We start from the raw sequence: 230,686 nt of genomic DNA, 5'->3' as shown, positions 1-230,686 counted from the left end.
CAGCAGAAGTTGATATTTCAGAAATACAGCATGAACTATTACATGATATTTATGCCCCAGCCGCTATTGTTCCAATTTGGGATTGGCCTGCATGGCATCCGCACTGGCGTAATGCTCAGAAATTTGTTTTGGCGCAACCAGATTGCCTCAGCAACCATAGCGTGATAGAAGGCTTTAATTTTAAAGCAAATGTAGGAGAAATGCCACTGCCAGATCAAACACCACTCAATAAACATGTGAAAAAGGTTTCAGGTTGCCTTCGTGTTCATTCTGATCAGACATTCTCTCTAGATACCAAGTTTAAATCCTGGCGATTAATAACACTGGAGCCGGCATTAAAGCGGTGGCTAGAATCATGTGAAGACCAGCAGAATGTACACCTTCTAGCAGTTGCTAATCCATGGGGACCATGGCTGAGGTTGATTCGCGTTTTAGATTAATAACAGCTTTTGGTAGTTTGTTTGTTTCTATGATTTGAGAAGCTACTTGGCGACCAGCTCAATCTGATCAGTCAATGGATCAATAACATGAACTCTCATGATCAATGCAAGACCTGGACTAGGGTCGATCAAACCATGGATCTTGCAGGCAAGATCCATAGCCAGGCGTTCCACATGCACAAGTGCAATCTGATCTTGAGGCCTCAACCAGCGCAGAAATAGGGCAGGCCATTGTTCATGGTGATGTTTTAAAAACCACACCTTTTGCCAGTGTCGCTGGTCTTCGCGTTGAATTTGCTGTGCTTGGCGAAGAGGGTCTTCAAGTGCATCCAACTGCTCCATGAGAGCGTGCTCGCTTAATGGAACTGAGCCTCCTAAGTGAGCCACCACCTGTCGATGGGCAAGTAAATCTGCATAGCGACGGATCGGCGAACTGGCTTGTACGTAGGCAGAGAGGCCAAGACTGAAATGGGCCATCGGACGAGTACCAAGGACACCTCGGCTAAGGCAACGCTTGATTGCGGCATGTCGTACAGGTCCTTCAATTAATTGTGACAAGTCAGTTGCACTGGGTAGTTGAGCCGGAGGTTGGCTGCGATAGGGCAGAGCAATGTTTTGACGCTTTCCAAATTCAGCAATAACAGTACCCATCAGAATCATGGCTTCGCTAACTAACCGTCTGGCTGGACTTGACTCAACAACATGAAGTTCAGGCTGATCATCCTTGACTTTGAATCGCCCTTCAGATTGTTCAAGCAGCAGTGCACCTTGTCGCTCACGCCATAATTGGCGTTTTGTGAGCAGGCTTGCGAGTGTTGAAAGATCTTCATCACCAGGAGGCGCAAGCTCAATCAATTCATCCCCATCTTCATAAGTGAGCCGATAGCAGGGGCGAATCCAAGTACGACAAACACGAGTGTCGGCACTACACCCTGATTCGTCTAGAACCACAGCAACACTCAACGCTGCACAGCGACGGCCAGCTCTAAGACTGAGAACTTCTGCTGCAACACTCAATGGCAGCATTGGTCTTAGGCCATCAGCCAAGTAGAGACTAGTTGCTCTTGAACGAGCCTCAAGATCTAAGGGACTGTCCACAGGAATAAGTCTTGCCGGATCGGCGATATGGATCCAAATCCAGTTTTCTTGATCAACACACTGCAAAGAGATTGCATCATCAATTTCCTGAGTTTGATGATCGTCGAGGGTGTAGGTCCTTAAATCACTCAAATCAAGACGATTATCATCGCTTGCGAAAGATAGTTGCTCAAACTTATTGAGTAATTGGTCCGCATGATCTTGTACACTCCCTTCAAAAGATTTTGTCCAGATACTGCCTTTGAGAGTTGTTAGATCGTGTGGATCGCGCCAGCCTTTCTTGATCAACCAATAACGGAGGTTGCTCAGCGATCTACCCAATTTTAAATCTTTAATCAGCTCAAGAGCTTGTTCATCTGCAAAAAAAGAATCCTCTGGACCGTCAGCTAACTCGATTAAACGGTTGATAGTTAACTGAAGATCCGAGGGTAAATCCTGCCACTGATCTTTGCTCAGAGGTGAATCTGCTATCAGTAATGCAAGACAATCTAGGCGTTGCTGCGTACGAGATTGTTGCTTACGGCGCAGCTGGCGGATGCGGCGTAGGTCAATAAGTTGACGTGCTTCAACCATGTGGTCACGTCGAACTCGAAATAAAGGTTGGTCGCTATTAAGCCAAAACCACAATGCTGCGAGATGGATAGGATCATCATTAGTAAGTAGTAAATCAGCTAGTTCTGTAATTTTGAGTGCTGTTGGTGAAGTCTTACATTTACGCCTTTCGCCTTCCAGTAATCGCCAGCCAGCAATTAAATCGCGTGAATTAAGACTAAGGTTACGGGCCTCACTCATTGTGGGTAGAGATGTCTCCACCTCTACCATGTTGTGTTTTTGCTTTAGAACGGACAGCTCTCGACTGGCCAGCTGTTGTTCTCGCCGTGTTCCTGCAACGCTTACGATTGCTCGGCTGCCCTTCAGTGAAGTTAGCAGTCCAATTTGTGGTTGACCTTTTAAAACAAAGCCAACTAAATCACCTTGCTGTAGAGAAGGCGTCAAAGCTGTTGCAATCAGCCTTCTGGATTAACAAATGGTAAAAGTGCAATAATACGTGCACGTTTTACAGCATTAGTAAGGTCACGTTGTTGCTTAGAGGTTAGACCTGTAAGGCGTCTAGGCAGGATCTTGCCACGGTCAGTAATGAACTTCTTGAGAAGATCAACATCCTTGTAGTCGATGGGATCGCCTGGCTTAATTGGCGAAAGACGCTTTTTAAAAAAGGAACTGGACATGATTTAAGAACGCTGGGATGCTTTTCGAAACTGCAAAGTCATTTGATCTCCTTGTGAGTTGTTGACTTGTTGCAGTAACGGCAGAATTTCTTGATTTCCAGCCGTTCGGTGGTGTTTCGACGGTTCTTTTCAGTGGTGTAGCGAGACACCCCGTGAGACCGCTTGTCGATGGCGGGATTGGACCGGCATTCGTTGCACTCAAGAGTGATCACGATCCGGACGCCCTTGTTTTTGGCCATAAAGGACGTTGCGCCGCAGATGCGAAGCGTAGTGAACAACTAAGATCCTACAGGGCAGCCTCACATGACTTGACGCCGTCGTTCTCTTGCTTCGTAAGATCTTTGGCTGCATCTAGCTGATCCATGCGGGTTTCTCTCTCCTGGCTGCAGGATCTAGTACAGCTGAATGAGACCGTCGAGAACCTCGCCGAAGGCCTATCGATGGCTGGATTTGAGGTTGAGGCTATTGATGATTTAGCCAGCCGTGCCGATGGCGTGGTCGTTGGGTTGGTGAAAGACCATCAACCCCACCCCAATGCCGATAAACTCAGTGTCTGTCAGGTGGATGTCGGGTCGGGCGAAGGTCTTCAGATCGTCTGTGGGGCTCCAAATGTTCGGCTTGGTATACACGTACCTGTTGCCATGGTTGGAGCAACCCTGCCTGCTGTCGGAATCAAGATCAAGGCCAGTGAGCTTCGGGGGGTTCCAAGTCAAGGAATGATCTGCTCACTAGCGGAATTAGGGCTGGAATCAAATGGTGATGGAATAGCCATCCTTGAAGAGATCGCTGAAAACGTTCCAGACCTCGGCCAGCCTGTAGGCCCTCTGCTCGGACTCGATGACACAGTGCTTGAGTTGGCAATCACAGCCAATCGCCCCGATGGTATGTCGATGGTTGGTATCGCAAGGGAAGTTGCTGCTTTAACAGGCGCAAGCCTTCAGCTTCCGCAACTTGATATGACCCCAATCCATAAGTCTTTTGAGCCTGATTCCACCAGCTCTGCGTCCATGCTGAAGGGTGGTCTTTATGGCTTAACCGCCTTAGAGAATGTGGATGGTGAATTAACTTCGCCAGCCTGGTTAAAGCAACGCCTGGAGCGTTCAGGATGCAAATCAGTGAATGGTGTCGTTGATATTACAAATCTGGTGATGTTGGAGCAAGGCCAGCCATTGCATGCTTTTGATATTGATGCTCTTGAAATGATCACAGGTCAAACAGTTTCCGCAGAATCTTTTGGCCTTCGACAAGCAAGAAATAATGAACTTTTTAATGGCCTAGATGGACATCAACTTGAACTTAACGAAAATTGCCAGATCGTCACCTGCCATGACATTCCTATAGCGCTTGCGGGTGTTATGGGTAGTGCTGAAAGCGGTGTGTCTGCCAAGACAAGGCGAGTATGGCTGGAATCCGCAATGTTTACCCCAACGGCCGTGAGATCTACGTGCCGAGCTGTTGGCTTGAGGACCGATGCAAGCAGTCGCTTTGAGAAAGGGTTGCCTGTTGAAATGACTTTGGCATCAGCCCGTCGAGCTGTGACACTAATGGAGGAACATTTAGGTATTAAATCAAATGGATGTTGGGTCTATGGTGAGGCCCCAAAAACAGCTGAGCCGGTAAAACTTCGCCGCGAAGCTATCCATCGCTTACTCGGACCAATAGCTGATGAGAATGACAACAGGTACCTAGAAGACGACATTATCGAGACTTCACTGCTCGCTCTCGGATGCGAGATGTCTCCTTATAACGAAGGGTGGTTGGTCATAGTTCCACCATCACGACGTAGAGATCTCTCGCGAGAGGTTGATTTGATCGAAGAGGTATCTCGCCTTGTTGGCTTTGATCGTTTTGAGGCCAACCTGCCAGTTCCGCTTGAACCTGGTGGGCTAACGACTGCTCAAACAGCTGAACGCCTATTGAGGCAGATGTTGTGCGGAGCAGGATTGCAGGAAGTCACGACCTTGTCGTTAGTGGGTGCTGATAGTGATGAACCAGAACGAATTGCAATTAGCAACCCTTTATTGGCTGAGACCAGCCACCTGCGTACCAATCTTTGGGAGGAGCATCTACGTATTTGCCAACGCAACCTCCAGTCATCACAGCCTGGTTGTTGGTTATATGAAATAGGCAATGTCTATACAGTCACTGACGAGCTCATCAACCAACGCGCAGTTCTTGGTGGCGTGATCTGTGCAGAGCGAAGGTTTGAACGATGGAGTACAAGCGGCAAGATCAAGTCAATGACATATCACCAGGCACGCGGTCAGCTTTCCCAAGTCTTTCAAGGGTTGAAGTTGGACATTAACGACCGTCCACTCAAGGACAATCCTTCACTTCATCCTGGGCGGTCTGCAGAGTTATATGTCGAAGGCAAATTGCTCGGGGATTTTGGGCAGCTTCATCCAGCACTATCGGAACGTCTTGATCTACCTGAAGCAACCTATCTATTCGCTTTGGACTTGCAGTGCATCATCCAAGCTGCGACACGATCTAATCGATGGAACCCTACCTTCCGACCATTCCCGACAGTTCCAGCAATGGAACTTGATTTAGCTGTGATCGTTTCAAAGGAATGTAGTTGTTCAGATTTGATCCAGACCATCAGAAAAGCTGGTAAACCGCTTCTAGAGCATGTAGAGCTGATTGATCGTTTTGAGGGTGGACAGCTTGATCATGACTCTTGCAGTCAAGCATTCAGGTTGCGTTATCGGAGTAAAGACAGCACTCTTAGTGAAGACAGGGTCAACCCGATTCACGAGAAGGTACGTCAGGCACTTGTAAAGCAGTTTTCTGCAGAGCTTAGGAGCTAATACGAATTAACAGTGCCAGACATTCGATATGCATTGTTTGAGGGAAGAAATCAATTGGTTGTAATTGATCAATCTGATAGGGTCCATTTGGTACTATCAATTGCTTGAGGTCACGAGCCAATGTGGCTGGGTCACAACTAAGATATGCCAATCTTTCAGGTTGAATTGAAAGGATTGTTTTAATCACCATTTGATCTAAACCTTTACGCGGTGGATCTAGCACTAACACATCATTACGTTGAAGTTTTTTGGCCAATAATAAGGAAACATCACCGCATAAAAACGAAACATTATCAAGACTATTCCGTAAGGCATTTTTATTTGCTTGAGTAATAGCTTCTGCATGAAGTTCAAGACCTATTACACGATAGCCAGTTGATGCAATGGGGAGAGAAATTGTGCCAATTCCACAATATGCGTCAATTATATTGATGTCGAGCGAAGCAGTGGATAGCCATTCAATTAATTTTGAGACAATCCGTTCTGCCTGAAGAGTGTTTACTTGAAAAAATGTTGTGGTGGACAGCAATAAGGAGAGATTGTAAAAATGCTCCTCAATTTCAAGATCACCAGCAAGCAATATAGTTTCTTGACCAAGAACAAGATTGTTCTTCTGTCGTTGGATGTTTAAAGTTATTCCTCTTACTTCCGGCCAACGACTATACCATTCCTTGGCTTGTTGATGGAGGCCAGGGAGTTGAGTGGTACTACTTACCAGTGTGATCAGCACTTGTTTTGTTTTTTGGCCAATACGAATGCCTAGATGCCGGAGTCCTTCGCCAGATGATAGGTCTGAATCTGCAGGCCAATTCTGCTGTTGAAGATCATCCTTGATCGAGGCCAGATATTGATCGATTCCTCGATCCAAAACCGGACATCGATTGAGATCAATAATTTGGTGACTGCCGCGTCGGTAATAACCCATATGTAACTGTCCTTCACTATTGCGATATAGAGGAATTAATGCTCTATTTCGATACCCGAGAGCTCTATTATAATCAGTCATGATTGGTTCTATCTTATGATCTATTTGACCTAAACGTAGAAGTATTTCCCGCAGATGACCTTGCTTTAATAAGGTTTGTCCATGATCACTAAGATGTTGTATGGAGCAACCTCCACATTCCTTAGCGATTTTGCATGGGGGCGGTCTGCGACTTGCAACTGTCTCAATTGTTTGAACCTTGCGGGCTAAAAACTGGTTTCGATGGCGCCTTACAAATTCTATTTGTGCACGTTCACCAGGTAGAAGGTCATTGACTATCACAACCCAATTGTTCCATCGAGCCAGACCATTACCATGACGATCTAAATCTAAGCCTGTGATCTCAACCTTATCACCTGGGGAAGGTATTAATGTAAAATTTGAGTCTGTAGAGCTAGTCATAGCAAGTCTTCCTATTTATTAGGCATAACAATAAAGTCAATGCTGTCTATAAATAAATCATAAGTATCCAAATATGTGGTGCTGGGTTTGTTAAATATAATCTTAGACAGATCCAGGAGCCTTTCAAGTGCTCGGATGTAAATTCATTATAGATTGCTAAGAGTGATCTCCATGATTATGAGTCTGAACACAAATTAATAAATTCAAACGAAACGAAGGTGGAATATTCAGGAGAAGACTCTCAAGTCTTATTTTTGATAATCACCTGCAAAAAACTGACACTTCACAACGAAGAGTTTTGTTTAGCCAGGATTATGGCATTGAAATAGTGGATTTCATAAGCACTGTTCACGATTTCAATTGAGATGTTGCTTTTTGAGCTTATCACCACATGCTGGATAATTGGGGCAAATCATTGTGGATCGGGCCTGGCATCCCACTGAATAGGGCATGCATGCTTGATGAAGCGTTGAATCGACCTGATTATTCCCGCTAAGAGCCTTGCCTCAGTAGTCTTATACGAGACTTGGATTCAGTCTCAGTCTTGGTCTATAAAAAGATAGGTAAGTCGATCTAGTATCTCATTGATATAGTTTGCGACGCATCATTGGTCTTACATTTAGACTTATATGATTAGTGGTAGCTGGACGCCGTGCGATAGACCCTCCTATTGCCCGATCGTTGCATGTTTGGCATCCTTGTTCCCACATGCCCCTCATGAGCTGGAGCGGTATGAGCAAATGCTGCGTACCTGTGTAGAATGCAGTTACTCAAGGCTTCAAAGTCTCTAACAGCAAGCCTTTATAATGCGTAGAACTACGCTTGGACGCAGAATGGACCGATTATGAAGTTCACCTTGAGCTCAAGTAAACGGGGTTTTTCAATAAATTCGCCTTACCGTTCGAGTTATTAAGCGAATATTGAATCTGTGGATATTAATTCTTTCACTGATAACAACAACAATAACCCTTCCCTTCTCTATTAGATCTCGTCTGAGTCTTATTCATAGTCTCTTTGTAAGTCTTGAAATGTTCTCATGAGAGCAACTTGCTCATGGCTTAGCTGCAACTCCTTGGCAGTTTCTGCTTTTAGCCTATAGAGACAGTCCAGCCCATTCTGTACATTCGTTGTTTGAAATCAGCCGAACGCATCTAAAAGATACTCCAAGTGATTCTATATAGTATTTATCAATTCTCATTATCAGACTAATGCTGAGTCACTTATTAGACTAGTGAGACTAATCAGGTTTCTCGCGGTAGAGCTCTTTAAGCAATTGATATGCTTCATTAACCCTTCTCATTGCCTCTGTTGAACCTCCAGCATCCGGATGGATGGTTATGGCCTGTAATTTGTAGGCCTCTCGAATGGTAGACAGTGTCATTGGTGCACCAGCATGAGATGGCAGCTTGAGAAGTTTGAGTGCTCCATGAAGTGTCATTGTTGATTCAAGTGTTTGGAACGAGGTGACCTGACGACTTCGTTTAAAGCGATTGACAAATCTGCGGATCAGTGTGGGCATTCTCTCTGAAAGGCTCTTGCAGGCAAACGGATCTTCCAAAATTCCAGCAACCACCATCACAAGCTCAAAGGTTGCCGGTTTCACCTGCCAACTTGAACAGAGTTCCGTCATCAGTCGATTTGCGGAACTCCATGTGAACGGCCGTCCATCAGTACCATCGACATGAAGCCATATGTCCCTCGCTAACCAGATCATTGCAGCTTCAACGACTGTCTCCCCTGGTGGATTGCCATAAAGCGAAATCCAGTGTCGATTTGCGGCATTAAGACTCTCAATCACGTCACTCTCAGAAACTGTTGTAACTAAGGGCAAGTCTCTCGAATTTTGCCCCGGTTTGTTGTTGCCAAGACTTTCTCGAAGATTATCCGTTTGTTTACGCACAAAGCCTGGCAAATCAATCCCAACTGAATGTGTAGTCTTAACTTCATCACTACTTTCTACCTTGTTTTCCTCTGCCTTGAAGCCAGATTCACCTCTATCATTCGATCCCCGCCCTATTAATACCAGTGCTTTTGTCTCATTGTATTCGGGGGGTAAAGATCTAGACAATGATCCACTATCATCGTTTTCGAGTGGATCTGGTTCATTTATTTGAAATAGTCCTCCAGCCTGTTGATCATCTAGATCATTCTCTTGAGGGGTAAACAGTTCTTCAAGTAAACGTGCTAAAAGATCACCTCGTGCTCTTAACCCCCATTCCCTTTTAAGTTCATCAAGTCTTGCGATTAGATGATTGGGTAGTTCAACGGTAATCCGTCGCCTCGAATTGTCTTCGGACGCTTTCACTTGAACCCGAACAACTGTAGGTAGCCTATTAGTTTTGCAGTTGATGCAACCATTGCTGTTGTGCCTTTATGGCTTCGGTGTAGTGTTTGCTAAGGCTCGAATTAACTCTTTGCGAATTGATCATTGCTGATGGCATAGCATTATTTCTACTAGGACTGGAAATGAGTATTGGTGGCATGCTGACCGGAGAATTGTGATCATAGGATTCATTCGCTAATAGTTGCTTTTTGTTTGTGATCGATTTGTAAGTATCATGATGTCTTTGTTTCAACGAATTCTTAGTCATTTCAACAATTTTAGCTTTCACTATAGGCATAGGAGTTAATGGTTTGGCTTGGTAATTCTTACGTGCTGTCACTGGCAGCTTTGCTTGGTTTACTTTTTCTTGCTTTTGCATAACCTGAGTATACTCTGCAACTGGAACAACACTTAGTAAGTGCCCAGGTGTATTATCTGCAGGATAGACTAAACTAATAGTAACAGGATTATCCTTTTTCGTTGTCAGTTCTAGGTCTGATATAGGAAGACTTTGTCCTGAGCGTAGACCTACATGAACTTCTTTGTATTTATTCTCAGTTTTGATTCCGATTGAACCACGAAATGCCGTGAATGGTTTCTTTTTGCCTGTTGCTGCAGGGTGGCTTAAAATTAAATGATGAGCACCTGAGCCTTTTAGATTCAGCGTGATATCAAAACGTACCCCGTACGTGCCTACATTATTTACGGCCGAATCAATCATACGAGTTTCAAGAGGGTTGACCTGGATCTCTTTTGTACCAAAATGATGTTTGCGAGTACTGGTAAGTGGTACATGAAGAGCACCATCCTTAAGGTCATGATTTAGTTTCGCTGTATAGTGATCACCAATTGCTACTCCTGCTACACGCGAAAAAACCTTGCCCGTTTGTATCTCACTGATTCTATTAAGATAAGTACGTCCTGGCGCCAATCGTCCGGAATTAAGAATAGCGATCAGATTCTTTTCTGATGTTGGCCCCTCTGCAGCAACCACAGCTAATTGAAAAGGTCCGTTGCTAGTCCCACTAAGCAGTCCGTTGGCAATCCCTCTTGCAGGTATTTGTGTTGTGAATACAAGTTTTTGAGTGTGAGGTGGAATGACAATATTATCTACTAACTTTCTGTCCAATTTACCTCGCAGCATCTGTACAGCTGTTGCATCCCCCGGACCTGTATTCCAGGGACGAGGTCCCAGGGGCTTCACACCCATAAGTTTATTCGAATGATACGGAGCCTCAAAACTATTTTTAACTGAACCTCGATCAAATTTAAGTTCAATTGATGAATCTGTTGGATTGTTTGCTATTGCTGCAACAGTAAGCAATCCACGTTTTCGGCTGTTGCCAAGTTTACGTCTGTCGCGAGGATAATACTTATGATGAATGTGAATCCCGAACTTGCCGTCAAAGGTAAATTCTGCATTTCTTAATTGTTGCCCTGTACGGACGACTACTGCTGATCCCGGAGCTGTGTTAACAAGTATTCCTGAGCCAACAACTGTCTCCGGCTGGTTGGAGTGGAGAACGGGAACTTTATTAAAGCTTCCATTGAGAGGACGTGCTGACTGTCCAGCCATTAAAGGCACGTACGACCAGGAAGGTTTTGCGAAAGCAATCTCACAAGCAAGAGTTGAGAGACTTAATGAGACTAGTAATGAGATCTTAAGTGACACCTTTGATCCGGATGGATTTGTTACGTTGAGCAGCGAGCGCATAGAGAAACTCGGGCAATTCAAACCTAGTCACACCAGCCAACACTGCCAAGAAAGACAAAATACGCACTCTTGGCAGAATTTCGCGAAGATTCACCCACCTGTAGGAACGGCATGTTCTCTCCCTTTTGTCTCCCCTCAAATGTTGACTCGGCAGACCGTCGCCGTCATTATCAAAATAGGAAGCTTGAAATGCTTCTTTTCCTGCGAGATGGTCTAGAGCGTCGGCTGTCTGCAGTGAAAGCCGCTATAGAGACCTTGGAGCAACAGATCCAGAGGGATCAAAAGCCTGCTTCCTGAGAGGGGAAACCGCGTCAGGAGACAACTCAGCACAATCATCAGCCAGTCGCCGAAGGGCTCGCTTCACACGTCTTTGTACGGTCATGCAGCTGATCCCCAGATAACTGGCTGTACTGCGAAGGCTTTCTCCTCTGAGGACTACGTGATCAACCACCGCAAACTCTTGGCAATCGAGCCTCTCTAGAGCATTCATAAGCATTTGATTGCGTTCCCTGTTGACCAGTTCACTCCACTGATCTTTATCAGCTGTTATGAATTGATGATCGAGTGGGTACCAGCGCCCCTTCTGCTTGTAGCTCTCTATGGCTGACCTGTCGACAGCACTGAGCTTTTCAAAAAAACTGGCACTGTCCACCCAGGTTGAATCTCTGAGAAGTGCCTGAGCTCGTTCCTCTATTCGCCTAGGTATTTTGACTGGTCCCAAGCTATCCCTGAGGTAGTGAAGGATGGCTCCGCGTATATGCGGTTTTGCAAATGCAGTAAATGGTACTGACTTGCTGCTTTGAAAAAATTGTGCCGCTCGGATAAGGCCTAACATTCCGACCTGAGTGAGGTCCTCTTTGTCCTGTCCAGTACGAAAAGCGTAGTGGAGTGCTATTGGCCTAACGAGTTGCAGATGTTCTTCGATCTGCTTATTTCGACGTTTGAGTTTGGCATTCATCATTTGAACTGGAAGTAAAAAGCGGTCTCTTAGCGATCGCCTGTCCCTCTAGAGATCCATGTAATTGCCCTGCAGCACAACCGTAAAATCACTGAATCGTCTTGACCACGCCTTCTAGCAAGGCCTCAGGCCCATGATGATTAAGCCAGTCCAGATCAGATGTTTCTGTGGCTAGAAGGTAACCGGCAAATCCAAGTGCATTAATGCTGAAGCCTGCAATTCCCTCTCGGCTTCGAAGTATCAGTGCCATCCATTCCTTCGTGAGTAGCAAATTGTATGGTTGTCTTGGATGTTGATTCTCTGCAGGATTACCAAGTCCAATCTTTTCGCAAAGGCTTAGATAAGCTTGATAATGAATTTGAGCATCATGATTCTGTGCTCTAGCTGTTGCAGCACAGCATTGAGTAAGTTGACAGCATTCCCTGGGTGAGGAGTTTACCAATGATTGAAACCATTCCTGTCGAGGACAACTGCGATCGTCGTCGCATCGTCTTAGCAATTGCAAGTGTCTGTGAGGTTGACTAGCTCCAGCCGTTGGAGAACTATTAAAAAACCAAAGCCCCTTGGTGTCCTGATCAACACTTAGCAGTGCCTCCCAGTCATCATAACTAAGCCAACCATGCTGAGGGGCCCATTCACGTGTGATCAACAACATGTGTCCCTTTTGAACCGGATATTTGTTGAGAATTAGCACATGTCTCATGCCAATTTCACTAACCTCCAAGCTTGGGTCCCAAGGTAAAAACGGGTTAGGTTTTGGACCTCTGGCTAGGAGATGAGATGGCGGGTGGCCTTTTAGCTTGCGCAGTTCAAAGGGTTCTCCTTGTCGTGCTCGAATTCTTGTGAGCTCGGTGCTGAGAGGTACCAGTGCACCATTGAGTTGTGCTGCAGTGCTGCGTTCAAGCGCCTGATCCCAGTAATGCTCAACTGCCACGGCTCTGTAGTTTGGCTAAGGAAGCACCTGTGTAATACCTAGCAAGAATTTCATTGAACTTCAAACCACGACGTGCCAATTGCTGGGCCCCATGCTGGCTCATGCTCGCTCCTAGGTGGCCATGAGCTTGCAAACTGATATCTGCCGTTGATGCATAAAGGCTTTCAACAATTCCTCCCTTGTAACGAAGAACAATTCCTTTGGTGGCTTGAGTTGCTTGCGTAGAACGTGATGTTTGGCTTGAAATCCCTCGATATGCCTGCCAACGTGTGGTGTCACCCAGATGAAAATCCTTGTTCGCAGGTCTTGCGATATGGGCAAGCGCATAAGAACGTGCAGCAACCGCCTGGGCCTTAAGTGCCTCCATATTCCAAAGACTGGGCATTTCAGCACCTACAACAGAAGCGACATAATCCTCAAGCGATAGTTGGTTAACTGCAATCCAACCATTGCCACGGTTAACTAAATAAACTTTAGATCTATAAGTCTGATTGTTAACATCGATGCCGCTACTGTCTGTGGCAACACATTTGATATCAGCAGTCTGCTTGTTCTTTATCTTCAACATGTTATTTAGAGTATACTCATTAATCATCCTCCCAGAGTCGAATTTACAAAACCCTGAACCCTTTACTTTGATTTGTATTGGAGGACTTTGGCTAATCAGACCAACCCTTAATTTCAAAGACAATGAATTGGCAGTCTGAGAGGAGTGAGAAGCAGAATAGGATCTTGGTACCGACGAAACAGCCTTTGCATTCGTTGAAACTGATTTGTCATCCTCTATGACCTGTCCACCCTCTAGAAAGAGTTGCATAAGTTTATTTCTTGCTGCTGTTTGATGGAAGCCATTGAATGAGATTAGAAGGATATTAACGATTGCCACGATTAGCCCACAAGCTAGTATGGCTTGAGAAAAATAGAAAAGATTATGAGCTTGCAGTTTCACAGAAGATTTAAAATTAAAACCTTAGTGATTTGCCCTAATTTGCGCATTTTAAATAAATGAATAAGATTATATTTACAGTTTAAAGCGCAACTGTCAATCTTTTTGAAAGCTTGATTGCAAGAACCATAAATCAAGCATTGAATAAGGTCTGACGATTGTCTCAAGAATTCCATAAGCTTTAGAATCAGAGAAATGCACTCCTTTTTCAATAGTATTATAATTTAACAGTAAGTCAACTCTTTGCCTTTGCGACTGATTGCAAAATATAGTGATTTTAGAGATGGTTTCAGATTAAAATCAGAATGCATAGTTTCGAAAAGGCATCTGATAAAACTGATGCTTTATCAGATCCATTCAATATTTACAATAGAACGGAAGTTTGACAGCTTCGTCGAGCATCTAGCCTCGCCTCCCTCAAGGAAATAAAGCATAGCCGTAATATAATGACTTTTGATTACGGACCAATGCCTATATCTTAAATTTATAAATTACGCAATATTATAGTACTTATCATGAATGTAATTCTATGCATATCATCCATCTAATTGGATTTAGAGTAATTTATAAGGTTCCCTATTGTTAGTATCTTTAAATAATATCCTTGCAAAGAAATGATTTACTTATGTAGTGCTTGCCTTGTAAGCCCTTTTATTTGTGAAAGCCTGTTGGAGGCCTTAGTCACAGCTTTTAACTTGATCTAAAGACCAAGCTGCATAAATTAAGCCAGATCGAAATTGAATATTTACAGATATTTCTGGGGTTAGTGAGACGTGCTTAAACCAATCATTCAGCAAATGCTCAGAACCATGGTGATCAACGATGAGGCCAATGGTCATCGATGCGCCGCCAACGCCTTCACAAGCGTGTCAGTAGGCATCTATGGGGAATTTGCCGCAACACCCCTTGAATAGCCTCCCTAGAGGCTCCCAGGGCCAATCTTGCTTAATGGCTATGAGGTGTTGCAGGGAGGTCGCAAGCGCAGCTAAAGCAACAAAAGCCAATAATGCGTCTTGATCCGATGTGACCAAGCTTCACCAAAGATTCCTTGGCAAACAGTGTCAGAAAGATCGCATTGCCTTGCAGATCAATTGCTATCACTGGCTTTATCGAGCTACAGCACCTCTGTTTGAGCATAGGAGTCTGCCAAAGTAGTGGCACATTTTTCTTCGAGATGGTTGACGGATGACGGGGGGCAGGCGTTAAAGGTCAATCAGATATGCCTCCTCAATGGATTGGGAGTTCACAGAAGACGCCGCCTTCCTTGCTCTTTGCGATGCCTTTCGCGAAAGTGGTGAATCGTCGGCTATCGAGTTCCTCGCTAATGGGGAAGGTGCTTTTCACTTCCATGAACTGACTCAAAACGCTGCAGGCGAAGGACTTGACCTCAGCGACTCAGGTTCTCTAGACGATTTTCAACAGGAAGTGATCGATACAATGGAGGCGCTTTGCCAGGATTAGACCAGGCAAAAAGCTCGCTTCTCATGGGATATATGATTGTCCTGAAATCAAAAGCAGGATTCTTTTTTCAAATTGCTGAATAAAGGCTTTGCAGTTTAGGCACTGAAATATCTAGCCTTGCTGTGAAGAGTAACCAGAGCCGTTGTGCTCTGCTCAGGGTGTAGCTGATCATTTGGATCCATTGTCAAACCGATTAAGTCGGCTTTTAACCAATTCAATTGTTGGCGAGAATCGCCAACGTTTGGGCAGGCAGGGTAGCCGAATGAAAAGCGACTGCCTCTGTAGCGCTGTGCAAGTACATCTTGCAAAGTTTTAGGCTCGTCTGATTTAAATCCACACTCACAACGTATTCGTGAATGCGTCCATTCGGCGAGAGCCTCAGCCAGTTGAACTGCAAGTCCATGAAAAAAGAGATAGTCAGTATATGCATCTGATTCAAATAACTTCTGCGCAAAAATACTCGCATTCTCGCCCATTGTTACAGCTTGCATAGGTAAAATATCCTTAGGCAAGCCGCCTTCAAGGTCTCTATAGAAATCAGCAATACAATATCTATTACCACCTTTTTGGCGTGGAAGATTAAACTTGCCAAGCAGACTTTGGCCTTGACTATTGAAAACTAAAAGATCATTATCTTTCCGACCACAAGGGAAATACCCATATGCAACTCCAGGATGTAAAAGAGACTCGTTACGAATTCTATGGAGCCAATGTTGCAATATTGGTTCTATTTCATCATTAATATACTGATCATATTGCTCACGAGATTGATCCTTTCTCTTGCGTATTTGCCATTGCCCTGAAAATAAAGCGTTTCGGTCTAGATATTGAATGATCTCGTCAAGAGGAATTTTGTCTATTTTTAGATGTTTTGAACCAAGGAATGGAGGAGTGACTGCGTCTTCTTGGCTGACTTTTTCAGAACGATTAGTATTAACTGCTAAATTAATATCTTGGATGTTCTTTTGGTTTTCCTCTTGAGGATCTTCGTCATTGCTTGAGTGAGGTGAATCAGATTCAGTAGATTGCCCTCCTAGAGTCAACCCATCAGGAGTGCCGTCAAGAAAACCTCTACAATCATCCCAACGATCATTAGAAAGTGCCTTGACATAGGCGTCCATAAACCTTAGATCTGTAAATGCATCCTTGCCATAAATAAGCTTCCCTTTATAGACTTCGCTGCAATCGTGGTTTACAAATCTAGGGGTCAGAGCTGCACCACCTAATATCACTGGAACGGTAATACCAGAATCATTAAATTCCTGAAGATTGCTCTTCATGAATGCTGTTGATTTTACCAGTAGTCCACTCATGGCAATACAATCTGCCTGGTGTGTCATTTGAGCATTTATAATTGAAGCCGCGTCCTGTTTAATCCCTAAGTTAATCACCTCATAGCCATTATTTGTTAAAATAATATCAACTAGATTCTTGCCAATATCATGTACATCGCCTTTTACTGTAGCAATTAGGAATTTTGCTTTCGATGAGTTGTCACCTGCTGATTTTTCCATATACGGTTCAAGGTAAGCAACGGCTGCCTTCATCGTTTGAGCTGATTGAAGAACAAAAGGGAGTTGCATTTTTCCTGAACCGAAAAGCTCTCCAACAACCTTCATTCCATCCAGAAGAAATGTATTGACAAGTTGTAGAGGCTTGTACGATTCCAAACCTTCATCGAGGGCTTCATTCAGGCCAATTCTCTCTCCATCAATAATGTGTTGCTTGAGTCGATCTTCAACAGGTAAATCAGCCAATGAAGGCCCTGAAGCACGCGCTTCCTTAGTGCTAACCCCTTCAAATAGACTCGTTAGCTCTGTTAAAGGATCGTAGGTACAGATCTCATTTTCAAAACGTCTATGGTCATTTATTAAGTCACGACATATCTTTTGTTGTTCATCACTTACTTTGTTGAGAGGTAAAATTTTTGCTGGTGAAACTATAGCTGCATCCATTCCAGCATTAGTACAGTCATGAAGAAATACCGAGTTTAGAGTAATTCTGGCAGCTGCAGATAATCCGAAGCTGACATTAGAGACACCTAGAACAACATGTACTGCCTCTAGCTCTTCTCGAATGACTCGTATTGCTTCTATTGTCTCAAGGCCATTTCGCCTATCCTCTTCGATACCAGTTGAAATTGGCAGAGCAAGTGGATCATAGAATATTTCATGAGCAGGTATGCCATATTCAGTTGCATCACGATAAGCTCGTTTTGCAATCGCGACCTTTTGCATCGCTGTTCTTGCCATACCATTCTCATCGATGGTGCCAATGACTAATCCAGCACCATATTTTTTCGCTAGATCTAAAACCTTGAAGAAACGTTCCTCTCCATCCTCGTAGTTTGTGGAATTAAGTATACATTTACCACCTGCAACCTTTAGCCCTGCCTCCATTTTCTGCCATTCTGTTGAATCGAGCATCAATGGAAGATTAATGTTAGTTACGAGTCGGCTAACAAGTTGATTCATATCTTTCTCACCATCACGCCCAACGTAGTCGACATTAACATCAAGAACATGAGCATTCTCTTTAAGCTGCCCTCGTGCAAGACCAACAAGACCATCCCAGTCTTCACTATTCAATAGCTCTCTAACTTTCTTTGAACCACTTGCATTTAGACGTTCACCAATGATCAAAAATGAATTGTCTTGGTGATAGGGAGTAATTCCATAAATTGAAGCAGCTGATGGTTCATACCCGAAGAGTTGGCGTTGCTGTTCGTTTTCACCTTGTCGACATGGCCTTTGAGCAGCACGCATCTCTTTTGCAAGTTCTGCTAATGCAGAAGTGTGTTCTGGAGTTGTACCGCAGCATCCCCCTATGACTTGAACACCAAGATCCTCAACAAAATGCATGAGTTGCATTTTTAGTTCCAGTGGCTTTAATCTGTAATGAGCAACCCCGCCAATATTTTCTGGTAGACCTGCATTGGGGATGCAACTAATTGTAAAAGGTGAGTGTTCTGACAGATAGCGTATATGTTCCTTCATTTGTTCAGGACCAGTAGCACAATTAAGACCAAGAATATCTATAGGGAATGGTTCTAGAATTGTCACAACAGAAGCGATGTCTGACCCCAAAAGCATCGTTCCTGTGGTTTCCATTGTCACTGAAACCATGATAGGGCGACGTTCATTAGCTTTTAAGAATGCACATTCTATTCCTTGCAAAGCGGCCTTGATTTGTAGGACGTCCTGGCAAGTCTCAACAATAAAAAGGTCAACGTCTCCTGCTAATAGTCCCTCTGCTTGTTCTTGGAAGGAGTCACGCATCGTGTCAAATGCGATGTGTCCAAGTGTGGGCAACTTTGTTGTTGGTCCGATGGATCCTGCGACAAAACGAGGTTGATCTTTTGTGCTGTATTGAACTGCCATTGATTTTGCTAACTGTGCAGCTTGTCTATTCAGTTCAAATGCCTGGTCTTCTAACCCATATTCCGCAAGAACAATGGAAGCAGCACCAAAGGAATTTGTCTCAATGACATCGCAACCTGATTCAAGGAATTGGCGATGCACCTCCTTCACTGCGTCTGGTCGAGTAACGACAAGATTCTCATTACATCCTTCTAGTAATGCACCACCAAAATCATCAGCACTCAGATTCTGTTTTTGCAGGGATGTACCCGTGGCACCATCAAATACAAGAACAGGTCGTTCTGACGAGTGGAGGCGTGCCAAAAAAGCTGATTCTGGTCTGGTGATATCCAATGGTCCTGCTGTCATCCTGTCTCTCATGCTTTGATGCGATCCTAGATAGCCCCTTACTGATAGATCGGTTGCTCTTCTCAAGAATCAGTCATTAGTCATACAAATACGTGTTATCCAGTGCTCATAATCCTTATCACGTCCTTGAGTTATTTCGATTAGACGGTCTCGAAGAGCATTCATAATCGGTCGTTCTGTAGCCAATATGGTTGATTCAATCTGACGTATTGGCGTGATTTTTGCAGCTGTTCCGGTAAGGAACACCTCATCAGCAATAAATAGTTCCGTTTTGTCCACAGGGCGTTCAAGCACAGATAGGCCCATCACCCGTGCCAGTTCAAGGACACTGGCTCGCGTGATCCCTTCCAAAATGTCTTGATCAACACCGGGGGTAATCAACTGACCATCCCTGACCAGGAATAGGTTCATGCCACTTGCTTCACTGATCTTGCCTCTGCTATTGAGCAACAATGCTTCATCGAATCCACTTAAGACCGCTTCCGTTTTCGCGAGAGAGCTTGTGATGTAAGCACCACTGATCTTGCCTCGTAGCGGCAGTGAGCGATCCTCTTGGCGCGTAAAGCTACTGATCCGGCAGCTCACGCCTTCTGGAGATAGGTAGTCGCCAAGTTCTAGACCATAGATAAGGAAGTCAGTTTCAATATTGTGGAGTCGAGGCGCAATGCCTAGATCACTCGTGTAGACGAAAGGTCGTAGATAAATGGGAGTGGTTGGTCGATTCGCCTGCAACATTGCTTCAAGCGCTGAGAGAATTCTTGTCTCGCTGAGTTCCGTCAGCAACAATCGAGCACTTTGACTGAGTCTTTTGGCATGACGGTCTGCCCTAAAGAGCAACATGGTGTTGCTGTTTTGGGGATCAGGTATGGCACGCATGCCTCCGAAAGCGCCTGTGCCGTAGTGCAAAGCATGTGTGGCAACAGAAATCTTGGCCTCTTCGAATGGAACACAAGCTCCCTGGAACCAGGCATAAGGCAGGAACTGATGCATTACTTGGATAGGGCCCTAATGGCCAAATCTTCTCATTACCTCGTCTCATACGTGGCATTTTCCATCAAAGAATGAGCCAATGCATCGTTTAGCAAGCCTGCCAGGTGAAGGACCAGCCGAGGAGGTGCTCCTCGTTGAACAACCACAGGCACAAATCCTTCTACTGACAAGTGCGAGAACAGATATTTCTACTCTTGCCTCTGTTCTTGAAGTTCCATCACAGCAGGCATGGAAGGGTCGTATTCGCGCGCTACCCCTCGCCGCTCTTTCCCATCCAGCTCAGGTTGATCACTATCTCGCTACGACGGCAGCTAAAGCCCAGCTCATCGTTGTTCGCCTTCTTGGTGGTCGGGGTCACTGGAGCTATGGGCTTGAACAACTTGGGATTTGGCAACAACGAGCCTCGCCTCGTCAATTGCTGATTCTTTCTGGCACTACTGATTTGGATGTTGAGCTTCATTCCCTCGGAAGCCACCCCATCCCATTGGCTGATCGGCTCGCAGAGCTGATGCGTGAAGGTGGTGTGGACAACATGGTGATGTTTCTGCGAGTCATTGAGCAACTTCTCGTAGGCACTCCCATCGATCTTGATCAGATCGTGTTGAAGGCGATGGTTGACCCTTCACCTTGGGATTGGCGACATGAAGATGGGCCCAAGGTGGGAGTTGTGCTGTATCGCGCCCTTTCTCAGGCTGGAGATCTTGCCTTTCCAAAAGCCCTTAATACGCAACTTCGTGCACAAGGGTTAGTCCCGCGTGCTCTCTGGGTCAGCAGCCTTAGAGATCCTGCCGTTCAGCAAGGCGTAAAACACCTGCTTAAGCAACAGAACGTCGCTGCAGTGATGACGACCACCTCGTTTGCATCAGTGCAGTTTCAAGAAGCTGGGCTTGGTTCAGATCTATGGGAAACCTTGGATGTACCGGTTGTGCAAGTACTCAGCAGCGGTCGCACCCGCAATGAATGGATCAACAGCAGTAGAGGGTTAGACCCTCTAGATCTTTCATTGCAAGTCGTTCTGCCAGAACTAGATGGCCGGATCACGTCTCGGCCTGGTGCTTTTCGTTCAACTGTGCAGGCGAATGCCTCACTCGCAACAGCTGTACAGGTCATGGAGCCTGATGATGACGGACTGGCATGGGCGGTCAGTCATGTAAAGGCGTGGATCAAGCTTCAACAATCTCAGCCAAACCAACGACGCATCAGCCTTGTTCTGGCCAATTACCCCGTCCGTGATGGGCGACTGGCTAATGGAGTAGGGCTGGATACTCCTGCAAGCACAGCGTCCATTTTGGGATGGTTACAAGAGAGCGGACATGACCTCGGTTGCAATCCGATTCCTGCCGATGGCCAGGAATTGATGAAATATCTACTCAGATCGCGAACCAATGATCCAGAAAGTCAAAACCGACAACCACTGTCATATCTCTCACTTTCACAGTATTTGAAGTGGTGGAAAACCTTACCAGTAGAAGCATGCGAGCCGATTATTAAACGTTGGGGGGTACCTGAACAAGCTGAGGATCTCGAAGCCGATGGTTTTGCTATTCATGGCATGCTTTTTGGCCAGGTCGTGGTATTGATTCAGCCGAGTCGTGGCTACGACAGCAATGAAATTACTGACCTTCATTCACCTGATCTACCACCTCCTCATCGATATCTCGCTCAATATCTTTGGATGCGAGAGGTACATGCAACCAATCTGTTGATTCACGTTGGCAAACATGGAAGTGCCGAATGGTTGCCAGGTAAAGGTGTCGGTCTTAGTCAATCCTGCTATCCAAATCTTGCTCTTGGAGCAGTACCACATGCTTATCCCTTCATTGTTAATGACCCTGGAGAGGGATCTCAAGCCAAGCGTCGTGGAGCTGCTGTGATTATTGATCACCTCACCCCACCCCTTGGTCGAGCCGGGCTTCATGGAGACTTACTTAGGCTTGAGTCTTTGTTGGATGAATATGTCGAGGCTACACAGCTGGGTGCGAAACGAGTACCAAAACTAGAGGAAGAATTGTTGAATCTTTTGCGCTTAAATAATTTTCCTGGGCTTCCCGAAGTCTTCGATAAATCAGAAAGTTGCCGTGATTTACTGATCACAAGTTTTGAACAAGCTGAGGCCTATCTTTGTGAACTTAAGGAGTCTCAAATTCGCACAGGGTTGCATCGCTTTGGTCAAGCACCATCTGATAAGAGTGCTATTGAACTTCTTCTAGCAATAGCACGGTCACCTTCTTCGGATCAGCCAGGACTAACACAAGCCATCGCAAGGCGACTCGAATTGAACTTTGATCCCTGGTGTGATGAAGAAGGTGAGTTACTTTCTAACCATGACAGTAAAGTTTTAATCAGCTTTGGCCTTGATAAGGCTCGAAGAAAAGGCGATGCAGTTGCCTGGATAGAAGAACAAGCTTTGATATTTTTAAATGTTCTTCTAGGCAAAAAGCAGATTGAAAAGAGGAAGGGCAATGATGAAAACTTACTTGTAAAGCCACTACGAGATTGGCTCAAGTCTGCTAAAAGTGACCCCTTAATTTCACGAATCGAATATGATCTCTGGCCTCGCCTTAACACTAGCCCGAGGAAAGAATATGAAGCACTCCTAAAAGCTGTTTCTGGACGCCGTATAGCAAGTGGCCCTTCTGGAGCACCAACTCGTGGCCGCCCGGAAGTTCTTCCTACTGGCCGAAATTTTTATTCAGTGGATCTGCGTGGACTACCTACAGAAGCAGCTTGGGACCTGGGGCGGCGAAGTGCTGAACAGTTGTTGGACTTACATCTACTTGAGCATGGTGAGTCACTAACTCATCTTGCTCTTTCTGTATGGGGAACAGCAACCATGCGAAATGGCGGCGAGGACATTGCGCAACTGCTGGCATTGATCGGTGTTCGACCTGTTTGGGATGGTCCCAGTAGGCGAATGATTGATCTAGAGGTGATCCCCTTAAGCCTTCTTGGACGTCCAAGGGTTGATGTGGTCCTAAGGATCTCAGGTCTCTTTCGTGACGCATTTCCCCAACTTGTGAGTTGGGTGCATCAGGCTCAAAAACTCATCTCAAATCTACAAGAAGATGAAAAATTTAATCCCTTGGCCGCAACCACGCGCAAGCACGGACCCCAAGGCAGAATCTATGGCTCTGCTCCAGGGGCATATGGCGCGGGGCTTCAAGCATTAATTGACTCTGGCTCTTGGGAGGATCGTTCCGATCTTGGCGAGGCCTATTTGAGCTGGAGCCAATGGCGATATGACGGTGCATCTAATCCAAGCCTTGATCGAGAGGGTCTTGAGCGCAGCTTGCAGGATGTGCAGGTCGTGCTTCACAACCAAGACAATCGCGAGCATGATCTCCTCGATTCAGATGATTACTACCAATTTCACGGTGGATTAGCAACTGCTGTAGAAGTGATCTCAGGTCAACGTCCTGAACTTTGGTTCGGAGATCATTCTCGACGGGAGCGTCCAAGGCTAAGTCGACTTGAACGGGAAATCGACAAAGTTGTACGTAGCCGATTGTTGAATCCACGTTGGATCGATGGTATGAAACAACATGGATACAAGGGAGCTTTTGAAATGGGCGCAAGTTTGGATTATCTTTTCGCTTATGATGCAACGACTGATCGTATTCCAGATTGGTGTTATAGCGCTCTATGTGAGCAATGGCTAGAAGAAAAAGATATTCAACGTTTCCTCCATGACAATAATCCATGGGTTCTTAGAGATATGGCCGAACGCTTATTGGAAGCCGCAAACCGTGGCATGTGGGAGTCAGCATCGCTCGACAAGATAGCAATACTGAAACAACTTGTTTATACCAGTGAGGCTCAGATTGAATCAAAGCCAGATGACTTTTTGCCGGTTAAATGATCCCCTGAATAATAATAATACTGTTTTTTCTCTAAACATTGTATTCGCTGCAAATCCCACTTGACTTTTTAAACTTAAGGGTCAATATTGATAGCAGTGAGAACAATTTATCAAAGGAGAAATTGATGAGTAAATACCTTGAGGCTTATTGTTTCCTCGCTAGTCGGCTCACCGCTAAGGCTGTAATCATTTCAAGCTCTGGATAAGTAATGCATCCAGTTGAAAAGGTTTAAGAAACTCATCATGTAACTAAATGATTTATAAAGTAAGGCCTGATATCCATTGGAAAATGAAAGCCTATCTTTTGATTCCATCGACTAACTATTGAGATTTATTAATAACAAAGGCCATGATTTTTTTGATGTTGGCAGGGGTTAGTAATGCCAAGCTAAAGCCATCAAGTAAAACCTACTTGTACCCTTATTTGTAATCATGTTTCAGTGATTCTATTTATTACAAGTTCTTATCCGAAGCATGCAAAAAGACCATTGATCGATCAATATTTCCAAGCATAATCTGAAAACTATAGTCATGTTAATGAGCTAGATGGGATTTAGCGTCCGCTGAGGTCAAATCCATGAGTATCAGTGCCACATGTACGCATTAGCCCAAGACCCTTCAACTGATCATCAATTGCTTCACATATGAATGGTGTTGGATGCCAATTAGTCTTAAAGTCATAGTCATACCATGCCTCACCAGCATCGAAGCCAAGTTCAGCGGCTGCATCTATAAGAAGTTCATGCCGCAAGCGGTATCGAGCTGGATGGGCTAGCACTGCCAATCCTCCGGCCTCATGAATCGCCTCTTTTACAGCTTTAGCCTGTAATGATCCCCCGGTTGCAGAGTTGTTTTGGCAATAGGTATGAAGAGCACGATGCCCAACCTCAAAGCCAAGAGCCAGGACATGGACAAGACAACCTTTCAACAAGCAACTGATTTCTAAACCACTCCAAAGTCTTGGAACTGGTAATCCTTGATTACTTCGCCTAGCAAGCCATTCCGTCATGGGATGATAGGCCTGAGTGCTGTGGTGATCTGTGATTGCTATATGTTGCAAACCTCTTTGGCTTGCTTGGGCAATTAAAAGCTCAGGCTCAAGGCTGCCATCACTGCAAATAGTATGACAGTGAAAATTCATAATATTTGGACAACTCTCAGAACTAACACCCAAGAGTATTTCACTTAGAGGATGAGAAACATTAGCCATTATTTAGCGGGCTTTCCAATTGTCGACTAAGTCTTAATCGTCTCCATCGTGCATAAAACTGAATTGAAGCGGCCATAAACAGTACAAGGCCAACGATCAACCAAGTAGCTGCACCTGTTGGAAACTGGTTTTTGAAGACAACCAGCATCACTACTAACACTAAGAATAAAGTTGGAAGTTCATTTAGGGCACGAAGCTGACGGCCGCTCCAGCTGCATTCCCCGCGATTCAACTGACCCATCAGCCGATAACAGAAAATGTGGTAAGCGATTAGCCCAGCCACCAAAGCAAGCTTTGCTTGCATCCAAGCTTGATTAAGCCAACTCGGTTGGGTGATAAGCAATCCAACAGCCATGGAAACGGCAAGAATCATCCCTGGAGTGGTGATTATATTTGCCAATCGACGCTCCATTAGCGTGTATTGCGCTTCAAATGCTTTTTTGACAGTTGGTTCCAAGTCAGCGGCTTCCACGTGATAGATAAACAAGCGCACAAGATAAAAAAGGCCGGCGAACCAAACCACAACCCCAACAATGTGGAGGGTTTTAAACCACAGGTATGCCTCGGGCGGAAAAGTCATGGATAACAATTAGCAATCTGCTGAGATGAACAAGTAGTGAGAGTTAAAAAAAGTGATCCGTCTTGATCAGGCAACCTCCTCCAACGCCATATCGGCTTCAGGGTGGAAATAGGTCCAAACCTGTAAGGCAAGTGCTGGTCCAAGCCCTGGTGCCTGACTAATTTGCTGGACGCTAGCCAACTGAATAGCATCAATGGATTGAAAGTGGGCAAGAAGGTCACGGACACGCCTAGGCCCAAGTCCAGGGATGTCTGTAAGCCGCGATCGGTTCATTCTTACCCCTCTTTGTTGGCGGTGATAACTCACTGCAAAGCGATGTGCTTCATCGCGAAGCCGCCTTAAAAGGACTACACCCAACTGATCAGGATCAGAATCCAATGGTTTGCTTTGTCCAGGTACAAAGATCTGTTCATGCTTCTTAGCCAATGAACAAACGACGAGATCCTCATGAAGGTCAAGCTCTCGTAAAGCTTCCATGGCTGATGAAAGCTGCCCCTTACCGCCATCAATCATCACCACATCAGGCCAATCATTGAGACCATCTGTCTGCAAGGTACTGCCACTGCAACGCTGCAGGTTTTCAAAATTGGATCCTTCTTGCTTCACCCTTGCCCAACGACGAAAGCGACGGCGCATAATCTCAGCCATCGCCATGAAGTCATCGCTATGGCCAGATTTGATACTGCTACTTTTAATTTTATACTTTCGGTAATGCTGTTTAGCGGGAAGCCCATCGATAAATACAACCTGTGATGCAACAGCATCACTTCCTTGGATATGACTAATATCATATCCTTCGATTCTTCTTGGTTGTGTCGTGAGTTCAAGCAACTGGGCTAGATCCTCTGTTGCCAATTCCTGTTGCTGCTGCCCACTCTTCGCACGCGATAGTTCAAATACTGCATTGCGTTCAACAAGTTCTATCAACTCTGCTTTCGCTTGGCGTTGAGGACAACTGATTTGAACACGCCGACCTCGGTGCTCACTGAGCCAATCAACTAGCAATTCTTGCTGAGGTAATGAGTATTGAACAAGAACTTCTGGCGGCACCTCTACAGCATCTACTTGACTGTAATGTTCTTCGATAACTCGCTGGAGTACACTTCCAAGAGTTTGATCGACTGCATCAGCAGTAAAGCCAAGACGATTAACAAGTTTACCTGCACGCATCTGGAAAAGCTGAACTGCAGCAACCCTATGATCACTTGCAATGGCTAGTACATCTCGGCTTACGCTTGAATCTGGCAAGCTCATCTTCTGTCCTTCTGTAAGTTGTTCTAACCCTTTAATCTGATCCCTTATATTAGCGGCTGACTCATAGTCCATTCGATCTGAATAGCGTTCCATTTGCTTCTCAAGCAAAATCTTAAGCTCTTGATTCCTGCCCTGGAAGACCATCGCAACTTTGCGAAGAACTTGATGATAATCCTGTGGTGTTATCTTCTGCTGGCATACGCCAGGGCAACGTCCAATTGAATAGTTAAGGCAGGTTCGATCCTGGTGCAGTGGCCGTGGTCGTTGTCTCAGCGGGAACGAACGTTTGACTAGAAATAAGGTTCTACGTAATAGTCCTACATCTACATATGGACCATAGAAGCGATCATTCTTATTTCGGAAACGTCGCCTTCTTGTGATAAAGATACGTGGGTATTCCTCGCTCCATGTTATGCAAAGATATGGATATTTCTTGTCATCTTTTAACAACACATTGAAATGTGGTTGTTGATTTTTGATCAGGTTAGATTCCAGGACTAAGGATTCAGCCTCGCTATCAGTAACGATAAATTCAATCTCAGCAATTTGTCGCACCATCAATCGAATACGCGGCCCATGATCACTGCCACTTCGGAAATAACTTCTGACTCGATTTCGCAAACATTTTGATTTTCCCACATATAACAACCTGTCTTCTACATCACGCATGAGATAACAACCAGGTTCAGCTGGAATCTCCTTAAGCCTTTGCTCAAGTCTATTTTCATCCTTTAGAAGGATGGTGCGCTGAGAAGCGTTGCTCAAATTATTTTCAACCGCCGTATGACCAACCCGTTGAAGCGAGGTTAAGCGCATCCCCATCCTGATTTAGATGGGCTGATTTCACTTCTCCGACGAACACAGTGTGATCACCATGGACGACCTGGCCCACAAGTTCACACTCAACCCCTCCAATAGCATCCTCTAGTAGGGGTAGACCCAATTCGCCATAACGAAAGGGGGCTGACTCAAAGCGCCCTCCCATCGCCGACTGAGGCTTGAAGAAAACTGCCGCAAGTTCTTTCTGATCAGCCCGAAGCACATTGAGCGAGAAATGCTTCGTTCGCTCAATGATTCCATGACTGCTTCCCTCTGACCGAACTGCCATAACAACAAGGGGAGGTTCGAACGATCCTTGGGTCACCCAACTTGCTGTAAAGCCGTTGATTTCATCACCTTCGCGGACTCCACAAATAAAAAGACCATGGGGGATTTTGCGAAGCAAAACCTTTTTCGCTTCTAGATCCAGTGCCATTGAGCATCTCATCAGATTTACCAACTCTAAGCAGCACCTCTCTGCATAGGATCCAGAAGTGGTTTGATTGGATCATGAGGGCCCTTTACCCAGGCAGCTTTGACCCTTTAACGCTTGGTCATCTGGATTTGATTGAGCGCGGCTGCGCACTCTTCGGCGAGGTTGTGGTAGCGGTTTTGAGCAACCCTGCCAAAACGTCAACATTCACCTTGCAACAGAGGTTTAACCAGATTCATGTGGCTACAGCACATTGCAAGGGTGTAAGCGTGATCTGCTTTGAAGGCCTCACAGTGAGCTGTGCTCGTCACAATCAGGTTGATCTGATCCTGCGTGGTCTTCGGGCGATGAGTGATTTTGAGTATGAGCTCCAAATTGCTCATACAAACCGCTCCCTGGCTCCTGATTTTGAGACAATCTTCCTTGCGACTGCAGCTCATCACAGCTTTCTCAGTAGTTCTATGGTGAAGGAAGTCGCCCGTTTTGGTGGCAATATTGATCACATGGTGCCTGAGGTGGTGGCACAAGACCTCCACAGGTTATTTAATTGAGCTTTAAAACTAAAACTGTGATGAGCGAGCCTAGGTTCACCGTTCTCGAACAGCTCGACCAACTCGAAGAGATAGTTCTGGAAGGCAGCCGTATCCCCTTTAGTGGCGCTCGCCTAGTGAATGAACAGGAAGCGATCGAAGTGCTTGATGCCGTTCGAGAGACCCTCCCTGGGCAAGTGAACCAGGCCGATCAGTTGCTCCAAAAACGTGATGATTTCATCACAACTGCGCGAAAACAAGCCGAAGAGATCGTTCACCAGGCCAATCAACAGCGCGAGCAATTGGTCAATGCAGCTTCCATTCGTCAAGAAGCGGAAAAACAGGTAGCCGAGCTTCGTGATCAGAGCCGCCAACAATGCGAACAGCTGCTACAAGCAACCAGGCAGCAATCTGTTCAGCTGGAACATGAGATGCAGTCGAAACTTGTTCAGCTTGAGCAGCAGTTCTCTAGCCGTCGACAGCAACTTGAGCAGGAGGCCCTGGAGCGTCGACAACAACTGGATCGTGAAGCCATAGATATCAAGAGGCAGCTGACCGAACAGCACGAACGCAACCGTCAACAAGCAATTCAAGAACTAGATCAGATCAGATCAGAGGGATCACGACTCCAGAAGGAAGCTCAGAACGAAGCTGAACGGCTACATAACGATGCACTTCAGTTCAGGCAGCAAACTCACCAGCAATGTGAGTCACTTATTCAGCGCAGTCGTCAAGAAGCTGCTGGTGTCCAGGACGGTGCAAACCGTTATGCCGAACAGACCCTTGGAGAACTTGAGCAGCGCCTCAAAGAAATCGCTCAAGTCATCATTGCTGGTCGCCAAGAGCTGGTGAAAATTCAAACTATTAGCAGTCATGACAGTCGCGGTTCAACTGACCAACACTCAGACAAGGCCGTGCCGATCAACCGGGGGCGTAGAGCTACTTCGAAGCTGAGAGCGATGAAGAACACGGGCTGAAGCGTTGGGTAGCCTTCAACAACAAGCCGATTGTTCTATTTGGTGAGCTGGCGCCATTAGCTATTGCACTCACGTAGCGTGGACCATCTTCTGTCTCAAGAATTCCTGAGATAGAACGCACTCCATTAAGAGTGCCTGTTTTTCCCCAGAATTTCCCTTCTAGTGAAGTACCTCTAAACAGTTTGCGCAACGTTCCACGCTGTCCGGCAATGGCCATTGAGGCTTGATAGTAGGGAGCAAGAGGGTGATGACCCATTCGCATCAACAAAGTCGCCAGAGTTTGGCTGCTCATTCGGTTGTTCCTTGAGAGCCCGCTGCCGTCGGCTATGCGTAGTCCTGTCAGAGGAAGATTTTGTTGTTGCATCCAGCGCATAGCCTCCCTGGAGGCAAGCCTCACATCCCAGCTTTTTGCCGCGTGTCGAAGCAGCACCTCTGCTGTGAAGTTATGGCTCTCCGCATTAGCAAGACTTACCAAGGCATGCATTGGTGCGGAATCTTCCTCATGAAGAAGAACGGACTGGGCAGAACTTGTCTTCACCTGGTCGTGGTTGACAAGACTTAAGTGAGCGCTGCCCCCCTGCCGATGTATTTCGCGCTCCAGCAAGCGTTGTAAACGACCAATTGGATTGGTCACAGCCACATCAAGGGCATTGCTTGTTAGTGCAAGACGGGTGATCGGTGCTCCATAGGCATAAATGCGGTCAGCTGGGTGCCAATCACTAGGCCACCAGCGTTGTTGAGGCTCCTCACGGATCAGTAATTGGAGATCGTCATGGGAACGAAAAGTGCGCGAACCACCCTGACCAAGAGCTGCCATCGCAAAGCGTTGTATCTCTGTGATACCTAGATCAGGATCTCCTTCACCACTGATTTCAAGTACCCCATCAGGGCGTCGTAAAAGTTGGGTGCGCAACTTGAAGTCAGGGCCGAGCTTATCGAGCGCAAAGGCAGTTGTAATCAACTTCTGATTGGAGGCTGGAACTTTGGCAATAGTTCCGTTGATGTCTGCAAGGAGCTGACCATGACGATCTAAGACGCTCACGCTCCATGCCGATGAGCCTTGGCCGAGTAAGGATTTGAAACTCCTTTGCAAGGAAGGGCAGAGTCGCCCAGATTGAAGAGAAGGCCAGCCCTGGACGGCAACTGGAGGGGGTGGTGAAAGAACAGTTGGTGCTGCACTCACATGTGAACCGATCAGGATTCCCCCAGCTCCAAGAATTCGGATCAACAATTGAGAATGGTTTCTCTTAGCGATCTTGGAACATGCAGGGAGAATCCTCATTGAACACTGACACCACTCACGGTTCCGTTGATTCGATAGCTGGATCCCTCTAGCTCAACTGGTGTGCCAATTTTGAGTTTTGTTCCAGCTAACACAACTCCCGTCTTGGAGACTGTGCCGTCACCTTCAAGTATGAAGCGAGCATCAAGAACACTATTGGCAGCCAAATTGGGATCCGTTGCGATGACGACAGAGCCGTCTGGCTGGACCGCCACGAGCTTGCTTCTGAGGTCTTCGATGCCCTTAAGTTTCAGTGAACCGGCAGGCTGATTGCGAATAACGATACTGGTGCTGCCCTGGGCCAATGCAGCTTCGATCAGTGCATTTGGCTCAGCTGTAGGCACGTTGCGAACATCGACAGACACCTTCACAGGCCTCATGACGCCTGTGGCCCTGGCCAATGAATGACTTAACTTCGGACTCCACAACACACCCCCCAGAGCGATGAGTGCCACGATTGCGGCAATCCCATCAATAGGGGTGAATTGTTTCAAAAGGGTTTGGCGACTCATAAAAACTCTTCAGAGCTGCACCATACGGAGACCGATCCGATTGATCAAGTCAACCATTGGTCTCTCAAGCGATGCAAACAATGAACTGATTACTGTTGTTTGCCTCATGTCCGCTTGATCTACTAAGTGCCAATAAGAGCAGCGTCGATGGCTTCAGCATCTGGACGCTGGTCGAAGGTCGTCGTCTCTCGATACCCATCAACATCAGCACGAAACAAGATCCATTCGCCTGGGTGCGAACGCATCAACGCACCAGACTCCAATGGTTCAAGCCAATAGGCCTTACGCCATAAAGATAAAAATCCTCGTCTTCGTTGTCTAGCAACGCCTCCAATTCCAACAGCACTATCTTCCAAACGGCCGTTCAGCATGACAACAGCCCCTGAATGTTTGTTGCAGAGGAGTTCAAACTGCTCGTAATCGCTGGGTTGTGGTGCAACAACCAAAAAGATACGATCATCATCTTTTCCATTCAGGTCACCGAGCAAATCATTGATTGAAGAGATCTGATTAGCAAGTTCAGGAGCATTGTGTTTAGCCAGTGCTGCACCACCCATATCAGGCCAAACAAGAACAATCTCAAACCCATCTTCTTGCAGATTCTGCATCAGGCGTAGAGCCACGGGCATCAATTTCAAGCCCTCAAACTTCAAGTTCACCTCCCATCGCCCCAGGGGTTGATCCTTTAAAGAGGTTTGTAGAGCCTCCAAAACCATGTTCTCGGCAGCGAGGAGGTCAGCGGGAAGAGTTTTTATCACAGGCTGGGGTGGATGATTTAAGGATTAGAAGTAAGGCTCATTCTGGCGATGCTGCTGCAATCATGGCCTGCTGCAGAAGATCAGGGATCTGATCCAACTGTGTTTCGTCTAACCATGAACCCAGAGAGAAACGTAATCCTGACTGAAGCCACTCAGGTTTGATCTGCATGGCCTGCAGGACAGCACTGTTTTTAGGTTGCCCTGCCATACAGGCACTACCGCTACTTGTTGCCACGCCAAGTCGTGAAAGTTCTCGCACAACAGCTCTACCAGAGATGGGCTGGTCATCTCCTGATCCCACAAGCATGGAAATATGGTGAGGCAAACGATTGATTGGATCGCCGGTGAAGTGAAGTCCAGGCAAGGTCTGCAGGTTGATTCTTAACGCGTCACGCATTCGTTGAACTTTCACCTGATCGGCCAGCTCAACATCAGCACACCCTGGACTGGATAGCTTCAAGTGTTCGAGGGCCATCGCCATCCCTGCTGCTAAGGCAACAGATTCAGTACCAGCCCGAAGCCCCTGTTCTTGGCCACCACCACCCTGCAAAGGTTGTAAAACATCTATCAATTCAGGTCTTAATAGAAGCAAACCAATTCCCTTAGGACCCTGAAACTTGTGTGCTGATGCGCTAAGTAAGTCTATTGGCAGATCAGCCCAATGCAGTAGTCCCTGACTAAGAACTTGAGTGGCATCAGTGTGAAAAACGATGCCCCTTTCCCTACAAGCTAAGCCAATCGTCTCAATCGGTTGAATGGTACCGACCTCACTTTGTCCCCAGATGATTGAGACCAATCGTGTTGGCGGAGCAAGCAACAGATCTAGATCCTCAAGTTTGACGCGACCTAGTGGATCAACAGGCCAGTAACACACCTCCCAGCCCTCACGCTTGAGGACCTGAGCTGCAGCAAAAACAGCAGGATGTTCTACCGCTGAAATCACTAGACGGCCCGACTGCATGGAACGAGCCATGCCCAAAAGGCCTAAATGAATAGATTCTGTAGCTCCCGAGGTCAAGACCAGCTCGGTTGAGCTAGCCATTAGGCATGAGGCAATCTTCTGACGACTGCGTTCAAGTAATTCAGCAGCGATCAGGCCTGGGCCATGAAGACTCGAGGGGTTACCCCAGGCACTCTCCTGAACTTCAAAGATGCGTTGAATCACCTCTGGTCGAGGCGGAGTCGTTGCACAAGCATCCAGATATATTTCAGATGGGCACGAACTAGAACTGTCCATCCTTTCCTAGACCGATGCGAGTGTGATGCCCAAATGCATCAAAAGCAGGAGCGATCAAGCTCTCTAACAAGATACTAGTTAAACAATCATTCACCGTTTTAAGGGAATCAACCTCAGGACTATTATCTTATCCAAGATGGGAGTCTCTATAAATTCAAGAGCTATAAATGTTTGTAGACTATTCGATGTCTTCAAATAATCTGATTATCTTGAGGCAAGACCTCAGCATGACTTGGTGAGAGAAGAGGTGTTAAAACCCCGTCAAAGATAGGTTCAGCGGGCCCCGTCATAAAAACAGAACCCCTACGTCCTGGCCAACTGATCTGTAATACACCACCTGGTAAAAGAACCTCCGCATGGTCATCAGAAAGACCTAGCAAACAAGCTGCTACAAGAGATGCACAGGCTCCTGTACCACAAGCCAGGGTTGGTCCCGACCCACGCTCCCAAACGCGAATTTCAAGTTGATTCGGGCTGTGTATCTTCAAGAAATGAACATTTGTCTTGGCTGGGAAGGCGTGATGTTTTTCAAGTCTTTGTCCCCAATTTTCAAACGCAATACTTTCAAGATCTTCAACAGGCACGATCACGTGGGGATTACCCATTCCTACTGCTGCAACATGTAATGATGTACCACCCAAGTGGCACTCGCCCTGGGGCAATCCAGCAGAACCGATTGTCAGAGTGGTAGGTATCGATTCTGGATCTAAGAATGGAGATCCCATATCGACGCAAATTTGTCCATCTTCCCGCAAAATTGGACAAATTATTCCTGCTAGGGTTTCTATGTTCCACCGCTGAACACACAAATCTCCTTCGATATCAGCTAAGAAACGTGTTAAGCAACGGATGCCATTGCCACACATCTCGGCCAGGCTGCCATCAGCATTGAAAATTTGCATTCTCAGATCACCATCAGCCCTAGGTGGTAAAGCAAGAATCAGCCCATCAGCTCCAATCCCGAAGTGTCGATCACAGATTTTTCGTACCCAGGCTGGATCAGGATTGATCACTTGTTGAGTCAGCTGATCCTCACGCCCATCAATCAGGAGGAAGTCGTTGCCGAGTCCCTGATATTTGCTGAACTGCAACATAACCAGCATGTAACGATCCCAATCCTATGGAGACCCCCCCTCTCAATCCCAGCCTTCCAGGGATTCGTCTGATTCAGAGTTGGGTTCGGGACGAGATCCCTCTCAGTCTTGAATTAGCTGATGGGCTCCGATTGGAAGGCCGCTTGCTTTGGCAGGACCCGGAATTCCTTGCCCTGGAACGGCCTGGAACGAGTCAACCTGTACTGATTAACCGTCGGGCTGTACTGATAATTCGCCCACTGGGCTAACTCAACTCCCTAGCGTCAACTTGTTATGGCACGATCGAAAGTTGGTGAAACTTGTACGTGACGGAGTCTTTCCCTTCAACGTCTGCCTCCAGCCAATCCTCAGCTCGATATGACCCTATTGAGCTTGAAACGCGTTGGCAAAAGGAGTGGTTACGACAAGGATTAGATCGAACGCCAGTCGCAGAAACTAACCAGAAACGCTTTTACGCCCTATCGATGTTCCCTTATCCATCGGGGAAACTGCACATGGGCCACGTACGCAATTACGTGATTACCGATGTGATTGCCAGGGTGCAGCGCATGCGAGGTGATGCGGTACTTCACCCAATGGGATGGGATGCCTTTGGCTTACCAGCTGAGAATGCAGCCATCGCCAGAAACGTAGATCCAGGTGATTGGACAGACCAAAATATTGCCCAAATGAGGGCCCAGCTTGATCGACTGGGTTTGTCGATTGACTGGGACCGGCAACAGGCGACTTGCCATCAGGACTATTACCGCTGGACCCAGTGGTTGTTCCTTGAACTTTTTGCGGGTGGATTGGCTTATCAGAAGGAAGCGACAGTCAACTGGGATCCCGTCGACAAAACTGTTCTGGCTAATGAACAAGTCGATGGCGAGGGTCGTTCATGGCGGTCAGGCGCTCTTGTGGAACAGCGACAACTCAAGCAATGGTTCCTGCGAATCACCGACTATGCCGATGCGTTAATTGATGACCTTGATGAATTGACTGGTTGGCCCGAGCGTGTCCGCACGATGCAAGCCAATTGGATTGGTCGCTCTCATGGTGCTGAGATCAAGTTCAGAGTCGTTGGTGTAGCCAACTCAATCATCACGGTCTTCACAACAAGGCCAGACACACTTCACGGAGCAAGTTATGTGGTTTTGGCACCTGAGCACCCTTTGGTGGAATCCCTAACAAGTCCGGAACAACGTCTTGCCGTTACTGCATTCTGTGACCTTATAAGCCAACTCAGCGTCAAGGATCGCACCGCTGAGGACCAACCAAAACGAGGGGTCCCGATCGGTGCACAGGTGATCAATCCAGTCAATGGTGAATCACTACCCGTTTGGATTGCCGATTACGTATTGGCTGACTATGGCTCAGGAGCCGTTATGGGAGTACCCGCTCATGATGAGCGGGATTTCATCTTTGCTCGCAGCTACGAACTACCGATACGCATTGTGGTTCAGATGCCAGATACAGACGAGCATCACAATGATGGACAAGCCTGGACCGGAGCCGGAGTACTTGTAAATTCCGGTGTCTTTGATGGTCTCTCCACAGAGGAAGCGAAGGCTGCGATTACAACCCATGGAGCCTCTGAGGGTTGGGCTCAAAGCAAAGTGCAATACCGTTTGCGCGATTGGCTCATTTCTCGTCAGCGCTACTGGGGTTGCCCGATCCCTATCATTCACTGTCCAAACTGCGGGATCGTTCCTGTTCCGCAAGAGGACCTACCTGTAACCCTTCCTAGGGACATAGATCTTTCAGGAAAAGGAGGGTCCCCCTTAGCGCAAGAACAGGATTGGGTTGAGGTCAAATGTCCTATTTGTGGTGAAAACGCTCACAGGGAAACAGACACGATGGACACCTTTATGTGTTCTTCATGGTATTACCTACGTTTTGCTGATCCACTCAATAGTCAACGTCCATTTGATAAAGCTATTGTTGATAAATGGTTGCCTGTTGATCAATATGTAGGTGGTATTGAACATGCAATCCTCCATCTCCTATATGCACGCTTTTTTACCAAAGCACTCCACGATAGAAATCTGATTGGCTTCAAAGAACCATTTAATCGATTACTTACTCAAGGCATGGTTCAAGGGCTCACCTACCGCAATGCTAAAAATGGCAGTTATATTTCTCCTGAGCTTGTTAGTGATGATAGTGATCCGAGGGACCCAGAGTCTGGAGACAGACTAGAGGTCCTGTTTGAAAAGATGTCTAAATCAAAATATAATGGTGTTGATCCTGCCGTTGTAATTGATCGATACGGTGCCGACACCGCTAGAATGTTCATACTTTTTAAAGCGCCCCCAGAGAAAGACCTGGAATGGGATGATGCAGATGTTGAAGGTCAATTTCGTTTTCTGCAACGACTTATTCGTCTGATTGATAGTTTTGCATGGCCTAAGACTGATGGTGACAATGCCTCCATCTCTTCGGCAAACTTGATCATAGATTCAGCTGATCTCAGTGAAGAAGAGATCAACATGAGAAGAGCTACTCACAAGGCGATAGAAGCAATAACTGAGGATTTAAGTGGTGACATTCAATTAAATACAGCCATCTCCGAACTCATGAAGCTATCCAACTCCTTGAGTGGAAAACTAGATAAGGTTCGTACTGAAGTGGCTGCAGAGGCTCTTTCAGTTTTAGTTCGATTAATGGCACCCTTTGCTCCTCACCTTGCAGAAGAGTTCTGGCTGAAGCTTCATGGGCATGGAAGCATCCATCAACAATCCTGGCCTGTAATCGACCCAAGCGCACTAGTACTCGAAACGATTGAGCTCGTCATTCAAGTCAAAGGGAAGGTACGTGGAAAAATCCAGGTTCCTGCTAACGCAGACAAAAAGACATTAGAAGAATTGGCCTTAAACAGTGACATCGCCGTCAAATGGTTAGAAGGTCAATCGCCTAGACGGATCATCATTGTGCCAGGCAAGTTGGTGAACCTAGTGCCATAGAAATGATCAGCCTTTACTGAAACGTAGTGAAGTCGGAATTCCCCAATCACCTTCAGCAACATAACCACGCTTATTCGCAGTTAGATGCCTCATGATCCAAAAGATGGCTTCTTCTGACCCATCTCCAATCACTTGATGGATCTCTCCAGCTGAACGTTCGACACCATCAGCAAGCAAGTCTTCAACTCGAGACTGCAAGTTAAGGATGGCAGCGGCTGCTTTCTTACCTGATTCAACTCCAGGCTGGTGATACGCATTAATATTGACAAGTTCACCATATAAACCAACTGCCCTCTCAAACAAAGCAACTAATGCGCCGAGTCGACGAGGATCAAATCGACGCATCGAAATAGTGAGGCTCTGACGACCTCCCTGGCTGAGCGCTGCGCGAGTGCCTTGCAGGAAGCCATCGAGAAAATCACCTGGATGCTCATTGTTGATCGCCGGTATGTTGTCAACATCCTCAAGCACCTCAATAAATGTGGCGAAGAAATTGTCAACACCATCGCGTAATTGCTGCACATAAGCATGCTGATCAGTTGAACCCTTGTTGCCATATACAGCAAGGCCTTGATGAACAACATTGCCATCCCGATCTAGACGCTTGCCTAGCGATTCCATTACCAGCTGTTGCAGGTAACGACTAAAGACCTCAAGGCGATCTCTATATGGAAGAACAACCATGTCACGACGCCCAAGCCCATCTCCTGCAACAAACCAAGCAGCGGCCATCAAAGCTGCTGGGTTGCTGTGCAGATCAGACACACGTGTGGCCTCATCCATTTGCGCAGCACCAGCAAGAAAAGCGCGGGTATCACAACCAATCAAAGCTGCCGGCAAAAGGCCAACAGCACTCGTGATGCTTGTTCTACCGCCAACCCAATCGAACATGTCAAAACGCTTAAGCCAGGATTCCTTCTGTGCAAGCTGATCTAACTGGCTATTGAGCATCGTCACGGCAACGGCCTGTCCAGCCCAACGACCTCCCATCGCTTCGAGGCGTTGACGAGCCTGCTCCATACCGAGGTGTGGTTCAGGAGTTGCACCAGATTTGCTGACCGTGACCACCAAAGTCGTGCTCAGGGCATCTCCAAGATTGCCAAGAACGCGACTCATGCCATCTGGATCCACATTGTCGAAAAAATGGAATCGCAATCCCTGCTCTGCATTCTGAAGAGCACGAATCATTAATAAAGGTCCTAGGCCACTGCCTCCAATCCCGATCCAAAGCACATCGGTGAACTTTTTGCCATTGGGGGCTTTGATGAGGCCATTGACCACATTGCAGCCAAAGGTCTCAATCAGGTCAATTTCCTTGGCAATGTGATCACAGACCTCTTGATCAGGCGCCAGCTGCGGCTGACGCAGCCAGTAGTGGCCAACCATCCGTTGTTCATCAGAATTAGCGATAGCTCCCTGTTCCAAAGCCTGCATGGCCTTGAAAGCCTGATCAAAGCGTGGCCCTAGCCGTTCAAAATCTTCTGCATTGATATGCATTCGGCTGATGTCCAGCCAAATTCCAAGATCGTTGTGATGCCAAAGCAAATTGTTAAAGCGCTGCCACTGAACCTGGGCATCGCTGGCGCTGAAATCCGGGAAACTCATCAGCTGATGCACGTCGCTCACAGCTCGAAACGATCCACGATCAAAATGCCTGCCCATTTTCTCAGACACTCAGGCTAACCTCGCGCGATGATCAAGACTCTTTTCGGACTCCTACAAACACTCAAAAGAGGTCTTCGACTAACCGACTTTGTAGTCCTGGCTTCGCTTTTCTTGGTTCTCATGACAGAGAATTATGGCCGGCAGGCAAGCCAGACACGTCAATCACCACCGCTGAATATTGCAACCGTTAATCACCTTGATCCAACCGATTTCACAGCAGAAGAGCTCAGATATCTTCAAAAACGTTTCGGGGTACATGGCCCTCAGACGCCTTTAGCTCAGTTGTTCACACGAGGAATTGATCACCTTCAGCCACTGCGAGCTCAGACAGTCAATCGACTGGATGAATTAAAACCTGTGATCGTGCGCGAGTCCAAGCGATACCGCGTCAACCCAATGCTGGTCACAGCGATCCTCTTCGATGAAATTCAGCATTCAAAACCAGGCGAAAACATCCCTTTTGTAGCTCATTCCGGTCTATTGAAGACCCATGGGCCAGCCCAACTAGGCATCTCTGAACTCATCCATCAAAAACGTTTGCCTCAGCATCCAACGGCAGAACAAATTTCAAGTGCACGTAATTTACTTCTCAATCCAGAATCTAATGTTGAGTTACTTGCAGGAAAGATAGCGCGTCTAAAGGATGACTTAGGCTTACCTTCTAATGCCTTAATCCAAGCTAGTCGCTCCTATAAACATGCCAAGGCGATCGCCACACTGGCTTATCTTCATAATGGCAAGCTTGACTATCCCGCAAGAATTCTTCGTTATATGCAAGACCCTGAACTACATGGTCTGATTTATTCCCAACGTTCTTCAGCGCAGCTGCCCTTAATCTGAGGGATTGCTACTTACACAAAGATAACCAATCGCCGCTAGTCTTCGCTGTAGATTTGACCAATCAAAACTACGGGGGTCTGATCGCTCACCTGCTAAATCAACATGCTGATGAGTAGTGATATTTTCTGGGGGAATATTGAAGCGATCCATCCAATCTGCTAAGACTAGAGCAAGAGAATCATATTGTTTGTCGCTATAACCACTATGATTTAGATAGCCATTGCGACCATCCCATGGTGTCTCTAGGCTCAAATGCAAAGCGAAGTTATTGACGGATCCCTTAAAGCGTGGATTTGTCACAACCCACTCACCAAGAAAAGCAGAATTTCCTGCTCCATATGCTCTATTAAGTGGGTCTACAACATCAATGATTCGCCCATCCAATGTAATCAATGTGTGGTAGCTAACTTGATCTTTATCCTTGCGATGATAATCTTTAAATGTATAGAGTGCAGATTGATACGAATCGGTAGTCTCATGTAGAACTACGACACTAGGAGTCGGATCAACACGACGGCCATAAAGATCCCAGCGATATCTTTTGCCATAATTCGATGAATCAATAACTACATAATTGCGTTCAGATGCCAATTGCTGTTGACGGTGGTTAAGACGTTTCTTAAGTCCTTGATCGATATCAGAGCATTGCTTAGAAAGTGGAGATGACCATGATAGTGCTCGCGGCGGTTTTTGTTGACTTGTTGATGGCAGGTCTTTGGGCTTTTGATTGTATTCTTCAGAGAATTGCCCAAGTCGTTCTAGATGACTTTTTAGACTTTGACTTAATTTTGGCCGATCATCACGAATGCTATACTTTGAATGCCAGATGAATATTATCAACCCACTAAGAGTAAGTATGAATATAATTAGGAATCGTTTAGTATTGCTCCTCATAGACATAATCAGAGTGGTTAAATAATCTGAAACCATCGATCCCGTAGATTGCTTAATTCAGATGGTGCCTCATAATCAATAATAATCTCCCAGTGATCAACTTGGGCTAAACCACTCGAAAGTGTTGTTTCGCTTAGTCGTCCTCGTCTTGAATAGGTGAACGATACAGGCTCTTGATTGGAGATAAGTTTGTATAAATCATCGACCTTACGCAATCGAAATCCGCCGACAGCAAGCAATTCATCACCAACGACAAGACCTGCCTGATGGGCTGGACTAGACAGAGTAACTCGTGACACCAAAACAAGACCCTCTCGTTCAACTAAAGTAAGTCCTGTTTCTCTTTTGTTTGAATATCTCTCTTCAAATCTCAGTCCAAGATCTTTAACGATCGAAGTCAACGGGAGAGAGTCAGGTTGATCAAGCCATGCATCAACCTCATTCGCAGTATTGGGATCGAACTTGGCGATGGCAGCTTTGATGTCTAACCTGGAATAACCTCGATGAATACGACCAAACTTCTGCCAAAGGTCACGGAGTACTTGCGTTAATGACGAGTTTTGTTGACGCAGGCGAACATCCAGGCAAAAGGCCATCGCAGCACCAAGCTTGTAATAGCTGACCTGCGAATCGGCACTAGCCGGTGTTGCTTTATATAATTTCACCCAGGCTTCACGTGAACTGTCAGACAGGCTCTGTAATTGACGACTTGGGTTGATTAATAGTGGTGAAAACTCTAGAGATAAATCTTTTAGTAATGCAGAGCGATCGCTCAACCCAGCAAGGAATGGCAGGGTGAGGTCAAAGTAGCTAGTGATTCCTTCGGCGAACCAAAGTCCATCACTAATTACAGCTTGAGAATAATCATAAGGTCGATATTCCATGGGCCGTAGACGTCTCACATTCCATTGATGTAAATACTCATGACCTATCAATTGTAGGAGCTTCCGATAACCATCAGGTTCAGTTAATGCACGCCAGGAATAATGCAAAACTGCGCCATAATCATGCTCAAGACCGCCATAACCAGTTTCTAACATATGAATCACTAATTGGTAGAGATCTCCTGCTGGTGGGGGTTCATCCATTAGACAACAGGTCGCTTTACAAACAGCGCTCACATCATTCAAAAGGTTTGCTGGCCATCCCATTGGTGGCTCGCCTATACAGAGAAGTTGATGAGAATTTTTTTTGACAACAAAGGGCTGAGAAACAAAACAGCCGGCATGAACAGGCGCATCGACAAGATGATCAAAATCCTTAGCCCAGAGAGTTTCCTCTCCAGCTAGAGGAACGTAGGCATTCCAACCCGCTGGTAGGGCCAGGGTGAGGCAATGAGGAGTCCAACGCTGACCATCAATTTCCATCACAGCAGCCGCAAGACAAAGGGAGGCAAACTCCGGATCTAAGTAGCAGGTCCGCACAGTGAGCTGTCGAGCCTCTATGACATAGCCAAGGGTGACAAGATCAAGAGTGTCGAGATCAGCCTTCCAACCACTTGGACCGATCCGTTGCACTTGACAATCTTTTGAGGCTTGAGAAATGCTCAGACTGTGGAGATACTGAACATGGTCTCTAATGGTGTATGAGCCTGGGGTCCATATCGGCAGAGACCAGCTCTGACGATGTGTTCTTGGCTTCCATTTCAGACTGACCTTAAAGGTCTGACTTGCCTTGTCACACAGATCAAGATGGACTTCAACAACCTCGACCACCTCACACAACCTCAAAAACAAGCTCAGGCGTTATGCAACAACTGTAATGGTGCTGGTAATGGGTATCTTGACGGATGATGTTCTGGATCATGGCTTTGAGCCATCTGAAGGCTTGACTTTGTCTAAAAGAATCATGGATCGCAGAAGGGGTTCCAATTGGATGATGAATATAGGAATTAGGTTGTGAATTGGATGTTCTTAGAGCATGCAGCTGGTCTTCTCGATCGTCAACAAGATGAACAACTTAGATAAAAAGGAGATTTGTCTGACCAGCGCTGCTTCGAATCCTCGTCAGAATAGTTGCTATGAAAAGGATGCGAAGCGATCGCTGATCTGGCCACCCCCCCAGGCCAGCCCAAAATTCAACCCTCGCTTAAATCTTGGCGTGATGGCATCAGGGAATGGCACCAATTTTGAAGCCCTGGTTAAAGCCATTCAAAATACTCAACTTGATGCTTATATTTCCATGTTGGTGGTTAACAACCCTAATTGTGAAGCACGTCGTCGAGCTCAACGACTAGGTGTGCCTTGTGTCATCCACGATCATCGTGAATTTAGTAGTCGAGAAGAACTAGATAAGGCCTTGGTAAAGACATTCACCAACCATGCTGTAGAAGGCGTGGTGATGGCCGGCTGGATGCGAATCGTTACCCCAATCCTGATTGCTGCTTTCCCGAATCGTCTTATTAATATTCACCCATCTCTGCTACCTAGCTTTCGCGGTTTAGATGCGGTTGGGCAAGCACTAAAAGCGAGAGTTCCTATTAGTGGTTGTTCCGTTCACCTGGTTACACCTCAAGTAGATGACGGTCCGGTTCTTGCGCAAGCTGCAGTTCCAGTCTTGAGCTCAGACGACCATCAGAGCCTCAGCGAAAGGATCCAGCGCATGGAGCATCAACTGCTTCCACTATCTGTTGCTCTTGCAGGCCAGAATTGGAGAAACGAAGCTCAAAATTAAGGGTAGAAGGTTATTAAAGACATCCCTGTGGTTGGTGGTAATCCAGCCATCAGGTTTAGACATTGAACCCCTTGACCAGCTTGTCCTTTAATCAGGTTGTCGACAGCGCTCATCAAGACAAGTCGGCTGTTGCGGTTGTCGACCTGAACAGAAAGAACAGCTTTGTTGGAGTACTTCACCCACTTAGTCGCTGGATACGTTCCCACAGGAAGAACATCGATGCAGGGATGATGTCGATAGACCGCTTTAAGAACAGTTGTGCAGTCCTCAGCGGTCAATCCAGGATCTCTCAAGCGTCCATAAACCGTCGCTAGCAGTCCACGCACCATCGGTACGAGATGGGGTGTGAACTGAAGCTCAATCGGTTGTCCGGCAACCTCACTAGCAAGTTGTTCGATTTCTGATGTATGTCGATGCCCAACCACGCCATAAGGCATGATCGACTCCGAGGCCTCTGACAGAAGAAATTGTTCTTTGGCCACCCGCCCTCCACCAGAGGTGCCAGTCTTTGCATCGATAATCAAACCATCGTTTTCGATCAATCCCTGTTTTAGAAAAGGCAGCAAGGGCAACAGACTTGCCGTTGGGAAGCATCCTGGTGCAGCTACAAGATTTGCCACTGCAATTTCAGGTCCCTTCCATTCAGGTAACCCATAAACAGCCTCTTTACATAGCTGAACATCATCTCGATTGAGGTTTTGAGCTTCATGGACATAAACTTGTTTCCATTGATCCAGTGAGCGATAGCGAAAGTCTGCAGAGAGGTCTACAACCCGAACATTGCGCTTCAGCAGTTGCGGTGCTAAGTGGCAGGCAAGTCCATTGGGAAGGCTTAGGACTGCGTAATCGGCGTATTCAGCGATCTTGTCAGGATCGGGAGATTGAACTTCAGGATCATCAGGAATGGGTAAAAAAGGGCAAAGCTCACTCCATCGCCTGCCGGCACTTCGTTCGCCGCCCAGGTAGGTGACATGGAGCTGAGGATGGTCCTCAAGCAATCTGATGGTTTGAAGACCGCCGTAGCCCGTAGCGCCGATAACCGCTACTCGGCTGCCTCGAACCTGAGAAATGTCAGAGGCTGGAGAGCGATGGGTACTTTCCATTGCCTTCATCGGACGCCGGCTGATCGTACTGGTGTCGATAATGAACCCAGTACGTTCATCCCTAAGGCCCTGAGGACTTCTCCTATACCCGCTGAATCGGTCGAGATCCGCTTCGACGACATTTCTGACGCACTTGCCGCGATTCGAAACGGTGAATGCGTTGTGGTTGTTGATGATGAGCGCAGAGAAAACGAGGGCGACCTGATTTGTGCTGCTCAGTTCGCTACGCCTGAGCAAATCAATTTCATGGCCACAGAGGCTCGTGGTCTGATCTGCCTTGCTATGCAAGGCAGTCGCCTAGATCAACTTGACCTGCCGCTGATGGTTGATCGCAATACAGATGCCAACCAAACGGCATTTACCGTAAGCATCGATGCAGGCCCTGAGAAAGGTGTTTCTACTGGTATTTCAGCGGAGGATCGAGCGCGCACGATTCAAGTTGCACTGCATCCGGAGACTCGTCCAAGAGACCTACGCCGCCCAGGACATATTTTCCCCCTTAGAGCGAGTCAAGGAGGTGTTCTCAAAAGGGCTGGACATACAGAATCCGCCGTGGATTTGTCACAGCTCGCAGGACTTGCTCCAGCTGGCGTGATCTGCGAGATCCAAAACTCAGACGGATCAATGGCAAGACTGCCGCAATTGCAAAACTATGCGCGGCGTTGGGGACTCAAGCTCATCAACATTGCCGATCTCATTCGTTACCGTCTTGAGAACGAACGCTTTGTATACCGTCAAGCCACTGCCGAGTTACCAAGTCTCTTTGGCAGTTTTCAGGCAATCGGCTATTTAAATGGTTTGGATGGATCAGAACACATTGCTCTAGTCAAGGGCGATCCACGAGAGCTGAAAGAGCCTGTTTTAGTACGTATGCACTCCGAATGTCTTACGGGAGATGCTTTTGGATCACTGCGCTGCGATTGTCGCCCCCAACTTGAAGCAGCGTTGGCTCGGATCGAACAGGAAGGGGAAGGCGTGGTTGTTTATCTCCGCCAGGAAGGTCGCGGCATTGGTCTAATTAACAAATTAAAGGCCTATAGCCTTCAGGATGGCGGTCTAGACACTGTTGAAGCCAATGAAAGTTTGGGTTTCCCTGCAGATCTGCGCAACTACGGGGTTGGTGCTCAAATTCTCACTGACCTTGGCATTCACCGCTTACGGCTACTTACAAATAACCCACGCAAAATTGCTGGACTGGGTGGATATGGCTTACAAGTCGAAAGTCGTGTCCCCTTGGTGATCTGTCCTGGAGATCACAACGCCGCTTATTTAGCTGTAAAGCGGGAAAAACTTGGACACTTGATGGATGCTGGCAAATCAGAGAATCAAGCTCCAGAAGTTGGACCTTTTGTTGTAGTTGCCTGGGATGGTGAGGTGAACGGAGAGACGCTGGCTAAGCTGAGGACCCGTGCACATGATTGGGCCACAAGCAATGAACTTGAGCTCATAGCAGAAAGCTCACCCCGTTTACTTGCCCTATGGGATCGCCCCCTCTTTGTATGGCGTGTATGTCCACGCGTCAAAACCTCTTCTGAGGTTTCATCAAATCTACTTAAAAAAGCATCGCTGGAGTTACTGCTTCAAGAATTGATTCAATGGTCAGGGAGCCGTCGGATTGGTCTTCTGCGTACAGACCGTGCTGAGCAAGCAATGCATCCTCCTCAGGATCTAAAGAGAGAAGAGCGGTCGTTGGCAGCACTATTTAAAGATGATTCTTCCCCACTAAAAGATTGGGATGCCTCGAGCTTTCCCAATCTGATCCTTTGGTCATGAAAGACAACAACTATTTATTTTCAATCCTCTTGAATGGTTACTTTATTGATCCTAGAGCCGTTCTTTAAGGCTAAGACCACATCCATATTGGCAGCCTGACCGAAAACGGTATGCACACCATCGAGATGAGGCTGAGCATCATGGACAAGAAAGAATTGACTTCCACCAGTGTTCTTTCCTGCATGAGCCATAGAAAGAGAACCGGCGAGATGCTTTTTGCTATTTATTTCACAATTAATCGTATAGCCAGGTCCACCGGTTCCAGGGATCCCCTTTGCCCCATCACGTGTATTTGGGCAGCCACCCTGAGCCATGAAACCATCGATCACACGATGGAAAGATAGACCGTCATAAAAACCCTCCTTAACCAGCTTTGTGAAATTGGCCACCGTATTGGGAGCATCATCATCAAAGAGGTCCAACTCAATCAAACCAGCATCAGTGTCCATCAGGGCCTTGGTCACAGTTGGATGCTCAAAAAAATAGTCTAGTCAGTGAAGCCAACTTTCGCGACATCTCCTAGAAATATTAATTAAATCAAAGCAATAGAGTTAATTAAAATATTGACAGCATTCAACAAGGCATGGAACGATTCATGAGAAGGCATTCTGTGCCATTTAAGGATATTAAATGTGCTTCGAATCTGTTATTGCTATCGTGAACTTACCGAGTAAAATGAACTTATCACCTTCCTTTTAGCAAAGACACAATTAAAATCAAGAAATGCAATTACCACAACTCGCCAATGCTGTTCGCAATTGATTGTTTTGATCTATCAGGAGTTTCTGGGCAGCCTCAGCATCTAAACCGCAAGTATGCATCAGCAGAGCCACTTTTACAGAGCCATCGCTTGCTTGAAGCAACTCAGTTCCACGATCTCGATCTACATCAGCTAAATCATGCAGGATTCGCAAGGCACGATCCATCAGCTTGATGTTGGTAGCAGCAACATCAACCATGCGATTACCAAAGACTTTGCCAAGACGAACCATCGCACAGGTCGAAAGAATATTTAGAGCCATCTTTGTTGCGGTACCGGCCTTCAAGCGCGTGGAACCTGTGAGTAATTCAGGACCAGTCAAAAGACGAATATCGATGCTGCATGGCAACGCAGCTTGTTCTATAGGCACACATGAAATTGCAATCGCTAAAGCATTGATTTCCTTTGCGTAGGCAAGTCCTCCTTTGACATAAGGAGTTGTTCCCCCGGCCGCAATACCGACAAGACAATCAGCAGAGCTAAAGCCACGCTCCTGAAGATCCTTTTGCCCTGCCTGTTCAATGTCTTCGAGTCCCTCGGAACTTTTCAGCAAAGCTGCGCTACCACCTGCAAGAACACCCTGAACAAGATCAGGATCGCTGCAAAAGGTTGGTGGGCACTCTGCAGCGTCAAGAACTCCTAGTCGTCCTGAAGTGCCAGCACCCAAATAAAAAAGGCGGCCCCCGCTTCGAAGCCGGTCCGTAATCGCTTCAACTGCCTGAATAAGTTCAGGTATAGCCGCTGCGACGGCACGTTGTGGCTCACGGTCCTCTTCGCAGAAGAGTGTCACTAATGACTCTGTGGTTAGTTGATCCAAGCATTCACTTTTGGGATTGACCTGTTCAGTCAACAGATGCCCTCGATCATCTGAAGGATGCAAATTGAGGTCTTCAAATACATTGGTCATGTTTAAATCAACCCTTCAAGCCGCTTGCGAATCTCTTCAAGATCTGTTGATTCAACTTGCTGATCCAATCGATTGCCGTCTGCAACGGAACGATCCTCATCCTGCCAGTGACTCACATCTCGATTTGATTCTGGTGGAGCAAATAAAAGACGCTCCTCATCAGTTTTTGGCATAAAGCCAACCTCCACAAAACGAGCTTCATATCCGGCCTGGCGGCAGAAATCTTCCATCTCATCACGGCCAATCTCTTCAACAGTCGGTAAAGGAAAGTCTTGAGCCTCAAGAAGACCGGCATAACGCTCGGCATCATCAGCGTTTTCGAACATCAACACAGCTGTCTTACCAGCAAGTTCGAGGGAATGAATACCCTCGTTGTCTTTACCGGCGTCATAGAGAAGGACGAACACGCGCATGTGGATCAGGCCAGACCGATGGGATCTCTCACTTGATTATCTAATTCAGCTTTATAGATTATCCGGATCAAGAGCCAATTCTTGAAGTCGTCGGTAGAGGGCTCGTTCGGCTTCAGCAAGTTCAGCAGGAATAACCACCACAATTTCAACCAATTGATCGCCTCTGCGTCCATCAAGCTCAAGTCCCCGTCCGCGAAGGCGCAATAAACGACCACTTGATGATGCTGGAGGCACTTGGAGTGTGACAGGACCAGACAGAGTTGGGACATCCACAGCACAGCCAAGCGCTGCATCAGGTGGAAACAACTCAAGGCGATAAAGCACACGAAGTCCGTCAATCCTCAGTCTGTCTTCTGTTTGAACCCGTAACTGAAGGAAGTGGTCACGTCCTCCAGGGGCTACGCCCACAAGACGTAACCGCCAACCATCGCCAGCCAAAGGCGGTGTATCAACCTCTACAAGAGTGCCGTCATCGAGCTCAAGATCCACTGAAGTTCCATAGAGGGCTTGTTCAGGGGTCAACTCGACCAACGTCTCGAGATCATCACTGGCCTGTACGGGAGGAGGAGGTGGTGGTGGAGACGTCGCAGGCCAGTCGACTTGTTCTGAGGGGAAAGGATCAGCAACGTCAACAGGCTGTTCGTCTGTGCGCTCCAAACCGAGGACCACTTCGAGATACTCATCGAAAGTTGGAAAACCAACTGCGAAAGGATCAGTAATGGCTTGCTCTGTGGACATCGATCCCTGCCAAGCAGCGCGACGTCTTGGATCACTGAGAACCGCATAGGCCTCATTAACCAATTTGAAGCGTTCCTCGGCGTGGCTGTCATTGCCATTGAGGTCTGGATGCCATCGCCGTGCTTCGCGACGGAATGCCCTTTTGAGTTGGGAGGCGTCACTGTCTGGAGAGACACCTAGCAAAGACCAGTAATCCGGTTTAGCGGTAGAAGTCATCGTCCCAGGGATTTAGCTCACGTCCCCTGTAGCTGCCTCGGCCGTCGGACGACCGGGCAGGGCTATTCCAAGGATCTTCATCCCAGTCATCATCGGAGAAGAGCTCATCTTTCAACGAGCCAAGAGTGTTGCGTATGCCCTGGAGTGGATTGGCGTCAGTACGCCGTTCTGATGAAATGCGTCGGTTCAAGCCAAAAAGGGCTTCCTGAAGTGAAGCAACAGCAAGCTCAAGTTCCTGTAGATCGTTCTGCTCAAGCAGGTCTTGCACATCGCGCATCGCTGTCTCTACAGCCCGCTGCTGCCGCTCAGCCCCATAGGGGCCCAGCTCCAAAGCTGCATCGCGAAGTCTTCGTTCAGCTTGACCAACAAGTGTGAGTGCACCATTACGACGATCAATTGATGCACGACGACGACGATCTTCTCCTGCCTTCGCTTCAGCTTCGGCGAGCAAGGCTTGCAATTCCTCTTCGTTAAGGGTGGAACCTCCCTGAATATTCACAGATTGCTTGCGGCCTGTGGTGCGATCAGTTGCACTCACTTGCAAGAGACCATTGGCATCGATATCAAAGGCCACCTGCACCTGGGGAACACCTCTTGGTGCAGGTGGAATGCCAGACAAGCGAAAGCGACCCAAAGACTTGTTATCTGCTGCCAACTGACGTTCACCCTGCCAGACATGAATTTCAACAGAAGATTGGTTGGCCTCTGAGGTGCTGAACACGTCAGATTGGCGCACTGGTATTGGTGTATTTCGTGGGATCAGCACTTTCATCAACCCACCAACGGTTTCAAGCCCTAGTGAAAGGGGAGTGACATCGTTGAGCATCAGATCTCGAAGCTCACCGGTGAGGATTCCGGCCTGAACAGCTCCGCCAACAGCAACGACTTCGTCAGGGTTGACTGATTGGCAAGGTTCACTGGCAACGAGAGTTCGCAGCAATTGCTGAACCATCGGCATTCTGGTGCCACCCCCAACAAGCACAACATCATCAACATCATCAGCAGACCAGCCAGAATCACGCAGAGCTGTCTGCACCGGATTCAGAAGACGGTCGAGAAGGTCGGGGCAAAGGCCTTCAAAAGTGGGGCGATCAAGGCTGGTCTCGATATGAAGAGGACCATCAGGCCCCGTTGCGATAAAAGGCAAAGAAATCGGAGTACTAAGCACACCAGAGAGTTCCTGCTTCGCTTTTTCTGCTGCTTCTATCAAGCGTTGCAGTGCCTGGCGATCACGGCGTAAATCGAGGCCATGCTTCGTCTTAAAAGCTTCAGCGAGCCAATCAACAATGCGTTGATCGAAATCATTGCCCCCTAGTTGGGTATCACCACATGTGGCCTTGACATCAAAAACACCATTGGCGACACGCATTAGTGAGACATCAAACGTCCCGCCACCCAAATCGAAGACAAGAACACGGCGTGCGGCACTGCGATCAAAGCCGTAGGCCAATGCAGCAGCAGTGGGTTCGTTGAGGATCCGTTCCACTGTGATTCCAGCGAGCCTGCCAGCGTCACGAGTTGCCTGACGTTGGGCATCATTGAAATAGGCAGGTACTGTCACTACAGCTGCCTCAACAGGCTCTCCTAGATATGTCGCCGCATCATCCACAAGCTTGCGAATGATGCTGGCCACAAGTTCTTCGGGTGCATATTCACGCTCCGTCACTTGACAGGACACACGCACGTTCCCCTGTTCATTGGCCCGTACGGTGTATGGAACAGAGAGACTGCTGTCCTCCATTTCATCCCAGCCTCGTCCCACGAAGCGCTTGAGATTGGCAAAGGTATTTCTTGGATTGAGCACCAACTGGCGACGTGCCAACTGACCGACAAGTAGCTCTGCTTCTTTGCTGTAACCCACCACTGAGGGTGTGGTGCGACTGCCCTCCGCATTAGCGATAACTTGAGGGCGACCAGCCTCAAGCACCGCCACTACGGAGTTTGTTGTCCCTAGGTCTATGCCAACAATCCGCCCCATGGCCGCGTTTACTGAAGCTCCAAGGTAACGGCGAAAAGCACCCTAAACCAAGCCTTTTGAGCAATGTGGATGGCGGCCTGTTAATGGCCTGTTAATGCAAAAGCACCCCTCTCAGGATTAGGTTTCTTATGTCTGTATTGCAGTGGTATGCCAACTGGTGTGCAGAAGGAGCTGTACGTGCTCAGAAGACGTCCAGCTTATGAAAAATTCGTCGACAGCAGCTTTAGAACTATCGCCATATCAATGGCATCGATGGTTGCACTGATACTTGTAGCGATCCTGATCGTTGTCTTTTGGGGGTCACTTGAATCGATGGGGCGCTACGGGTGGAAATTTCTAGTGACATCAAATTGGAACCCTGTTGATGATGAGTACGGAGTGTTAACCGCCATCTATGGAACAGCGGTAACCTCATTGCTTTCACTATTAATTGCTATACCTCTAGGTGTTGGAACAGCCATTTTTATAACCGAAAGCTTCATACCTACAAGAGCTAAAAACATCATTGGAGTAATGATTGAACTACTAGCGGCCATTCCATCTGTGGTACTTGGCCTATGGGCAATCTTTGTAATGGAGCCATTCCTAAGACCCTTGCTATCTTTCCTGTATATATATTTTGGCTGGATTCCTTTTTTTAGTACTCAGCCAATGGGGCCTGGAATGACCCCAGCGATCCTGATCCTTGTTGTGATGATACTGCCTATTATTACAGCTATTTCGAGAGATTCACTCAATCAAGTACCAATTAGCCTGCGTCAAGCAGCTTATGGCGTTGGAGCAACCCGCTGGAGCACGATCATTAATGTCATTCTACCAGCGGCAATTTCGGGCATTGCTGGAGGCGTACTACTCGCTCTGGGAAGAGCGATGGGTGAAACAATGGCAGTAACAATGATTATTGGAAATTCCAATAATTTTAGCTGGTCATTGCTTGGACCAGGCAACACAATCGCCGCGATGCTAGCCAATCAGTTTGGAGAAGCAGATGGAACTCAGGTCTCATCACTTTATTATGCTGCATTTATTCTTATGGTGATAACGCTTGCGGTAAATATCGTTTCACAATGGATGGTCAAACGACTCAGTCTTAAGTACTAACATGAAATCAATCACTAGCGAAGCAACCTCAATAAGCGGGGATTCATCCTCCAATCTTTACTACAAGCCAGGCTTAAGACGAAATAGAATTAATACAATTTTTACACTATTATCGGGATTGTTTTCATTTGTAGCCATTCTACCACTAATTCTTGTCATAGCCTATGTAATTTTCAAAGGAGCAACCAGATTAAGTATCTCTCTTTTTACTATGCTTCCGCCTCCCCCAGGACTCGATGGTGGAGGCATTGGCAATGCCATCTTGGGAACTATTATTGTGACTTGCATAGCCGGAATGATCGCTATACCTGTTGGAGTTGGTGGAGGTATCTATCTAGCCGAATATTCACGTGAAGGAGCATTCTCTAGATTTATTCGATTTGGCACCAATGTTCTTTCAGGTGTTCCTTCTATTATCACTGGTGTCTTTGTCTACGATATAATTGTCTCTTCACGGGTCATTCTTGGCAGTTCATACAGTGCCATAGCTGGCGGAGTAGCACTCTCAATCCTGATGTTGCCAACAGTGATAAAAACCACTGATGAGGGTCTAAAACTGGTACCAGACAATCTACGCAAAGGTGCACTTGGAGTAGGCGCCTCTAAATTTGTAACCATTACCCACATCACATTGCCAATGGCATTTACTCCAATCGCTACAGGAGTCGTTCTTTCAGTTGCTCGAGCAGCTGGTGAAACAGCACCATTGATATTTACAGCACTCTTTTCATATTTTTGGCCTAGTGGTTCAGATGCTTTCTTCAATCCAATCGCGACACTTTCGGTTTTAATTTATAATTTTTCAACTCAACCCTATCAAGTCCAGAATGAATTGGCTTGGGCAGCTTCATTTATTCTTGTAGTATTTATTCTCGCGATGAATATCCTTTCACGCTGGATTGGCCACTTAACCTCAAAATGAGTCACCTACACAAGACTATTTCTATCTTGACGAGTGAATTGCCTTCATTGTTAATCGCGCGCTGATCCATGACAGCCACTTCCTCTCCACTGCCAAAGCAGATTTCAACTGATCCCTGCATATCACTTCAGAACGTCACTATAAGTTACAATGAATTTGAAGCTGTAAGACATGTTTACTGCGAGATACCCCGTGGCAAAATTACAGCTTTAATCGGACCCTCTGGATGTGGTAAATCAACAATTCTGCGATCTCTAAATCGCATGAATGACTTAATAGAAGGATGTTCTCTTACAGGTCGAGTGATGTTTGATGGAGACGACTTGTATTCCCCAAATATCGATCCAGTTGAGGTTCGCAGACGCATCGGAATGGTATTTCAGCAACCCAATCCATTCCCTAAAAGTATCTATGAAAATATTGCATTTGGAGCAAGAATTAATGGATATAAAGGTGATATGAATGATCTTGTTGAACGCTCACTTCGTCAAGCAGCTGTATGGGATGAATGCAAGGATAAGCTTAAGGAGAGTGGCTGCTCTCTATCGGGTGGCCAACAACAAAGGCTATGCATAGCACGAACAATCGCTATTGAACCAGAAGTCATTTTAATGGATGAACCCTGCTCAGCTCTTGATCCTATTTCTACACTTAAAATTGAAGAGACAATGCATGAGTTAAAAAATAGATTTACCATTGTAATCGTCACTCATAATATGCAACAGGCTGTTCGAGTTAGTGATTTTACAGCTTTCTTCAATGCTGAGGCACAAGAAGGTGGATCAGGAAAAGTTGGTTATCTTGTTGAGTTCAATGAAACAGATAAAATCTTCCATTCACCTGCTCAGGAAGCTACTCAGAATTATATTTCCGGCCGTTTTGGTTGAAGGGGTGATGGTATTTTTAAAGATACAAAGTTTATAGTTTGCTTTGAAGTGGCAAGTGATAGCTATCATCTAATCTCTAGAACCAAATAAAATTAAAAACTTTTTTAATAGAAGGCATAAATACCAAAGTCGCACGACGTCGATTACCTAATTTTGGCGGCCCGTGCATAAACGCCTTAGTCTTCGTGCCGACAAGCTTCGCATAAAAACCAAAAAACCATTCATACACAACGAGATGGCATCAGACGGATGACAGCTCGAAAATGCTCGAAAATGACTGCTATAAGAGCGTTCCAAAAGGAAGCCCATACCGAATCAGACGGTATAAGACTTCCTTTGAAACGGAGAGGGAGGGATTCGAACCCTCGATAGAGTTGCCCCTATACAGCATTTCCAGTGCTGCGCCTTCGACCACTCGGCCACCTCTCCAGCGGCTTTCTGGCCCTCGTGAATGTAGCAGGGCTCTCCAGTTGACCCATACATGACACCAAAACACAGAATCCCAGTCCACTAGCGACAAAGGAGATGGCTTAACTTTGTGAGCACAAAGCAATCACTCCACTGGAAACGGAAACGCAGGATCAAGACACGCTCTATGGACTGAGGTTCAAAGGGTCATTCAATCTACAAATTCCAGATGGCATACCAAATTGATGGGTAGTGAAGCTTGAAACCTCTGAACTGTTCCCTTGCTGCTGAGCAAGCTGGCTTGAACGATGAAGATCTGGCGCGCCTTGCAGCGGTAGCGCGTAAGGCCTCTGAATGTGGTGGTGCCATTTTGATGCACCACTATGGACATCTTGAAAGCATTGAAAGCAAGGGGCGAACTGGCGATCTTGTCACCAATGCAGATCTAGCCGCTGAGAAGTGTGTACTCGAATTTCTCCAGCAGGAAACTCCTAATATTGCCGTTCTCGCAGAAGAAAGCGGATCATTTTCTGGCCAAGGCTCGCTTTGTTGGTGTGTTGACCCACTAGATGGAACAACCAATTTCGCTCATGGCTATCCGTTCTTCGCTACCTCGATTGGCCTCACTTGGCGGCAAACACCAATCCTTGGTGCCATAGCTGTGCCTTTCCTTGAAGAGATCTACTGGGCAGCCCCAAGCCTGGGTGCTTTTTGCAATCAAAAACCGATTAAGGTTTCATCATGCAAAAGCCTGGTTGATTCCTTGCTTGTGACCGGTTTTGCTTATGACAGGCAAAACCGCTTAGACAACAACTACGCAGAATTCTGCTGGTTGACACACCGAACACGTGGCGTGCGACGTGGTGGTGCAGCAGCAGTGGACATGGCTTTTGTGGCTGCTGGACGACTCGATGGTTATTGGGAACGCGGTCTTGCTCCATGGGATCTCGCTGCTGGAGTAGCTCTGGTTGAGCTAGCTGGAGGGAAGGTGACTGATTACCGCGGTGACACATTTGATCTGAATAGTGGCAGGGTGCTGGCCTGTCCGCCTGGAATGCAGAAACTGCTTGTTGATCAACTCAGCAAAGTAAACCCCCTTGAAGCAGATTCATTTGGCGCTCCCGAACTCAGGGGCATGGGATCCTGAAGTCACTCCGAGAAAATCAGGGATGGCCCTGCAACCGGCAGCGGGTGCTCGCGATCTGAACCCCCAGCAGGTCGAGCTAAACCAAAAACTAAGCCAGCGACTTGCCGAGGTTTATCGGCTATGGGGTTACGACGAAGTCTCTCCTCCAAGGGTCGAGCGACTCGAAACCTTGAAAGCTGGTGGTGCTATTGCCAGTCAGGACATCGTGCGATTGGTGGCCGATGAACCCCTTGGTCTACGACCAGAGATGACAGCATCAATCGCCCGCGCCGCTTGTACAAGGCTTAGACAAAGACCTCGTCCCTTGAGGCTATGGGCTGCAGGAACAATTTTTGAAAGCCGTACTGCTGATGAAGGAAGCCTTTGCATCGAAGAAAACCTTCAAAGCGGTGTAGAGCTCTTCGGAGTCGAACCAATCAATGCGGAAATGGAGCTTCTTTCCCTGCTGTTTTCAGCAGTGGAGACTCTCGAACTGAGTAAACAACACCAGCCTCGTTTACTCGTTGGCCACACAGCATTAATGGATCTCATCACGCTGCCATTTCAAAACGATCTACGCGAAAAAATAAGAACAGCATTGATCCACTACGACCGCCTTGCTCTTGAAAACCTGCAACTGCCGAATGATCAATTCGAGCGCCTCCTCCATCACTTGGAGTGCCGTGGTGAACCCCTAGACGTGCTCGAACGCTTATCAGGCCTTTTTGGAACTCAGCAAGCACTCAATAACCTGCAAAGGCTATTTGAGCAGATGGGTCCACTGGCAGCTGATCAGGGGATTGACCTGCAACTGGATCCAACCTTTCAGCCCCATTTTGAGCTCTACACCGGGCTGGTGTTTCAGTTGGTATGTCAAAGCGATGCTGCACCTGTCGTGATTGCTCGTGGGGGGCGTTACGACAACCTTGTAGCTCGTTGCGGTGCCAAAGGGCTTCAAGCAGCAGGGGTGGGCTTTAGTTTCGCGATAGACGATATTCGTGAACTGCTTACCAAGGAGATCAAAGCGTCTGAAGCTGTGAAATCAACCCTTGTTGCCTACGGCGACCAAGCAACGCTTGAACATGCACTCAAGCGTCAGCGTCACTGGCACAAACAGGGTCAGCGTGCCGTTGTTGAACTTGAAGCCTGTCGCGATCGTGAAGAAGCCTTGAACCGTCTAGCAGATCGAGGCTGTAGCACACTGGACTGGTTAGATCATTAGGATCTCGAGAATCTCGTCGTCCGATCTGCAAGGCCATGCCACACAGCATCGTGACAGAAATTTGTGAAGGGGTTGCTGACTGTGCGCAGGCATGCCCTGTCGGCTGCATTCAGCCTGGTCAAGGCAAAAACGACAAAGGAAGAAATTTCTACTTGATTAATTTCGACATCTGCATTGATTGCGGTATCTGCCTCCAGGTCTGCCCCGTAGAAGGAGCTGTCCTTCCCGAGGAGCGACGTGACCTACAGCGAAGCAGCTGAATTAATCACTAGGTACGGTCACCCCACCTAAAAACAGCTTGAGAACTGAGACAAAGACTACCTAAGGTCAAATCCTAAACAGTGAAACCAATGACTGTGCTGGAAGAAGGTCAAATCCAGATTCACACCGAGAATATTTTCCCGATCATTAAGAAAGCCGTTTATTCCGGCCACGAGGTTTTCTTGAGGGAGCTAGTCAGCAATGGCGTCGATGCAATAAGCAAAAGACGTATGGCAGCCATAGCAGGTGACTGCAGTGAAGGTGAAGAAGGAGTGATTGATATCAAGATTGACCGAGAAGCAAAGACGCTCACTATTTCTGACAACGGAATCGGTATGACAACCGATGAAGTTAAGAAGTACATTAATCAGGTTGCCTTCTCAAGTGCAGAAGACTTCCTTGAAAAATACAAGCAGGAAAGTGACGGAATTATTGGTCATTTTGGACTAGGTTTTTATTCTTCTTTCATGGTATCTAAACATGTAGAGCTAGTCACAAAGTCTGCTTGTTCCGAGAGTAAAGCTATTCGTTGGAGTTGTGATGGCTCGCCAAGATTTAACATCCAAGAGGCCGAACGCAATGAAGCAGGAACCGATGTCATCCTTCATCTAATGGATGAAGAGTTGGAATACATCGAGCCAAGTCGAATCCGTACTCTGATCACAAAATACTGTGACTTTATGCCTATTGAGGTGAAACTCGAAGGCGAGTCAATTAATAAGCGAAATCCACTTTGGAGGCGCAACCCAAGAGAAATCACTGATCAAGAGTATATCGAACTCTATAATTATCTATATCCATTCCAAGGTGATCCTCTTCTATGGGTACACCTAAATACTGATTACCCCTATAACCTTCAAGGTATTCTCTATTTCCCTCGAATTGGTGGTCGCGCAGATTGGGAAAAAGGTGAGATAAAACTCTACTGCAATCAAGTATTTGTCAGTGATTCAATTAAAGAAGTAGTACCACACTACCTCCTTCCGCTAAGAGGTGTGATCGACTCACCTGACATTCCACTTAATGTCAGTCGTAGCGCATTACAAACAGACAGACGTGTTAGATCTATTGGCAATTTTGTTGCAAAGAAAGTTGCCGATCGCCTGCGAGGATTAAAGGCGGAACAACCTCTTTTTTATGCTGAAGCATGGGATGCATTAGCACCCTTCGTCAAAATAGGATCAATGGAAGATGAGAAGTTTGCTGATCAAGTTGCCGATCTAATCATGTTTGGTACGACTGCTCACGCTTCAACAGAAAAAGATGGGGCCACTCCAGATCCAATTCCTTGTGGGGAAAAAGCCTTTACTACACTGAGTGGATACCAAAGTCGTCTGAGTACAGAAGCAAACAATCGCATTCTTTACTGCACCGATGAAGTGGCCCAAGCGAGTGCCCTCAGCCTATGGACATCACAGGGTGCTGAAATTCTTAAAACCGAAACGTTTATAGACAGCCAATTCCTCCCATGGCTTGAAGCTCGTCATAACGACCTCCGATTCCAGCGCGTTGATGCCGAACTGGATGACACTCTTAAAGACGACAAACCTGAACTAACTGATCAGGAAGGAGAGACCAAGTCTGAAAGCTTGAGAACTCTAATGAAGCAAGCACTAAATAATGACAAGGTGACCATACAAGTACAAGCACTTAAGGGAGATAACGCACCTCCAGCAATGATTTTGCTGCCAGAACAGATGCGACGTATGAACGACCTTGGAGCTCTCATGGATCAAAGGCTGCCAGGTCTTCCCGAGCATCATGTCCTTCTTGTCAATCGTCGTCATCCACTTGTCGAAGGACTTTTGAAACTCAAATCTGGATCCGTGCTGGTCAGCACTTCAGGTGTGTCTCCAACCGAAACCTTGGCACAAGGCTTAGCCCGTCACCTATACGACATGGCTCGCCTGGGTGTAGGAGGTTTGGAGCCCAATGAACTTGCTGGATTCCAAAGCCGTAGCGCAGTGTTAATGGGACAGCTGATGGATCGAGCTTTTTAAAGGAGGGGAGGATTTGATAAAATCCTTTTTTGGGTTCAGCGCCCTAGCTCTGTAGAGGATCAAGAAATGTCCCGGGTGTGTCAGCTCACTGGAACTCGCGCCAACAACGGCATGGCTGTGAGCCATTCCCACATCCGCACAAAGAAGCTGCAACAGGCCAACCTGCAGCAGCGGCGCCTCTGGTGGGCTGAAGGGAACCGTTGGTTGAAACTACGTGTAAGCACCCGTGCACTCAAAACCATCCAAAAAAAGGGTCTCGGTGTCTATGCCAAATCATTAGGGATTGACCTGAACAAGATCTAATCACTAAATAATTCAGCAAACTAGTTACCATCAAGATGCTGGGGCATGGCATTAACTTGTCTGAAATTGCTAAGCATGCATAGAAGTACAGAAAATAAAATTGTAACGACGATTACTACTGTCGACTCATACACAGTCAAAGATTTTGTAGAAGAGCAAATGAAAAGTTTGGTTGATAAAATAGAAGCTAAGCAGCCATGAAGAGAAGGACATTTTGGAAAATATCTCTTCTGTTCTCTTTGACCAGTGTTGCACTATTTGCAAGCTGGGCCCTGTGCACTCGCCCTGTGCAGATCAACATCTTGATGCCAGCTCCATTTGCTGAGTCAACAACTGATCTGGTCCAACAATTCAACAAAGAGCATCACGGCAGAATCCAACTTCAGGTGACTCGAGGTCCACTTGAAACAGAAGCCGTATCGGATTTAGCCATCAGCAGTCTACTTTTAGGCAAAAGTCCATTCGATGCACTTTTAATTGATGTAACTTGGTTGCCGAAATACGCCGCAGCAGGATGGCTTATTCCCTTGGATCCATGGATCGATCAACAACAGATTGATTCCATTGCTCCGGGGGCAATGCTTGGAAATAATTTCGACGGGAAACTGTATCGATGGCCTCTTGTGGCTGACATGGGATTGCTTTATTGGCGGACTGATTTGATCAGCGAACCACCGCGTACCCCTGAGGAACTCATTAAAGTTAGTCTTAAACTCCAAAAAGAAGGCCGTGTTGCTAATGGCTATGTCTGGCAAGGCCGTCAATATGAAGGCCTAAGTTGTGTATTTCTAGAAGTTCTTGACGGATTTGGAGGGCAATGGCTTGAACCCGAAACCGATAATGTTGGCCTCGACAGCTCCGCAAGTCTTAAGGCTGCAAGTTGGTTGCGTGAACTGATTAGCAGTGGAGTGAGCCCCGAAGCAGTGATTAACTATGCCGAAAATGAAGCTCTTCAAGCCTTTAAGGCTGGAGATGTTGCGCTAATGCGTAACTGGCCTTATGCATGGGGAGAACTTCAGAAGCCTAACAGCGATGTTAGAGGCAATGTTGGCATAACCACGATGGTTGCTTCCGCTGGCAATCGATCCACATCAACCCTAGGCAGCTGGGGCTTATCGATCCTCAGGAGTTCATCGAACCCTCAAGCAGCAGCAGAGGCAATTGCCTTCCTCACTTCAACATCTGCACAAAAGACACTGTTCTTGAACGAAAGTTATACGCCAACCAAAGCTGAACTATTCAAAGACCCAGAGCTGCTCTCAAAGTCACAAATTCTTCCGGAGCTTGCTAAAGCTCTAGAAAGCACTGATGAACGTCCATCAACTCCTCTTTATGCACAGATTAGTGATGTATTACAACGAAATCTTAGCTCGATTTTAACAGGCCAATCAAGCGTTAGTGATGCAATGGCCAACGCCCAAGCAAACACCGAGATGATTCTTATGGCGGCAAGAGAAACTAAATGATCCAATTGCTTCTATTGCCAGCAGCTCTATTAATTGCCTTGGTCTTTGGTATTCCGCTACTGCGTTATTCCTGGTTGAGCTTCCATGCTGATTCAGTCCTCACAGGCTTAGTTGCGATTCCAAATCATGGTGCGAATTGGCTTCGTCTACTGCACGACCAACGCTTCTGGCAGGACACCTATCAGACAGCCCGCTTCGCAACCGTTTCAGTCAGCCTAGAACTATTACTTGCTATAGCGATAGCCCTCTTACTCGATCAGCGTTGGCGTGGTCGAGGTGTAGTAAGGGCCATCAGTTTGCTCCCATGGGCACTGCCAACGACTGTAATGGCTCTTGGCTGGCGTTGGATCTTTAATACACCTTACGGCCCTATTGAACAATTCGTAGAACTGATTGGACTACAACCTCTAAACATCCTTTCGAATCCATATATCACCTGGCTGGCCACGGTTGTTGGTGATGTATGGAAGACCACGCCATTTGCTGCTCTGATTCTTTTGGCTGGCTTGCAAACTATTCCCAATGATCTTTACGAAGCTTTCTATCTCGAAGGTGGCCATCCACGAGCCGCACTATTTCAGATCACCATGCCGCTCTTGCAACCTTATTTACTCCTTAGTCTTTTATTTCGCCTGGCGCAGGCCTTCGGCGTTTTCGACTTGATTCAGGTGATGACTGGTGGGGGTCCGGCAGGAAGCACGGAAAGCCTTGCTTTATATGCTTATTTAAACGCAATGCGATTCCTCGATTTTGGCTATAGCGCCACCGTAATGATCAGCGGTTTTCTTCTACTTGTTATTGCCTGTCTGCTTGTTTGGCTGATCATCAAACAGTCCAGCCATTGGCGAGAGGCAATGAAATGATTCGTCAGCGAAATCTTTGGATCATTGTTCTCCTGCTTTGGTCTTTAGCGCCTCTGCTTTGGCAGCTCTATACATCTTTTTGCACCCATGAAGCTCTTCTACAACCATTGGCTGAGCATAATCAGCGTTGGACACTTGACAACTATCGCCAGGTATTGACAGCCAACCCTCCCTTCTGGCGTTATCTATTGAACAGTATCATCGTTGGCATTGGCTCAACAGGATTAACCCTACTGATAGCCATTCCAGCCGCCTATTCTCTTTCAAAAGTCTCGCAGAATGTTGCCAGAACGGCCAAATTTATGCTGCTTGGTGCGGCTCTATTTCCATATGTTCTGCTTTTTTTGGCGTTATTAGAACTTGCAAGGAGTTTCAACCTCGGGAACAATTTGCTTGCGCTCAGTTTTCCCTACGCTGGCTTGTCGATGCCCTTGGCTGTGTTGCTGCTTTTATCAGCCTTCCGCGATCTACCTTCTGAACTAGAAGAAGCCGCGAGGCTTGAGGGTTTGGACTTATGGCAGAGATTGCGCTGGGTATTAATTCCCCTAATAGGTCCTGCAACCGCTAGCACTGCCATCTTGGTCTTTCTCTTCTCCTGGAACGAATATCCAATCGCATTGACCTGGATTAGTAGAGCTGATCTCCTCACACTTCCTGTTGCCATAGCAAGAATTGCAGGTTCATCGGTCTATTCAATTCCCTATGGCGCTTATGCAGCTGCCACCGTTCTAGGTGCTCTACCACTCTTTTTACTCGTGCTCATTTTTCAGCGACAGATCGTTTCCGGTCTGACACAGGGAGCGATTAAAGGATGAATCTTGTTCTACAAAACATCGGTCGTCGTTTCGGTAGAAACTGGATTGTTCGTCATCTAGACCTTGAAGTGGGCGAGGGTGAATGCCTTGCCCTACTTGGCCCAAGTGGATGTGGCAAGAGCACCACTCTCAGGCTGATAGCTGGACTCGACCAGCCCAACGAAGGTTCGATCACTATCGCTGGCGAGGATGTCACGACGGTGTCCCCTGTTGACCGACGCATCGGCATGGTGTTTCAGAGCTATGCATTATTTCCCCATCTCACAGTTTTCGCCAATCTTGCACTTGGTCTTCAGGTTCGTGGGATAGCCGCCAGTGATCGCAAGCAACGAGTGGAATCTGTTCTGGCATTAATGCAATTAGAGGATCTTGCAGAGCGACATCCGGCAGAACTCTCAGGTGGTCAACGTCAAAGAGTGGCCCTCGCCAGAGCTCTGCTCAGAGATCCTCTGGTGTATTTACTTGATGAGCCAATGAGCAATTTGGATGCTCAACTGCGCGAAGATCTGCGACCTCAGCTACGCAATTTGATTCTTCAAGGCAGTCAGCCAGTCATCTACGTCACACACGATCAACATGAAGCAATGGCCATGGCACATCGAATTGCCGTAATGCGAGATGGAAAGATAGAGCAAATAGGTACTCCCCAAGAGCTCTACCACAATCCATTATCACTCTTTGTGGCCAGCTTTATAGGACGCCCCCAGATCAACCTTCTGCCAGCTGAATCAGGCATTATCAAAGCAATTCGACCAGAACATCTTCAACTAAGTTCAGAAGGGATTGCTTGCCGTCTTGTCTACAGGGAGTGGCTGGGAACATCCCAATTGCTCATTCTTGAGAGCAACAGAGGTCCTCTAAGGATGCTTTGCGCTAGCGAGATCGCAATTCCTGAGACCATAAAGCTCAATTGGTCCCCAGAAAAAGAACAGCATTTCAATGCTATATCAGGAGAAAGATGCTGACAATAGTTTAAAATAAACATTTGTAAATTTAATTCGAAAAGAATATCACGAATTGCATTGATCAATAAAGTTCAAATGTCATTGCTATGTTTAACAATAATCAAAGAAGTGAAACTGAAACTTGAAGGTTAATCAAAGACCCTGTCTATTATCTTACTGTGTTGAGAAGCTTTTTTGCGGATTGCTTCGATCTTTCCAAGGTTAGGAGGAACATCTAAGACCTGCCTCCATAGTCCAGCAAGCAAACGAATGTCAGGCAACGATTGCAAATCAGTAAAGGGCACATTTGCCATCAAAGCTGCAGATGAGACCTTCGGGTCGTAGCTGAGTGCCACTGTGGGACTACCAGCCAATTGGGCCAGAATTAGTGCATGCAGTCGCATGGGGAGCACCAATCTGGCCATCGTGAACTGATTCATAACCTCTGTTGGTGAATCAAATGCAAAGGAATGACTTCTTGATCTCAAGCTGGAACTGATCAATCCTTGTCTATCTAGTGTTCGGAATAGCTCGTCATCCTGACGTTGATGAAAAGCAAGCCAATGAACTGGAGCATCAATATCTCTAAGGATCATCTCAAGGGCTTGGAGCAAATGCTGCCAGCCAAAGCGATCAAGCATTGAGGTGGAACGCCAACAGAGCACAACTGCTTGGCCACCCTCCCAGCTCCTAGAGGGAAGCTGCCAAACTGGATCTGGTGCCATCAGCATCGGAGAGGGTAGGCACCATTGCTGAGCAAGTTCAAAAGAGTCTGGATCTCTCCAGCTGATCGCCTGCACCCTGCGTAAGACTCTCCTAACCATCCATCGACTTAAGCGATAACGGAATGGCCCCAGGCCCTGCCCCCAAAGCACAACAGGAACGCCACGTTGTTGGGCTATCACAATCAAGATCAAGTAGTAGATCAGGCTCTTAAAACTCGTGCTGTCCTGCAGCAAGCTGCCACCACCAAGAATCAAACCCTGAACTTGAAAAAGTGCCCTAATGCTCCCCAGCAATGAGCGTCGGTTTATGACTTGAGCCTTCGGAGCTAAACCCTTAATCACATTTGAATCATTTGCCGTGATCCAAGGCTGCAAACGTGAGGGAAGCTCCTGAAGTAAAACCTGCAAAAGAGCATCATCGCCAAGGTTGTGCTCGCCGTAGTAGCCGCATAACAGCACTGCCTTGCTTTGCTTTGCCTGAACTGCCATAGCCAAGCAATAGCTGCATCAAACATTAACGGCGACCAAGCCTCCCTAGGCTGCTGCCATCGAGCGAATCACGTGCACGCCCTATCTCTAGGCACATGGTGGATCCACCTCGCATCCTTGTTCGAATGGATGCTTGCGATTGTGCTGGTGGTGCAATGGGGGAAAAGGAACCAAAACAGGGCAATGTCATGGTTGGCTCTAGCAATGCTCCCCAACTTGGTGAGTGCAATGACAGCCATCACCTGGCATATTTTTGACAACAGCAAAGCCCTTAGTGGAATTGTTGTGCTCCAAGCGTGGCTGACTCTGATTGGCAACTGCTGTTTGGCCGCAGCCACCTGGAATTTGGTGCGTTCAGAACGACAGAAATCATGATTTTTGCCACTTCTACTGAGATTCTGAACTCCCTCATTGAGATGGACCCAGGTCCTCTATATGGCCTTTCTTTAATTCCCTATCTCGGTTTCCTGCGGTGGGCTCAACAGAGCAAGAGCTTGCCACGACTATCCATCTGGGGATTCCGGCTTACTCTTCTTTTTGTGTTTATGACAATCATTTTTTCGATCCTGGCTGATCAAATTTATGGACTTGAGCTGGTTGAAGTTGATGCTTTCCATGGGGCGGCAGAAGCCTTTCTAGTGCTAAGCGATGCCCTCGTGGTTTTGGGATTTATTCGTGCTGGCCAGCAACAGGTGGTGAAAAACTCTTAAGAGGTATGGCTTGTATGCCAAGAACTCCTATCAATGTCGGACAATAAGGCGTCGCTTCCACGGTCTAAATGTTCACGCACCTCCTGGCTGCAGCTGCTCCTTCCACATTCACCTGGTCGCCTGCGGTGGGCATGGTGATGATCGCTTGCAACGTGCTCGCATTTGTCATTGCTAAGGCCAACATCGAACACCAAAATGAAGGCTTCGACATGCCTAATAACAAATTCTATGGAGGCATGAGCCACGCCTCCGTTGTCGGATCCCAATGCTTAGGCCACATCCTTGGCATGGGCACAATCCTCGGATTAGCTTCACGCGGCGTTCTCTGAACAGCACTAGGGCTGGCGAATTCATCGCCAGCCCATTAAATAAGGAAGAAGACGGAGTCCGTAGCGCTCAAAGCGGTATTCGAACAACAATCGGCTCAGATCTTCAGCGCTGACTCGCATTGACAGCCCATTAATCAAACCTGACAAGCGTCGATCGCCTTTTTGATCGCACAAACCCCACCATGTTCGCTTTGCCAAGCGACCTGAAAGATTCCAGCGCCAACCCAAACGAAGACGCAGGAGCCGTTCAAATTGCATCAAGACCATGTTGTCTTTGTCTTGATTTGAACTGGATGGATGACAGCAGGCTTCAACAAGCAAAGGAGTAAGCACCTCTGCACTAACGAGAGCATGACGGATGCCTTCTCCGCCAAGCAAATTGGCAGTACTAATAGCGTCGCCAACTCCAACAATCCTGCCAACAACGTGAGCTTCACTGCGCCTTAAGCTGCTGCGCAAGATTCCGCCATGTCTATCGATAACTGGTAGCTGATCAAGCTGGTTCTTGACAAGCAGGCGGTTCAAGATGCTGCTCATCGGTTCGAGGCACTCCTTCAGTGGAGGAGGCAGACGGCAAACTCCTACCTTCAACTGATTACCAGCCATGGGAAAAATCCAGCCATAACCATGTTGAATCCACTGGCATCCCAAAAAAAAACAAACCCGGTCACGCCAGTGAGCTGTTGTTTTTTGATCACCCTGCAGGATCCACTCAACGCCAGCACCTTCAAGCATGCAATCGGTATCAGAAAACTTGGATCCTGCAGTTGAACCCAATAAAAGGCGGCGATGACCTGTGGCATCTACCACCCAGCTCACTCTCCTTGTTTGACACAAGCCATTTGGACCAATCAATTCAACGTTTGCGCCGTCATTGACCGTAAGAACGGAATGAACTCTCCAACCCAATAAAAATTCAACACCTGCTTCTATAGCTTGCTGCCAGAGCTGGTGACGTAGCGAGCCGAAGTTGAGAACCACACCAAGGTCATCTTGAGACCACCATTGATGTTGAATTCCATCTGGATCCACCAATTGCCAGCCATTCCAATGGCTGGCAATTGCTTCAGCAGGAATGCAGAGATCAGACACCGCCTGGATAGGGATGGCAGCACTAGAAAAAGCATTTTGATTGGCTTCTCTTAAGCGTTCAACAAGAGTTACCGCAATCCCCTGGCTAGCAAGTCGTTGTGCAAGCCGAGCCCCTGCTGGCCCTGCACCTGCCACCAAAACAGTCAATTGATCAGGTTGACAGGGCCTGCCGTGCTTCCTGCCCTACAAGAGAAGGCTTCGAATTCAAGCAAAAGTGTTCTTGAATTCGTTCAGACATCTGTGTTGGTGTGAGCCCCAGCGCTTCACGACTCTGTTGGGGACTGGCATGGTCTACCAATTGATCAGGGATTCCAATTCGGAACGTTGGCACCAAGACATCTTGATCACTAAGGGACTCAACCACAGCTGCACCAAAACCACCCGCAAGTGCACCCTCCTCCATCGTGACGACACGACCGATACGACGGGCTAACGGATGAATCAAGGCTTGATCAAGTGGTCTTAGAAAGCGAGCATTGATCACAGTGGCCTTAACACCTGCTTCCTGCAACAGCTGAGCTGTGATCATTGCTGCAGGCACCATCACTCCATAAGCAACGATTAAAAGATCATCACCTTCACAAAGAACTTCTCCTCGACCAATTGCCAAAGGCTCCCAGCCTTCATCAAGCAGAGGTACTCCCTCTCCTGATCCTCTTGGAATACGGAGAGCTGTAGGGCCTTGATGTTGAAGACATGTCACCAACATGCGTTGAAGTTCAGCCTCATCCTTGGGCGCCATCACGGTGAAATTAGGAATAGCGCGGAAATAACTGATGTCGTATTGACCCTGATGGGTCGGTCCATCAGCGCCAACAATGCCTGCGCGATCCATCACAAAGGTCACTGGCAGGTTCTGAATCCCCACGTCGTGAATCAACTGGTCGAAGGCGCGCTGCAGGAATGTGCTGTAAATCGCCAGCACAGGCTTGAGCCCCTCACAAGCCATCCCAGCCGCAAGAGTTACGGCATGCTGTTCAGCGATACCTACATCGATGTATTGCTCAGGGACAGCCTTTTGTAGGAGGTCAAGGCCAGTACCTGTGGCCATCGCGGCTGTGATCCCAACGACAGTGCTGTCCTGCTGACAAAGCTTGATGAGCGTCTCGCCAAACACTTTGCTGTAACTCGGTGGTTTCTTTCCTTTTGAGGGAAGAGCTTTACCAGTACTTAGATCAAACGCTGATTGTGCGTGATAGCCAACTTGATCTGCTTCGGCATAGGGATAGCCCTTGCCTTTAGTCGTAACAACATGAACAAGTACAGGTCCACCAACTTTATGAGCCGTCTCAAAGGTTCGAACCATGCGTTCAATGTCATGGCCATCAATTGGGCCCATGTAGGTGAAGCCAAGCTCCTCAAAAACAGCCCCTACCTTCGGCACGGATAATCGGCGCATACTGCCCTTGAGCAGGTCGAGTTCGGCAGGCAGTTCTCCTCCCATGAAAGGCAGACTCTTGACCCTCTCCTCGACGCTATCCGAGATGAACTGCACAGGCGCACTGTGGCGCATGCGGTTTAGATGAGTCGACAACGCTCCGACTGGCGGAGAAATCGACATGTCGTTGTCGTTGAGAACAACCAGAAAAGGTGTATTGGGCATATGGCCGGCATGATTAATCGCTTCTAGTGCTATGCCGCCAGTAAGAGCCCCATCACCAATTACAGCTACGCATTTGAACGATTCACCACGACGCTCACGAGCAACGGCCATGCCGAGTGCCGCTGATATCGAGGTGCTGGCATGGCCGGCACCAAAATGATCGAAAGAACTTTCACAACGCTTCAGATAGCCAGCGACACCACCCTGCTGACGCAAGGTATTGAAGTCGCCATATCGGCCAGTAATCAGTTTGTGAGGATAAGCCTGATGGCCAACGTCCCATACAACTCGATCATGATCTAGATCAAGAGTTTGATAAAGAGCAAGGGTGAGTTCAACAACACCCAGCCCAGGCCCCAAATGACCTCCACTGGTGGACACCACCTCAAGATGGCGTTCCCGTATCTGACGTGCTACATCCTCAAGCTCGGCAATGCTCAAGCCATGAAGCTGATTCGGATGGGTTAACTCGCTCAGACGCATTCGCGTTCCTGTCCCACTCCAACCCATTCAATCTAGGTCTTCTCAGCTATAGAACGACGAAAGCAACCCTGGCAAGTGCAAACAGTTGACGGATCTGAATATTGCAAGACTGTCGTGATGGACGATTATCTACAGAGGATTCTGAGGGCACGTGTCTATGACGTAGCCCATGAAACCCCCCTGGAACTGGCCAAAAACCTCAGTCGCCGTCTTCACAACAAGATCTGGTTGAAACGTGAGGACCTACAGCCAGTCTTCTCATTCAAGCTGCGTGGTGCGTATAACCGCATGTCCCTTCTCAGCAAAGAAGAGTTGCAGCGTGGCGTGATTGCTTCAAGTGCTGGAAACCACGCTCAGGGAGTGGCACTGAGCGCCTCTTATCTCAATTGCAGAGCTGTGATTGTGATGCCTATCACCACACCCGAAATGAAGGTACGGGCTGTCCGTGCTCTTGGCGCTGAAGTCGCACTTCATGGAGAGACCTACGACGAGGCCTATCAAGAGGCCATGCGTCGCAGTGAAAAAGATGGACTCACGTTTATCCACCCGTTTGATGATCCAGAGGTGATTGCTGGGCAAGGGACGATTGCTCTAGAAATCCTGCGCCAGATCCAAGATCCACCAGATGCAATCTATGTCGCAGTTGGCGGTGGCGGACTGATCGGAGGGATTGCCACCTATGTCAAAAGCTTGTGGCCGCAAGTCGAAATTATCGGTGTCGAGCCCTACGACGCTGCAGCAATGAAGCTCTCTCTTGAGGCTGGTGAACGTATTCAGCTGCCCAATGTTGGCCTATTTGCCGACGGAGTCGCTGTACGTCAAGTAGGCAAACTCACCTTCTCATTAGCCCAGATGCACGTAGACGCGATGGTGACGGTAAGCACTGATGAAATCTGTGCAGCGATCAAAGATGTTTTTGAAGATACCCGCTCAATTCTTGAACCAGCTGGCGCGCTGGCAATTGCTGGCATGAAGGCAGATATCGCCAAACGTGATCTTCAAGACCGCACTCTTGTGGCCGTGGCCTGTGGCGCAAACATGAACTTTGAACGACTTCGTTTTGTCGCCGAAAGAGCAGAGCTAGGGGAAGAAAGGGAAGCAATACTCGCTGTGGAAATCCCAGAGCAGGCAGGCAGCCTGCGAAAGCTCTGCAATGTCCTAGCAGGGAAAAATCTCACCGAATTCAGTTACCGAATGGCAGAAGGGGATAGAGCTCAAATATTCATCGGGGTACAGGTTTTAGACCTGGATGATCGAACCAAGCTTTTAACGCGACTGCAGTCGTCAGGATTCGCATGCCTTGATCTCAGCAACGACGAGCTCACCAAAGGACACCTTCGTCACATGGTGGGTGGTCGGCTTCCTGCCTCAGCCAAAACCCTTTGCCGAGATGGATGTCGCGAACTGCTCTATCGCTTTGAGTTCCCTGAGCGACCAGGAGCTCTTATGACCTTTGTTAGTGCCCTTCACCCTGAATGGAGTATCAGCATCTTCCACTACCGCAATCACGGAGCAGATGTCGGCAGGATCGTTGTAGGTGTGTTGGTTCAGGACAACGAAATGGACGATTGGCAGCGCTTTCTTGAAGATCTGGGCTACCCAAACTGGGAAGAAACAAACAACCCCGCCTACTGCTTATTTCTGGGTGCACAGACCTTTTGATCGCGGTAACTTGGCATATTCCATACCAGGGCCTGCCATGGCCACCGATTCCCCAGCTCAAGAGAGGGATGAGGTCTCCAGCTTCTCCTTACCAGCACGTTTAGAGGCCATTCTTTATTTGAAGGGTCGCCCTGTAACGCTCAAAGAGATGGCAGAGCTAGCCAATGAGACTGAAGAACTGATTGAGCAAGCGCTACTTGCGCTGACGGCAGGCTATGCACAGCGAGATACAGCCTTAGAGATCCAAGAGAACAATGGTCGATATAGCCTTCAATTGTGTCCAGGCCTTGGCGAGCTGGTCCACAACCTTTTACCCGTTGATCTTTCCATAGCAACACTCAGAACCCTTGCCACCATTGCCCTGAAAAAAAGAATTCTTCAATCAGAGCTGATCGATATACGGGGGTCAGGCGCCTACGACCACATCAAAGAACTCGTTGCACAGAACTTCATCGAACGCAAACGACAGAGCGAGGGCAGGTCTTATTGGCTCACGCTCTCTGAAAAGTTCCATCGAACCTTCTCAGTACTTCCTGATTTAGGTTCAGCCGAACCTTCTCAGGTTGCATAGAGTTCTATAGAAGCTTGAGTGACTCCATGAACGCGCTGGAAATCCTGTCCGAGGTTATACAAGTGCTCGTCCAGGCAATTGGGATTTATTCGTTCGTACTGATCGTCCGCATACTGCTGACCTGGTTTCCCAATGTCGACTGGTCAAATCCAATACTAAGCAGCATCAGCTCAATCACTGACCCATACCTCAATATCTTCCGAGGTTTGATTCCTCCCATAGGTGGCATAGATCTCTCTGCGATCCTGGCAATATTTGCCCTGCAAATCATGCAGGGATTGCTTACAAACACGTCTCAACTCGCTTTTAATGCTGGAATGAGCTATTACAGCTGATCTAGCGGTTGTTCCGAAGGGATCACTGCCTTGGTTCCCCATAAAAGACCAGGGTCTACAGCCTGTTCAAGCGGAAGCAGCTCATCATCGTCTCCAGCACGAGTACGAACAGGAGCCTTGAATCCCTTTACCTTTGCCCCCTTCACTTGTAAAGGGTCTGGAGTTCCTGCCGGAATCGCCAACCGCACTGCAAAAATACTTGACCCGGGTTGCACGTCGCCAATAGAACCAACCCGAGCGCGGTTTGGCAAAACAGGTTCACCACTTGGATCCAAGATCTGAGCAAAAACATCGCTATCAATCACGGCAGAGTTGCCTGGATTGGTCACCTGACCTGAAAGCACATAGCAACTGGCGCCGATAGGCCTAGCCAGAATGGGCTGCGCACCTGGATCCTTTTGATCACAAGCATCGATACTCAACTGATCCACACTGAGGGTTGCCGCTAAGGCTTGATCACTGAAAACCAGATTAAAAACCAGTAAAACTGCAGTGAGCACTACCTTGAAGATGGAGCTTTGCAAAAAATTCTCCTTCATCGTTGATCACCACTTCCTGAGATCTGGCCACGTGATGCCCTGCTAGCCAGCTTATCGAGATTGGCTTGAGCCACATCTTCTAAATCAAAACCCAGCTCACTAGCCAACTGGGCTACATACCAAAGCACATCTCCCAACTCAAGCTTGATTGCTTGGCGCGTATCCAGGTCAAAAACACCTTGTTGATCGCGAAGGACCTTCTTGACCTTGTCCGCGACTTCACCTGCCTCACCTGTGAGCCCAAGGGTTGGATAAATCGGGTTCTGACCCACATTCGGATAGCGGGCCGTAGCTCGAGCTCCATGCTGGTAATGATTAATGTCCATAGAAAATCATTGGCAACGCTGTCAATAACTACGTTTTGAGGCCTGGATGGTAGTTTCCGCGATGTTTCAGGTCCCGTTGATGGCCCAGATTGATCTGACACGACGGACCAAAATTGTTGCCACCATAGGTCCGGCAACCGAGAGCGCCGAACGAATCCGAGAACTCGTTGAGGTAGGTGCTACCACCTTCCGGCTGAACTTCTCACACGGCGACCATGACGAGCACGCCAAGCGCATCTCCACCATCCGTCAGGTTTCTGATGAATTGGGAATGCACATCGGCATTCTTCAAGACTTGCAAGGCCCCAAAATTCGCCTAGGTCGTTTTGATAAGGGGCCTATCACTCTGGCCAATGGCGATTCCTTCGCACTGACCTCCAAACAAGTTCAATGCAATCAGTCAGTGGCAACCGTCACTTACGACAAGCTTGCAGACGAAGTCACGACCGGCAGCCGAATCTTGCTTGATGACGGTCGAGTGGAGATGAAAGTCTTAAAAATCGATCAAAGCGAACAAACCTTGCACTGCATCGTCACGGTGGGAGGGGTGCTCTCAAATAACAAGGGAGTGAATTTCCCTGATGTACAGCTTTCGGTTCGCGCCCTTACAGAGAAAGATCGCCAAGATCTCGCCTTTGGCCTCCAGCAAGGGGTGGACTGGGTCGCACTGAGCTTTGTGCGAAACCCTTCGGACATGAAAGAGATCCGTAAACTCATCCGCGATCATGGGCACAGCACCCCAGTGATCGCGAAGATCGAGAAATTTGAGGCAATTGATCAAATCGATTCAATCCTTCCTCTCTGTGATGGAGTCATGGTTGCAAGGGGGGACTTAGGCGTTGAGATGCCAGCCGAAGAAGTGCCATTACTGCAAAAGGATTTGATTCGCAAGGCCAACAGCCTTGGAATTCCAATCATCACAGCCACCCAGATGCTCGACTCGATGGCCTCAAGCCCGAGGCCCACCAGAGCAGAAGTCAGTGATGTAGCAAATGCGATCCTTGATGGTACTGATGCAGTGATGCTCTCGAACGAAACCGCTGTAGGAGACTATCCAGTGGAGGCGGTTCAAACGATGGCCACCATTGCCAGACGGATTGAACGGGACTATCCACAGCGTCCAATCGAAACTTATCTGGCCAGCACCATTTCCAACGCGATTAGTTCAGCCGTAAGCAGCATCGCCAGTCATCTCAACGCGGCAGCAATCGTGCCACTAACTGAAAGTGGTGCAACTGCTCACAACGTCAGTAAATTCCGCCCAGCAGCACCAATTTTGGCCGTAACCAACGAATTGGCTGTAGCAAGAAAACTTCAATTGGCATGGGGTGTTACCCCACTGCTTGTCCCAACCCAAAAAAGTACCACTGCAACCTTCAGTGCTGCAATTGCTGTTGCCCAGGAATTGGGTCTTCTCAAAGAAGGAGATCTAACAATTCAAACTGCAGGAACCCTTGCTGGCGTGAGCGGGTCCACAGATCTTGTCAAAGTAGGAATTGTCAGTGCAGTACTTGGCCAAGGGATCGGTATTGGCAATGGAACCGTTAGCGGCAAGGTCAGATTTGCTTTCTCCCCAAACGACTCAACAAAAATTGAACCAGGCGAGATTCTGGTCATTCATGAAACAAGCGATGACTATCTCGATGCAATCAGAAAGTCTGCAGGAGTGATTACAGAACAAGAAGGAGAGGAATACCACGCAGAAATGATCTCAAAACGCCTAGGGATTCCGTTCATCATTGGGATAGCACATGCCACGAGAAACCTGCTTGAAGGAGAGGTGGTAACAATGCAGCTCAGTAATGGCAAAGTTCATCGCGGCACAGGCGGCAAGCTGCCAATGAAGCTCGACTCAATGGACTGAGGGCTCATGAATAGCTCACTTCCGCTCATCGAAACGGTGAGCATGGCGTTCTCAACCCTAAAAGCCAATCGCCTACGTAGTCTCCTGACAATGCTCGGCATTGTGATCGGCAATGCTTCTGTCATCACCCTGGTAGGGGTTGGCAGGGGGGCTCAGAATCTGGCTGAGGCTCAACTAAGCAACCTGGGCGCCAATGTGTTGTTTGTGGTGCCTGGCAACAACGACACTCGTCGTCGCGGTGTGGCCTTCCCGCGAAATCTCGTCATCGAAGATTCAGATGCAATCGCTGAGCAAGTTCCAAGCGTGAAAGAAGTTGCACCACAGATCAGCTCAAGTGAGGTGATTCAAGCGGGTGCCCAAAGTGCTACGAGTTCAATCTCTGGGGTGACCCCATCGTTTCTACCAGTGCGCAACTTCGAAGTAGCCCGTGGAAGATTTTTTAGTGATCTAGATCTTCGTAGCGCACGCAATGTGGTTGTGATTGGTCCCGACCTTGTCAACAAACTCTTTCCAACGAGTGCTGCAGTCGGTAAGACTCTACGAATTAAGGATCAATCATTTGAAGTAATCGGTGTAATGGCTCCTAAAGGAGCGGTGTTTGGAAACAATCAAGATGAAAACGCGTACATTCCACTCACAACAATGGTTAGCCGGATCACAGGCAGAGATCCAACCTATGGCGTCAGCCTTAGTTTTATCAGTGTGGAAGCCAAGAATGAAGAAAGCACGGGGGCAGCAAAATTCCAGATCACCAACCTGCTCCGTCAACGACATCGAATCCTGAGAGATGACGACTTTGCAGTTCGATCACAGAAAGATGCCCTCAGCATCGTCAACACAATCACCGGAGGACTAACCCTCATGTTGGCAGCAATCGGAGGGATATCGCTGCTAGTAGGAGGAATCGGAATCATGAATATCATGCTGGTTGCGGTCAGTGAACGTACTGAGGAAATCGGACTAAGAAAGGCCCTAGGAGCTCGCAATAGCGATGTATTGAGCCAATTCCTAATCGAGTCACTCGTTCTTGCAAGCTTTGGTGGCGTCATTGGCACAGCTGTAGGTGTTGGTGCCGTCACAACAATCGGAGTTTTGACCCCTCTCCCGGCAGCAATCGGAATAAGCGTCGTTCTAATCACCGTTAGTCTCTCTGGATCAATTGGTTTGATCTTTGGTGTTTTGCCCGCCAGACGTGCAGCAAGACTTGACCCAATCGTTGCCCTGCGACGCCTGTAAAACCTTTTTGATTTTCAGAGAATAGGCAAATCAAAAAAGGGGTAGCAATCACAACTCCCCTGCTACGAAAACAATGAGGTCAAGCGCCCAACGCAAGCAAAGCGGGTTGCATGGGATTGATAACTCAATCAACCAACGCGTCCTTTCTGGAAAAAACAAAACGGTTTTTGGCTCAAAGATGTTGGTTGCTCAAAGCAGCATCTAAAAGCGCAAGTGGGAATCTGAGCTCAAAAGCTCAGAAAGATGGTGCCAGAAGAGGATCTAGCAGCCAACGATCTAACCATCGACACCGTTACAGTCAGTGAACCATCCTCTAGCAGATGAATCAACGCTGGCGTCTCATTGCTCTCTGGCTGCTGCCCATCGGTGTTGCCTTGCTGCTCGCCTGGCAAATTTTAGGAAATGGCAAGCTCACAGGAGAGCAGCCGAGTAACGCAACTCTCGCTCCGCGTAATGCTGCGGTTACTCGGATGAGCTACGGCCGCTTCCTCGACTATGTGGAAGCAGGAAGAGTCACCGCCGTGGATATTTACGACGGTGGACGGAATGCAGTAGTGGAAGCCGTAGATCCCGAACTCGACAATCGCGTACAACGGCTAAGAGTTGATCTCCCCGGTCTTGCTCCGGAGCTAATCAACACACTCAAGAGCGAGGGGATCAGTTTCGATATTCATCCTGCTCGTACCACTCCTCCGGCGCTTGGCTTATTAGGCAATCTCCTCTTCCCGCTACTCCTCATTGGCGGCCTAATTCTGCTGGCCCGTCGATCAAGCTCAATGCCTGGAGGCCCAGGGCAGGCAATGCAGTTTGGCAAGACAAAAGCCCGCTTCGCAATGGAAGCTGAAACTGGAGTCAAATTCGATGATGTTGCAGGAGTAACTGAAGCAAAACAGGATCTTGAGGAAGTGGTGACATTCCTGAAGAAACCCGAACGCTTCACCTCGGTAGGTGCTCAAATCCCAAGAGGTGTTCTGCTGGTAGGGCCTCCAGGCACTGGCAAAACACTGCTTGCCAAAGCAATTGCAGGAGAAGCAGGTGTTCCCTTCTTCTCACTTTCTGGTTCGGAATTTGTAGAGATGTTCGTTGGTGTCGGCGCGAGTCGAGTCCGAGATTTATTCAAACGGGCAAAAGAGAACACACCCTGCCTAATCTTTATTGATGAAATTGATGCCGTAGGCCGACAACGTGGTGCCGGAATAGGTGGCGGGAATGATGAACGAGAACAAACTCTAAACCAACTGTTAACAGAAATGGACGGATTTGAAGGTAATAGCGGGATCATCATTATTGCAGCAACAAACCGCCCAGATGTACTGGATTCTGCGCTGATGCGACCAGGGCGTTTTGACAGGCAAGTCAGTGTGGATGCACCAGACATCAAAGGACGACTTGCAATTCTTGAAGTGCATGCACGTGACAAGAAACTTGAAGAAGATCTTTCCTTAAAGAATGTAGCCCGAAGGACACCTGGATTTACCGGGGCAGATCTTGCCAACCTACTTAATGAGGCGGCAATCCTCACGGCTAGACGTCGTAAAAAGGCTATCAGCCTTGATGAAATTGACGATGCCGTTGACAGAATCATCGCAGGCATGGAAGGGCGCCCACTCACTGATGGACGTAGCAAGAGATTGATCGCTTACCACGAAGTTGGACATGCGCTAATCGGAACATTAGTTAAAGATCATGACCCTGTCCAAAAAGTGACTCTGATACCACGAGGTCAGGCTCAGGGGCTTACATGGTTTGCTCCAGATGAAGAGCAAATGCTGGTGACTCGAGCCCAACTCAAGGCTCGAATCATGGGAGCACTAGGAGGCAGAGCAGCAGAAGATGTTGTTTTTGGCGATGCAGAGATCACAACAGGTGCAGGGGGAGACATCCAGCAGGTAGCATCCATGGCACGCCAAATGGTGACACGTTTTGGCATGAGCGATTTAGGGCCAGTCTCTCTGGAGAGCGGAAATCAAGAAGTATTTATTGGACGAGACCTGATGACTCGAAGCGAGATTTCAGATGCAATATCCCGCCAAATAGATGAGGCAGTTCGGGAAATGGTTAAGCATTGCTATAGCGAAACTGTAAAAATCGTCAAGCAACATCGGGAAGCTATGGATAGACTCGTTGAAATCCTCATCGAAAAGGAAACCATAGACGGAGAAGAATTTGTTTCAGTAGTAGCAGAGTTTACATCTGTTCCAGAGAAGGAAAGAAGCATACCTATCCTCCAGAGCTAATAGAACTAGCAGTTAAATAATAATCATCCAGGAAATCAAGCATCAGCGAATGGATCCTGACAATCCATGCCCATTCGCTTTAAGATTTAATCTTTAATTTTAGAATAAAAACAATTTTGACACCAAGATGAAGCTTGATAAATGTTTTCGTAATTACAAACAAGTCAATCAGTTCCTTCAGGATTAATGGATTGATAACTATCTATTAGAAACTCTTTTGGCTTGCAATACTTTCCTATCACAAGGCAGCCTTGTCAATTGACTGAATGAACCGGACGCTTATCGATCACACTATCGACAAGTCCATAGCCAACAGCTTCTGCGGGAGACATGAAAAAATCTCGATCGGTATCTTCTTGAATTCTCTCTAGAGGTTGACCTGTACGATCTGCTAATACTCGGTTCAATCGATCCTTTAGGAAGAGAATCTCATCAGCCTGAATACGAATATCACTCGCTTGCCCTCTGGCACCACCAAGCGGCTGATGAATCATAATTCTAGAATGTTGCAAACTGCTGCGTTTACCCATTGCCCCAGCGCAGAGGAGGAACGCTCCCATACTTGCTGCAAGCCCTACACATACTGTTTGAACATCTGGCTTGACATGCTGCATTGTGTCAAATATTCCGAGGCCATCATATACTGAACCTCCTGGTGAATTGATATACAAATAGATATCTTTTTCAGGATCTTCCGCCTCCAAGAACAACATCTGAGCAACAATTCGATTTGCCGAATCACTTGTCACAGGCTCGCCAAGAAAGATGATCCGTTCACGCAAAAGGCGCGAATAAATATCGAAGGCCCTTTCCCCGCGGCCCGACTCTTCAATCACAATCGGGATCATGCTGCTCTGCTCGGTTTTCACGATCTTAACGGCGCCGTAGCAGCGCTATGGTCAGGTGCGAAAAGGTCGGGCCAAGCACTTGAGTGACCGAAAGACCATTGCTGACAGCAAACGTGCGTTTAATCATGATTTCCCTCATGTCATCCCCTCGCTGTACAGACGTACAACTGATGAACTACTTGTCGAGCTGCATCTCCTGAGCCACCAGAAGCATTTCCACCCAGACGCACTCTTTGCTATTGGCCTTAGCCAAGTTTTTGATGTCTTCACGCGTGGTTACCGACCAGAAGCTCACGTCAAGACGTTGTTCGATGCCCTATGTCGAAGCTGCGGCTTCGACCCAAATGCTTTGCGCAAGCAGGCCCAACAAACTCTTGAGTCGGTCCGGGGTCACGATCTTGAGGAGGTCCAAGGCTGGATCCAACAACAAGGCAAAGGGGCTCCTGAAGCTCTCGCCAAGGCATTGCGTAATACTGGCAGCACCACTTTTCATTACTCACGCCTAATGGCCGTGGGGTTGCTCAGCCTTCTCGCATCTGCCCAAGGTGATGAATCATCTGATCCCGAAAAACTAAGCCAAATCGCCCATGAACTAAGTGAATCAGTTGGATTCTCCAAAGCCAGAGTTGAAAAAGATCTGAACCTCTACAAGTCCAACCTCGAGAAGATGGCCCAGGCTGTAGAACTAACTGAACAAATTCTAGAATCTGAACGTCGCAAACGGGAACAAAATGAATCTGCAAAACTCAACACTGGATCATCAGAGCAAATGTCTCAGGGGGTTGAAGCTTGTTCCAATATCAGCTGACCTGACATCCACCACCAGTCTGTTTTTTTGAGTTTGGCACCCCGCAAATAACTTAGGTTCATCGTTAAAAACTTAGCCTGTTTAACTGGGGCTGGCCAGGATCCATTAAGTAAACCTAAACGATACAATCCAGCTGTATCAGCGGACATTTTCATAACATCAGGATTGACTAGGTTGATAGTTTTATTAGAGATCTCAGTGAGCATTGGTGAGTCGCCAATAGCAATACCAACACGAGTAGGTTTTCCATTTTGTTTTTGCCAAACCCATCCACCAACAACTCTCTCACCATCCGAGTAAGGTTGTCTCCAGAGCGTAAGTCCATAGAAGTCAGCGTCAGTATTTTGATCATTTTTGACAACAGAGTTATCTTCTTTAATGAAGTTTCGTGCTTCCAGACGTTGACTAACAGTATCGATAACTGGTTGCCATCGTGAGGAGCCCTCTGGTAGATCAAGTTGGATTTGAATGCTGGCTTGAAAAGGCCCTTTACGTTGCTTGGCTAAGCTAAGATCAAGTGGTAACGATGCAAGTCTCAACCCTAATTGCTGATTAATGCCATAGTTCTTATCAAGGGAATCCTGAATAATCTGCTTCGAAAGCAAACTGCCAAAAAGCAAGTCCATACTCTTCACTTGCATATTCAGGAGAGCCTGATCTGAATCAGGTCTACCTGGCGATTTGATCGCCATAGGGCGATACTGAAAAGGGCTGGCATCAATGCCAACTGGAGCTAAACCAAAAGGGCGATAACCAACAACTCCTTGCCATTTGAGTTGATTACGATCCAATCGCAGTGACAAACATCCATAACGTGAAATCTGCAAAAGAGGTGCCATTGCTCCACTCACTGAAGCCAAGCCATCGGGACTCCAGCTCACCGCTGGCCCATGTTGTAGAACAGAATTGCAAAAACGCTGTAAAGACGATTGAGCAGCAGAAGAATGGACAAACCCTTCGCCAAGGCTTTGAAGTAGCTGTTGACGATGCAAGCCATCTGAAGCGATGACAACCACATCATCAAGACGCTTAAAAGCAATGCTTGAATTAACACTGATCGGCCAAAGGATCTCTGGCAAAAGCAAATAAGCCTCGCCATCATTTGCCCACGCCTGCCACCAGAGACCCCGACCCTGACGTCGCCAAAGGTCCTTGGCCAGGTTCATGCCAAGACGGTCCTGCCATAGACGCGGGGCTTGGCCTTGCGGATCTCCTCGAAAACTCTGGATCAAAGTCATCTCTGTCATCAAGCGAGCAAGTGTCCCTAACCGTTCTGTGCGGCTAGATGACAAATGCCCCTTTAAAAGCAGGAGAACGATCGTTGGGATTAAAAGCAGCGAGCAAATTCCAGCCGAACTGACAGGAAAGCGACAAGGGATGTAGACAATCTTCTTCAGCCTTAAGAGGCCTAGGGAATGCTGAGACATCCAATCGCCCTTTACCTATGGCAGCTGGGGATCAAACTTTCTCATTTGTCTTTTTGCGACGACGACGATCTAGCCGATCAACGACTGAAAGATAAATAACCGAAATGGTCACAAAGGCCAAAAGGATGACAGCTGCTCCGGCGAGAAGCTGATTGCTCCCTAGGCTTTGGAAAGCCTCAGGCACCTCAGAAGTTCAGTGTACCGTCGCCATTACGTCCCCACACGACCATGGCGATAGAGAAACTGAACACAGCCGCCAGTGAGGCCCAGGCGAGAGTGAACAACATAGAAGACGCAAATCAGATTGACTTAGCCTGGTAAGGCTTCAACCATTTTACACGTCAAAGCCTTCATCAGTCATGACGTTCGCGACTCCTGGTACTACGCCACTTCTTGAACGTGCCAAGCAAACTCAGAGGTATCCACAAGCTCGAGTGATCGTGCTGAACGATGATGTAAACACCTTTCAGCACGTCGTTGATTGTCTGCGAAGGATCATTCCAGGCATGAGCGAGGAGAGAGCCTGGAATCTTGCGCATCAAATCGACGGTCAAGGTTCAGCAGAAGTCTGGTGTGGTCCACTTGAGCAGGCCGAGCTCTACCACCAGCAACTGTCTGGGGAGGGGCTAACAATGGCACCACTTGAACGGTGCTGAAACAAGGCAAAGCTGATCAACCTTCAATACAGCACAATGAACTTGTTGCTTTTTGCAAGACTGACAAAAGGCTTTTCGAGCAGCAAGAGCAAAAACATTCAGCGCTCAATGCCTAGGTGAATGTGCATTGAACAAAACCTTTGAAGCGTTAATATAAAAATCACGATTAATCAACTTAAAAGGAACAGGTCCTGATACAAAATGAAAAGGGTCGACAGCCTAAAGAACATAGACAGTTCAACTTCCATCAATAAATACAAAGAAAATCAGCAAAGACTCATTTGTAAAAATCTCAATATTACAATGTTCTAATGGCCCCACGACTCATGCTCGATAGTTTTCAAAATAGTCAAACAAACAAAACTCTCTGAGCTCAAAATACTGACTTTGGTAAGCAAAAGCTGAATCCAGCCTACAAACTAATTCGTAATATAGTTATCGAGGGATTTCTCAAAGAAGAACAATCCTTGACTTTTGGATTAACAATGTACCCAGAATATATCTGAACTTTGAATGAAGATCCTAGCAAGAGTGGGAAAAATAAAATTCACCTATAGTCTCGATTAAAAGGGTTAGACCCCTCTGGGGAACATTGAATACAACCTCGCCAGGGTGGATAGACAACGCTTGATCTATTCATCATGAACCTTGCAGGGAGGGCCTTGACCTGGGAGTAAAAGTAGAATGCCTGGGATCGAAACCACCGCAAGCAAAAATATAGGATTTAAGTATCGCGTCTTAGACAGAGCTGCTTTCACCTTGAGACTTTGGCTAGTTTCGATCAATTACACGAAAAAGTTGCGATGGGTCGAGTTGTAATCACGCACAGCACCTACGTAGAGGGTCTAATTCCATGGTTGAAGGCCCTTGCAGAGGAGAAGAACATTCAAACGATTACACCAGCCGTCATTCGACGCGTCAAAGGTCATTGTCCAGAACTTCGCCTGAGAATTACAACGCCGATCAAGGGTGGTTTCAAACTGGTTGCCAGACTTGGCAGCTCAGCTCAGGAGGTTTTTGTTGTCACAAAATTGGACGAAGGGTCATTATTGAAACGACTTAATCACAGTCGTCCAGGCGTTCAAAAGAGGTGAACCGCCATGCCGTGCGAGCCCCAGTGTTCGACCTGGAAGAACCAGAAGGGGAAGCAAAGTGGGGCTTCGTTTCCGGAAGCAAGTCCGGTCTACGTCACCTTCACGACAGCCTCCCCAAATCGAAAGAGAGTCAGATCAGAGCACTAGAAAAAGGCCGTCACCAACACAGCAGTTCAAGCAGAATTTAAGCGCAAACGGTGTCCTGCGTCGGCCAAATTGAGCGAATGTGCTTTAAGGCTGTTTCCGCCTCGAGCTGACGGCTGGGCGCATCAACACCATTAAGCAGCACGGTCACATGACCGAGCTTGCGGCCTGGAGTTTCACAATCTTTTCCATACCAGTGCAAATGGAAGCGATCACAACTGCGCAGCTTCGCTAGGCGCTCATCTAGAGAGGACTCAGCCCCTTTTTGCAAACCTAGAAGATTCACCATTAAGGCGCCAGGTGCATGGAGATGGGTTTCAGGCACTGGCAAGCCCGCCGCGATACAAAGTTGTTGATCAAACTGGCTGCTGCTGCAGGCTTCGATCGAAAAATGTGCGGAATTATGAGTGCGAGGTGCAACTTCATTGACCTGTAGTCCGTCTGGTCCGTAGAAAAATTCAACAGCAAGCACGCCCACGTAATTGAGCTCTGTTAGAAGAGACGCTGCCATGTTGTAGGCCATCATTTCCACAGCATGATCAACACTCGCAGGTGCAATCACCCAATCACACACCTGTTGGAACTGATGAGTCTCAGCAAGAGGCAGGCTACGAACACGGCCCTGAGCATCCCGACTAACAACAATGGCTAATTCCTTTTCGAACGACACCCAGCTCTCAAGCAGCCATTGAGCTGGATCCACTGAGCGCAGAAGTTGCGATAAATCCTCGACACTCTTGAGAACCTTGGTTCCTTTGCCGTCATATCCCCACCGACTTGACTTGGCCATCACCGGAAAGTTCCACTCCCTAGGAAGCTCTGGCTGAGCAAAAGAAATCGAACTCAGCAAAGTCCAATCAGGGCTAGGAAGATCTAGCTCACCAAGCAACTGACGCTGCGAGATTTTGTCGACCAATGGAGCAAGCGCAGTAAGAGACGGAGAAAAACACACCCCTTGTTGTTCAAGGGGAATCAGAGCTTCAATATCGACCCATTCGTTCTCAAACGTGACGCCACAACAGCCCTGCACGAGCTTGCCAGTAGCTTCTACATCCACTGGGTCGGCCAAGACAAGTCGAGTTGCTTCAACAGCAGCGGGATCAATTGCAGATCCAGACTGCACGACAACATCCACAGCGCGTCTTTTTGCTGCTTGCGCCAACATCTGAGCCAACTGACCACCACCGACGACCCCAATCATTGGGCTTTTAACGCTGCTCATGCAGAGAGAATCAACCACGCAATCCTGCAAGCATTGCATCCCAACAAAATTGAGATTTCAGAGCAAGCCCTGATCACCAGCAAAGGCCAAACGCACAGCAGTGAGCAATAGGACCAAAAGGAAAAGCGCCAAGCCCACCGTGCAGGCATAACTGATCTCAAGCTCAGCAAAAGCCTGGTCGTAAACGTAGTAGACAAGGGTTCGAGTGGTGTCGGCGGGTCCCCCCTGAGTCATCAAGAACACTTCTTCGAACACTTTTGTGGCCGCAATCGATGAAACCACCGCAACCAAGGTTACGTAAGGCCGCAACAACGGCAGTGTGATGTCGATGTGTTTGCGCAAGCCATCACTACCATCAAGTTCGGCTGCCTCATAAAGCTCTTTAGGAATTCCTTGGAGGCCAGCAAGAAATATCACCATGTAATAACCAAGCCCCTTCCACAGGGTTACAAGCATCACTGCCGGGAGTGCCAAGAATGGATTCGTGAGAAAGCCAATCGGCACGAAATCTGTGCCAACAAAGGCGGAAAGCCAGCCATTGATAAGACCGTTCTCTGCATAAAGCCAACGGAATGCGATGGCCGCAACCACAATCGACACGAGCACGGGTGTATAGAACGCACCGCGTAAAAAATGAATACCTGGTAAGGAACGGTTCAACAACACCGCCAATGCAAGAGAACCCAAAACAATCGGTGGAACCACCCCAACCAGGTAGATCAAAGTATTGATCAGCACCTTAAAAAACATCGGATCACCAGCAAGACGTCGCAGGTTGGCCAAACCCACAAAGACAAGGGGGTCTGTAACGTCGAGACCTGTTTTGGTGAAGCTCATCAAAAGAGCCATCAGCGCTGGTATCAGCACCGACAAGCTGAGTAGGACAAGCGCAGGCAAGAGGAATACCCATGCCACAAGAGTGGTCCGCCAAGACTGTCTTAATCCCCGAAACAGAGGACCAGCCATCACCACAATGCCTGTACTGACAGGAGATTACGTGGGAGCGTTTGATGCCACCCGGCAAACTGAGATCAGCAGACTTGCTCTTTCATGTCCGCTTTCGTGAATATCGACGCCCATCGCATCCCAGTAGCACTGAGCCACCAGCCCTACGAGGTGGTCATTGGGGGGGAAGGCTTGCGGGGTGTTGGTAAGGAGCTTCGCCGTGCTGGGCTGAAAGAGGGAATCAAGGTATTGGTTGTAAGCAATGCTGATGTTGCTGAGCCATATGGTGATCTTTGCCTCCAAAGCCTTAAGGAGAGCGGTTTCAGGCCCACTCTGCTGGTGATCGAGGCCGGAGAAGATCAAAAGACGCCAGTGAGCGTGGCGTTAATTCACGATGCAGCCTATGAAGCAAAGCTAGAAAGAGGATCCTTGATGGTTGCTCTTGGCGGTGGGGTCGTGGGCGACATGACTGGATTTGCAGCAGCTACTTGGCTAAGAGGTATCTCGGTGGTGCAACTTCCTACAACCCTTCTGGCAATGGTGGATGCCGCGATTGGTGGCAAGACAGGCGTCAATCACCCGGGCGGAAAAAATCTGATCGGAGCATTTCACCAACCAAGGCTTGTATTAATCGATCCCTCAACTCTGAAAACATTGCCAGAACGTGAATTCCGGGCAGGGATGGCCGAAGTGATCAAATACGGGGTGATCGGTGATTCAGCACTTTTTCAACTCCTAGAAGGCATTCAAGAACTAGACACACCATCACAACTCCATCAAGACCTTCTGGAGAAAATTCTCGAACGTTCAGCACTCGCGAAGTCGAGAGTGGTGAGCTCAGATGAACGAGAGGGCGGGCTGCGCGCCATCCTTAACTACGGGCACACCTTCGGGCATGTGGTGGAAACCCTCTGTGGCTATGGAACCTGGCTGCATGGTGAAGCTGTCGCCATCGGCATGGTGGCGGTTGGGGAGCTGGCGGTGTTGCGACAGAGCTGGAGCAGGGATGATGCCAACAGGCAAAAGTTGCTGATCGCAAAGGCAGGGCTGCCGATTGCTTGGCCCAAGCTAGATCCAGAGGAGGTGCTGTATACCCTGCAAGGGGATAAGAAGGTCAAAGATGGAAAGCTTCGCTTTGTGATTCCCACCGGCATTGGCAACGTCGAAATCAAAAATGACGTAAGCAGAGAAGAAATCCGAAAATGCCTATCAGAGCTCAGCTAAGTGGGTCCTCTAGGAACCGGCAGCGAAGTTCACCGACCTCAGCATCAAGAGATGGTTTGGGCCTCAACTCAAAAGCCAACCAACGAAACTCTCCCAAGCCGACTGGATCAACAAGACGCAACAGTGCTTCCCTTCTATTGAGGGCAGCAGAGAGCTGACTGGTAGGAAGACTTTGGAGAGCATGAAGCCTCTCTGCCAAGCCAAGTGCCAAGAGTGCTTGCCCCTGTCGAGACTCACCGAGAAAGGTCCAACCCTGCTGTTCGGCCTGGAGTTGAAGAGTTTCGAGACACAGATGTGCAGTGAGATCCCACCGACCGGGATCTTGAAGCAATGCACCACTAGCTCTCTGCTGGCGATAAGCCATCAGAGTTCCGCAGGGTCTCATCACGCTGTAATAACGACGGGCCTCGAGGGCATAGTCGATGACAAGTAAGGGGCCGCAAAGCAGAGCAGAGGCTGCCTGACTCAACCACGATTTCAGTTCACCATGCCATTCACTGCACCAACCATCAGCAGCATCAGGAGGGGGGATCTGAATGCCCAAACACATTCGGGCCTCAGTTAAAGCTGAATGCAAAGCGTCTGTAAGAGAAAGCTCAGTGAAGCGAAGATGAGCAACCGAATCGACGTTCTCAAGACAAACACCCTGCCGCCATAGACGTTGATCGCGCCACACCAACCGCTCCACCGGCAGAGCATCCAACATTTCATGAGCAAGCATCACGCCGATAGCGGGAGCTTGAGCCAACTCATTAAGACTTCGCCAGTGAATCGGCACACTGGTGACAGATTTCAGTCGCTCTCGTTGTCGTAAGGCCATGGCCTTATTGCTCTCCACCAAAACCAGCTCCAGTCTTGGTATCAGCGCTGGGCACAGATCCTCCAGGGCTGAGATCAGATCAGCACTTAAATCGCCTTCACCAGGCCCCACCTCTATCAACGATAAAGACTTTCCCTTGTCAACACGCTGCTGAAGTTGCTGGAACCAATCAACCAGTTGTATGGCCAAAAGTTGGGCAAAGTCAGCTCCTAAGGAAGGAGAAGTCGCGAAATCACCCTGACGACCAATACGAAGCTGACCGGAGGCATAGGCCCCATAGACTTGGTCATGCAAGGCCCAGTCCATGTATTGATGGAAGCTGATGCTCCCTCCAGCCTGAACTATTCGGTTGACCAACCAAGCTGGACAAGGCACAGAGCAGAGATCCATTCGAGAGAATGCCTGTCACTGAAACAGGCCCATGGGAGCACATCAGAGGAGAAAAATCTTGAAAAACCTGTTGGCATGGTTATTTTGCTTGCTTTGTTGCGCAGGATCGGTTTACGCCTACGACAATCCTGAACTCCTTCCCCAGCAGCAAACACCAGTGGTTGATCTGGCGAAGGTCTTCAGCGAAAAGCAACTCACCAACCTGGAAAAATCACTAGACGACTATGAGACGAGAACAGGCTGGAAATTACGTGTACTGACCCAGTACGAACGAACTCCTGGGCTTGCAGTTCGAGAGTACTGGGGGCTTGATGAACGTAGTTTGCTGATTGTCGCCGACCCACGCGGTGGAAATCTGCTCAACTTCAACGTGGGTGATGCGTTATATGCACTAATGCCTCGTACCTACTGGGTAGAGCTGCAAACCCGCTATGGGAACCAGTTTTACGTGAAGGATCATGGCGAGGACATCGCAATCCTCGATTCACTCAATGCCGTAGAAACCTGTTTGGATCGAGGTGGTTGTCAATTTGTACCTGGGCTGCCATTGGAGCAATGGTTGTTGACATTCACCACATCGCTACTTGGTGGTTTGGTTGCTGGCTTTGCTTCCTACCCCAGGAAAGAAGGTGAACTGATCGCTTGGCCTTGGTTATTGCTCGCTTCCCCGCTATGGATCATGTTGTTTGGAATCTTCGGGATTGCCCCTGTCGTGTCGCGAACTAGCGATCTTCTACCACTCATTCGCAACGGGCTGGGCTTTTTGGGAGGAGCTGTAGCGGCATACGTTATTGCTCAAGCAACATTGGGGGGTAGGCAAAAGCGAGAGTCAGAGCCTTAGCTTCAATTGATATCAGCGACTTTGAATGCTGCAAAGAATTGTGGGGGGTTTGCAGACAGGTCTCCTAGCTGCGTCATTACCAGGTGCAGCAAGATCTTGACGGCGCTGATCCCTGATCGACCTGAGCTGCGCCAAGTTGAACTTGTAGAAACCAAGCAAGCTGGAAAAGCGTTTGACAGGCTGGCCGTAGTAACTCCTGCCGCTCAGAGTGGGGAATGAAGCCCATTCAGGCGCAAGTTTTGCTGCTAATAGAGGGGTCATAAACCCTGAATCGGTAAGACCTAAAGCCTTGCGACGTTGAACAAGAAAGAGAGCTCCCTGATCCTGAACTTCTGGACCAAAACCACGCAAACCAAGACTGCGGGTCACCATGTCCCAGGTAAAAGGCATGAATTGATAAGCCCCTGCTGCAGCACTTGCATATCGAGAGGAGTAAATGACTCGATTGGGATGACGATCTAATGAGGCCATGAGACCTCCACCAAACATCACTCGATAACCAAGGTCATGCCCATTCTTCCAAGTACCTTCGGCAAAGCGAATGGTGTTGAGAAGGGCCCGCCGCTCCGGGGTGATCACATATGGCAATGCCGCTGAGGGAACCTGTTCTGGATTACTTAGCGACTGGGAACGTGCTGTCAGCTCAAGAGATGGAAGTGAAGGAGGGAGAGGGATATGGGTATTGGTTGCTTGCGCTGCTCCAGCTGCTATTGAGAAAGGGAGAAAACCAGCTGCGACTGCTGATAGAAGACGATAGACAGTCGATGCGGGAGCGATCATTCGTTGCATTCAGAGAATAAAAACCCTTGGAATGGGGGAAGGTTTGGGCAATTCCCAGAAGCGAATGGGAGTTGCCGATGAACCAAGGGTGACTATTAAACCAAATTATTTAATAATCGGGTTGACTTTGACGAAGCTGACCCAAAGGGACAGCCCTCGTGTGCCGGTGCGAGGATCGTCCACATGCGGCAATGGTTGAGTTGGGCCCAAAGATCGCTGAAATCCAAGTTGAAGAATCAGCGTTGTGCATATTGAACGATCTAAGATTTTTGATTAGTAATTCTGATTAAGAGACCAGTTCAACTACAGCACTTGCTGCCTCCACGGATCCATCGACAGCCAGCGGTTGCTGAGAAGCTGGTATCAAGGGTTGATCTAACTCCCATTCTCCAAGCTCGAGGGCCTCGCGCTCAAGCAGCCGATGTGCTGCATGGCTTTGTAAGCCGTTGATCAGTGCTACCGATTCTGCAAAGCCTTCTCGAAGAACCACATGAAGGCCGACACCCAAGCTGATGGCTTCACAGAAACTGCTGTAACCAGGCTTCCCAAGGTGCCTAGAGCAGTAAGGAAGAGCATCGACAACTCGAATTGACCTGGGTAGATACAAAACATTGTCAGGTGATTGCCTTCTCAGAAAAGTGTCAACAGATCGTGGTCTGGGCATCAAAAAGAGGTGATCAGGCCAGCGTTGGAATAACTCTGAGTCGAGTGCCAAACCCAGCCCGCCAAATCCCACCATCACGATTGGACCTTGAAAAGATTCAAGTTTCTGCTGGAGTCCTAGCGGTAGTGAACGAGGTAAGGACGCAGTTATGCCCAGGCTCTGTTCAGGTAGCCCCCAGTCCATTGCAAGTGAGAATGGGCAACGTAACAACTTCTGCCCACGTGAGTATTCAGCTGACGCAGCTTCAGCATGGGTAAGAAAAGAATCTCCTAGAGGGGCGTAGATCTCATCCCAACCAAAGTTGCCCATCCATACCAAAGGAACACCAAGCTGATCAGCTAACTCAGCAGCAGCAGGTGGAATGTCAGCAAGTACAAGTACCGACATCTGTTGAGATTGGATCCAAGAGACCTCAGCCTCAATTTGGGAAGGAATATGTTGTTCAAGTTCCTGCAAAGCCTTGAGAGTGGCCATTTGGTCAATGGCTAAGGCATTCGCCTGAACCATGCCCACATCCCAGCGCAGTTTGCGGTGTTCGAAAGGGACACCTTGCAGCGCAAGGTTGAGGAATTGGAAGTCCACATCCGTACTCACTACGAATCGCCATTGCGGCTGAAGACGATGCAGTTCTATAAGAACAGCTGCCTGGCGTGCTGCATGGCCATAGCCATGGCTGCTCAAGCAGAGGTAAATCAGCACTGTGTCACCAATGGTGTGGCTCCTTCAAAAAGAATCTGTTCATAGGCCAAGGATGAATCTGGAAGAAACCAACGGTGGCTCACCTGACTGAGCTTTCCATGAAGGAACTCGACCCAGGAAAAGTGACACAACTGACGACCAGAGGAATCACTTCCACGCCGCGGTACACAAGCAGCATTGAGAAAGACAGTGCCAAAGCGATCCTGAACACATGTTTGCCGCAAGCCTGTTCCGCGTTTGAGTTCATGATGCATGTGGCCAAAGACAACCAGATCTGGCAAACGATCCATACGGATCCGATCAAGGGCCATCGCAAGATCCTGATCGCCCCAATCGAGAGCGGGAACTTTCCAATCGCGACCACAAGGGCTCTGAGCATCTGAGCCGAGACCCGTCGGACCGGAATGAGCCAATATCACTAAGGGCCATTGGGATGGTGCCTGCTTTGCAGCGGCCTCAATCCGGTCAGCAGATTCACTGGCCGACATCGGGCCAAAAACAGCCTGAACGGCTTTGGCGAGGTGAAAGCCACCACCAGCACTACAAGGGCGGGCCCCAACGACAGCAATCGGTGGAAACTGCCATTGGCGCAAGCTCCAACCGCAATGACGGTCGCCCAATAAGGTCAATTGACGTCTGAGGACTGCGCCGCTGTGATCACGTCCGTGGTCATGATTACCAAGAATGACAGCTGTCGGCAGAGGAAGCTGTTGTATTGCTTTGACCAACTTGAGATCACCTTCACTGAGATCACCTACAAACAACACAGCATCTGGCTGAAGTTCAGTCAGTAAGTTCTGATCATCAGGTGTCCAAACACCATGGAGGTCTCCAACGATGGCGAGGTTCTGGTGTGACGTGGCAAATGTCTAGGCTATGGCCATACTGCCCTAGATGGTCCGAATGACCGCTGTTTGCACCGCCAAGACGGTCTCTCCAGTGCCATCAACTAGGAAAGAATTAAAGGGTGCCATTGCTGAGCTACGCAAAAAACTCAATGCCGTGATCCTGGCTCACTACTACCAGGATCCAGAGATCCAAGACATCGCCGATTTCATTGGTGACTCCCTGGAACTATCACGTAGAGCTGCTAGCACAAATGCTGATGTGATCGTGTTCTGCGGGGTTCACTTCATGGCAGAAACAGCAAAGATTCTCAGCCCGGAAAAAATTGTATTGCTACCAGATCTCGAAGCGGGGTGCTCCCTTGCTGATGACTGCCCAGCAGATGAGTTTACTGCTTTCAGAGACAAGCACCCAGACCACATTGTGGTGAGCTATATCAACTGCACAGCTGCTGTTAAAGCTCAAAGCGATCTGATCTGTACAAGTAGCAACGCTGTGGCACTTGTAAATCAATTACCGAAGGATCAACCAATCCTTTTTGCTCCAGATCAAAACTTGGGCAGATGGGTTCAAAAGCAGAGCGGCAGAAAACTGACGATCTGGCCTGGACGCTGCATGGTGCATGAAACATTCAGCGAAGAAGCTCTACTAAAATTAAAAATCATGCACCCCGAAGCAAAGGTAATAGCCCATCCGGAGTGCCTAGAAAATTTACTAGAATTAGCGGATTATATTGGCTCAACGAGCAAATTACTTGAATTTACCGAGATAAGTTCATGCACAAAATTTATCGTACTAACCGAACCAGGAATCCTGCACCAGATGAAATTAAGGAACCCAAAGAAAGAATTTATGGATGTTCCAGGTATTGACGGATGCAGCTGCAATGAATGCCCATATATGCGATTGAATACATTAGAAAAGCTATGGAGCTGCTTAAGCACAATGAAGCCGTCAATAGAAATCGAAGAGGAGGTACGTCAAAAGGCTTATATTCCTATTCAACGCATGCTAAGCATGAAAGAAACACAGGAGTCTAGCGAACATTAATGGTTCACGGTGAAGCTGAGGATCAACACAACAAGAGGGAATTTCAGAAATAATTATTGTTAATTTTAAGATAGTATGAAAAAAACTAGCCAATACTGCGAAATAAAAAGAGACAAGAATATTTAACTTTTTAAGTATTTAGGAAAATAGTACGGAAACTAAAACCTTCATGCCTTAGGCATATCCCATAGCGTAAGGCCACCATTGTTCTATTCGCTCTATTGAGCCATACCAAGTAGAGCCAAAGAGGCCTCCGTGGGCTGTGTCATTGAGAACAAGATTTCGAGATTGAGGAAGAAGTGCGGAGCTGACAGGGACTAAGCCATCTCCCTCTAATAGAGGGTCATCTGAGATGCTGCGATAGGAGTTAGCTGCGGTATACCTGGCAAACTGGCTGGCATTTGGACTATCGAGTGATAATCGACCAGCAGTAGACAAATAATCTACATGATCAGCATAAAAACAAGCTGGATAGAGAGTATTAACCTGGGACCGCAGAGGGGTGGCACGAACAGCTTGATGCGGACTACCTAGTGTTATGAGTCGATTGCAAGATTTATATCCACTATAAACTCGACCAGAAAAGGGGTGTTCACCGAGATAAAGGCGAAGCATGACACCACCCGAACTATGACCTATAAGTGTCACCTTTCCTGTATTGGAACGAGACTGAAGGTCTTGAACAATTGAATCCACTCGATCAAGGAGTCTGCGCCAACCAATGGCCCATGAAGTGAGCAGCCAGTCAAATTTAGAAGAAGGTACGACCTTTACAATCGAACCTTGATTGTTCTGAATCCAGCTAGCCAAAGAGGCATAGGCCTCATCTGTGATCAAGAAACCGCCTAGGATTAAAACAGGTTGATTAGGATCAACAGATTGCATGGAGTAAACTTAATTCGCAGAGGGAGTGATGCTTGAGATAAGATCACTATAGCAAATTGGATAGAATATTTAAACAGATGTAGCCATTATAGAACAAATTAAATTAGAAATAAGAGTAAAAAAATCAAAGCCAATCAGATTTGATCGTGGTAAACACCAAGTGTTGCACCTCCAAATAGTAATACAGCGATAACTAGGGGGAAGATCATAAAGCTTTTATCCTGGAATGGGAGTTGGAAGATTAGAATCATAAATCCAACCAAAGCTGAAGTAAAATATCCAATAGCAGAAGCCGTGAGTAGGAAATCTGAGATTGGGAGACGCAAGCCAGGAACGGCTAGAATCCTGCGAACAGACTTTAAACCATAAACAAAAGTGAGTATTGTAATAAGCAACATTAACCCTAGCAAGATCCACCATAAAGACTGTTGATTATAAAGAAGCCACCATGAATAACAAGAAAGGAAGAATGTGATCAAAGTAATGATGCGATAAAAAACAGTTTGCTTCATTAGTTGACTTTATTCTCGAATATTCTATGTGGGAAGAATAGCTTATTGTAATACAGATCAAATTGATTAGAAAGATATCCTTACGATATTATCGCATGGATAAGTAGGTAAAGCTTTGTACATAGAAGTCATATGGCGTTCGGATAAGAACTTCATACCATCGGGAATGGATTGAAAAGGTTATAATATGGAAAATGATGTGCAAGAGAGAGTGAAATGCAAATAAAAGGTCTTATCATATAAATGGAAAGGATATTAAGAGAATGGCTTATATAACTATGTGGTGATAGCGAAAGGTAAAAGTGTAAGATTATTGTTGCATAGAAAGACATGAGACAGCAGTTGCTTGACTGAAAAGTAAGAAAGAAGATAATGAAGGGGCAAAAAAATTATAGAAATTCTGGTCTTAAGCCAATGAAAGACGAAAACCCATGGCTGGACATTAATGACGTAGAGGCATGGCTTGGCCCTACCCAAGTTTTTAGAAACCTCTCCTTAAAATTGGAGCAAGGAGAAAACACGGCAATTCTAGGGCCAAATGGATCTGGCAAAACAGCATTGGTAAAATTAATTACTCGAAATATATACCCCATTGTAAAAAGGGGTTCTACGCTAAAAATATTCGGCAATAAAAAAATTAAATTAAATCAGCTTCGTTCGCGTATAGGGGTTGTTTCCACTGACCTGGAGGTACGCACACCAGATTATATTAGTGCTAAGGATGTTGTGTTATCTGGACTTTATGGCTCTATAGGAATTAACCGTAACCGTAGCCCGAAAGAAAAAGAGATCAAAAAAGTACAGGACCTTATTTCAGAGCTTGGACTTGAAGACATTGAGGCAAGATCATTCGGTCAATTATCAGATGGAGAAAGGAGGCGACTATTAATCGCTAGGGCAATGATAAATGAACCTGAAGTTTTAATATTAGATGAACCCACAAATGGACTGGATCTGAAAGCAAGACACCAGTTACTAAAATACATTCGTATTTTATGTACTAGCAAAACTACGATCATTTTAATAACACATCGAGTAGAAGATATAGTAAAAGAAATGCAACGAATCATATTCCTAAAGAAAGGAGCAATCATTCGGGATGGAGCGACTAAAGATCTACTACTATCAGAGCCACTAGGAAAACTCTATGAGACACCACTAGAAATTATTTATGCTAATGGATATTATCAAGTTATCCCAGGGTAGTTACAAACAATAAGTCAAAGCAAAAAACGTGTATTGACAGCATTAATCTATTATTAGCACAATAGGAAAGGTCTATTGTAAGATTTTGAATAATAAATAAGGTTCTATTCTGAAAAATCAGTATTGTATTTAAAGAAATCAAGCCATGATTAATATGATCAATAAACTTATGATAAAGATTATTAGGAGTGTCTGCCAGCGTAATCTAAATACTGAACTTAATGGGGTGCTTCTTGATAGATTAATTTGACTGCTTCTAGTATTTGACCCTAATGGAGTTCCACAGGTCATGCAAACCAACCGACCGGCAAGCGAACGGTCGGCCTTAAACATGGAGCCACCACAAGAACTACAGTATTTAGAGCTCATGAAGTCGGTGGAGTGAGAACAAGAGCAAATCTAGAGTTGATAGGGAATTCACGTGATATCAAACTATAATTTTAGTCTAGCGAGATACGCAAAAGTCATCGCTACAACATACAAATGAACGTTGCCTAAAAAGAATTATGAATAAACTGCCGAAATCCACAAATACGGTTGATAGGAATATATTTAATTTATAAAAAACCTAGGCTTATATGGATAAATAAAATTGCAGAGAGAATCAAGAAATAGATAGAGGTTCTAATAAAACACTGATTATTATTAGTGAAAGGGGGAAATGAAGAATAGACTAATCTTGATATTCTAATAAAACAGCAACTGTTGAGTTTTTAGTTAGTAAAGTTCATGAGTAACCGAATGATCAACAAGGCCTAATATTGTGACTAATGTTAAACAAATAATTATGTTGATTATAATAATAAATATCTAAATACAAATTATGAGTGCAAACCTTCGGATAAAGCATATTTAGTTAATACCGAATAAGCTGAAGAGTAGAATTAGATCAAATATTTTCCCTCATACCCGTCGAACTAAGAGTTGTAAATTTAAAAATTTCTGGATAACTAGTCACTCAAGTGAAATAATAGTCGATTAAATGTAAATAGATAATTTATATGAAAAGAAGAAAAGGGCTAACAGTTAGTAAGTATAAAAAGTATTAGTGAATTTCTATTGAATCCAATCTTTTACGAAAATCTCCTTTTGGCATCCCTCCTTTAAGTTCACCATGAATAGTAAATTCACCCTCTGGATCACTAACTATTAAATAAGTAGGCCAGCCCATGCCAACTTTGTTTGGGTATTGGGCAAGCAACAATCGCCGGTATCGGCGATAAGTATCTGTGTCCTGAAGCATAACATTGACAAAGCCATATCCAAGTTCCTTACTGACGGCTTCATCGTAATGACTCATGCGGTGACAGGTACCACAATCCTCTGAGCTGAACTTAAAAACTGTGATTGATCCCATGGAGATCGTACGTTCATGACAATCAAGATTATAGGTTACCATAAAATATCGTATAAGCAAAAGGATTAAATTCACAGCAGGTTATTTGCTTATATTACTGCATAATCAGTAAAAGTTAAATTTACTAATTTAACTTACTTGATATCCACAACGTCTGGAAATAAAAAGTAATTGGCCGGGAGGATATAGGTGGATATGAAATATCAAAAACTGTAAATACCTGGACGCAATGTCTAATTGGCTGACTCAATAGCAAAGAAAGTTGATTCGATATAACATTCGAGAATTTAATAGATAAGACTTGTTTTATGCGAGAATGACTATGAATCAAATAATAGCTCAATATTAACAATGGCTTTGCTTAGGCAGCAGCTTCCATTTGATCACTTGCCTGCTCCCGTTCCCATAGTCGGCGGTATGGTCCCTGGACAGCAAGTAAGTCAGTGTGATGGCCTTGTTGGACAAGCCGTCCTTGTTCGATAACAAGAATCCGATCACAGGCAGCTGCCGCAGAAAGCTGATGGCTAATCATCAGGATTGTCTGATTCTGTTGGGCACGAATCGAGCTCAGAATTGAAGCAGCTGTTTTGTTGTCCACACTTGCTAGAGCGTCATCAAGAACCACAACAGGAGCCTCCACTAAAAGTGCTCTGCCAAGAGCAGTTCGTTGACGCTGCCCGCCACTAAGAGTGATGCCTCTTTCGCCTACAAGCGTTTCCAATCCATCCGGGAAGCCCCTGATGTCATCCATCAGTCGGGCCTGCCTCGCAGATGTTTCAACTCGCTCCATGGAGGCCTGAGGATCGCCGTATCGAAGGTTATCGGCGAGGCTGCTGGTGAATAGATAGCCCTCTTGCGGAACAAGTGCCACATTGCTGCGTAGATCCTCGAGCAGCAAATCATTGACATCATGGTTGTCAATGAAAAGTTGCCCCCTTGGAACGTCCACCATCCTTCCGAGAGCTCTTGCCAGGGTCGTTTTCCCACATCCCACTGGCCCCACCACGGCGACGAGTTCACCTGGATTGATAACAAAGCTCAGTCCCGACAGCGAGTCGGTCTTGCTTTTGTCGTAGCGAATCCGCAGTTCACGTGCTTCGATTCGTCCTTTGAGCGGCGTTTCCAGGATTAATGGTGTGGTTGGGTTGCGAATCATCGGTATACGCTGCAGAAGCTCTTCCACACGCTCCAAGCTCACCTGACCGGTCTGAAAAGTGTTGAGGGTGAAACCAAGAAGTGCAGTAGGAAAAACTAAGCGCTCTACAAAAAGAATCAAGGCCACCAATCCGCCGATGCTGAGGGTGCCTTGTTCCAGTTGGCCGCTGCCAAGTGCCAAAAGTAGGAGCAGTGAAACCGAAGAGATTCCACCCAGCAAGGGGAAGAGGGTGCTGCGAGTTCGTGCCAGGCGAATAGCACTGTCTTTGTAGGTGTTGTTTCGCTCAGCAAAGGCATCCTGTTCAGGTTGCTCCTGGCCATAGATCTTGATGGCACTTATGCCTGAGAGATCCTCCTGGATCAGTTCACTGAGACTTGATAGCGCTTCCTGCTGGCGTTTTTGTTGACGCATCATTCGCCCCCCAAACAGTCGCACAGTGCCCAGCATGACTGGATAGAGAGAGATCGCGGCCAGGGTTAATCCTGGGTCGATGGCCAGCATCGCTGGAAGAGTGAAGCAGTAAGCCAACAAGGTGTTGGTAAGGCTAAGAATCGCGAATCCAAGTAGACGACGAATGTTTTCAACATCGCTGGTTGCGCGGCTGATGACTTCACCACTACCGGTCTCCTGCACCCAGCCGGGTTCCTGCCTAAGCATGTGGTCAAAGATGCGCTGGCGCAGGTCCACCTCCACTTGGCGACCAACACCGAACACCAGTTGCCTAGACACCAAACGCACGATGCCCATGATGCTGGCGAGAATCACAATCCAGCTGGCCTGGCGCATCACGTCAGTGATGGCAAAGCCTTCTTGGAGATCATCAATGATGCGCCTCACCTCTAGGGGGATGATGACGCTGACAATATTCACCACCACGAGGGCGATTGCACCCATCAGCACAGTGCGGCGATGGGGCTTTAGGTAACGACCAATGAGATCGAGGCGAAATGCTGCCATGCAGGTATCGCTACATGGTTCTACCTATGCAGCCAGTTTGATGAGCGAGCCTAGAGGGATTCTTGAAACGTTGCGATCACAGATCCTTAGCTAATGCGCATTAGAACCATCCAATCCAGGTGAATGTGGGCGATTAAGTAGCGTTGCTGCTCACTAACGAACGACCTCCGCATGTCGATCTGGTATCTATGCCCTGATTGTTGATTGGAGTCATCGTCCTTCAGGGGTGCAAGATTTTTAGTGTGAATTTCTTAAGATCCTCGAGTTTTTGGGATTGAATGACGCAGGGATAAATGCCTAACAGCTTTGGCCTTGGCGCTAGTTCCAGCGCTCAGAAAGTCGTTCCTATCCAGCTTCAATAGCGCCGTTTGGATGGATCAGAGTTCTTTCTTGCTGTTCTCTTGTAGAGATTCTCGCCATTAGCAAGGTTTTAAGGGATAGTGGTGTTGTCCCCATCACCCGGCCCGGAGTGCTTTGCACCCGGGTTTTTTTCTGCTCCCATGCCTACTTCAGCTACTGCATCTCCCTCTTGGTCGCAAATCCTCGAGATGCTGCTCGAGGGACAAAACCTTCCCGAGGTGGAAGCAACTGCCTTAATGGAGGCCTGGTTGGCGGAACAACTAACCCCTGTGCAGACCGGTGCGTTTCTAGCGGCTTTGCGAGCCAAGGGGGTAACCGGAAGTGAGTTATCAGGCATGGCACAGGTGTTGCGAGGAGCTTGCCCCTTGCCTTGCCCATTGCCAGACATCCCTATGGTCGACACTTGTGGAACAGGTGGCGACGGTGCAGAGACCTTCAACATCTCAACCGCAGTGGCGTTTACTGCTGCCGCCTGCGGGGCGAATGTGGCTAAGCATGGCAATCGCAGTGCAAGTGGCAAAGTCGGTTCAGCAGATGTTCTTGAGGGCCTGGGTCTGCAGCTCAAGGCCCCTCTTGTCTCTGTGGTGGAGGCCCTGGCTGAGGTAGGCGTCACATTTTTGTTTGCCCCAGCCTGGCACCCCGCTTTGGTCAACTTGGCCCCATTGCGGCGCAGCCTTGGAGTGCGCACCGTGTTCAATCTTCTCGGTCCACTGGTGAATCCTTTGCAACCGAATGCCCAGGTTCTCGGGGTCGCTAAGGCTGAGCTACTCAATCCAATGGCGGAAGCATTGCAACGGCTTGGCTTGCAGCGGGCCGTCGTTGTCCATGGCGCTGGTGGCCTTGATGAAGCGTCCTTGGAGGGAGTCAATGCAATGCGTTTGCTTGAGAATGGTCACTTGCGACAGGCATCGATCGATTCGGCAGAACTCGGTCTTACTAGAGCTCCTTTGCAGGCTATCCAGGGGGGTGATTTGGCAACAAATCAAGCGATTCTTTCCGCTGTACTTCAGGGAGGTGGCACCGCCCCTCAAAGGGATGTGGTGGCATTGAACACAGCCCTAGTGCTCTGGGCTGCTGGCCTACAAGATGATTTACGAGCAGGTGTTTCTACTGCAAAGGCTTGCCTGCAGGAGGGCCTCCCTTGGCAGCGGCTAGAAGGGCTCCGCATGGCACTTGATCATCAAATTGGAGAATGAGACTGCGATGACTTCGGGATCCTTCTGCTGATGATTGCTTCATCGCGAAATTCGGCGATCTTGATGCTTGCTGATGGCACGGTGCTTGAGGGGGAGGCCTTTGGTCATCGCGGTGACGCGATGGGCGAGGTGGTTTTCAACACGGGCATGACGGGTTACCAGGAAGTACTTACAGATCCCAGTTACTCCGGTCAGTTGGTCACATTCACCTATCCAGAGTTGGGCAACACAGGCGTAAATCTTGATGATCAAGAATCATCCCGGCCTCATGCAAGGGGTGTCATCGCCCGTCAACTCTCCCCAACGCCGAGCAGTTGGCGTTGCCAACAGTCGCTGCAGAGTTGGCTTGAGGAGCAAAGAGTTGTTGGTATCTCAGGTGTTGATACCAGGGCGCTTGTGAGACATCTGCGCGAGGTCGGAGCCATGAATGGCGTCATAAGCAGCGATGGTTCCACCCCTAAGCAGCTGATAGAACTGTTGCAGCAGGCTCCATCGATGGAGGGATTAAACCTTGCAGATCAGGTCTCAACGAAAGATCCATACAGCTGGAGATCGACTTGTGCTGTGGGCTTTGATCAAAGGTTGAAGCGACACATTGATTCGCCCTATCGCGTTGTCGCGATTGATTTCGGTATCAAGCGGGCCATACTCGACCGTTTGGTCGCTCACGGTTGTGAGGTCACCATCCTGCCGGCCAGTTCCGATTTAGCCACCGTGTTGAGTTCACAACCCGAGGGCGTATTTCTATCTAATGGACCTGGTGACCCTGCTGCCGTGACTGGTGGTATTGCCCTAGTTAAAGATCTTCTCAATAAGGTTGATATCCCCCTGTTTGGCATTTGCCTGGGTCATCAGATTATTGGGCTTGCCATGGGTGGCCGTACTTTCAAATTGGCCTATGGCCATCGCGGGCTCAACCATCCCTGCGGCACAACGGGGCAGGTGGAGATCACCAGTCAAAACCATGGATTCGCTCTTGACGCCTCGTCTCTGTCAAAGGTCAACGTGGCTGTGACCCATCTCAATCTCAATGACCGCACTGTTGCCGCGATAGCGCATCGGGATCGACCTGTTTTTGGTGTGCAATACCACCCGGAGGCGAGTCCTGGTCCTCATGATGCAGACCACCACTTCGCTCACTTTGTTGAGCTGATGGCAGATCGTCGCTGAAGCGTGGTGCGGATCACTCAGTATCACTACACTTCGTGCCATTGCGTCCCGGGGGACTGGTCCCATCACCGAATTGCAGCGACTGACCGTTTCTCTAAGAGGGGGTTTTGAAAGGCGGCAGGGTTGTCTGGTGTTCCAGTTCACTGGCCAGCTAGACGCTTATTCCGAGAAGCAGTTCATCACCTACGTAGAGGATGTGCTCCTGGCCAATGCTGCTCCTTTGGTTATTGACCTGAACAAGATTGACTTTCTTGACTCTTCTGGCCTAGGGGCTTTGGTTCAAACTGCCAAGAAGTGCACCGATGCCAAGCGGTCATTTGCCCTTGTGGGCAATGCAAGGGTCGTCCAAACTGTGAAACTTGTGCGGCTTGAGGATTTTCTCCACCTGGCAGTTGATCTGCGTACAGCTTTAAATCAGTTGAAAGCTTGAACAATTGGATTCGTAGTCAGTCAGCGATTGGCGGTGCTAATGAACTGGGACCGTTGCAGTTGGCTTGGCTTGGTGATGCTGTTTGGGAATTGCATCAGCGACTGCGTCATTGTTACCAACCTGGCAGATCTGAAGATCTACATCGAGCTGTTGTTGACGAGGTTAAGGCCGCTGCTCAGGCAGAAGCTCTGCTTCGCCTAGATCCGCATCTTTCAGAACTTGAGAAGGATTTGGTACGGCGAGGTCGTAACAAATCCGGACGAGGGCCACGCCGTGGAGATGCAGCGACCTACGGCAAGGCCACAGGATTTGAGACAATGGTTGGCTGGCTCTTTTTGCAAAATCCGGCGCGGCTTGCGCAGCTCTTGGATCAACTGGAGGAGACCGAACACGACTTGCTATAGCTTCTTCACTTCTTATGAGCTCCCGCTTTGATCGCCGTTCAGGAAACCCCCCTCGTGGTGGTCGTCCTAGAGGAGGTCGTCCTGGTGGCATCCAACGGGATGGCGATGGGGATTCTGGTCGATCTGCTTACGGGAGCCGCTCTTCCGGCAGCCGCCCATCGGGTGGTCGTTCCTCTGGAGCGCGAAGGGTGTATCGCTCCAGGTCTGATGGAGAAGCTGGTGATAGCCCTTCAAAAGTATTCAATAGTGAGAGCTCTGGGCAGGGCCGTTTGCGCCGGGACCGTCCTCGCTCTGAGCAGGGTCGTTTTAGCCGGGATCGTCCTCGCTCTGAGCAGGGGCGTGCAAATGAAACTGACAGAAAAGAGGCTCGTCGATTTCGTGATGAGAGACCATCACGACGTCGTAGCGATGAACGGCTAGGGCGACGTCCCTCCTTGGGAGAACGTTCACGTCCTGCAGACAGGCTGTTGTCGTCTAAAAGATTAGATCCATCAACTTCGGATCGTGTTCCAGAGGCAGAAGCATTTGGACCGGCTGCTGCCGATGATCTGCTTTGGGGACGTCATGCTAGCCAAGCTGCTCTGGAAGCTGGACGTCCGATTCATCGCATCTGGTGCACATCTGATTTACGAAGTGCACCAAGGTTTTTGCAATTGCTTCGTGAGGCCAAATCCTCAGGAGTACTTGTTGAAGAGGTCACCTGGGCTCGTCTCGGTCAACTCACAGGTGGTGCTGTGCATCAAGGAATTGTTCTGCAGACTGCTGCAGCGGAGACCCTTGATTTGCAAAGTCTGATCGAGGGATGTGCGGGTCTTGGGGAATCGCCCCTTTTACTTGCCCTCGATGGCCTAACGGATCCCCACAATCTCGGCGCCATTATTCGTTCTGCAGAGGCTCTTGGCGCCCATGGGGTTGTTCTCCCACAACGACGAAGTGCTGGTCTGACTGGTTCGGTGGCCAAGGTTGCAGCAGGCGCTTTGGAGCATCTACCAGTAGCGCGTGTCGTGAATCTCAATCGCTCTCTAGAAGCACTGAAGCAGGCAGGATATCGAGTTATTGGCCTGGCGGAGGAAGGGGACATCACCCTTCCAGATGTCGATCTAGACGGACCTTTAGTGATCGTGACGGGATCAGAGAAGCAGGGGATCTCTCTCCTAACTCGTCGCCATTGTGATCAGCTTGTACGCGTTCCATTACGAGGGGTTACTCCCAGTCTGAATGCCTCTGTTGCTACTGCGATGTGTTTATACGAGGTTGCTCGTCGTGGCTGGATGAAGGGGGTTCATGGCCAAACTCCATCACCCAGGATCGTGCGGCCTCAATGCCCTTTGCCGGTCATCTCTTGCGACTCCATTTCCGTGGAGTCAGAACCCATTGCCAAGACCAATCATTCGCCAATCCATCAGCCGGATGAGATTGAGCGGTTAGGTGAGGCTTTGCCGTCCAGCTTGGCTAACCAGCAACTTTGTTCCAAAGATTATGAGCCACCGATGGATTGCCAAATAGGGGATTTGCAGGCAGAAAGAACTTCGATTGAGGATGAGGATTTGCTGACCAGTCAGCATTGCAATTTTGACGTTCGTGAGGATCAATCACCTGATGAAGAGAGTGTTCAGGGTTGATCCAAAAGTTCCTTGGTAGCCGACAGCGGAACGCCAATTGGAACATGACGAGGCAAAATAATGCTCATCCGCCAACCTCAATCATGGGCTCATTGATTAGGCCGCTGCGTAGCCTCGTCAATGGCTTTGGTTTGGCTTGGTGGGGCAGGGTTGAAACCCGTGAACCAAATGTCACCTATTGGTTCGGCCCTTTTTTGACCCGAAAGAGTCTTGAGATCAAGCTATCGACCTTCCTTGCGGATCTCTCTTTTGAGGGACCGGCGTCTGTGAATCACACCCTCATGCGGTGTCGTCGCGTTGAGCCGCTGACGATCGCAGTCGAAGGCTGGTCAGACGACTGATAGCGTCGCTGCTGCACAGCACAGCACCACAAGCCGATGGCGATCGCTGAATGGCGTCAGCAACTAAAGCTCGGCGAGGTTTCCGCCAGGGAACTCACAGATCACCAACTTGCTCGTATCGCAGCGGTGGATCCCACTCTGCACGCTTTTCTAGATGTCACAGCAGAGCGAGCTCGTGCCGATGCCGATCGCATCGATGAGGCCTTGGCTGCGGGTGAGTCTCTGCCACCTCTGGCTGGTGTGCCTTTGGCAATTAAGGACAACCTCTGCACGAAAGGAATACACACCACCTGTTCCAGTCGAATGCTGGAAACCTTTATGCCGCCCTATGAATCCACCGTCACTGAGCGCCTCTGGCAGGCCGGTGCTGTGCTTCTCGGGAAAACAAATCTCGATGAGTTTGCCATGGGTAGCTCGACCGAGACATCTGCGTTTGGGGCTACATCCAATCCCTGGGATATCAGCCGTGTGCCGGGTGGCAGTTCTGGTGGCAGTGCAGCAGCTGTTGCGGCAGGTCAATGCATGGCTGCCTTGGGTTCGGATACTGGGGGCTCAATCCGTCAGCCCGCCTCATTCTGTGGGGTCGTAGGCCTTAAACCCACCTATGGCCGTGTCAGTCGTTGGGGTTTGGTGGCTTTTGCCAGTTCTCTTGATCAAGTTGGACCGTTCACGACCAACGTGGCCGATGCTGCTGAGCTTTTGCAAGTGATCGCAGGATCTGATCCTCGTGACTCAACTTGTCTCAATGTTGCTGTTCCCGATTATTGCTCTGCCCTTTCGCAACCAATGTCTGGTGTACGCATCGGCTTGATTCGAGAGTGCTTTGATCAGAACGGCTTGGATGCGCAAGTGAAGAGAACAGTTTTGGCAGCTGCAGAGAAGCTGCAATCCTTGGGAGCGGAACTGGTTGAAGTGAGTTGCCCACGCTTTAGCGATGGCATCGCCACCTATTACGTGATTGCCCCGTCGGAGGCTTCAGCCAACTTGGCGCGTTACGACGGTGTGAAGTACGGCTACCGAGCTGAAGGAGCTGATGCTCTAGCCGCGATGACAGCCCGAAGTCGCGCAGAAGGTTTTGGTAGCGAGGTGCAGCGACGCATCCTGATCGGCACCTATGCCCTGTCGGCTGGTTACATGGATGCTTACTACAAGAAAGCCCAGCAGGTCCGCACATTGATCCGTCAAGATTTTGATGCGGCCTTCCAAACGGTCGATGTGCTGCTGACACCCACATCACCTACCACTGCATTCCAAGTCGGTGCTCACGCTGATGATCCACTTGCCATGTACCTGGCTGACCTACTGACGATCCCAGCCAACCTGGCTGGCTTGCCTGCCATCAGTCTTCCCTGTGGATTCGATGACGATGGCCTTCCCATCGGGGTGCAGTTGATTGCCAATGTGCTGGAGGAGTCTCGTCTCCTACAAGTGGCTTTTCACTATGAGCAAGCAGCAAACGTGATGGCAAATCACCCGCAGGGAAACTTCATTCCCTAAACGATCTCTTGCGCTAGATGCAGCGTTTGGCTACATGAACAACCCTGCATCTTGCGCCTCCTCCTAGGCTGGGGGCATGGCATTCGTTCCTCTTCACAACCACAGCGACTACAGCCTTCTGGATGGAGCTACACAGCTCCCCCAGATGGTGAAGCGAGCCAAGGAGCTAGGCATGCCCGCTCTGGCACTCACCGACCACGGTGTGATGTATGGCGCCATTGAACTGCTGAAGCTTTGCAAGAACGCTGAGATCAAGCCGATCATCGGCAATGAGATGTATGTGATCAACGGGTCCATTGAGGATCCACAACCGAAGAAGGAGCGTCGTTATCACCTGGTGGTGCTTGCTAAGAACGCTGTTGGCTATCGCAATCTTGTGAAACTCACCAGCATTAGCCATCTGCGCGGTATGCGCGGCCGAGGCATCTTTGCAAGGCCATGCATTGATAAAGAACTGCTCAAGGCCTATAGCGAGGGGTTAATTGTTGCCACCGCTTGTCTTGGTGGGGAGATTCCTCAAGCCATCTTGCGCGGTCGCATTGATGTAGCAAGGGATGTGGCCCGTTGGTACCAGGAGGTCTTTGGCAAAGACTTCTATCTCGAAGTTCAGGATCACGGCTCGCCGGAAGACCGAATCGTCAATGTGGAAATTGTGAACATCGCCAAAGAGCTAGGGATTGAACTGATTGCGACCAATGACGCCCATTACCTCAGCAAGAACGATGTGGAGGCCCATGACGCCCTGCTTTGTGTGCTGACAGGCAAGTTGATCAGTGATGAGAAGCGTCTGCGCTACACAGGTACTGAATACATCAAGTCTGAACAGGAGATGGGACGGCTGTTCGCCGATCATCTCGAGCCTGATGTGCTGCAAGAGGCTATTGCCAACACAGCAGCCGTTGCCGAAAAGGTTGAGGAATACTCAATCCTCGGTAGTTATCAGATGCCTCGTTTCCCGATTCCTGAAGGACATAGCGCCGTGAGTTATCTACACGAAGTCTCAGAGCAGGGGCTACGGCAAAGGTTGAAACTGGCAACGACAGATCCCATTGATAACCATTACGGCGAAAGGCTCACCTATGAGCTAGGTGTGATGGAACAGATGGGCTTCCCTACCTATTTCCTGGTGGTATGGGATTACATCCGCTTTGCACGTGAACAGGGCATTCCAGTAGGACCAGGGAGGGGGTCAGCCGCTGGCTCACTCGTGGCATATGCCCTTGGTATTACCAACATTGATCCTGTTCAAAACGGATTGTTATTTGAGCGATTCCTTAATCCTGAGCGTAAGTCGATGCCTGATATTGACACTGATTTCTGTATTGAACGTCGTGGTGAGGTGATCGACTATGTCACGCGTCGTTACGGCGAAGACAAGGTTGCTCAAATTATCACTTTTAACCGAATGACCTCTAAGGCCGTCTTGAAGGATGTAGCCCGGGTGCTTGATATTCCCTATGGAGATGCCGATCGACTTGCCAAGCTTATTCCCGTAGTAAGGGGAAAGCCTGCAAAGCTAGCTGCGATGATCGGCAGCGATTCGCCGAATGCTGAATTCCGTGAAAAGTATCAGAACGATCCAGTAGTTACAAAATGGGTCGATATGGCAATGCGCATTGAAGGTACCAATAAAACCTTTGGCGTTCATGCCGCTGGAGTCGTCATTGCTGCTGAGCCCCTAGATGATCTTGTACCGCTTCAGCGTAATAACGATGGACAGGTAATTACTCAATACTTCATGGAGGATGTGGAGTCGATGGGGTTATTGAAGATGGATTTTCTTGGGCTCAAGAATCTCACCATGATTGACAAAACACTTGAGCTTGTTGAAGTCAGCAATGGAGAGAGAATTGATCCTGATCAATTGCCACCAGAGGATCCTGAAACTTTTGCCTTACTTGCAAGAGGAGATCTTGAGGGCATCTTTCAACTTGAATCGAGTGGGATGAGACAGATTGTGCGTGACCTTCGCCCCTCGTCTCTTGAAGATATCTCCTCAATTTTAGCCTTGTACAGACCAGGTCCTTTGGATGCCGGATTGATTCCAAAATTCATCAATCGGAAACATGGTCGAGAGGCAATTGATTTTGCTCATGCTGCCCTTGAACCAATCCTTAAGGAGACTTACGGGATCATGGTTTATCAGGAGCAGATCATGAAGATTGCCCAGGATCTTGCTGGCTATTCTCTGGGCGAAGCTGACTTGCTGCGGCGTGCAATGGGCAAGAAAAAGGTTTCAGAGATGCAGAAACATCGCAGTATTTTTGTTGAAGGCGCAAGTCGAAGTGGTGTTGATCAGAAGATCGCCGATGAGCTTTTCGACCAAATGGTTTTGTTCGCCGAATATTGCTTCAACAAGAGTCACTCAACGGCTTATGGCGCTGTTACTTATCAGACTGCCTATTTAAAGGCACATTATCCAGTTGCCTATATGGCGTCATTACTGACAGTCAATGCTGGCGCTAGTGACAAGGTGCAGCGCTATATCTCGAATTGCAATGCGATGGGGATTGAAGTGATGCCGCCAGATGTGAATGCTTCAGGGATTGATTTCACCCCTGCTGGTGATCGCATCTTGTTTGGTCTTTCTGCTGTGAGAAATCTTGGCGATGGTGCAATCAGGCAGCTAATTGCCAATCGCGATGGTGATGGCCCCTTTGTCTCCCTTGCCGATCTCTGTGATCGTCTGCCCTCCAATGTTCTGAATCGTCGCGGGTTGGAATCTCTTATTCATTGCGGAGCCCTAGATGCCATAGACCCTGAATCGAACCGGGCCCAGTTAATTGCCGACTTGGAGCTTCTGATCAACTGGGCTGCTTCTCGTGCCCGTGATCGACTAAGTGGTCAGGGCAACCTATTTGATCTTGTGGCTGGAGCAGCAGACGAGCAAACCTCTGATGAGCTGAGCACTGCACCCAAGGCAGCACCGGTTCCCGACTACCCACCGACTGAAAAGCTGAGACTTGAAAAAGAGTTGGTTGGTTTCTACCTTTCTGATCACCCTCTGAAGCAGCTCACTGCTCCTGCTCAATTGCTGGCGCCCATTGGTCTTGCCAGCCTTGAGGATCAGCCTGACAAGGCGAAGGTCAGTGTGATCACGATGCTGACGGAAATGCGCCAAGTCACAACCCGCAAGGGCGATCGCATGGCAGTTCTCAAGATTGAGGATCTCACCGGTGGTTGCGAAGCTGTGGTGTTCCCCAAGAGCTATGCCCGTCTATCAGATCACCTCATGTTGGAAGCGCGACTGCTCATCTGGGCCTCTGTTGATTGTCGCGACGACCGTATCCAATTGATCATTGATGATTGCCGCGCCATCGATGACCTACGACTGCTGTTGGTGGAGTTGATGCCTGATGAAGCCTGTGACATCACTGTGCAGCACAAGCTTCGGGAATGTCTCCATCAGCATCGCCCAGCCAAGGATGAATTTGGCGTGCGGGTACCCGTGGTGGCAGCGGTTCGCCAGGGTCCCCAGGTGCGTTACGTATGCCTAGGTCATCAGTTCTGCGTTCGTGACGCTTCTGCTGCACTCAGTTCCCTTCAACAGCAAGCATTCAAAGCTCGATGCAGCGACCGACTATTTGTCTGATGTTTGTCCTGATTCTTTTGGCTTGATCTCTGATTTTGAGCCTGGTTGATTAGCTTTGCTTGAATCGCGCATTCTTCCTATGTTGCGACCAATGTGTTCCAGTCCAAGCAGGCTGCCTGGAGCATCTTCCCAGCTAGCAGATAGAACCCCATAACTCAGTCCTATCAAGCCAACGAGAAAGCAGGCTCCTGAACTGATCAGCGTGATGAATGGTGAGATATCAGCAATGCCGCGGGTCACAATCAGATAACTAGCGACAAAAACACCCATCCCTGCAGCAGTAGGCAGACCCGAGGCAAAGATCACGCGCCGCAGCATGCGGTTGGCCACCGGCTTTGGAATGGCCTGCTGACTGCTGGAGGTCGCTTTTGCTTTCTTGATCTTTGGCGATTTGGATCCCTTTTGGGGCAGGCTTTTGTTGGCCGTTCCGCTCTTGTCAGGCCCGAAAGGCATAGCTTTGCTTCGTTCGGCCATCTGCTTAAAAATTAGAGGGAAATCGCCAAAAGGGATTTAACCGCGGATGCCTAGTTTGGTGATCAGGCCGTTGTAGCGCTGTTCACTTTTTCCGCGTACATAACTGAGTAGGCGCTTGCGACGACCAATCATCTTGAGCAGTCCCTGACGGGATGAGAAGTCGTGCTTGTTCTCCTGCAGGTGCGAGCTGAGCTTGGTAATCCGCTCGCTAAGCATTGCCACTTGCACCTCCACAGACCCCGTATCGGTGCCATGGGTTTGGTTGGCGTTGATCAGCTGTTGCTTTTCTGTTGTATCGAGCGACATGCTTGGCGTTTTGCCCTAAGAGACCAAAAAAACAATCTAACTCTTTAAGGACCATTGTTTAGGCAGCTTCCTGACTAAGCCAGCGCAGGCTTGCTCTCAGCCAGGCGTCAGTGTCGTCGATGGCGGGAACAGACTCAGGCATGTCCCTGGCTCCTATTGCAGCACCGCTGGCCACAGCCCTTATGGCACGGCGTATTTCAAGATCTTCGTAACCAAGGCCCCCGAGGGTGATCTGTAGCTCATGCAGACTTGAATCCTTGAGCTGATGCGAATCGATCACACCGTTGTCAACCAGGGACATTCCAGGATCACGACAACTAAATTCAGCCAACTTTGTGCGCAATTCCACCGCAAGACGTTCGGCTGTGCGCTTGCCTACACCTTGAGCCTGACAAAGCTTGCGTAGGTCTCCCTGCACAATCGCCTCTACAAGTTCTCCGGTCTGACATTCCTCTAGAAGAGCGAGGGCCATCTGGGGCCCCACTCCGCTAACACCAATCAAGGTACGAAACATGTCGCGTTCTCGTCGTTCCGGGAAGCCAAACAAGCTGGATCCATCATCACGCTGCACCTGATGGATCCAGAGGATGAATGTGTTTTGCCCGTGCTCCATTTCGCTGAGATGGCGCGGTGCAATCTGAACCTCGTAACCAACACCAGCACATGCCAAAACAACTCCTTGTCGAGTCCCTTGCTGCCAGGCTTCTACTTTTTGCCCTTGCAGCCAGCCGATCATGAGGTTGCTCTTGATGTCATCCATGCTGCCTGATCTGTCCAGCCTCTGCTTGATCGTTCGAGGTCCTGCTCAGAGCTTCTGGAGCTTGTTTTGCTTTGCGTAACCGATCTAAAACTCAATTCCTGCAATGGTTATCAGTAGCCTCGCCAGTGGATGTCCGCCAGAAGCCTTGGTACTACAGATTGAGTTGTTGCAAACCGCTATTACCAGTCTCCTAGATCTTAAGAGGAGGAGTTCAGCAGATAGGAGTGGAGTGCATGTTGACAAGTGAGATAACAGTCATCTACGTGAGAATTGGGTCTTGGGGGGTAATGGGTGACTTTGCTTAACAGCTACCTAGTGATTCACTACCTACAGAAAGTTCGTTAAATAATTTCTAGAGCATTTTTTTTTAAAAGGGTAAGTTTTATTTGCCTGTCTATTTATGACCATCTTCAGAAGAGAAGCCCAAACTGTCTACTCAAAGAAGAACTAGAACCTGAATACCGCTTTGCCTATAGGCTTGACGAGGTTAGACAAGCTTATCTACTGAGTAAAGCTAGACTCAATAGACCCCATTGATTTTGGACAAGTATAATCTACAAGTTCTGGTTCTCTCTTTCAGACTTTCACCCTTCTCCTTATTCCAACCTTTACCCTTAATGATTGAGTCTTTTGCGGGATGATAGCTATACAAGACCTCTGGCTTACTTCTACACTCATTTATCTTGTGGTCATTTATTGATATTGGGATTTGAGTTGCAATCCATATAACCAATAAACCCATAAAGATTCCGTCTCTTTTAGATGCAGGTGACTAGATTATCTCCTCACATCGCCTATCATTAGAATACCTAGCAGAAACATCTAATGACAGACGAAGAAACGAGTAACTCTGAGTACTGGGAAGAAAGATCCGAGGAACTCTCAAATGATGAGTTGAAAGGTGTTAGTGGTGGAATAGATAGTGTTCCATTTGATCTAAAATCTAATAACCCGAAAGATTCAGGGTCTTCAGTAAAGAAAGGATTAGAGGACTTGGATGGTCAAGTTAAGGAAGATTCTGGGTTCAAGACCCACGGTGGGAATAGTTTCTAGGTTGTTCTGACCCCATTTTAGGACCAGAAAGAGGGTTACAAGACTCCCCTACCAACCTTGACTACCTACGACAGGTTTCGACGTCTTAAAAGTGACGAGACCTAATTCTCATCAGGTGGTCCTACGCGTGCCCATTTAAGGTTTTTTTACAGAAATTGCCATCCGATTGCTTACAACTCGATCAACAATATTGAGGTCGCTATGTTGTTTTCATGTTGGTTACTTTAGGATATTTTCTTGTCTACTTCTGAAGCTGATGACTGTTGCTCCTAATACCATCAGAGCTCCAATCACGAACCAGCCATCAACGGGTTCAGCAAACAGCAGTACGCCCCAGAGCGTTGCGAACAAAACTTGGAAATAGCCAATTGAACCTGCTGTGGCTGCTGGCAGAAGAGTTAATCCCTCGGTAATCCAGATTTGACCAAGTTGGGTAAATAGGCCAATACCCAGTATCCAGAGCCAATCGATTCCAAGTGGCAAGACTCCCTGATTCCCGAGGAAGAGCAGGGCTATTGGTACTGATGTCAATGGAAAGTAGAAAACGATCACGAGTTGATGTTCCTGCTTGGAAAGCTCACGTACGCAGACGTAGGCCAGAGCTGTAAATAGAGCACCTGAAAGTGCAATAGAGACAGATAAAGGGGAGTAACCGCTGAAGCTTGTGCCAAGCCATTCTGGTTTTAAGACAAGAGTGATCCCCAACCAACCGAGAAGTACTGCTATGCCAATACGACGATGGATTCTTTCTCTTAAAAACATCCATGCCGCTAACGCAATAAATGTTGGATAGGTGTATTGCAGAACGGTTGCGGTAGCAAGGGGTAAGGACGCCAGGGCGTCAAATACACAGAACAATGCCGCTGTGCCCAACAGCCCGCGCAATAACAGCAACCTTTTACGTTGTCCCCAGGGGGAAACCCCAACCCGACTGAGCATGAACCGAGTAATTGCCAGGCTGATCAGAGATCTTGCGAACAAAATTTCTGCGACCGGTAAACGACCACCAAGGTGTTTGACGCAAACGGTCATCAAGCTGAAGGCCAGAGCGGCGAGCAGGAGTGATTTGAACCCACGCCTTTGGCTGTTTGTCTGCAGTTGGTTGTTGCCCTGCATTGACATCATTCATCTCATCCGCAGAACTGAGGCAATGGCATAGTCAACAACACAAGAGAAGAGGCCATCCCTGAAAGCCTTTGCCGCAAGGAAAGACCAGCAATAGGATTGAGATCGCCATGACGTTCCAAATTGGTGATGGCAAGTCGCGTTGCTTTACGAGAAGCAACCCACTCACCTAATTCTTTTTAAATTGCCCGACTGTAGAAATCTCTAATGGATTCAAAAGCCGTGAAACTCTTCTCCTTTGGTGTTTCAGCAGCAGTGGCTTCCTTTGTGTTTGTTCCAGTAGCCGCCTGGGCTGGCCCAACGGTTTCTGTCCCTGACTTTAAAAACCAGGTGGGAAGGTTGTCTTGGTGGAGCCCGCGTGTGAGCCGTCAGCTCGCGGATGCTCTTTCCAATGAACTAGCCCTTGCTGGTGGACTAACTGTCGTGGAACGGCAGAATCTCAAGGCGGTCCTCACTGAGCAAGAGCTTGCCGAGTTGGGGATTGTGCGAAACGACAGAGACGCCGCACGTAGCCGTCAAATGCGTGGCGCCCGCTATTTGATTATGGGGCGTGTGAGTGGCTACGAGGATGGGGTTGAAACAAAGCAATCTGGAAGTGGGATGCGCTTTATGGGTTTTGGTGGCTCGAAGACTGTTTCGGAATCCAAGGCTTATGTTTCCATCGACCTACGGGTGGTGGATTCCTCCACTGGAGAGGTTGTCGGTGCGCGAACAGTAGAGGGGCGTGCGACCAGCACAGCTAAGCAGAAAGGCTCCGGCGGATCTTTGGCTCCCTTGGCTGGGATTGTAGGAGGTGCAACCGGTGCAAGAGGGGCAGGGGCCTATGGCCTTGCGGCTGCAGGCACTTTTAGTTATGAAGAGTCATCCAGCGAAAGTAATCGCACTCCCGCAGCAAAAGCCATTCGCGCAGCTCTCATTGATGGTGCTGATTATGTGAATTGCCTATTGGTGATTCGTGATGCCTGTTTGGCGTCTTATCAGCAGCAGGAAGCAATTCGACGCTCTAATACACGTGATGTGCTGCAACTCGATTGATGTCGATCAAAGTTTTGTCGTTTTGCGGCAAGGCTGATTATGCCGTTTGCGCTACTAATAGAGAGAGGACGATTTTGAAGAGGTTTTGAGTTCTTATTGATCTCGACCTTGCTTGTCGTATGGATTGATTTTGCTGATCATGTTCTCTTCTCGACCTCTCGCGGCGCAACCAGCAAAATAAGGTCATGCCCGTCCCCCGTCTTCACCCGCGCACGATCGAGGCCGTCAAGGAGCGTGCCGACATTGTTGATGTCGTTGGCGAACATGTGGTTCTAAAGAAAAAGGGCCGTGAATTCGTAGGGATCTGTCCGTTCCATGACGACAGCAAACCATCGATGACGGTCTCGCCAGCGAAGCAGTTTTATTACTGCTTCTCTTGTGGAGCTGGTGGAAACTCGATCAAGTTCCTGATGGAGTTTCAGCGCCAGAGTTTTGGTGATGTGGTGCTGGAGCTTGCTCGCAAATATCAACTACCTGTTGAAACGGTCGAGGGGCCCCAGCAGGAACGACTACGTCAGCAGCTCTCTCGTCGAGACAAGCTTCATCGTGCGCTTGCATTGGCGGCCGGTTGGTTTCGTGGCCAGCTGCGTACGCCAGTTGGCGCAAGTGCGCTGAATTACCTCACTGAGAAGCGGGGCCTTAGTGAAGTCACCCTGGAATCCTTCGAGCTTGGCTATGCCCCTGAGCAATGGGATGGTTTGCTCAATCACCTCCAGCAGGTGGAAGGTTTGTCTGCTGAATTGCTGGAAGCTGCCGGGCTTGTTGTGGCGCGCAAGGGTGGAGGAGGTTTTTACGATCGCTTTCGTCATCGTGTGATGGTGCCGATCCACGATCGCCAGGGACGGGTGATTGGTTTCGGCGGACGCAGTCTTGATGGCTCAGAGCCGAAGTACCTCAACTCTCCTGAGACAGACGTGTTCGAGAAAGGCAAGCATTTATTTGGACTGGATCGGGCCGCGAATGCCATCCGTAAGCATGACCGGGCTGTGGTAGTCGAGGGATATTTCGATGTCATTGCCTTGCATGCTGCAGGTGTCACCAATTCAGTGGCCTCCTTAGGCACTGCTTTGAGTAGTCAGCAGATCACCCAGATCTGCCGTTGCAGCGAAGGGAAGCGGATCGTGCTTAATTTTGATGCTGATGGAGCCGGTGTTCGTGCTGCGAACCGGGCCATTGGCGAAGTTGAGCAACTGGCTTTGCAGGGCCAGTTGGAATTACGAGTGCTTCATTTGCCTTCTGGCAAAGACCCCGATGAATTTCTCAAAGATCATGGTGCTGGCGATTACAGGGCTCTATTAGATCAGTCACCTCTTTGGCTTGATTGGCAGATTCAACAGGTTTTGGAGGGCCGTGATTTAAGTCAAGCGGATCAGTTCCAGCAGGCAGTGACTGGCCTGGTTGCATTGCTCGGCAAGTTGCCCCAGTCGGCCGTACGGACCCACTACCTGCAACAGGTTGCCGAACGCTTGAGCGGTGGGCAAGGCCGGTTGGCCTTGCAGTTGGAGGAAGATCTGCGCCAGCAAGTGAAAGGGCAGCGCTGGCATGGCCGCTCGAGTCGCCATGAGCAACCTGGCGAGGCCAGTCAACGGGAGCGCAGCGAGGCAGAAATCCTGAGGTTATATCTCCATTGCTCAAATCATCGGGCTGCCATTCGCAGGGAGTTACGACAGCGAGAGCTGGAGGATTTTGCCTTGCAACATCACCGTTTGCTTTGGGCGGCGATCACTGATTTGGAGGAAACCAATCTTGGTGCAGGACGTTTAGAGGCGATCAGTCGAGGAACTGACTCTGGTCATGATTTGGAGGATATTGAGTTACCACGGCTGCTTACCGATCAGTTGCTCCTGGAGAACAGTGCTCTAGTCGCTCGTCTTACCCCTTTATTAGAACCTGGCGAGGTTCATTTGGCTGCTATGGCGAAGCCGCTGCTTCAGCTCCGGGGCACAGCAGCGACTCTAGAACGCCAGAAATCCCTCAAGCGTTGTCGTCATCTTCTTGAGGCCTGGGGTGGTCAGCGTCTTGAAACTCTTGAGCGTTGTATTGCTGCTTTGATTGAAGAAGAGCGACAGCAACCTACTGAATCGGTCGATATGGAAATGCGTATCGAAGCAATGTTTGAGGAGCTCAACAGCGATGCGTTGCGTTTCCAGGAGCTTTATTACAGCGAACGCAAGCACATTGGTCACTTAGATCAGCAGCGTTGTGGTGGCTTCTCAGGCCAGGATGTCATTCCGGCTTAGGTCATCAGTCTGTTGATGCGCTTCACAAGCCAAGCGGCGATATCAAGGAACTTGTTGTCGTGATTGACTATCACGATTCCTGCTTGCATCTTCTCGCCCATCTTTTTTAGCTTTTGAATGCAGCGCTCAGCGAGGCTTTACCATCTACGTTTCAGTGCATTAGCAACAGCTCCGCAGCTCAGCGAATCCTTTGTAGGGCTGTCAGATAAGGCATCAAGTTGTGGAGCTTAAAGATGAAACTCACTTGTGATTCTAAGCAGATGGTTGTCTCTACGGAGGTGTGCTTAGGCCCTTTAACTGCACCATGGCTCTTTAAAGTGATGATCTCTTCTTAAATTTAATGGCATGAGCTTCTACGAAGCGATTTGGCACGGTGAGGGAATTGGTGACGGAGGTGATTTAGAGGAGTCTCTCCAGGCTTATGTCGTGGTAAAACCTGAAGATGGCGACTGGACAGAAGCCTGTGAGAAGGACGGGGCCAACCCTCATGTGGATCACTACTCTTCCTTCGACGCTTATCTTGATAACGCCGATGCAATCGAGACGATTCCGGTAACCCCGGCGATGATTGCAGGAGCTGTTCAACAACTTTCCTCATGAGCGTTGTTTTAATCCGAAGGTTGCTGCGATTAGCCTCCGATGAGTGACGTCCCTATTGCCTTTGCTGGTTGCACGCCGGTGAATCATCTCTGGCCTCAGCTTGTTGAGCGGCTGGGAATGGATAAATCAAAACGCGCAGTGCGTCAGGCGCTTGATTTGCAGAGCATGCAAGGTCATGCTGCAACTTTGCCGGTGCTTTTGGTTGAAACTTGTGGGGTCGCCTTGGCTAGTACCGAACTACTGCGTCATCAGACCGGCCTCGCTTGCCATGGTGAGCGCATGGTATTGCTGTTGAATCGTCGCGAAGAGGAGGTGCAGCTTCTGCAGCAATTTTAAAATGCATGCACCCCCTAATGATCAAATAACAAACCCTCTCTTCTTCATTGTATATCTGTAGACCAGCGATTCTGTCTTGAGATTATTTTAATGGCGTTCAGTCACCTTTGCAGACTTTGCGGAAAATCTGTGCAGATTACTGAAGCATTTGCCAAGAGTATTCAGCGAACGGGAGGGTCATCAATAATTTGCTCTACTTGCCTGGCTCATGAATCCACTCACTTGTTGCCTTCTAGGCCATCAGCCAGGCTCTCAGTTGTTCGTCTAATGACCAAGACTTTTTTCATAGTAACTTTTCTATTTATTCTCACTTCTTTCTTCTCTGCATGGCGCATTCTTGATGGATTGGAGATGTGGATGGAACCGAGCAAATCAAATCCAGCCCAGTCCCCTAACGAATGAGATCTGTTGGCATTCAATTCTAAGTTTCAGGCCAGCACCAACGGCACGTCATCAAGGCGAGTTGTGGCCGCGCGGCTGAGTTGATGACGACGCATGCTCCATCCTGGCTGCATGCCACAAACTGCCCAACCCACGGTTCCGCTGCCGTAACGGTGATTGAGTCGGTCGATGGTGTTCATTAGTCGATCGCGGCGATGCTGCTCATCGGCATGAACTGCTACCAGCAAGTGTTGTTGCAGATGGTCTGCACTCTGTAGGTTTTGCATCAGCACCCCGGCTTTGTTTAAGCGGCAATGGGGCCGGTAGATTCGCTCTACTAGTGGCAGGGCTGCTGCTAGCAAAATTGCAGTGTCGTTGCTGGGCAGATCCAGTTGGATGGTAGCGGCTTGGCTGTAAAACGCTGGCGCAAATGGGCTGGTACGTGTGAATACGGTGAGGATCCCAGCCCGTTGCTGTTGTCGTCGCAGTTTTTCACTGGCGCGCACCACATAGGTTGCGATTGCCTGGCGTAATTCCTCTGGATTGGCGATTGGTCGGCTAAAACTGCGGCTAACGCAGGTTTCCTGTTTTGATGTTGGGGCTAGGGCTAGAGGAAGGCAGGCATAACCTTGTAATTCTCGTTGTAGGCGTATGCCTACAACGCCACAGCGGGCATGAAGTTGGCTACGTGGCATATCGCGCAATTGCCGGGCATTGGTTACGCCTCTAAGTCGGCACCAATGGGCCAACTTGCGACCGATCCCCCATACATTTTCGATAGCAACGCTCTCGAGCCATGTATCTGGATCACTAGCGGTGAGTAGGTTGAACACTCCAGCGTGAGCCGGTATGGCCTTGGCCAGGTGGTTGGCAAGTTTGGCCTGACCTTTACTGGCGCCAAGTCCGATTGCTATCGGTAGGCCCAGGTTGCGATGCACCTGGGCCCGTAGTTGACGGGCCCAGGGCTTTAGGTTGTCATCAGAGGGACCATTGATGTAAGCAAAGGCTTCATCAATCGAGTAAATCTCCAGCTCCTCACAATGGGCTTCCAGCAAGCTCATCAGTCGTTGGCTCATATCGCCGTAGAGGGCGTAGTTGGAGCTGCGCACGACAACGCCAAGTCGGTCCAATTTGTGACGGACCTTGAAATAGGGCGTGCCCATGCTGATTCCGAGAGCACGCGCTTCGGAGCTGCGAGCAACAATGCAGCCATCGTTGTTGGAGAGCACGACCAGAGGACGACCGATCAGCGAGGCGTCAAGGCTTTGCTCACAGGAGGCATAGAAATTGTTGCCGTCGATCAGAGCCGTGACCCGAGACATGGCGCTGAAGGGAAGCGAGCGAAACTATGCCCTACTCTAATACAAATGCACTAGCGCCTGTTTGATGGCGAGAACGTGCTTTGCTGTGACAGCCAGTCGCAATGGTTGTCGTCAATGTGGCGAGGAGAATGTCAATGCAGACTGGCGGCCAATCATTACTTTGATTGGTTGTTTGGCTGCATTGGTCTTGCTTGGCTGCATCAAGGTTTCCAACCTCAAGCCTGTCGTTGTGACCTAGAAACCTTTTGCAATAGAGGATGCTGGCTCAATGGCCGGCTAGGCGTAGCCGAATCCCTAATAATGTCTACAAAAAGTCGTCTATGACGTCTTAGCTGAACCTGGCCACATAGGTTGATTCCATGTTATGAGCAACCGCGTCGGTCGGGTCTTTTGTAAAACCAACAAGACAAAAGGATTTGCAATGGCACCAACTCTAAGCAAGCATCAGAAAGATATTATTCAGAGAATCAATAAGGAAACCTTCTCTGAATGGCTATCTAGAGGAGACAAGCAAGAGATCAGAGAGTTGATGGAAGAAGTCTGGATCGAATGGCTTTGCAAGGAAGATGATCAGTTCCGCGAACTTTACTATGATCTTCAATCAAAGGGTGATTGCGAATGGCTCAATATCAGAGAAGAAATCTTAGCTGTGCATGGCCATGTTGAGTCTCCAGAAGGAGCATCAGAGCTTCAGCAAAAAGCTATTAAAGCCAATGGTATTAAACACTTGCATGATTGGTTTGCATTTGTAGATGAATGTGTTCACGAGTATCTGGCAGATCTTGGCTGGGCAAGGGGGCCGGAGGAGAAATCTCTGGAGTATTTCCACACCTCTGTTTCTGCTTGGGTTTCCGATCAAGAGGCAAATGAACAACAAGAAAGGCGTCAATGGCTTGGTCAGTTGACCGATACGTTATGGGATTTCAAAGGCTCCTCTCATTGTTATTGGTCTGATCGCATCCTTGCCTTGCGCGATCTGGGTGAACAAAAGTCAGCCATTTGATCCTCCAAACTTGCCTATCTCTATATACGATTTAAAGGTAATATCTTTAAAGATGAGCAACAACACTATTGCTATGCCGGGCAGCCTTATTCATCATCTTGCCTATTTTGAGCCTATTCATGTAGGCGTTGTGTTGCGTGGGATATTTGCTGCGAAGGGTTGAGGCTATGAATGGAATGCACTGCCACACCCCAGATTTGCACATCACCGAAGCGAGCCAGATCCAGCGGTGGGTAATTGGAATGGGCGGCCTCTAGACGCAGTACACCACGGTGGCGGACAAGTTGTTTGAGTGTGAAGGCACCATCAAGAATCGCCACCACGATGTGACCGGGGCGTGCATCTAGGCTGCGGTCGACAACCAAGAGGTCGCCATTGTGGATGCCAACACCTGTCATTGAGTGGCCGCTAACACGCAGGAAGAAGGTGCTAGCCGGATGACGAATCAACTGTTCGTTGAGGTCGATGCCGATCTCGATATAGTCCTCAGCAGGGGAGGGGAAACCTGCCGCCACGTGCTCACTCGCTAATGGCAGGATCTGCTGCTTTCGCTCGGAGCGCAAATGAAGAAGAGGCTCGCTGAACTCCATCGCAACACCGGCGTCACCCTGATAGTACACCTGTTCCATTAGGTGCGGTTTTCTGATTTGGCTTGATAGGGGCGTGCCCCCCCCCAGGCGGTAGCAATCTCTTTACAAGATCGTTTGTGCTTGATCGAGCTGCTCTGTTGCACCTGCCAGCGTTTACGTTTTAAGCGCTGCCTAAGGAAGTTTTCTCAAAGGGCTTTCGTTTTCACCTGAACAGTCCTCGGAAGATGCTTGCTGCCTGCATAAAAGACGAGAACAACAGTGTCTTTTGGACCAAGACTTTTTCCGGTATGGACTGTATTCACTGTCTCAATCAGCGCAGCTCCCTGATTGAAAAGGCGTGTCGTTCCATCTTGAAGAGTTAGCTGAAGCGTGCCTTGAAGGATTACTCCTGCACTGATGACTGGGTGGGTATGCAATGGCAGGGTAACTCCGGCTGGAATCGTGATACGCAGAACTGTGATCTCAGCATTGCTGGTTGGGTATTGCGGGAGAAAATTTCCATCCCATTGCTTAGTGCTTTGCACAAGTGTTTCAATCTTAATTCCAAGATCCTTGCTATATTTAGCATTGTCATGTGCATTTAAGGACGTTGATGAAATGGTCGAAATCGCAATAATTGCTAGTGGTGCAAGCAATAGTCTTTGCATGATCATTTAACAAGGTGTAGACGCTATGAAGTTGGGGACTTAATTTCACAAACTTCATCAATGGAATACGTTTAATAGTCATTGATTGGCAAGCGTAAGATTCAGATGGCAGGGATATTTTAGATCTTAATATTCCTCAAACTATACCTCACTCATTACTATGGGTATTCACTTAACTGAAGCAAGTTTAAAATGGTAGAAGTGTGTACGATCATTGATTCCAATCAACTACGACGCATCTCTGCCTCGATCTCTTCTGTACTAAAGTCTCTCTCTGGATGAGCAAACTTCCAAGACTGAACAGCAAGAGAAATGCCCCATCCAAAAATAGGCCAAATGGGCCAGAAGTAGCCCATGCCAGTTACCAACCAAATCACAATCAGAGCAAGGTTCACAGTGAAATAGGTTTGAACCTGTCTCTTCAGTGCCCTTTTCTTCCTGAGTTGTGATAATGCTTTTTTGCGCAAAATTTCGTCATCAGGCATATCAAAAGACCTCTATTGATCATTAGGTGGACAATAACCAGCTTAAAGTCAACTCCAAGCTTGGTCAGCTCAAAGTAAATATTAGTGACATAAACTTGAACAGCATCCTATTTTGAGGTTCTAGTATTAGTGCGTTAACTAAGAATTAACAGACGCCCAGGCTGGCAACTGATAAAGAATGGGAGGATGGTTGGATTTCATTCTGGAGAGAGTGTTGTGGCATATATTGCTGAAGCAATCTGACATTTGAGCATCATCATTGTCTTAAACTGATTTCCTTTTCATTGTGCTCAAGAGTTATCGCATTAATCGAAAGCAGCTGTTTTATCAGTGATCGCAATTCAGATCTGCAGAATCGTTAGCTCCTGTGGTATTTACCTCCTTGCAGGATGGTCTGTGCTCGGTAGAGCTGCTCCACAAGCAACAAGCGAGCAAGTTCATGGGGAAGCGTCATCGCAGACAAACTGAGCTGCCATTGGGTTGAGTTTTTCAGCTCTGCTGATAGGCCATCAGCGCCACCAATCACAAAGGCAAGACGCTGAGAGCCATATTTTTCAAGGCGTTTAGCAAAGGACACTGAAGTCAGCGCTTCCCCTTCTTCGCTAAGAGGAACCAGCACTTCGTTGCTATTGAGTGCGGCCATGATCGCTTCCGCTTCTCGCGGCATAGATGCATCACGAACCTCTGTGATAATCAAGCCTGGTAGGCGTTTTTGATACATCGCTAGGCCGTCTTGGATCCAGCCTTTGCGTACCTTGCCAACGGCGATGATTCTAAACGCACAGTTTCTCAAGAACCGTTGCAGCAACATCACTCTCCATGATGCTTGGTTATAAGCACTGTTCAACAGATCCCCAGAAGAAAATGTTACTTGAAGTGCTTCAGGCGCAATCCCGCAGAGCGAAGCAGCGCATAGAAGGCCGTCAATGGCGCGATCGATTAGGACCAGTCAGAACAGCATCTAATGGTTTGCTAAAAGGTCAATATCGTCTACGGGGAGAAGGGTGAGAAAGCTCTGGGTGCAGTGGCAGGAGCTGTATGCGAAGGAGTGGTCACAATGGTTGGCTTGGCCTTTATTTGCACTTGGGGTCTGGGTGATGCTCGCCGGAGGCAGCAGTGGCTGGTTTTTGCCTGGTTTTTTAATCTGGTGGGTCGCTTGTGATCACACAGTCCCTCCCTGGAGGAAATGGCGAAAGAAACAACTGGCAAAGAAGGAAAGGAAGTAGACAGCCACATGAAGCGCTCTCCATTCGCAAGCGGAGTATTCCCTGGAGTTAGAGATCGATGAGCTAGGTCACACTTTCATTTGAACGAGATCACCTCCAGAGCGAGTGATCAGCGAGAAGCTAAATGCATCGAAGGCAAACAACCTTCTCAACCAGAGTAAAACAATGTCCATGGAACGCCACGATCAAGAACTAAGCCTTGGTAAACTGAAAGCCATCTCTGCAGGCATTATTCTTAATAATTATATTGGCTTAGATATGGATCTAAATGTAAACAGATGCAATATGGGAATGCCTTCGTGGCATAAGTTGACCAGCACATGGAAGCATCCTCGGTACAATATTCAAGGCAAAGTACATGGGCGACATGAAGAGTGGACGGCAATTAATTTGAATTAGCGATAGGTTATTGAGATGATTACAAAGGATTCATCTTAAGCAAATAAAAAACTAAAGGGAGTAGAGTTCAAAGCAAGTAGCGAGTAAATCCAATTAGATTTAAAAATAAAAGGAGCCAATCCTTAGCAATACTTATGGAATAGATTCATGAAGAATTGATGCTCCAATACAGTTGTAAAAAATAGACATTTGGGCATAAACGCCTGACATCAATAAAGCTCAACAGACAATTGGATAAAGATTAACATGAATGATTCAACTGTCTCTAAACTAATTATTCTTATTTTAGCTTGACAAGAGTAATATTGATATCGATAGGCGATGAACTGGTTAGAATCAGCATAGACCAAATTAATTGCCTGCATAAAGATAAAAAAGCTAATGGTAATAGAAGTATTTACAAGCAAGGCCATTCACATAGTTCTCAAACATTTTCTCAACTTCAGTGGTAGAAGCTGTAATCTATTGTCAAGCCAAAAGGCACCTATGACAGCAAGCATCATGAAGCAAGAAGACTTCCTGTTTGACCACTTCAGACTTAGTCAACAACAATTAATCTCTTATAAGATTTTCTGGGTTGATCGTTGGTTAAATTATTGTTGGGATGATGTGCTGGGAAGGATCGGTGGACTTGACCTTCCTTCGATTGGCAGAGCCTATAAATCTCCCCCTCCAGCACAACTACTTCTGTTGTCGAATGGCCAGAAAATAGAACTTTTTGACCGAAATAAAGACTACCTCTTGAGATCTATTCTTGAGGATAGCAGAGGAGATGTTGGCGCTATTGATTTCAATAGGCAGTGGCTTTCTGAAAACTCTAATAATAAGGAATTAGAAGCGATTGCAAAGCAATGGCATGCTTTTCTAAAAGAAGAGTGTAATGACGTAATTGAAGAACAAGAGAATGAGGGCATCAGACTAATCACATCCTCATTACCTTTAACAGTAAGAAATTTAGAATTTGCCAAGCAAGAAAAAGAACAACACTGGGATTGGGAAATAAGCAACGGAATGATCATGCTTACTTGTAGCGAAGATCATTTTAATAACACAATCAAGCCTTATTTAGATAGTGGTCAGGCAGACTACCTGGATTCTAATTCAGGTCCTGTACTAGGTTGATTCGACTGATCTGGCAAGCTAAACCAACACCATTAGTATTTATCATGATATCAAGTCAATAAAAAAGCAGGGATCAAAACCAGGAAGCGTTACTGAAAGTCTAAAAGAGTGGTTAAAAGTGAAGATCATCATGCCAAAATAAGGAATGGGTCAACAAAGAAAGGTTTGGCATATGGTTTCAATATGTATTCGTACCATTAAAAAAGCCTTTTAAATAATTAAAACTGATCTCGTTTACTAAATTAGACGAGAATAAGAATAAGATTAATATTAAGAGATTCATGTTTATAGTGCCTAAACTTGTTGTGATCGAGTTGATCATCAGGCAGAATAAGACACCTTTAAATAAAAAATTAAATGCTTAAGACTTTTAAGGATAGAGCTGCTAATAAGGCAGACTGATGTTGTCGTTAAAACTATTGGATAGTTACTATTCAGCAAAGCTATATATGCTTTTATTTAACCTGACCAAACAAAAGATAGTTATTTTTATGAATAACAGATGAACAACAGAAAAAAGCTATATTTTAATGATTATCGGCAAACTTCTCTTTCGATGAATTTTGGTCTAGTCAAGGCTAGAGTAAGGCCACCAATCAACCCAAGATTCATAAATAGTGCTTTAGGCTGAAAGGGGAATGCATGGAAGATGACTGTCGTAGGCACAAGAAAGATAAGTAATAGTGATGCTCCAAGTTTTTGACTCTTGCCAAATAGAAGAAGTACTGAGCCAACAATAAGGCAGGCAATTGCTGCCAACAACAAGAAGGGTGCTAATGATTCAGGGATCCCTTGCCCTGAGATTGCTTCAACTACTGATGAGAACTTGGTAATCTTTGACGGAACTGCGACAACAAAAACAGCGGATAAACAAAGCCTGCCGATGAAATCAACTAACTTCCATACATGTGGTTGAGGCATTGGTCTGATTGGTTCTTTGCTAATTATCTACGAATGATGTTGTACTGGCCCGATTGGTTTGGATTCCTTACAAAAAAGCATTCATGAAAGCAATCCTGATGGATTGAGAGCTATCTGCAATGAACATGAGCGAGTTCAAGACTAGACGCGTCTACTGATTTAGATCACTCAACGCGTTTGGTCATCAGAGACAGCTAAAGGCTTGGATGAAGCACACACTAGATCCAATCTCTGCAATTACAATGGTCTGATAGCAGCAAGAGCAGTGGAAGGAGTACTCTTCAGCAAAAGATGAACAACCTACAGGCTGCTAAGAGGCACAGTAATGTCATGAATATGATCTTCTTAGACTTGACTGTGAGACACTGATGTGATTCCCTTTAAGGGTTGGCCATGGTCTCAGTGGTAAACCTTGGTAAGGCAGATTAATAGTGATTGCATTACATCAAACTGCAATACAGGATCATCCGTACCAATGGCGGTCAAAGTGGAACGAGATGAACGAAACTCACATCGAAGCCAATCATTTAACAATGAATCAGCCCACTCCAACCCCTATTTCTGCAAAGGATCTGCATCGCTGGTTGAGCGACTCCTCCTCTCTACCAATCTGTGTGGATGTGAGAGAAGACCAGGAGCTTGAGTTAGCCCCATTCCCAGCCGATGTACTGCATTTTCCGCTGAGTCGATCTTCTGATTGGATCGAAACTCTGCCTCAACTATTACCAAACGACCGCCCTGTCGTCGTGATTTGCCATGCTGGCATACGCAGTTGGAACTTCGGGACCTGGCTTTTAGAGCAGGATATTAGTTATCAGGTCTGGAATCTAGAAGGCGGAATCGACGCATGGAGCATCAATGTCGACTCAAGCGTGCCCCGCTATTAAGCAAGGGTTCAAAACAAATGCAAAGCTCGTGATTGATATAGAACTACGCTGACATTTATTCTAACGTAGGAATTAACTAAAGAATTGTCAGCTTACTCGATCTGTACAGATGTTGAACAGTTAAAAACAGGTCTGATCACTATCTATGCTAGGAATAGCCATGCAAAAAGACGAAAAATCATAATAGCTCATCTAGAAAGATGGGCAGTCATCAATTGCAGATGTTGGCAGGTGAAGACCATCTCAAATTGACAATCAGGATGGAAAACCATTTTGTGCTCAAAGAGAAGTCTAATTTGCGCGTGAAGCGGTTGATTGAATAAGATTGCGGATAAAAAAAGGATCCGACCTATTCTTAAAGACTTAACCAGAAGAGACTGAAAGGACTATATCTAAATGGAGAGCCTTAGATAAACCTTAGGCTGAATCATTCTTGGCATGTCTGCACAAGAAATTATTGATTTATCACACAAACAATTTGTCATTAGTGATAAAAGAAAATCTTCCTGCCCTCTATAATCTTTATAGGCTAAGATTATAGTTTTAGGAACTTAGTCATCAACATCATGCAGCGACATTATTATTAGTGAATGGGCTTTCAAATCGATCTATTGCATTGTCTGCTTGCCTAGCATTAACAGCAACGGCAAAAGGTGACCGCCTTTCAGATTGGCATCTCCACAGGCAAGTGTTATTGCTTTGACGATGGAAGCAGCTGAAAGACTTAAAGAAACTAGAATGAGTCTTGATTCCAATTCTTAATCAAACTGCCGAAAAACTCCCTTTGGCCTGTAGTGAGTTCAAATTGTTTCTTTACGGGGGTTGCTAGGGACATCCGCATTGATGGAATTGCTGTTACCGCTAAAACTGCAGCAAGAACGACACGAAACAATCCAGTGGAAACGAAAACAATCAAACCAGTCTTTGACTTCATCGGTTAGGGTTCAAATGAAAAGAGGTAAAAGAAAATCTCAAAGCAAAGGTTCTGGAGTTAACAATTTAGATCTAACCCCTTTTCTGCTCTAGATCAACCCTTCAGATGAAGGGTTCTATCGTTGAATGTTGCCTTCTCTCGTTAATGAGACTTTTACCTAAGCCCTCTTTGAAGATGCCCTTTGCATCGATCATTGTCTTAAGAAAAGCTATGCAGGCTAAGCACTTTCTTCACGGGACTTGATCAAGCCGGATTCAGTTCTAAGACGATCAAATCTCGTCTTCGTCTTCGTCTTCGTCTTCGAGAAGAAGCTGCCCGAAAGCAACATAAAGACTCTCCTCTGTGCTGCCAGGCGTCAGCGGGGGTGTCTTGGCAACGGTCGTTTTACCTTTTCTGGCGGAGGAGGATCTGTCGAGGGGGTTCATTTCGCCTTGTTGTTGGCGGACTCCTTCAGCCGACTCCTGAGTCTGTCGCTTGGCTTCGGCGGCCTTAAGGCGGGCCATCAAGTGAGGAGGAACTGTGCCATCAGGGCTCACCTGCATCAATTCCTGGAAGAGGGCCTGGGGATCGTCTTCGGTTTCGATGCGATGACGACGTTTGCTTGCTCGAGGCTCTGCTGTACTTGAAGCAACTGGTGTTGGCAAGGGCCGGGGTAACTGGCGACCCAGTTCACGTAGACGTTCAAGACTGCGGGGATCAAAACTCATCGGAGTGGTTGGCGTGGAGTATTTAGCTGCAGCCCAGGCTGTCTGCCGTATTGCGACCTGTGATCGGGTTGGTTCCCTCCGCCACCTCACAAAGCGTTGTGAGAGCATCGCCTCGCAGGGGCACATTGGTGAAGTCGGCACCTGTAATGGTTACGTTTTTGAAGCGGGTGTTGAAGGCGAAGGCGTCCTCAAGCACTGCATTGGTGAGATCAGTTCCATCAAATATGGCGGAATCAAGGGTGGAGTCTCGCAAGTTGGTGTTGCTGAGGTTGGCATCGTGAAGCTTGGCTCCAAAAAGGGTGGATCCTTCTAGATCACTCCCAGATAGATTGGCCTCTCGCAGGTTGGCAAGATTAAATGTGTCACCTCGCAGATCCTGGTTCGAGAAATCTGCATTGACCAACACCTGTTGGGAATGATTCATGATTGCCCAACTGGGTTGCAATGGCAATAGAAGTAGAAGGGCAGCAGCAGAAAAGCCAAGTAGTCGGGCGAACATTGGGGTAGGGGTTAAATAGTTAAACCATAGGTCCATAGGTAGAGGAATGATGGCTCTTGAGAAAGAAGTTTGCTGAGCTACGCATCCGCATCCCCATAAAAGCTTCTACGAGTGCTATCAACATTTACCCATGAATCATCCAAGTAGATAATTTATCAGGTTAATCGAATAAAATAAATCCTATAGCCAATACAAGAAAATAAAAGACTGTTCAAAGATTTACTATTGAGATTATTGCCTACCTACTAATTTACGGGTTGGCTTCCACTCACTCGCAAAGACTGCAAGCGCTAGAATCAACAGAGAAGCATAGGCACTTGCTGAAAGCTTATTCTGCAGGAAAACAACCCCTAGAAAAACTCCTACTAAAGGAACTAGATAGTTAACGAAGCCGGCAAATGTGGCTCCAGCAAGACCTACAAGACGAACATACAACACATAAACCAGACCTCCAGCAAAAGCACCCTGAGCAACCATTGCTATTACCGCATTACTCTCGATAGGGTGATGTGTTAAAGGTTGGCCAAGCAAAAGCAGTAAAGCTCCTAACTCGATGGCACCACAAAGAAGTATATCTCTTGCTATTTTTATCGGAGTACCCATCTCTGGCAGGGTTCTAATCAATACAAGACTAATGGAAAAGCTCAGTGCAGCGGTTAAAATTGCTGCACTTCCAAGTAGGCTGTTGCCTTGTTGAGATTGGCTAACCTGAGGCCATAACAACACAACAACACCTGCAAAACCAAGGGCAATACCAATAAACTTACCTCTCGTAACTGGCTCACTGCGAACAAAAAGAACAACTAAAATAAGAGTAAAGATTGCTACGAGTGACATCAGAATCGCGGCAATAGCACTGTTGACATGTTGCTGACCCCAGGCAACAAGGAAGAAAGGAAGAGTTGCTTCAAAGAAGCCAATCATAATGATTTGACGCCAATAACTTATCTTTGAAACCGGATTATCATGAGCTTCAGGCAAGATCGACAAGAATCCACTCAGTGTTAAGAAGCCAATCGTCGCTCTAAGCCATGAAACTGCTTGAGGAGTAAAGACTTCTAGAGCAAGATCATTAAGTAAGAACTGAGATCCCCAGATTAGAGCAATTAAGATGAGAAGTACATATCGAAATCGAGATCCCTGGATTTGATTTGTCTGTCCCATCGAATTTCTCTCTATATATTTTATCATTCTACTGCCATAAGAAGCATCCCAGTTCATGCGCTTAAGGCTTCTTAGCTCAATCACTTGAGCATGATCAATAGGGTCATCTGCAAACCATTTCCTTATTAGCCAAAGCTGTAATAACAACAAGCATAAGAATACCGTTATTCAACTTATCTTGTTTACAAATTTAGCATTGAGGTTCATTAATGTTGCTTTGCATTAGGACTTAACTCTGCACTGCTGCCAGCAAAATTCCTCAATCGCTTCAATTTAGAAATCCCCAAATGGAGATAACTCTTCAAAAACAAATCGTTCAATCAATTCACTAAAAAATGTTCTTCTTGAAATCGTCTCAAAGCTGCCTTTCTATCAAACAAGGCAATCGCCCGGCGAATCAAAAAGTGGATTGAATAGATTTTAAATAAAGCACAATCTAAACCTTGTCAGCAATAAAAAATCACTAGTCTTGCCTGTCATATTGAGTTTAGCTGTAAAGTAATGATTCTACCTATCACTTTAATAAGCAATAATTGGGGCATCATTCTCTTGAACTTTTTGCGTTAAATTCATACGTGCTGCTTTGTGTATTGGTACAGCATCGATGCATGGGTGGAATTCTCATGTGAATGCAGCAGCAAATGATGGATTCAACCCGGAAGGGGTGTTGGGGCGAAGAGCGGGTGTTACGCCTCCTACAAAGACGCGGATGGCAGTTGGTGAGCCAACGTTGGTCATGTCGCTATGGCGAGTTAGATCTTGTGCTTGAGAAGCAGCAACGGCTGCTGGTTGTGGAAGTGAAGTCTCGTCGTTCTCGTGGATTAGATCATTGGGGATTGTGTGCCTTTAACAAAGGAAAGCAGCTGCGATTGATGCGTGCGATTGGATGTTGGCTGGCAACTCATCCTTACTTCGCTGAACACAGCTTGGAGTTGGTGTTGGCATTGGTGCCCTTACCGCCGAGTCAAAACACACTCGATTGGATTCGAATTGACGACCTTGACATTGATGCTGCTGATTAAAGCAACTGTATTCTTCATCTCTTGATGACAGATTGCTGACAGTTCCTTAACTTCCTCAACTGTTTGCTATGCGGATAAAATGCATCGTAAAACTGGATCAGGCTGTTGTCTGTTTATTGCCAAGTTTTTCATGATTCCTGAGAATGCCTTGGTCATACTTTTAAGCTGATCTGGATAATATTCTGTATTAAAGTCACTTTAGGCGCTTGCCATGAAATCATACTAAATGACTTCTTGATAAAGGACAGCTGATGTCTGATGCTACTAGCCATGAGATAGATCATTTCATGAAAGGTCTGATGAAGAGAAATCCTGGAGAGCCTGAGTTTCATCAAGCCGTCCATGAAGTTGTTGAAACTCTAATCCCTTTTATTCTTTCCAACCGTGTTTACAAAGATGCACAGATTCTGGAGCGGATGACGGAACCTGACCGCGTCGTTATCTTCAGAGTCTGCTGGGAAGATGATTCAGGCAATATCCGCACAAATCGAGCATGGCGTGTACAGTTTAATAATTCCATTGGCCCTTATAAAGGTGGAATACGTTTCCATCCCAATGTCACCTTGAGTGTCCTGAAATTTTTAGGTTTTGAACAGACCTTTAAAAACAGTCTTACTGGTCTGCCGATGGGTGGAGGGAAGGGTGGATCTAACTTTAATCCTAAAGGTAAAAGTGACCGGGAGATAATGCGATTTTGTCAATCTCTGATGATTGAACTTCATAGACATATTGGTGAAGACACAGATGTACCTGCTGGTGATATCGGAGTCGGTTCTCGTGAAATTAGTTATATGTTCGGTCAGTACAAGCGCCTTGAAAATCGGTTTAGTGGAATCTTGACTGGCAAGGGGCTGTCATTCGGTGGAAGTCTTGTTCGTACTGAAGCGACGGGTTACGGATGTGCTTATTTCTGTGAAAATATGCTCAATCATATAGAGGACTCCCTAGTTGACAAAATATGTTCCATCTCCGGTTCAGGAAACGTAGCCCTCTACGCAGTTGAAAAGGCCATTGAACTAGGAGCCAAAGTTGTTACTCTTTCTGACTCAGATGGTTTTGTACACGTCCCAAACGGCATTAATCTCGAGATGCTTGCTTTTGTCAAGGAGCTAAAGACTGTTCGCCGTGGGCGAATCCATGAATTTGCTAACCACTACAAAGGCGTTGATTTTTACGCAGGAAAGCGTCCATGGAATGTTCCCTGTGATATTGCCTTCCCTTGTGCTACTCAAAATGAGATTAACCGTGCAGATTCACAGGAACTGATCAACAATGGTGTTAAAGCAGTTGTTGAAGGTGCGAACATGCCAACCAATCTTGACGGCATTCATGAATTTCGTCATGCAAAAGTAATACTTGCTCCTGCCAAGGCTGCAAATGCTGGGGGTGTCGCAGTCTCTGGCCTTGAGCAGAGTCAGAATGCATTGCGTCTATCTTGGAGTCGTGAAGAGGTCGATCAACGCTTAAAGTCAATTATGTTGGAAATTCACTCCAAATGTGTTCAGCATAGTCATAAATTCGAAAACTACACTGATTACATTACAGGAGCCAATATTGCAGGATTTACGAAAGTTGCTGATGCAATGCTGGCTTATGGAATTGTTTGATTTTATATCAGTGAATACATATGATTATGTTCGGCTGAGGTCGAATCAAAAGGGACAAGCAAAGTTTCATGATTTTTACACTCTGTGTATCGGGTTGATGATGATAGAACTTTAATAATCTCTCTTTTTCATTGTGCCTGCATAGATTGCAAAAAACCAATAAAAATACAGATTTCCTTGAAGTCGTTATTAGATGTGACCGTCAATATCGAAACACACTCGATTGAATTCGAATTGACGCCCTTACATTGATGCTGCTAATTAAAGCAACTCAATCGATCAACAGGGTTGTGTTGATTTTTTTAGCTTGAATCAGAATTGGACGGTAAAACCAGCAGAAGCTCTCCAATCGATGTTTCGGTTGGATGAATCCCAGATTTCAACGCCACCACGTGCATAGACCTTGAATCATGTGAAGCCAATGTTGTTAGTGGTTTAATCGAGCCCGGATTCCAAAAGCACTCCATTTTGATCGTCTTGGTGGGATGAGCAGGAAAGGGTGTTGTCGGTCTATAGATGAAGCCAATTGTTTGAGCTGAGTTGTTTTGATGCCAATCAAGAATCCATGCAGTGCGCAGACTTGGAACAATCAGGGATCTATCGCCGCTTTTGATTGGAACAGCGAGTTTGACTCCGAGTTTTGTCTGCAGCTTTTTTTGATCTTCAATCAATTGCGCCGCCCTCTATACCGATTGGTGCAAAGTTGAGGGATGGCCTTTTCCGGACATCACGCTCGCAAGCGCTTTGCTCAACACTGGCTAATCGATGCCGCTGTGTTGACTCAGATTCTCGATGCAGCTGATGTTCAACCAGATGATCGTCTGCTGGAGGTAGGTCCTGGTCGTGGAGCACTCACTGAAAGGTTGCTGGCCTCTTCTGCCTCTGCTGTTCATGCTGTTGAACTTGATCGCGATCTGGTCTCTGGGTTGAGGCAGCGTTTTGCAGATCAAGCCCGCTTCAGCTTGCAAGAAGGTGATGTGTTGTCTGTTCCATTGACTCTTGCTGATGGCCGTGCTGCGACCAAAGTGGTGGCCAATATTCCCTATAACATCACCGGTCCTCTGCTTGAGCGTCTTCTCGGTCGCTTGGATCGACCTGTTGATCATCCCTATCAACGCCTTGTGCTTCTTTTGCAAAAGGAAGTCGCTCAACGGATTCGTGCCTTGCCCGGGCAGAGCTGTTTTAGTGCTCTAAGCGTGCGCCTGCAGTTGCTCGCTCGTTGCACAACTGTTTGCCCAGTGCCGCCGCGCTCTTTTAAACCGCCGCCGAAAGTTCATTCTGAGGTCATCTTGATTGAACCTCTTGCTCCTGAACAGCGCCTTGAGCCACTGCTCGCCAAACGTGTTGAGTCTTTGCTGCGTCAGGCTTTTTTGGCCAGGCGCAAGATGCTGCGCAACACTCTTGCCAAGGTTCTTCCTGCTGCTGAACTGAATGCTCTGGCTGATGATCTTGGCATCAGCCTTCAGCAACGCCCCCAAGAACTGTCCCCTGCCACTTGGGTGGAATTGGCGAGGGGTTTGAATCGGGCGGATCTAGTAGACCCTGAGCCATGAGCATATCTAACCCTTCAGCTGCTTCAGGGCATCTGGTTAGCGTCTCGGCGCCAGCCAAGATCAATCTCCATCTTGAGGTGCTTGGCCTGAGGTCTGATGGTTTTCATGAGCTAGCGATGGTGATGCAGAGCATCGAACTCGCTGATCAACTTCATTTCCGCAATACGGCTGATGGCAGCATCAGCCTTCGCTGCGATGATTCCAGCCTCAGCACTGCTGGCGACAATTTGATCGTGCGAGCTGCGCATTTATTACGCGAGCGCTCAGGGTTCTCTGACCTTGGTGCCGCGATTGAATTGCAAAAACGCATCCCAATTGGAGCTGGTCTTGCGGGCGGCTCAAGTGATGGTGCAGCAACACTGGTGGGGTTAAACGGTCTCTGGAATCTCAATTTTTCTCAGGGTCAACTTGAAGGTTTTGCGGCTGAGCTTGGCTCCGACATGCCCTTTTGCCTGGCAGGTGGAAGCCAATTGTGTTTCGGCCGTGGGGAAAGGTTGGAATCGCTACAAGTGATGAAAGCATCAATGGCCGTGGTGTTGGTGAAGGATCCATCAGTGAGCGTTTCAACCCCCTGGGCTTATGGACGCTGTAAGGAACTTTTCAGTAGTCGTTATCTTTCAAAGGAATCTGATTTTGAGCAACGTCGTCAGCAGCTCAGAGAATCTTCTTGGCTGAATCCTTTACGGGCTGATGATCCGCCACCTCTGCGCAACGACCTTCAGAAGGTTGTTGCACCCGAAGTTTCGGCTGTGCAAACCACTTTGAAGTTGCTCACTGATTTGCCTGGTTCTCTTGCAGTATCGATGAGTGGATCTGGTCCAAGCTGTTTTGCCCTTTTTGCTGACGTTGCTTCAGCTCAGGCTGCACTTCAGCTCCAACAGCCTGCCTTCGCCGCAGCTGGCTTAAGCAGTTGGTGCTGCGCGTTCCGCTGTGAAGGCATCAAACTGGAAGCATGAGCGATTCCAAAAACAGCTCTTTCGAGAAGGCAGATGCAGAGTCATCCAACACATTGGCAGAGACGCCTGCGACACCACGTAAGGGCCCGCTCAGTTTTCTTTCTGGGGCGATCACCAGTGGACTTTTTGCCTGGCTTTGCCTGATTTTGAGCCAGAAGACAGTGACTTATTTCGCTCTTCATTCGCCTAAATACAGCTCTGCGATTGCCCAAAGCATTGCTTCGGGGTTTAAAACCCTGATCATCGGCATGTGTTTTCTAGCCACATTCAGCTTTGCCTTCATTGGTTTTGGACTAACCCTTGTGTTTATTCGCAGTTTGTTTGCTGGCAAGGAGCCAGATGCTGCCTAGCTTTTGTGGGTTGACAGCCTGATTGCCGATTCAGGACTTCTACAGATGACCCCTCACGATCTTGGTCAGTTGGTGCTGTTGCTCTCTCCTGGTCTGTTGCTGTCCGTTTTGCTGCTTTCAGCATTTGCCGCAGGAGGCTAATGCTGCTCAGGCTGAGATAGCTTGGCCTCTTCCACCGGCATGGCCGGGATTGCAACGAAAACGTGTCAGGGACGCTTCTCTTTAATGCTCTTCGAGATGCCATCGATGAAGAGATGGCCAGAGATTCGCATGTTTGTGTGATGGGAGAGGATGTCGGCCAATACGGCGGCTCCTACAAGGTCACCAAGGATCTCTACGAGAAATATGGCGAGTTGCGGGTGTTGGATACACCGATTGCCGAGAACAGTTTTACGGGTATGGCCGTTGGCGCCGCCATGACTGGCCTACGCCCGATTGTGGAGGGCATGAACATGGGTTTTCTGCTGCTTGCTTTCAACCAGATCTCCAACAACATGGGAATGCTTCGTTACACCAGTGGCGGAAATTTCACAATTCCCACCGTGGTGCGTGGGCCTGGTGGTGTGGGACGCCAACTCGGTGCTGAACATAGTCAGCGACTTGAGGCCTATTTTCACGCTGTGCCTGGGATCAAGATCGTTGCTTGCAGCACGCCAACCAATGCCAAGGGCTTGATGAAAGCCGCGATCCGAGACAACAATCCAGTTCTCTTTTTCGAGCATGTGCTGCTCTACAACCTGATTGAGGAGCTCCCAGACGGTGATTATGTCTGTGCCCTAGATCAAGCAGATCTGGTTCGTGAGGGTAAAGACGTCACGATCCTCACCTATTCCCGTATGCGTCATCACTGTCTCAAGGCTGTTGAACAGTTGGAGGCAGACGGCATCGATGTGGAATTGATCGATTTGATAAGTCTCAAGCCCTTCGATATGGAGACCATTGTTCGCTCCATCCGTAAAACCCATCGGGTGATTGTGGTTGAGGAGTGTATGAAAACTGGTGGGATTGGTGCTGAGTTGATTGCGCTGATTACTGAGCAGTGTTTTGACGAACTCGATGCTCGCCCAATTCGCCTCTCCAGTCAGGACATTCCAACTCCATATAACGGCAAATTGGAGAATTTCACGATCATTCAGCCTCATCAGATTGTTGAAGCGGCTAAGCAGATTGTTCTTAAGGGGCTTTGATTGATGGCACGTCAACAAGGCTGGTTTGCGCTCATTCTTGCTCTTGCCATTGCGGCAGGTTCTGTCACTGCAAGCTTTCCGCTTGAGTTGGGCCTTGATCTTCGTGGTGGCAGTCAGCTCACTCTTGAAGTGCAGCCCGCTGGTGAGATCACTCGCGTGAAATCGGAGCAGCTAGAGGCGGTCAAAGCTGTTTTGGATCGTCGCGTCAATGGCTTGGGTGTTGCCGAATCCACCCTGCAGACCATTGGTGACGATCAACTGGTGTTGCAGCTTCCAGGAGAACAGGATCCCACCAGGGCTGCCAAGGTGCTTGGCGAGACGGCCTTACTTGAGTTTCGAGCTCAAAAACCTGGCACAGAACAGGAGGTTCGCGGCCTTCAGCGCCTAAAACGACAGGTAGAGAGCATTCTCAAGTCCAAGCAGGAGCGTGCGATATCCGGAGAGTCTCCCTCTGATGATGAACTCGACAAACAGCAACTTGTTGAAGCGCAGCAGGCCTTTGGTTTGCAAGGCAGTGTTGGCAGTGAGGTCGAGCAGCTGGAACAGTTGAATGAGAAAGTCAGCATCAAGATCGCTGAACTCTTCGAGCCCACGTCCTTAACCGGGAAGGATCTGGTCACAGCTGGGCGTCAGCAACAGCAGAACGTTCCTGACAGCTGGGAGGTGACACTTAGCTTCAACCGAGAAGGCGGAGATCAATTCGCCGAGCTAACACAATCAATTGCTGGCACAGGTCGTCTACTTGGCATCGTTCTTGATGGAAGGTCGATCAGTGAAGCCAGCGTCGGGGAACAGTTCAGAGCCGCTGGCATTACTGGTGGTGCGGCCACGATCAGCGGTAATTTCAATGCTGAAGATGCCCGCGACCTGGAAGTTCAGTTACGAGGTGGTTCGTTGCCATTACCAGTAGAAATTCTCGAGGTTCGAACCATTGGTCCCACCCTTGGTGCTGAAAACATTCGCCGCAGCTTGATCGCAGCGCTCTCTGGTCTCGCCTTGGTGGCTGTTTTCATGGTGGTGGCTTATCGCCTTGCGGGCTTGGTGGCGGTGTTGGCATTGAGTCTTTATGCCCTGTTCAATCTCGCTATGTATGCTCTGATTCCTGTCATCCTTACCCTGCCTGGGATTGCGGGTTTCATCCTCAGTATTGGCATGGCAGTGGATGCCAATGTGCTGATCTTTGAGCGTGTCAAAGATGAATTGCGGCGTGGAAACACCTTGATTCGCTCGATCGAGACTGGATTTTCCCAGGCTTTGTCGTCGATCGTTGACGGCCATCTCACCACTCTGATTAGTTGCGCAGCGCTCTTTTTTCTGGGTACGGGTTTGGTTAAAGGTTTTGCCGCCACCCTCGGCATCGGTGTTGTGCTCAGTTTGTTTACGGCATTGAGCTGCACTCGCACTCTGCTGCGTTTTTTGATGGGCTATCAGGCTTTGAGGCGACCTACCAACTTTTTGCCTGCCAAACAGTTGCCTTCTTCTCTCGCCTGATCCATGGCTGTTTCATCATCTTCAGGAACTCGTCAACGCCCACTGAGATTTGAACTTTGTCGTCAACGACGACGAGTTTGGGGAATCTCAGGCCTGTTTGTGGTTTTGAGTTTGGTGGGCTTGATCCTCTGCTGGCTGAACCCTTCGATTGGTGCTCCCCTTCGTCCAGGACTTGACTTCACTGGTGGAACTCAAATCCAGCTGGAGCGCAGCTGTAGCAAGAGCTGTCAGTCGCTGAAAACCACAAGTGTTGAAGAGGTTTTGGGGGCTCTTGAGTTACCCGCTGACAAAGACAAGGTTGCGCCAAACCTCTCACGAGCCAGGGTTCAGCTTCTTGATGGGGGTCAGTCTCTGGTCTTGAGGTTGCCCTTCCTCTCTGCTGCTCAGGGGCAAGCTGTCATCAAGGCAATGGATCCTGTAGCGGGTCCGTTTCAGAGTGGTGGTCAATCGGTCGACACCATTGGCCCAAGCCTGGGAGGCCAATTGCTACGCAGCAGCTTGATTTCTCTTTTGGTGGCGTTCACGGGAATCGCTATCTACATCAGCCTCCGTTACGACCGTCGATATGCCCTTCTGGCCCTTGTGGCCCTTGCCCATGACGTGATCATTGTTTGTGGGATATTCGCTTGGCTGGGCCTGTTGATAACGCTTGAGGTGGATAGCCTCTTCGCGGTAGCGCTGCTCACCATTGCCGGCTACTCGGTCAATGACACTGTGGTGGTCTTTGACCGGATTCGTGAGCGCAGTCGCGAAGACAACTCACTGCCACTGACGGAACAGGTTGATCGTGCCGTATCCGCGACCCTCACAAGGACCCTCTACACCAGCGGTACGACCCTGCTGCCTTTGCTCGCTCTGATCCTCTTTGGCGGTGCAACGCTCTACTGGTTTGCGGTTGCACTTGCTCTTGGAGTGGTGGTTGGTAGCTGGTCGAGTATTGCTCTAGCCCCTTCATTGTTGAGCCTCTGGCAAGGCAGTGGTCCTCCGGCAGGGCCTTTATCAGCCCCTGCTGCTGCTCCACAACCGCCGTTGTCTTCCTCCCAGCCTCCACTTGAGGGAGGAGATACGATTTCAGATGGCTGAAACGGCACGCTCCCGTGGCCTATCTGGCGATCGTTGGTTGCCACTTCTTCTTTTGGGTCTGTCTCTCTGGGATTTACGAACAGAGTTTCTCTTGCTCTGGGAGCATTTCACCTTTACACAGTTGATTTTTGCTGTTCGCCATCACTGCCTTGCTGTGATTGTGCTGTTTTGCAGTCCTTCGCTTTGGCGCCGATATGGGGTCTCGCGGCGGCGTTCAGATGCTGGCCGCAACATTAAAGAGCCAATTGAATGATGCAAAGATTAAGGCTTGGATGATCTCTTCGCGAGGTTATTGATACTACTTAGAATTCGTGTTGGCGAGCTAAGAAAAGGAATAATTTCCTCAATCAAAAGACTAATTTTGCAACCTTTAATCTCACTATGAAGGCTCCACTGTTGTCAACTATTTTCCCATCAGTATGCTCGTTTTCCCATTGAGTTGGGCCGGCAGTATTACCGCTGAATCAGTTGGAGTCAGAACAACGCCATCGAGCGAGCCTGGCTGGAAATACATGCAGATACAACGATCAGCGGGGAGAAGTGCACCACAATCGAAGCCGGGCTTGGCAAAACTCGTTATCGCTGCAGAGTACACTTTAGCGATCCTCAATGAAGAGAAACTAATGTTATCTGCAATCGCGGTGATTAGTTCGGGTTGAGATCATTAAGTTGAGCAGGAAGAAGGCATAGATAGCAATGGCATTTTCAGCCTATGCCGCTGCATTCATCGTTGTGCAAGGCAGCTAAAAGGTTCCCTTAGATGATTTCTATTTCGGCTTAGCAGCTCAAGTAGGTTTTAATCCTCAAAGGTATTAGCCAGTCAACTGCCGATCTGACTTGCCAGCTTGATCCATGGGGCCCGTGGGAACCCCCTCTGCAAGAGATGGCCTCTCTCACGAAATCAGCAAGGGCGGGTTCTGCACCGATGGGCTGGCGTAGCCATTCAGATCTGGCTTGAGAGCGCAGTGACAGCTGGAGTTGACAAGGCGATACCGGCATGCTAGTACATATGTATCGCTTTCAATTCATGGCGCCTGTTTCGTCTCCATATGCCACCTTCAAAGCTGAAGATTGGTCGGATGCATCACCTCAGCCAATTTCTCAATGCGCGAGAATGGTTAGCCACAAGATCCACAAGCGCCTAACCGCAAACGTTTCTCATGCAACCACAAGAATAGGAAATCAGCCCCAATGGTGTTCTTTCATTCAAGGAGACCTATTTCAGGACAGCCTTCAGCATTGAAAAAGGGATGAACTCCACAAAAGCTCAATGACAGAGCTTCGCAGGAACCTAAGCAAAGCAGGTTTGCACTATTTCTAAGCACATCGGCCAGCCAAGCAAGATATCAATAGCAAAATTCTCTGTAAACATGAACAACTTATATGATTCTCTTCGAGAGTATTTGCCATTTATAGTAAAATCATTGTCTTCTTCATTCTTTGATCAGCATGCCAGAGGAGGATCTTAAAGCGTTGCTTTCCAAAGTCGCATCAGATCCGGTGCTTCAGCAGAAGCTTGAAGCACAACGTGTTGACACTCATTGGTTTGTGGTGCTTGCCAAAGAAGCTGGATTCTCTATCACAGTGGACAACCTCAAAAAACAAGCTCAGGCTTTAGAAAGTAAAGACCTTCAGCAGGCTGATGGAGTGCTCAATAATCAAACTGCAGACGAGCGTCCCTGGCTATAAAATTGTGGACGAGTAGCAATTTAAACTGATCTAACCAAAGAAACTTTCGCGATTTGGCTCATCTCTTCATTCCTTCTAATATCGACCGAATGCTCTATATAAGCTTACAAAGATATTCACTGCAATGCTTCACAGACATCATTGATATAGCCTTTGACTTACATTATTCTTTAATATTAAGGCCTGTGCCTTTAAGATGCATTTAGATCGCCAATATTCTTTCTAATAGCATCAATCGCAAAGGTCAATTGATTAGCAACAAATCAATAGATGCTTCCATTGATTAATACGAAACATCCTTACGATTAGGCCTTTAGCCATTGGTCATTCTTCGTAACTGGATCCTGATCTGTTGGATTAATCAACAAGAAATTAAGCTTAAAGCAATCACAAGCGAAAGCTTCGCGAAGCATTTCATATGCATTGTGATAGATCCTTAATTGAATAGGCAAGGCTTATAATCTGAGATCTCAGCAATTGCAAGGCTGATCCGCTGACATAGAGCACACCCAAATCAGGTTCATGGCGCAGCCAAGCCTCACCAAGTTCGCTTATCAAACCCTGCAGCAGAGCAAGACTCTTGCGGGCCTGGCCCACAAGGAATTGAGCACCAAGCTGATGGAATTGCTGGCACCTGATGCGATGCCAAGCATTGAACCGATCCCGCGAGAATTGCTGATGGAGCTGCGCAGCTCAATGTCAGCTCTCGAGCAACTTGACTGGCATGAAGCTGAACAAGGCATTTATCCAAAAACGCAGCTCTTTGAAGCTCCGTGGTTGGAATGGGCGAGCCGTTACCCCTTGGTCTGGTTAGATCTTCCCTCGACATGGCAGCGGCGCAAGGCACGCAATATTCATGATCTGCCAAACGATGTCGATTCAGAGATCTATCCCGATTACTACCTGCAAAACTTTCATCATCAAACCGATGGCTATCTAAGCGACCACTCTGCAGAACTTTATGACCTGCAGGTAGAGATTCTCTTTAACGGCACTGCAGACTCCATGCGGCGCAGGGTTTTAGCGCCTCTCAAGCGCGGGCTGAAACGCTTCCAAAGCCGCAGCTCCGCCAGTCTTCGGGTGTTGGATGTCGCAACCGGAACCGGTCGAACCCTGCAACAGATTCGCAGCGCCCTACCCAAAGTTGAACTGCTGGGGTTGGATCTATCAGCAGCTTATTTACGTCAGGCAAGCCGCTCGCTCAACAGCCGCAATGGAGAACTCGCGCAACTGGTGCGCGGTAATGCTGAACAGCTGCCGTTTGCTGATCAAAGTGTGCAAGGCATCACGTGCGTTTTCCTGTTTCACGAATTACCGAGTTCGGCGCGGCAAAACGTTCTTGACGAATGCTGGCGCGTGCTCGAACCAGGCGGGGTTCTGGTCCTAGCAGATTCTGTACAAATGGAAGACTCGCCCAAGTTCATCCCTGCCATGGAGAACTTCCGGCGGATATTTCATGAGCCGTACTACCGCGATTACATCTCCGACAACATTGAGGCACGTTTCCAAGCAAGCGGTTTTGAGGGCATTGCTGCCGAGTCTCACTTCATGACACGAGTTTGGACTGCTTTCAAACCGCTCCAAAACAACGCTTAAGCGGGTTTCCTGACACTCGGTAGTTCAATCGAGTCTCACAAATAGGGTGCTCTTGTTAGATGCAAAATCCGGTGTATTTTTTCCTGAAGGGACAACATGAGTAATCCCTTTCAACTGCGATGGTTACAGGGCTGGACCTTCCAAATTGTCTTAATGGAAGGCAAAGTGCAAGTCGAGGCACAAGGGTTTGGAATTTGCCTGCGAACGGCATTACTTCACGGTGAAAGCCCATCAGCCGCTGCAGACCGACTGGTCCTTGCAGAAGATCAACGACGGCAATCTCTTCGTAATGCTTGGATGCGCGGTCAACAGACGTCAAACCCTAGCGAGATGCCACTGCCTCCTCTGGAGCATGCCATTCCAGATATCTCTAAGTCACTTGTAGTAGTCGAGCAGGATCTACTAACAGCCGTTTGATCTGAATTCAAACGCAATTACCCGCTCTGGCTGAGCCACCAGCCAAGGGCAACTCCAGGTCCACCCCAACGCAAGGCCCGCCAAATCCACTCGCCAGACCACTTAGGCCGCAACCATTGCTCTGAAGGTATTTCCAGTATCTGACGCGCGAGCTGACTCCTCTGTTTGCTCCGTCTTGCTGCCAGCATCTTGGAAGATCGTTTCAGTCTGTCCTGGCGCTGCCCCAAAAGCACCAACCTTGACAGTCCATGCAGCCAACGGAGTTGAACCTGACGTGGCCGTGTCACCATTCAGACGGCTTTTACTATCACAAGCAAAATAGACCAAGTGAACCGCTGATAAAGATGGGAATCAAACAAGCTGAGTGGCCAATTGAGGTGCAACGCCAGGCCATGGATCTTCATGCTCAATTAAGCCTCAATGATCACAACTGGCATCAACAAAAAGGAGATGCCGACCGCAGAGCTGCAGAGCTTCTTGCTGGAGCCTTAGTCCAGCTGCTTCAAGGTGGAGAACGCTCTGATGTTGAGGCCCTTACCGATCAAAGCCTGCGTTGGCTAAGGCGCGAACTGAAAGCTCCTGGTTGCGGCAGGGATTAAGACAGTTGTTGCAACAGGAATGGCCTTTGCAGCAATGGTCCGGCTTCACCCTCAAACTTTCATCAGCAATTCCCATTCAGGCCGATGGCTGGGCCTGCGGCAATCGAAGCAACCCGCAATCACTCAACCAGACAAAGCGCGATACCCATGCTAGAACAGATGTACTGGCATGGGGCAGGTTGGCGTCGCTAGCGAGGGCAACAGAAGTAGGTCCAGGCTTTTTGCCAGAGGAATCAATCTTCCTTGCTGTTGCTTGTGGAGATGTGGTGATTGTTCAAGACAATCAACGGCATGCGCCTGAGAGTTGGTGGATGGGAGAAGTGATTCATATTGTCTCTGGAGCTAGAGGCCCTGACCCGTCTCTATTTCAGGTCGCTTGTATTGATACTGGTGTAATCAAAACAGTCAATGCTGATCAAGTCACAAAGGTAGTCCGATCAATCAGTTCACAAGACAAAGAGCGCATGAGCTATGATTGATCATCGGAGAAATGATTGATTGCCTTTCTAATTTTCTAATAGTCGAGCCAAGGCATACCGCTCAGGCTTTGACAAATGTATTGAAAATCTATGATTATTTTACGTATTTTAAATCCTACGAGCGATGGGCAGTCATTAAGACTATAATCGTTGAAAGAATTTCACAAGCCCAATCATGTCTAGCTATTATGAGTCGCTATATGCAGAATTTGTAAATAGCGATAATGACTACTACGTAAGCATTGGTGACGAGGGAAAGAAAGTTTTAGTTGATACAATGTCCCTGCTTGGGACGCACGAAAGGGTAAATACAGAAGATTTAATAGATAATATTTATGATAACAATGATTTAGTAGGCTCAGTTTCCGGGTGGGATGATTTAAAATTTAAATTAGGAGATTCTGATTCATACATCTCTTTTGAGGGGCTTGATTTCAAGCCGTATGTTGGCGATTACAACTATAGTTTCCCCAGTTTTTCGCTTAACCCCAAAAAATGGAAGGATCAACTTAATGATGTCAAAGTATACATCGATGTTGGAATGAATTGGGGTGGAAAAATGATTTTAGAGATAGGCGAAGAAACCGGAACATTTAATTTGGGCGAGACAACCATAATTCCAAGTATGGGCATTGATTTTCCAACTGGTTTTCCAGGTGTTAGCACCAATGGAACATTTGCCTTAAATTTTAAATCAGATATAACAATCGGCGATGAAATGAAGAGTAAAAAGGTTGAGTTTAATTTCAATCAGGACTTCGTCGCAAGACTGAGCATGAGCTTATTAGGTGGCATGAGTGCTGGTCAGCAAAAAAATGCTCTCGAGGGATCTGTATCAGTTATAGGCGAATCTGATCCAGTGACTGGCCTTGAATTTAGTGCGGGATTGATCCCAAAGATTGGCGCTGGTATCGGCTTAAAAGCACCATTTCCACCGACTGGATCCGAGTTTAAGATCGCACAAATCAATACGAATTATAGATTCCCAACGACTTTTGTTTATGAACCTAATGACCAATATATTCAAGTCCAAAATATCATAAGTGCAGATGCTGTTATCTTGGATATACCAGTTGTTAATCCTGGTGGCAAGCGGATTGAACTTGGAGAAATAATGTTATCAGAAACAAACTACCCTCTTGCTTAAGCACTACTGAATTAACTTGTATTTATCAAAATAGATTAGAAGGCTACTATATTGTCAATTTAAGGGCTGAGTGGGAGTAATTATTTTTAATTCAGGTACTTAAATACAAGCAAAAACAATTTAATATGATATGAATTATTTCTTAAATGCTATCATTTTGCGATTTCGGTCGACGACAAGCGAGCTGCAAGCGATTGCCACGCTGGCTCCAGCGCACATCATCAAAACACTGATAAATCAAAAACATTCCACGTCCACTATTGGCTTCAAGTTGAGCTGGAAGGCAACCAACTCGAGCATTGAGCGGTACACCGATCCCTTCATCCTGGATCTGCCAAATCATCCAGTTAGGCGTAAAGATTCGACGAACTCGCAAAGTTTTACCTGGATCACCGCAATTGCCATGTTGCACTGCATTCACCAAGGCCTCCTGCAATCCCAGCTGTAGGCGATAGCTGGTGTCCTGACAGGCAACAGGTTCAAGCAGGATCTCCAGCAAAGGAGTGAGCTGCAGGGTTGAAGGAAGAATGAAATCAGCCCAACGAAACAGCGGGGCCACCCCCTGGGGGCTAACGCTGAATAAAAGCCTAGAAGCTGCCCGTGACCAGGAAGGCATCAGGACCATTCAGACCTTTTTTGACCATAACCGTTCGCGTGCTCTAGGCCGGTGCCTCAAGCTGAAATCTGCTCTAACGGCGGGCTGCAAGTGATGGATGATGCAGCACCGCATCCATTAAGCGCACACCACGTAGCTGATTAATTAAAGGCATATGCCCCTCAGGGGCAGAGAGAGACCAGGTAAAGGAGCCTGGATAACGTGTCCATGTTCCATCCTGTTTCCATCCAATACGAGCCCAAAGGCTGTGATACCTGCCATCGAGAGCATTCAGCAAGCGCGCTTGGGTCGTAAACCCAAACCTTCCTTGTGAATAGGCAGTCCAGAGACGATCGATTGTGACCAGGTCGAGGCCATTGATCGCATGCACCTCACTGAAGTACACATAACCGCGCTGCTCGGCTCCAGGTCCTGCGAGCTTGCGCAGCGTTGCACTGGTGAAGCGATCAGCCTCCTCAAAGTTTTCGGCTAGTAGCTCGCGTTGCAAAGGCTCATAGTCGATCCCAACTGCTGATGGGGTCGAGAACCAGCCACTCGACTCACTGCTCAACAGGCTGGGCAAAACCTGCGACTGATGACGCTGAAAAACCTGCAGAATCCATCCTGCAGCCCAGTCGTCTCCCTCTGGGTCAAAAGAGGCAAGAGCTGCTTGAGCTAATGCAGCCAGCTCTTCTGCCCGTTCTTCAATCGTTGTCACCAAGCTGAGCCGTTGACGCTTTGAACCACTGGTGAATCGTTCCAGTAGTTCTTCAACGCTCTGGTTGGTGGAGGGGGTGGGACCGGAGATCATGGATCGAAACCGGCTCTTCTGGCTCGCCGCTGGCCCACTATGTCAGGAATGGGTACCCATACTCCTTACTCGATCGAAAGATTCCGTCAGGCCAATGGTCCTGTTGTGGACGTTCGCAGCCCAGCTGAATTCAATAAGGGACATTGGCCAGGTGCGATCAACCTTGCTCTCTTCAGCGATGAGCAACGGGCAGCGGTCGGCATCACTTACAAAAAAAAAGGTCGTCAGCAAGCGATCAAGCTGGGTCTTGAGTTCACAGGCCCAAAACTGTCAGGGCTTGCTGAAGCCCTGGTGAAAATCAGCAGAGATCCAACCACTGAATCAAAAGACACCTCTGCATCTGATCTACGCATTTACTGCTGGCGAGGAGGCATGCGCTCTGCGAGTGTTGCTTGGCTAGCGGGTCTTGTGGATCTCAAGCCTGTGCTTCTGGAGGGTGGATACAAGAGCTATCGGCGATGGGTGCTGCAACAATTTGAGCAAACCTGGCCTTTGCGATTACTCGGTGGCAGAACAGGCACGGGCAAGACTGATCTGCTCATTGCCATGGCACAACGAGGGGTCGCTGTCGTCAACCTTGAAGGTTTGGCAAACCATCGGGGCAGCAGCTTTGGTGGGTTGGGCTTACCACCACAACCAAGCACTGAACATTACGAAAATCTCCTTGCCGAATGTTTACAGCGCTGTCAAAACAGTTCTGCAGATGAAATCTGGCTGGAAGCGGAAAGTTCACAGGTGGGTCGCTGCAGAATCCCCCGAGCACTTTTCCATCAGATGCAAATGGCACCAGTGCTGGAGATCAACCGTTCACTTGATGAACGGGTTGCTCAACTGGTTGATGTGTATGGCCAGCATGGCCGTGAGTCTTTGCAGGAAGCGACCCAACGCATCAGCCGCCGTTTAGGCCCACAGCGAACACGACAGGCCTTGGATGCAATCGCTCTTGAGAACTGGGACCAAGCCTGTCGCGCCATGTTGGATTACTACGACCGTTGCTATGACTACGAACTAAGCAGGACCCCTCAAAGACAAAGCGTGGATCTTTGCGGACTGAACACAACCAAAGCCGCTGAGATGTTGATTGAACGAGAGCTTGTCAGATCAAGCCCCAAGCCACAGCTGGTTATGAACTCAACGTAAGATCCATATCTTGTCGTAGAGATCAATGGCTAACGCGAACAAAACTGCGGCAATTCAGTTCACACGTGGTGTTGATGAACCTGTCGTTCCCGACATCAAACTCACACGCAGTAGTGACGGCCGTACCGGCAGAGCTCTTTTTGTCTTTGATCAGCCAGAGATCATGGCCCCGGAAACATGGGCAGGCATCACCGGCATGTTCATGATCGACGAAGAAGGCGAACTCGTGACACGTGAGGTGAATGCACGTTTTGTGAATGGCAAACCAAGCGCACTTGAAGTCACCTACATCTGGAAATCAGAAGCGGATTTTGAACGCTTCATGCGATTTGCTAAACGCTATGCAGCTTGCAACGGTCTGGGCTACTCCCAAAACTAAGGGGAGAATGCAAAGGCTGGCTGCCTGAACACGGGTGAAATTCTCCCAATGGCTCGCTCTGGCTGCACTGATGGCAACGGGTGTGCTGTTTTGGAGCCTTAGAGAGGTGCTGATCCATCTCTTTGCAGGCATTGTTCTTGCCATGGCTCTCTGCACTCTGGTGGGTGAGCTGCGCACAAGGAAACCCATGCCTCGCAGCATGGCTTTACTGATCTGCTTGGTCGCTCTTGCCCTTGTTGTTGGCACTGCCACAGCAATTGTGGTTCCTCCTTTTACAGAGCAATTCCACCAATTGCTTTTACAACTTCCTTCAGCAGCGAAGGAACTCTGGAAGCTGGCCATCGGCGCCATCAACCAAACCTCTGCAATGGTCTACGGAGTTGACAACACCAAGGGTGGCTGGGAAGAACAGCTGTTTGCAAATGGGTTAAACGCATTACCAGATGGTGCAAGCTTGGCCTCAGGAGTGAGGGAAGGCCTGCAAGGCCTTCTGGGCCTTGCAGGCAACCTCGGCAGCGGCTTGGTGCAACTCCTGTTTGTGTTGGCAATGAGCTTGATGGTGGCGGTGCAACCGACGGCATACAGAGATGTAGCTATCTCGTTATTGCCTTCGTTTTATAGGCGACGAGCCCGCTCGATCCTGAGCCAATGCGGAGATGCGCTGAGCAGCTGGATGGTGGGTGTACTGATCAGTTCCTTTTGTGTGGCCCTGCTAGCCGCAATCGGCCTTTCACTACTTGGGATCAAGCTGGTGATGGCGAATGCCTTGCTTGCTGGGATGCTCAACGTGATCCCAAATGTAGGGCCTACCTTGAGCACGATCTTTCCGATGTCGGTAGCGCTACTTGATGCACCCTGGAAAGCAGTCGCTGTGCTTGGGCTCTATGTGGTGATTCAGAACCTGGAAAGTTATGTGATCACTCCATCAGTGATGCATCACCAGGTGAAATTGTTGCCCGGGCTGACTCTCACAGCCCAGTTTGTCTTCACAGTGGTGTTTGGTCCTCTTGGCCTGCTGTTGGCGCTACCACTCGCCGTCGTGCTGCAAGTGTTGATTCGCGAGGTGGTCATCCACGATTTGCTTGATCCCTGGAAGAAAAAGCGATTCGCGCCATGAATGCCCGCACCCTTCTTGTCGCACTCACTCTGGTGGTGCTGGCTTTGCTCACCTGGCAGCTGCGTTGGGTGTTGTTAGTGCTCTTTGGAGCAGTGGTATTAGCAGTAGCACTTGATGTCCTAATTGAGAAACTTCAGGACCGCCTCTCCTGGCCTCGTCCCCTTTCGCTAGCAGTGGTGCTGGTGGTGCTGCTGCTTGGCGGTGCCTTGGTTTTCCAGCTGCTGGTGCCTGAGTTGATCACCCAGGTTCAAGAGTTGGGCAACCTCATACCCACCCTGGTGACCAAGCTGAAATCGATGCTGGTCAGCAACCCGCGACTGATGAATCTGGAAGAGTCTTTTGCCGAACAGTTCAGCTGGGATCGGATCCAACCCTTGGGCTCGCAATTGCTTGGCGTGGCAGGCGGGGCCGCCAACAGCCTGATTCAGTTGTTGTTGATGAGCCTGCTGGCTGTCTTGCTAGCGCTAGATCCTGTATCCCATCGCCAAATGGTGATTGCTGCAACGCCTCGGCCTGCGCGACAGGAGATGGCTGAATTGCTTGATCAATGCCGTTTGGCTCTTGGTGGCTGGCTTGCTGGGATGACGATCTCAGCCAGCAGCGTGTTTGTTCTCACTTGGGCAGGGCTTGCACTGCTCAAGGTTCCTCTGGCCCTATTGAGTGCATTGGTCTGTGGCTTGCTGACCTTCGTCCCCACCATTGGGCCAACGGCCGCCTCCCTGCTGCCATTGGCCATGGCCCTGCTTGTTTCACCCCTACTAATGCTGCAAGTTCTGGTATTGCGGCTGATTTTGCAGAATCTTGAGGCGTTTTTGCTCACCCCGCTGTTATTGCGGCGTACGGTCAACCTGCTTCCCACCGTGGCGTTGATGGCTCAACTGAGCTTGGGCGCCTTATTGGGTCTACCAGGGGTGTTGTTGGCTCTGCCACTTGTGGTGGTTTTGCAGGTAGGAATGGAGCAGGTGGTTGTTAAACAGATCATGGATCGTTGGGCGTAATCATCCAACAATATTCGCTTGATATGAGGCTGTCATTTATTGATGATTGGCAACAAGTCAATCACGACGGTAACTTCATGCTGGACGATTTTATGTCCATGAGCTTTTTGGATTTATAGATGTATTTGGTATTGGATCTAGAATTAACCACTTGCACATCGCACTTGCACATCCCACTTGCACATCCCTGAGTCAAAAAGGTGAATAACAATAACGGACCCTTTCTCTCTTGAATTGAAAAAGTCTTTTTTTTGGATTGGATCAAGGAAATAGGCGTAAGCAGACACAGAGTAGATATACAACTAGCTTTCTAAGCTAGGCAGCTTGATACATTTGAAGTTTGAATGTAGCAATTCAAAAGCTCGGCAAAGCCAAAATCTACTTGAAGCCGTAAAGCTGTTCATGCAAACAACCGTATACGCAGTATTGGATGATTTATTAGCAGTTTCTACCATTGACTACGAAGACGTTTCTTTTGAAGCTTGGCCATTACTTAATGGCTGCAACTCATAAGAGCTCATGGGATTCTACTTAGTCATTTAGCTTGAACTACAAGAATGAATACTCCGTCTCATCTTCTGCTGCAAGATGCGGCTGACATTAATTTTGAATGGCTTACTATTTACACACTAATGCTAACAATTTAGCGCCCCAATATCTTATCAATGCATGTCTAACTCATAAATTTTCTACCATTAAATTCCAATCTCTTTGCATAGTCAAAGTTCTTCGGAGAACATCTTCTATAAAACAAGCCAAACTTTCCTGAATGCTAGGCCATGAAAAAGTCCCCGCTTGGATGCGGGGACTTGAAAATTAGTTTAAACGAATAACTTTTCCTATTTTTTCAAACAGATGGTGATCTTTTCACCTTCCCTCAAGCGTCGTAATACATGGTGAACTCATGGGGATGAGGCCTTTGACGCAATTGCTGCACCTCTTCGTATTTGATGTCAATCCAGTTGTTAATGAAGTCTTCAGTGAAGACTCCCCCTTCCATGAGGTAGTTCTTGTCTGAATTTAATGCTTCGAGCGCACCATTAAGTGAAGCTGGCACTGTGGGGATGCTGGCAAGGCGTTCTGCTGGTAGTTCAAATAGATCCTCATCGAAACCATCGCCAGGGTCAATTTGGTTTTTAATGCCGTCAACCCCCGCCATCATCATCGCGCTGAAAGCTAGATAAGGATTGGCCAAGGCATCGCCTGGGCGGAATTCAAGACGCTTGGCTTTCGGGTTTGGGCCAGTGAGCGGAATGCGAACAGCTGCAGACCTGTTGCCCTGGGAATAAACAAGGTTTACAGGAGCTTCAAAACCTGGCACCAAACGCTTGTAGCTATTGGTTGTGGGGTTGGTGAAAGCTAGGAAGGAGGGAGCATGCTTAAGGATGCCACCGATATACCAGCGAGCCGTCTGTGACAAGTTGGCATAGGTGCCTTCTCCAAAGAAGAGGGGCTGGCCTCCTTTAAAGAGGCTCTGGTGAACATGCATCCCGGTGCCGTTGTCGTTGAACACCGGCTTGGGCATAAACGTTGCCGTTTTACCGTACTTACGAGCAACATTCCTAACGATGTACTTGTAAATCATCACGTTGTCCGCAGCTTCAATCAGCTCAGCGAACTTCATCCCCAATTCATGTTGGCCAGCACCAGCAACTTCATGGTGGTGCTTCTCCATCGGGATTCCTAATTGCCCCATCAGCAGCAGCATTTCGGAACGGATGTCCTGGGCGGTGTCGTTGGGTGGAACCGGAAAGTAGCCCTCCTTGAGTTGGATCTTGTAGGCAAGGTTGCCGCCTTCTTCGATGCGACCGCTATTCCAAGGGGCCTCAATCGTGTCAACGCTGTAAAAGCAACCACCTTCACCGGAGTTGTAGCGGACGTCGTCAAAGATGAAAAACTCGGGCTCAGGACCAAAAAAGGCTGTATCGGCTAGGCCAGTGCCGGCTAAGTAACCGAGGGCTTTTTGGGCAAGCGCCCTGGGGCATCTGGCATAGGGCTCGCCGCTACGAGGTTCCCGAATGGAACAGATCAAGCTAAGAGTCTTGTGGCGATAAAAGGGGTCGATCCAGGCCGTACTGGCGTCAGGAACCATATCCATATCTGATTCGTTGATGGCCTTCCATCCACGAATGGAAGATCCATCGAAAGCCAAGCCATTAGTGAAGGCTTCCTCATCAATCAAGTCCGAACAAACGGTGAGATGCTGCCACTTGCCGTGCAGATCAGTGAACTTGAGGTCAATCAGTTCAATGCCCTCGTCCTTGATCTGGCGGAGGACGTCTTGGGGTGATTTGCCCATGGCGAAGATGAGGCCGAGCCGGCGATAATAAAGCGACCGTAATCAGCCGCATGGCCTTCTTTTTGTAGCAGCAGGTACCTTCTGCTGAAGCCTTGTTTTCTTTCTGGGTGGATTCCGTAACCGTTTCTGTCAGCTTGAGCTGATCTAAGGCTGGGAGAGCTTTATGGCTGGATCACTGATTTTGATTGTTTAGCTTCGATATCCCTCAACTCGTCCAAGTCTTCCAGTCGTCCTCAATGGCTGATCTCATCACAGGGTTGATTGGTTGCTACAACCATCTTCTTTCAGCCTTCGCTCGATCTGCATCAACGATTTTGAAGCCTGCTTTCAGTCAATGGGCATCAGTATTGAGCCAATGACGACGGATCAGGCTTCAAAGGGACTTTGCTAGACGAGCTAGCGTTTTTTGACTTACTTCCCTTCTGCTGCCAATAGATTCGAAAACAAATCACTATTTTTTCATTGCTGTCGTTATTGATTGACCTGCTTGGTTGCCGTTGCAATCCCTCAAAAAAAGTCCCGGGGATGAAGGTTGACTGCTTAGGCTCTAAACAATTGAACTAACCAAGGGCCTTGGCGACGACGCAAACCCTTCCCCAGGTTGACCAATCTCATAAGACGGTTCTCGAACCGATTGCCACGCCTACCCGCTTGCTGTTTGGGCCTGGACCCTCAAATGCCGATCCCAAGGTGCTTCAGGCACTTGCGCGCTCTCCGATCGGCCACCTTGATCCCCTTTATCTGGAATTAATGGGTGAGGTTCAGGAGTTGCTCCGCTACACCTGGCAGACCGACAACCGATTCACACTGCCGATGAGCGGTACTGGTAGTGCCGCCATGGAGGCGACCTTGACCAATACCGTTGAACCTGGTGACACGGTATTGGTTGCGGTAAACGGTTATTTCGGCAATCGCCTTGCCGATATGGCTGCTCGATATCGAGCCAATGTTCAGTTGATTGAAAAACCTTGGGGAGAAGCCTTTTCCCTTGCAGAGCTAGAAGCAGCTTTGATCGAGCATCGCCCTGCAATTCTGGCTCTCGTGCATGCAGAAACATCCACTGGCGTTTGTCAGCCAATGGATGGTGTCGGCGATCTTTGCCATAAGCACGATTGCCTTTTACTGCTAGATACGGTCACCTCCTTAGGCGCTGTGCCGGTTTTTCTGGATCAATGGAAGGTCGATCTGTCTTACAGCTGCAGCCAGAAGGGGCTCAGCTGCCCTCCTGGTCTTGGTCCTTTCACCATGGGGCCCCGTGCCGAAGAGAAGCTTGCGGCCCGTAGTAGCAAGGTGCCCAATTGGTATCTAGACGTTTCGCTGCTTAATCAGTATTGGGGAAGCGACAGGGTCTATCACCACACTGCACCGGTGAATATGAACTTTGGCATGCGTGAAGCCCTGCGATTACTTGCGGATGAGGGCCTTGAAAACGCTTGGGATCGTCATCGCTGCAATGCCGAAGCGCTCTGGGCAGGCCTCGAGAGTCTTGGTTTGGAGTTGCATGTACCTGAAGCCTTGCGTTTGCCCACACTCACAACTGTTTGCATTCCAAATGGAGTGGATGGCAATGCCTTCCGCTTGCATTTGCTGAATGAGCACGGCATTGAAATCGGCGGTGGCTTAGGAAGCCTGGCTGGCAAAATCTGGAGGATTGGCTTGATGGGATACAACTCCACCCCTAAAAACGTTGAGCTGTTGCTCAATCTGTTCGAGTCAGAGTTACCTCGTTTTCGTGAAAACGTTGCCGTTGCTGCTTGAACCAGGCTTCTAGCTGCTGCCTGGCTTCAACTTCCATCACACCGCCTAGAACACGCATTTTATGATGCGCACTGGGGTGGTCCCCCAGATTGATTGTGCTACCAAGCCCGCCTCGCTTGGGGTCGTGTGCAGCAAAGATCACCTGGCCCATGCGCGCTTGTGTTAGGGCTCCCGCGCACATCGGGCAGGGTTCCAGAGTGACAATCAGGGTGCAGTCATTAAATCGCCAATCACGTCTGAGCCAGGCAGCCTGTCGGAGTGCGATCAGTTCTGCATGGCCTAATGGATCACGTCCTCGATGCCTTTGGTTGCTGCCATGTCCGATACAACGGCCATCGGCATCCAGCACAACGGCACTCACAGGAACTTCTCCAAGACCGCCGAGTTGTTTTGCTCGAGTCAGTAGCCGCAACATCCAACAGCGGCATTGCATGTTGGTGAGTTCAAGAGGTTTCGCTAAAGGCACCGCTAAGTGGCAGCTCCTGATCAAACAATGCCATCAGGAGGGAGAATGGAACTTGTATGACGAGCGTTTTTGGCTGGCACTCCCCAGATAAAGCCGACTGCGACCTTGGCGCCCTTTGCCAAGCCTGACCGTTTCGATCCAGAACTGCAGACTTTTCTGGAGCAGGCCAGTGCTCGACTTTGTCAGTGGTTCGCAACAACAAGCAATCGAGGCCCCTTACCAGCGCTGAGTGCTTTGCCTGATGTGGCGCCGCCGCCTCAAGGTCTTTCAGTTGATGCCTTGCTGGACGATTTGCAGATGGTTATGGAAGGGGCTTATCAGCCTTCCCATCCAGGTGCTTTGGCTCATCTCGATCCGCCTCCTCTAACGGCATCCATCGCTGCCGATTTGATCTGCGCAGGACTAAACAACAATCTTTTGGCCGAGGAGTTGTCACCAAGTCTTTCGCGTTTAGAGCGAGAGATGTGCCGCTGGTTTGCTGAGCGCTTGGGACTGCCGTTGACGGCTGGTGGTGTGGCAGCCAGTGGTGGCAGCCTCAGCAACCTTATGGCGATGGTGATCGCTCGCCAACAGGCAGATCTTCAAGATGATCCCAGGGCAGTGGTGCTTGCAAGTGTCGACTCTCATGTGTCGCTCGCTAAGGCCATTCGGGTCATGGGATTGGCTAGCGATGCCTTGCAGACGGTGCCTGTCGATCAAGAGGGCTGCATGAATCTCGATGCCCTAGAGCATCAACTGAAGGCTCTCCGCGCAGAAGGAAGACCATGCTTAGCCGTTGTGGCGACAGCAGGCACGACTGTCCAGGGAGCTGTAGATCCCTTGGTAGCGGTAGCAGAGCTATGCAGACGCGAGCGGGTCTGGTTGCATGTCGATGCAGCCATTGGAGGGGTCTTTGCTCTAACAGCAGCCACTGCTTCTGTGGTTGAAGGAATCTCTCTAGCCGATTCGATCACAGTGAATCCTCAAAAGTTGCTTGGGATCACTAAGACATCATCCCTATTGCTAGTTGCGAACCAATCCCATCTTGCTTCAGCCTTCTCGACTGGCTTGCCCTATATGGAACCAGCCTGGGGAGACGGTCATGGAAGTGAAATTGGCCTTCAAGGAACTCGGCCAGCAGAGGTGCTCAAGCTTTGGTTGGGTCTGCGTCAGCTCGGGGAGCAGGGAATTCAGAGCTTGCTGGAGGGGGCGATTCAGCGTCGTCAGTCGCTCGCGCGTCAACTCGATGCATCCAGGTTCATTCTTCTCAGCGGACCATTGCATCTCATTGCCTGTACCCCTAAGAACGCCGATGGAGATCAAGCCTCAGTCTGGTCATTAGCAACTCGGCAAAGCTTGCTGGAACAGCAGTTGATGGTGTCAAGACCCTTGCATCATGGTCGTCATTTCCTCAAGGTGGTCTTGGGCAATCCCCATACGCAATCGATTCATCTCAGTCGGTTGGCAACTCTGATGAATCAATCTTTGCTGGGTTTGCGCTAATGACTTCATCACCCCCGCGAGGTCGCTGGGTGGCGATTATCACGACTGTTTTATCAGTAGCGATTGGATTGTTCTACCTGGCTTTGATCACAGTTCTGGATGCCCGAGGTCCGATGCGTCCGCCACCCCCCGAGGCCCTGGGCGTGGCGGGAGCTGTCGCCGTTTCTCCCGCTGAAGAGGCTCAACCACCCGCCGCAGGGCTGTCGTGAGAAAACGTTCCAGCGAAGATTCCCGTCGGTTGAGATCGTAGTGACGTTGCACCACTTCCTGCATACCGCCATCCCCCCAGTCTTGATCCTGCTGGAAGTAGGTAATGAAACTGGCTCCAGCAACGCGTGTGAGCCAAGCAGCAGCGACCCCTTGTACCGCTCGGCCCAGCAACAGGGTGGGCAAGTTGACACTGAGAGCTGTGCCGATGATCGCCACTCCACCTTTAACAATGCCAAGTCCTGCCAAAGTGCGTCCTACTGATACCGCCAGTTCTTGTGCTCGGTTGCGAGTGAGTTGAACTCCATAGACACGGGCGACCTCCATCACCATTTGGGCATTCACCGCTGCCGTCCCCAATAGATCCACTCCTGGGAGGGGGGTTGCAGCGACAACACCACCACTAATCCAGCTGTAACGATCAACACACTGACGCGCTTCATGCTGGCGTTGTCGATCCAGCAGCTGGCGACCGGCATCTCCCAGATGGCGACATTGCAGCAGAATGTTGTCTGCAAGCAGTTCTTCACCATCGGCATGTAGCACTGACGCAAGGCGACGCAGCAGGTTGTCGACCTCAGCAGGAGGCTGCAAAGGTCGTTTGCCGGGCCGCGGCAGTGACTGCGGTGCAGCGCTACAGGAGATCACATCCTCAGCTTCAAGCAAGCCCTTGCATCGCCCTCTCAACTGAGCCAAAAGCCGTCGTTCCTCTTCTTCACCGCGAAGATCGCATTTATTCAGAACTAGGAGCAATCGTTTGCCGAGATTGGCGAGGTTACTGATGACCTCCAGCTCTGAAGCGCGTAGATCACAATCCACAACCACCACCATCAGGTCAGCTCTACTGGCTCGTTGCCTTGCTTCCTTCTCTCGGCTTAAACCGGCTCTGCCTGCTTCAAGAATTCCTGGGGTGTCAGCCAATTGAAGGCCTCGATCAAGTCCCTTTAAACGCAGTCGATAAATCTGGCTACTGGTTGTGGATCCCATGGGTGCACCAACCTCACCCACCATTTCGTTCAGGAGTGCTCGGATCAGAGATGTCTTGCCGCTGGAACCAGTACCGAACACCACCACCATCAGATCACCACGGGCCAGTTCATCAGCCACCCTTTCTCTCTCTTGCTTAAGCCCTTCTCGAGTGACCTCGTCTTTGAGGCGTTCAAGCAGGCGATCAATGTTTTCAAGACTTTGCTTGGCTGCTTGATGACGGCTACTTGGAGGGGAAAGGGGCCGTTGATTGTTTTGAGCAGTTTCTAAGTTCTGACGCTTAAAAGCCTTCCACCAAGGCCATCCAACCTGATAGATCATCAAGATGATGAGGCCTGCTGTTAGTAACAACACCGGGCCTAGCAACCAGGGAGGTAGTAGGTAACTCAAATCCCAGAGCAGGTTCCTCACCACTTGCACTAGAGCTCCGATGACTAGCAAGACCACCAGCGCGCAGGCGGTCCATAGGAGCAGCCGCTGACGGGAGATCATTTGTTTGTCATGCTTCCGCTGGCCTGCAGGTTCAATGATCTTTGACCAGAAAGACAGCGTCTGGGATCTGGAACTGTTGGCATCATTGCTAAGCCAGAGACCAAGAATTTGTATCCGCAAGGCTCATGGCCGATCAATAGCAGATCTGTGGAATTAATGGTTGTGCCGGTCTTGCCATCTTCCATATCGCCAAGAGACCTATTGCACTGGTCCAGTTCATCACCACCATTTAAGGCATGCTCTGAATCTGCCCAGACCAGCAATTTTGATGCTTTCGCTGGCTTTATGCAGGAATGAGGCGAATAGGTCATTCGATCCTTGAGGATCGTGAAATCTTGATTTGATCGGCGTCGCATCATTCCAGCTCTCGACCCCTCCTCAACGCCAACAACGTGCATTGGTGGGTTTGAGATCATCTAGAGACCAAATGTTTGTCTTGATGATCAAGTAAGGGCAAGCTCCATCCTTACGTTTCCACTAAAGCGGCAGCTATCGCTTTAAAGAACAACTTTTCGATCGGGTTGACTGATCTAATTGATGATCACTCCAGCCATGGCACAACGCTTAGGTGTGTTGTTGTCCATGGCGTCTTGTCAGGGCATCGATTCCGAAGCAGATCACGGCCAAATTGATCGCCACATCGGCTCCATTGAAAATCGGAAAGTCCACCGGTACAAGTTGCAGAAAGTCGGTGACGTGCCCTAGACGCCATCGGTCCAAGCCATTGCCGATCGTTCCGCCGAGCAGAAAGGACATTGCAAGGCCTTGCCATATCGGCATCTGTCCTGCTCTCCAAATCCAGACCATCAAACCAATGGTCACAGCCAGGCTGAGCAGCCCTAAGAGGAATGTTGCTCCATTGAAAAGATTAAAAGCTGCGCCTGTATTGCTGATCAGACGCAACTGCAATAGCCCAGGAACAAAAGGGAGTACGAAGCCTGAGCTGAGTTGTTGACGGGCCCAGCTTTTGCTGATCTGATCAATCAGCATCAGCAGGATGCTGATTAGCAGCATTGCCCTGCGTGATAGTTGACGTTGCTTCAGTATTTGAGGTTGATTCATTCAACAAACAGCAGATTTCGCAATGGCAAGGCAAGTACGCCAACGCCTGCACAGAGGACTAGTTGAGCGGGTAGGGGCCCAAAGGTATAGCTAAATAGCAGTTCTGGAATGCGATCAGGCCATTGGTATAGGGCAGATCCGATAAGCAGATTGAGTACGCCGCAAAGTTGGAGCATGATCAGCCCCGCGATTGCTGCAATCGTCAGGCTCAGTACATCATTCATGCCTGGTTGCTGGGCCAGACGACCACTAAGCCAAGCAGCTGGAACGAATCCAGCCAGGTAGCCAAAACCTGGTGTCAGCACATAATTGAGGCCTCCACCACCATGAAATACGGGTAGGTCAACGAGGCCAATGGTGAGATAAGCAACTGCAGCGATGACTCCAGCACGCGGACCGCATACGAGTGCACACAGCAATAGAGCTGGCACCTGCCAAGTACTTGGAAGCGTTAACACGTGCGGTTGTAAGTCAAGGCCAGGCAAGAGCAGCGCAGCAGGGATCAACCCTCCTACAAGGATCATCATCAGGCCGGCGAGGGCGCCGCTCCAGGTGGCCAGGGCTCGCAAAAAGGGTTTTCAGCTAGCTCCATCCTGCAGTAGGAGAGAGGCATTGCTCATTTCTGATGGAACCGATTATTGGTCAACAGGTCCGTTTAAAGGTGCCCTTGCCTTATCTAAAGACCGCGGATCCCATGCCAATGCTACGGCCACCGGATTTGGTCTCCCCAGAAGAGCTTGGCGAGATCGTTGGCCTGCGAGCCAAGGACATGGCTGTTGTGCGATTTCGTCATGGCAGCTTTCTGATCCCACTGGATCGCCTGATCTTTGACCTTTCAGATGTTGATGGCGCAAAGGGGGATTAAGAGCTTTGAACCACTTGCTGTTGCCAATCCTTGGCAAGGATTTGAAGGCTGTTTTCTGGGCCACAGAGACTTAGCAAGGGCATTCTTAGATGTCGTTGAGCTGCCTTTTGCAGAGCGCTTCCATCAAGATTTTTGATTGCCTCCAAGCTGTGCGGGTCATAGTTGGCTGGCAGCCCTAGTCCCCGCAATTGGGCTCGGCGTTCTGCCCGTTGTCCAGTGGTTTGAGCTCCATGGGCGAGTTGACCATGGAATTTTGCGCGTGCCAGTTCAATGTCTTCTTCTGATATCTCTTGCTGGCTGAGTTCCCACCAGCTATCTAGAAGCAATTGAAGGGTGAGTTTTGCCTTGTCTTCGCTTGTTGAGGCATGGAATACAAATGGAGCGGCACACTTACGTACCGGGTGATGAGTGCCTACGTCGTAGGCCACCCCGTGTTGCTCTCGTAGACGCCTGAACAGCAAGCTAGACATGCCTAATCCCAGGTGGCAGTTCAGTAGACGCAGTGCTAGATCGTCTTCATGGCCATGCGCAAGGGTTGGCTGTCCAAGCATCATGACCACCTGACTTGTAGGTTCAGGCTGAAGACAAATGTTGGATTCGAGCTGAATGTTCTCTGTTGAGATCTTGCTCGATTCAGGCGTTCTCGCTTGCTGAGGTGGCTGATTGGGCCAGCGCTGAAAAGATTCCATTGCCTGCAGCCGCTGTTCAAGATCCTCTGGAAGGGTCCCAGAGAGGGCAAGCACAGGTGATTGTGCTGTTAGCCCGTCGATTAGCGAAATTAATTGCTGTCGACCAAGTTGGTTGAGGTCCTCGCTAAGGCCAAGGGGATCGTGGCCGTAGGGGCCACTGCCGTAAGCCATCTGCCGCCAGCCGTCAAAAGCCACGTGAAATGGGTCTTCTCTTTGTCTTTGCAAGGCCTGAAGACTGAGATCCCTTTCCAGCGTTACTTGACTTGAATCCAGATGCGGATCGATCAGCATCCAGCCAAGTAAATCAAGGAGTCGTTCGGCATCACGATCAGCACATTTGAGGCTAATTAGCAATCCGTCTTCGTGGGTATCGCAGCGCAAACCTGCCCCACAGCCTTCAACGAGATCGGCCAGAGCAAGGTGGTCATAGGGTCCACAGCCCCTGGTCAAGAGGGCTCCGAGCAGTTGATGAACTCCCCGTTGCCCTTTTGGGTCAGCACCACTGCCGCCTCTAACCCAGAGCTTGGCGGCGATAACTCCCGGTGCGGCGATTGGATCTAAAACCACATCGAGAGGATTCATTCTTCTGCTTCCATCGGTCTGGCAACAAGGGTGAAGCTCCGCTCTGGTTGCAGTAATGGAAGCATTTGCTCGAGAAGTCGAGTCGGCGTCCATGCAGACAGGTGATCAAGTGGTGCCAACAAGGATTGAGGACGATTCCAAAGAGCTTGATTCCCTGCCAGGCCGGCTACTTGACTGGGAGCTTCAAGGCTGAAACACAGTCCATTTGAAACCAGTTGGCTAGCTCGTTCGATCTCCTGATTCTTGGGTGTTGATTCGAGGCTCGTCTGCAGTAAATGGTGGATTTCCTTTTCCACCCTGTCCAGCTGCGTCTCGTTGCAGCATGCTTCTAGCAATACAAGGCTGCCTTGTTCCAACACGGTTACATCCATATCGATCGATTCCACGATTTGCAATTCCTCTCTGAGGTGATGCACCAGTCGACTGCGACGTCCTTCCGCAAGCAGGGTAGTCGCCAGGTCAGCTCCCATCACCATCTCTTGGTTTGAGGCAGGGGGCATCGGCCAGGTCATCAATAGCCGGGTGGATTCCAGCCTGGGGACTTGAATTTCTCGTCGCCCTTTTTGAAAGCTGAGCGTTGGAGAAATGGCAGGATCAATGTCCTCCATCGTTTGGTGATTCAACTCAGCCAGACGGCTGTTGTTCAAGATTTCTTCCAGGCCTATCGGAATGGCACCCGCAATTGCTAGGCAACAGTTCGGGCCTCGATATCGGCGGCTGTGGAACTCCCTCATTTGCTCGGGAGTACTTGTTTTTAGGCTTGCTTCACAGCCAAGGATGGCTCGGCCGTAGGGATGATCTTCGCAGCATGCTTCGAGAAGCTGTTGGAGGACTTGATCATCCGGTTGATCTCGATATTGGGCAATTTCCTCCAATACGACGTCTCGCTCCATGGCATAGGCCTCTGAACGCAGAGCTGGAGTCAGAACGAGGTTGAGCAGTAGATCAAGTGCTGCCCTAGCTGCCGTTGGTGGTACAAGAACGTGAAAGTGGACGTCATCGAAACCTGTAGCGGCATTGCTGCTGCCTCCAAGCGCTTCGATTTTGCGATCGAATTCTCCCGCCTCCATCTGTGAGCTTCCCTTGAACACCATGTGTTCAAGAAAGTGGGCTAGTCCTTCCTCTCCTTTTTGTTCACTTGAACTACCTGCTTTGCACCAGAGGTCTAAACAAGTCAGTGGTGCATCTGGCATGGATGCCAGCACGCAGCGGGTCTTGTTCTTTAGAGCCCAGTGTTGAAGACTGGGTTTAGGGGTGGAGCGTGTCAGAAGTGCATGTCAAAGTCCCATTCTGATCCTTCTTGCCATCGTGCTGCCTTTTCCCTCCACAAGCGGCCCGGCAATTCATCCGTTAATCGAGTCGTTGGCAGCGCGGATCAGGCAGCGCAGAGCGCAGTTACCTGAGCTCAGTCCATTTGCACTGGATTCAGTGATGGAGTCAATCAGCGGCCAGCTTGATGGAGAGGAGCTGCTGATTAGCAATGAATTGCATCGTTGTCGGGGGATGCGCAAGTTGCATTTGGAGATAGCAAGGCTGGGAGGGGGACTGCAAGTACTCCATTGCGTCTTCTTTCCTGATCCTCGCTTTGATCTACCAATTTTTGGAGCCGATATTGTTGCTGGTCCTGCCGGCATTTCGGCGGCCATCGTGGATCTTTCGCCTGTAGGCCTAACAATGCCAGAGGCCCTACTCCATGGCCTTGAGTCACTGCCCATTCCTGCGTTTCAACAGGTGAGGGAATTGCCTGAATGGGGATCCATCTTCTCGCCGTTTGTCCAGTTCATCCGTCCAGCTAGTAGCCAAGAGGAAAGCTGGTTCGTGGATTTGGCAGATGGCTATCTCAAAGCTCTTATCGCTAGCGTCATTGACGCGACTCCCGATGCTTCTGATGCGGCATCTACGATCCAAAGACATAAGAGCCAACTCTCCTATTGCATCCAACAGAAACGCAACGACAAGACACGTGGAGTGCTGGAGAAGGCCTTCAATCCTCAATGGGCGGATCGATACATCGAGGAGATCTTGTTCGAGGATCCACCTCCCCTTTAAGCAGCAAAACCTGGAGATGGTTGATAACCGGAGGAATCTGCCTTGTTGTAGCTATTGGTGTCTGGAGCCTTACGCGTCGGCCTGAGACACCTCAAGAAAGTGCTGTGCTAGTTCCAGCTGCCAGACCAATTGAAGCTGTTGCAGCCTTGGGGCAACTTGAGCCCGCTGGTGATGTCCGTCGCTTGGCCGCCCCTGCTAGCGGGTTTGGTGGCACTCCACGGGTTGCCAAGCTCAGTGTTCGTGAAGGTGATGCGGTTAAGCGTGGCCAGGTTCTAGCAGAGTTCGACAACCGACCTAAAACTTTTGCTGATCTGGCAGCTGTCCAAGCTCGACTGGAGACCCTCGAGGTTCAGTTGCGAATGCAGCGCCGGGAGGTCACTCGTTATCAAAAAGCTGCCCTGGTTGGAGCTTCATCTCTGGTGGATTTGGAGGAAAAACAGGAAGAACTCGTCAAAATCGATGGCCAACGTCGGGAGGCTTTGGCTGAAATCAGCGGACTTGAGGCTGATCTCGCTGATAGTCAATTGAAGTCTCCCCTCGATGGTGTGGTGTTAAGGGTTCACACTCGCGTCGGGGAGCGTCCAGGTAGTGATGGCGTGATGGAAGTTGGCGCCAATCAGACCATGGAAGCCTTGATCGAAGTTTATGAGTCGGATGTGAATCGAGTGAATGTTGGACAAGTTGTTCGCTTAACCAGTGAAAACGGTGGATTCGATGGGACTTTGATGGGTCGTGTGGAACGCATTAGCCCCCAGGTTCGTCAGCGCAATGTGCTCTCAACTGATCCAACTGGTGATGCAGATGCCCGCGTAGTTGAAGTTCGGGTCAGCCTTGACCAAAACTCAGCTGCTCGGGTGAGAAGTCTCGCGGGGATGAAGGTGATCGCTCGCTTTCAGCCCTCGTGATGTCTGGCTTTTGGCAACAGCGGAGGATCCCTCTGGCTTGGTTGCTACTGAGTCGTCAACCTTTACGGCTTTTGGTTGCTCTGGCAGGAATCTGCTTCGCCGGAATCCTGATGTTCATGCAATTGGGTTTCCGAGATGGTTTGTTCGATGCCAGTGTCACCGTGCATCGTCTCTTTGATGCTGACCTGGTGTTGATGAGCCCTCGCTCGATGAGCTCGATCAGCATGAGTGGATTTCCAAGGCGTCGCTTGGTGCAGTCCATGGCACATCCAGATGTCCAGGGCATCACGCCTGTGAACTGGAATTTTTTGCTGTGGAGAAATCCGCAAACCCTCACGACCCGCCAGATTCTTGCCTTAGGTTTTGAACCGGGGGATTCGCTGTTCACAGATCCTGAGCTTGCGGCCAAGGCAAAAGCGCTCACAAGTCGTGGTCGAGTTTTATTTGATCAGCGTTCTCGAAATGAATTCGGACCTATTGCCAAGTGGTTTGATGAGGGCCGAACTGTTGAGACTGAGCTCGCCGGGAAAAGGGTTCGTGTAGCGGGATTAGTCAGCCTGGGGCCATCTTTTGGAGCTGACGGCAATCTGCTCACCAGCAGGGAAACATTCCTTGAGCTGTTACCCAGCAATCCGCCTGGAAGCATTGAAATCGGTTTGCTAAGGCTGCGACCAGGGGCAGATCCAGATGCTGTGGTTCGATCTCTCACGGCGAGTTTGCCCAACGATGTGAAGGTCTTTACCAAGCAGGCTTTCATTGAGTTTGAGAAGAATTACTGGCGAAGCAGTACTTCTATTGGCTTCATTTTCAGCCTCGGTGCAGCAATGGGTTTTGTTGTGGGGTGCGTGATTGTCTATCAAATCCTCTACACCGATGTCAGCGATCATCTGCCTGAGTACGCCACTCTGATGGCGATGGGTTATCGCTTGAAGACTCTGCTAGGCGTGGTAGCTCGCGAAGGGATCTTCCTGGCAGTGATGGGATATGTGCCTGCCTATGCCGCCGGCCAGGCCCTATACGCCTTGGTACGCAGTTCGACAAAACTGCCTGTGGCAATGGATCTTCCACGTGCCGTGCTTGTTTTCAGCCTGATCCTGGCGATGTGCATGGGCTCAGCGGTGCTGGCGATGCGCCGATTGGTCGATGCCGACCCTGCAGAGATTTTCTGATGGGTCTGCTCTCTTTCAATCATTCGATCAGAAGACATCGCCATGAATGAAAAGCTCATGGTTGAAGTTCAGGGTCTCAGCCACTGGTTTGGCATTGGTGCAATGCGACGTCAGGTGTTGCAGTCCATTTCTCTGCAAATAGCCCCTGGCGAGGTGGTGTTGCTCAGCGGGCCTTCAGGCTGTGGCAAAACCACCCTGCTCACTTTGATCGGAGCGCTCCGCACAGTTCAAGAAGGAGATGTATGCGTGTTCGGCCATCAGTTACGGGGATCAGATCGTCGCCTTCGCCAACAGCTTCGCTGTCATATCGGCATGATTATTCAGGGCCACAATCTTTTGCGGTGTCTCACAGCTGAACAGAACGTGCAGATGGGAGCTGATTTGTTGCCAGGTCTCTCTTATCGGGCTCGCCGTGATCAGGCTCGCTATTGGTTGCGGGCTGTGGGGCTAGAGGATCACCTCAGCAAACTGCCCCATGATCTTTCTGGCGGCCAAAAACAACGAGTCGCAATTGCACGTGCGCTGGCGGCTCAACCTCAGCTATTGCTAGCCGATGAACCCACAGCAGCCCTCGATAGCGTCACAGGAAGGGAAGTGGTAGAGCTGCTTCAACGATTGGCCCGAGAACAGTCTTGTGCGGTGTTAATGGTGACCCATGATCCCCGCATTGTTGATATCGCGGATCGATTGGTGCAGATGGAAGATGGTCGCCTGATCTCCTCTCTTGGTTAGGTTGGTTACAGATCTCTAGTTTGGAAGTTTTAACAGCATGGCCAAGCGCAGAAACCTCAAGAAAGAAAAGCAAGAGCGGAATCGCTCCTATGCCCGCAAATTCAAGAAGCGCAAGCTACGCAATGACGGCCGAGGTGAGGGAGCTGGTAATGGTGTAACCGGAACTGCCAACAACGGAGGTGCTGCTGACTAATCCCATCGACAGACTTTTTAAATCAAGAGATGGGGGCATTGATGGGCCCCCTTTTTTCATGTCTCTAGGCTGTTGCTTGTCAGCAGCAGATGTGGTTGCGAATGTTCGCAAGCGTCGTGATACCCACCTACAACCGTCGATCGATCCTTGAGAAGTGTCTGTTGGCTCTCGAGCAACAGATCCTTTTCTCTGAGCTAGATGGTTATGAGGTGGTCGTTGTGGATGACGGCTCCACGGATGGCACACCGAGCTGGCTGAGGGATGAGGCGTCTCGCTTTCCACATGTGCGCGTGGTGGAGCAAGAGCATGGGGGCCCGGCAGAGGGGCGTAATCGCGGGGTAGATAATTCCCGAGGTGATCTCATTGTTTTTATCGATAGTGATCTCGTTGTCACCGAGTCGTTTCTCGCCTGTCATGCGAGAGCTTTGCAAAAAAGTTGGCAGCAACGCGGTGATCGACTTTCTTTCACCTATGGCGCGGTGATCAACACGGCAAATTTCGAGCAGCCCACTACAGAACCTCACAAATTCCAGGACAACTCATGGGCTTACTTCGCGACAGGCAATGTGGCCATTGATCGAGAGGTACTTGAACGTTCTGGACTATTCGATACCAATTTCCGTCTGTATGGCTGGGAGGATCTAGAGCTGGGGGAACGACTTCGACAGATGGGTGTTGAGTTGGTGAAATGTCCCGAAGCAGTTGGTTATCACTGGCATCCGGCCCTGCGTCTTGAGCAAGTTCCTGACCTGATCAGAGTTGAGCGGGAGCGGGCCAAAATGGGCCTGATCTTTTATCGCAAGCACCCGACTCGACGGGTGCGTTTCATTATCCAATTCACCTGGCTTCATCGGTTGTTATGGGAGTTGCTTACGCTCGGTGGATTACTTAATGAGCGCAGCCTCAGGCCTTTACTTGGCTGGTTGATTCGCAACGGTCATCAAGGTTTGGCAATGGAGCTCTTGCGTTTACCCCTAAACCGAATCGGGGTACGCGCTCTCTTCAAAGAAGCAGCACTAACAGGGCTGCGCTGAGCTGTCGCTTTGATAAATTCCAATGGTTCTTTCATTCCGCACACCTGTCCGTTTCGGGTGATGAATGAGTCGACCCATGCCTTTTGGCTGAATCGTCTCGCATACCTGGCAGGTGGAGGCGAACCCGAAACCTAAAACCTATGGCTGTTGTCACGCTTTCAGAAATGATGGAGGCGGGCGCCCACTTTGGGCATCAAACCCGTCGCTGGAATCCCAAGATGTCGCGCTACATCTATTGTGCGCGTAATGGAGTCCATATCATTGACCTAGTGCAGACCGCGATCTGCATGAACAATGCCTACAAATGGACTCGTTCTTCCGCCCGAAGTGGAAAGCGATTCCTTTTTGTTGGTACCAAAAAGCAGGCCTCTGAAGTGGTGGCGTTGGAAGCCACTCGCTGCGGAGCTTCCTATGTGAATCAACGTTGGCTTGGTGGCATGCTCACCAACTGGACCACGATGAAGGCTCGAATTGATCGATTAAAGGATCTGGAGCGGATGGAATCCAGTGGTGCTATTGCCATGCGACCCAAGAAAGAAGCTTCCGTTTTGCGTCGCGAACTTGAGCGACTGCAGAAGTACCTCGGTGGTCTCAAAGGGATGAGACGGTTGCCTGATGTCGTGGTACTAGTTGATCAACGCCGTGAAACCAACGCTGTGCTTGAAGCCCGCAAGTTGGACATTCCCTTGGTGTCCATGCTTGACACCAATTGCGATCCTGACCTTTGCGAGGTCCCGATCCCTTGTAATGACGATGCCGTTCGTTCTGTGCAGCTTGTGCTGGGCCGACTGGCTGATGCCATCAACGAAGGCCGTCATGGCACTAATGACCAAAGAGGTGCTGACGACAGCGACGATTAAGTCCATTTACAGCGCTAAGTTCTCGCCGCCGTCCTCCTCATCTGGTCGGCTGCATCCCTAATACTCCTCACCCCGATTACCAATGGCGGACGTATCAGCCAAAATTGTCAAGGACCTGCGCGACAAGACCGGCGCGGGAATGATGGACTGCAAGAAAGCCCTTGCAGAGAGTGACGGAGATATGGTCAAGGCGAGCGAATGGCTGCGTCAGAAGGGTATTGCCAGTGCAGAGAAGAAATCTTCTCGCATTGCTGCTGAAGGTGCCATTGGTACTTACATCCACACCGGAGCCAGGGTCGGGGTACTTCTTGAGTTGAACTGCGAAACTGATTTTGTTGCTCGTGGTGATTTGTTCCAAGGGCTTTTAAAGGATGTCGCTATGCAAGTGGCGGCATGCCCGAATGTTGAATACGTGAGCACAGAAGAGATTCCTGTTGATGTCGTTGAAAAGGAAAAATCTATTGAGATGGGTCGCGATGATCTTTCTGGCAAGCCTGAACAGATCAAGGCAAAGATCGTTGAAGGACGAATTGGCAAGCGCCTTAAGGAACTGGTCTTGCTTGAGCAACCCTTTATCCGTGACAGCTCCATGACGGTTGCGGAACTCGTCAAGCAAGTTGCTGGCAAGATTGGAGAGAATATCAAGGTTCGCCGCTTCACCCGCTACACCCTTGGGGAGGGGATTGAAGTCGACCAGACTGATTTCGCTACGGAAGTAGCGTCCATGAAGACTGCTTAATTTTGGCTGCGGAGAAGTAGAGATTGCAACGCTTCGAGCCCGATCAGCAGATTGCCTCACTAAAAAAGCAGAGTCAGCGCTTGTCGCTGACTCTGTACCACGATTTAGCTCTCTACCTGCAATTATTACGGAGGGAACTGCTTAATGTTGTCCGTCAGGCCCTGTTCCTGTTGATAACTGATCGGGATCAGAATCGTCTGAGTGGGCTTTCGGACAAAACAAGGACAGCTTTTCAAGATCAGGTTGAGCAATTGGTCTGTCATTGCTGTTCCTTATTGACTGTCGAGCAGTTGATGGATCTGGTTCGCCAGATGGAACGTGAACGCCAGAGAAAGAGCGATCAAAACAGGCGTGAGCTGTTGTTGGCTTTTCGTTCTGAACAGGACTCCATGCAAGAAGCTGAGGGGTCCATTCACCTAAGCCTTGATCCTCCACTCGAGCATCCTGATCGTCTCGGCAGCATGTTGACTTTTGATCATGATCCCCAAAACGCAGGCTTAAGCACAGGGTTGGCTAGTAATGAGGATGTCGATGAGCCTGATTTAGGCAAGGATGATCAGGCTCAACTTGACTCTCAGGAGTTGGAGTTGGCCTCAGAGGACTCAGAACCGATTGGCGGGCAGAAGGGTGATCTTGATGTGCTTCGCTCTCTCTTTGTCATGGCTGGAGAGACCATGGCTACAGAGAATATCTTGACCAGTGAATTCAGCGATTTGCAGCCTGGTGACAACACCCTGCTTCACAGTGGTCTTGATGAGGAGCAGGTTTTTTTGCCCGTTAGCCCTCTTGAACTAGCACGTTGGCTGGAATCTCTTGATCGTGCCCTCGCTCGTAGATTGCGCAATCTTTCCCATGCTCTCAACGTGGAAATGTTGCGAGCCGGAATTGTCAACAGCCTCTTACCAATCAGCTTGCTTGATGCTGTGTTGAATGGTCAGTTGGAATCTGAACCTGTGGCATCCAATTTACTGAGATTACGCGTACCGGTATCAACTAATCCAATGGTCTTAGAGGGCATGGAGATCATTTGCGTTCTTCTGCGCCCATCCGAAATGGAGTTTGACGACCCGCGTTTGCGACGTTGTCGGGCTCAACTCAAGCGACATCGCCATACCTTGCTCAAAATGGTTCGACAACAGCGGCACTGGCAACGTCGCGCCATGGCTCAGGAGGTAAAGCAACAGTGGTGGCAGAGCCCTTCCGCCAATCCTCCAACCAGTCCACCCAAGGTCTGAGTAGGGATCAGTTGCAGCATCTACTCAGCTGGATGCGCATTCTGCAGCAAGCATTAACCCTGGAGGCTGAGAACGGTTTTAAGAATCTTGAGGGGCGTCAGGAGAATTTTCATGCATTCTTGGTGCGTCAGTTAGCAGAACCACCCTCTGGATGGTTGCCTACTAAAAGTCAGGCTCGTCTCGGCCAACTAGCTAAAGCCTTTGCGAGTTATCCAGACAGCTCTGAATCGGCGCGACGTCGATTGGTGACGGACACAAGACAGCTTCTACATGGCATACGCCAGGGATTGGAACCACCAACGCCAATAGGCCCTCCCAGACTCAAGAAGGGGGGAGCTGAAAGGCAACGACAGATGCCTTTACCTAGTGGGAACCGCTCTCTGACGTTGGAAAGCCCACTGTCAGAGGTGAAAGGAATCGGCCCAAAACTTGCTGAACGCTTGGCCGGGCTTGGATTACTGCTCGTCAAAGATTTGCTGCAGTACTACCCCAGGGACTATGTGGATTATTCCTCGCTGCGGCGTATCCAGTCCCTAGAGGCAGGGGAGGCGGCCACGATTGTGGCCACAGTGAGGCGTTGTCATGGCTTCACCAGTCCACGCAACCCAAATTTGTCCATTCTTGAGCTGCAGCTTCAAGACCCAACTGGTCGGCTCAAAGTGAGGAGATTTTTCGCTGGTCGGCGTTTCAGCAGCCCTGCTTACCTCAAAAGCCAGTCACGCCTTTACCCGCCTGGAGTCACTGTGGCCGTAAGTGGATTGGTCAAAGGGGGGCCTTACGGCATGAGTTTTCAAGACCCTTTGATTGAGGTCATGGAGAGTCCACATTCGCCGTTGCGATCGCAAAGCATTGGCCGGTTGTTGCCTGTGTATGCCCTCACTGAAGGCCTTACGGCTGACCGTTTTCGTGATCTTGTACGGCAGATTTTACCTTTGGCAGCAAGTTGGCCTGAATCCCTGCCTGAACAACGTCGTCAGGCATTGCGTTTACCCAGAAGAAGCGATGCCTTGGTCGCAATTCATCATCCAGACGATCAGCAGACATTGCAGTCTGCTCGACGTCGATTGGTCTTTGACGAGCTTCTTCTATTGCAGTTGGGGTTGTTGAAACGGCGAGCAGAGCTGCGCAGATGTTCTGCTCCTGTATTGCAGACGGCAGGGCGGCGAGATGGCCTTGTGGCTCGCTTCCTGGAGCTTTTGCCATTCCCTCTCACAGCAGCTCAACAGCGTGTGTTGACGGAGATCGAAGCTGACCTGGTGCTCTCGGAACCAATGGCACGCCTCATTCAGGGAGATGTTGGTAGTGGCAAGACGGTTGTCGCCATAGCAGCCCTTCTCACAGCGGTAGAGGCTGGCTGGCAAGGGGCTTTCATGGCACCCACTGAGGTCCTTGCCGAGCAGCACTACCGCACATTGTGTTGTTGGTTGCCTCAGTTGCATGTCAGCGTCGAGTTGCTTACGGGGGCAACCACTCGTATACGTCGCCGTCAGATCCTTGATGATCTCGTCAATGGATCCTTGAAAATACTGGTAGGCACCCATGCCTTAATCGAAGATCCTGTTGCCTTTTCAAGACTGGGGCTGGTGGTGGTTGACGAACAGCATCGCTTTGGAGTGAAGCAGCGCAACAGATTGTTGAACAAGGGGCTCCAACCTCATCTTTTGACGATGACAGCAACACCCATTCCTCGCACACTGGCACTTTCGTTGCATGGGGATTTGGATGTGAGTCAGATCGATGAATTACCTCCCGGTCGTACCCCCATTCAAACTCAGATGATTAAGGGCTGCGATCGGGATCAGGCCTATCAACTCATCCGAGATCAAGTGTCTTGTGGCCAGCGCGCTTATGTGGTGTTACCGCTGATCGAGGACTCCGAGAAACTTGATCTGCGTTCAGCAGTTAAGGTTCACACCCATTTATCAGAGCAAGTATTTGAGGAGTTCACGGTTGGATTACTGCATGGACGTTTGAGTAGCTCAGAGAAGCAGGGCGTGATTCAAGCCTTCGCAGCGGGTGATTGCCAGGTGCTGGTCTCTACCACTGTGGTGGAGGTAGGCGTGGATGTACCTCAAGCAAGTGTGATGGTGATCGACCACGCGGATCGCTTTGGGCTAGCCCAATTGCACCAACTTCGAGGTCGTGTGGGACGTGGCGCAGCGGCGTCCCATTGCGTACTGATCAATGACAGCACAAACCCATTAGCAAGGCAGCGACTTGAAGTCCTTGTGCGCTCCAGTGATGGCTTTGAGATTGCTGAGATTGACTTACGCTTGCGAGGGCCAGGGCAGGTGCTTGGCACCAAACAGTCTGGATTGCCTGATTTGGCCCTGGCCAGCCTGGCGGATGATGGGGCCGTGCTTGAAGAGGCTCGTTATGAGGCTCAAAGACTGCTCAGCGAAGATCCAAACATGAATGACCACTCTCGGCTCAAGGAGTTGCTGGAGGCACAGTGGCAGCACCTGAGTGGAACAGCCCACCTGAATTGAGTCCATTGATTTTTCCACACACTTGAGACTCGTTTGAGTCTTAATACTCAGAAATCACGAGTCGATGTGCTTTCTGCTACCTCAGTTGCCGAAGTCGCTTCCGGTGCAGTCATTGTCGTTAATGCCTATTTTTTTTGGCTAGTACCGCAAAGGCACTGTGCTGCAAGAGATCTCACTGAATAGCTGGCAGTAATTTTTTGATTGTTTGATTTTCAACTGTTTGTCAAGGTTTTACTTGCTTGATGTTGGTTCGCTGTACCAATTTCCAATCTCGCAGCATCAACGAGATTTGCTTTGTGGAAAACTAGGTTATCGCTGTGGAAATGTTGTCGGCGCGAACTTTTTTCCTGCTGCGCCCTTGGAGTGATAGGCCCATTCGTGATTGCGGGGAGTGCCTCAATCAAATCCCTCTTTCGTTGCCCCGATTGGAGCCACATCCCTATGCATCCTTAGGTGCCCCCTATGGTGTAGATGCTGATCCCTTTCGGCTGCGTCAGAGTGTGATTGATCGGCTGCTGAGGGCTCAAGATGAACTGCAGCAAGAGCATCCAGAACTTTGCCTTGCCATTTTTGATGCCTGGCGACCGATTCCTGTTCAAGCTTTTATGGTCGAGCATGCCATCGCTAAGGAATGCCTCAAACGCAAACTGAAGCGCGACGACCCTAGTCAGGCCGAGGAGCTGCAAAGGGTCATTGATGATGTTGGCAGGTTTTGGGCTCCGCCCAGCCTCGATCCTTGTACTCCACCTCCTCATAGCACTGGAGCTGCCGTGGATCTCACCCTTGCTGATAGCCAGGGAACAGCTCTGAATATGGGTGGCGAGATCGATGCTATTGGCAGCATTTCAGAACCGGATCACTACCGCGAAGCTGCGCTCGATCAACCTCAATCAGAGGCTTACCTCTGGCACAACAGGCGCCAAGTTTTAACAGAGGCCATGGGTAAAGCTGGGTTTTCTCAGCACCCGAATGAGTGGTGGCATTTCAGCTATGGAGATCAACTCTGGGCGTGGAGAACGGGTGTCGCTGAAGCAATCTATGGAGCCTGTCCTGTACCAGACAGCAAACCAAGGACGGCTTGATCGCCAAGTTTGTTGACATGATCTCCGAGGCTGCGTCGACCACCAGCTTGCTTCCAGCTCAGCAATAGGGGCTCAAGCGTGCTCTCGAGTTGATCGAGGGGCATCCGCTGTAGATAGGGTTTGGCAAGACGTTGCAGATTTGGGGTGCCTCCCAGCCAGAGTTGATATTGATCGACACCACTTCCCACTAGAGCAAGCTCGGCCATATAGGGCCGAGCGCATCCATTGGGACAACCTGTCATGCGGATCAGGATCGATTTAGTAATTTCAAGACGTCGCAGCTGAGCATCAATTCGCTCAAGCAAGGCAGGCAGGGTTCTCTCTGCTTCGGTTACCGCCAGACCACACAAGGGCAACGCAGGGCAAGCCATTGCATGCCGTGCAAGCATCGCAGGAGCCTCTGGGGCGCGAATGCCTAGAGCGGCTAGACCTTTGCGCACACTAGATCGTTGTGACTTCCCAATATTGCAGAGCAATAGATCCTGATTCGGTGTTAGGCGAATTTCAAGTTGAAAGGACTCCACCAGTTGGCGGAGTCCTTTCTTTAGATTTCCTTCCAAGCGACCAGAGAGCAGTGGCAAACCAACAAACCATTGGCCAACGCTTTGCTGATGCCAGCCCAGATAGTCCTCAAGTTTGCTCTTTGGTTCAGGCCTTAACGCTTTGATTGGATGAAGGAAATATTTGCTCTTGAGTTCCTGTTTAAACCAGCTGATCCCATGATCATTGAGAAGATATTTCATGCGGGCATGACGCCTTGTCTTTCGGTCTCCGTAGTCGCGTTGCAAGGCCAAAATCGACTGCACCAAATCCAATACATGCTCTGCAGCCACATAGCCAAGAGGATCAGCCGTGCGGGCGAATGTCTGTTCATTGTTGTGGGTTCGACCCATGCCGCCACCCACATAGACATTGCAACCCTTGATTTCACCGTTTGCAGCAGTAAAGACAACTAGACCGATGTCATTGGTAAGTAGATCAACTGAGTTATCGCCTGGCACGGTGACGGCGCACTTAAATTTGCGCGGCAAGTAAGTCTTGCCATAGAGAGGTTCCTTGGCATCTCCACTGAAGACATTGCCCTGATGCTGGCGGGTACGAACTTTTTTCACTCGCCTGGAGGGGCGGATGCGGTAGGTCGCACTTCCATTCACCCATAGGTCCAGATAGGACCCCTCCGCTGCCGTTGGGCTGAGAACATCGGCGATTTCATTGGCAAGTTGTCGGGCAGCTGGATAACCACCTTTCTCATATGGAGCTGCTGGTGCCATAACGTTGCGAGTGATATCACCACAAGCCGCCAGGGTTGATCCCATTGATCGGATGATTGTGCTGATAACTTCCCGCAGGTCCTCCTTGCGGACCCCATGAATCTGGAACGCCTGGCGGGTAGTGGCCCGCAGGCTCCCATTGCCAAGGCGATTGGACAGATCATCTAAGGCTAAAAACAGTGCTGGTGGAATACGTCCGCCAGGGCTGCGCAGACGCAGCATCATTTGCCAATCCTTACCCGCACCTTTCTGGCGGTTATCTCGGTTGTCCTGTTGATAGCTTCCGTGGAATTTGAGCAGCTGAACGGCGTCGTTGCTGAAGTGATCACTGCTGTTCTCAAGTTCAGCAGCCAGGGGGTCTAGTAAGTAGCAGCTGTCAGCCTTGAATTGTTCAAATTTGCTCAGCTCTGCTCCACTGGCGAGACAAGCTGCGAAGTTGAGATCTGCCGCTTGGCCAGATGTTGTCTGCCCTTCGGTCACGGCGTCAAAATTTTCCTAATACACCGTAGCGAAATGCACACGACCTGTTGAGCTGCTCCCTTCAATACAGTTGAGCGGTCTTGATTGCTCGCCTCCGTGTCGACCCTTCTAGTGGAGATTGGGACTGAGGAGCTGCCAGCTGATTTTGCCCGGCTTGCCTTACCCCAACTGGAGCAGATGGTAAGTCGTGACTTGCAAGGTCTACGTCTTAGCTACGGCATGCTCCAATGCACGAGTACGCCAAGGCGACTTGTCGTGCTGGTTGAAAACTTGGCCAGCGCTACTGCTGATCTAGAGGAAGTACGCAAGGGTCCACCGGCTGGCCAAGCTTTCAAAAATGGTGTACCAACCCAGGCAGCCGCTGGCTTTGCCAAACGCTGTGGGCTGAAACCAGAGGATCTCGAGATTCGGGAGACCCCGAAGGGACCTTTTGTGTTTGCAACCGTGCTTGAGCATGGGCGTTCTGCAATGGAACTACTAACAGACCAGATCCCTGAGTGGATAGGTAGCCTTCAAGGTCGACGTTTTATGCGCTGGGGCGAAGGTGAAAGGCGTTTTTCTCGTCCGATTCGTTGGCTTGTGGCCCTGCTCGATGAGCAGATCATCCCTGTTTGCCTTGACGGCAGCGACCCAGAGATTTGTGCAGCGAACCTGAGTCGGGGCCATCGACTTCACGATCAAGCTGTCATCATTCCTTCTGCAGACAGTTACGTACAAACCCTCGCCAAGGTTGGTGTAGAGGTCGATCGACAAAAACGTGGCACCTTGATCCGTCATGCAATTGATACGGCTGCTGCTGGTCTTGAAGCATGCCCTGATTGTCCTGATGATCTTTTCGAAGAGCTCACCGACCTAGTGGAAGCACCTCTGCTTTTAGAGGGAGCCTTCGCTGAGTCATATCTAGATCTACCCGCTGAAGTGCTCAGCACAGTAATGAGAGTGCATCAGCGCTATGTACCCCTTTACCGTCTTGATGCTGTCAAAGACCCTCTTGCTCTCGATGCCAAGAGCAGTCTTCTGCCCAGATTCCTTTGCATCAGCAATGGGCTCGCGAAGGCAAGCGATCCTGTAAGACACGGCAATGAGCGAGTGCTCAAAGCCAGACTGGCTGATGCAGAATTCTTTGTCGAAGCCGATCGCTCTTTGGCCAGCATCGAGCGGCGCAAAAAGCTAGCGCATGTGACCTTTGCCGAGGGCCTTGGTTCTCTGCTCGATCGAGTTGAGCGCATGGAATGGCTCACTGATGTGCTTGTTGAGCTGTTGGATCTTTCTGCTGAAATTTCTGTACAAGTGCGTCGAGCCGTCCATCTCTGTAAACACGATCTGGTTAGTCAGATGGTGGGCGAATTTCCAGAGCTACAGGGCGTGATGGGAGCGAAATATTTGTTAGCGGAAGGAGAGCCTCGAGAAGTAGCCCTTGCCGTTTTGGAGCATTACCTGCCACGTGGGGCAGGGGATGCTTTGCCCGAGTCAGAGTCGGGAGCAGTGCTTGCCCTGGCCGATCGCCTGGAATTGCTGCTCAGCATCTATGCCAAGGGTGACCGTCCTAGTGGCTCCTCAGACCCCTATGCCTTGCGCAGGGCCGGCAACGGTCTTTTGCAAATCCTTTGGTCGAAGGGTTGGCGGCTGAATCTGCTCGCCTTATTGCAACGAGCGACGAACCATTGGAGCAAGCTCCTACCGCATCTCAAGGTCACACCATCCGCCTTGGCGGCTGAGCTTGGTGAGTTTCTTCGTCAGCGGATGCTCAGCCTGCTGGAGGAGGCAGGAACCGATATTGATCTGGCCCAAGCGGTTGCTGGTGAAACAGTTTTGATCGATCGTCTTCTTTCTGACCCTGCTGATGCGCGACTGCGAGTGGATCTGCTCGTGATGATGCGCCGCACGGGTAAGTTGCTGGCGGTTCAGTCTGTTGTTACCAGAGCGGCACGCTTAGCAGAGAAAGGGGACCTACCAGCAACCGTACTGAGTGCGGCTGAGGTCGTTGATCCTGGTTTGTTTGAAAAGCCTAGTGAGTTGGAGATGTTGAAGGTGCTCGAGGCTCTTGAACCAATCACCAAGGATTCCTCAAGTGAACGCTACCGCCATTTAGCAGATGGCCTAATTGCTGGCTCGGAAGCCCTCGCAGCTTTTTTTGATGGTGATCAGAGTGTGATGGTCATGAGTGAAGATCTCGCTGTACGCGCAAACCGTCTCAATCTGCTTAGCCTTTTGCGCAACCAAGCTGGTGTGCTGGCCGATTTCAGCCAAATCAGCGGCTAAAAGTGGTTGTTTCTGGCTTAGGATTTGTTTGAAACAGCAGGGTCACGTTCTTCTTGTTCTGATGCCAAATTTTGCTTGGAGGCATCTTTGTTGTTGTCTACCTTGATACCGCCGGTGATGGTTTTGATCTCCAGCATGGCATTCACTTCTTCGTCGCTACGCACAGCACTGGGAACAGGTTTATAGCTTGTTTGATTACGGAAAATTCCCCGTGCGAGTGCATCCACAGTTAGCAGTGTGAGTTTGATCTGTTGCCATGGATTCATCGCAACAACTTTTTTGTAGAGGTAACTATCAAAGGTGAGGCGTTGCACATCCATGTCATCGCACATGGCGACAAAGGCTTCTCTGGCAGTGTCATTCGAGTAAAAGATTGCTTGGAGTATTGACAGAACGATGTAAGTAGAACCGTATTTACGATCCCATTTTTTCAGATATTTCTTGAGATCAGCTTCGGAGGGGATTAATTCACCAGACCGACTCGATTCCACGATCTGTTCAGCACACATGCGGCCACTTTTGGCAGCAAAGTAGATGCCTTCGCCAGAGCTTTTGGTGACGTAGCCCGCTGCATCTCCAACAAGGGCCATGCGGCCAACAACCCTGCGTGGACGAGGATGCTCAGGAATCGGGTGGGCTTCAACTTTGATTACTTCTCCATGAACAAGTCGTTTCTTAGCCCGTTCGCGTACTCCTTTTTGCAAGCTTTTTATTAAGGTCTGATTTTTCTGCATGGTGCCTGTGCCAACGGCAACGTGGTCGTACTTGGGGAACACCCAACCGTAGAAATCTGGTGACACATCAGTGCCTACATACATTTCAGCAAGATCTTCGTAGTAAGCCATTTCTTCATTTGGCAGCTTGATGCGCTCTTGGAATGCAATGGCCACGTTGTAGTCACCGGCATCCATGGCTGTTGCTACACGGCTGTTGGCTCCATCAGCGCCAATAATGAGGTCAACCTCGAGGCTTTTGGCTTCACCAGTGGATTTACCAGTTGAATAGTCGGAGTAGGTGATTGTGTATGGACCTTGACGATTAGAGCCAGTGTCGATTTTGGTAACGAGTCCATTAATCAAGTTAGTTCCGAGGCTGGCGGCGCGATCTCGCATAAAGGCATCCATGACCTCTCTGCGGCACATGCCGATGTATTCACTCTTGTCGTCTGGGCTGTAAACCTTGTCCAGAGTGATATCCACCTCACGGTTTGATGGAGAGATCATTCTCATGTTGCGAACCTTGCGGTCGATGATCGACTCGGGCAGGTCGAATTCATCCACCATGCAAAGAGGAATCGCTCCACCACAAGGCTTGGCGTTATCGAGTTTGCGTTCGAATAGCCAGGTCTGGATACCTGCTTTGGCAAGAACTTCTGCGGCGCAGGATCCACTGGGACCACCACCGACAACGGCAACACGCAGCATGTTCAGATCCGCTCCGCGGAATCACTTAAGTAAAACTTACTTCCCTGAAAGAGATTTTGGGGCCCCCTGGCGCCCCCCCTTACGATCTATATAACTCTGCATCAACTTCGTGGCTCGAGCAATCAACGCTCGACGCATCAGCCGAGATGACATTCCCGTTGCTCGTCGGTCGCGTCCTCAGAGACGGGCAAGGGGTGGTTCATTGGGATTATTGGTGGCTTGTTTGATGGTGTTTGGAGGTTCCATCACAGCTGTGTTGTTCGGCCCGTGGCTATTTGCTGGGCTTATGGGTCCAGCTCCTGTTGAGGGCATCCAGGATCGTCCTACTGCTGACGGACGTCTGCTCGGACATTTCCCTTATCCAGAAGCCTCAGTACAGGATCGAATTCTCATGCAGCCTGGGATTGAGCTTCATCACGAAGCCGCTGATGCATTGAGTTCCATGCGTGCTGCGGCTTCAGCAGATGGTGTTGATTTGAGGCTGTTGAGTGGCTACCGCTCTCACGACCTACAAGAGCGAATCTTTTTTGATATCAAATCAGACCGGAACCAGACAGCAGCCGAACGGGCCAAGGTCTCTGCACCTCCAGGGTATTCCGAACACAGCACTGGCTATGCCATTGATCTTGGTGACGGGACGATTCCTGAAGCGAATCTGTCTGAAAGCTTCGAAGCCACGAGGGCGTTCCGCTGGCTACAGGATCATGCTGCTAGTTATCACTTTGTCCTTTCCTTTCCCCTTGATAACCCACAGGGAGTGACTTATGAGCCTTGGCATTGGCGATTTGAGGGTTCAGCTTCTGCTCTGAGACTCTTTGAATCGGCTCATCAACTGGAATGAATGAACTGAAGAAGTTTTTTTCGGTCTTAGAAGTTTTGATTAGCTAGCGGAAGGGGCCTAGAAGTTAAGTCGAATCTCAAATTGAGATATCCTTCCGCCACTACGCCTGTGTGCGTTTCCTTTTCCGTTTGAAAGTCTCTGACCCATGAGTGCCCAGGCCAAGGCGATCCGCAACATTGCAATTATCGCTCACGTGGATCACGGCAAAACAACCTTGGTGGATGCCCTGCTCTCTCAGTCCGGGATCTTCCGAGACAACGAGGCTGTACCCACATGTGTCATGGACTCCAATGATTTGGAAAGGGAACGGGGCATTACGATCCTTTCAAAGAACACGGCCGTTACCTACGACGATACGCGGATCAACATTGTTGATACCCCTGGGCATGCCGATTTTGGCGGTGAAGTTGAGCGGGTGCTTGGCATGGTTGATGGCTGTTTGCTGATCGTTGACGCCAACGAGGGGCCTATGCCACAGACGCGTTTCGTGCTCAAGAAGGCGCTTGAGCAGGGATTGCGGCCGATTGTGTTCGTAAACAAGATTGATCGTGCGCGGGTGGATCCTGAAACCGCTGTCAACAAGGTGCTCGATCTGTTTGTTGAACTCGGTGCAGATGATGACCAATGTGATTTCCCGTACTTGTTCGGCAGTGGAATGGGTGGTTTTGCCAAGCCGGATATGGCAACTGAAAGTCAAACAATGAAGCCACTATTTGATGCCATCCTGCGTCATGTTCCACCACCTGTTGGAGATGAGAACAAGCCTCTTCAGCTACAGATAACTACTCTCGATTATTCAGACTTCCTGGGCAGGATTGTGATTGGTCGGGTCCATAACGGGGTTATCCGTAATGGTCAGAGTGCTTCGTTGATTAAGGATGATGGCAGCATTAAACGTGGCCGAATTAGCAAACTACTCGGTTTCGAAGGATTGCAACGGATTGAGATACAAGAAGCCGGAGCTGGAGATCTCGTTGCTTTAGCCGGTTTCGATCAAGTCAATATTGGCGAGACCATTGCCTGTCCAGATGAACCAAAGGCTTTACCTCTAATCAAGGTGGATGAACCCACTTTGCAGATGACATTTGTCGTCAATGATTCACCTTTTGCTGGCAAAGAAGGCAAATTCGTCACTAGCCGGCAGCTGCGAGATCGTTTACGCAAGGAATTACTCACCAATGTTGCCCTACGGGTTGAGGACACTGATTCCCCTGATCGTTTTGCGGTTAGCGGACGTGGCGAGCTACACCTGGGCATCCTGATTGAGACCATGCGCCGCGAGGGTTTTGAGTTTCAGGTAACCCAGCCTCAGGTGATCTTCCGAACGATTGACGGCACTCCTTGTGAACCCGTTGAGACCTTGGTCATGGATGTACCAGAGGCAGCAGTTGGCTCCTGCATTGAGAAGTTGGGTGTGCGTCGGGGTGAAATGCAGAATATGGAAACCGGTAACGACGGTCGCACCCAGCTTGAATTTGTTGTTCCTTCTCGAGGGTTGATCGGTTTTCGTGGTGAGTTTGTACGTGCTACCAGGGGGGAAGGAATTATGAGCCACTCTTTTTTTGAATATCGCCCAATGTTGGGTGAGTTTGATGCTCGTCGGAATGGTGTTCTGATTGCTTTTGAGCAGGGCACTGCGACCTTCTACGCACTCAAGAATGCTGAGGGTCGAGGTCAGTTCTTCATCTCTCCAGGTGTCAAGGTTTATAAGGGGATGATCGTTGGCGAAAACAATCGACCTCAGGATCTGGAGTTAAACGTTTGCAAGGCCAAACAACTCACAAATATGCGCTCTGCCGGTGCAGAAGAACTCGACACCTTGCAGACACCTGTTCAGATGACCCTTGAACGTGCTCTTGAGTACATCGGTCCAGACGAGATGCTTGAGGTCACTCCAGAGTCCATTCGTTTGCGCAAGTTGCCTGCCAAGAAGATGGCCAAACGCTAAAGCTCTTGATGGAGAGATTCCAGCCTACTGATCTGATCAATGATCCACGCTTTCAACTAGCCGTGGAGCTTTTTAATCAGGCCGATTGGTACCCCGCTCATGACGCCTTTGAGGAGCTTTGGCATGAGACAACCGGTCAAGCACGCCAGACCATCCAAGGGGTACTTCAGGTTGCTGTTGCCCAACTTCACTTGCAGCGCGGAAATCGTCGCGGGGCAACCCTTCTTTATGGTGAAGGCCTCGGGCGGCTAAAAGCTCTAGGAACTCCAAACCTGGGTCTTGACCTTGATCAACTCTGCATCTGTGTGGAGAATCGCTTGCAACGGCTTCAGCAGGGACAGAATCCCGACGATTGCACTGTCCCAGGCCTGATCTATGACAGCTCAGTTCCTGAGTAAATTAAACATCTAAACATCAACATTTGGATTGTTCCGCTTTGGCTGCTCTTGTTCAAGTCATGATAAGGAGTTTGCAAGTTCATCTCGCCATAGCGACAGCGGTGGTTGGAATGTCTACCCCTGCGGCTTTAAGCCAGGAGGGCAGCCCTTCTGCTCCGGTAGAAGATGGCGGATTGATCACGATCGAATCAGATATCCAAAACGCAGACAGCGTCACAGGAGTTTTCACCGCCATCGGCAACGTTCGCATCGTTTATCCAGCCCGAGGCATCGTTGCTACCTCTAGACAGGCTCAGTACTTCAGCAAAGAAGATCGTGTGGTCCTTAGCGGAGATGTTGATGTGATTCGGGACGGCGAAAATTCCATGCAGGCTGAGCGAGTTGTTTATCTACTCGAAGAGGAGCAAGCGGTAGCAGACCCAAGCACTGGTGCTCAAGTGTTCACTTCTGTGCAACTTAATTCCAACAAACAGGCAGAGGCACCTTTGGCCCAATGAGTCTTTGTTTAGAGCAGGTGGCGCTCACCGTGGCAGGGCGTCACCTGGTAAAAGATGTCTCCTTGCGCCTTGATCCAGGCGAGGTTGTTGGCTTACTCGGTCCCAATGGTGCTGGCAAGACAACAACGTTCAATCTTGTAATCGGTTTGTTGCGTCCTGATTACGGGCAGGTGCAACTTGATGGGCAGCCAGTGGCGGATTTACCGATGCCCAATCGAGTTCGTCTAGGTATCGGTTATCTCCCTCAGGAACCAAGTGTGTTCCGACAGCTCAGCGTGCGACAAAACCTTGAGCTTGCGCTCTCTCAAAGTCATTTAACACCTCATCAGCGTCGGGAGCGTCTCGAGCAGTTGGTTGAAGACTTTCATCTCAACTTGTTCTTGGACCGTCGTGGCTATCAGCTTTCCGGTGGCGAACGACGTCGCTGCGAGGTAGCACGTGCCTTGGCGGTAGGTCTAGAAGGTCCTACCTACCTCTTGCTTGATGAACCCTTCGCAGGTGTTGACCCCATGGCAGTGGCGGACCTCCAGGTTTTGATTCATACCCTCCGTGAACGTGGCATGGGCATCCTGATCACTGATCACAATGTCCGTGAAACCCTTGCCATCACTGACCGCTCTTACATTCTTACGGAAGGCAGCATTCTTGCTTCAGGCCGTTCTGAAGAAGTGGCAAACAACCCCTTGGTGCGGCGTCACTATCTCGGGGAGGGTTTTCAGCTTTGAGCAAATGGCGCCTTGGAAAGTTGAAAGACGTTGATTCTTGGCCTTGGAAGTGGTGGCGCTGGGCTTCATCCAAGTGGAGGCTAATCCCGCTTCTGGATCGATGGCTTTTAGGTGAGTTGATACCCGTATTGCTGTTTGCCATAGCCGCCTTCACAGTGGTTTCCGTCTCAGTGGGGGTGATGTTTGATTTGGTGCGCAAGATTGTTGAGTTTGGATTGCCTCTGCATTTTGCATTGCAGGTTTTTAGCTTGAAGTTACCTTTCTTTCTGGTGATTTCTTTTCCGATGGCCACATTGTTGGCCACATTGTTGGCTTATAGCCGTCTTTCTTCTAACAGCGAATTCACGGCTTTGCGCAGCCTCGGTGTAAGCACCAGACGAATCGTTGCTCCAGCATTGGCATTGGCATTATTGATGACAGGGCTAACTTTTATCTTCAATGATGTCATTGTTCCAAGAACAAATAGTAGTGCTGAGGTGACAATAAAGCGTGCTCTTGGCAAAGCTATTGCTACAGAGAAAGGCAAACATGTTGTTTATTCCCGATTTGGAACGATTACTGGTGCAGAAGCTGAAGATTGGAATCAAGGGCTTTCTCAGTTGTTTTATGCAAGGGAATTCCTTAAGGGAGAAATGGAGGATGTCACAGTGCTTGATTTGTCTCGTCTTGGTTTTACTCAGATGTTGAAGGCCGAGCGGGCTATTTGGAATGAGCAGGAGGCGATGTGGGAATTCTTTAACGGAAATATTCTTACTCTCACACCAAGGGGTAGTACAACTTCGGTTGAATTTGATCGCTATCTCTACCCCCTAACATCAGGCCCAATTCGTGTGGCCAAACTCCCTAAAGATGCCAACAACATGACTGTTGCACAGGCCATGGAGGCTGCAAGTATTTATACCGATGCTGGTAACCGTAAAGAGGCAAGGCGTTTGAAGGTGCGTATCCAAGAAAAATTCACTTTCCCGATGTCCTGCCTGGTGTTTGGCCTGATTGGCAGCAGCCTTGGTGCAAAACCTAATTCTCGGACCAGCCGGACCCAGGGATTTGGCATCAGTCTCTTATTAATTCTTGCTTATTACACGCTTAGCTTCAGCTTCAGTTCTCTTGGTGTTACGGGCACTTTGACACCTATGTTGGCCGCGTGGATCCCTGTTTTTATCTCTTTGTCAGGTGGCGGTCTGTTGCTGCGTCAGGCCAGTCGTTGAACTGCAGCGGCAGAATAAGAGAGTTGTCGCAGGGACCTGGTGTTTGGAGTGACGTTGGCTGAGCTTTCCGCCTCGCTAGGGGATCCTGTTTTGGCTCTTGGTTTGGCTGCATTTGCCCTACTTCTGTTGGCCATACCAATCTCTTTTTGGATGGTTTCAGGAGGTAGCAATTCTGCAGTTGTGACACTTCTGGTGGCTCTTGCCAATTTGGTTCTTACCGCTCAATTGGTTTTGCGGTGGTGGCAGTCGGGTCACTTCCCGATCAGCAACCTTTATGAATCCCTCTGTTTTCTGGCCTGGGCTTGCACACTTGCGCAGCTATTGGTGGAGCGTTCCTTGTCTTCTCCGATTGTTTCAGCTGCTGCTACACCAATGGCTTTGCTTTGTGTGGCTTTTGCCAGCTTTGCATTACCAGAAACTCTTCAGGAGGCCTCTCCTCTAGTACCAGCTCTTCGCTCCAGTTGGCTTGTGATGCACGTGAGCGTGATTATGTGCAGTTACGCTGCCCTGCTTGTTGGTTCTTTCTTATCAATGGCGGTTCTATTTACTGATCGCCAGCAAACTTTGGAGCTACGCAGTAGTTCAATTGGAACAGGAGGCTTTCGTCAGGCAAAGCTAGCCACATCTTCTATGGATCAGAATGATGGCCTGCGCCTGAGTTCAATCAACTTGAGCCGCACTGAACAGTTGGACAGCCTTAGTTATCGCACGATTACGGTTGGCTTTTTGTTGCTCACGCTTGGCTTGATCAGTGGTGCCGTTTGGGCCAATGAGGCCTGGGGGAGCTGGTGGAGTTGGGATCCAAAGGAAACCTGGGCTCTAATTTGTTGGATGGTTTATGCGGCCTATCTGCATACACGTTTCAGTCGTGGCTGGAGCGGGAGACGTCCGGCTTTAGTTGCCGTGGCAGGCATCGTTGTGATCGTTGTTTGTTATATCGGTGTGAATCTGTTAGGGATTGGTTTGCACAGCTACGGCTGGTTCTTTGAAGCCTAATCTTGTGATATTGATCTGTTCTTATTAGCAACAATCCCCACAAGACTAATAGGCAATAGATGCAGTTATTGCTGCATCTATTACTTCAGACCACAACACCTTCAGGACGTTTGCTATTACGGATGCCTCGGATAGCTTCGGCGTAGTCGGGCTGATTGAACACGCCAGACCCGCTCACAATCGCATTGGCGCCAGCTTCGATCACTTTCCAGGCATTGTCGGCCTTGATCCCTCCATCGACTTCGATCCAGGGATCGAGACCCTGTTCGTCGCAAATACGACGCAGCTCGCGGATCTTTTGCACTTGATTGTCGATGAAGCTTTGCCCACCGAAGCCTGGGTTGACGCTCATGATCAGTACTAGATCACATAGCTCCAGGCAGTACTCAAGGGTGTCCAGAGGTGTGCTTGGGTTGAGTACTGCTCCTGCTTTCTTACCGAGATCCTTGATTTGCGCAAGGTTGCGGTGAAGGTGTGGGCAAGCTTCAACCTGCACATAGATGTGATCTGCACCTGCTTTTGCGAAATCTCCTACATACCTTTCTGGTTCCACGATCATCAAGTGGACATCTAGGGGCTTACTGGTCACAGGCCTTAGTGCTTCAACGATCAGAGGACCAATCGTGATATTTGGCACGAATCGGCCGTCCATGACATCCACATGAATCCAGTCTGCGCCGGCTTGATCTACAGCCTGAACGTCTTCTCCTAGGCGGGAGAAATCGGCAGAGAGGATCGAAGGGGCGATTACCAGGGGCTTCGTGCTCATCGATCGGGGTTAGGGAGTGGGCGATTCTAGGAATCGGCTGTATGGGCATTCTCGTTGTTGCCGGCACTGATACAGTGAGCAGCGCTTTAGAGCCGAGAACCCCTGCGGCATCGGGTCCTTTCACATGATCAGCGTATAACGCTGACCCGTGAATTCAGTCCAGCCCTGCTCGTTTCTTTGGTCGTCACACCCATCCCCACCGCCGCATACCAGTGGATCGCACTCTTATTCAGGAAATTCTCGAGGTCGTTGAGCAAGCTGCCATTGCGTCGGCACATCTGACTGGTCTCGGCAAGAAAGACGAAGCCGATGCAGCAGCTGTTGAAGCCATGCGCAAGCGGATGGGACAAATCCAAATGCAGGGTCGCATCGTCATCGGTGAGGGGGAGCGCGACGAAGCCCCGATGCTTTATATCGGCGAAGAGGTTGGCAGCGGCAGCGGCCCAGGCGTTGACTTTGCCGTCGATCCCTGCGAAGGCACCAATCTTTGCGCCAACAACCAGCGAGGTTCGATGGCTGTACTGGCCGCCTCTGATCGCGGTGGCCTTTTCAATGCTCCTGACTTTTACATGAAAAAGTTAGCGGCCCCTCCGTCAGCAAAAGGCAAGGTGGACATTCGCAAATCTGCCACCGAGAACATCAACATCCTTAGCCAGTGTCTTGGGCTTGCCGTGAGTGAACTCACCATTGTCGTGATGGATCGAGCTCGTCACAAAGGCCTGATTTCTGAGATACGTGCCACTGGTGCACGTGTTCAACCCATCTCAGATGGAGATGTTCAAGCTGCCATTGCCTGTGGGTTTGCCGGCACCGGCACCCACTGTCTAATGGGCATCGGTGCTGCTCCTGAGGGTGTGATTTCAGCTGCCGCAATGCGTGCTCTCGGTGGTCACTTTCAGGGCCAGCTGGTGTATGACCCCGCCATTGCTCAAACCAGTGAGTGGGCCGATTACACCAAGGAAGGCAACATTGCCCGCCTCAATGAGATGGGCATTACTGATGTTGACAAGATCTATGAAGCCGAAGAACTGGCTTCCGGCAAAAATGTTGTTTTTGCGGGTAGTGGGATCACTGATGGACTGTTGTTCCATGGAGTTAAGTTCGAGCCTGACTGCACACGCACTAGCAGCTTGGTGATCAGCACTCTTGACAACACAGCTCGGTTTACCAATACCGTGCATATCAAGGATGGAGCTAAGAGCATCGCTCTGAGCTAACCATCCAAGACAAGATCTAAGGGACGTCTCCATGCACATTGCCGTCGTCGGCTTAAGTCATCGCACGGCGCCGGTGGAAATCCGTGAAAAGCTCAGCATCCCTGAGCAAACAATGGAGACCTCCCTGCAAACTCTTCGCGGCAACGATCAAGTCCTTGAGGTTTCGATCCTTAGCACCTGCAATCGGCTTGAGATTTACACCTTGGTTCGTCACCCTGAACGAGGTATCTCCGCCATCAGTGATTTTCTAGGCCAACATTCAGGTTTGGCAACAGAAGATCTTTCCCCCCATCTGTTCAACTTTCATCACGATGAAGCAGTAGCCCACTTGATGAGGGTGGCTGCGGGTCTGGACAGTCTGGTTTTAGGAGAAGGGCAGATCCTTTCCCAGGTGAAGAAGATGGTGCGATTGGGGCAGGAGCACAAATCCATGGGCCCGATTCTTAACCGTTTGCTCACTCAGGCAGTGAGTACTGGCAAACGAGTTCGCAGTGAAACCAATCTGGGTACGGGGGCTGTCTCAATTAGTTCTGCGGCTGTGGAGTTAGCCCAACTGAAACTTGGCCAGGCGCAAGGAGAAGATCAGTTGATGACTCTGGAATCTGAGTTGGTCGCAGTGGTGGGTGCGGGGCGGATGAGCCGACTACTGCTTCAACATCTTCAGGCGAAAGGTTGCTCTGGGGTGATGTTGCTGAACCGCACGCGGCAACGAGCTGAGGATCTATCGGCTGATTTCCCTGAGCTCCCCGTTGAGTGTCGCCCCCTTGATGATTTGAACCATTGTCTAAGTACCTGTTCATTGGTATTTACCAGTACGGCTGCTGATGATCCGATTGTTGATGCATCTCTGCTCAAGCAGCTCAAGCGCCGCAGTTTTCTTCGTCTGATTGACATCGGCGTGCCGCGCAACATCGCCTCAGATGTGGTCGATGTACCCGGTGTTGAGTCCCATGATGTGGATGATTTGCATGAGGTGGTGTCTCGTAATCAGGAGGCCCGCCAACAGATGGCCAAAGAAGCAGAGGTTGTGCTCCAAGAAGAGACGCGTCTGTTTTTAGAGTGGTGGGACAGTCTTGAAGCTGTGCCAACCATTAATCGCTTGAGGGCGACCCTTGAGGCTATTCGTGCAGAGGAATTACAAAAAGCGCTCAGTCGTATGGGGCCTGATTTCTCAGCTCGAGAGCGCAAAGTCGTTGAGGCTTTAAGCAAAGGAATCATTAACAAAATTCTCCATACCCCAGTCACTCAACTACGGGCTCCTCAGGCTCGTCCAGAGCGGCAACAGGCTCTGCGTGTGGTGGCGAGTTTGTTTGAGTTAGATCCACCACTAGAGGATGGGTAGTTCTATGCCAAATTCTGGTTGCGTCTTGATTTGCAGAAGTCTTGTTGGATCTTCGCAGCAGACAGCTTTAAATGGCCAACCGTCCGGTAAGTTTGCTGCGCAACGCCGATTTGCGGGGGCGGCATGAAGCGTGTTTTGGCCATCATTCTCGGGGGAGGAGCTGGAACGCGCCTCTACCCCCTCACCAAGATGCGGGCCAAGCCGGCCGTACCTCTTGCAGGCAAATATCGTCTGATTGACATCCCAATCAGCAACTGCATTAACTCCAGCATCAACAAGATGTATGTGTTGACGCAGTTCAACAGCGCTTCTCTGAATCGGCACCTTGGACAGAGCTACAACCTCAGTGCTGCCTTTGGTCAAGGTTTTGTAGAAGTCCTTGCCGCACAGCAGACCCCAGAAAGTCCTTCATGGTTTGAGGGGACTGCGGATGCAGTTCGTAAATATCAGTGGTTGTTTCAGGAATGGGATGTTGATGAATATCTGATCCTCTCTGGTGATCAGCTCTACCGTATGGATTACAGCCTTTTTGTGGAGCACCATCGTCGCTCAGGTGCTGATCTCACAGTGGCGGCTCTTCCCGTTGATGCAGAACAGGCTGAGGGATTTGGTCTCATGCGAACGGATAGCGATGGCAACATCCAAGAGTTCCGTGAAAAGCCCAAGGGTGAATCCCTCAAGGCCATGGCCGTCGATACCTCTCGATTTGGCTTGTCAGCTGAGTCAGCAAGGAACAAGCCCTATCTCGCCTCAATGGGGATCTATGTGTTCAGTCGCGCCACTCTCTTCGATTTGCTGCATAAGAACCCTTCTCACAAGGATTTCGGCAAGGAGGTGATTCCTGAGGCCCTAGCTCGAGGTGACCGGCTGCAAAGCTATGTGTTCGATGAGTACTGGGAAGACATCGGCACGATAGGAGCTTTTTATGAGGCAAATTTGGCTCTCACCCAGCAGCCCAATCCACCTTTCAGTTTCTATGACGAGAAGTTTCCGATCTATACAAGACCCCGTTATCTACCGCCAACAAAACTGGTCGATGCGCAAATCACGGAATCAATTATTGGAGAAGGATCCATCCTCAAATCCTGCAGTATTCATCATTGCGTCCTTGGTGTGCGAAGCCGAGTTGAGAGCGATGTGGTCCTGCAAGATTCCCTGGTGATGGGCTCTGATTTCTATGAATCATCCGAGGAACGCACTCTTCTAAGGCAAGGAGGAGGCATCCCGCTCGGCGTTGGCCAAGGCACCACCGTGAAGGGTGCGATCCTCGACAAGAACACACGCATCGGCAACAACGTCACGATCGTCAACAAGGATCACGTTGAGGAAGCCGATCGTGCTGATGAGGGCTTCTACATCCGCAATGGGATCGTGGTAGTGGTCAAAAATGCCACCATTTCTGATGGCACCGTGATTTGATGCTGACCGAGGCTGAATCAACACAAGATCCAAGTAGTTTTTTTTGGAAATTTTGGTGCTGATCTCTACGGTTTCTTATCTACGGCGAGGATGGTTCAACCCTGACATAGCCGTACAGATCACAGCAGATTGGAGTTGCTGTGGTCACACTGACGCCAGTTGATCGTTTCACTGGCGATGTCCAAGGCACATTTCGGTTTGATAGGTCTTGGCGTGATGGGCGAAAACCTTGTGCTCAATGCAGAGCGCAATGGTTTTTCTAGTGTCGTATACAACCGCACCTACGCCAAAACAGAGGAGTTCCTTAAAGGGCTTGGGTCTGATAAAGCCATTCAGGGTGCCAAGGACCTTCAAGATTTCGTCGACAAGCTCGAACGACCCCGTCGAATTCTGATGATGATCAAGGCAGGTTCGGCTATTGATGCCGTTATTGAGCAGATCTCCCCTTATCTGCAGGAAGGTGATCTACTCATCGATGGTGGAAATTCCGAATTTCGTGATACCGAGCGACGTGTCGCCGAGTTAGAGAGCAAAAGCTTTGGATATATCGGGATGGGTGTCTCCGGTGGGGCTAAGGGTGCACTTGAAGGGCCGAGCATGATGCCAGGCGGAACTAAAACCTCCTATGAGGCGATTGAGAGCCTTGTTTGCAAGATGGCTGCCCAAGTGGAGGATGGTCCCTGTGTGACCTACATCGGTCCAGGAGGTTCTGGGCATTTCGTTAAAACCGTTCACAACGGGATCGAGTACGGCATTGAGCAGATTCTTGCCGAGGCCTATGACCTGATGAAGCGTGTTGGTGGCATGACCGGTACCCAGATGGCTGATGTCTTGGCGCAATGGAATGCCACAGAAGAGCTCTCTTCTTATCTGGTTGAGATCACCGAAGTGTGTTTGCGCACCAAGGATCCTGACGATGGAAGTGACCTTGTTGAGAAAATTATGGATCAGGCAGGCCAGAAGGGAACTGGTCTATGGACCGTTGTCAGTGCCTTGGAGTTAGGAGCTTCAGTGCCAACCATTTACGCCTCTCTGAATGGCCGTGTGATGAGCTCAATGAAGCCTCAAAGAATTACCGCTGAGCAGATTTTGCATGGGTCAGCGATCAAACCATTTGATCTTGGTAGTTCCGCAGATGGCATGGCACCGCTCATGGACGCCGTCGTGTTGTCTTGCATGGCTAGTTACGCGCAGGGCATGGAGCTACTGCGTATAGCTTCTGCTGAATACAACTACAACTTGCATTTGCCCTCCATCGCGCAGATTTGGAAGGGTGGCTGCATCATCAGGTCCCGTCTGCTGCAGCGCATCCAGGATGCCTTTAATGCTGACCCTCAGCTTTCCAACTTGTTGATCGATCCTTGGTTCGCTGAGCAAGTGAACCGTCGCCTGCCGGGCCTAGCAAAGGTGGTAGCCGGCGCAGCTGAAGCCGGTATCCCAGTGCCTTGCTTCAGCAGCACGCTCGATTACATCAATAGCTATCGCACGGCACGATTACCACAGAATTTGGTGCAGGCCATGCGCGATTGCTTCGGCTCACATACCTACCAGCGGGTTGACAAAGAAGGAACCTTCCATACTGAGTGGCTGGACTGAGGAGATCGTGATGACGACCTACAAAGTTGAGCGAGCGAGCGACCCTGAGGATCTGGCACGTCGCGCCGCCCAGAGGCTCGCATCTCATATTGATCTGGTACTTGATCAGCGTGATCGCGTTCAGATCGCTCTCTCGGGAGGGAGCACACCCGCTATTGCTTATAGGCTGCTTGGTCAGGAGAGACTGCCCTGGGATCGAGTTGATGTTTTTCTGGGGGATGAGCGCTGGGTTGATGCCAGGGATGACGCCAGTAACGCCCGCATGCTTCGTACGACACTTCTTGCTGAAGGCCCAGGATCGCAGGCTGCGTTTCATCCCGTGCCAACGGTGGAGCTGCCAAACCCTGAGGCCAGTGCCGAGGCCTACGCGAAGCTCGTGCAGGAAACCTGTGCAGGTGATCCACCGGTGTTTGATCTAATGGTTTTAGGACTTGGTGAAGATGGCCATACAGCCTCTCTTTTTCCAGGAACGGATGCCCCCGCCGTTGTTGATCGCTGGGCTACTGTCGGTAAAGGGAAAGGTCTAGAAAGAATCACTCTCACCGCACCGGTGCTCAGCTCTGCACGCGAAGTGATCTTTCTTGTGAGTGGTGTAGGGAAGCAGGTTGCCCTGAAGCGCTTATTAGATTCTGCTGAATCAGCTGAACGCACGCCAGCCCGCTTGGTTCAACCTCGTTCACCGATTTTGGTCTTGGCAGATGAGGCCGCCTTACTCGGATAATGATGCACTCTTGAGAAGTGTTCTTGTTCATTATTGCTTGCTTTATCTTCCAATATCTACAAATATAAATTCAGCATAAATTGCAGATCAATGACTTTACTTACATCTAAAAATGTTAAAGACATCAAGGTCAGCATTCTTAAGGCTTTATTACAACTTGGTTGCAACAATGATTTCTTACAGTTGTAGCTACTTTAACCAGCCTTTGGCTGGCGCAATTGATCCGTGAGCAGGTGAAATGTCTCATCTACACAATCTGTCCAGCCTAGGGCGTTGCGCAAGGAGTTCAACTGAATATTCAACTAAAATAACCTCTTAAAGTATTAATTTCATTCTTTAGAGTTATCCTAGATATCGTGATTAACCTCAAAAGAGACAGTAAATTTGGACATCACATGGACCAACTTTTTAGAGATGTTGTGTTTGTTGAAGGAATCAACAACCTCGCTACCACTTGAAACCAATAACCAACAAATTACGAACTCTTGATCAGTTTTCCCAAATTTCTGGAGACGCAAAAGCAGACCGACCAGCTCAGCGTGAAGCCCATAAAGAATGCCGTGCTCAGCGGAAGCACGATCACCAGTGTACTGATGGGATGTTCTCAGGTCCAGATTGCCCTCTCGGCCCAGACAGTGAAACCGGAGGGGATAATCACAAATTCGATACACAGCCTGTTTGTACATCATTGGGTCCTTGCTATTAAGAAACCTCCGCTAATCAGCCAAAGCCCGCCTTAGAGCAGTTTTTTTTAAGAAGTATTTAATGCTCAGGCATTTCATCGATATCTAAATAATGCAATTCTCTCAAGGATTAATGTCTAACCTTAAAGAAATGAATGATGAGCCAAGAGAAAAACTATAAGGTAAATAGATTGTTGGCAAATCATGGATCTAATGCCCGAAGCCTCTGTTCAGGTTCAACTGAACGACTTCAACTCCTGGTCTAGCTTGAACGACACAATTATGGGCGGATCCAGCCAAGCTGCCTGTCGAGTGGCCTCCGAGGGCCTGATCCTAGAAGGAGAGCTTGTTGAACAGGATGGTGGCTTTGTCAGTTGCCGTTCACCCCTTTTGAACCCCCCTCTTGATCTTTCCAGCTATCGAGCCTTACAGGTGGAGGTGAATGGAGACGGTCGCACCCTAAAGCTTGCACTCGGCTCTCGTAGTGGGCTCTTTGGCCTCACTGAGCGTTTTTATGGTGGTTTGCGATGGGTCGCTCAGTTGCCGACTAAGACTTCTGGTACTACATCCATTGAGATCCCATTCAGCACACTGAAACCTACGGTGCTTGCCCAGCCTTTGGCTATGCCTCTGCGCTTGATTCGCTTTGATGCATCAAGTATCAACCAAGTGCAATTATTGCATTCTAAGTTTGGTGAACCAGGAGAACTAAACCCAGAATTCCGCCCTGGCCCAATTCGAGTTTTACTGCGCTCGATCAAAGCAATTCACTGATTCATTACAAATTTTTTAGTCTTCAAAATGGCCATATACATTCAGAGGGTTTGGTATTTATTTACCTAATCAAATTCAGGCCCTAATCAAATGTATTATTGAATCCATTCGGGATAGATCATCAATTCAGCATAGTGGTTGACTTCCTTTCAATCGTCAAATCTTGCTTAGAAATAGCCTAAGATTTTTTCACCTCCTAGATTCAGCTGAGAGCCTTGACAGGCAATGAAATCCAACAGACTGCGCAAAATTGGTCGGTCCTCGTGGCCTCAGCGGCTGATGTCTGTTTAAAGCCCTGGCTTCATGCTGTTGTGCTCACAGATGTCGCTGATGTCGATGATCAGAAGCCTGGATCTACGCTCGATCTAATATCGGCTCAATCTGTTGATCTCATTGTTCGTATTGAATGCCGAAACCGAGAAGGTGACCGCCTTCCAGAGCATGACCTTGAACTTGAGATCTATCGCAGCGGCAACGATCTAAATCTGATGTTGACTTGGTGTGAATTGCCTGACCGTCCAATGCTTTGGCAAGGGCAGCATCCCGTGTGGATGGATGGCAACAGTGGCCAACGCTGTCAGCCGCCTGAGGATGGAGCACCATTGGAAGCGTTCGCTCGTAGGTTGAGAGCACTGCTGGTTTTGCCTGAGCAGAGCTAGTTGATCAGAGTTCAGGGCTGGTCGGTGACAGCACCATTGCTGGCGCTACTCACCATTCGGGCGTATTTACCGAGAACTCCTGTTTGATAACGCGGCTGTGGTTTTTTCCATGCGCTGGAGCGACGCTCCAATTCATCCTTCTCGACATTGAGTTGGATCAGCAGTTGATTGGCATCGATGGTGATGCTGTCGCCTTCCTGCACAAGGCCAATCATGCCGCCTACGGCTGCTTCCGGTGCCACATGGCCCACCACCAAACCATAGGTACCTCCGCTGAAGCGTCCATCTGTGATCAGGGCCACCTTGTCGCCAAGGTCTTCACCGACGATGGCAGATGTAGGAGCAAGCATCTCTCGCATTCCAGGCCCGCCAACCGGGCCTTCGTTACGTATGACGACGACATCTCCCGCCTTCACCTTGTTGTTGAGAATGGCAGCAAGGCAGGCCTCCTCGCTTTCAAAAACCCTTGCAGGTCCAGTAAGTACAGGGGTTTTGATCCCGCTTATCTTGGCCACGCATCCTTCGCTGGCCAGATTGCCTTTAAGGATCGCCAGGTGCCCCTTGGCATAGACCGGTTTCGAGAGGGGATGAATGACGTCTTGCTCTGCTGAAGGCTCGGATGGCACATCCTTGAGCAGTTCTCTCAAGGTTTTACCTTCCACATTGCGGCAGTCTCCATGAAGTAAGCCTGCATCGAGCAACTGTTTCATCACTTGGGGAATGCCGCCTGCGTTATGCAAATCAACAGTCACGTAACGGCCGCTGGGTTTTAGATCACAAATCACCGGTACACGCTGGCGGATGCGCTCGAAGTCATCGATGCAAAGGTCTACGCCTGCGCTACGGGCAATCGCAAGCAGATGCAGAACTGCATTGGTGGAGCCGCCCACTGCCATGACAACGCTAATCGCGTTTTCAAATGCGTTCTTGGTGAGTAGATCGCGGGGACAGATATTTGCCTTAATGGCATCCACAAGCACTTCAGCACTACGGGCTGCGCTATTTGCTTTTTCCTCATCCTCTGCAGCCATCGTTGAGCTGTAAGGCAAACTCAATCCCAATGTTTCAATAGCGGCTGACATCGTGTTGGCTGTAAACATGCCACCGCAACTTCCTGCTCCTGGGCAAGCGTTCTTCTCGATAGCGGTGAGTTGCTCCTCATTTATCTTGCCACTGGCATGCTGACCAACAGCTTCAAAGGCGCTGACTACAGTGAGGTCGCGGTCAGCCAATTTTCCTGGTTTGATCGTTCCGCCATAGACAAAGACACCTGGGATATTCATTCGGGCCAGGGCGATCATCGCTCCAGGCATGTTTTTGTCACAGCCACCGATTGCTAGTACGCCGTCCATGCTTTGGGCGTTGCAGGCTGTCTCGATCGAATCAGCAATCACCTCGCGACTTACCAGGGAATATTTCATCCCTTCGGTGCCCATAGAGATGCCATCACTGACGGTGATGGTACCGAACATCTGGGGCATTGCACCGGCCTGGCGGGCTGCTTCTTCTGAACGTCGCGCCAGGTCATTAAGACCGATGTTGCAAGGAGTGATCGTGCTGTAGCCGTTGGCTATACCGATGATTGGTTTATTGAAGTCTTCGTCGCCAAAGCCCACTGCGCGAAGCATGGCTCGGTTGGGAGAGCGTTGAGTTCCCTTTGTGATGGCGGCGGATCTGAGCATGGTGGCGACTGGGGCACTCAGTCGCCAACTTACCGAGCTCTTAGGTCCGCGCCCCTAGATCTTCAAGCTGTCTGCGCACATCTGCAATGGCGGCATTGAGTTGTTCGACTCGATGTTCCAGGTGCTGGCTGTTGTTCTGGGGATGCGAGATGGCCTCCAGGGCCTCTGATCCGTCCTGCATGCGAGGAGCGTGCAGCATGGCGCGTTGGTGGCGACTGCGTTGCCGACGCTCTGCCTCAGAAAAAAGCCACCAGGCAAGTCCTGCAGCGCCGAGTACGGCTCCGCTGATCAATGAGGTGAGGCTGCCGGTTGCCGGCTCACGATGCTGGCCCATAGATGCTGGATCAGTTTTGAAAGTCTAGGTCGTACCTGCAGTTCTGGTGTTTAGTCGCAAAACCGGATTACCAATGCCTGGACTGATCTCACCATCTTCTGTGAGGTCGGGGTCAATGCAAGCGGTGTGAATCGTGAGATTGGGCATCATTTCGCCAAGTTGTTTGAGGCCTGGACTTGATGCCAGAACAGTAATCACCCTTAGCCGGCGAGCCTCGATTTCTTGTGTCTGCAGAAGCTTCAGGATGCCTAGTAAACGCTCACCACTAGCAATCTGATCCACAAAAACAATCACCCCAGCATTGGTTTCGATGTTATCGGGCACCCCGCCAAGACATAGCTGTGAACTGGGCAATACCCGTCGTGCTCCTTGCCAAAGATCAAGGCCCCCGGGTAACAAGGGAATGCTCAGCAATGGCACATTGGACTCGACCACCGTGCCTTCTGTTTCTGCTTGGGATGTGGTTACCATTTCACGGCGGTGGGGCAACCAATCCCGCAGGGCTTCATAGGTAAGCCAGCGACCAAGTTCCTCCAAGCCTGTGGCATAGAGGGCTGGCGGTGTTGTGGTGTTGCGCAGCAATGTGAGCCAGTGGGCGATCAGTGGATGGGGGGGGACCACTACCCTTAGGGTCATTGGCATGACGCGTGAATTGGCCGGCAATTGCCATAACGTGACTGCTCAAACTACTGGCTCATTGCAATTTTCTAGTTTCATGAATCTCTCTCCCTGTTGGTGGAACCGTTGTCGAGCAGTGTTGCTTAGTGGCATTGTGATTCTTGTGTTGGGTTTAACAGAGTCACCTGTAATGGCAATCATCCCTCCTGAATTCAGAGGAGGCCAGGCCATTGAAGAGATCTCCAAAGACATGCACGGACGTGACCTCAAGGAGCAAAACTTTCTCAAGGCTGACCTGCGCGGCGTTGATCTCAGTGAGGCCGATCTGCGTGGTGCGGTGTTTAACAGCAGCCAGCTGCAAGAAGCTGATCTGCAAGGAGCTGATTTGGAAAATGTGGTGGCTTTTGCTAGTCGTTTCGATGGAGCCGATCTCAGGGGAGCCAACTTCACCAACGCCATGCTGATGCAGAGTCAATTTAAAGATGCCCTGATTGAAGGAGCTGATTTCAGCAATGCTGTGCTTGATCGTCGCCAGCAGAATGAGCTTTGCGCCAGAGCAGACGGCACCAATGCCGCTAGCGGGTCTCAAACTCTTGACAGCCTTGGCTGTCGTTCTTAATTCCCAACCTGCATAAACCTGCCTTGATTTCAAAGCGTCTACCAGTCACTGTTTTGACTGGTTTCCTTGGAGCTGGAAAGACCACCTTGCTACGTCATCTGCTCACTCATGGGGGGCAGCGTTTAGCGGTCATGGTCAATGAATTTGGCACGATTGGTCTAGATGGCGATTTAATCCGTAGCTGTGGCTTTTGTCCGGAGGAGGAATTGGATGGTCGAGTCGTTGAACTCAATAACGGTTGTCTCTGCTGCACGGTGCAGGAAGACTTTTTACCCACCATGGAGACCTTGCTGAAACAGGCAAATAAGTTGGATGGAATTATCGTTGAAACCAGTGGCCTTGCTCTTCCTCGCCCCCTCTTGAAAGCGCTCGACTGGCCTGCCGTACGCACTCGAGTTTATGTGAATGGAGTGGTCACAATGGTGGATGGTGAAGCCCTCGCAGCGGGTAGCCCCGTTGGTGATCCTGCCGGGTTGGAACGGCAGCGACAGGAGGATCCAAGCCTTGATCATCTCAGTGCTGTTGAAGACTTGTTCAGTGATCAGTTGGAAGCTGCTGATTTGGTGTTGATCAGTCGAGCGGATGTTGTCTCCAATGTCGACCTCCGCAAGCTCAAAAGTGAACTTGCTGAAAAGGTACGCCTTGGCACGTCAATGATGCCCATCAGTCATGGCCAAGTTGATCCAGCTGTGGTGCTAGGCCTCAGTACGACAGAGAATAGTGACCAACAAAAGAGCTTGCCTAAACAATTTGGCAACGACCTAATCGACGATGCTTCCATTGATGTCGATCATCATGAAGATGATCATCATCATGACCACAACCATGTGGAGATGGTGAGTGGTGCGGTGCGCTTTGAAGGTTCTGTTGATCGGGCTACGGTTGAAGCACTTCTGCCTGAGTTGGCAACACTTCATCAGGTTGTACGCCTAAAAGGTCGCTTATGGCTACCGGGCAAAGCTTTACCCCTTCAGCTGCAGATGGTTGGCCCAAGGCTTAGCAGTTGGTTTGAGGCTGCTCCAGAGAACGCCTGGCATCCTGAGGAGGCGGGTGTTGATCTGGTGGTGCTTAGTTTTGAAAAGCAAGCAGCTGAAGCGATTCGCTTTGGTCTTGAAAGCTCTTTGATGTCAGATATTCCCTAAGGGAAGTCAACTGATTAAGCAGCAAAAGATCTTAGCGGGTGGTTATGGTTTGGCTTCTCTATCTTTCGGCTCTTGCATCGTGCCGTTCATCCAGTAGTCGATTTGATTGCGGTTGTTGGCTATGTAATTATTAACGGCTTCCTCTGTTGAGGTGTTCTGAGCATCCAATAACATGGTGTCCAGCTGACCATCGGAAAGCTTGAAGCGGGTGAAAAAGGCGACCACTTTGGGATGGTCTTTGTCCAGCCCTAGGCGTGCAATGGCATGGATGCCTTCTTGGCCACCAAAGACACTCTTGGGATCCTTCAAAAAGCGGAGTTTATAGCGGGCAAACATCCAGTGAGGGGTCCAACCAGTTACCACGACCCATCGATCGTCATTGATAGCCCGATCGAGAACGGCTGTCATTGCAGCACCACTCGCTGAAATCAGTTTCAGATCCGATAGGTCATAAGCAGTTAGCGCTTGATCAGATGCCTGCATCAGCCCTGATCCCGGGTCTATCCCTTGAACTGTGTTGTTGAAGTCGTTAGCAATTTTCGGGTCGCTCAGATCGCCAATGGAGCCAATCCGTTGTTTTGGCACATAGTCAGGGACTACCCAGCCAATGCGACCTGAGTACATCATGCCAAGATCTACAACTCGATCGCTTACTTTTTGCCAGTATTTATCGTGTGTCTTTGGCAGCCATGCCATTAACATCAGATCGAGCTTCCCGCGAGCAACAGAGTCGTACTGAATACCGATATCTGCCATAACTCGTTCGACAGGCTGCTCATAGTGGCTTTCGATTAGTTTTTCAGCCATCAGGCTTACTACGTCAGCATCAGCCCAGGCAGTCCAGCCGATGCGCAATTGATCTGGTTTGGCATTCGAACATCCCGACAACCCAGTCATCAGCACTCCAGCGATAACAAGGCTTAGATTTCGCAACTTGTTAGACATTTTCATGAGGAAGTCCAGAGGTTAATAAAGGCTTTAAAGCGCTGCGGCAATGACTTTCTCGAAAAGTTTGAGGCAGCCAGGCTTTGTGTAAGTCGATCCAGGATTACAGCCAGAATTACCACGGCGAGCCCTCCCTCGAAGCCAAGGCCTACATCAAGTTGTTGGATGCCTCTGAGCACCACATCACCTAGGCCGCCCCCACCAATCATTGATGCGATCACAACCATCGATAGCGCGAGCATGATGGTTTGATTAACACCAGCCATCAAGGTTGGTAAGGCGTTTGGAAGTTGCACTTTCCAGAGCAATTGTCGTTCTGAGCAACCGAAGGCGCGCCCGGCTTCGATTAAATCAACAGGGACTTGTCGTATGCCCAGGTACGTCAGGCGTACTACGGGTGGCATCGAGAAGATCAGCGTTGCGATAGTGGATGGGACAAGCCCTGTGCCGAAAAACATCACTGCCGGAATGAGATAAACGAAAGCCGGCATGGTTTGCATCAGATCCAATACTGGGCGGGTAATCGCCCAGATGTGTTGGCGACGGGCAGAAAAAATGCCGATCGGGATGCCAATGATTAGTGCCAGTAATGAGGCTGCAATAATTAGGGCCAGGGTTGAGATCATTGGCGGCCAAAGCCCCATGAACAAAACGAGGTTCAGACCAAGAAGGCTGAGAATGGCGAAGCTAAAACTCACTCGCCAAGCTGCGAGTATGGCGATAAGGGGAGCTAGCAGCCAGGGCGCTGGTACGGAGAGGATCTGTTCGATGGCTCCGGCTAACCCATTAATTGCAGAATCAATTACTAGGAAAATTGGTTGCGCATGATTGAGCAACCAGTCCACGAATCTGCTCATGCCCTCGCCTACAGGGCCGGTACTGACGGTTGCAAAAACTTGGTCGTTCACATCCATCATCTCAGGATCATCGAGCGCAAAAGGCGACGTGGACTCATCACGCCAATGAGGCGCTGATCTGATCCAATCACTGGAACTGGATACGGGGCGTTGGCAACAGATTTCATGGCATCGCCAATGGTGGTCTCGGCGATGAGAGCTGGACCAGTTTCAGCTGGAATGATTTTGCCGTTCTTTTGAAGAACACCTTTGAAGATTTTTCGATCGTCCACGATGTACGTCGGTGCTTCTATTGCTGTAACTCCTTCTATCTGCAGCTGCCGCAAATCTGATTGATTGATTAGGCGAGCGGGTGATTCGGCAACGGTATCAACAGTGATCACAGAGGCAGCATCAACATCTTGGAAGAAATGACGAACTTGCTCATTGGCGGGTTTGCAGAGCAGCTCACGTGGCGTTCCACATTGCAGAACTTTGCCTTCTTTCATTAGAGCGATGCGATCACCAAGCCTTACAGCTTCGTCTAGATCATGGGAAATAAAGACGATCGTGCGGGGACTCTCTGCCTGAAGTTCCAGCAGTTGTTCTTGCATCTCGCGCCGAATCAGAGGATCAAGAGCAGAGAAGGCCTCATCCATGAGCAGGATTGGAGGATCAAGTGCCAGGGCTCTGGCCAGGCCAACTCTCTGTTGCATGCCGCCAGAGAGCTGTTGAGGCAGCCTGTCGAGATCCTTACCAAGACCAACACGCTCAAGTGCTTCCCTGGCCTTTTCCAGCCTTTTTTGTCGCGGAACTCCCGCAACCTCAAGGCCGAAGGCCGCATTCTCAAGTGCGGTTCGCTGGGGGAAGAGCGCAAAAGATTGGAAAACCATGGCCATTTTGTTGCTGCGAAGCTTTTGCAGTTCAGCAGCTGCCAACTGAGTGATCGGCTTGCCGTCAACGGAAACCTGACCGCCAGTTGGAAGGATTAGGCCATTGATCATGCGTAGCAGCGTGGACTTTCCTGAACCCGAAAGGCCCATCACCACAAAAATCTCGCCACTAGAGATCGACAGCGTTACATCGCGTACGGCAGCCTTAAGACCGGTTTGATTATGGAGTTGCTCCGCATCCATGCTTTGACAGTGCTCGTCAAGCGCACGTTCAGGATGCTCACCAAACACCTTCCAGACTTGGTCGATGCTGATCCGGGGCGTCATGTCTGACATCGACTGTATTTACAGACTATGACTGCTTGCAGGCCGTACCATGGCACCTATGAAGTCAAATGAATTGTCTATCTTGAATCATCGGCTGAAAGCACTTATTGCCAAAGGGATTTGATGAATTTTTAGGCGTTAAGGGAACTGATGTGATGTCATTAGATTTTGATTAACAGACATCCATAGAATCATTCGCTATGATTGCGAATGGGAATTGCATAAGCTGTAACGCAGCCATGCTCAGACCAATGCCTTTCTAGCTGATTCGGGCCTTTCCCGACCTCAAAGATATGGCGCATCAAAAAAATCTTCGGGAAGTTTGAATCTGCATGACTTTGACTCAACATTCGCAAAAACCCTGCCAAGACGATCTGCAAAACTTTGGTGATAAACCGGAACAAGTACGTGATACAGACCATTATCAGCAGGAATATGTTGAGGATTTCACAGACAGATGGGATCGTCTGATTGATTGGAAGGCGAGGTCCGAAGCTGAAGGCGATTTTTATATTCGAATCCTTCGTGAACATGGCGCACGTTCCGTGCTCGACGTTGCTACCGGAACGGGATTTCATTCGGTTAGTTTGTTGAAGGAAGGGTTTGACGTCATCAGTGCAGACGGAAGCCCTAATATGTTGGCGAGGGCCTTTCAGAATGCTCGTGATCATGGTCAGTTATTACGCACTGCTCAGGCTGATTGGCGCTTTCTAAATAGAGATATTCATGGCGAATTTGATGCTGTGATCTGTCTGGGCAATTCCTTTACCCACCTATTTCGAGAGCATGATCGACGCAAGGCTCTAGCTGAATATTACGCAGTACTTAAGCATAATGGAATCCTGATTCTTGACCACCGAAACTATGACCGACTTCTCGATCAAGGTGTAGCGATACGTTCTGGGAAGGGAAATGTTTATTGCGGGAAGGATGTCAATGTCAGCCCTGAGCATGTTGATGAAGGTTTAGCGCGTTTTCAATATTCCTTCAGTGATGGCAGCACTTATCACTTGAATATGTTCCCCCTAAGGCAAAGCTACGTAAACCGACTTATGACCGAAGTTGGATTCCAGAAGATTACATCTTTTGGAGATTATTTACCTGGCCATCAAGACCCAGATTTTTATGTACATGTCGCTGAGAAGGAATACAAAGCAGACATTAAACAAAGCTGATACGTGATATTAAAGACTTCAGCAAAATACAATCCTAATCAATCATGAATTCCTCATCATCAACTGTTGCTGCTACTTATTACGACAGCAGCGATGCAGATCGGTTTTATGCCGAGATTTGGGGAGGTGAAGACATCCATATCGGCCTATACGAGACTGCTGATCAAGCCATCGCTTCCGCGAGCGAGAGAACCGTGCAAGCACTTATGGAGCTTGCAACTCAACCTCCAGCTAAAGGTTGCGTTGTAGACCTTGGCTCTGGGTATGGCGGAGCGGCACGACGTATCGCCAAGCAATGGCAGGTCAATGTGCATGCTGTCAATATCTCTGCCGTTGAGAATATGCGCCATAGAGATCTCAACAATGCTGCTGGATTGGCCAAGCTCATCGAAGTACATGATGCATCATTCGAAGAAGTGCCATTGCCCGATGGCATAGCAGATGTGGTTTGGAGTCAAGACGCCATACTTCATTCCGGTAATCGCCTCCAGGTAATGAATGAAGTGTCAAGGCTTCTTAAGCCGGGGGGTGTATTTGTCTTAACAGATCCAATGGCATGCGACGGCATCGAAGCCAACGCCCTTCAACCGATTCTTGATCGTATCCACCTATCAGATTTGGCATCTCCTGATCGTTACCGAACCTGGGCAGAGGCTTCAGGGATGACTAGAGATGTATGGCAAGAACGCACAGAAATGCTTGTGAGGCATTACACGCGGGTTCGAGAGGAACTACGTCGACGTCATCAAAAGCTTGCGAGTGTAATTAGTACGGATTATTTGAGTCGCATGGATGCAGGCCTTGGTCATTGGATTGAAGGTGGGAGTCAGGGAAGACTTTGCTGGGGCCTAATGCGTTTTACAAAGCACTAACTTATGACTTAACATCAATTCTTCTTTTGTTTTATAGTGAATCATATCAAGAATCTATCTTAGTGATTAATCGACAGGCAAGCCGATCCTCCTCAACTGGCATTAATTCCATCATTGATTTGCCAGAAGTATCCCTTTAAATTGTCCAGATAATTAAAAATATGTGGATTCAATTTTCTAGTCGGATCAGATCATTATAGGAAGGTCGAAGCGGTCCATGCGATGAAGCAAGCAGATCTTTTTAAGTAGCAACCTCTTTTTGAGTACCAATCTCGATTGTCGAGCTCGGAGAGTGATGTTAAATGGTTGTTGATCGTCTATGGATCCTTCTCTAGGTCTAGCGATGCATTGGAAGAACTAGATTTTCCTGAATGGGACGACGAGTAATGCCATCCTCTCCACACCCTATCGAGTTGGCCATTGTGCTTGTCAATGGTTTGATAGTGCCCATACAACGCTTCTCGAGGGTTATCAAGCCCTTGCTAATCTTCCTTCGTCCAGCTTGGTTAGGCTTACAACCTCTGCTCTTGATTCTGCACCTACTCCTGGTGTATTCGATGGCTCTGGTTATAGCCCTGGCCGAATGGCTGCTTGGATTTTCATTCACAGTCGATAGCAGTAATGGTCAAAGCGTTGATTCGACAGCCAAGCAGACAGATAATTCACAATCAATGGTGCTTGGCATTCATCCATCAGAGTTAAAGATAGAAGATGCATCTCAACACGAGATCGATCGGGCTAACTATCCTGATGAAAATGAATTCACATCAAATTCTTTTCAGCCAGAAAGAAAACCCTTCTTCTTAAACCTAGAAATCAAGAGAAGAGAACACACGGTAATGATTATCAGAAGTTAATTATCACCAGCCGTCAAGCATGGAATCTCCTCTACGCAAGAGTGAATAGAGAAATATAACCCCTTAACTAAGAAAAGAAAGTCTCTAAAGCCAGCTTCAGCTCTAGCAAGAAACGAATCTCCAGGCTTCAAACACTTAAAAGGTTAAAACTTTTAAAAGATTAAGACAAGGGCTGTCGCAAAAACCTGGCCTGGACTTTAATCGAGCCAGTAGCTTGCTGCTCTTTGGTAAAACATCTAGGACATGAGTATTCTATTATTGATTAAATCTTATTCCAAAAGCCAACAGATTCCCTCTTACTCATTGATCGTTTCAAACACTATCCAACTTCGACCTTCGGGCCAAGTTTGAGTGAGTATTCTGATGATTCTCAATTACTCCTGAAGAACTAGCTTTATATTATTTCTTCAGGTCAGGGCCATGAATCCTAGATATATTGAGTTGACACTAATATGCATACGAACTAGAAGCTAACAATGGAACTTTCAATTAAACAGAGTGGTGTCCTTCATAGAATGCTCACTGGCACAGCAATTTCGATAGGGATCATTATTTTCGGAATTTTGCTAAATCCGTTTAATTTCCATTCCAATCTTACACTCTTAGAAAAAAGTTCTGTTCTGTTTAAATCACTAATCATTCTTGCTCTCTGCCTTACTTTTTCGATTGGCCGTCTTGCAAAGCATCGCTTCTTTAGCCCAGACGAGCTTGATGAAAAAGGTCTTAGAACAGATTCTGATCGAGCCATCCTCCTCCAGTCTCTTCTTCAAAATACCCTTGAGCAGTCTGTCCTAGCAGCATTCGTTTATGGCACTTGGACATTCGTTATGCCCTCAGCATGGTTGTCTGTCGTACCGCTAGCAGCATTGTCTTTTGCACTAGGGAGAGTTCTCTTCTTTGCAGGCTATCGGCGTGGTGCGGTAGGACGAGCGCTTGGTTTCACGATGGCTTTCTATCCTTCGGTTTTGATGTTGATCTGCACTGTCTGTTTTTTGCCCCTCTCTGCCGTTACTGTTGGTTGCTAAGGTGAAACTGTCACTACTTTCAGCCTCGGTAAAATGAACTAGTGTGATTCCGATATGATGCTCTTGATTCTTTTGCCGATAAACATACGTAGCACTTTTATCATTTCTGATTCTGCATCGAGTTACTACATGTAAGGATCTTCTTAAGTTGAATTTCGCCATCTCGTCATTAGAGGAAAGTGACGCTTTTGACTCAACCCTTAACTCTGGGTTCAAAGTTAAAACTCTTAGTCATTAGAATTGATTGATCTAGCCGACTCCCGGCAGCATCAAAACCTTTCAAAATCAGATCAGCTGATCAATCCCTAGTTGAGTTGGCTTTTTACTCAGTATTGTTAAAGGAGAAGAGAAACTAATGAACAACCAACTTCTGCGATTGTCACGTTTTGGACTTCGGGCATTAGCCATCACAGCAAGCACACTTGCGCTTATCGACCTGATTAAACAACAATGGATCCCCGCGACCGCTTGCTCCGTTGCATGGGCTTTGATTGCCTGGGTGGAGCGGGATTTCATCAAAAGGTTTTCAGATTCTGCAGAGTTATGAGCATCACGAGAACTCCCAGCAATAATGTTTTTGGATTTACGACCATTCAGGAATGATGCGCACCATCTTGATCAGTGGTGCCAGTCGAGGTATCGGCCGAGCAATTGCCGAACGAATGTTGGCTGATGGCCATCGTCTTAGCCTTGGCCTACGGGACCCTAAATGCCTAATTGGCAGCTCACTTGACCCGGCAATCGCTGGTTCCGAACAAGTGTTCCTACATCCCTATGAAGCTCAGGACGTTAACGCTGCCGAAAGCTGGGTATCGGCAAGCTTGGCTCATTTCAATGGCTTCGATAGTTTAATTCACTGTGCAGGCATATTTCATCGCACGCCCATACGGTTTAATGATAACCAGCAGCATGAGATTGATCAGCTCTGGCAGGTGAATGTCATGGGCCCATGGATGCTCAGCCGCGCTGCTTGGTCTCAGCTTGAATGTCATGCTGAGGCGCGCATCATTGTGTTGGTGTCAATGAGTGGCAAGCGCTCCAAGGGCCGCTTGGCTGGCTACACCGTTAGTAAGTTTGCTCTGATGGGCCTTTGTCAGACCATGCGTAACGAAGGATGGGAGCAAGGCATCCGCGTGACAGCGATTTGTCCAGGTTGGGTCAATACCGATATGGCTGCCAGGGTTAAGTCTTTGCCCAAAGAGGCGATGACTCAGCCTGATGACATCGCCTCTTTGAGCTCAAATTTGCTACAGCTACCTAACAGTTGTGTACCGTTTGAACTGAGCATGAACTGCACACATGAGATCTAAACTCTTAGTAGAGTTGATGAGACGTTGTTATTGGCAAAGAAATGACGAGCAAAACTTTCCAAACCTCTTCAATAATATGGATTCTTTGCGATAAGAATCGTAGACATAAGGATAAGAACAGGAATATACTCTCACTAATTGGCAACAATTAAAGATAACAAAGTGGGCAAACAAGACAATCTTTACTTGAGTTTGACTTTTTTTATTGATACTAGTCTGCTTCTATTTAAAAATCACTCGTACTGAAGAAGTTCAGGCTGTCGCGGTCTAGATATGGCGGTGAGCGAAAGATTAATGCGACTAACAAACTTTCCTTCATTGGAGATGTCTAGACAGGAGGTTCATGAGGGTGAGGCTTTTGCAGAAGCCCAGACAAATGAAAGCTTGCGTAGAAGTCCTCGGTTTGATTTAAAAAAATTGAACATCAGGCTGATCACCATTCAGAAAGCGACGTAGATTCACTCCGGCTTCCATTGATGCAGCATGAAGCTCAGCTCGCTGCATTGCATCAAGACCATCCCAGAACGCGTTGAACAATTCAATAGAGGCAACACCCATGCCGACCATCCCCATGATTGAGAGTGGGAGGCTCAACCAAGGGAACACCAGTAGCAATACACCCAACAAGACACTGACTGCGGCACCCTGTTTAACGGATTCCCAGACAGTTGTACTTATCATTTGGATTTGTACGGTGCGGCTGATCGCACCCCGTTTGCGCAATGCTTCGGTTCTTAATCCGCTCAGAAGAGTTTGGTAGATGGCATAGACGGCCATCCCGCCGAGCGTTGACTCAGCAACGATTTCGCCACCATTGATGGCTCCTCCATTGAGGTTGATATCAATCGATGTAAGGCCTGCAATCGCCGCGATCTCTAGTCCTGCTCGTGGGATGCGGAAGGGATCTCGTTCGCGGGTCATGGCCGTAGCAATAAGGTAGTTATGCTCATCATCAGTGTAGGTAACTGATGATGCACCCAATCATCATTGGGATTGATTCATCCTGCTCAATATTGTTGTGTAATTGCATTATCTTTAGCATTGAATTCAATAAAATTCCCTGAAACTGGCTGGGGTGAAGGCTGAGGACGATCGTTCAAGACTATTGGCAATTGGCTGGCAATGGTTGCCCTGCATTGAATAGATTCTCTTTTCAATTCTAGATCATTAGAAAAAAAACATTGCGAATGATGCTAATATTTACTAGCTAGTACTGGATCATTTAGCAAGCATGCAATCAAATTCTTGACAATCCCTATCCTGATCACGCAATGTACTGTTTTGGCTCAAGCATTACAGAACTTTAAACAAGACTCTTAATTTCGAATCAGGCTATCAATAAAAAAGAATAAAAAATCACTGGCAATGTATTAGCACAATCCATGGAATTACTCATTTTAGTATAATCAGCAATCGTATTATTATTAATAAGATAAAACCTCAACTCTATAGACTTATTCAGTCTTCATTCAACCCTAAATGTTACCCCCATAACCGCGGTGATGTCTTTTTTGATTGTGCTGGTGTCGTATGATCCATAACTACTCATTTGTGTAGAGTTAGGCACTGTGATCTGGAATGTGCCGGTATCGGCGTTGGTAATTGCGCCAATACTCGAGCCTGCTTCCTGGGCAATAGCCTTTGCACGTTTCCGTGCATCACGAGTAGCTTTTGCGAGCATGTCAACTCGCTTGGCTGCAAGCTTTGTAAAAGTGTAGGAGGGTCGATTAATTGAAAGAGGTACCCCTTCACCAATTAGGGCACTGATCTTTCCTGAAATCATGTGGATTTTTTTAACATCCCAACTTCCGATCAGAACAGCTTGAGTTGTCGTCCAAGTTGTTGATAGAAGTTCTCCCGTTTTTGGGTTGCGAACTTGATCTTTATTAGACCTAACAGTTCCTAATTCTATCTCATCAGGCTTGACCCCATTAGCTTTTAGAAAGACAATCGTTTTTTCTAACGATGGTTTTAGCAGCTTATAGGAAGTCTGCTGGTTGTACCCAGTTTGTTTAACATTTACAGACCAATCGACATAGTCGCTCGTAATCCGCTCCGTACTGGCTCCGGTGACAGTAATTGTGTCATTACTACTGCGAATTCCCTTCACTAAGATTGAAGATGCCGCGACGATGCCGCAAACGAAAACAGCAGTTGCAAAGACCATTGGTGGAGTGCGTCGCAGCAGCTGCCAAGTATTATCAGTACACTTGCTTAGCAAGCTTCGACTTTGCGGCGAGGTCATGACTGGCTGACTCTATTGAGGAATTCTAGTGATTTTCGTGCCAATGGCTAGTCAATTTTCTGTTAAATTAACCTTGTTAGACTTGCACGAGAATGTTGATAGTCACAATAACCTGATTCGCTTGTTGATATTTTTCTTTCTGTAATTCCATCCACTCCAACGCCCCTCTTCTTTCTTTTGAAATTTGATGCATGAAAAGCGACCGTTAGATCTTTCATTCCATTTTATGGGTGCACAGTTCAGTACTCATTTTTTATTGGTTTGTTCAATTTATTTATACGTTACTATGCTTATGACTCTTGATATTTAGACTTTTGGCAATCCCAAAACTTGAAAATAAATACCTAGCTCAGGGGAATAGTGAATACTGATCAGGATGATCGATACATTCGGCACGTTCGCTTGGTGCCTTGATTACAGCTTCTTCCCCAAGCAGATGCGAAGTTAGCCATGGACGGCGTCCAATCCCCTGGGTCCGGAAACCAAGGGGATTTTTTATTGTGATTCTCAGTTTTTCTCGTCTCATTTAGGAGAGGTGTTCATTAGGACTGAGCTGAATGCCGGCCCGCTGAGGGAGGCCAGCAGAGCCTGCTGCCTTACTGACGATTTCAAGTATTTCTACTGTTGAATCTTGTCACTAATTCTTTGGTTGAAATATGCCCAGTTCTCATTCACTCTGATTAGATCCCTTTTAAGGACCAACACTCATTCGATCAAGAAATCAATAGCGAAACTTGCTGTAAGTTCTGCAAGGATACTTACCCCCATTCATTCATACCCGTAAAGATTTGTTGCGACCACGGCCCGATAAAAGTCATGAATGGTCTCTTCGGTAACGACAGCTTTAGAGAGAATTCAGACCGAATCTAGATTTCCAGAACAGCTTCACAGTTGTAATCCAAAGCGAAGAGGCGCCATCCATGCAGGATTTTGTATCCGCATGAACAACCAACCCTGCTGCGCAGAGTGCATAATTGATTTGTAGCGATAGCTACCAAAACGTTCACCCTGATCATTGCAGGGCGCAGTTCGAGCCAAGCCATGGAACGGGGACTTGGACGTCATTTCGGACTCTGAATCATGACCACGCTTCTTTATCGCGGCCAGCAGTATGCCCAGCACAAAGAAGTTGCACCCAAGCAACTCGTAGAACTGACATACCGCCGCACTGTCTATGCAAACAACAAGCTGAAAGCAGCCCAGACCCATCCTGTGCTCACCTATCGCGGACAGGAGTACCAGAAGTAATTCATTTGGCAATCACTTCTGAAAAACCCTTTGACCTCGCCCCGCTCGTCGGGGCTTTTTTGTGGTCTGAGCTTGTCTAGCGCCTCTCAACTGTTTGCAGCTTTGTTGCAAAGCTTTTTCGCAATCATCAAGTCATCTTGTTTCTACTTCTCAGTACGGGACTTGTGGATGCCAGGATTGCTTGACTTGGTTTTCCACCAAGTCACTGCGAGTGTCATCAGAACCTGCTATCTCCAGGGGGTGTTCCAACGAAGCCATGAGTCGTCAACTCGCCGCAGGTCTAACCGTCATATTCCTGCTAGCACTACTGGCCACTAACCCCTCATTGAGCGGTATCCCCATCTATGGAGATACGTCTCTGCTTGAGTTCTGGGTGAAGAACATCGCTTTGGCGATGCCCCCAGCATTCACCCTTGGCATGTGCACAGTTCTTCTCTACAAAGGCTTCCGCTACCCCAGAGGAACAGTTTTTACCATCCTTGGTCTGCTTCAACTTGTATTTGTTGGATGGCTTATTTGGCTAACGTTTCAAGCAGGTGTTGTCTGGGTGTCTTTACCAATCCTTCTTTTGGCTGCCTTTATGGGGCCAAAGTCAGCTAGAGCAACTTGGAAATGGCTCGGCGTTGATCGCTATTACAGAATCAAAGCGGAACCAGATGCCGATTGATTGAGCTTCTTTTTTATCTTGTATGTTGGCAAGCCTCCCCAATTATCACTGGGACCATGCCCAGAGCTGGCCGCCCTCACCTATCCCAGTAAGCGAGGTTGGTTTCTCCTCCTGCAAACCAGCTGATTCGAGATACAGCAATGAGTATTACTTACGAGAGCGCAAGGCTATTGAGCGCGTTTTGATTTGAATTGAGCAAGGTATGCAGGCCTCCAGACCGACAGCTGGGGGCTCTTTTTTGACTAACCACTACAGCTGGTAGCTAACAGACCCCTTGGTGGGCTATGAATGGTAAGGACTAAGGTCTTGTCAAAATGCTGTTTGGCTTTACTAAAAAGCAGCTCTTGGGCTGGTGGCTTTTAACAACTGGAGCCAAGGTCACCTTAGGAATTTGGCTATTTGGTCGAATGGGCTGGGATTTGCCCTGGTGAAAAACCATAGATAGGCCTAACAAGGCTTTTCAGATCTGTTGATTCAACAAGATAGTACTGAGCTGTATGGATTTAGATTTGTGTGTCAACTTTCTGCATAGTGAATTAATTTCCAGAATCTTTTTTTTCATTCACATCGACTGAATAAACAAGAATGAAGTAATTAGTTTGTCGCTTAAAACAAAGTGCTGTTTCCGCTTTTCATCAAGCATTTCCCCTTAGTTACTTCTCAGTTTTGATAAGATCAACAAGGAAGATGCGATGCTGAATTTCCTTTCTTGTTTTAGGTAAATACTTCCATTTGAAATAATGATAAGTGTTGGCTTAGGCATCATGCCTTAGCTATTTACCTCAACAATGTCATAGTATTCTCTCTCATCCTCATCGCAACAGCTGAGATCAGCATAATATCTTTCCAAGACAGTATGTGCATCGTCATAGCTGGAAAAATACCTACCAGCGATCTCATCTGATTGGCCGTCACTTCGTATTATTTGAAAAGTGTTGGCCAGCTTGTTGTTGTTACCCATCTCGGCCACAAGTGCTCGACATTCAGCATCAACTCCCTTTTTTGTTGCCCACTCTGCAATTGCGCTTTTTTTCTCGTGAAGTTGCAACAATTGCATTGCGATGCCACGTAGGGTGCCAACATCCTGACACTCCTGGATTGTTCTACGCAATTTCTCGGTCTGAAACTGCATCACAGTGCTTGGCTCAATGGGCTTCTCGACTGACAATGCGGGACATCCTGCGCAAAGGAACCTCAGCCATTGTGGCACCTACTTGTACTTGCATGCATAGAAACATCGGCATATAGGCAAGCTCGTAAAAAATCGGCTTTGATTATTACCAACAAAGAATTTACGAGCAAATACACCTAATATTAGAAAATTGCATTTTGCTTTTGCAAATAAAAGCTATCAGCAAACATGGATTAGTAAGTCTTATTAAGGCAATCTCAGTTCCTCGCCTTAACTTCGTTATGCAGTCTTTCAAAGGGAAGGCCTGCAGTATTTGAGTTGGTATTCAACTGCGCATTGACTTCTGTAAAAGCTGATGTGGCAACAGTTGTTACAAAGCCAATCGCAATGCTGAGTGTGATGATCTTTTCGATCTCTAATTCGAATTTATTTGTTGTCATGGGTTTGACCAAATGATGATCATTACTTCATTGATACAATGATTATCCATGACTTTTATCAGTTAGTTAGTGACTGTGCTCATGGCGACCTGTGATTTTGATTACAGAGTTAACTGGTCATTCCAGCTTTCACCGCAAATGCCTATGAAACTGATTTCCGCGATTACTCCTTGAGATGATTTGATAGAAGGACTTTTTAGGGAAACAATTTTGTTGATCCTTACTTGGATCTTGATTGTCTTTGCTGCAGGAGCAGCACTCGGCTTATTACTGCTGCTGTTCAGTCTTGTACGTGTGTTCCAAAATGCTCCAACCTTAAATTCCAAGCAGTTTCAGCCTGGGCAGCCACCTACTAGCAAGGGGGAAACCCTCAAGAGAACGGAGCTCACAGTGGTTGTTCCTGCTTATAACGAGGCCACCAACATCAAGGTGTGCCTGAGCAGCATTTTGGCCAGTGATCCACCCTGCAATAACTGGAGAGTGTTGTTGGTTGATGACGGGAGTACTGATGAAACCGTTCAAGTTGCAAGCGCTGTTGCCTCAGTCTTAAAGCTCGAGGAAGGTCGCTTTACAATTTTGAACGCCGGACCAAGACCCTTGGCGCAGCGTTGGGTAGGCAAGAACTGGGCCTGCTCACGTGCAATGGAGCTTGTAAGTAGCACCTGGGTGCTGTTTGTAGATGCAGATGTGGAGCTTCACCCAGAAACCCTCAAGCGTGCACTGAATCAGGCAATTGAGGAAGAAGCAGATCTGCTGAGCCTGGTACCACGTATTAACTGCAGCTGCTCTGCTGAATGGATGGTGCAACCGATCATGGCCTGTCTTTTGGCTGTAGGTTTTCCGATTAAAGCCGCCAATGATCCAGCTGAATCAACAGCATTTGCCGCTGGACCATTTATGTTATTTCGCCGATCAACATATGAGGAGATTGGTGGTCATCGTGCACTGGCTGAGGTGGTGATAGAGGATCTGGCTCTAGCTCGTAGAGTGAAAAGCGGGGGCTTTCGACTGCGTTATCTGCTTGGGTTAGATGCATTGCAATTGCGGATGTACGACAATTTTCCTGCGCTTTGGGAAGGCTGGAGCAAGAATTGGTTTCTTGGCCTAGATAGCAGTATCGTTAAAGCAATCGGAGCATCAGCACTAGTGTTCTGGATGTTCACAGGCCCCTGGCTAGTATTGTTGCTGATCATATTTTGCCTGCTCTGGATCCCTTTTTATGGGGCACTATTAATTGCCTTTACTTTTTCAGTAATTGGTGTATTACTTCAATTCATTCTACGTCTTTGGACACGTCAAAAATTCGAGGTGCCATTAACGAATTGGTGGTTGATGAGTGCAGGTGGCATCCTTATTGGCTTGCTTGGACCAACTTCAGTTTGGAGAACACTGACTGGACGCGATTGGACCTGGAAAGGCCGTTCCTTGGCTTAAGAAGTGTTAGCTAGACATTAGTCAGGCAAGTCGCATCAACTATTAATTATTACTAGAATTAAATTCATTCATCTTCCAGCAGAACACTCAATAGGCTCATATTTCTATCATTCATTATCTTTGACAATTCCAAGCACTAATGATATTGACAGGCATGTCATTCAACCATCTCCAGCCCTAATCCTGAGCATCATTACTGTAGATACTTTCATTTCAATATATCGTTCATTTAACTAGCTTGTCCTTTTGGGCTTTCGTCTTTTTTGTTTAGTCTTTATAAACTCAGTCTTCTTTACTTCAGCCTGCATGGCTTCTTTCCCAACGGCCGTAGAACATCGAAAACCGGTTAGCTGTAATGCCATGGGCAATCACACTCAAAACAATGGTGACCGTTGTGGTGGTAAGAATCGCTTGTGCGCTTGGAAGCGCCGCGTCTACCACCATCACAACAAACACAATGCTGGCTAAACCTCTTGGCCCAAACCAACCAACGAAGAGTTTCGTCCAGTGATCAAGTCCAAGGCCGCTGGTTACTAAGGCAACGGGAAGAACGCGCACTAGTGTCAGGCTTAAAGCCCCATAGACCACACTTGCGACTGTGATGTGGCTCCAGGCATCCGGCACCATGGCACTGCCAAATAAAACCCAGGTCAGTAGGGCCAACATGTCCCCCATTGCCAGGGAAGCCACCATCTCACCGTCCTTGAGTTCTTTGCGACTGCAGATCCCATAAAAAAGACCAGCGATGAAACAGGAAATGAATCCGCTCCCATGAAGGGTTTGGGCGAGGGTGTAGGCACTCAGGGCCAGGGCCACTGTGATCAAAGGCCTCCAATCCTCAGCAATCCATTTGCGTTGTTCTGCCTGATCCCTTAACCAACTACCCAATAATCCAACAAAGGCTCCTATCACGAGGCCGAGACCTATTTCACTGACAAGCAGCTGGGCAAAGCTCTGCAATGCATCCTTCGGTCCATTGATCTGGTCAAGATGACCAGTTGATATACCAAGAAAGCACAACAACATAGGAACACAAATTCCGTCATTGAGGCCACTTTCAACATTGAGGTCTTCGCGGATAGCTTCTGGTACTTCGAGGTTGGTGGTCACCGCTTCGCCAAGTGCCGCATCTGTTGGAGCGAGCACCACAGCAAGTAGGGCTGCTTCAATCAGGCTTAGTTCAGGCAATATCAATCGGGCCACCACGAAACCCATCAGAATGCTGAGTGGCAGTCCGAGCAGCAGCAGACGCATTGGCAGGCGGGCACTGTTGCGGAGCACTGTCCAGTCCAATGCTGCTGCATCGGTAAACAACACGAGACCCAATGTGATCTCTGCCAGACGCCTTAGCAGTGCTGAATCCAATGAGATGTTGAGCCAGCCCAGGTTGGCAGGGCCAAGAACTAAGCCCAGCGCAACAAAGACCAGTGGTCCAGAGACTGCTGTCCTGGACAATCGTCTTGAAAGCAGGCAATAGGCGAAGATCACTAAACTGATCACTGCCAGGTCAAGGTCGCTGTGGAGCACGGCTAGTGGTGAGTTTGAGTCCCCTTGATGCTGCCCATAATTCGGGTGTAGATCTCGAAATCCACCATCCATGTTCAGATCTTGTTGATGGAATTTCTGTGAAACCGATTCAGGCCCCTTGAGCGGTTTGCCTCGATGCTTTGCTACTGACCTTCAAAAGAGGTGGTCTGTTTCAACCAATCATTCAATAGGCCTTGATGAGGGCGCTATTGCGAAGGCAAGGAACGACAGAAATGTTGATAGCTATGGGTTTTGTTGAGCTGCAAGCAAGCACAAGACTTTGTACTTTTACATGCAATATAGGACTATTCCCTAGTCATACCAGGTGGTCTCATGGTGTGGTGTACTTGAAAACAACAGAGTCAGTACCTGAGAACCTCTAAAAACTGAATGAGGCAATATCCCCTGTTCTCCCAGGTTATGCAGCCAGGAAGAACAGTTCACTATCTTTAGGGGTTGATAGCAGAAACCCCAGCTCTTGAAAAAATCAAGGCAAGCCTCAAGACTGACATTGGCAAAACGGGCGAGGCTTAAGCTTTTTTAGAATCGACTCGTTGGGGCCTGGGCTTCGGTGTTCTTTCCCTCTCTTTGATCAAGTGCTGCAATCTGTTCACAGATTTCAGTAGATTTTACGCACACAGCAGATGTTCCTTCGTTGATTTCTACGTATGGCAGATCAAACCGTAGAACAGGAGATGGTTCCAGCAGTACTGGGGGGTGATAACCCCAAGTATCCAGGAATTCCGGTGACGTGTAATGGCAATCATCTTGTCACCAAGTGGGTAGAAACGCGCATTACAGAAGGAGGTGTCTATTACCCAATTACACCCTCAACAGAGGGGGGTGAAATATATCAACAGTCTTTTGCAGAAGGGGCTCTTGATGTATGGGGAAACCAAAAGTTATCTGTTGAGGCAGAAGGTGAACATGCAGCGCAAGGCGGTGCTACTGCGGTGGCGATGACTGGCAAGCGCACAGTTAACTTCACATCTGGACAGGGAATTGTATATGCAATGGAGCAGTATTACCACGCACCAGGAAAGCTCTCGACGATGGTTTTGGAGGTTGGAGCTCGAGCCCTGACCAAGCATGCACTTAATGTTCACTGTGGCCATGATGATTTCAATGCAGCTCTAGATACTGGATGGACGATGTTAATTGCTAGAGATGCCCAGCAAGCTGCAGATCAGGCAATTATTCTTCGTAAATGTAATGAATTAGCCTTAAATCCAGGAATGAATATTCAAGATGGGATGTTGACCACCCATTCTGAGCGTACTTATCGAGCCCCAGAAGCGGATCTACTACGTGAATATCTGGGTGCACCAGATGACCAGATAGATTGCCCTTCACAAGCCCAAAGAGAACTGTTCGGAGTTCGGCGTCGCCGAGTCCCCGAAATGTTGGATTTAAAGAATCCGGTGCTTTTAGGTCCTGTTCAAAATCAAGAGCACCATATGAATGGTGTCATAGCACGTCGTAATAATTTCAATGAACCAATTCTTAAATTCCTTGAGCAATGCTATCTAGAGTTTGCTCAGTTAACAGGCCGCAACTACGGGCTTATTCAAGAATATAAAACCGAGGGAGCGGATACAGTCTTTATTTCTCTTGGTTGTGCAGCTGAAAATATTGAAGCGGCATGCGATTACCTAAGTGAGCACCGCAATGCCAAGGTTGGTTCTATTCATATAAATGTTTTACGTCCCTTCCCTGAAGCGGCATTAATTAATGCTTTGCGTGGCAAAAAGAATGTCATTATTTTAGAACGAACAGATGAAGGCTTGGCTGGTGATAATCCATTAGGTCGAGACATCCGCACTGCTCTAAGTAAAGGACAGGAGTCTGCACAGTATGGAGGCATGATGCCTGCAATAACACTTGAGCAAACACCAAGAATTTTTCGCGGAAGTTATGGGCTTGGCTCTAGAGATTTTCGACCAGAACATATCATCGGAGCTTTTGAATATGCCACTGGGGGGATTGCCCGGAAAGACGGCAAAAGTGCAGCTGATGGCGAAGCTTATTTCACACTAGGTATTGATCACCCCTATAGCGTGGTTTCTAAAGACACACCATCGCTATTACCGAATGGAGCGATTGCTGTTCGATTCCATTCGATTGGAGGCTGGGGAATGATCACCACGGGTAAAAACCTTGGTGAAATTATCGGTAAGTTTGGGCAAATGATTTCCGAACGTGATCCAACCTATGATCAACATGGCCAATTAGAAGAGAAGCTCTTCATTATGGCCAACCCCAAGTATGGCTCCGAAAAGAAAGGAGCCCCTACGAATTATTTCCTAACAGTTGCGGCTGAAAAGATACAAGTGAATTGTGAGCTCAATCATGTTGATGTAGTGCTCTGCTGTGACCCCAAAGCATTCACACATACTAATCCGCTTGCGGGTTTAAATAAAGGCGGTTGCCTTGTATGGGAATCAAGTGAGCCCGCGGCTGAAGCCTGGGAGCGAATTCCCTCAAAGTATCGCAAATTCATCAAGGATAACGGCATTCGTGTATTTATTCTGCCTGGATTCGATATCGCTCGAGAAGCAACAACTCGAACTGATCTGCAATTAAGGATGCAAGGAAACTCCTTCCTTGGTGCATTCTTCAAAGTTTCAACCTTTTTGCAGGATCACGAGATTAGTGAGGCCGCGTATAAAGAGGTTGTTCGCAACCAATATCAAAAGAAGTTCGGGCGCTTTGGTGACGCGGTAGTTGATTCAAACATGAAGGTTATGGCTGGTGGCTTTGAACGGGTTGAGGAAATTGCTTATGGAAAAAATAAGGATGTAGACACTTCAAGCATGCGCAACCCCATGCTTGCACCAAAGGATGCTGCTCTCATTGAGATTCCAGCAACTGCAGGTTGTGCTGCTAGTGGTTGTTCGTCTTGTTCGATGCCTGATGGACAAGCCAATAGGTCACCATTCCAAACACTGCAGAAATTTGATTCAGAATTCCGAAACGACTTGGGCTATCACCAACCATCAGGTGCTTTTGCAAGCTTATCTGTTATGGGACCTGCCAGTGGGGCGACACAAAGTAAATATGTAGCCAGGCGCGAAACCCCAATTTACATCGCAGAGAATTGTACTCAATGCATGGAATGTATCGCCGCCTGTCCTGATACTGCCTTGCCTAATACAGCACAGGATGTAAGTACAATTCTTGTCACTGCCATACGCAATTATGTCACTGACGAGAATGCATCGAAGCAACTTTTGAAGGAGGTGCCTGGATTAGATCAACGTTGCCACGAAAAAATGAATGACAATGTTGCATCCAAAACCAAACAGCCTTTTAAAACTATTCTAAGTAATGAGTTAGATGAGCTTACATCAATCGATGAAGCCTCACGTAGGCAGCTAATTGATATTGTTGACAAGTTACCCCTTGCATATAACAACACCCCTAGTATTTACAAAAGTCTTGAGAAGAAGAATCCTGGTAGTGGGGGTATCTTTTCTATTTTTGTTAGCGACCTCTGCAAAGGATGTGGGGAGTGTGTTCAGGTTTGTGGAGAACATGATGCCTTGCGAATGAAACAGGATACGCCTGAACTTAATGCCGATCTTACAACTGCCCAAGTTTTTAGCCGCTTATTACCAGATACCAGTCAAAAGTTTCTTGGGCAATATCAGTCTGAATCACCAGAGTCTTCACTTGAATCAGCCCTGCGGAAGCACTTGATGGTACGGAGTAATTACGAGTCTCTTGTCTCTGGAGACGGTGCTTGTGCAGGTTGTGGTGAAAAAAGTGTGCTGAGGGCTGCTGCTTCTATCACAGAGGCATACATGCGACCCATTTATCACCAAAAAGCAGAGCGTTTACGCAAAAAAGCAAAACTATTAGAAAAATGTGGTGTCACAAGGTTGGCAACTCTAAAGACTCAAGATGATGATGAATATAGTTGGTTTAAGCGTTCTGTAGCCCATGCAGTAATGGGTCTTGGTGGTGAAAACGAACATGATACAACTCTTCGGCTCAATAGATTTGGTGAGATCACTGACCAAGAAGTCATCACAGCACTGGTAACAGTCCTCAATCAGGATGCCTTTAATCACTGTGATCTACAGGCAGTTGATGGACGTATGGCAAATGGAATGTGCACGATGTATATGGGTGCTCACACTGGCTGCAATACGGTTTACGGCTCTACTCCTCCCTCCAATCCTCATCCATACCCCTGGATGAATTCCTTATTTCAGGATGGCGCAACCATTAGTTGGCTGATAGGAGAATCTGCTGTCCTCAATCATGCACGTCGATCTGTAACTCCGGAACGACTTGCTACAGCACTTCTTGATCGTGACATCAATGTTTGTAGTGAGCGTGAATACTTCGAGCTAACTCATCTTGATGACTCACTCATGACTGATCAGGAAATACGTGAGTTACCTAAAGTTTGGGCGATTGGTGGAGATGGAGCTATGGGCGATATAGGCTTTCAAAACGTTTCAAAGGTCGTCTTGCAAAACCGTCCCAATGTGAAATTACTGATGCTTGATACGCAGGTCTATTCCAACACCGGTGGTCAAAACTCCGACAGCTCTAACATGTTGGGTGGATATGACATGAACCAATTTGGTGTTGCTTCGCAAGGTAAGCTCGTAGAGAAGAAAAGTGTTGCAGAAGCATTTACAACTGGCCATGGTTCGCCATTTATTGCCCAGGTTTCTATGGCAAATTCAGGAAAAATGTATAAGGCCATGCTTGATGGACTTGAATATCGTGGTACAGCCTTTTTCCAATGCTATACATCTTGTCAGCCAGAGCATGGTATTGGTGACGACATGAGTGCCTATCAGGCTCGTATGATTCGAGATAGTCGTGGAATGCCTGAGTTTATCTATAATCCTCGCGCTGGCGAGACCATCCAGGAAACTTTTGAGCTCAAGGGTAACCCTTCAATCAATCGAGACTGGAGGGCAGCTAAATATCAATCAGATGGAAAGCCATATAATCTCACTGTTGCTCACTGGGCTCTTACCGAAGCACGTTTTCGCAGACACCTCAAAGAGATTCCTGAAGCACAAGTCGACGAGTTTATACATATCGACAATATGCTTACTCTAATTAGGCAGCAAGATGTTATTTATAGAAATGTATTTAATGAGAATCATCATGCTTATGTGCCTGATTGGGGTGTGTATTTCAAGGCTGAAATCAATGGCAAGTTTAAGTATTATGCGGTTAGTCGTCAGATGGTTCTCTTCCATATAGAGCGCCGTAAATCATGGCGGATGATGCAAAGCCGTGCTGGGCTGCACAACGAAGACTATGCAGCACAGAAGATCATATTGCAGAGGCTGGATTCTGGTGAGTTCACTCGAGATGACTTAATTAATCGAGGCAGAGAGTTGATGAATGAACAAATTCAACAAGCCATCCACTAGCCAAACTCCCTACAGCCAATTCTTATCTATATTATTGATGCAATAGAGCTACAGAGAGTATTTCTGGAACATTACTTTGGCAAGGAGTTGTCTCATATTTAGAAACATAATCTATATCCTCTTGTAAGTTAAGATTTCATCAGAGAGTCTTACTTGCCATCAGCCAGGCAACTAACAACCAGGGTCAGTACAGTCCATTCAGCTCATCTTGACTTTGGCTGCATAGTCATGCTCAGATAACTATAATTTTTGCGTTGTATTTCTCCTGCACCTGCATTGTTTTGATCGTTGAATCAATCATCACCATTCACCACGCAAGCAGTGCGGGCCTAGTGGCCTAGATTTTAAACACACTTTCATCCTTTAAAAAGGGTGCCTTGAGCTGCGAAGATTTAACAATCCACTTCCTACAGACCGTGCCGCGATTTCATGCCCGCGTTCTTGTCAGTCTGCGTCCTTCAGTGCTTGACCCGGCTGGGGAGGCTGCTCGATCTGCTGCCAATCGCCTTGGGGTGGAAGGCATCAGCAAACTGCGGATCGGAAAGGTTGTTGATCTTGAGCTCGAGGCTGATAATGAAGCGGAAGCACGCAAGCAGCTGGAACTGCTCAGTGATCGCCTGTTTGCCAATCCCGTGATTGAAGATTGGAGTCTTGAGCTTCAGCCGATTCCTACAACCACCGCTTAATGCAGCCATGAGTATTGGTGTTGTTGTCTTCCCTGGCTCAAATTGTGATCGCGATGTGCGCTGGGCAGCGCAAGGATGCTTGAACATCCCAACGCGCTTTCTCTGGCATGAGACCCGTGATTTAAATGGTCTTGATGCTGTTGTGCTTCCAGGCGGGTTTAGTTATGGCGACTACCTCCGTTGTGGTGCAATTGCCCGTTTTGCGCCGGTGCTTGAGTCGCTGGTGGAATTTGTTGCACGTGGCGGCAGGGTGCTCGGCATCTGCAATGGCTTTCAGGTTCTGACTGAACTAGGTCTGCTCCCTGGAGCTCTAACCCGCAATCGAAGCCTTCATTTCATCTGTGAGGATGCTTTGCTCACTGTGGAAAGCAACCGCACGCCTTGGCTAATGGGTCATCAACGAAAAGATTCTCTCACCCTGCCCATTGCCCATGGTGAGGGTCGATATCAGTGCAGTGACGAAACCCTTTGCCAGCTACAAGACGATGACGCTATCGCCTTGCGCTATGTCAATAATCCCAATGGTTCAGTAGCTGATATCGCTGGAATTACAAACAAGACTGGCAATGTGCTTGGCTTAATGCCCCATCCTGAACGGGCTTGTGATCCTGTGATTGGTGGTGTGGATGGCAGAGGATTATTGCAATCACTGCTTGGCTGATTCACGATGCGACGGCGCTCGCTGCTGATGGGGCTTCCGGCTGCCATAGCAGCAACCTTTGCTTGGCCAAAGCTGGGGCGAACATTGACCCCAGCCTTTCATGCATCGACACCTTTGGCGGCGCCAACACCACTTCGTGATGGTTCACGAATTCGGGCTGTAAATACTGGTACGTGGATCGATCCTCAAACAGACTTTTCTTTTTTAGTTGAGCGTTGCAAGGCGCAGGGGTGGCTCCTTGAATTGCCTCCATCGTTGCATCGCCAATGGCATTGGTTTTCCGGCACAGATGCCCAGCGCCGCGCTGAACTAGAGGCCGCGTGGAGGGATCCTCATGTTGATGGAATTGTCTACATCGGCTCTGGTTGGGGTAGCGCAAGGGTTTTGGAGGACGGGTTCCATTTCCCACGACGCTCCCTTTGGAGCCTCGGCTTCTCAGACTCCAGTTCTCTGTTATTGGCCCAGTGGGGTGTGGGATCTCGCGGCGCCATCCATGGGTCGATGACTGGGTCTGACGAACAATGGCAACGAACGGTTGGTCTGTTGTCTTGTCAATCTGTAGCCCCGATATCAGGCATTGGGGTCATTCCAGGCATTGCTGTAGGCCCTTTAGTGGTAACCAATCTCACCGTGGCCACACATCTAATCGGAACACCCTGGTTCCCTGATTTGCGTGGTGCCGTATTAGTGCTCGAGGATGTAGGTGAAGCACCCTATCGGGTTGATCGCATGCTCACACAATGGCGCAGCGCAGGGCTGCTACGAGATGTTGCGGCCGTAGCTACAGGCCGTTTCAGCTGGAAAGGGGAGATTGTCCCGGGAGACTTCTCAATGGTCGGCATCCTTGAGGAGCGTCTTTCTTCTCTTGGCGTGCCAATTGTCAGTGATCTTCCTGTTGGTCATGGCCAACCGAATCTTGCCTTGCCTCTTGGAGCAATAGCGCGCCTCGACGGACGCAATGGATCTCTAATGTTGTTGTCCTAAGCCATATTCATTAAAAAGGGAGGCCTCGCAGCCCCCCTCAGCTATTCATTTGGCCTTAATCATGCAGCAACAGCGGTTTTTGGATCAAGCAGCCCTTTCTCATAAAGGGCTGAGTAATAGTTGATATCACGTTGCTTAATTTTACTGGCATTGCCGGCACACCAAAACTGCTGATAGCGATCAAGACAGACCTGCTTCATATATTTACGCGCAGGTTTGTTGAAGTGGCGTGGATCGAAGTTGGCAGGATCAGCGACAGAGGCTTCACGCACAGCAGCTGTGAAAGCCAGGCGATTGTCGGTGTCGATATTGACCTTACGCACGCCATTGCGAATCCCTTCTTGGATCTCTTCGACAGGAACGCCATAGGTCTCAGGGATTGCACCTCCGTATTTATTGATCATTTGCAGCCATTCCTGGGGAACGGAAGAGGAACCGTGCATCACTAAATGAGTGTTAGGGATGGCCTTATGGATTTCTGCAATTCGACTGATCGCTAATACTTCACCAGTGGGTTTGCGCGTGAATTTGTAGGCGCCGTGGCTGGTTCCAATCGCGATTGCTAAAGCGTCAACTTTGGTTTTAGCGACGAAGTCGGAGGCCTCAGCTGGGTCGGTGAGCAGTTGGCTGTGGTCGAGCTTGCCTTCAAATCCGTGGCCGTCTTCGGCTTCACCCATACCTGTTTCCAAGGAGCCCAGGCAGCCCAGTTCACCCTCCACGCTTACGCCAATGGCATGGGCCACTCCTACGACTTCTTTTGTGACAGCAACGTTGTACTCGTAGCTGGCAGGTGTCTTGGCGTCTGCCTCAAGAGAACCATCCATCATCACAGAGGTGAACCCGTTGGCTGCAGCACCAAAGCATGTTGAGGGGCTATTCCCGTGGTCTTGATGCATCACCACCGGGATGTCTGGATAAGTCTCAACGGCGGCGATGATCAGATGTCTTAAAAAGATTTCACCTGCGTAGCTTCGAGCACCGCGGGAGGCCTGCAGGATCACGGGGCTATCAGTCTCGTAAGCCGCTTCCATGATGGACTGCACCTGCTCGAGGTTGTTCACGTTGAAAGCAGGGATGCCATAGCCGTTTTCTGCGGCATGGTCAAGCAGAAGCCTTAGCGGAACGAGGGCCATAGAGATCTCCGTAGTGTCAGTAGGGGCCAGTTCTCAAGCAAAGAGTCCTGGACCTGCGGCCCAGGACTTTATAAGACGATGGTCAGAACTGTCACCTATCCCTATCAGGCTTATTTATTTTCAGAGTGTCGATTGGATTTCAAGTCGCTGTCCTGATCTAGCTGAATCCCTTATTTTGTCGCAAACCTGTTGGCTGGCCCATCCTTCCGCAAGGCCTGGCAGCATTGGCTGGCCACTGCGCATGCTCTCGGCCCACCAGCCTTGAAGCCTCGCTACAGGGGCGATGCGACCATCAGTCCATGTGGTGGGGAACGCTAGATCCAAATCAGCGCTAATGCTGCGAAGTGGCTCACCGGCAGCTGCTGCCCAGAGGCCAAAGCCATGGACATAGTCTTTCTGGTTGTCACTGCCAAGCAAGAGGCTGCCGTTGCTGCCGTAGATCTCCAGCCAGCACCCTCTTCCCTGGAGGGCAATTGCCGTGAGGCTCACCTGTGCAGGTATTTCAGGCCTCTCATTTCCACACAGCTTTAACTGAGCCAGGGTGACGTCTTCACTGCTCACATCACGAAGTTCGCCACTAATTGGATCAGGCCTTGTTTGAATCGAGGTGGATAGCAGAGCACTCACCTGGCGAGTTGGCCCACACAACCAATGCAGCATGTCGATGGCATGAGTGCCTAGCGCCCCAATCACGCCGCCACCTGCCTCGGATTGGGAATACCAGTTCCATGGTCTTGAAGCATTGGCGCGACTACTCATTAACCAGTCAAGTTTCACCAGCCATGGCGTTCCCACTATCCCTTGATCAAGCAAACGCTTGGCTTGCATAAACAACGGCACAGCACGGTATTCAAAGTCCACGGCCACGCTCAATCTTTGCTTGATGGCCAGTCGTTGCAGTTCAGCGACTTGATCGGCATGCAACGCCACGGGTTTCTCCAGAAGCAAATGTTTTCCAGCTTTCAATGCTTCGAGCGCCAATTCAAAACGCGGGCCTGGTGGTGTTGCCAGAATCACGGCCTCGATCTTTGGATCAGTCAATAGGGCTGACCAATCGCTATAGCCGATAAGTTCATGCTGGTTAGAAGCTTTTTCTAGTCGCTCTCTGCGTGGATGCCATAGGGCAACAGGCTGTAGGTCTGGATTGGCTTTTAGTGCCGGAAGATGAACGCATTCACCGAAGCCAAGGCCGGCAATAGCAACACCAATTGGTGGACGGATTGGATTCATGATTGATATTTACGTCACCTCTGCAGTGCAAACCTCATCGATGACTGCATCGATGAGCTCATCGCCATCAGAGGGTTTCCATTCTGCGCGGAAACGATGCAAACCATTCACCGAGGTATCCCTGAAGAGCTTTTGATCGCAATCCACATGCATCAAATAAAGGCTGCCATTTTGTTGCTTCTCGCCTTCTCTGAGCGCTGGAGTAAAGCGACTAAGCACGCTGAGATTGCCATCCTTGTCGTAATGAAGGCTGCCTATATCCCACCATTGCTGTCCAGCTTCAGTAGCGGGGACTTCCTTCCATTCGACTGGGCCAGCGCTTGCGATTTCTACTTCGAGAAAGCCGTAAGGAATAAAAAGGGTTAGCAGCAGGAGCATGAAACCCTGACCTAGCCAGAGGCAGAATCGGAATAGAGATTTGCTCATTTACCCGCAGCCTTTTTCGCTTTGCAGCCATGCAGCAGCAAGAGTGAGGCCAGCGTTTTACGAAGTTGCGTGCGAGGCACGATCGTGTCTACGAAGCCATGCTCTTGCAGATATTCGGCAGTCTGAAAATTGTCGGGTAGTTTTTCCCGCAAGGTCTGCTCAATGACCCGGCGTCCAGCAAAGCCAATCAGAGCCTTCGGTTCCGCCAGAATTAGATCACCGAGCATGGCAAAACTGGCAGTCACACCACCGGTAGTTGGATGAGTGAGTAGTGGCATGTAGAGCAATTCAGCCTCTCGATGTCGTTCAAGAGCACCGGAAATCTTGGCCATTTGCATCAGGCTGAGCATGCCTTCTTGCATTCGAGCTCCGCCTGAAGCGCAGACAATCAAGAGGGGTAGACCTTGGGCTGTTGCCCGCTCCACCAGTCGGGTGATCTTTTCGCCAACAACTGATCCCATAGAACCGCCCATGAAGCGGAAATCCATCACCGCCATGGCCATCGGCATTCCTTCGACTTGGCAAAGACCTGTGACGACCCCGTCCTTCATGCCTGTTGAGGCCTGGCTTTCTCTAAGTCGATCGGCATAGGCACGGCGATCTTTAAATCCGAGTGGATCTGTAGGGCTGAGGTTGCGATCCAGTGATTTAAAACTTCCTTGATCAGCAATCAGGACGATCCTTTCGTCGCTATCGATGCGGTGGTGATAGCCGCAGTTGGAACAAACACTTGCATTGGCATGAAGATCCTTGCGATAAACCACCTGACCGCATTCGGGGCATTTGACCCAAAGGCCATCGCTTTCTTCAGTTTCCTGGCTCACCTTGCCAACGAACTGACCCTTGCGACGATCAGCAAACCAGTCGAATAAACTCATCCTTTTAAATCAGTGTGAGGACGGGTGACTTCTCAACTGGCACGAGGCTTCTCGGGCAGTCATAAGGATGGATCAAGTGTCCATGCTTATGTCCAATACCGCAAATTAAGAAGTGGTGAATCATCCAAATCTAAAGCGCGCTTGATTCACTGACAGTTGGCATTTTTTTCTAGCAGCCGTTGGTCTATTAAAGACCCATTAGGTTGAGCCAATGTTGCCACCACCAATCTGATCCACAAAGCCATACACCCCAGACCCCAAAGGCAATGAAAGGCCCGAAGGGAAAAGGCTGGCGAGGTTGTAGCTGACCAGCAAGCCGACCGATGAGACCAACCGCTGCGCCGCTGATGATGGCCAGGGTCATGGCCATAGCCACCCCATTCAGTCCTAACCATGCTCCAGCCATGGCCGCCAATTTGGCATCACCAAGCCCAAGGGCCGGCTGACCAATCAGCTTTTTAGCAAGGAAGCTAAGCCCTTCCATCGCAATTAAGGCTGCTGCTGCTGCTAGTAAATGGTCGAGCAGCAGGGTTGATCCCTTACTCCAGCCGAGTGAAACTGCCGCTGTCGCGGTGAACGCCAGACCTAACAAAAGGCCAGCCCGACAAAGTGGTTCAGGCAACCACATGTGATCGAGGTCGATGAGGACCAGTGGCAACAGCACACTGACAAGCACGACTCCAGCAAAGAGATTGAACAAGGAAGACAACTCGCCCATGCTGGTTGGCGCTGCCAAGGCAGCCGATACCCAAAGCCCGGCGCTGAGACTCTCCACCGCTGGATAACGCACTGGAATGGTGGTTCTGCAATCACGACAGCGACCGCCCAGTTGAATCCATGCGAGTACTGGGATGTTGTCGTGCCAACGCACACCACATCCACAACGTGGGCAATGGCTACCAGGCCAAATCAATGATTCCTTTCGGGGAAGCCGCCAAGCCATCACATTGATGAAGCTGCCCATACAAGCTCCGATGATCGCTAGATAGATCCAGAGCATTAGCTGCGCCTAGAGATGGCGATGTTTCTTGCACGGGTTTGACGGGAGCGCATCGGGAGGGTGCGCAGGAGCTCTAGCTTGAGAAATTTTTCTTTTGGAAGCAGAACCGGAAGATCAAAGACAACGCGTCCTTTCCCATTGTTTTCATTCAGAACAACACCAATGGGTTCCGTGCCAGTGATGGTGTTGGAGAGATAGTTGAAATAAATTTGTCGTGCTTTCTCAATCAGTTGGCCGCTGTTGAACCGATCGCAGCGTGCTGCCTCGGTTGATCGGGAAGCGGCTGTTGCAATTACAAATGAGAGGTTGGAAATAGAAATAGGATTAACTGATTACTCAGATAATCCCATCATAGTTGTTTCTTGAGGTAACTAAATTATTTTGTTTATGAGAGTTTGTGTTTGTCTTCAATAAGGCGATGAATGATCGGGGTCAAAATTAATTCCATTGCAAAACCCATCTTGCCTCCGTTCACCACGATGCTTGTCGGGCTCGACATAAACGAGTCATTAATCATGTTGAGCAGATCTCCAAAGTCGATGCCCCATTTTTCGCGAGCACCTTTGCGGAAGTGAATGATCACAAAGCTTTCATCCGGCGTAGGGATGTTCCTACAAATGAATGGGTTCGAGGTGTCCACAGTGGGCACTCTCTGGAAATTGATGTCTGTACGGCTGAATTGTGGACAGATGTGGTTGATGTAATCAGGCATGCGGCGCAGAATCGTATCCACAATTGCTTCTGCGGAATAGCCTCGCTCGGCATTGTCGCGGTGGATTTTTTGTATCCACTCAAGGTTGGTGATTGGTACCACCCCAACCAGTAGGTCGGCGCAGGCTGCTACGTCGTAGCCATCACCAACGACACCACCATGGAGTCCTTCATAGAAGAGAACATCCGTGTTGGTTGGAATTTCCTCCCAAGGGGTGAACTGACCGGGGTCAAGTTTCGTGCCTAGGCGGCTGTTATGTTCTGCTGCCTCTTCAGTGCTATGCAAGTAGTAACGCTTCTTGCCACCCCCTGTTTGACCGTAGGTGCGGAAGAGCTCTTCCAGCTTGTCGAATAAGTTCGCTTCTGGGCCGAAGTGGGAGAAGTTTTCACCCTTGGCCAAGGCGTCAGCCATGGCTTCCTTCATGGCCATCCGCTCGAAGCGGTGGTAGCTATCGCCCTCCACAACGGCGGGCGTGATTTTCTCTCGGGAAAAAATGTGTTCGAAGGCCCGCTTTACGGTGCTGGTTCCGGCTCCAGAGGACCCTGTAACGGCGACAACCGGGTGACGCTTCGACATCGACGCAGGCAGGACAGGCCCAGAGATTTTGGCAGGTCATGGAGCAAACAGCTCAATTTGGCAACATCAGCATTTGCTTATCAGAGTTCTCGATCCTTTAAAGCGCTTGCAGCAATTGCTCACCCATCTCTGCGCAGCCCAGTTGGGTACAACCCTCACTCATGAGGTCACCTGTACGGAAACCTGCCGCGAGAACACGCTCTACTGATCCTTCAAGAGCCGTGGCGGCATCGTTTTCCTTTAAGCCAATTCTCAGCATCATTGCTGCGCAAAGCACCATTGCCATTGGATTGGCCAGGTCTTGTCCTGCGATATCGGGTGCGGAGCCATGCACCGGTTCGAACAGTCCTGGTCCTTCGCTGCCGAGCGAAGCTGAGGGCAGCATGCCAATCGAACCGGTAAGCATGGCTGCTTCGTCACTAAGGATGTCTCCGAAGAGGTTGCCGGTAAGCAGCACGTCAAATTGCCTGGGGTTGCGCACCAATTGCATCGCGGCATTGTCCACATACATGTGGCTGAGCTCTACATCTCCATAGTTGGCAGCCAAAGCATCGACACGATCACGCCACAGTTGACTGACATCAAGCACGTTTGCCTTATCTACTGAACAAAGCTTTCCGCTGCGATTGCGGGCGAGCTCGAAAGCGACCTTGGCGATTCGGTCCACCTCAGTTCTGGAGTAGGTCATTGTGTTGAAAGCGCGCTCATCCCCATCGGCCTCAATACGCCCTTTCGGTTGGCCGAAATAAATCCCACCTGTGAGCTCCCGCACCACCATTAGATCAACGCCTTTGATCACATTTGCTTTCAGGCTGCTGGCATCGATCAGGGCCGGCAGGATCGTCACCGGCCTGAGGTTCGCAAATAGTTTCAGTCCTGCCCGAAGGGATAGCAAGCCTGTTTCCGGCCGTTGCTCCCTGGGCAGGGCATCAAAGCGAGGGCTACCAATTGCTGCAAGGAGCACCGCATCACTGGCTTGACATGCCTCAAGGGTGCTGGCGGGCAAGGGCGATCCGCTTGCGTCTATGGCAACCCCACCGATGGGGTGTTGCTCGAAATTCAGCTTGAAACCTTGTTGTTGGCCTACTGCATCAAGTAAAAGCTTTACTACAGCAGTGATTTCAGGACCGATACCATCACCAGGCAGCAGAACGATGCGGTGCTGGCGCATGTGGAGAACTCCAAAATGGCTTGTGCCTCCTGTGAGGTTACTGAGGTGTATCTCTTGTCAGCTTCCTCAACATTTTGGCCATCTCCGGTAATTTGCTGAAGGTGGCGGAACAGCGCAACCAGAGGCGATTTGGAATCGCGGGATAGCCGCTGACAACTTCCCCCGCTTCAACTTCGCCATGAATACCGCTCTTCGAGCTAGCGATGGCACGATCGCCGATTACAGCGCGATTAGCGACTCCAACCTGACCGGCGAGGATTACACCTTCACCCAGGCGAGCACCGCCGGCAATCCCCACCTGTGAGGCAAGGGCACATCCTTGGCCTGTAAC

General features: G+C 48.7%; 217 protein-coding genes, 1 tRNA gene and 1 other RNA gene (2 of these 219 only partly in view). 121 read left to right on the top strand and 98 right to left on the bottom strand.

The genetic code is table 11. From position 1 onward, the window contains the following. Window positions 1-440, top strand: partial view of an FAD-dependent oxidoreductase gene (locus SIB80_RS07560; RefSeq protein WP_063420226.1) — the 3' portion only. 1,372 nt of this gene lie to the left of the window's left edge; 440 of the gene's 1,812 nt are visible here — the last part of the coding sequence; its start codon lies beyond the left edge, outside the window; its stop codon occupies window positions 438-440. Between the two features lie 42 nt (window positions 441-482). Here SIB80_RS07560 and SIB80_RS07555 read toward each other — a convergent pair whose 3' ends face one another. From SIB80_RS07555 to rpmG, 3 genes are read right to left on the bottom strand one after another with little or no spacing between them, the layout of a single operon-like run. After that, on the bottom strand, window positions 483-2,534 hold the full coding sequence (locus SIB80_RS07555) for a ribonuclease catalytic domain-containing protein (protein WP_063420225.1): 2,052 nt from the start codon (window positions 2,532-2,534) through the stop codon (window positions 483-485). A gap of 11 nt (window positions 2,535-2,545) precedes the next feature. Continuing rightward, complete coding sequence (gene rpsR / locus SIB80_RS07550) at window positions 2,546-2,767, bottom strand: 30S ribosomal protein S18 (protein WP_011130118.1); 222 nt, start codon at window positions 2,765-2,767, stop codon at window positions 2,546-2,548. Between the two features lie 38 nt (window positions 2,768-2,805). Next, window positions 2,806-3,006, bottom strand: a complete 201-nt coding sequence (gene rpmG, locus SIB80_RS07545; protein ID WP_011826119.1) for a 50S ribosomal protein L33 — start codon at window positions 3,004-3,006, stop codon at window positions 2,806-2,808. A gap of 123 nt (window positions 3,007-3,129) precedes the next feature. Here rpmG and pheT point away from each other — a divergent pair, with 123 nt between their 5' ends. Next, entirely contained in the window at window positions 3,130-5,577 is a 2,448-nt protein-coding gene (gene pheT, locus SIB80_RS07540) for a phenylalanine--tRNA ligase subunit beta (RefSeq protein ID WP_063420224.1), read from the top strand. On the opposite strand, the gene rlmD is transcribed toward pheT, so the two are convergent. The 6 genes from rlmD to SIB80_RS07510 all read right to left on the bottom strand — a co-directional run bounded on the left by rlmD (window position 5,567) and on the right by SIB80_RS07510 (window position 13,842). Then, a complete protein-coding gene (rlmD, locus tag SIB80_RS07535) occupies window positions 5,567-6,964 on the bottom strand; it encodes a 23S rRNA (uracil(1939)-C(5))-methyltransferase RlmD (protein ID WP_063420223.1) in 1,398 nt (465 codons plus the stop codon). The genes pheT and rlmD overlap by 11 nt on opposite strands. A gap of 1,237 nt (window positions 6,965-8,201) precedes the next feature. Continuing rightward, window positions 8,202-9,269 carry a J domain-containing protein gene (locus SIB80_RS07530; RefSeq protein ID WP_063420222.1) on the bottom strand — a complete coding sequence of 356 codons (1,068 nt, stop codon included), beginning with the start codon at window positions 9,267-9,269 and terminating at the stop codon, window positions 8,202-8,204. Between the two features lie 28 nt (window positions 9,270-9,297). Further along, window positions 9,298-10,863: a DUF3370 domain-containing protein gene (locus SIB80_RS07525; protein ID WP_236076932.1), complete on the bottom strand. Its 1,566-nt coding sequence runs from the start codon at window positions 10,861-10,863 to the stop codon at window positions 9,298-9,300. A gap of 382 nt (window positions 10,864-11,245) precedes the next feature. Beyond that, window positions 11,246-11,962 (bottom strand): sigma-70 family RNA polymerase sigma factor, encoded by a 717-nt coding sequence (locus tag SIB80_RS07520; protein ID WP_169189929.1) that lies wholly within the window; start codon window positions 11,960-11,962, stop codon window positions 11,246-11,248. Between the two features lie 85 nt (window positions 11,963-12,047). Continuing rightward, the gene (locus tag SIB80_RS07515; protein ID WP_063420219.1) at window positions 12,048-12,893 is read right to left on the bottom strand and encodes an ATP adenylyltransferase family protein; all 846 of its coding nucleotides are present in this window, start codon (window positions 12,891-12,893) and stop codon (window positions 12,048-12,050) included. Then, on the bottom strand, window positions 12,883-13,842 hold the full coding sequence (locus SIB80_RS07510) for a SpoIID/LytB domain-containing protein (protein WP_236066098.1): 960 nt from the start codon (window positions 13,840-13,842) through the stop codon (window positions 12,883-12,885). The genes SIB80_RS07515 and SIB80_RS07510 overlap by 11 nt, the downstream gene beginning before the upstream one ends. A 1,227-nt stretch (window positions 13,843-15,069) precedes the next feature. Between SIB80_RS07510 and SIB80_RS07505 the strand changes: the two genes are divergently transcribed. Further along, window positions 15,070-15,300 carry a hypothetical protein gene (locus SIB80_RS07505; protein WP_011130108.1) on the top strand — a complete coding sequence of 77 codons (231 nt, stop codon included), beginning with the start codon at window positions 15,070-15,072 and terminating at the stop codon, window positions 15,298-15,300. Window positions 15,301-15,395: 95 nt separating this feature from the next. Here SIB80_RS07505 and metH read toward each other — a convergent pair whose 3' ends face one another. Further along, the gene (gene metH / locus SIB80_RS07500) at window positions 15,396-19,040 is read right to left on the bottom strand and encodes a methionine synthase (RefSeq protein WP_063420218.1); all 3,645 of its coding nucleotides are present in this window, start codon (window positions 19,038-19,040) and stop codon (window positions 15,396-15,398) included. Window positions 19,041-19,097: 57 nt separating this feature from the next. Further along, complete coding sequence (locus tag SIB80_RS07495) at window positions 19,098-20,018, bottom strand: branched-chain amino acid transaminase (protein WP_063406875.1); 921 nt, start codon at window positions 20,016-20,018, stop codon at window positions 19,098-19,100. Between the two features lie 79 nt (window positions 20,019-20,097). On the opposite strand from SIB80_RS07495, the gene cobN reads away from it, so the two are divergent. Continuing rightward, window positions 20,098-23,877, top strand: a complete 3,780-nt coding sequence (gene cobN, locus SIB80_RS07490) for a cobaltochelatase subunit CobN (protein ID WP_063420217.1) — start codon at window positions 20,098-20,100, stop codon at window positions 23,875-23,877. A 553-nt stretch (window positions 23,878-24,430) separates the two neighbouring features. Here cobN and SIB80_RS07485 read toward each other — a convergent pair. From SIB80_RS07485 to SIB80_RS07470, 4 genes are all read right to left on the bottom strand, one after another. Further along, a complete protein-coding gene (locus SIB80_RS07485; protein ID WP_063420216.1) occupies window positions 24,431-25,087 on the bottom strand; it encodes a PHP domain-containing protein in 657 nt (218 codons plus the stop codon). Next, on the bottom strand, window positions 25,080-25,667 hold the full coding sequence (gene hemJ / locus SIB80_RS07480; protein WP_063420215.1) for a protoporphyrinogen oxidase HemJ: 588 nt from the start codon (window positions 25,665-25,667) through the stop codon (window positions 25,080-25,082). Before hemJ ends, SIB80_RS07485 begins: the two co-directional genes overlap by 8 nt. A 66-nt stretch (window positions 25,668-25,733) precedes the next feature. Further along, window positions 25,734-27,737, bottom strand: a complete 2,004-nt coding sequence (gene uvrC, locus SIB80_RS07475) for an excinuclease ABC subunit UvrC (RefSeq protein ID WP_063420214.1) — start codon at window positions 27,735-27,737, stop codon at window positions 25,734-25,736. Next, window positions 27,694-28,176 carry a flavin reductase family protein gene (locus tag SIB80_RS07470; protein WP_063414993.1) on the bottom strand — a complete coding sequence of 161 codons (483 nt, stop codon included), beginning with the start codon at window positions 28,174-28,176 and terminating at the stop codon, window positions 27,694-27,696. Before SIB80_RS07470 ends, uvrC begins: the two co-directional genes overlap by 44 nt. Window positions 28,177-28,250: 74 nt before the next feature. Here SIB80_RS07470 and coaD point away from each other — a divergent pair, with 74 nt between their 5' ends. Both coaD and SIB80_RS07460 read left to right on the top strand, forming a co-directional pair. Next, window positions 28,251-28,724, top strand: a complete 474-nt coding sequence (gene coaD / locus SIB80_RS07465; protein ID WP_011130100.1) for a pantetheine-phosphate adenylyltransferase — start codon at window positions 28,251-28,253, stop codon at window positions 28,722-28,724. 20 nt (window positions 28,725-28,744) lie between these two features. Continuing rightward, complete coding sequence (locus SIB80_RS07460) at window positions 28,745-29,680, top strand: hypothetical protein (RefSeq protein WP_063420356.1); 936 nt, start codon at window positions 28,745-28,747, stop codon at window positions 29,678-29,680. Here the strand turns inward: SIB80_RS07460 and SIB80_RS07455 are convergent. The 5 genes from SIB80_RS07455 to dapF form a co-directional block, all read right to left on the bottom strand. Beyond that, window positions 29,643-30,962, bottom strand: a complete 1,320-nt coding sequence (locus SIB80_RS07455; RefSeq protein WP_063420213.1) for a D-alanyl-D-alanine carboxypeptidase/D-alanyl-D-alanine-endopeptidase — start codon at window positions 30,960-30,962, stop codon at window positions 29,643-29,645. The genes SIB80_RS07460 and SIB80_RS07455 overlap by 38 nt on opposite strands. Next, a complete protein-coding gene (locus tag SIB80_RS07450) occupies window positions 30,959-31,474 on the bottom strand; it encodes a DUF4330 domain-containing protein (RefSeq protein WP_063420212.1) in 516 nt (171 codons plus the stop codon). Before SIB80_RS07450 ends, SIB80_RS07455 begins: the two co-directional genes overlap by 4 nt. A 122-nt stretch (window positions 31,475-31,596) precedes the next feature. Beyond that, on the bottom strand, window positions 31,597-32,232 hold the full coding sequence (locus tag SIB80_RS07445; RefSeq protein ID WP_074160155.1) for a DUF1995 family protein: 636 nt from the start codon (window positions 32,230-32,232) through the stop codon (window positions 31,597-31,599). Between the two features lie 37 nt (window positions 32,233-32,269). Next, window positions 32,270-33,469, bottom strand: a complete 1,200-nt coding sequence (locus SIB80_RS07440) for a cysteine desulfurase family protein (protein ID WP_063420211.1) — start codon at window positions 33,467-33,469, stop codon at window positions 32,270-32,272. 191 nt (window positions 33,470-33,660) lie between these two features. Further along, a complete protein-coding gene (dapF, locus tag SIB80_RS07435) occupies window positions 33,661-34,572 on the bottom strand; it encodes a diaminopimelate epimerase (RefSeq protein ID WP_063420210.1) in 912 nt (303 codons plus the stop codon). 17 nt (window positions 34,573-34,589) lie between these two features. On the opposite strand from dapF, the gene SIB80_RS07430 reads away from it, so the two are divergent. After that, window positions 34,590-34,811, top strand: coding sequence for an Hfq-related RNA-binding protein (locus SIB80_RS07430; protein ID WP_063397662.1), 222 nt, complete (start codon window positions 34,590-34,592; stop codon window positions 34,809-34,811). A 57-nt stretch (window positions 34,812-34,868) separates the two neighbouring features. Further along, entirely contained in the window at window positions 34,869-37,505 is a 2,637-nt protein-coding gene (gene leuS / locus SIB80_RS07425; protein WP_063420209.1) for a leucine--tRNA ligase, read from the top strand. A 6-nt stretch (window positions 37,506-37,511) separates the two neighbouring features. On the opposite strand, the gene SIB80_RS07420 is transcribed toward leuS, so the two are convergent. Beyond that, window positions 37,512-39,110: a glucose-6-phosphate isomerase gene (locus SIB80_RS07420; RefSeq protein WP_063420355.1), complete on the bottom strand. Its 1,599-nt coding sequence runs from the start codon at window positions 39,108-39,110 to the stop codon at window positions 37,512-37,514. Window positions 39,111-39,197: 87 nt separating this feature from the next. On the opposite strand from SIB80_RS07420, the gene SIB80_RS07415 reads away from it, so the two are divergent. Continuing rightward, a complete protein-coding gene (locus SIB80_RS07415; RefSeq protein WP_063420208.1) occupies window positions 39,198-40,010 on the top strand; it encodes a hypothetical protein in 813 nt (270 codons plus the stop codon). On the opposite strand, the gene SIB80_RS07410 is transcribed toward SIB80_RS07415, so the two are convergent. Together SIB80_RS07410 and SIB80_RS07405 are read right to left on the bottom strand one after the other, a co-directional pair. After that, window positions 40,002-40,940, bottom strand: coding sequence for an N-acetylmuramoyl-L-alanine amidase (locus tag SIB80_RS07410; RefSeq protein ID WP_063420207.1), 939 nt, complete (start codon window positions 40,938-40,940; stop codon window positions 40,002-40,004). The genes SIB80_RS07415 and SIB80_RS07410 overlap by 9 nt on opposite strands. Further along, window positions 40,922-42,619 (bottom strand): PDZ domain-containing protein, encoded by a 1,698-nt coding sequence (locus tag SIB80_RS07405; RefSeq protein ID WP_063420354.1) that lies wholly within the window; start codon window positions 42,617-42,619, stop codon window positions 40,922-40,924. Before SIB80_RS07405 ends, SIB80_RS07410 begins: the two co-directional genes overlap by 19 nt. Before the next feature lie 205 nt (window positions 42,620-42,824). Between SIB80_RS07405 and purN the strand changes: the two genes are divergently transcribed. After that, window positions 42,825-43,577: a phosphoribosylglycinamide formyltransferase gene (gene purN / locus SIB80_RS07400; protein WP_169189898.1), complete on the top strand. Its 753-nt coding sequence runs from the start codon at window positions 42,825-42,827 to the stop codon at window positions 43,575-43,577. Here the strand turns inward: purN and argC are convergent. Further along, complete coding sequence (argC, locus tag SIB80_RS07395) at window positions 43,574-44,680, bottom strand: N-acetyl-gamma-glutamyl-phosphate reductase (RefSeq protein ID WP_063420206.1); 1,107 nt, start codon at window positions 44,678-44,680, stop codon at window positions 43,574-43,576. The genes purN and argC overlap by 4 nt on opposite strands. Here argC and ribBA point away from each other — a divergent pair. Next, window positions 44,561-46,453 (top strand): bifunctional 3,4-dihydroxy-2-butanone-4-phosphate synthase/GTP cyclohydrolase II, encoded by a 1,893-nt coding sequence (ribBA, locus tag SIB80_RS07390; protein WP_236066097.1) that lies wholly within the window; start codon window positions 44,561-44,563, stop codon window positions 46,451-46,453. The two genes, argC and ribBA, sit on opposite strands and share 120 nt — an antisense overlap. A 20-nt stretch (window positions 46,454-46,473) precedes the next feature. Here ribBA and SIB80_RS07385 read toward each other — a convergent pair whose 3' ends face one another. The 5 genes from SIB80_RS07385 to dnaK form a co-directional block, all read right to left on the bottom strand. Then, complete coding sequence (locus SIB80_RS07385; protein ID WP_063420351.1) at window positions 46,474-46,902, bottom strand: peptidylprolyl isomerase; 429 nt, start codon at window positions 46,900-46,902, stop codon at window positions 46,474-46,476. Between the two features lie 267 nt (window positions 46,903-47,169). Next, window positions 47,170-48,120: an N-acetylmuramic acid 6-phosphate etherase gene (gene murQ / locus SIB80_RS07380; RefSeq protein WP_063420205.1), complete on the bottom strand. Its 951-nt coding sequence runs from the start codon at window positions 48,118-48,120 to the stop codon at window positions 47,170-47,172. Window positions 48,121-48,122: 2 nt separating this feature from the next. Beyond that, on the bottom strand, window positions 48,123-48,533 hold the full coding sequence (locus tag SIB80_RS07375) for a DUF3110 domain-containing protein (protein WP_063420204.1): 411 nt from the start codon (window positions 48,531-48,533) through the stop codon (window positions 48,123-48,125). Window positions 48,534-48,584: 51 nt separating this feature from the next. Then, on the bottom strand, window positions 48,585-49,487 hold the full coding sequence (locus SIB80_RS07370; RefSeq protein ID WP_063420203.1) for a DnaJ domain-containing protein: 903 nt from the start codon (window positions 49,485-49,487) through the stop codon (window positions 48,585-48,587). After that, window positions 49,471-51,465 (bottom strand): molecular chaperone DnaK, encoded by a 1,995-nt coding sequence (gene dnaK / locus SIB80_RS07365; RefSeq protein WP_063420202.1) that lies wholly within the window; start codon window positions 51,463-51,465, stop codon window positions 49,471-49,473. The genes SIB80_RS07370 and dnaK overlap by 17 nt, the downstream gene beginning before the upstream one ends. A 147-nt stretch (window positions 51,466-51,612) precedes the next feature. On the opposite strand from dnaK, the gene pstC reads away from it, so the two are divergent. The 3 genes from pstC (at window position 51,613) to pstB (ending at window position 54,375) form a co-directional block, all read left to right on the top strand. Continuing rightward, window positions 51,613-52,566 (top strand): phosphate ABC transporter permease subunit PstC, encoded by a 954-nt coding sequence (gene pstC / locus SIB80_RS07360; RefSeq protein ID WP_011130080.1) that lies wholly within the window; start codon window positions 51,613-51,615, stop codon window positions 52,564-52,566. Window position 52,567: 1 nt separating this feature from the next. Beyond that, window positions 52,568-53,488 carry a phosphate ABC transporter permease PstA gene (gene pstA / locus SIB80_RS07355; protein ID WP_063420201.1) on the top strand — a complete coding sequence of 307 codons (921 nt, stop codon included), beginning with the start codon at window positions 52,568-52,570 and terminating at the stop codon, window positions 53,486-53,488. A gap of 68 nt (window positions 53,489-53,556) precedes the next feature. Continuing rightward, window positions 53,557-54,375, top strand: a complete 819-nt coding sequence (gene pstB, locus SIB80_RS07350) for a phosphate ABC transporter ATP-binding protein PstB (protein ID WP_063420200.1) — start codon at window positions 53,557-53,559, stop codon at window positions 54,373-54,375. Between the two features lie 342 nt (window positions 54,376-54,717). On the opposite strand, the gene SIB80_RS07345 is transcribed toward pstB, so the two are convergent. Then, window positions 54,718-54,804: transfer RNA gene (locus tag SIB80_RS07345), tRNA-Ser, on the bottom strand. Between the two features lie 238 nt (window positions 54,805-55,042). Between SIB80_RS07345 and SIB80_RS07340 the strand changes: the two genes are divergently transcribed. The 9 genes from SIB80_RS07340 to SIB80_RS07300 all read left to right on the top strand — a co-directional run bounded on the left by SIB80_RS07340 (window position 55,043) and on the right by SIB80_RS07300 (window position 63,804). Continuing rightward, window positions 55,043-55,930 (top strand): inositol monophosphatase family protein, encoded by an 888-nt coding sequence (locus tag SIB80_RS07340; RefSeq protein WP_063420199.1) that lies wholly within the window; start codon window positions 55,043-55,045, stop codon window positions 55,928-55,930. A gap of 22 nt (window positions 55,931-55,952) precedes the next feature. Beyond that, window positions 55,953-57,131 (top strand): ATP phosphoribosyltransferase regulatory subunit, encoded by a 1,179-nt coding sequence (locus tag SIB80_RS07335; protein WP_063420198.1) that lies wholly within the window; start codon window positions 55,953-55,955, stop codon window positions 57,129-57,131. Between the two features lie 35 nt (window positions 57,132-57,166). Continuing rightward, entirely contained in the window at window positions 57,167-57,391 is a 225-nt protein-coding gene (locus SIB80_RS07330) for an indolepyruvate ferredoxin oxidoreductase subunit alpha (RefSeq protein WP_011826161.1), read from the top strand. Between the two features lie 90 nt (window positions 57,392-57,481). Next, the gene (gene htpG / locus SIB80_RS07325) at window positions 57,482-59,392 is read left to right on the top strand and encodes a molecular chaperone HtpG (protein WP_063420197.1); all 1,911 of its coding nucleotides are present in this window, start codon (window positions 57,482-57,484) and stop codon (window positions 59,390-59,392) included. A gap of 66 nt (window positions 59,393-59,458) precedes the next feature. Beyond that, window positions 59,459-59,695, top strand: coding sequence for a 50S ribosomal protein L28 (gene rpmB, locus SIB80_RS07320; protein WP_011130073.1), 237 nt, complete (start codon window positions 59,459-59,461; stop codon window positions 59,693-59,695). Between the two features lie 197 nt (window positions 59,696-59,892). Then, window positions 59,893-61,161: an ABC transporter substrate-binding protein gene (locus tag SIB80_RS07315; protein ID WP_063420196.1), complete on the top strand. Its 1,269-nt coding sequence runs from the start codon at window positions 59,893-59,895 to the stop codon at window positions 61,159-61,161. After that, window positions 61,158-62,024 (top strand): carbohydrate ABC transporter permease, encoded by an 867-nt coding sequence (locus SIB80_RS07310; RefSeq protein ID WP_063420195.1) that lies wholly within the window; start codon window positions 61,158-61,160, stop codon window positions 62,022-62,024. Before SIB80_RS07315 ends, SIB80_RS07310 begins: the two co-directional genes overlap by 4 nt. Beyond that, entirely contained in the window at window positions 62,021-62,839 is an 819-nt protein-coding gene (locus SIB80_RS07305) for a carbohydrate ABC transporter permease (protein ID WP_063420194.1), read from the top strand. Before SIB80_RS07310 ends, SIB80_RS07305 begins: the two co-directional genes overlap by 4 nt. Continuing rightward, window positions 62,836-63,804: an ABC transporter ATP-binding protein gene (locus SIB80_RS07300; protein WP_063420193.1), complete on the top strand. Its 969-nt coding sequence runs from the start codon at window positions 62,836-62,838 to the stop codon at window positions 63,802-63,804. The genes SIB80_RS07305 and SIB80_RS07300 overlap by 4 nt, the downstream gene beginning before the upstream one ends. A 128-nt stretch (window positions 63,805-63,932) precedes the next feature. On the opposite strand, the gene csaB is transcribed toward SIB80_RS07300, so the two are convergent. Beyond that, window positions 63,933-64,997 (bottom strand): polysaccharide pyruvyl transferase CsaB, encoded by a 1,065-nt coding sequence (csaB, locus tag SIB80_RS07295; RefSeq protein WP_063420192.1) that lies wholly within the window; start codon window positions 64,995-64,997, stop codon window positions 63,933-63,935. Window positions 64,998-65,069: 72 nt separating this feature from the next. On the opposite strand from csaB, the gene SIB80_RS07290 reads away from it, so the two are divergent. The 3 genes from SIB80_RS07290 (at window position 65,070) to psaK (ending at window position 66,036) form a co-directional block, all read left to right on the top strand. Then, window positions 65,070-65,372: a DUF2499 domain-containing protein gene (locus SIB80_RS07290; protein ID WP_063400473.1), complete on the top strand. Its 303-nt coding sequence runs from the start codon at window positions 65,070-65,072 to the stop codon at window positions 65,370-65,372. Then, window positions 65,369-65,707, top strand: a complete 339-nt coding sequence (locus SIB80_RS07285) for a DUF3593 domain-containing protein (protein ID WP_063420191.1) — start codon at window positions 65,369-65,371, stop codon at window positions 65,705-65,707. Before SIB80_RS07290 ends, SIB80_RS07285 begins: the two co-directional genes overlap by 4 nt. Before the next feature lie 68 nt (window positions 65,708-65,775). Then, window positions 65,776-66,036: a photosystem I reaction center subunit PsaK gene (psaK, locus tag SIB80_RS07280; RefSeq protein ID WP_011130065.1), complete on the top strand. Its 261-nt coding sequence runs from the start codon at window positions 65,776-65,778 to the stop codon at window positions 66,034-66,036. Between the two features lie 21 nt (window positions 66,037-66,057). On the opposite strand, the gene SIB80_RS07275 is transcribed toward psaK, so the two are convergent. Both SIB80_RS07275 and dxs read right to left on the bottom strand, forming a co-directional pair. After that, window positions 66,058-67,275 carry an NAD(P)/FAD-dependent oxidoreductase gene (locus tag SIB80_RS07275; protein WP_063420190.1) on the bottom strand — a complete coding sequence of 406 codons (1,218 nt, stop codon included), beginning with the start codon at window positions 67,273-67,275 and terminating at the stop codon, window positions 66,058-66,060. A 4-nt stretch (window positions 67,276-67,279) separates the two neighbouring features. After that, window positions 67,280-69,214 (bottom strand): 1-deoxy-D-xylulose-5-phosphate synthase, encoded by a 1,935-nt coding sequence (gene dxs / locus SIB80_RS07270; RefSeq protein ID WP_063420189.1) that lies wholly within the window; start codon window positions 69,212-69,214, stop codon window positions 67,280-67,282. Between the two features lie 117 nt (window positions 69,215-69,331). Between dxs and ilvA the strand changes: the two genes are divergently transcribed. The 3 genes from ilvA to SIB80_RS07255 are packed head-to-tail and all read left to right on the top strand — an operon-like array spanning window position 69,332 to window position 71,782. Beyond that, window positions 69,332-70,876: a threonine ammonia-lyase, biosynthetic gene (ilvA, locus tag SIB80_RS07265; protein ID WP_063420188.1), complete on the top strand. Its 1,545-nt coding sequence runs from the start codon at window positions 69,332-69,334 to the stop codon at window positions 70,874-70,876. Window positions 70,877-70,913: 37 nt separating this feature from the next. Beyond that, a complete protein-coding gene (scpB, locus tag SIB80_RS07260) occupies window positions 70,914-71,447 on the top strand; it encodes an SMC-Scp complex subunit ScpB (RefSeq protein WP_063403949.1) in 534 nt (177 codons plus the stop codon). 26 nt (window positions 71,448-71,473) lie between these two features. Next, a complete protein-coding gene (locus tag SIB80_RS07255) occupies window positions 71,474-71,782 on the top strand; it encodes a YggT family protein (protein ID WP_231901311.1) in 309 nt (102 codons plus the stop codon). On the opposite strand, the gene SIB80_RS07250 is transcribed toward SIB80_RS07255, so the two are convergent. Further along, on the bottom strand, window positions 71,773-72,321 hold the full coding sequence (locus SIB80_RS07250) for a hypothetical protein (RefSeq protein ID WP_063420187.1): 549 nt from the start codon (window positions 72,319-72,321) through the stop codon (window positions 71,773-71,775). The two genes, SIB80_RS07255 and SIB80_RS07250, sit on opposite strands and share 10 nt — an antisense overlap. After that, window positions 72,318-72,647: a nucleoside triphosphate pyrophosphohydrolase family protein gene (locus SIB80_RS07245; RefSeq protein WP_011130058.1), complete on the bottom strand. Its 330-nt coding sequence runs from the start codon at window positions 72,645-72,647 to the stop codon at window positions 72,318-72,320. The genes SIB80_RS07250 and SIB80_RS07245 overlap by 4 nt, the downstream gene beginning before the upstream one ends. Window positions 72,648-72,726: 79 nt before the next feature. On the opposite strand from SIB80_RS07245, the gene pyk reads away from it, so the two are divergent. The 3 genes from pyk (at window position 72,727) to ftsH (ending at window position 77,984) form a co-directional block, all read left to right on the top strand. Then, window positions 72,727-74,511, top strand: coding sequence for a pyruvate kinase (pyk, locus tag SIB80_RS07240; RefSeq protein WP_063420350.1), 1,785 nt, complete (start codon window positions 72,727-72,729; stop codon window positions 74,509-74,511). Window positions 74,512-74,517: 6 nt separating this feature from the next. Beyond that, window positions 74,518-75,747 carry an ABC transporter permease gene (locus SIB80_RS07235; RefSeq protein WP_063420186.1) on the top strand — a complete coding sequence of 410 codons (1,230 nt, stop codon included), beginning with the start codon at window positions 74,518-74,520 and terminating at the stop codon, window positions 75,745-75,747. A 320-nt stretch (window positions 75,748-76,067) separates the two neighbouring features. After that, window positions 76,068-77,984, top strand: coding sequence for an ATP-dependent zinc metalloprotease FtsH (gene ftsH / locus SIB80_RS07230; protein ID WP_063420185.1), 1,917 nt, complete (start codon window positions 76,068-76,070; stop codon window positions 77,982-77,984). Window positions 77,985-78,238: 254 nt separating this feature from the next. Here the strand turns inward: ftsH and clpP are convergent, their stop codons facing one another. Next, a complete protein-coding gene (gene clpP, locus SIB80_RS07225) occupies window positions 78,239-78,853 on the bottom strand; it encodes an ATP-dependent Clp endopeptidase proteolytic subunit ClpP (protein ID WP_071818070.1) in 615 nt (204 codons plus the stop codon). Between the two features lie 58 nt (window positions 78,854-78,911). On the opposite strand from clpP, the gene psb29 reads away from it, so the two are divergent. After that, window positions 78,912-79,640 (top strand): photosystem II biogenesis protein Psp29, encoded by a 729-nt coding sequence (gene psb29, locus SIB80_RS07220; RefSeq protein ID WP_063420349.1) that lies wholly within the window; start codon window positions 78,912-78,914, stop codon window positions 79,638-79,640. Here the strand turns inward: psb29 and SIB80_RS07215 are convergent. From SIB80_RS07215 to petN, 3 genes are all read right to left on the bottom strand, one after another. Then, window positions 79,607-80,878, bottom strand: coding sequence for a hypothetical protein (locus tag SIB80_RS07215; RefSeq protein ID WP_240953020.1), 1,272 nt, complete (start codon window positions 80,876-80,878; stop codon window positions 79,607-79,609). The two genes, psb29 and SIB80_RS07215, sit on opposite strands and share 34 nt — an antisense overlap. A gap of 220 nt (window positions 80,879-81,098) precedes the next feature. Then, window positions 81,099-81,251 (bottom strand): hypothetical protein, encoded by a 153-nt coding sequence (locus SIB80_RS07210; protein ID WP_167523912.1) that lies wholly within the window; start codon window positions 81,249-81,251, stop codon window positions 81,099-81,101. Window position 81,252: 1 nt separating this feature from the next. After that, window positions 81,253-81,354: a cytochrome b6-f complex subunit PetN gene (gene petN / locus SIB80_RS07205; RefSeq protein ID WP_006041398.1), complete on the bottom strand. Its 102-nt coding sequence runs from the start codon at window positions 81,352-81,354 to the stop codon at window positions 81,253-81,255. Window positions 81,355-81,426: 72 nt separating this feature from the next. Here petN and clpS point away from each other — a divergent pair, with 72 nt between their 5' ends. Both clpS and SIB80_RS07195 read left to right on the top strand, forming a co-directional pair. Further along, entirely contained in the window at window positions 81,427-81,723 is a 297-nt protein-coding gene (gene clpS, locus SIB80_RS07200; protein WP_011130051.1) for an ATP-dependent Clp protease adapter ClpS, read from the top strand. An 803-nt stretch (window positions 81,724-82,526) separates the two neighbouring features. Then, on the top strand, window positions 82,527-82,817 hold the full coding sequence (locus tag SIB80_RS07195) for a DUF2103 domain-containing protein (protein WP_041384963.1): 291 nt from the start codon (window positions 82,527-82,529) through the stop codon (window positions 82,815-82,817). Here SIB80_RS07195 and ssrS read toward each other — a convergent pair. From ssrS to SIB80_RS07180, 3 genes are all read right to left on the bottom strand, one after another. Next, a non-coding RNA gene (gene ssrS / locus SIB80_RS07190) (6S RNA) lies at window positions 82,812-82,995 on the bottom strand. The genes SIB80_RS07195 and ssrS overlap by 6 nt on opposite strands. A 6-nt stretch (window positions 82,996-83,001) precedes the next feature. Then, entirely contained in the window at window positions 83,002-84,183 is a 1,182-nt protein-coding gene (locus SIB80_RS07185) for a 5-(carboxyamino)imidazole ribonucleotide synthase (protein ID WP_236066095.1), read from the bottom strand. A gap of 57 nt (window positions 84,184-84,240) precedes the next feature. After that, window positions 84,241-85,149 carry a carbohydrate ABC transporter permease gene (locus SIB80_RS07180; protein WP_063415307.1) on the bottom strand — a complete coding sequence of 303 codons (909 nt, stop codon included), beginning with the start codon at window positions 85,147-85,149 and terminating at the stop codon, window positions 84,241-84,243. 84 nt (window positions 85,150-85,233) lie between these two features. On the opposite strand from SIB80_RS07180, the gene aroB reads away from it, so the two are divergent. Continuing rightward, window positions 85,234-86,352, top strand: coding sequence for a 3-dehydroquinate synthase (aroB, locus tag SIB80_RS07175; RefSeq protein WP_063420183.1), 1,119 nt, complete (start codon window positions 85,234-85,236; stop codon window positions 86,350-86,352). Here aroB and SIB80_RS07170 read toward each other — a convergent pair. Then, window positions 86,345-87,562, bottom strand: a complete 1,218-nt coding sequence (locus SIB80_RS07170; RefSeq protein WP_063420182.1) for a class I SAM-dependent methyltransferase — start codon at window positions 87,560-87,562, stop codon at window positions 86,345-86,347. The genes aroB and SIB80_RS07170 overlap by 8 nt on opposite strands. Window positions 87,563-87,593: 31 nt before the next feature. Between SIB80_RS07170 and SIB80_RS07165 the strand changes: the two genes are divergently transcribed. Then, window positions 87,594-88,403, top strand: coding sequence for a TPM domain-containing protein (locus tag SIB80_RS07165; protein ID WP_063420181.1), 810 nt, complete (start codon window positions 87,594-87,596; stop codon window positions 88,401-88,403). A 12-nt stretch (window positions 88,404-88,415) separates the two neighbouring features. Here the strand turns inward: SIB80_RS07165 and SIB80_RS07160 are convergent, their stop codons facing one another. From SIB80_RS07160 to SIB80_RS07150, 3 genes are all read right to left on the bottom strand, one after another. Continuing rightward, entirely contained in the window at window positions 88,416-89,192 is a 777-nt protein-coding gene (locus SIB80_RS07160) for a glycoside hydrolase family 104 protein (RefSeq protein WP_011130043.1), read from the bottom strand. A 277-nt stretch (window positions 89,193-89,469) separates the two neighbouring features. Continuing rightward, window positions 89,470-90,546 carry a hypothetical protein gene (locus tag SIB80_RS07155; RefSeq protein WP_063420180.1) on the bottom strand — a complete coding sequence of 359 codons (1,077 nt, stop codon included), beginning with the start codon at window positions 90,544-90,546 and terminating at the stop codon, window positions 89,470-89,472. Continuing rightward, the gene (locus SIB80_RS07150; RefSeq protein WP_074160154.1) at window positions 90,540-91,385 is read right to left on the bottom strand and encodes a TIGR04168 family protein; all 846 of its coding nucleotides are present in this window, start codon (window positions 91,383-91,385) and stop codon (window positions 90,540-90,542) included. The genes SIB80_RS07155 and SIB80_RS07150 overlap by 7 nt, the downstream gene beginning before the upstream one ends. A gap of 64 nt (window positions 91,386-91,449) precedes the next feature. On the opposite strand from SIB80_RS07150, the gene nadA reads away from it, so the two are divergent. After that, window positions 91,450-92,442, top strand: a complete 993-nt coding sequence (nadA, locus tag SIB80_RS07145; protein WP_370520986.1) for a quinolinate synthase NadA — start codon at window positions 91,450-91,452, stop codon at window positions 92,440-92,442. A gap of 174 nt (window positions 92,443-92,616) precedes the next feature. On the opposite strand, the gene SIB80_RS07140 is transcribed toward nadA, so the two are convergent. Both SIB80_RS07140 and SIB80_RS07135 read right to left on the bottom strand, forming a co-directional pair. After that, on the bottom strand, window positions 92,617-93,327 hold the full coding sequence (locus tag SIB80_RS07140; RefSeq protein ID WP_063420178.1) for a lipase family alpha/beta hydrolase: 711 nt from the start codon (window positions 93,325-93,327) through the stop codon (window positions 92,617-92,619). 134 nt (window positions 93,328-93,461) lie between these two features. Next, on the bottom strand, window positions 93,462-93,839 hold the full coding sequence (locus SIB80_RS07135; protein ID WP_063420177.1) for a hypothetical protein: 378 nt from the start codon (window positions 93,837-93,839) through the stop codon (window positions 93,462-93,464). Window positions 93,840-94,253: 414 nt separating this feature from the next. On the opposite strand from SIB80_RS07135, the gene SIB80_RS07130 reads away from it, so the two are divergent. After that, window positions 94,254-95,045 carry an ABC transporter ATP-binding protein gene (locus SIB80_RS07130; protein ID WP_063420346.1) on the top strand — a complete coding sequence of 264 codons (792 nt, stop codon included), beginning with the start codon at window positions 94,254-94,256 and terminating at the stop codon, window positions 95,043-95,045. Between the two features lie 1,045 nt (window positions 95,046-96,090). Here SIB80_RS07130 and SIB80_RS07125 read toward each other — a convergent pair. Then, a complete protein-coding gene (locus SIB80_RS07125) occupies window positions 96,091-96,402 on the bottom strand; it encodes a thioredoxin family protein (protein ID WP_205909698.1) in 312 nt (103 codons plus the stop codon). A gap of 361 nt (window positions 96,403-96,763) precedes the next feature. Continuing rightward, the gene (locus SIB80_RS07120; protein WP_063420176.1) at window positions 96,764-98,515 is read right to left on the bottom strand and encodes an ABC transporter ATP-binding protein; all 1,752 of its coding nucleotides are present in this window, start codon (window positions 98,513-98,515) and stop codon (window positions 96,764-96,766) included. A gap of 500 nt (window positions 98,516-99,015) precedes the next feature. Here SIB80_RS07120 and trpD point away from each other — a divergent pair, with 500 nt between their 5' ends. The 8 genes from trpD to SIB80_RS07080 all read left to right on the top strand — a co-directional run bounded on the left by trpD (window position 99,016) and on the right by SIB80_RS07080 (window position 109,127). Then, window positions 99,016-100,071, top strand: a complete 1,056-nt coding sequence (gene trpD, locus SIB80_RS07115) for an anthranilate phosphoribosyltransferase (protein ID WP_063420175.1) — start codon at window positions 99,016-99,018, stop codon at window positions 100,069-100,071. Between the two features lie 30 nt (window positions 100,072-100,101). Next, window positions 100,102-101,241 carry a glutamine-hydrolyzing carbamoyl-phosphate synthase small subunit gene (carA, locus tag SIB80_RS07110; protein ID WP_063420174.1) on the top strand — a complete coding sequence of 380 codons (1,140 nt, stop codon included), beginning with the start codon at window positions 100,102-100,104 and terminating at the stop codon, window positions 101,239-101,241. A gap of 73 nt (window positions 101,242-101,314) precedes the next feature. After that, window positions 101,315-101,671 carry an STAS domain-containing protein gene (locus tag SIB80_RS07105; protein WP_081215514.1) on the top strand — a complete coding sequence of 119 codons (357 nt, stop codon included), beginning with the start codon at window positions 101,315-101,317 and terminating at the stop codon, window positions 101,669-101,671. After that, window positions 101,668-102,075 (top strand): Mini-ribonuclease 3, encoded by a 408-nt coding sequence (locus SIB80_RS07100; RefSeq protein ID WP_063420173.1) that lies wholly within the window; start codon window positions 101,668-101,670, stop codon window positions 102,073-102,075. Before SIB80_RS07105 ends, SIB80_RS07100 begins: the two co-directional genes overlap by 4 nt. 14 nt (window positions 102,076-102,089) lie before the next feature. Further along, window positions 102,090-103,697 (top strand): 23S rRNA (guanosine(2251)-2'-O)-methyltransferase RlmB, encoded by a 1,608-nt coding sequence (gene rlmB / locus SIB80_RS07095; protein WP_063420172.1) that lies wholly within the window; start codon window positions 102,090-102,092, stop codon window positions 103,695-103,697. 44 nt (window positions 103,698-103,741) lie between these two features. After that, window positions 103,742-104,038, top strand: coding sequence for a DUF1816 domain-containing protein (locus tag SIB80_RS07090; protein ID WP_169189981.1), 297 nt, complete (start codon window positions 103,742-103,744; stop codon window positions 104,036-104,038). A 36-nt stretch (window positions 104,039-104,074) separates the two neighbouring features. Next, window positions 104,075-105,535, top strand: coding sequence for an Asp-tRNA(Asn)/Glu-tRNA(Gln) amidotransferase subunit GatA (gene gatA / locus SIB80_RS07085; protein ID WP_063420171.1), 1,461 nt, complete (start codon window positions 104,075-104,077; stop codon window positions 105,533-105,535). Window positions 105,536-105,611: 76 nt separating this feature from the next. Next, entirely contained in the window at window positions 105,612-109,127 is a 3,516-nt protein-coding gene (locus SIB80_RS07080; protein WP_063420170.1) for a DNA polymerase III subunit alpha, read from the top strand. Here SIB80_RS07080 and SIB80_RS07075 read toward each other — a convergent pair. From SIB80_RS07075 to ruvA, 3 genes are read right to left on the bottom strand one after another with little or no spacing between them, the layout of a single operon-like run. Then, window positions 109,116-109,601 (bottom strand): PAM68 family protein, encoded by a 486-nt coding sequence (locus SIB80_RS07075; RefSeq protein ID WP_063420169.1) that lies wholly within the window; start codon window positions 109,599-109,601, stop codon window positions 109,116-109,118. The two genes, SIB80_RS07080 and SIB80_RS07075, sit on opposite strands and share 12 nt — an antisense overlap. Window positions 109,602-109,637: 36 nt before the next feature. Continuing rightward, the gene (gene rpsO, locus SIB80_RS07070) at window positions 109,638-109,907 is read right to left on the bottom strand and encodes a 30S ribosomal protein S15 (protein ID WP_011130024.1); all 270 of its coding nucleotides are present in this window, start codon (window positions 109,905-109,907) and stop codon (window positions 109,638-109,640) included. 58 nt (window positions 109,908-109,965) lie between these two features. Further along, entirely contained in the window at window positions 109,966-110,643 is a 678-nt protein-coding gene (gene ruvA / locus SIB80_RS07065) for a Holliday junction branch migration protein RuvA (RefSeq protein WP_041375147.1), read from the bottom strand. 849 nt (window positions 110,644-111,492) lie between these two features. Between ruvA and SIB80_RS07060 the strand changes: the two genes are divergently transcribed. Further along, a complete protein-coding gene (locus SIB80_RS07060) occupies window positions 111,493-111,720 on the top strand; it encodes a hypothetical protein (protein WP_063420167.1) in 228 nt (75 codons plus the stop codon). Between the two features lie 219 nt (window positions 111,721-111,939). Here the strand turns inward: SIB80_RS07060 and SIB80_RS07055 are convergent, their stop codons facing one another. Next, on the bottom strand, window positions 111,940-112,845 hold the full coding sequence (locus SIB80_RS07055; protein ID WP_063420166.1) for a DMT family transporter: 906 nt from the start codon (window positions 112,843-112,845) through the stop codon (window positions 111,940-111,942). Window positions 112,846-113,052: 207 nt separating this feature from the next. Between SIB80_RS07055 and SIB80_RS07050 the strand changes: the two genes are divergently transcribed. The 4 genes from SIB80_RS07050 to SIB80_RS07035 all read left to right on the top strand — a co-directional run bounded on the left by SIB80_RS07050 (window position 113,053) and on the right by SIB80_RS07035 (window position 117,056). Then, window positions 113,053-113,880, top strand: a complete 828-nt coding sequence (locus SIB80_RS07050) for a CsgG/HfaB family protein (RefSeq protein ID WP_063420165.1) — start codon at window positions 113,053-113,055, stop codon at window positions 113,878-113,880. Window positions 113,881-114,065: 185 nt separating this feature from the next. Then, window positions 114,066-116,120 (top strand): DNA primase, encoded by a 2,055-nt coding sequence (gene dnaG / locus SIB80_RS07045; RefSeq protein WP_063420164.1) that lies wholly within the window; start codon window positions 114,066-114,068, stop codon window positions 116,118-116,120. 345 nt (window positions 116,121-116,465) lie between these two features. Then, window positions 116,466-116,720 (top strand): hypothetical protein, encoded by a 255-nt coding sequence (locus SIB80_RS07040; RefSeq protein WP_063420163.1) that lies wholly within the window; start codon window positions 116,466-116,468, stop codon window positions 116,718-116,720. A gap of 39 nt (window positions 116,721-116,759) precedes the next feature. Further along, entirely contained in the window at window positions 116,760-117,056 is a 297-nt protein-coding gene (locus SIB80_RS07035) for a hypothetical protein (RefSeq protein WP_063420162.1), read from the top strand. Window positions 117,057-117,484: 428 nt separating this feature from the next. On the opposite strand, the gene SIB80_RS07030 is transcribed toward SIB80_RS07035, so the two are convergent. Beyond that, a complete protein-coding gene (locus SIB80_RS07030) occupies window positions 117,485-118,759 on the bottom strand; it encodes a Y-family DNA polymerase (protein ID WP_063420161.1) in 1,275 nt (424 codons plus the stop codon). 64 nt (window positions 118,760-118,823) lie between these two features. On the opposite strand from SIB80_RS07030, the gene SIB80_RS07025 reads away from it, so the two are divergent. After that, the gene (locus tag SIB80_RS07025) at window positions 118,824-118,997 is read left to right on the top strand and encodes a hypothetical protein (RefSeq protein ID WP_155724662.1); all 174 of its coding nucleotides are present in this window, start codon (window positions 118,824-118,826) and stop codon (window positions 118,995-118,997) included. Between the two features lie 126 nt (window positions 118,998-119,123). After that, window positions 119,124-119,762, top strand: a complete 639-nt coding sequence (locus SIB80_RS07020; RefSeq protein ID WP_063420160.1) for a hypothetical protein — start codon at window positions 119,124-119,126, stop codon at window positions 119,760-119,762. A 113-nt stretch (window positions 119,763-119,875) separates the two neighbouring features. On the opposite strand, the gene SIB80_RS07015 is transcribed toward SIB80_RS07020, so the two are convergent. The 4 genes from SIB80_RS07015 to SIB80_RS07000 form a co-directional block, all read right to left on the bottom strand. Continuing rightward, entirely contained in the window at window positions 119,876-120,352 is a 477-nt protein-coding gene (locus SIB80_RS07015; protein ID WP_063420343.1) for a LexA family protein, read from the bottom strand. A 185-nt stretch (window positions 120,353-120,537) separates the two neighbouring features. Further along, window positions 120,538-120,876, bottom strand: coding sequence for a cupin domain-containing protein (locus SIB80_RS07010; RefSeq protein ID WP_236066093.1), 339 nt, complete (start codon window positions 120,874-120,876; stop codon window positions 120,538-120,540). Between the two features lie 347 nt (window positions 120,877-121,223). Then, on the bottom strand, window positions 121,224-121,484 hold the full coding sequence (locus tag SIB80_RS07005; RefSeq protein ID WP_063420159.1) for a 2TM domain-containing protein: 261 nt from the start codon (window positions 121,482-121,484) through the stop codon (window positions 121,224-121,226). A 358-nt stretch (window positions 121,485-121,842) separates the two neighbouring features. Then, window positions 121,843-122,295: a 23S rRNA (pseudouridine(1915)-N(3))-methyltransferase RlmH gene (locus tag SIB80_RS07000; RefSeq protein WP_063420158.1), complete on the bottom strand. Its 453-nt coding sequence runs from the start codon at window positions 122,293-122,295 to the stop codon at window positions 121,843-121,845. Between the two features lie 193 nt (window positions 122,296-122,488). On the opposite strand from SIB80_RS07000, the gene SIB80_RS06995 reads away from it, so the two are divergent. The 3 genes from SIB80_RS06995 to SIB80_RS06985 all read left to right on the top strand — a co-directional run bounded on the left by SIB80_RS06995 (window position 122,489) and on the right by SIB80_RS06985 (window position 124,231). Further along, on the top strand, window positions 122,489-122,710 hold the full coding sequence (locus SIB80_RS06995; RefSeq protein WP_063420156.1) for a hypothetical protein: 222 nt from the start codon (window positions 122,489-122,491) through the stop codon (window positions 122,708-122,710). A gap of 105 nt (window positions 122,711-122,815) precedes the next feature. Then, window positions 122,816-123,109, top strand: coding sequence for a hypothetical protein (locus SIB80_RS06990; RefSeq protein WP_063420155.1), 294 nt, complete (start codon window positions 122,816-122,818; stop codon window positions 123,107-123,109). 486 nt (window positions 123,110-123,595) lie between these two features. Then, entirely contained in the window at window positions 123,596-124,231 is a 636-nt protein-coding gene (locus SIB80_RS06985; protein WP_063420153.1) for a hypothetical protein, read from the top strand. Between the two features lie 534 nt (window positions 124,232-124,765). On the opposite strand, the gene SIB80_RS06980 is transcribed toward SIB80_RS06985, so the two are convergent. Then, window positions 124,766-125,152 (bottom strand): DoxX family protein, encoded by a 387-nt coding sequence (locus tag SIB80_RS06980; protein ID WP_063420152.1) that lies wholly within the window; start codon window positions 125,150-125,152, stop codon window positions 124,766-124,768. 533 nt (window positions 125,153-125,685) lie between these two features. On the opposite strand from SIB80_RS06980, the gene SIB80_RS06975 reads away from it, so the two are divergent. Continuing rightward, window positions 125,686-126,039: a rhodanese-like domain-containing protein gene (locus tag SIB80_RS06975; protein ID WP_063420341.1), complete on the top strand. Its 354-nt coding sequence runs from the start codon at window positions 125,686-125,688 to the stop codon at window positions 126,037-126,039. Between the two features lie 733 nt (window positions 126,040-126,772). Here the strand turns inward: SIB80_RS06975 and SIB80_RS06970 are convergent. From SIB80_RS06970 to SIB80_RS06955, 4 genes are all read right to left on the bottom strand, one after another. Then, complete coding sequence (locus SIB80_RS06970) at window positions 126,773-126,973, bottom strand: hypothetical protein (RefSeq protein ID WP_063406751.1); 201 nt, start codon at window positions 126,971-126,973, stop codon at window positions 126,773-126,775. 269 nt (window positions 126,974-127,242) lie between these two features. Beyond that, window positions 127,243-127,680, bottom strand: coding sequence for a hypothetical protein (locus tag SIB80_RS06965; RefSeq protein WP_063420151.1), 438 nt, complete (start codon window positions 127,678-127,680; stop codon window positions 127,243-127,245). A 22-nt stretch (window positions 127,681-127,702) separates the two neighbouring features. Next, window positions 127,703-128,179, bottom strand: coding sequence for a pentapeptide repeat-containing protein (locus SIB80_RS06960; protein WP_063407051.1), 477 nt, complete (start codon window positions 128,177-128,179; stop codon window positions 127,703-127,705). Window positions 128,180-128,410: 231 nt separating this feature from the next. Beyond that, window positions 128,411-129,493 (bottom strand): DMT family transporter, encoded by a 1,083-nt coding sequence (locus tag SIB80_RS06955; protein ID WP_236066089.1) that lies wholly within the window; start codon window positions 129,491-129,493, stop codon window positions 128,411-128,413. A gap of 491 nt (window positions 129,494-129,984) precedes the next feature. On the opposite strand from SIB80_RS06955, the gene SIB80_RS06950 reads away from it, so the two are divergent. From SIB80_RS06950 to SIB80_RS06895, 12 genes are all read left to right on the top strand, one after another. Beyond that, window positions 129,985-130,365, top strand: coding sequence for a YraN family protein (locus SIB80_RS06950; protein WP_063407049.1), 381 nt, complete (start codon window positions 129,985-129,987; stop codon window positions 130,363-130,365). Window positions 130,366-130,616: 251 nt separating this feature from the next. Then, window positions 130,617-131,972 (top strand): NADP-specific glutamate dehydrogenase, encoded by a 1,356-nt coding sequence (gene gdhA, locus SIB80_RS06945; protein ID WP_063420149.1) that lies wholly within the window; start codon window positions 130,617-130,619, stop codon window positions 131,970-131,972. Window positions 131,973-132,682: 710 nt separating this feature from the next. Further along, entirely contained in the window at window positions 132,683-133,525 is an 843-nt protein-coding gene (rsmA, locus tag SIB80_RS06940; RefSeq protein ID WP_063395827.1) for a 16S rRNA (adenine(1518)-N(6)/adenine(1519)-N(6))-dimethyltransferase RsmA, read from the top strand. Next, window positions 133,522-134,481, top strand: coding sequence for a 4-(cytidine 5'-diphospho)-2-C-methyl-D-erythritol kinase (gene ispE / locus SIB80_RS06935; protein ID WP_063420147.1), 960 nt, complete (start codon window positions 133,522-133,524; stop codon window positions 134,479-134,481). The genes rsmA and ispE overlap by 4 nt, the downstream gene beginning before the upstream one ends. Beyond that, window positions 134,478-134,831 (top strand): DUF3082 domain-containing protein, encoded by a 354-nt coding sequence (locus tag SIB80_RS06930; protein ID WP_063420146.1) that lies wholly within the window; start codon window positions 134,478-134,480, stop codon window positions 134,829-134,831. The genes ispE and SIB80_RS06930 overlap by 4 nt, the downstream gene beginning before the upstream one ends. A gap of 203 nt (window positions 134,832-135,034) precedes the next feature. Next, window positions 135,035-136,018 carry a pyruvate dehydrogenase complex E1 component subunit beta gene (locus tag SIB80_RS06925; protein ID WP_011129997.1) on the top strand — a complete coding sequence of 328 codons (984 nt, stop codon included), beginning with the start codon at window positions 135,035-135,037 and terminating at the stop codon, window positions 136,016-136,018. 3 nt (window positions 136,019-136,021) lie between these two features. After that, complete coding sequence (gene secD / locus SIB80_RS06920) at window positions 136,022-137,509, top strand: protein translocase subunit SecD (protein ID WP_063415327.1); 1,488 nt, start codon at window positions 136,022-136,024, stop codon at window positions 137,507-137,509. Between the two features lie 3 nt (window positions 137,510-137,512). Further along, the gene (gene secF / locus SIB80_RS06915; RefSeq protein WP_063420145.1) at window positions 137,513-138,592 is read left to right on the top strand and encodes a protein translocase subunit SecF; all 1,080 of its coding nucleotides are present in this window, start codon (window positions 137,513-137,515) and stop codon (window positions 138,590-138,592) included. Continuing rightward, the gene (locus SIB80_RS06910; RefSeq protein WP_063420144.1) at window positions 138,585-138,845 is read left to right on the top strand and encodes a hypothetical protein; all 261 of its coding nucleotides are present in this window, start codon (window positions 138,585-138,587) and stop codon (window positions 138,843-138,845) included. The genes secF and SIB80_RS06910 overlap by 8 nt, the downstream gene beginning before the upstream one ends. Window positions 138,846-140,041: 1,196 nt before the next feature. Next, window positions 140,042-140,281 carry a Nif11-like leader peptide family natural product precursor gene (locus SIB80_RS06905; RefSeq protein WP_041384951.1) on the top strand — a complete coding sequence of 80 codons (240 nt, stop codon included), beginning with the start codon at window positions 140,042-140,044 and terminating at the stop codon, window positions 140,279-140,281. A 522-nt stretch (window positions 140,282-140,803) separates the two neighbouring features. Next, entirely contained in the window at window positions 140,804-141,877 is a 1,074-nt protein-coding gene (locus tag SIB80_RS06900) for a class I SAM-dependent methyltransferase (protein WP_011129991.1), read from the top strand. 96 nt (window positions 141,878-141,973) lie between these two features. After that, window positions 141,974-142,294 (top strand): hypothetical protein, encoded by a 321-nt coding sequence (locus SIB80_RS06895; RefSeq protein ID WP_011129990.1) that lies wholly within the window; start codon window positions 141,974-141,976, stop codon window positions 142,292-142,294. Window positions 142,295-142,311: 17 nt separating this feature from the next. Here the strand turns inward: SIB80_RS06895 and SIB80_RS06890 are convergent, their stop codons facing one another. After that, the gene (locus SIB80_RS06890) at window positions 142,312-142,584 is read right to left on the bottom strand and encodes a hypothetical protein (RefSeq protein ID WP_011129989.1); all 273 of its coding nucleotides are present in this window, start codon (window positions 142,582-142,584) and stop codon (window positions 142,312-142,314) included. A 54-nt stretch (window positions 142,585-142,638) separates the two neighbouring features. Here SIB80_RS06890 and SIB80_RS06885 point away from each other — a divergent pair, with 54 nt between their 5' ends. From SIB80_RS06885 to SIB80_RS06875, 3 genes are all read left to right on the top strand, one after another. Continuing rightward, a complete protein-coding gene (locus SIB80_RS06885; protein WP_011129988.1) occupies window positions 142,639-142,893 on the top strand; it encodes a DUF6439 family protein in 255 nt (84 codons plus the stop codon). After that, window positions 142,848-143,372: a DUF3104 domain-containing protein gene (locus SIB80_RS06880; protein ID WP_236066087.1), complete on the top strand. Its 525-nt coding sequence runs from the start codon at window positions 142,848-142,850 to the stop codon at window positions 143,370-143,372. Before SIB80_RS06885 ends, SIB80_RS06880 begins: the two co-directional genes overlap by 46 nt. A 175-nt stretch (window positions 143,373-143,547) precedes the next feature. Then, the gene (locus tag SIB80_RS06875) at window positions 143,548-144,519 is read left to right on the top strand and encodes a hypothetical protein (protein WP_063420142.1); all 972 of its coding nucleotides are present in this window, start codon (window positions 143,548-143,550) and stop codon (window positions 144,517-144,519) included. Window positions 144,520-144,661: 142 nt separating this feature from the next. Here SIB80_RS06875 and SIB80_RS06870 read toward each other — a convergent pair whose 3' ends face one another. Together SIB80_RS06870 and SIB80_RS06865 are read right to left on the bottom strand one after the other, a co-directional pair. Beyond that, complete coding sequence (locus tag SIB80_RS06870) at window positions 144,662-145,144, bottom strand: ATP-binding protein (protein ID WP_169189984.1); 483 nt, start codon at window positions 145,142-145,144, stop codon at window positions 144,662-144,664. A 64-nt stretch (window positions 145,145-145,208) separates the two neighbouring features. Further along, window positions 145,209-145,925, bottom strand: a complete 717-nt coding sequence (locus tag SIB80_RS06865; protein WP_063420141.1) for a GUN4 domain-containing protein — start codon at window positions 145,923-145,925, stop codon at window positions 145,209-145,211. Window positions 145,926-145,964: 39 nt separating this feature from the next. On the opposite strand from SIB80_RS06865, the gene mnmH reads away from it, so the two are divergent. Genes mnmH through SIB80_RS06845 form a run of 4 tightly spaced genes read left to right on the top strand, consistent with a single transcriptional unit; the run spans window position 145,965 to window position 149,559 of the window. After that, a complete protein-coding gene (gene mnmH, locus SIB80_RS06860) occupies window positions 145,965-147,065 on the top strand; it encodes a tRNA 2-selenouridine(34) synthase MnmH (protein WP_063420140.1) in 1,101 nt (366 codons plus the stop codon). 25 nt (window positions 147,066-147,090) lie between these two features. Then, window positions 147,091-147,444 (top strand): photosystem II reaction center protein Psb28, encoded by a 354-nt coding sequence (gene psb28 / locus SIB80_RS06855; RefSeq protein WP_011129983.1) that lies wholly within the window; start codon window positions 147,091-147,093, stop codon window positions 147,442-147,444. 34 nt (window positions 147,445-147,478) lie between these two features. Further along, entirely contained in the window at window positions 147,479-148,561 is a 1,083-nt protein-coding gene (locus SIB80_RS06850) for an AI-2E family transporter (protein WP_063420139.1), read from the top strand. Further along, window positions 148,558-149,559 (top strand): AI-2E family transporter, encoded by a 1,002-nt coding sequence (locus SIB80_RS06845; RefSeq protein ID WP_063420138.1) that lies wholly within the window; start codon window positions 148,558-148,560, stop codon window positions 149,557-149,559. Before SIB80_RS06850 ends, SIB80_RS06845 begins: the two co-directional genes overlap by 4 nt. Window positions 149,560-150,436: 877 nt before the next feature. Here the strand turns inward: SIB80_RS06845 and glnA are convergent. Further along, a complete protein-coding gene (gene glnA / locus SIB80_RS06840; protein WP_063397542.1) occupies window positions 150,437-151,858 on the bottom strand; it encodes a type I glutamate--ammonia ligase in 1,422 nt (473 codons plus the stop codon). A 573-nt stretch (window positions 151,859-152,431) separates the two neighbouring features. Between glnA and SIB80_RS06835 the strand changes: the two genes are divergently transcribed. Then, on the top strand, window positions 152,432-153,616 hold the full coding sequence (locus tag SIB80_RS06835; RefSeq protein ID WP_063395810.1) for a pyridoxal-phosphate-dependent aminotransferase family protein: 1,185 nt from the start codon (window positions 152,432-152,434) through the stop codon (window positions 153,614-153,616). On the opposite strand, the gene SIB80_RS06830 is transcribed toward SIB80_RS06835, so the two are convergent. After that, window positions 153,558-154,049, bottom strand: a complete 492-nt coding sequence (locus SIB80_RS06830) for a nucleoside deaminase (protein WP_063420338.1) — start codon at window positions 154,047-154,049, stop codon at window positions 153,558-153,560. The genes SIB80_RS06835 and SIB80_RS06830 overlap by 59 nt on opposite strands. A 102-nt stretch (window positions 154,050-154,151) precedes the next feature. On the opposite strand from SIB80_RS06830, the gene SIB80_RS06825 reads away from it, so the two are divergent. Further along, complete coding sequence (locus tag SIB80_RS06825; protein ID WP_063420137.1) at window positions 154,152-155,564, top strand: pyridoxal phosphate-dependent decarboxylase family protein; 1,413 nt, start codon at window positions 154,152-154,154, stop codon at window positions 155,562-155,564. Window positions 155,565-155,651: 87 nt separating this feature from the next. Here SIB80_RS06825 and SIB80_RS06820 read toward each other — a convergent pair whose 3' ends face one another. The 4 genes from SIB80_RS06820 to SIB80_RS06805 all read right to left on the bottom strand — a co-directional run bounded on the left by SIB80_RS06820 (window position 155,652) and on the right by SIB80_RS06805 (window position 158,881). Next, window positions 155,652-157,250, bottom strand: a complete 1,599-nt coding sequence (locus tag SIB80_RS06820) for a YcjF family protein (protein WP_063420136.1) — start codon at window positions 157,248-157,250, stop codon at window positions 155,652-155,654. Then, the gene (locus SIB80_RS06815) at window positions 157,247-157,666 is read right to left on the bottom strand and encodes a carbamoyl-phosphate synthase subunit L (RefSeq protein ID WP_236066085.1); all 420 of its coding nucleotides are present in this window, start codon (window positions 157,664-157,666) and stop codon (window positions 157,247-157,249) included. The genes SIB80_RS06820 and SIB80_RS06815 overlap by 4 nt, the downstream gene beginning before the upstream one ends. 148 nt (window positions 157,667-157,814) lie before the next feature. Further along, window positions 157,815-158,312 (bottom strand): signal peptidase II, encoded by a 498-nt coding sequence (gene lspA / locus SIB80_RS06810; protein ID WP_063420135.1) that lies wholly within the window; start codon window positions 158,310-158,312, stop codon window positions 157,815-157,817. Next, on the bottom strand, window positions 158,309-158,881 hold the full coding sequence (locus tag SIB80_RS06805; protein WP_011129973.1) for a biotin transporter BioY: 573 nt from the start codon (window positions 158,879-158,881) through the stop codon (window positions 158,309-158,311). The genes lspA and SIB80_RS06805 overlap by 4 nt, the downstream gene beginning before the upstream one ends. 56 nt (window positions 158,882-158,937) lie before the next feature. Between SIB80_RS06805 and SIB80_RS06800 the strand changes: the two genes are divergently transcribed. Next, window positions 158,938-159,177, top strand: a complete 240-nt coding sequence (locus SIB80_RS06800; protein ID WP_063420134.1) for a DUF3148 domain-containing protein — start codon at window positions 158,938-158,940, stop codon at window positions 159,175-159,177. On the opposite strand, the gene SIB80_RS06795 is transcribed toward SIB80_RS06800, so the two are convergent. Both SIB80_RS06795 and SIB80_RS06790 read right to left on the bottom strand, forming a co-directional pair. After that, window positions 159,174-160,541 (bottom strand): M16 family metallopeptidase, encoded by a 1,368-nt coding sequence (locus tag SIB80_RS06795; RefSeq protein ID WP_063420133.1) that lies wholly within the window; start codon window positions 160,539-160,541, stop codon window positions 159,174-159,176. The two genes, SIB80_RS06800 and SIB80_RS06795, sit on opposite strands and share 4 nt — an antisense overlap. After that, window positions 160,445-161,641 carry a M16 family metallopeptidase gene (locus SIB80_RS06790; RefSeq protein WP_063407043.1) on the bottom strand — a complete coding sequence of 399 codons (1,197 nt, stop codon included), beginning with the start codon at window positions 161,639-161,641 and terminating at the stop codon, window positions 160,445-160,447. The genes SIB80_RS06795 and SIB80_RS06790 overlap by 97 nt, the downstream gene beginning before the upstream one ends. A gap of 61 nt (window positions 161,642-161,702) precedes the next feature. Between SIB80_RS06790 and SIB80_RS06785 the strand changes: the two genes are divergently transcribed. From SIB80_RS06785 to SIB80_RS06735, 11 genes are all read left to right on the top strand, one after another. Next, window positions 161,703-162,497 carry a phycocyanobilin:ferredoxin oxidoreductase gene (locus SIB80_RS06785; protein WP_063420132.1) on the top strand — a complete coding sequence of 265 codons (795 nt, stop codon included), beginning with the start codon at window positions 161,703-161,705 and terminating at the stop codon, window positions 162,495-162,497. A gap of 20 nt (window positions 162,498-162,517) precedes the next feature. Then, window positions 162,518-163,402 carry an HlyD family efflux transporter periplasmic adaptor subunit gene (locus SIB80_RS06780; RefSeq protein WP_063420131.1) on the top strand — a complete coding sequence of 295 codons (885 nt, stop codon included), beginning with the start codon at window positions 162,518-162,520 and terminating at the stop codon, window positions 163,400-163,402. Then, window positions 163,402-164,571: an ABC transporter permease DevC gene (devC, locus tag SIB80_RS06775; RefSeq protein WP_063403885.1), complete on the top strand. Its 1,170-nt coding sequence runs from the start codon at window positions 163,402-163,404 to the stop codon at window positions 164,569-164,571. Before SIB80_RS06780 ends, devC begins: the two co-directional genes overlap by 1 nt. 42 nt (window positions 164,572-164,613) lie before the next feature. Next, on the top strand, window positions 164,614-165,303 hold the full coding sequence (locus SIB80_RS06770) for a DevA family ABC transporter ATP-binding protein (protein ID WP_063420130.1): 690 nt from the start codon (window positions 164,614-164,616) through the stop codon (window positions 165,301-165,303). Window positions 165,304-165,340: 37 nt separating this feature from the next. Continuing rightward, window positions 165,341-165,496 carry a hypothetical protein gene (locus SIB80_RS06765; RefSeq protein WP_011129965.1) on the top strand — a complete coding sequence of 52 codons (156 nt, stop codon included), beginning with the start codon at window positions 165,341-165,343 and terminating at the stop codon, window positions 165,494-165,496. A gap of 101 nt (window positions 165,497-165,597) precedes the next feature. Then, a complete protein-coding gene (locus SIB80_RS06760; RefSeq protein ID WP_205909699.1) occupies window positions 165,598-166,530 on the top strand; it encodes a glycosyltransferase family 2 protein in 933 nt (310 codons plus the stop codon). A 140-nt stretch (window positions 166,531-166,670) separates the two neighbouring features. After that, window positions 166,671-167,390, top strand: coding sequence for a 30S ribosomal protein S2 (gene rpsB, locus SIB80_RS06755; protein ID WP_011129963.1), 720 nt, complete (start codon window positions 166,671-166,673; stop codon window positions 167,388-167,390). 82 nt (window positions 167,391-167,472) lie between these two features. Beyond that, window positions 167,473-168,129, top strand: coding sequence for a translation elongation factor Ts (tsf, locus tag SIB80_RS06750; protein WP_011129962.1), 657 nt, complete (start codon window positions 167,473-167,475; stop codon window positions 168,127-168,129). Window positions 168,130-168,152: 23 nt separating this feature from the next. Then, the gene (locus tag SIB80_RS06745) at window positions 168,153-169,364 is read left to right on the top strand and encodes a hypothetical protein (protein ID WP_063420128.1); all 1,212 of its coding nucleotides are present in this window, start codon (window positions 168,153-168,155) and stop codon (window positions 169,362-169,364) included. Beyond that, window positions 169,313-171,853, top strand: coding sequence for an ATP-dependent DNA helicase RecG (gene recG / locus SIB80_RS06740; RefSeq protein ID WP_063420127.1), 2,541 nt, complete (start codon window positions 169,313-169,315; stop codon window positions 171,851-171,853). The genes SIB80_RS06745 and recG overlap by 52 nt, the downstream gene beginning before the upstream one ends. A 323-nt stretch (window positions 171,854-172,176) precedes the next feature. Beyond that, window positions 172,177-172,935, top strand: a complete 759-nt coding sequence (locus SIB80_RS06735; protein WP_205909710.1) for a M15 family metallopeptidase — start codon at window positions 172,177-172,179, stop codon at window positions 172,933-172,935. Here the strand turns inward: SIB80_RS06735 and SIB80_RS06730 are convergent. Beyond that, window positions 172,890-174,686 (bottom strand): NADPH-dependent assimilatory sulfite reductase hemoprotein subunit, encoded by a 1,797-nt coding sequence (locus SIB80_RS06730; protein WP_063420126.1) that lies wholly within the window; start codon window positions 174,684-174,686, stop codon window positions 172,890-172,892. The genes SIB80_RS06735 and SIB80_RS06730 overlap by 46 nt on opposite strands. Window positions 174,687-174,782: 96 nt before the next feature. Here SIB80_RS06730 and glyS point away from each other — a divergent pair, with 96 nt between their 5' ends. Then, on the top strand, window positions 174,783-176,948 hold the full coding sequence (gene glyS, locus SIB80_RS06725; RefSeq protein ID WP_063420124.1) for a glycine--tRNA ligase subunit beta: 2,166 nt from the start codon (window positions 174,783-174,785) through the stop codon (window positions 176,946-176,948). Between the two features lie 17 nt (window positions 176,949-176,965). Here glyS and chlP read toward each other — a convergent pair whose 3' ends face one another. After that, window positions 176,966-178,372 (bottom strand): geranylgeranyl reductase, encoded by a 1,407-nt coding sequence (gene chlP, locus SIB80_RS06720; RefSeq protein WP_011129956.1) that lies wholly within the window; start codon window positions 178,370-178,372, stop codon window positions 176,966-176,968. A gap of 109 nt (window positions 178,373-178,481) precedes the next feature. On the opposite strand from chlP, the gene SIB80_RS06715 reads away from it, so the two are divergent. The 7 genes from SIB80_RS06715 (at window position 178,482) to ccsB (ending at window position 184,985) form a co-directional block, all read left to right on the top strand. Beyond that, the gene (locus SIB80_RS06715) at window positions 178,482-179,213 is read left to right on the top strand and encodes a M15 family metallopeptidase (protein WP_063420122.1); all 732 of its coding nucleotides are present in this window, start codon (window positions 178,482-178,484) and stop codon (window positions 179,211-179,213) included. Window positions 179,214-179,358: 145 nt separating this feature from the next. Beyond that, window positions 179,359-181,161: a translational GTPase TypA gene (gene typA / locus SIB80_RS06710; RefSeq protein WP_011129954.1), complete on the top strand. Its 1,803-nt coding sequence runs from the start codon at window positions 179,359-179,361 to the stop codon at window positions 181,159-181,161. Window positions 181,162-181,169: 8 nt separating this feature from the next. Then, window positions 181,170-181,559 (top strand): DUF309 domain-containing protein, encoded by a 390-nt coding sequence (locus SIB80_RS06705; protein ID WP_063420120.1) that lies wholly within the window; start codon window positions 181,170-181,172, stop codon window positions 181,557-181,559. 110 nt (window positions 181,560-181,669) lie between these two features. Next, entirely contained in the window at window positions 181,670-182,056 is a 387-nt protein-coding gene (locus tag SIB80_RS06700) for an LptA/OstA family protein (RefSeq protein ID WP_236066083.1), read from the top strand. Next, window positions 182,053-182,781, top strand: a complete 729-nt coding sequence (lptB, locus tag SIB80_RS06695) for an LPS export ABC transporter ATP-binding protein (RefSeq protein WP_063420118.1) — start codon at window positions 182,053-182,055, stop codon at window positions 182,779-182,781. Before SIB80_RS06700 ends, lptB begins: the two co-directional genes overlap by 4 nt. Further along, a complete protein-coding gene (locus SIB80_RS06690) occupies window positions 182,778-183,989 on the top strand; it encodes an LptF/LptG family permease (RefSeq protein ID WP_063420116.1) in 1,212 nt (403 codons plus the stop codon). Before lptB ends, SIB80_RS06690 begins: the two co-directional genes overlap by 4 nt. Window positions 183,990-184,028: 39 nt before the next feature. Continuing rightward, window positions 184,029-184,985 (top strand): c-type cytochrome biogenesis protein CcsB, encoded by a 957-nt coding sequence (ccsB, locus tag SIB80_RS06685; protein WP_063420114.1) that lies wholly within the window; start codon window positions 184,029-184,031, stop codon window positions 184,983-184,985. Window positions 184,986-185,070: 85 nt separating this feature from the next. Here the strand turns inward: ccsB and rpe are convergent, their stop codons facing one another. Continuing rightward, window positions 185,071-185,754 (bottom strand): ribulose-phosphate 3-epimerase, encoded by a 684-nt coding sequence (gene rpe, locus SIB80_RS06680; protein ID WP_011129948.1) that lies wholly within the window; start codon window positions 185,752-185,754, stop codon window positions 185,071-185,073. Between the two features lie 212 nt (window positions 185,755-185,966). On the opposite strand from rpe, the gene glpX reads away from it, so the two are divergent. The 7 genes from glpX to SIB80_RS06645 all read left to right on the top strand — a co-directional run bounded on the left by glpX (window position 185,967) and on the right by SIB80_RS06645 (window position 194,165). Continuing rightward, window positions 185,967-186,971, top strand: coding sequence for a class II fructose-bisphosphatase (gene glpX, locus SIB80_RS06675; RefSeq protein ID WP_011129947.1), 1,005 nt, complete (start codon window positions 185,967-185,969; stop codon window positions 186,969-186,971). A 31-nt stretch (window positions 186,972-187,002) separates the two neighbouring features. Further along, a complete protein-coding gene (locus tag SIB80_RS06670) occupies window positions 187,003-188,313 on the top strand; it encodes a glutamyl-tRNA reductase (protein WP_063397801.1) in 1,311 nt (436 codons plus the stop codon). Between the two features lie 123 nt (window positions 188,314-188,436). Further along, window positions 188,437-189,732 carry a glucose-1-phosphate adenylyltransferase gene (locus SIB80_RS06665; protein ID WP_011129945.1) on the top strand — a complete coding sequence of 432 codons (1,296 nt, stop codon included), beginning with the start codon at window positions 188,437-188,439 and terminating at the stop codon, window positions 189,730-189,732. Between the two features lie 177 nt (window positions 189,733-189,909). Further along, complete coding sequence (gene gndA / locus SIB80_RS06660; protein ID WP_063420112.1) at window positions 189,910-191,328, top strand: NADP-dependent phosphogluconate dehydrogenase; 1,419 nt, start codon at window positions 189,910-189,912, stop codon at window positions 191,326-191,328. Window positions 191,329-191,338: 10 nt separating this feature from the next. Beyond that, window positions 191,339-192,049: a 6-phosphogluconolactonase gene (gene pgl, locus SIB80_RS06655; RefSeq protein WP_063397799.1), complete on the top strand. Its 711-nt coding sequence runs from the start codon at window positions 191,339-191,341 to the stop codon at window positions 192,047-192,049. Window positions 192,050-192,936: 887 nt separating this feature from the next. Further along, window positions 192,937-193,506, top strand: coding sequence for a CIA30 family protein (locus SIB80_RS06650; RefSeq protein ID WP_063420108.1), 570 nt, complete (start codon window positions 192,937-192,939; stop codon window positions 193,504-193,506). A 263-nt stretch (window positions 193,507-193,769) separates the two neighbouring features. Then, entirely contained in the window at window positions 193,770-194,165 is a 396-nt protein-coding gene (locus SIB80_RS06645) for a hypothetical protein (RefSeq protein ID WP_011129940.1), read from the top strand. 11 nt (window positions 194,166-194,176) lie between these two features. Here SIB80_RS06645 and ilvD read toward each other — a convergent pair whose 3' ends face one another. From ilvD to SIB80_RS06630, 3 genes are read right to left on the bottom strand one after another with little or no spacing between them, the layout of a single operon-like run. After that, entirely contained in the window at window positions 194,177-195,847 is a 1,671-nt protein-coding gene (gene ilvD / locus SIB80_RS06640) for a dihydroxy-acid dehydratase (protein WP_063420106.1), read from the bottom strand. Window positions 195,848-195,887: 40 nt separating this feature from the next. Next, a complete protein-coding gene (locus tag SIB80_RS06635; protein WP_011129938.1) occupies window positions 195,888-196,181 on the bottom strand; it encodes a hypothetical protein in 294 nt (97 codons plus the stop codon). 24 nt (window positions 196,182-196,205) lie between these two features. Further along, window positions 196,206-196,823 carry a uracil phosphoribosyltransferase gene (locus tag SIB80_RS06630; protein ID WP_063397794.1) on the bottom strand — a complete coding sequence of 206 codons (618 nt, stop codon included), beginning with the start codon at window positions 196,821-196,823 and terminating at the stop codon, window positions 196,206-196,208. Between SIB80_RS06630 and SIB80_RS06625 the strand changes: the two genes are divergently transcribed. Beyond that, complete coding sequence (locus SIB80_RS06625; protein ID WP_063420104.1) at window positions 196,822-197,418, top strand: pentapeptide repeat-containing protein; 597 nt, start codon at window positions 196,822-196,824, stop codon at window positions 197,416-197,418. The two genes, SIB80_RS06630 and SIB80_RS06625, sit on opposite strands and share 2 nt — an antisense overlap. A 26-nt stretch (window positions 197,419-197,444) precedes the next feature. After that, entirely contained in the window at window positions 197,445-198,560 is a 1,116-nt protein-coding gene (locus SIB80_RS06620; RefSeq protein ID WP_063420334.1) for a GTP-binding protein, read from the top strand. 42 nt (window positions 198,561-198,602) lie between these two features. Here SIB80_RS06620 and SIB80_RS06615 read toward each other — a convergent pair whose 3' ends face one another. The 3 genes from SIB80_RS06615 to SIB80_RS06605 are packed head-to-tail and all read right to left on the bottom strand — an operon-like array spanning window position 198,603 to window position 201,570. Continuing rightward, entirely contained in the window at window positions 198,603-199,511 is a 909-nt protein-coding gene (locus SIB80_RS06615) for a glycine betaine ABC transporter substrate-binding protein (RefSeq protein WP_063420102.1), read from the bottom strand. Continuing rightward, window positions 199,508-200,362, bottom strand: a complete 855-nt coding sequence (locus tag SIB80_RS06610) for an ABC transporter permease (RefSeq protein WP_413681477.1) — start codon at window positions 200,360-200,362, stop codon at window positions 199,508-199,510. Before SIB80_RS06610 ends, SIB80_RS06615 begins: the two co-directional genes overlap by 4 nt. 56 nt (window positions 200,363-200,418) lie before the next feature. Then, window positions 200,419-201,570, bottom strand: a complete 1,152-nt coding sequence (locus tag SIB80_RS06605) for a quaternary amine ABC transporter ATP-binding protein (protein ID WP_205909702.1) — start codon at window positions 201,568-201,570, stop codon at window positions 200,419-200,421. A 323-nt stretch (window positions 201,571-201,893) separates the two neighbouring features. Between SIB80_RS06605 and SIB80_RS06600 the strand changes: the two genes are divergently transcribed. The 6 genes from SIB80_RS06600 to SIB80_RS06575 all read left to right on the top strand — a co-directional run bounded on the left by SIB80_RS06600 (window position 201,894) and on the right by SIB80_RS06575 (window position 206,800). Beyond that, on the top strand, window positions 201,894-202,736 hold the full coding sequence (locus tag SIB80_RS06600) for a class I SAM-dependent methyltransferase (RefSeq protein ID WP_063420096.1): 843 nt from the start codon (window positions 201,894-201,896) through the stop codon (window positions 202,734-202,736). A 44-nt stretch (window positions 202,737-202,780) separates the two neighbouring features. Further along, window positions 202,781-203,608, top strand: a complete 828-nt coding sequence (locus SIB80_RS06595; RefSeq protein WP_063420094.1) for a methyltransferase domain-containing protein — start codon at window positions 202,781-202,783, stop codon at window positions 203,606-203,608. A gap of 422 nt (window positions 203,609-204,030) precedes the next feature. Further along, window positions 204,031-204,465, top strand: a complete 435-nt coding sequence (locus SIB80_RS06590) for a hypothetical protein (RefSeq protein ID WP_236066122.1) — start codon at window positions 204,031-204,033, stop codon at window positions 204,463-204,465. A gap of 476 nt (window positions 204,466-204,941) precedes the next feature. Further along, entirely contained in the window at window positions 204,942-205,490 is a 549-nt protein-coding gene (locus SIB80_RS06585) for an MAPEG family protein (RefSeq protein ID WP_063420090.1), read from the top strand. A gap of 355 nt (window positions 205,491-205,845) precedes the next feature. Beyond that, a complete protein-coding gene (locus SIB80_RS06580) occupies window positions 205,846-206,037 on the top strand; it encodes a hypothetical protein (protein ID WP_063403860.1) in 192 nt (63 codons plus the stop codon). A 52-nt stretch (window positions 206,038-206,089) separates the two neighbouring features. Then, window positions 206,090-206,800, top strand: coding sequence for an SDR family NAD(P)-dependent oxidoreductase (locus tag SIB80_RS06575; protein WP_063403859.1), 711 nt, complete (start codon window positions 206,090-206,092; stop codon window positions 206,798-206,800). A gap of 408 nt (window positions 206,801-207,208) precedes the next feature. Here the strand turns inward: SIB80_RS06575 and SIB80_RS06570 are convergent, their stop codons facing one another. The 3 genes from SIB80_RS06570 to SIB80_RS06560 form a co-directional block, all read right to left on the bottom strand. Further along, window positions 207,209-207,721, bottom strand: a complete 513-nt coding sequence (locus SIB80_RS06570) for a hypothetical protein (RefSeq protein WP_011129926.1) — start codon at window positions 207,719-207,721, stop codon at window positions 207,209-207,211. Window positions 207,722-208,265: 544 nt separating this feature from the next. Next, entirely contained in the window at window positions 208,266-209,045 is a 780-nt protein-coding gene (locus tag SIB80_RS06565; RefSeq protein WP_063420088.1) for an SIMPL domain-containing protein, read from the bottom strand. Window positions 209,046-209,930: 885 nt separating this feature from the next. Beyond that, window positions 209,931-210,110, bottom strand: a complete 180-nt coding sequence (locus tag SIB80_RS06560) for a hypothetical protein (protein ID WP_169189821.1) — start codon at window positions 210,108-210,110, stop codon at window positions 209,931-209,933. A 15-nt stretch (window positions 210,111-210,125) separates the two neighbouring features. Between SIB80_RS06560 and SIB80_RS06555 the strand changes: the two genes are divergently transcribed. Further along, on the top strand, window positions 210,126-210,293 hold the full coding sequence (locus tag SIB80_RS06555) for a DUF4278 domain-containing protein (protein ID WP_071818067.1): 168 nt from the start codon (window positions 210,126-210,128) through the stop codon (window positions 210,291-210,293). A 211-nt stretch (window positions 210,294-210,504) separates the two neighbouring features. Further along, entirely contained in the window at window positions 210,505-210,960 is a 456-nt protein-coding gene (locus SIB80_RS06550) for a hypothetical protein (protein ID WP_011129924.1), read from the top strand. Window positions 210,961-211,729: 769 nt separating this feature from the next. On the opposite strand, the gene SIB80_RS06545 is transcribed toward SIB80_RS06550, so the two are convergent. Then, window positions 211,730-212,017, bottom strand: coding sequence for a hypothetical protein (locus SIB80_RS06545; RefSeq protein ID WP_413351736.1), 288 nt, complete (start codon window positions 212,015-212,017; stop codon window positions 211,730-211,732). Between the two features lie 332 nt (window positions 212,018-212,349). Further along, window positions 212,350-212,532, bottom strand: coding sequence for a hypothetical protein (locus SIB80_RS06540; RefSeq protein WP_063420086.1), 183 nt, complete (start codon window positions 212,530-212,532; stop codon window positions 212,350-212,352). A gap of 210 nt (window positions 212,533-212,742) precedes the next feature. On the opposite strand from SIB80_RS06540, the gene SIB80_RS06535 reads away from it, so the two are divergent. Then, a complete protein-coding gene (locus SIB80_RS06535; RefSeq protein ID WP_063420332.1) occupies window positions 212,743-213,966 on the top strand; it encodes a glycosyltransferase in 1,224 nt (407 codons plus the stop codon). Between the two features lie 297 nt (window positions 213,967-214,263). Here the strand turns inward: SIB80_RS06535 and SIB80_RS06530 are convergent, their stop codons facing one another. Beyond that, complete coding sequence (locus tag SIB80_RS06530) at window positions 214,264-215,565, bottom strand: cation:proton antiporter (protein WP_236066077.1); 1,302 nt, start codon at window positions 215,563-215,565, stop codon at window positions 214,264-214,266. Window positions 215,566-216,161: 596 nt separating this feature from the next. Between SIB80_RS06530 and SIB80_RS06525 the strand changes: the two genes are divergently transcribed. The 4 genes from SIB80_RS06525 to SIB80_RS06510 all read left to right on the top strand — a co-directional run bounded on the left by SIB80_RS06525 (window position 216,162) and on the right by SIB80_RS06510 (window position 223,229). Continuing rightward, the gene (locus SIB80_RS06525) at window positions 216,162-220,898 is read left to right on the top strand and encodes a 2-oxoacid:acceptor oxidoreductase family protein (RefSeq protein WP_011129920.1); all 4,737 of its coding nucleotides are present in this window, start codon (window positions 216,162-216,164) and stop codon (window positions 220,896-220,898) included. 416 nt (window positions 220,899-221,314) lie between these two features. Then, window positions 221,315-221,584: a phosphoribosylformylglycinamidine synthase subunit PurS gene (purS, locus tag SIB80_RS06520; protein WP_041384305.1), complete on the top strand. Its 270-nt coding sequence runs from the start codon at window positions 221,315-221,317 to the stop codon at window positions 221,582-221,584. A gap of 7 nt (window positions 221,585-221,591) precedes the next feature. Further along, complete coding sequence (gene purQ / locus SIB80_RS06515) at window positions 221,592-222,245, top strand: phosphoribosylformylglycinamidine synthase subunit PurQ (RefSeq protein ID WP_011129918.1); 654 nt, start codon at window positions 221,592-221,594, stop codon at window positions 222,243-222,245. A 6-nt stretch (window positions 222,246-222,251) separates the two neighbouring features. After that, entirely contained in the window at window positions 222,252-223,229 is a 978-nt protein-coding gene (locus SIB80_RS06510; protein WP_011129917.1) for a S66 peptidase family protein, read from the top strand. A 59-nt stretch (window positions 223,230-223,288) separates the two neighbouring features. Here the strand turns inward: SIB80_RS06510 and fba are convergent, their stop codons facing one another. The 8 genes from fba to lpxD form a co-directional block, all read right to left on the bottom strand. Next, complete coding sequence (gene fba / locus SIB80_RS06505; protein ID WP_063420084.1) at window positions 223,289-224,362, bottom strand: class II fructose-bisphosphate aldolase; 1,074 nt, start codon at window positions 224,360-224,362, stop codon at window positions 223,289-223,291. A gap of 120 nt (window positions 224,363-224,482) precedes the next feature. Beyond that, window positions 224,483-225,592: a Gfo/Idh/MocA family protein gene (locus SIB80_RS06500; protein WP_063420082.1), complete on the bottom strand. Its 1,110-nt coding sequence runs from the start codon at window positions 225,590-225,592 to the stop codon at window positions 224,483-224,485. A gap of 9 nt (window positions 225,593-225,601) precedes the next feature. After that, window positions 225,602-225,970: a hypothetical protein gene (locus tag SIB80_RS06495; protein WP_011129914.1), complete on the bottom strand. Its 369-nt coding sequence runs from the start codon at window positions 225,968-225,970 to the stop codon at window positions 225,602-225,604. Between the two features lie 44 nt (window positions 225,971-226,014). Continuing rightward, window positions 226,015-226,896 (bottom strand): acetyl-CoA carboxylase, carboxyltransferase subunit beta, encoded by an 882-nt coding sequence (accD, locus tag SIB80_RS06490; protein WP_011129913.1) that lies wholly within the window; start codon window positions 226,894-226,896, stop codon window positions 226,015-226,017. A gap of 187 nt (window positions 226,897-227,083) precedes the next feature. After that, window positions 227,084-227,896, bottom strand: a complete 813-nt coding sequence (locus SIB80_RS06485) for a prepilin peptidase (RefSeq protein WP_011129912.1) — start codon at window positions 227,894-227,896, stop codon at window positions 227,084-227,086. A gap of 385 nt (window positions 227,897-228,281) precedes the next feature. Further along, window positions 228,282-229,184: a phosphoribulokinase gene (locus SIB80_RS06480; RefSeq protein WP_011129911.1), complete on the bottom strand. Its 903-nt coding sequence runs from the start codon at window positions 229,182-229,184 to the stop codon at window positions 228,282-228,284. A gap of 97 nt (window positions 229,185-229,281) precedes the next feature. Beyond that, the gene (gene leuB, locus SIB80_RS06475; RefSeq protein WP_063420080.1) at window positions 229,282-230,355 is read right to left on the bottom strand and encodes a 3-isopropylmalate dehydrogenase; all 1,074 of its coding nucleotides are present in this window, start codon (window positions 230,353-230,355) and stop codon (window positions 229,282-229,284) included. Between the two features lie 37 nt (window positions 230,356-230,392). Continuing rightward, a protein-coding gene (gene lpxD / locus SIB80_RS06470; protein ID WP_011129909.1) for a UDP-3-O-(3-hydroxymyristoyl)glucosamine N-acyltransferase crosses the window boundary here: on the bottom strand, window positions 230,393-230,686 show its 3' portion. The gene runs 750 nt beyond the window's last position; the window shows 294 of its 1,044 coding nt (coding positions 751-1,044); its start codon lies beyond the right edge, outside the window — the gene reads right to left on this strand; the stop codon is at window positions 230,393-230,395.

The organism is Prochlorococcus sp. MIT 1327, from assembly GCF_047304785.1.
Taxonomy (GTDB): domain Bacteria; phylum Cyanobacteriota; class Cyanobacteriia; order PCC-6307; family Cyanobiaceae; genus Prochlorococcus; species Prochlorococcus marinus_D.
The sequence above is the reverse complement of the archived record's forward strand: the minus strand, read 5'-3'. Positions and strand labels throughout refer to the sequence as shown.

Bases quoted from the DNA above. Each gene is read 5' to 3' on its own strand.
- rpsR (WP_011130118.1), bottom strand. From the start codon at position 2,767: ATGTCCAGTTCCTTTTTTAAAAAGCGTCTTTCGCCAATTAAGCCAGGC.
- rpmG (WP_011826119.1), bottom strand. From the start codon at position 3,006: ATGGCCAAAAACAAGGGCGTCCGGATCGTGATCACTCTTGAGTGCAAC.
- pheT (WP_063420224.1), top strand. From the start codon at position 3,130: ATGCGGGTTTCTCTCTCCTGGCTGCAGGATCTAGTACAGCTGAATGAG.
- rlmD (WP_063420223.1), bottom strand. From the start codon at position 6,964: ATGACTAGCTCTACAGACTCAAATTTTACATTAATACCTTCCCCAGGT.
- SIB80_RS07525 (WP_236076932.1), bottom strand. From the start codon at position 10,863: ATGGCTGGACAGTCAGCACGTCCTCTCAATGGAAGCTTTAATAAAGTT.
- SIB80_RS07520 (WP_169189929.1), bottom strand. From the start codon at position 11,962: ATGATGAATGCCAAACTCAAACGTCGAAATAAGCAGATCGAAGAACAT.
- SIB80_RS07505 (WP_011130108.1), top strand. From the start codon at position 15,070: ATGGATTGGGAGTTCACAGAAGACGCCGCCTTCCTTGCTCTTTGCGAT.
- metH (WP_063420218.1), bottom strand. From the start codon at position 19,040: ATGAGAGACAGGATGACAGCAGGACCATTGGATATCACCAGACCAGAA.
- SIB80_RS07495 (WP_063406875.1), bottom strand. From the start codon at position 20,018: ATGCATCAGTTCCTGCCTTATGCCTGGTTCCAGGGAGCTTGTGTTCCA.
- cobN (WP_063420217.1), top strand. From the start codon at position 20,098: ATGCATCGTTTAGCAAGCCTGCCAGGTGAAGGACCAGCCGAGGAGGTG.
- SIB80_RS07485 (WP_063420216.1), bottom strand. From the start codon at position 25,087: ATGGCTAATGTTTCTCATCCTCTAAGTGAAATACTCTTGGGTGTTAGT.
- hemJ (WP_063420215.1), bottom strand. From the start codon at position 25,667: ATGACTTTTCCGCCCGAGGCATACCTGTGGTTTAAAACCCTCCACATT.
- uvrC (WP_063420214.1), bottom strand. From the start codon at position 27,737: ATGCGCTTAACCTCGCTTCAACGGGTTGGTCATACGGCGGTTGAAAAT.
- SIB80_RS07470 (WP_063414993.1), bottom strand. From the start codon at position 28,176: ATGGCACTGGATCTAGAAGCGAAAAAGGTTTTGCTTCGCAAAATCCCC.
- coaD (WP_011130100.1), top strand. From the start codon at position 28,251: ATGAGGGCCCTTTACCCAGGCAGCTTTGACCCTTTAACGCTTGGTCAT.
- SIB80_RS07460 (WP_063420356.1), top strand. From the start codon at position 28,745: ATGAGCGAGCCTAGGTTCACCGTTCTCGAACAGCTCGACCAACTCGAA.
- SIB80_RS07455 (WP_063420213.1), bottom strand. From the start codon at position 30,962: ATGAGGATTCTCCCTGCATGTTCCAAGATCGCTAAGAGAAACCATTCT.
- SIB80_RS07450 (WP_063420212.1), bottom strand. From the start codon at position 31,474: ATGAGTCGCCAAACCCTTTTGAAACAATTCACCCCTATTGATGGGATT.
- SIB80_RS07440 (WP_063420211.1), bottom strand. From the start codon at position 33,469: ATGGACAGTTCTAGTTCGTGCCCATCTGAAATATATCTGGATGCTTGT.
- dapF (WP_063420210.1), bottom strand. From the start codon at position 34,572: ATGCTGGTTATGTTGCAGTTCAGCAAATATCAGGGACTCGGCAACGAC.
- SIB80_RS07430 (WP_063397662.1), top strand. From the start codon at position 34,590: ATGGAGACCCCCCCTCTCAATCCCAGCCTTCCAGGGATTCGTCTGATT.
- SIB80_RS07420 (WP_063420355.1), bottom strand. From the start codon at position 39,110: ATGAGTTTCCCGGATTTCAGCGCCAGCGATGCCCAGGTTCAGTGGCAG.
- SIB80_RS07415 (WP_063420208.1), top strand. From the start codon at position 39,198: ATGATCAAGACTCTTTTCGGACTCCTACAAACACTCAAAAGAGGTCTT.
- SIB80_RS07410 (WP_063420207.1), bottom strand. From the start codon at position 40,940: ATGGTTTCAGATTATTTAACCACTCTGATTATGTCTATGAGGAGCAAT.
- purN (WP_169189898.1), top strand. From the start codon at position 42,825: ATGCAGCTGGTCTTCTCGATCGTCAACAAGATGAACAACTTAGATAAA.
- ribBA (WP_236066097.1), top strand. From the start codon at position 44,561: ATGGTCCTCAAGCAATCTGATGGTTTGAAGACCGCCGTAGCCCGTAGC.
- argC (WP_063420206.1), bottom strand. From the start codon at position 44,680: ATGGAAAGTACCCATCGCTCTCCAGCCTCTGACATTTCTCAGGTTCGA.
- SIB80_RS07385 (WP_063420351.1), bottom strand. From the start codon at position 46,902: ATGGACACTGATGCTGGTTTGATTGAGTTGGACCTCTTTGATGATGAT.
- murQ (WP_063420205.1), bottom strand. From the start codon at position 48,120: ATGACCAATGTATTTGAAGACCTCAATTTGCATCCTTCAGATGATCGA.
- SIB80_RS07375 (WP_063420204.1), bottom strand. From the start codon at position 48,533: ATGCGCGTGTTCGTCCTTCTCTATGACGCCGGTAAAGACAACGAGGGT.
- SIB80_RS07370 (WP_063420203.1), bottom strand. From the start codon at position 49,487: ATGACTTCTACCGCTAAACCGGATTACTGGTCTTTGCTAGGTGTCTCT.
- dnaK (WP_063420202.1), bottom strand. From the start codon at position 51,465: ATGGGGCGGATTGTTGGCATAGACCTAGGGACAACAAACTCCGTAGTG.
- pstC (WP_011130080.1), top strand. From the start codon at position 51,613: ATGCCAACTGGTGTGCAGAAGGAGCTGTACGTGCTCAGAAGACGTCCA.
- pstA (WP_063420201.1), top strand. From the start codon at position 52,568: ATGAAATCAATCACTAGCGAAGCAACCTCAATAAGCGGGGATTCATCC.
- pstB (WP_063420200.1), top strand. From the start codon at position 53,557: ATGACAGCCACTTCCTCTCCACTGCCAAAGCAGATTTCAACTGATCCC.
- SIB80_RS07335 (WP_063420198.1), top strand. From the start codon at position 55,953: ATGGCCCTGCAACCGGCAGCGGGTGCTCGCGATCTGAACCCCCAGCAG.
- SIB80_RS07330 (WP_011826161.1), top strand. From the start codon at position 57,167: ATGCCACACAGCATCGTGACAGAAATTTGTGAAGGGGTTGCTGACTGT.
- htpG (WP_063420197.1), top strand. From the start codon at position 57,482: ATGACTGTGCTGGAAGAAGGTCAAATCCAGATTCACACCGAGAATATT.
- rpmB (WP_011130073.1), top strand. From the start codon at position 59,459: ATGTCCCGGGTGTGTCAGCTCACTGGAACTCGCGCCAACAACGGCATG.
- SIB80_RS07315 (WP_063420196.1), top strand. From the start codon at position 59,893: ATGAAGAGAAGGACATTTTGGAAAATATCTCTTCTGTTCTCTTTGACC.
- SIB80_RS07310 (WP_063420195.1), top strand. From the start codon at position 61,158: ATGATCCAATTGCTTCTATTGCCAGCAGCTCTATTAATTGCCTTGGTC.
- SIB80_RS07305 (WP_063420194.1), top strand. From the start codon at position 62,021: ATGATTCGTCAGCGAAATCTTTGGATCATTGTTCTCCTGCTTTGGTCT.
- SIB80_RS07300 (WP_063420193.1), top strand. From the start codon at position 62,836: ATGAATCTTGTTCTACAAAACATCGGTCGTCGTTTCGGTAGAAACTGG.
- csaB (WP_063420192.1), bottom strand. From the start codon at position 64,997: ATGGCAGTTCAGGCAAAGCAAAGCAAGGCAGTGCTGTTATGCGGCTAC.
- SIB80_RS07285 (WP_063420191.1), top strand. From the start codon at position 65,369: ATGATTTTTGCCACTTCTACTGAGATTCTGAACTCCCTCATTGAGATG.
- psaK (WP_011130065.1), top strand. From the start codon at position 65,776: ATGTTCACGCACCTCCTGGCTGCAGCTGCTCCTTCCACATTCACCTGG.
- dxs (WP_063420189.1), bottom strand. From the start codon at position 69,214: ATGCGTCTGAGCGAGTTAACCCATCCGAATCAGCTTCATGGCTTGAGC.
- ilvA (WP_063420188.1), top strand. From the start codon at position 69,332: ATGGACGATTATCTACAGAGGATTCTGAGGGCACGTGTCTATGACGTA.
- scpB (WP_063403949.1), top strand. From the start codon at position 70,914: ATGGCCACCGATTCCCCAGCTCAAGAGAGGGATGAGGTCTCCAGCTTC.
- SIB80_RS07255 (WP_231901311.1), top strand. From the start codon at position 71,474: ATGAACGCGCTGGAAATCCTGTCCGAGGTTATACAAGTGCTCGTCCAG.
- SIB80_RS07250 (WP_063420187.1), bottom strand. From the start codon at position 72,321: ATGAAGGAGAATTTTTTGCAAAGCTCCATCTTCAAGGTAGTGCTCACT.
- SIB80_RS07245 (WP_011130058.1), bottom strand. From the start codon at position 72,647: ATGGACATTAATCATTACCAGCATGGAGCTCGAGCTACGGCCCGCTAT.
- pyk (WP_063420350.1), top strand. From the start codon at position 72,727: ATGGCCCAGATTGATCTGACACGACGGACCAAAATTGTTGCCACCATA.
- SIB80_RS07235 (WP_063420186.1), top strand. From the start codon at position 74,518: ATGAATAGCTCACTTCCGCTCATCGAAACGGTGAGCATGGCGTTCTCA.
- ftsH (WP_063420185.1), top strand. From the start codon at position 76,068: ATGAATCAACGCTGGCGTCTCATTGCTCTCTGGCTGCTGCCCATCGGT.
- SIB80_RS07215 (WP_240953020.1), bottom strand. From the start codon at position 80,878: ATGACTTTGATCCAGAGTTTTCGAGGAGATCCGCAAGGCCAAGCCCCG.
- petN (WP_006041398.1), bottom strand. From the start codon at position 81,354: ATGTTGTTCACTCTCGCCTGGGCCTCACTGGCGGCTGTGTTCAGTTTC.
- clpS (WP_011130051.1), top strand. From the start codon at position 81,427: ATGACGTTCGCGACTCCTGGTACTACGCCACTTCTTGAACGTGCCAAG.
- SIB80_RS07195 (WP_041384963.1), top strand. From the start codon at position 82,527: ATGGGTCGAGTTGTAATCACGCACAGCACCTACGTAGAGGGTCTAATT.
- SIB80_RS07185 (WP_236066095.1), bottom strand. From the start codon at position 84,183: ATGAGCAGCGTTAAAAGCCCAATGATTGGGGTCGTCGGTGGTGGTCAG.
- SIB80_RS07180 (WP_063415307.1), bottom strand. From the start codon at position 85,149: ATGGCTGGTCCTCTGTTTCGGGGATTAAGACAGTCTTGGCGGACCACT.
- aroB (WP_063420183.1), top strand. From the start codon at position 85,234: ATGTCCGCTTTCGTGAATATCGACGCCCATCGCATCCCAGTAGCACTG.
- SIB80_RS07170 (WP_063420182.1), bottom strand. From the start codon at position 87,562: ATGGATCTCTGCTCTGTGCCTTGTCCAGCTTGGTTGGTCAACCGAATA.
- SIB80_RS07165 (WP_063420181.1), top strand. From the start codon at position 87,594: ATGGGAGCACATCAGAGGAGAAAAATCTTGAAAAACCTGTTGGCATGG.
- SIB80_RS07160 (WP_011130043.1), bottom strand. From the start codon at position 89,192: ATGCAACGAATGATCGCTCCCGCATCGACTGTCTATCGTCTTCTATCA.
- nadA (WP_370520986.1), top strand. From the start codon at position 91,450: ATGACCGCTGTTTGCACCGCCAAGACGGTCTCTCCAGTGCCATCAACT.
- SIB80_RS07140 (WP_063420178.1), bottom strand. From the start codon at position 93,327: ATGCAATCTGTTGATCCTAATCAACCTGTTTTAATCCTAGGCGGTTTC.
- SIB80_RS07135 (WP_063420177.1), bottom strand. From the start codon at position 93,839: ATGAAGCAAACTGTTTTTTATCGCATCATTACTTTGATCACATTCTTC.
- SIB80_RS07130 (WP_063420346.1), top strand. From the start codon at position 94,254: ATGAAAGACGAAAACCCATGGCTGGACATTAATGACGTAGAGGCATGG.
- SIB80_RS07125 (WP_205909698.1), bottom strand. From the start codon at position 96,402: ATGGGATCAATCACAGTTTTTAAGTTCAGCTCAGAGGATTGTGGTACC.
- SIB80_RS07120 (WP_063420176.1), bottom strand. From the start codon at position 98,515: ATGGCAGCATTTCGCCTCGATCTCATTGGTCGTTACCTAAAGCCCCAT.
- trpD (WP_063420175.1), top strand. From the start codon at position 99,016: ATGCCTACTTCAGCTACTGCATCTCCCTCTTGGTCGCAAATCCTCGAG.
- carA (WP_063420174.1), top strand. From the start codon at position 100,102: ATGATTGCTTCATCGCGAAATTCGGCGATCTTGATGCTTGCTGATGGC.
- rlmB (WP_063420172.1), top strand. From the start codon at position 102,090: ATGAGCTCCCGCTTTGATCGCCGTTCAGGAAACCCCCCTCGTGGTGGT.
- SIB80_RS07090 (WP_169189981.1), top strand. From the start codon at position 103,742: ATGACGAGGCAAAATAATGCTCATCCGCCAACCTCAATCATGGGCTCA.
- gatA (WP_063420171.1), top strand. From the start codon at position 104,075: ATGGCGATCGCTGAATGGCGTCAGCAACTAAAGCTCGGCGAGGTTTCC.
- SIB80_RS07080 (WP_063420170.1), top strand. From the start codon at position 105,612: ATGGCATTCGTTCCTCTTCACAACCACAGCGACTACAGCCTTCTGGAT.
- SIB80_RS07075 (WP_063420169.1), bottom strand. From the start codon at position 109,601: ATGGCCGAACGAAGCAAAGCTATGCCTTTCGGGCCTGACAAGAGCGGA.
- rpsO (WP_011130024.1), bottom strand. From the start codon at position 109,907: ATGTCGCTCGATACAACAGAAAAGCAACAGCTGATCAACGCCAACCAA.
- ruvA (WP_041375147.1), bottom strand. From the start codon at position 110,643: ATGATCGGCTGGCTGCAAGGGCAAAAAGTAGAAGCCTGGCAGCAAGGG.
- SIB80_RS07060 (WP_063420167.1), top strand. From the start codon at position 111,493: ATGACAGACGAAGAAACGAGTAACTCTGAGTACTGGGAAGAAAGATCC.
- SIB80_RS07055 (WP_063420166.1), bottom strand. From the start codon at position 112,845: ATGATGTCAATGCAGGGCAACAACCAACTGCAGACAAACAGCCAAAGG.
- SIB80_RS07050 (WP_063420165.1), top strand. From the start codon at position 113,053: ATGGATTCAAAAGCCGTGAAACTCTTCTCCTTTGGTGTTTCAGCAGCA.
- dnaG (WP_063420164.1), top strand. From the start codon at position 114,066: ATGCCCGTCCCCCGTCTTCACCCGCGCACGATCGAGGCCGTCAAGGAG.
- SIB80_RS07040 (WP_063420163.1), top strand. From the start codon at position 116,466: ATGAGCTTCTACGAAGCGATTTGGCACGGTGAGGGAATTGGTGACGGA.
- SIB80_RS07035 (WP_063420162.1), top strand. From the start codon at position 116,760: ATGAGTGACGTCCCTATTGCCTTTGCTGGTTGCACGCCGGTGAATCAT.
- SIB80_RS07030 (WP_063420161.1), bottom strand. From the start codon at position 118,759: ATGTCTCGGGTCACGGCTCTGATCGACGGCAACAATTTCTATGCCTCC.
- SIB80_RS07025 (WP_155724662.1), top strand. From the start codon at position 118,824: ATGGCGAGAACGTGCTTTGCTGTGACAGCCAGTCGCAATGGTTGTCGT.
- SIB80_RS07020 (WP_063420160.1), top strand. From the start codon at position 119,124: ATGAGCAACCGCGTCGGTCGGGTCTTTTGTAAAACCAACAAGACAAAA.
- SIB80_RS07015 (WP_063420343.1), bottom strand. From the start codon at position 120,352: ATGGAGTTCAGCGAGCCTCTTCTTCATTTGCGCTCCGAGCGAAAGCAG.
- SIB80_RS07005 (WP_063420159.1), bottom strand. From the start codon at position 121,484: ATGCCTGATGACGAAATTTTGCGCAAAAAAGCATTATCACAACTCAGG.
- SIB80_RS07000 (WP_063420158.1), bottom strand. From the start codon at position 122,295: ATGTTGCTGCAACGGTTCTTGAGAAACTGTGCGTTTAGAATCATCGCC.
- SIB80_RS06985 (WP_063420153.1), top strand. From the start codon at position 123,596: ATGACAGCAAGCATCATGAAGCAAGAAGACTTCCTGTTTGACCACTTC.
- SIB80_RS06980 (WP_063420152.1), bottom strand. From the start codon at position 125,152: ATGCCTCAACCACATGTATGGAAGTTAGTTGATTTCATCGGCAGGCTT.
- SIB80_RS06975 (WP_063420341.1), top strand. From the start codon at position 125,686: ATGAATCAGCCCACTCCAACCCCTATTTCTGCAAAGGATCTGCATCGC.
- SIB80_RS06970 (WP_063406751.1), bottom strand. From the start codon at position 126,973: ATGAAGTCAAAGACTGGTTTGATTGTTTTCGTTTCCACTGGATTGTTT.
- SIB80_RS06965 (WP_063420151.1), bottom strand. From the start codon at position 127,680: ATGAGTTTTGATCCCCGCAGTCTTGAACGTCTACGTGAACTGGGTCGC.
- SIB80_RS06960 (WP_063407051.1), bottom strand. From the start codon at position 128,179: ATGTTCGCCCGACTACTTGGCTTTTCTGCTGCTGCCCTTCTACTTCTA.
- SIB80_RS06950 (WP_063407049.1), top strand. From the start codon at position 129,985: ATGATGGATTCAACCCGGAAGGGGTGTTGGGGCGAAGAGCGGGTGTTA.
- gdhA (WP_063420149.1), top strand. From the start codon at position 130,617: ATGTCTGATGCTACTAGCCATGAGATAGATCATTTCATGAAAGGTCTG.
- rsmA (WP_063395827.1), top strand. From the start codon at position 132,683: ATGGCCTTTTCCGGACATCACGCTCGCAAGCGCTTTGCTCAACACTGG.
- ispE (WP_063420147.1), top strand. From the start codon at position 133,522: ATGAGCATATCTAACCCTTCAGCTGCTTCAGGGCATCTGGTTAGCGTC.
- SIB80_RS06930 (WP_063420146.1), top strand. From the start codon at position 134,478: ATGAGCGATTCCAAAAACAGCTCTTTCGAGAAGGCAGATGCAGAGTCA.
- secD (WP_063415327.1), top strand. From the start codon at position 136,022: ATGGCACGTCAACAAGGCTGGTTTGCGCTCATTCTTGCTCTTGCCATT.
- secF (WP_063420145.1), top strand. From the start codon at position 137,513: ATGGCTGTTTCATCATCTTCAGGAACTCGTCAACGCCCACTGAGATTT.
- SIB80_RS06910 (WP_063420144.1), top strand. From the start codon at position 138,585: ATGGCTGAAACGGCACGCTCCCGTGGCCTATCTGGCGATCGTTGGTTG.
- SIB80_RS06905 (WP_041384951.1), top strand. From the start codon at position 140,042: ATGCCAGAGGAGGATCTTAAAGCGTTGCTTTCCAAAGTCGCATCAGAT.
- SIB80_RS06900 (WP_011129991.1), top strand. From the start codon at position 140,804: ATGGCGCAGCCAAGCCTCACCAAGTTCGCTTATCAAACCCTGCAGCAG.
- SIB80_RS06895 (WP_011129990.1), top strand. From the start codon at position 141,974: ATGAGTAATCCCTTTCAACTGCGATGGTTACAGGGCTGGACCTTCCAA.
- SIB80_RS06890 (WP_011129989.1), bottom strand. From the start codon at position 142,584: ATGGTGACACGGCCACGTCAGGTTCAACTCCGTTGGCTGCATGGACTG.
- SIB80_RS06885 (WP_011129988.1), top strand. From the start codon at position 142,639: ATGGGAATCAAACAAGCTGAGTGGCCAATTGAGGTGCAACGCCAGGCC.
- SIB80_RS06875 (WP_063420142.1), top strand. From the start codon at position 143,548: ATGTCTAGCTATTATGAGTCGCTATATGCAGAATTTGTAAATAGCGAT.
- SIB80_RS06870 (WP_169189984.1), bottom strand. From the start codon at position 145,144: ATGGTCCTGATGCCTTCCTGGTCACGGGCAGCTTCTAGGCTTTTATTC.
- SIB80_RS06865 (WP_063420141.1), bottom strand. From the start codon at position 145,925: ATGATCTCCGGTCCCACCCCCTCCACCAACCAGAGCGTTGAAGAACTA.
- mnmH (WP_063420140.1), top strand. From the start codon at position 145,965: ATGTCAGGAATGGGTACCCATACTCCTTACTCGATCGAAAGATTCCGT.
- psb28 (WP_011129983.1), top strand. From the start codon at position 147,091: ATGGCTAACGCGAACAAAACTGCGGCAATTCAGTTCACACGTGGTGTT.
- SIB80_RS06845 (WP_063420138.1), top strand. From the start codon at position 148,558: ATGAATGCCCGCACCCTTCTTGTCGCACTCACTCTGGTGGTGCTGGCT.
- glnA (WP_063397542.1), bottom strand. From the start codon at position 151,858: ATGGGCAAATCACCCCAAGACGTCCTCCGCCAGATCAAGGACGAGGGC.
- SIB80_RS06830 (WP_063420338.1), bottom strand. From the start codon at position 154,049: ATGCAATGCCGCTGTTGGATGTTGCGGCTACTGACTCGAGCAAAACAA.
- SIB80_RS06820 (WP_063420136.1), bottom strand. From the start codon at position 157,250: ATGATCTCCCGTCAGCGGCTGCTCCTATGGACCGCCTGCGCGCTGGTG.
- SIB80_RS06815 (WP_236066085.1), bottom strand. From the start codon at position 157,666: ATGATCTCAAACCCACCAATGCACGTTGTTGGCGTTGAGGAGGGGTCG.
- lspA (WP_063420135.1), bottom strand. From the start codon at position 158,312: ATGAATCAACCTCAAATACTGAAGCAACGTCAACTATCACGCAGGGCA.
- SIB80_RS06800 (WP_063420134.1), top strand. From the start codon at position 158,938: ATGGAACCGATTATTGGTCAACAGGTCCGTTTAAAGGTGCCCTTGCCT.
- SIB80_RS06795 (WP_063420133.1), bottom strand. From the start codon at position 160,541: ATGGACGCCGACTCGACTTCTCGAGCAAATGCTTCCATTACTGCAACC.
- SIB80_RS06790 (WP_063407043.1), bottom strand. From the start codon at position 161,641: ATGCCAGATGCACCACTGACTTGTTTAGACCTCTGGTGCAAAGCAGGT.
- devC (WP_063403885.1), top strand. From the start codon at position 163,402: ATGTCTGGCTTTTGGCAACAGCGGAGGATCCCTCTGGCTTGGTTGCTA.
- SIB80_RS06770 (WP_063420130.1), top strand. From the start codon at position 164,614: ATGAATGAAAAGCTCATGGTTGAAGTTCAGGGTCTCAGCCACTGGTTT.
- SIB80_RS06765 (WP_011129965.1), top strand. From the start codon at position 165,341: ATGGCCAAGCGCAGAAACCTCAAGAAAGAAAAGCAAGAGCGGAATCGC.
- SIB80_RS06760 (WP_205909699.1), top strand. From the start codon at position 165,598: ATGTTCGCAAGCGTCGTGATACCCACCTACAACCGTCGATCGATCCTT.
- rpsB (WP_011129963.1), top strand. From the start codon at position 166,671: ATGGCTGTTGTCACGCTTTCAGAAATGATGGAGGCGGGCGCCCACTTT.
- tsf (WP_011129962.1), top strand. From the start codon at position 167,473: ATGGCGGACGTATCAGCCAAAATTGTCAAGGACCTGCGCGACAAGACC.
- SIB80_RS06735 (WP_205909710.1), top strand. From the start codon at position 172,177: ATGTTGTCGGCGCGAACTTTTTTCCTGCTGCGCCCTTGGAGTGATAGG.
- chlP (WP_011129956.1), bottom strand. From the start codon at position 178,372: ATGCTGCGTGTTGCCGTTGTCGGTGGTGGTCCCAGTGGATCCTGCGCC.
- typA (WP_011129954.1), top strand. From the start codon at position 179,359: ATGAGTGCCCAGGCCAAGGCGATCCGCAACATTGCAATTATCGCTCAC.
- SIB80_RS06705 (WP_063420120.1), top strand. From the start codon at position 181,170: ATGGAGAGATTCCAGCCTACTGATCTGATCAATGATCCACGCTTTCAA.
- SIB80_RS06700 (WP_236066083.1), top strand. From the start codon at position 181,670: ATGTCTACCCCTGCGGCTTTAAGCCAGGAGGGCAGCCCTTCTGCTCCG.
- lptB (WP_063420118.1), top strand. From the start codon at position 182,053: ATGAGTCTTTGTTTAGAGCAGGTGGCGCTCACCGTGGCAGGGCGTCAC.
- rpe (WP_011129948.1), bottom strand. From the start codon at position 185,754: ATGAGCACGAAGCCCCTGGTAATCGCCCCTTCGATCCTCTCTGCCGAT.
- SIB80_RS06670 (WP_063397801.1), top strand. From the start codon at position 187,003: ATGCACATTGCCGTCGTCGGCTTAAGTCATCGCACGGCGCCGGTGGAA.
- SIB80_RS06665 (WP_011129945.1), top strand. From the start codon at position 188,437: ATGAAGCGTGTTTTGGCCATCATTCTCGGGGGAGGAGCTGGAACGCGC.
- gndA (WP_063420112.1), top strand. From the start codon at position 189,910: ATGTCCAAGGCACATTTCGGTTTGATAGGTCTTGGCGTGATGGGCGAA.
- pgl (WP_063397799.1), top strand. From the start codon at position 191,339: ATGACGACCTACAAAGTTGAGCGAGCGAGCGACCCTGAGGATCTGGCA.
- SIB80_RS06650 (WP_063420108.1), top strand. From the start codon at position 192,937: ATGGATCTAATGCCCGAAGCCTCTGTTCAGGTTCAACTGAACGACTTC.
- ilvD (WP_063420106.1), bottom strand. From the start codon at position 195,847: ATGCTCAGATCCGCCGCCATCACAAAGGGAACTCAACGCTCTCCCAAC.
- SIB80_RS06635 (WP_011129938.1), bottom strand. From the start codon at position 196,181: ATGGGCCAGCATCGTGAGCCGGCAACCGGCAGCCTCACCTCATTGATC.
- SIB80_RS06625 (WP_063420104.1), top strand. From the start codon at position 196,822: ATGACGCGTGAATTGGCCGGCAATTGCCATAACGTGACTGCTCAAACT.
- SIB80_RS06630 (WP_063397794.1), bottom strand. From the start codon at position 196,823: ATGCCAATGACCCTAAGGGTAGTGGTCCCCCCCCATCCACTGATCGCC.
- SIB80_RS06615 (WP_063420102.1), bottom strand. From the start codon at position 199,511: ATGAAAATGTCTAACAAGTTGCGAAATCTAAGCCTTGTTATCGCTGGA.
- SIB80_RS06610 (WP_413681477.1), bottom strand. From the start codon at position 200,362: ATGAGCAGATTCGTGGACTGGTTGCTCAATCATGCGCAACCAATTTTC.
- SIB80_RS06605 (WP_205909702.1), bottom strand. From the start codon at position 201,570: ATGTCAGACATGACGCCCCGGATCAGCATCGACCAAGTCTGGAAGGTG.
- SIB80_RS06600 (WP_063420096.1), top strand. From the start codon at position 201,894: ATGACTTTGACTCAACATTCGCAAAAACCCTGCCAAGACGATCTGCAA.
- SIB80_RS06595 (WP_063420094.1), top strand. From the start codon at position 202,781: ATGAATTCCTCATCATCAACTGTTGCTGCTACTTATTACGACAGCAGC.
- SIB80_RS06585 (WP_063420090.1), top strand. From the start codon at position 204,942: ATGGAACTTTCAATTAAACAGAGTGGTGTCCTTCATAGAATGCTCACT.
- SIB80_RS06580 (WP_063403860.1), top strand. From the start codon at position 205,846: ATGAACAACCAACTTCTGCGATTGTCACGTTTTGGACTTCGGGCATTA.
- SIB80_RS06575 (WP_063403859.1), top strand. From the start codon at position 206,090: ATGATGCGCACCATCTTGATCAGTGGTGCCAGTCGAGGTATCGGCCGA.
- SIB80_RS06570 (WP_011129926.1), bottom strand. From the start codon at position 207,721: ATGACCCGCGAACGAGATCCCTTCCGCATCCCACGAGCAGGACTAGAG.
- SIB80_RS06565 (WP_063420088.1), bottom strand. From the start codon at position 209,045: ATGACCTCGCCGCAAAGTCGAAGCTTGCTAAGCAAGTGTACTGATAAT.
- SIB80_RS06560 (WP_169189821.1), bottom strand. From the start codon at position 210,110: ATGACGTCCAAGTCCCCGTTCCATGGCTTGGCTCGAACTGCGCCCTGC.
- SIB80_RS06555 (WP_071818067.1), top strand. From the start codon at position 210,126: ATGACCACGCTTCTTTATCGCGGCCAGCAGTATGCCCAGCACAAAGAA.
- SIB80_RS06545 (WP_413351736.1), bottom strand. From the start codon at position 212,017: ATGCAATTGTTGCAACTTCACGAGAAAAAAAGCGCAATTGCAGAGTGG.
- SIB80_RS06540 (WP_063420086.1), bottom strand. From the start codon at position 212,532: ATGACAACAAATAAATTCGAATTAGAGATCGAAAAGATCATCACACTC.
- SIB80_RS06530 (WP_236066077.1), bottom strand. From the start codon at position 215,565: ATGGATGGTGGATTTCGAGATCTACACCCGAATTATGGGCAGCATCAA.
- SIB80_RS06525 (WP_011129920.1), top strand. From the start codon at position 216,162: ATGGCAGATCAAACCGTAGAACAGGAGATGGTTCCAGCAGTACTGGGG.
- purQ (WP_011129918.1), top strand. From the start codon at position 221,592: ATGAGTATTGGTGTTGTTGTCTTCCCTGGCTCAAATTGTGATCGCGAT.
- SIB80_RS06510 (WP_011129917.1), top strand. From the start codon at position 222,252: ATGCGACGGCGCTCGCTGCTGATGGGGCTTCCGGCTGCCATAGCAGCA.
- fba (WP_063420084.1), bottom strand. From the start codon at position 224,362: ATGGCCCTCGTTCCGCTAAGGCTTCTGCTTGACCATGCCGCAGAAAAC.
- SIB80_RS06500 (WP_063420082.1), bottom strand. From the start codon at position 225,592: ATGAATCCAATCCGTCCACCAATTGGTGTTGCTATTGCCGGCCTTGGC.
- SIB80_RS06495 (WP_011129914.1), bottom strand. From the start codon at position 225,970: ATGCTCCTGCTGCTAACCCTTTTTATTCCTTACGGCTTTCTCGAAGTA.
- accD (WP_011129913.1), bottom strand. From the start codon at position 226,896: ATGAGTTTATTCGACTGGTTTGCTGATCGTCGCAAGGGTCAGTTCGTT.
- SIB80_RS06485 (WP_011129912.1), bottom strand. From the start codon at position 227,896: ATGCTCTGGATCTATCTAGCGATCATCGGAGCTTGTATGGGCAGCTTC.
- SIB80_RS06480 (WP_011129911.1), bottom strand. From the start codon at position 229,184: ATGTCGAAGCGTCACCCGGTTGTCGCCGTTACAGGGTCCTCTGGAGCC.
- leuB (WP_063420080.1), bottom strand. From the start codon at position 230,355: ATGCGCCAGCACCGCATCGTTCTGCTGCCTGGTGATGGTATCGGTCCT.